Below are 225,520 nucleotides of genomic sequence, written 5' to 3'. Positions count from 1 at the left end.
CCTCGTTCTTCGAGCCCATGATGACCGCCACGCGCTGGTGCAGCGCATCGGGCTGGATCTCCATGATGCGCTGCAGGCCGTTGGTGGAGGCGCCGCCGGCCTGTTCGACGAGGAAACTCATCGGATTGGCCTCGTACATCAGGCGCAGCTTGCCGGCCTTGCCGGGCTCGCGCTTGTCCCACGGGTACATGAAGATGCCACCGCGCGTCAGGATGCGGTGCACGTCTGCCACCATGGAGGCAATCCAGCGCATGTTGAAGTCCTTGCCGCGCGGACCTTCGCTGCCGGCCAGGCATTCGTCGATGTAGCGCTTCACCGGCGGCGCCCAATGGCGCATGTTCGACATATTGATGGCGAACTCCTTGGTGTCTTCTGGAATGCGGATGTTGGATGCGGTCTGGACGAAGCTGCCGGCTTCACGATCCAGCGTGAAGACCTGCACGCCGTTGCCCACGGTGAGCACCAGCGTGGTTTGCGGGCCGTACACCGCGTAACCGGCGGCGACCTGCTTGGTGCCGGGCTGCAGGAAATCCTTTTCCGTGACGGTCTGGCCGGGCTGCGGCATGTGCAACACCGAGAAGATGGTGCCGATGGAAACGTTAACGTCGATGTTGGACGAGCCGTCCAGCGGATCGAACATCAGCAGGTATTCGCCCTTGGGGTAGCGATTGGGCGTCTCGTAGAAGGAATCCATTTCCTCGGAGGCCATGGCGGCGAGGTGGCCGCCCCATTCGTTGGCTTCGAGCAGCACTTCGTTGGCGATGACGTCCAGCTTCTGCTGCATTTCGCCTTGTACGTTGCCGGTGCCGGCCGAGCCCAGGATGCCTGCGAGGGCGCCCTTGTTGACGTTGTTGGAAATGGCCTTGCAGGCGCGTGCCACGACTTCGATCAGCAGCCGCAGTTCTGCCGGGATGGTGTTGTGTTCGCGCTGCTCCTCGACCAGATAGCGGGTCAGGCTGACTTTCTTCATGGGGTTCTCCTAGATGCCGCGATTTTACCTTGCCCAGCGGCCGGCGGGCGAATTCCCGACCCGTCTGGCGAGCAGGTGGACCCGGAATAAACGGAGGCCCGCCTCGCGCGCCAGGGCCATATGCGGCACCTGACCGCCTGAGCCCTCCACGAAGCCAGCGCTACCCATCGGAGCGGGGCGTGCCGGGTCAGATTGCCCGCGTGCGCCATGTTGGCTGATTCGTTTATCATCGCGGCATGCATTGCAGCGGGCGCTGTCAATGCCTTACTTCTGCGGACATCTCCCATGCGCGCGCAAGACGTCTTCGAAATGCTGATCCTGGCAGCGTTGTGGGGCGCTTCGTTCCTGTTCATGCGGATTGCCGTACCCGCGTTGGGGCCGGTGCCGCTGATCGCGCTGCGCGTGAGCATTGCCGCGCTCTTCCTGCTACCGATCCTGGCCATGCGTGGCGGGTGGCAGACCATGCGGCCGCACTGGAAGCCGCTGCTGGTGGTCGGTCTGCTGAATTCCGCCCTGCCGTTTTGCCTGTTTGCATATGCACAGCTGACACTGGCTGCCGGATTCACCTCGGTGCTGAATGCATCGACGCCGATCTTCGCCGCGCTGGTGGCATTCGTCTGGCTGGGCGACCGGCTGACCATGCTGCGCGTCGTGGGCCTGTGTATCGGCGTCTGTGGGGTTGCGCTGCTGGTCAGCGGCACGCACGGTTTGTCGTGGTCGCAGAGCGGCGGCGCGGTGCTGGCGGCGCTCGGGGCCTCGGCGTCCTATGGCGTGGCGGGGGCCGTCACCAAGAAATACCTGACCGCCGTGCCGGCGCTGACCGTGGCGACCGGCAGCATGGTTGGCGCCACGGCGCTGCTGGCGTTGCCCGCCTTCTGGCTGTGGCCCGCGCAGATGCCATCGCTCCAGGTCTGGACGAGCGTCGTGCTGCTGGCAGTCGGCTCCACGGGGGTGGCGTATATCCTGTTCTTCCGGCTGGTGTCACGCCAGGGGCCGACGAAGGCCATGTCGGTGACCTTCCTGATCCCGCTGTTTGGTGTCCTGTGGGGTGCGCTGTTCCTCGGCGAGGCGTTGACGCTCAATATGGTGCTGAGCGGTGCGGTGATCCTGCTGGGCACGGCACTGGGCACCGGCTTCCTGAAATTCGGTCGCAAGGCCGGGGCGGGCGCTGCCTAGCAGCCCCCGTGGCAGGTTGCGGCGATTCTCAGCCTGCCTGACCCAGCGATTTCGAGATGATCTCGCGCACATCGCGCGACAGCGTGCTGCTGGCTGCCACCTGTTGCAGGGCCGCGTGCATGCGGTCGCGCAAGGGAATGGTGAAGCGGGTCCAGCGGTCCAGCGCACGCGCCAGCCGCGCGGCAACCTGCGGATTGATCGCATCGAGCGCCAGCACCTGGTTTTTCCAGAACGTATAGCCCGAGCCGTCGGCCGCATGGAACTGCGCCGGATTGGCCGTGCAGAAACCAAAGATCAGCGAGCGCGCGCGATTGGGGTTGCGCAGGGTGAAGGCATGATGCTGCATCAGCGACTGCACCGTGTCGATGACACGCTGGCCGTGGCGTCCCGGCTGCATGGCCTGCATGGCGAACCACTTGTCGATGACCAGCGCTTCGTCGGAGAAGCGCATGTAGAAATCCGCCAGCGCTTCGCCGCGGGCCGGCGAGTCGCTGTTGAGCAGCGCCGTGAGAGCAGCTGAGCGGTCCGTCATATTGTCGGCCTCGGCGTATTGGCGCTCGGCAAGTGCGAGCGCTTTCGCATCGCCGGTTTCGATCAGGTAGCCGAGCGCCAGATTCTTCAGCGCGCGCCGGCCGGCCGAGGCGGCGTCCGGTGAATAGGGACCGGTGGCACGGTGGCGCGTGTAAATGTCGGTGAGTTCCGACTGCAGCGCCGACGCAATGCCTTGGCGCAAGGCTTGGCGCGCAGCATGGACGGCAGCCGGGTCGGCGATGCCCATGCGCTCGCCCAGGTAGGTCTCGGCTGGCAGGATCCAGATCTGTTCGCGGAAGGCCGGGTCGAGCGTTTCATCCGTCAGCACGGAGCCCAGTGCCTTGACAAGCTTGGCGTCGGCGACCAGCGGGCGGCCGGCCTGTGCATCGGCGACCAATGCCAGCAGCGTCCGCGTGGCCAGCCGCTGACCGGCTTCCCAGCGATTGAACGGATCGCTGTCATGGGCGAGCAGGAAAGCCAGTTCCTCGTCGGTGTAGTGAATATCCAGCGCCACCGGCGCCGAGAAGTTGCGCAGCAGCGACGGTACCGGTGGCACATCCACGTTGATGAAACGGTACGTCTGCGTGCGCTCTGTCAGGTCAAGCACGCGCGTGGTGCCCTGGGGCGCGGCCTCTCCGTCCAGCTGCAGCGGCAGGTCGCGGCCATCGGGGCCGACGAGCCCCAGTGCCACAGGGATATGGAACGGCTGCTTGTCGAGCGCTTCATTGCTGATTTCGATGCCGACCTTGGGGCAATGCTGGGTGAGCGTCAGCGTAAAAGACTTGTCGGCTGGATTGTAACGGGTCAGCGCGCTGACTTCAGGCGTGCCGGCCTGGCTATACCAGCGGCCGAACTGTGTGAGATCGCGGCCATTGGCATCCGCCATCGCCTGGCGGAAATCGTCGCAGGTCACGGCCTGGCCGTCGTGGCGCTTGAAGTAGAGGTCCATGCCCTTGCGGAAGCCGTCGCGGCCCAGCAGCGTCTGGTACATGCGTACGACTTCGGCGCCTTTTTCGTATACCGTGACGGTGTAGAAATTGTTGATCTCCTGATAGCTGTCGGGACGCACCGGGTGGGCCATCGGGCCCGCATCCTCGGGAAACTGCACCTGGCGCAGCAGGCGCACGTCCTCGATGCGCTTGACCGCACGGCCGGATGCCGTGCCCATCATGTCGGCCGAGAATTCCTGGTCGCGGAACACAGTCAGGCCTTCCTTGAGGCTCAGCTGGAACCAGTCGCGGCAGGTTACGCGGTTGCCGGTCCAGTTGTGGAAGTATTCATGGCCGACGACCGATTCGATGTTGGCAAAATCCGTGTCGGTGGCGGTTTCGCTGTTGGCCAGTACATACTTGGTGTTGAAGATGTTGAGGCCCTTGTTCTCCATCGCACCCATGTTGAAATCGCTGACGGCGACGATCATGAAGCGTTCGAGGTCGAGCTCCAGGCCGAAGCGCGCTTCGTCCCAGCGGATCGATGCGATCAGCGAATCCATGGCGTGACGGGTCTTGTCGAGATCGGCGGGCTCCACCCACACCTGCAGCAGCTTGCTCGCACCCGAGCCAGTGGTGATCGTCTCCTCGATGCACGACAGGCGGCCGGCCACCAGGGCGAACAGGTACGAAGGCTTCTTGAACGGGTCATCCCATACGGCTTCATGGCGGCCGTCGGGGAGGTCGGCCTTGCTGATCAGGTTGCCGTTGGCGAGCAGCACCGGGCATTGTGCCTTGTCCGCGCGCAGGGTGACCGTATAGGTGGTCATCACGTCCGGGCGGTCGAGGAAGTAGGTGATCTTGCGGAAGCCTTCCGCTTCGCACTGCGTGAAGAAATTGCCGCCCGACACATACAGCCCCATCAGCGAGGTGTTCGCGGACGGGCGATTCGCCGAGGTGATGCTCAGCGTGAAGCGTGCGGGCACTTCATGCAGCGTCAGCGTATCTTCGTCGATGCTGTAGTGACCTGCGGGCTCGTCATTGATGGTGACGGCCAACAGTTCCTGCTCCTCCCCATGCAGGATGAGGGGCGTGTCCTTGACCAGGCGCTTCACCTCGATGCGGCTGGTGACGACGGTCCGCTCGGCATCGAGCTCCACGAGCAGGTCGACGTGGCCGAAGGCGAAGGCGGGCGGCGTATAGTCCTGGCGATAGACGGTGACGGAAGTGTCTTCGGTGCGCAGCATGAGGTGATCCTGTCTGTTGAAGGTTTCATTGTAGCCAAGCTACGCTCGCCATTCAGCAGCCTCTGCCAGCATCGGGAATTTTCGGAAAATTGGCTACTCTTAGAAACAACAACTTGCAATTCTGCAGGTCAATCGGCATCAAGCATCGGCGTCGTTCATCCGGTGCCATCGACCCGGAGGTCGTTTTTATGAATCGCATGTCCATGCGCGGTATTTCCCTTACGGCCGGCCGGCGCTGGTGGGTCGGCTGCCTGCTGTTCGCGGCTGCCTTGCTCGGCGGCTGCGCTAGCACCGTGACCAGTGAAGTGACGGCCTTCCGTCAAGCCGACTGGACCAACGATGCGCCGCGAACCTATGCATTTGAAACCGCAGCCGCGCAGGCTGGCGATCTGGAGCGCCGCACCTACCAGGACTGGATCGCGCGCGCATTGCAGACCCATGGCTTCACGCCGGCCCCTCGACCGCAGGCGCGCTATGTGGTGGGATTCGATTTCGACGCCACGCCGCGCACGGTGCATGTCCGCGAGACGGTTTATCCGGATCCGTACTTTCCGGGGCCGTTCTATCGCCCGTGGCCCGGCTACTGGGGGCCCTACGGTCCGTGGGGATGGCCTGGCTACTGGCCACCGTACATGGTGGAGCGCGATATCCAGCTAACGCAGTTTGCCTTGCGGGTGTCGCTGACGGAGGCGCGGGGCGGCAAGCGCGTGTACCAGGTAACGGCCTTGCATGAAGCGACGGCCGGCGTGAGCATGGCTGCGGTCATGCCGTATCTGGTCCGCAGTGCGTTCGCGGAATTCCCGGCGCGCAGTGGCCAGCCGCGTCAGGTGACGCTGGAGGTCGAGAAAAAGTAAACGATCGTTCGTTTTTTCCTGGCGCTCCAAAGCGTGCGCTAGAATAGGTACATAACTACATATTTGAGCCCGTTGCATGCATGACGGGCATTTTCTTTTTGGATGAGCAGGCATGAGCGAGCAAGGTAATCCCCAACGTCAACCCGGCACACCACCGGAAGACAAACTGCGTCTGGCGGCTCTCGAATATCACCGCAGCCCGACCCGCGGCAAGATTTCGGTCACGCCGACCAAGGCCTTGTCCAATCAGCGCGACCTGTCGCTGGCGTACTCGCCCGGCGTGGCGTATGCGTGCGAGGAGATCGCCCGTGATCCCGCGGCTGCCGTGGAATACACCTCGCGCAGCAATCTCGTCGGGGTCATCACCAACGGCACGGCCGTGCTTGGCCTGGGCGACATCGGACCGCTGGCGGGCAAGCCGGTGATGGAAGGGAAGGGATGCCTGTTCAAGAAATTCGCCGGTATCGATGTGTTCGATATCGAGTTGGCCGAGCGCGATCCCGACAAGATCATCGACATTGTCGCCGCGCTCGAGCCCACGCTGGGCGGCATCAATCTCGAAGACATCAAGGCGCCAGAGTGCTTCTACATCGAGAAGCAGTTGCGCGAGCGCATGAACATTCCGGTGTTCCATGATGACCAGCACGGTACGGCCATCATTTCCACCGCGGCACTGCTCAATGGCCTGAAGGTCGTTGGCAAGGATATCGCCAAGGTGCGGCTTGCCGTTTCGGGCGCGGGCGCGGCGGCGATCGCCTGCCTCGACACCATGGTGAGCCTGGGCGTGCGCCGCGAGAACATCTATGTGGTCGACTCGAAAGGCGTGATCTTCGTTGGCCGCGACGAGCGCATGGAAGAAAACAAGGCGCGCTACGCACAATCCACGGAGGCGCGCACCCTGGCCGACGTGGTGAAAGGTGCCGACGTGTTCCTCGGCTGTTCGACGGCCGGCGTGCTGACCGCCGAGATGGTGCAGAGCATGGCCGAGCGGCCGATCATCCTGGCGCTGGCCAACCCCGAGCCGGAAATCCGGCCGGAAGTCGCCAAGGCGGCACGCTCCGATTGCATCATCGCCACGGGCCGGTCGGACTATCCCAACCAGGTCAACAATGTGCTGTGCTTCCCCTACATCTTCCGTGGCGCGCTCGATTGCGGCGCCACCAAGATCACCGAAGCGATGAAGCTGGCATGCGTCAAGGCAATTGCCGAACTGGCCGAAGCCGAGACCAATGACGCCGTGGCTGCCGCCTATGCCGGCAAGGAACTGAAGTTCGGCCCCGACTACATTATCCCGACACCGTTCGACCAGCGCCTGATCGAGAAGATCGCGCCGGCGGTCGCCAAGGCTGCCGAGGAATCCGGCGTGGCCACGCGGCCGATCCGCGACTATGCGGCCTATCGCCAGCAACTGAGCCAGTTCGTCTATCACACCGGCCTGATCATGAAGCCGGTGTTCTCCGCCGCCAAGGCTGCACCCAAGCGCGTGGCCTACGCCGAGGGGGAGGAGGAAAGCGTACTGCGTGCGGTGCAGACGGTGGTTGACGAAGGCCTGGCGAAGCCGATCCTGATCGGTCGCCCGCATGTCATCGAGATGCGCATCCAGAAAGCCGGCTTGCGCCTGCGCGCCGGCGTCGATTTCGAACTGGTCAATCCCGAGGATGACCCGCGCTACCGCACGTATCACGAGTCTTATCAGCAATTGCGTGGCCGTGACGGCGTGACGCCGGACATGGCCAAGGCCGCGCTGCGCCGCTCGAACACGCTGATCGGCGTGATGCTGGTGCATCTCGGTGATGCCGATGCCTTGCTGTGCGGCGTGGTGGGGCAGTTCGATGCGCACCTGCAGCACGTCAAGGATGTGATCGGCCTCGCGCCCGGCGCCAATAATTTTGCCGCGATGAATGCGCTGATGCTCGAGAAGTACACGCTGTTCATCACTGACACGTTCGTCAACGAAGAGCCGAGCGCGGAAGACCTGGCCGACATTACCCGCCTGGCCGCACAGGAAGTACAGCGTTTCGGTCTTGAGCCGCATGTCGCCATGTTGTCGCACTCTACCTATGGCTCGTCGAAGTCGGCATCGGCTCGCAAGATGCGGCAGGCGCGCGATCTCGTGGTGGCGGCATGCCCGCAACTGAAGGTGGACGGCGAATTGCAGGGCGATGCCGCGCTAAGCGAGGAAGTGCGCCAACGCTACCTGCCGGCGAATGGGTTTGTCGGTAGCGCGAATCTACTCGTGATGCCGAATCTCGATGCCGCCAACATCGCCTTCAACCTGCTGAAGACGACGGGCGGGCAGGGTGTGACGGTGGGCCCGATCCTGCTTGGCGCGGCCAAGCCTGTGCACATCCTCGGACCGGCTGCGACATCGCGGCGTATCGTCAACATGACGGCGCTGGCAGTGGCGGACGCCAACGCACCGCATTGAACCCGGCCACCAGGCGGGTGGGGCCGCCAAGCAAAAAGGGCAGCCATCGGCTGCCCTTTTTGCTTGCTCCATATCCGGGAAATATCTGCTGGCGGTGCTATCGGGTGGCGCCATCCGCGCGATCAGCGGCATGGTAAAGCTGGCATGGCGCTGGCATGACAGAACACACGCGGGAGGATGTCCATTGCCTAGAACGTTGGGTCGCCCTCGTCCCCGTCGCGGCGATTCACCCACATCTTGTAGAGCCCATAGGCGATACCCGCAACTGCCCCGACTTTAGAAAGCCGCCAGGCCACGCCACGCAACGGTGTGACGCGCAGGCCGGTCGCCAGCAGCGAGATCGCCGAGCTCAGATACGGAAACTGGCGCGCCACGCCAAACAGCTTGAGCCAGTTGCGCGGTGCGACTGCGCTCGGCAGCCAGCTCAGGCTGCTGACATGGCGGATCGACTGCCGCAGGTCGCGGGCCGACTGCGCGCAGTCGTAGCGCTCCAGCGCAGCGCGGGTCGTCAGCAGTTCCTTGCGGACCGCCAGCGGCAGCCGGCCGTGCATGCGCGGCAAGCCATCAGGGCGGGGCGGTTGGGTTGGCACGAGATCTGTCATGACTTGAGCGCCTCCCGGTCCTTGTCGAGTTCGGCGAGCGTGGCTTCGAACATCGCCGGTGCATCTTGCAGCTGGCGGCGGACGCGGACCAGGCAATAGGCGGCGATGCCAAAATACAACGCTACCAGGCCGGCGAGCACCTGCCAGCGGTACGTGTCCCAGCAGAGAATGACAATGAGCGCTGTCAGGGCAATCATGCCAAGACTGAGGAACGCCAATCCCAGCAGGCCGAGAAATGCCTGCTGCATCAGGCGCGCTTTTTCCTCGGCGAGCTCGACACTGGCCAGTTCCAGCCGGGTGCGCGCCATGGCGGCGACGTTGCCCAGCAAGCTGCGCAGCGAGTCAAAAAAACGTGGAGAGGGAGTCGATTCCTGCATGGCGTCCTGATCGCAAGAACAGGCACGCCGGAAGATCTGCGAGCCTGAGGCCAGAAGGGCCCGGCCTCACCCGGGAGGCAGTTTCAAAATGATCTGGCTCCGGCTGGTCATGGTCCGGAGGAGAGGCTTGGCGTGCTGCTTGTGACCCTTTGCAGGGCGCATGGGAACGATCCGGGGTCCCATTCGATTCCCTGCCTTGCCTCCTGGCCAGAACCGCTTCGCTTCATTTTGAAACCGCCTCTGGGGCATGGCTCGAGCGGCATGTCGGGCGCGGCGTCCGCGTAGCGGTGTGTGCCGCGCCCTGGCGTGACGTGATTACTTGCGGTTCAGCAGCAGGCCCACCAGCAGGCCGACACCGGCGGCGATACCAACGGCACGCCACGGGTGGTCATGCACGTAGTCGTCGGTCGCACGGGCCGCGGCCTTGCTCTTGGTGACGACTGCATCCTGCAGATCCTGCACTTTTTCCTTGGCCTGCTTCAGCATCCCCATGCCGCGTTCGCGCAGCTCGGCCGCTTTTTCGCCGGTCGTGGAGGCGGCTTGCTTGAGCAGTTCTTCAGCATCGGACAACACGGCTTTCACATCAGACATTCGTTTCTCCTGGTGGGTATTGGTAATCGCAGGCCGGCGCACGCGCCGCACAGTTGTTAGTCTATCCTTGAAGCATATGCGGCGCCACCTTCGCGCTTTCAAGGGGCGTCTCGGCCAACCTGTGGCTGAGGCTGGATGCGGCTGCCGGCCTCAGCGCTATATGACTAATTGTCATGACAGTGTGACTTTATAGTCGTTCAGGTTGGATCGCAAACGCTCTACACTGGTTCCATCGATTTTCTGGAGAACGACATGGCATTGCGACTTGGCGACATCGCCCCCGACTTCGAGCAGGATTCCAGCGAAGGCACCATCCGTTTCCACGAATGGCTCGGCAATGGCTGGGGCGTCCTGTTCTCGCATCCGGCAGACTTCACGCCAGTGTGCACGACCGAACTGGGATTGACCGCCAAGCTCAAGTCGCAGTTCGCGGCGCGCAACGTCAAGGCCATTGCCCTGTCGGTCGATCCCGTGGATTCCCATCATGAGTGGATCAAGGACATCAACGAGACGCAGGGCACGGTGGTCAACTTCCCGATCATCGCGGATCATGACCGCAAGGTGGCGACGCTGTACGACATGGTGCACCCGAATGCCAGCGAAACGGTGACGGTGCGTTCGCTGTTCATCATCGACCCGAACAAGAAGGTGCGCCTGATCATTACCTATCCCGCCAGCACGGGGCGTAACTTCGACGAGGTGCTGCGCGTCATCGATTCGCTGCAGCTGACAGACAACTACAGCGTGGCCACGCCGGGCAACTGGAAGGATGGCGACGACGTGGTGATCGTGCCGTCGCTGAAGGATGAGGCAGTGCTCAAGGCCAAGTTTCCTAAAGGCTACAAGGCAGTGCGTCCGTATCTGCGCCTGACACCGCAGCCCAACAAGTAAGGCGATGCCCGGACGACTTCGGCCGGGCTCATGCAACGCACGCAAGGCACAAGGCCCCGCTCGAGAGCGGGGCCTTGCATTTTTGGGGTACGGGAATGGTGCGAGCCAATCAGGAGAAGGCCTGGATACCCGTCTGCGCGCGGCCGAGGATCAGCGCGTGTACATCATGCGTGCCTTCGTAGGTATTGACCACCTCGAGGTTCACCATATGGCGGATGACGCCGTACTCATCCGAGATGCCGTTGCCGCCGAGCATGTCGCGCGCGAGGCGGGCGATGTCGAGCGCCTTGCCACAGGAATTGCGCTTCATGATCGAGGTGATCTCGACGGCTGCGGTGCCTTCGTCCTTCATCCGCCCAAGGCGCAGGCAGCCTTGCAGGCCCAGCGTGATTTCGGTCTGCATGTCGGCCAGTTTCTTCTGGACCAGCTGGTTGGCGGCCAGCGGTCGACCGAACTGCTTGCGGTCGAGCACGTACTGGCGGGCCGTGTGCCAGCACGCCTCGGCCGCACCGAGCGCGCCCCAGGCAATGCCGTAGCGTGCCGAGTTCAGGCAGGTGAAGGGACCTTTCAGGCCACGTACGCCGGGCATCAGGTTTTCTTCCGGCACGAACACCTGGTCGAGCACGATCTCGCCGGTGACCGAGGTGCGCAGGCCGACCTTGCCGTGGATGGCCGGGGCCGAGAGACCTTTCCAGCCTTTTTCGAGAATGAAGCCCCGGATCGCGTCGGTGCCATCGTCGTCCATCAGCTTGGCCCACACGACAAACACGTCGGCAATCGGCGAGTTGGTGATCCACATCTTGGCGCCGCTCAGCGAGAAGCCGCCTTGTACCCGCTTGGCGCGCGTGACCATCGAGCCGGGATCCGAGCCATGATCGGGTTCGGTCAGCCCGAAGCAACCGATCCATTCGCCGCTGGCCAGCTTGGGCAGGTATTTCTGCTTTTGTGCTTCGCTACCGAAAGCATGAATCGGCACCATCACCAGCGACGACTGGACGCTCATCATGGAGCGGTAACCCGAATCGATCCGCTCGACTTCGCGGGCAATCAGCCCATAGCTGACGTAATTGAGCTCCGGACCGCCATACTGTGACGGGATGGTCGGGCCGAGCAGGCCGAGTTCACCCATTTCCCGGAAAATCGCTACATCTGTCCGCTCATGCCGGAATGATTCGAGGACACGGGGTGCCAGCTTGTCCTGGCAATAGGCGGCAGCGGCATCGCGCACCATGCGTTCGTCTTCGGTCAGTTGCTGGTCGAGCAGCAAGGGGTCAGACCAATGGAATGTTGCGGATGCTGCCATGCGTCTCTCCTTTGTACAGCGGTCTCGGGTGAATGGAAAACAGTTGCTATGGGTAATAAAGTTCCGTATTGCGGAACAATGTTTCGTTGGTGTAGTATATCGGAAATATTCCTATCACGGTGAAACTGGCGCATGTCTACACACGATTCCGCTACGGGGCGGATGTTGCTGCTCCCCAATCCGGCCGGCATGACCGAGAACGACCCCAACTTCGTAACTGCGCTGGCGCGGGGTCTTGCCTTGCTGCGCTGTTATCAGCCGGGCGATACGCTGCTGGGCAATCGCGAGTTCGTGAAACGCACGGGATTGCCCAAGGCGACTGTCAACCGCTTGGCCAGCACCCTCGTGGCACTGGGCTATCTGCGCTATGACGCAGCCTTGGGTAAATATGGCCTGGATGCGGGTGTCCTGGCCCTGGGGTATGCCTATCTGGCATCGTCCGGGCTGATCGCGCTGGCGCGGCCGCACATGGTGGCGTTTGCGCAGCAGTATGGGGTGTCGATTTCACTTGGCAAGCGGGACCGGCTCGAGATGGTCTACCTCGAGTCGATCCGCAGCCATGCCGGGTCGTCGCTCGTGCTCGGCGTGGGTTCGCGCTTATCGCTGTTGTCCAGTTCGATGGGAAGGGCCTACCTGGCCGCCATGCCAGAACTGCGGCGCGAGGCATTGCTGCGCGACTATGCGCAGGCGTATCCGGAGCAGTGGGCCGCCGAGGGCGAGACGGTGCGCCGGGCTATCCAGACCGCGGTAGAGCTGGGCTATGCCGGCTCGTTCCGTGAGTGGCATCCGGCCGTGCATGCCTGTGCGGTGGCGTTTCGCGTGGCCGGTGAAGACGATCCGTATGTGATGAGCTGCAGCGCCTCGTACCAGTCGCGTAGTGAAGCCGACTTCGATGCACAACTGGCGCCAGCGCTTGGCGCCATGGTTGGGCGGCTGGGGACGCTGGCGCTGCGCTGAAGCGGCGGCCGGCATCCGGGCAGCCCAGCCCGGATGCCCGGCGGCGATCAGCGCGGGCCGATCTCGCTCTTCAGCGCTGCGAGCGTTCGTGCATAGGCCGTTTCGTCGGCAGCTTTGTCGTAGTGGTTGCCATTCGGACGGGCGAAGGCATGGTCGACGCCCGGATACGAGAAGGCCTCGGCCCTCGGCAGCGTCGCCAGCTTGGCGGCAATCTGCGCGCGAGCTTCCGGCGGGCAGTATTCGTCCTCGCCCGCCAGATGCAGCACGAGGCGTCCCTTGATGTTGTCCGCCTCGTCGAGTGCCTGCTCGATGCCCACGCCGTAGTAGCCGACCGAACAGGCCACATCGCAGCGGCATGCTGCCAGGTAGGCCATCTTGCCGCCCAGGCAGTAGCCGATCACGCCGACATTGGCGACATCATCGAGTTCGGGACGCTGGCGTAGTGCTGCCACCGTGGCGGCGATATCTTCTACACCTTTGTTCTGATCGTACTTCTGGAAAAACTCAAACGCGCGCTTCCAGCCTTCCGGCGAGTAGTCGAGCTCGACCCCGGGTTCGATGCGCCAGAACAGGTCGGGCACCAGCACCACATAACCTTCTTGCGCGTACCGGTCGGCTAGCGTGCGCATCGTGCCGTTCACGCCGAAGATCTCCTGGCACATGACGATGCCGGGACCACGTCCGCTGGCGGGCACGGCGAGATAGGCGTTGAAGCTGCCGTCCTTGGACGGAATGCGGATGGTCTGACCCATGATTGGCTCCTTGGCAGTCAAAGCGCACGCCACCGGTGGGCGTGCAGAAGATGAGAGATCAATTGCCGCCGAGCGGCTGCAACGTGCCGAACTGTCCCGCCTGGAAAACCAGCGGTGCACCGGCGGCGTCATGGATGCCGCAGCGTTCGACTTCGCCAACGAAGATGACATGGTCGCCTTCGTCATAGCGACTGCGGTTATGGCATTCGAACCAGGCGAGCGCCTCGTGCAGGACTGGCAGGCCGTGTTCGCTGATCTGGTAGTCGAGACCGGCGAAGCGGTCGCCATGCAAGGTCGAGAAGCGCTTGCACAGATCGACCTGGGCCGCGGACAGCACGTTGATCACATAGTGCGAACCGTCGCGAAACACTGGCAGGGAGTTAGCCTTGGTAGCCAGGCTCCACAACACCAGCGGTGGATCCAGCGAGACCGAGTTGAATGAGCTCGCGGTGACGCCCACGAAGGCCGGGCCGCCGGTTGCGGCAAGACCCGAATGGCCCGTGATCACAGTCACGCCGGTCGCGAACTGCGACAGTGCGCGGCGGAAGTAGGCTGAATCGAAATCGGGCGCGCTGGCGGTGCTGCGTGCTGGATTGTCCGTGGCCTGGGGGGCGGTACCTGCTTGGGGGGGAGTCGGCATCGGCAGTCGGAAAGCGTTGTGCTCGAGACGGTTGCGTACGGGGTCATTGTATCGGAGAGCGGCGGCGCCTGTCCCGTTTCCGCAGCCATCGGCGCGCGATCGGCTGGGCATCGCCGGCGCTTCGCGTTACAGTAGCGCGGTATCGATCACAGACAAGCCTGTCCAGTCCCGCGGCCCGCGGGCGAGGGCGGCACGGAGGATAATGGCATGACGAGCGACACGCACACCGCCAGGCGGCGGAGGTTCGATGCGTGATTTCGAAAACGCGACAGCCCCGTTGCTGCGCGAGATCGTCGGCCATGCACGCAGTCATGGCGACCGCATCGCCATCCGCTGTGGCCGCAACGCTCACGACTATGCCAAGCTCGCGCGTCGCTTCGAGCGCGTGACGGCACATCTGTCGGGCACGCATGGCGTGCAGCCGGGACAGCATGTCGCGACGCTGGCGGCCAACGACGACCTGCAACTGGTGATCCTGCTGGCATGCCTACGGCTGGGTGCGGTGTGGGCGCCGCTCGACCCCTCGGCCACGCCCGAAGCATTGCAGCATTGGCTGCAGCAGGCCGATGCCAGCCTGATCGTCGCGGATGAGGCCAATCTTCCGGTTGCACAAGCGCTGGCGACTCAGCGTGCCGACATACGATGCGTGGTCCTCGATCGCCTGATCGACCATCCGGCGCCTTACGGCCTGCATTACCCGGATGTCGAGAGCGAGGTGCCAGCCCTCATGCTGTTTGACGCCGAGGCTGCCGGAAAAGCGACGCGATACCGTCAGAACAGGTTGCTGGTGGAGGACATCGATATCGCGCCGGAGGACAATGTCTTGGTCGCATTGCCACTGGCCCGTTTTGCCAGCCTCTTGCTCGAGGCTGTCCCGGCGCTGGCACGGGGCGCCACCGTGACATTGCTGCCGGGATTCACGCCGGCCGCATGGCTGGAAGCCCTGGCAAATACGCGTCCTACCGTGGCGGCGGTTACGGTAGACATGATGGAGACCCTGCGGGGCGCACCCGGTTGGCAGGACGCCGATTTTTCGTCGTTGCGCCGGCTGACTATCGTGGATGGTCCGCCACAGCTTGCACTGGCCACGGCTCTCGTAGATCGCGGCGTGCCGCTGCAGATGCGGGCGTGCCCGCAGGCATGACATTCGGAGAATGGAATGGAACATGAAATTGCCACATTGGGTGGAGGCTGCTTCTGGTGCCTCGAAGCGGTCTACCAGGAAGTCAGCGGCGTGCTTGCGGTCGAATCTGGGTACACGGGCGGTCACGTTGACCATCCGACCTACCGCCAGGTCTGCGAGGGTGACACCGGCCATGTCGAGGTGGTGCGCGTGACTTTCGATCCGGCAGTGATCTCGTATCACGACATCCTCGGCATTTTTTTCGCCATCCACGATCCGACCACGGTGGACCGCCAGGGTAACGACACGGGGCCGCAATACCGTTCCGCAATCTTTGTACATTCACCGGCCCAGCGCGCTACGGCGGAAGCCATGATCGACAGCCTGACGCGCGAGCGCGTCTTTGACCTGCCGATCGTCACGACCATCGAGGCGGAGCAGCCGTACTGGCGCGCCGAGGCAGCGCACCAGAACTACTATCGTACGCATCCGTACCAGGGCTACTGCGCGATGGTGATCGCGCCCAAGCTGGCGAAATTCCGCCAGCTGTTCACGCGCCACGGACGCTCCTGAAACAACTCAGGGCGTGTCGTAGATATAGCGCCGCGACCACGGCAGCGTCGTTGCGGAGCGCCCCGCCTTGCGGCAGATCACCTGGTAGATCGCCACGTCGTCGACTTCGAAGGCATGTGCGCACCCCATCAGGTAGACGCGCCAGATGCGGTAGCGTTTCTCGCCGACCATGGCGCGGATCGTCTCGCTTTGGGCTTCAAAATTCGCTGACCATATGCCAAGCGTATGCGCATAGTGGCGGCGCAGGTTCTCCACGTCGAACGCCTCCAGGCCGCCTTCCTGCATGGTGCTGAGGACCAGTGAAACGTGCGGCAGCTCGCCGTGCGGAAATACATATTTGTCGATGAAGTCACCGCCGCCCAGCGCAGTTTCGCCGCTGTTCACATCGGTCGAGGTGATGCCATGGTTCATGGCCACGCCATCATCGGTCAGCAACTCGCGGATCTTGGCGAAGTATGCCGGCAGGTTCTTGCGGCCCACGTGTTCACACATGCCGACGCTGGTGATGCGGTCGAACGTGCCGGATACATCGCGATAGTCCTGCAGGCGGATCTCGATGCGATCCTGCAGACCGGCGGCGCGCACCCGCTCGGTGGCCAGGTCGAACTGGTTCTGCGACAGCGTGATGCCGACGCAGCGCGCGCCGAAGCGTTCGGCCGCACGCAGTACCAGCGCACCCCAACCGCAGCCGATATCGAGCAGGCGCTCCCCGGGCTGAACCTGGATTTTCGTCAGGATATGGTCGATCTTGCGGATCTGCGCAGTGGCGAGATCCTCGTTGCCGTGCTCGAAATAGGCGCACGAGTACACCATGTTTGGGTCGAGCCACAGCTTGTAGAAGTCGTTCGAGACGTCATAGTGGTAGTGGATCGCTTCCTTGTCGTCTTCCTTGGAATGCGAGAAGTGGCGGGCGATACGGCCGAAGCGGCTGTCGCCCCCCAGGGCCGTATCGGCCAGACGGTAGCCCACGGAGATGATGTCCTGGAGCTTGCCGTCGAAGTCGATCTTTTCCTGCACGTAGGCCTCGCCGAGGTTGGCGAGGCTCGGCGTCAGCAGCAGCGGGAGGGCGCTGGCTTCACGTACGGTCAGGGTGATGGCGGGCCGATCGAACTCGCCGAGGGCGTACTGGTGGCCGTTCCACAGCTTGACGGTCACCGGCAGATTGGCTTTCTGGCGGATGGCATCTACCCAGCTGGCCAGCTTGCGGTCTATCGCTTCTTTGAAAAACATGCACTGTTCTCCTTCGGCTCAAATGGCTGCGGCATGGACACACCGCTGTGCCAGACACATCAACCCGGAAGCGCGAGGCTCCCGTACCTTATCTGTCGATAATGTGATTCAAGCTCAGAGGCGCCAGCGAAATGGTCCTGCTGCGACGAAGCGATGCGGGCGATACGGGATCGCCGGCCCACGTTCGAGCGCAGAAACGTTGCGCTTCATATCGATAGCGTCTCTCGTGCATCCGCCCGCTGTTTCTCCTCACCGTGGGCGGTGCAAGGCGACTCAGGGCGATAACCGGGCGATACGCCACCCCCCATCGGCTTGTCGGTAGAACACGATACGGTCATGCAACCGTGACGGTCGGCCTTGCCAGAATTCGATCGACTGCGGGACCAGCCGATACCCGCCCCAGTGCGGCGGCCGTGGTGGCTGCTCTCCGTATTGCGCGGCAAAGCGCGCCTCGCTCGCCTCGAGCGTTGCCCGGTCGGGCACTTCCTTGCTCTGCTCCGAGGCCCACGCACCGAGCCGTGACTCGAGGGGCCGCGACTGGAAATAGGCATCGCTCTCTGCGGCGTCGATCTTCTCCACCGTACCTTCGATGCGGACCTGGCGCTCCAGCGCGACCCAATGGAACAGCAGGGCAGCGCGCGGATTGGCTGCGAGGGCTCGACCCTTGTCGCTGAGATAGTTGGTGAAGAAGGTAAAGCCGCGCGCATCGACTTGCTTGAGCAGCACGATGCGCGCCGCGGGCTGGCCGTCCGTCCGGACCGTGGCCAGCGTCATCGCGTTGGGCTCCGGTACTTCCGCCGCCAGGGCCTCGTCGAACCAGGTACGGAATTGCTCGACCGGGTCGCGTGCGACTTCGGTCTCGGAAAGTGCGCCACGTGCGTAGCGGGTGCGGAGGTCAGCCAGTGTCGTCATTGCGTGCATTCAGGGTAGAACAGACCAAGTATAACCATGGACGGCGTTATCCGTTATAGATCGGTGGCAGCGGGTCGCGCTTTTGCTCCTGGCGCGGTGGCGTGGCCGGCGGCGCAGCGGGGCGGCGTTCGCCAGCAGGCGCGCTGGGCGTGGCCTTGTCCGGCGGCTGGACCGGCCTGGGATTGGTGCGCGGGGCGCTGCTAGCCTGGCGCAGCAGTTCGGCGCAATGGGTGTCGTCTGGCGTCGACAGGTCGGTGAGCGGGATCAGCGCAGCCGCGATGGGCGCAGTGAGTCCCAGCGCCAGCGCGCCGCCGGCGCGCAGCGCAAGCACGGCCTTGTCGACACTGACATCGGGTTTCTTGAGGGTGCCGGTGACATATAGCGGGGCGCGCAGCGAGAATAGCCGCAAGCCCTTGGCTTCGGGCCGGACAGTCATGCCGAGCCGCTCATCCTTCAGGTCGACGCCGCCGGTGATGTAGATCGTAGCGTCCTCGGTATCCACCACAAAGGTCCGGGCCCGGGCCAGCCCGTCATTAATCGCGAAATCGCTGACACCGCAATTCAGCGTAACCTGCCGGTCGCCGAACAGTTGCGTGAGTACCACGCTGCCAACATTGAGACCCATGGCTTCCAGGATGAACTTGCTGACGGTGCCCTCGCGTACCAGCAGCTTGGCTTCGCCATTGGCCGTGCCCAACAGCGCCGAGATGGAGTTGCCCTGGGCCGTCATGCGGGCTGCGCCGTTCAGTTCACCAACACTGGCACGCATGGCCTCGATGGTTGGGAACAGTTGCTTGAGCTTGAGGTGGCGTGCGCGCAGGTCAATATTGCCCTGCAGCGGAGTCGTTTTGCCGTTGAGCCGGATGGTCGAGACGAGATCGCCGCCGGCCACGCCGAAGTTCAGCGGATCGAGCGTCAGGACGCTGTCCTCGAGCTTGAGGTGGGCAGTGAGGTCAGTGATCGGCAAGGCCTCGTCGCGCACGATGCGTCTGCCGGTCACCTTTACGTCCGCATCCATTTCGCCCCAGCGGTCAGTCTTGAAGCGCGCCACCGGCAGGACCCGGTCGATCGGCTGGCGTTCGGCCGCGCCGCGGCGCTTCTTGCTCTGGGCCGAGTCCGCGCCAATAAGTGGAGCGAGGTCGGCAAAGACCAGCTGGTTGGACAATACGGTGCCCTCGATCTTCGGGCGCGGTTGCTGGGCGCGATAGGTTAGCGTGCCCTGAATGTCGCTTTTACCCATGCGTCCGGTAAATTTTTCATAGCGCCACACCGGCTGTTCTCCGACGCCCTGGCCGATCAATCGGCCACGGGTTTCGAACGGTGCCGTTTCGGGCAGCACCACACCCGTTAGGTCATACAGGTGCGCCATGCTGTCGCCGGCGAGCCGCAACCGCAGATCCAGCGCAGCGAGATGGGCTGGGTCGGTCAACGTCCCTTCGAGCGCGATGCGCGTGCGTCCCAGCCGCACATCGGCCTGGAGCGGGTAGGGCGTGTCGGCATCCTGCAGGCGCAACACGCCGCCAGCCTTGCCGGCCCCCTGCACGCGCGCGTCGCGGTAGGTCCCCTTGACGGTCCACTGGATACCGTAGGGGGAGGCGTCGGCCTGTCGTGCCGGCTCTTCCTTTGCGTTCGCTGCAGATGCTACCTCGGTGGGTAATGCGGCAGAGGCAGGCTGTTCCGTCGGCTTGCCGGCCAGATCGAGCGGCGCACCGATGGTATCGACCTCGGCCAGCAACTCGATCTGTTTGATGGCATCGGACAGGCCGATGCGGCCATTCTTGAAGACGATCTGCTGCAGCTCCAGCTCCCATTGCAGCGCGGTCTTGTCCTTGTTGCGCGGGAAAGTCCAGTTGTTTTCGCCGTCCTTGCGGCGGACCAGCGCGATCGACGGCGTGTCGAGGCTGATGGTCGGAATCACGATGCGGTGCGTCAGCAAAGGCAACGCCTGCAGGACGAAGCTGACCTCGTTGGCCGTAGCGAAATTGGTATCGCGCGCCCATTCAGGGTTGCCGACGACCACATCGCGCGCCGCCAGCCGCGGCCATGGCACCCAGCGGCGCCAGCCTGTCTCGCCTTCGGGGCGATCCCATTTCACCGTCAGGTCGCCATTGATGACGAAGGGACGGGCGATGGCCTCGGACACGCGCTCGTTGAGCCATGGTCGTGCCCGGTTCCAGTCGAAAGTCACGATAAAGAACAGGAGTGCGCTGATCAGGACGAGCGGCGTCAGCGTAATCCAGGCGATCCATCTACTGCGTCTGCGCATGGCGACGGGCTCCATAAAAGCAGGTGGTGTGAACGATCATCGACTCGCACCTATTGTATAGTTTGACCCGCGCACGGACGGACAAAGCGTGCGGCTGGAAGAGAAGTGCGCGGGTTCCGGCCGAAGGATGACATTTTGAGTGCAAGTATCTTGCCCGGTGCGGCGCATGATGAACACGACGCCGAACATGCCCGCCGATTTGGCGGGGTCGGGCGCCTGTATGGCGAAGCTGCCCTGGAACGCTTCATGAGCGCGCACGTATGTGTCGTGGGTATCGGCGGGGTGGGTTCGTGGGCAGTCGAGGCGTTGGCTCGCAATGCCATCGGCACGCTTACCCTGATCGACCTCGACCATGTCGCCCCCAGCAACACCAACCGCCAGATCCACGCGCTCGGCGATGCCTACGGCAAGGCCAAGGTCGACGCCATGGCGGAACGCATCCAGGCCATCAATCCACGTTGTACGGTACGCGCCGTCGACGACTTCATCACGGTCGACAATGTGCCGGAGATGATGGCGCCGGGTTATGACTATGTCATCGATGCCATCGACGCGGTCCGTCCCAAGACCGCGCTGATCGCCTGGTGTCGCGCCCATGGCGTGCCGCTCATCACGTGCGGCAGCGCAGGCGGGCAGTTCGATCCGACGCGCATCGTGGTCAGCGACCTGAGCCGTACTGAACAGGATCCGATGCTGGCCAAGGTGCGCCGCAATCTTCGCAACGACCATGCGTTTCCTCGCCAGCGCCGGCACAAGTTCGGCGTGCTGGCTGTATCCTCCACCGAACCGCTGCATTATCCAGAGCCTGCGGCCTGCGATATCGATGGGTCGCCCGCAGCGGCTCCGCAAGGATTGGCGTGCGCGGGATTCGGTTCGTCGATCTGTGTCACTGCAACCTTCGGTATGACGGCCGCCGCGGAGGTACTGAAGGCGCTGGCCGGCATGGCTACGCAGCCCGAGTCCGAGATACTCGCTGTTCCGGATATCAACGCGGCGGCCGGTCGGGACTGATTTTCGGGTTTAGGTGCCGTTACGCCCCGCGCTGGCGGCACGTGCGCCGTAGCATGGTCATCCAAGCAAGCGGTCGAGCAGCGCCAACCGTTCGTCCTCCGTGGGCGACGTATTGTCGAACATGATCAGTTCGGGGTAGTCGGCCGCCTCTGGCATGAAGCGCCGCTGGCGGTAATCTTCCCAGTGAGCCAGCTTGTAGGCGTCGTTGGGATTGCCGCGCTGTTCGATACGCGTCCGCGCGATGTCTTCCGGCAGATGCACCCAGACGATATGCAGGTCGATGGTATCGTCGATGCCGAGCCATTGCCGGTCGCTTAGCCGGTGATCGCGGATCTCGCGCGAGAGCGGTCCGATGACGATGACGTTGATGCCCAGCGCGAGATTCTCGCGGGCGGTATCGAGCAGCCCCTGATACTCCGGGTCGCGCAGGTGTTGCAGGTAGGTGGGGCTGTCGCGGTCATTGGGGTCGCCGGTCAGGGCGCCCATGACCGCGGCACTGTACCGACCGTACAAGGTGTCCTTGTCGAGCAGGCAGAACGATTCTCCGGTGCGTCCAATCAGCGGGCCGATCAGGTGCTTGGCGATGGTGGTCTTGCCGGTGCCGGCGTGGCCGCAAAAAAAAATGAGGCGGGGCATTGCGCAGAGTTCTCCGGATCGGATTGGGACAGGCGTAAGCATACGCGAACGCATTTTCCATGCCCAATCCGGAGGGCCGTGCGGAGGTTATCGTCCGGCACGGCGCCGGGTCGTCGGACGACGCACCCAACAATCATGCATCACGCACGTCATGTGCGTATATTGACTGGCCGATGACGAGACCGGGATCAGCGGATGATCAGCACGGGGATCTTGGTGCCGGACAGCAGCTTGGTGGCCACGGAGCCCAGCAGCACGCCTGCGGTTGCGCTGCGGCCATGGGAGCCCATGACGATCATGTCCGCGCCGATCTCTGTGGCGGTCTTGATAAGCGTCGGAGCGACGTCGCCCACCAGTTGCTTGCGGGTATAGGGAACGCCCGCCGCATCCAGCGCCTGCGTCACGTCGCGCAGCGCGATGTCGCCTTGTTCCTTGTACCAGTCGTCGACAACTTCGCGCGATACGTGGCGGGTGACGTTCGGCGGCAGAACGGCCGGCTCGACGTGGATCACCGTCAGTTCCGGCGTGTCCTTGAACATGCTGGTTTGCTGGATCAGGTACTTGGCAGCCTGCATGCTGCAGGGCGAGCCGTCGGCGGCGAACAGGATTTTCATGGTGTGTCCCTCTTTGAACGGATGACGCGGATAGGATCCGGCATGATCGACCGGCAGATTTCACTGACAGTATATGAGGGTTACGCTGTGCTGCGCAGGCAACTTTGCATCGGTTTGCGCTGGATCAATTCGCGGTCCGCGCTAGCTTGCTCAGGCCGCGCCGGCGAATTCCGCCTGGTACCGGGGATCGCGTTCGAACGGTTCCCACAGGCGGGCAAGGTAGGGGTCGTCGATACCGTGCTGCCGCAGGCCCAGCAGCGTGCGATACAGGTATTCGTAGGCCGGTCCGTAGGCGCCGCTAGCATTGCGCAGGCGGTCGACGATCACGGTGTCCGGCAGGCGTCCTGCATAGCCCTCGTGCGTGCGGTTCATGATGAAAGTGAGCGCGGAAAAGCGCTGGCCTTCCGATTGCACCGGCGCCCAGCGCGGCAGGTAGGCGCCCGTCAGCATCTCGCGCCGCCACAGTACGCGGAACTCTTCGGCCAGATCCTCGCGGGCAATGCGGAACGCGATGCCGCGACAGCAGCCGCCACGATCCAGGCCGAGCACCAGTCCCGGATTTTCGTACGTGCCGCGATTCACCCGCGAGTATAGGTAGAAGCCGCGATGAAAGCCGTAGATGACCGCAGGACGCCGCTCCGCGTAGCGGATCATGGGGTTCCAGATGAGTGAGCCATAGCCGAACAGCCAGGCATCGCCATCGGGCGCGTCCGCCAGCGTGGCAGCCAGCGAAGCCTCGAACGCTTCTTCGGTCAGCAGTACCGCGCCGCCCGGTGTTCCCGCCAGGGCGGCACGAACCCGGTCGTTCTCCAGATCGTCACGCGTGATTCCCATAGGCCAAGCATAAGCCAAAAAAAACCGGCCATGGGCCGGGGCGGCGCTGCGCGTGATCATCGATACCGCGAGCGTGGCGCTTTTGCGACGGCACAGGCCGTCGCATGGGCGAGCACGCTCAGGCCGACAGCAGCTCGACTTCGAACAGCAGGGTCGCGTTGGGCGGAATGACGCCGCCTGCACCGCGTGCACCATAGCCGAGATCGGCCGGAATCACCAGACGGCGCACGCCGCCGACTTTCATGCCCTGCACGCCTTCGTCCCAGCCGCGGATCACATGGCCAGCGCCGAGCGGGAAGCGGAACGGATCCCGGCGGTCCTTACTCGAATCGAATTTCTGGCCGGCCTGGCCGTTCTCGTACAGCCACCCGGTGTAGTGCACCGTCACTTGCGTACCGGCGCGCGCTTCAGCGCCGTTGCCGGTTTCAACGTCTTCGTATTGCAGTCCGGAGGGGGTGGTAATCATCGAATGCTCCTGTCGGTGGGGCGCGTCCGAGGGGACGCGGTCAAAAAGAATCGATCAATTAAGAATCGGCTTAATTCTGGCATGCGTTATGGTCGCACACTCTGACGCTCGGCCGGCTTGAGCGGCTGCAGGACGATGGCGACGCGCCGGGTATCGTCTCCGATCCAGATTTCGCCGTCCTGGATCGTCACTTGCAGGCGCATGCTGCGCTGGGCCAGTGCCGCGAGTGCCGTACTGCTGGCGGCGTCGACCGCCACCACCTCGAGATGGCGATGGCGCTCCACCTTGTTGGCTACGCCGGACCACCACACCTGCGTGGCATGGCCGTCGTATGGAAAGATCGCGACTCTGCCAGCGCGGTTACAGGCCTTGCGGATGCGGGTTTCATCGGGTTGGCCGACCTCGATCCACAGCTGGATGGCATCGGTCAGATCCTTCTCCCACAGGTCAGGTTCGTCGGTATCGCTCAGCCCTTTGCCGAAGCCCAGGGATTCGCTGGCATGTAGAGCAAAGGCGAGCAGGCGGATCATCATCCGCTCGTCCGTTTCCGACGGGTGGCGGGCAATCGTGAGCGCGTGGGTTTGATAGTAGCCGCGGTCGATATCGGCAATTTGCAGTTCGGCTTTGTAGACGGTGGATTTGAGCGCCATGGGGCAGGTTCGGTGACAGGGAAATGTGCGGCTGAACTGTACACCATGTCGGAGCCCCGTGCGGCCATAGCCTGATGAGGGGGCTCAGGTCTTGAAGACCGGAATCAGGAAAATGCCGATGATGCAGAGATAGCTGATCGACCAGACGATCGAGCGCAGCGTGGCGCGGTCGTAGAGATAGCACAGCATGTAGACGACGCGTGCGCCGATGAACAGCAGGGCGAAGCTGTCGAGCAGCCCCTGCGGCGCTTGCAGATGGCTGGCGATGATGACGGCGGCGGCAAAGAACGGGAAGGCTTCGAAATGGTTACGATGGGCGTAATCAGCGCGGCGGCGCAGGCCCTGCAGTTGTTCCATCCAGGCGCGCGGCTCATTGTTGTCATAGTCGCGGACACCCCACTTGGCAATGGCGACGGTCACGACCGGCATCAAGCCGGCGACCAGGACGCACCAGAATGCAATGCTCATGCTGTGGCTCCGGAGAAATATGGCGCCAGCGGATGGTTTGATCAGGCAGGATCGCTGGCGCGGATTACGATGTCCCCCACGGTGACCACCTGGCCGCCGCGGATCTTCGCTGTCTTGCGGGCTTCAGGCTGGCCGTCCACCGTGACGGCCCCGCTGGCCACGATCTGCTTGCCGGCCCCGCCGCTGTCGCATACGCCTGCGACCTTGAGCAATTGATTCAGTTCAATGAAGGGCGCTTGCAGAGGGACATCGATGGTGGGCATAGGAGAAGGGCAGGCCGAAAGAGACGGAACAGGGCGACAGCATACCGCATCGCGATGCCGCGACGGCGTCAGCGGGGCAGGAAAATACGCGTTTCCAGCAGGCCGAATTGCCCGAGCATGGCGATGGCCTTGCGGGCCGCGGCGTTGCCCGGCATTTGCTGGGCGACCTGCATGATGGTCTGGGCGGACGGGTGCGGCATTGGCAGCAGGGGCAGGAGTTCGCGTCGCGTCAGGCCAAGCAGGGACCAGAATTCACCGAGCGCCGGCACGGCCGGCGCATGGCCTAGTGCGACGATCTCGTCAAGTAGCCCGGGCAGGTCGTTGCGGCCGAGAATGTCCTGCAGGACGCGTTTGTCGCTTGCATGGGCGCGTAGCAGCAGCGCGTATTCCCGCAGCGTTGCCCAGTGGCTGGCACGGATCATCTGCGTCAGGGCATGGCTGCCATCGGGAGCCTGCGCGGCCAGCAGGTCGGTACGGCTTTCCGGGTCCAGGCGGGAAATGCTCGCCTGCAGGTCCGGCTGTGTGCGACAGGCGCGGATGACTTCGGTGTGGCCGCCGCTCAGCAGATGAAACAGCATGGTGCTGTTCAGGCCTGTGGACGGGGCGGATCCGGCCGGTTGCCGGCAGGCGGCAATCAGGTGTTCGACCGAATGAATGTAAGCTTCCTGCAACATATCACCTCTCGCAAAGCATCGCCCCGACCTGCCTGGAAACACTGCCACGCAAACCGCCCGACGCGCCTGTGTGGGACGGCCGGGGAGGGGGGAGCCCGCCCTTGGTGCGGACGAGCGTTGATATTGGATCACACCACAGTGTAGACCCTGAGACGCAGAAATACAGGAAAAAAGTGCTGGTTTTTTAGCAAACCGATCCGCAGGCACGGTCCAACAGGACGCGCGCCTGCGGGCCGCGATCACTTGCCCCAGCTGTCCTTGAGGCCGACGATACGGTTAAAAACCGGCGGTTTGCCCGGTTGGGTATCGACCCGGTCAGCCACGAAATAGCCGTGGCGCTCGAACTGGAAGCGGTCTTCCGGTCTGGCCGTGGCAAGGCCAGGCTCGAGATAGGCCGTGAGCGTCCGCTTGGAGTCCGGGTTCAGTGCCTGGAGAAAATCCCGGCCGCCGGCGTCTGGGTGGGGTTCCTTGAACAGCCGGTCGTACAGGCGCACTTCGGCGGCGCACGCATGTGCGGCGCTGACCCAGTGGATATTGCCCTTCACCTTCACGCTGTCGGCCCCCGGCGTGCCGCTCTTGGTCTCCGGCAGGTAGGTGGCGTGCACGGCGATGATATTGCCATCCGCATCCTTGTCGCAACCGGTGCATTCGATGACATAGCCGTAGCGCAGCCGCACCTTGTTGCCCGGGAACAGGCGGAAGTAACCCTTGGGCGGCTCCTCCTGGAAGTCCTCGCGTTCGATCCACAGTTCGCGCGACAGCGGAAACTCGCGCTTGCCGAGTTCCGGCTTCTTGGGGTGGACCGGTGCGGTGCAGGTCTCGCTTTGGCCTTCCGGGTAGTTGTCGATGATCAGCTTGAGCGGATCGAGCACGGCCACGGCGCGTGGCGCGCGGGCATCGAGATCGTCGCGCACGGCGCCTTCGAGCACGCTCATGTCGATCCAGCTGTCGGCCTTGGAGACGCCGATGCGTTCACAGAACAGCTGGATGCTTTCTGGCGTGTAGCCGCGGCGGCGGATACCGACCAGTGTCGGCATGCGTGGGTCATCCCAGCCGTCCACGCGCTTTTCATTCACCAGCTGCAGCAGCTTGCGCTTGCTGGTGATGGCGTAGGTCAGGTTGAGCCGCGCGAATTCATACTGATGCGGCAGCGGATCGGCAAATACCCCGGCATCGCGCAGGGCGTGCAGCACCCAGTCGTAGAGCGGCCGGTTGTTCTCGAACTCCAGCGTGCACAGCGAATGCGTGATCGATTCCAGCGCATCGGACACGCAATGCGTGAAGTCGTACATCGGGTAGATGCACCACGCGTCGCCGGTGCGGTGATGATGCGCATGGCGGATGCGGTACAGGATCGGGTCGCGCATCACGATATTGGGCGCGGCCATGTCGATCTTGGCGCGGAGCACGTGTGCGCCATCCGGGTATTTGCCCGCGCGCATGTCACGGAACAGCTGCAGGTTCTCCTCGACGCTGCGCCCGCGCCAGGGCGAGGGCGTGCCGGGTTCCGAGAAATTGCCGCGCGTGGCGGCGATGGTTTCGGCATCCTGGCTGTCGACATAGGCCTTCCCGGCCTGGATCAGCAGTTCGGCAAACTGGTAGAGCTGCTCAAAATAGTCGCTGGCGTAGTGCAGATGTGCCGTGCCGCCCTGTTCCCACGAAAAGCCGAGCCAGCGCACCGAGTCGATGATGGTATCGACATATTCGGTGTCTTCCTTGACCGGGTTCGTATCGTCAAAGCGCAGATGGCAGCGGCCGCCGAAATCGCGTGCCAGGCCAAAGTTCAGGCAGATGCTCTTGGCGTGACCAATGTGCAGGTAGCCGTTCGGCTCCGGCGGGAAACGGGTAATGACGGTCGGCAGCGGCTGGCCGGCGGCATCCTTGCGGTGCGCATGCTTGCCGCTGGCAAGGTCGTGTTCGATCAAGGCCCGGACGAAATTGGAAGCGGGCGGCGTGGCGTTGTCGTGTTGGCTCATATCAGATGGTGTGCGTCGATCTTGCGATTCTACCGCGCCGGCGCGGAATCCACGCGGATTGGATGCCCCGGGTGGCTTTTCGGGGCAAGGCAGATGCCATGGCGAGGGTACAAATGAAAATCGGGCACCCGAGGGTGCCCGATCAGGGATGCCGCCAGGGGCGACAGTCTTACTCTTCCTGGAAGGCTTCTTCGCGCTTCTTCTTGATCGACGGCAGGGCCACGATGGCGACCAGCACGGCGGCGGCGATCAGCAGGCTCAGCGACAGCGGACGTGTCACGAACACCGAGAACTCGCCGCGCGACAGCAGCAGGGCGCGCCGGAAGTTTTCTTCCATCATCGGTCCGAGCACGAAGCCGAGCAGCAGCGGGGCCGGTTCCATGCGCAGCTTGATGAAGATGTAGCCGAGCACGCCGAAGGCCGCGGTCTGGAACACGTCGAAGGTCGTATTCTGCACCGAGTACACACCGATACAGCAGAACACCAGGATCGCCGGGTACAGGAAGCGGTACGGCACGGTCAGCAGCTTCACCCAGATACCGATCATCGGCAGGTTCAGGATGATCAGGATCAGGTTACCGATCCACATCGAGGCGATCAGGCCCCAGAACAGCGACGGGTTGCTGGTCATCACCTGCGGACCCGGCTGGATGTTGTGGATGGTCATGGCACCGACCATCAGCGCCATCACGGCGTTCGGCGGAATACCGAGCGTCAGCAGCGGGATGAACGAGGTCTGGGCGGCCGAGTTGTTGGCCGATTCCGGACCGGCCACGCCTTCGATGGCACCCTTGCCGAATTCTTCCGGATGACGCGACGACTTCTTCTCCAGCGTATAGGCCGCAAACGAAGCCAGCGCCGCGCCGCCGCCAGGCAGGATGCCGAGTGCCGAACCCAGTGCCGTACCACGCAGGATGGCAGGGATCATGCGCTTGAAGTCTTCCTTGGTCGGATACAGCGAAGTGATCGCGTTGAGGAAGGTTTCGCGCTTTTCCTTTTGTTCGAGGTTGGCGATGATTTCAGCGAAGCCGAACACACCCATGGCCATCGACACGAAGTTCAGGCCGTCGGTCAGTTCCGGCACGTCGAACGAGAAGCGCGCCGCGCCCGAGTTGACGTCGGTACCCACGAGACCCAGCAGCAGGCCGAGCACGATCATGCCGATTGCCTTGACCAGCGAACCGGAGGCCAGCACCACGGCGCCGATCAGGCCGACGACCATCAGCGAGAAGTACTCGGCGGGGCCGAACTTGAAGGCCACTTCCGCCAGCGGGGCAGCAAAGGCGGCCAGGATCAGCGTGGCCACGCAGCCGGCGAAGAACGAACCGATACCGGCGGTGGCCAGCGCCACGCCAGCGCGGCCGCGCTTGGCCATCTGGTAGCCGTCCAGTGTGGTCACCACGGAAGATGACTCACCGGGCAGGTTCACCAGAATAGCCGTGGTGGAGCCGCCGTACTGCGCACCGTAGTAGATACCGGCCAGCATGATCAGTGCAGCCACCGGTGGCAGGGCATAGGTGGCCGGCAGCAGCATGGCGATCGTGGCGAGCGGGCCCAGGCCCGGCAGCACGCCGATCAGCGTTCCGAGGATACAGCCCAGAAAGGCGTAGGCCAGGTTCTGGAAAGTCAGCGCCGTGGAAAACCCAAGCGCGAGATTGTCAAATAGTTCCATCGTTCTCTCAGTGGGTTAACCAATCAAGGTGCAATGAATGCCGGCCAGATCGGGAATTGGAGATTCAGGCCGTAGACAAAGGCGCCCATGGCGAAGGCGATCAGGAAGATGATGTTCAGGATCGTGCCTTTCCAGCCGAATTCGTGGCTGGCCATGCTCGATACGAGAATCAGTACCACCAGCGACAGCACGAGGCCGAGCGGGCGCAGGAGCAGGCCAAAGAGCACGACCGCACCCAGGATCCACAGCAGGGTCTTGATGTCCCAGCGATCGAGTTTGTCGACCTCACCCTTGGAACTCAGGGACTGGATCGTGACGATCAGGCCGAGAATGGCCAGCACGATGCCGAGCCAGAACGGAAAGTATCCCGGTCCCATCTTGGCTGCCGTGCCCATCGAGTACGTTCGGGCAACCAGGGCGAAGCCAAGGCCCACGGCCAGATAGAACAGGCCGGAGAAAAAGTCCTTTTGGCTGCGTATCTGCAACATTGTTCTCCTCAAAATAGAGTTGGGGCAGCAAGGTTCGATGCACGAATCCAGAGGCACCTTCCTTGGTTAGCGTGCACGTTAAGGAGATCAGCTTTCAACGACCTTTCATTTGCTTACAATTTGGAAAGAAATTGGCAAGATTCAGGGTTATTCCCTAGAGCGGGCGTGAGGCAAGGAAGAGCGCTTGGCGCAGAAGCGCGCAAAGGATCATGCTGTCCACGCAGCCGCGGCAGCGGTGGGTGCCAGTAGCCATGGGGCCACGGTCTCCGGCCGGATGTGGGCTTATGCAAGGATGTGCCGTGAGCGGATGCGCGAGGCGGGGTGAGGCGGGCGGCGGAGGGGGAGCGGCAGCCTCGATGCTTACGAAACGGAGAGACTCGGGGAAATGTTCAGCCCATCCCGATGCCGCGCGCCATGAGTGCGGCGCAGAGCGGCAAAAAGATCAGCAGGTGGGCTTCCAGCATGACCCAGCGGCGCGTCTTCGCCAGTTCGGCGGGCAGTGGCACGAAATCCGGCAGCCGGCGGGCCTGCTTCTTCCAGCGGAAGAACGTCAGCGTCGGCTTGATCGAGAGCAGGGCAATCAGGACAAACAGTCCGATCTTGGCGTGGAACCAGGGATTGGTCATGTAGAACGCCAGCCCCTTGGGGCTCATGAGCAAGCGGCCGACGCCGGTGCCCAGCGTCAGGATGGCCATCAGGAAATAGACGGCGTCGTAGCGCATGAGCCGTGCGAGGATCGATGGCGTCATGCCGGGGCGCAGTACCACTGCTTCGGCGGTCAGGGCTCCCACCAGACCGAAGATCGACAGGTAGTGCAAGAAGGCGAGCAATGCGTCGGGCAGCATGAGGACTCCTGCAAGGTAGATCAGTGCGCCAGGCCGAGGGGCGGCCAGCGGAGCGCGTGGCCCCGGTGGGCGTGGTCAGGGGCGTTTCGGGGTTGCTGCATGGCTATATCTTTCCCGCCGCGCGCAGGGCGGCGATACGTCCGTCGTCGTAGCCGAGGACCTCACGCAGTACGCTTTCCGTATGCTCGCCGAGCAGAGGCGGGTGGCGCATGGCCTGTGCAGGCGTGCCGCTCATGCGGACAGGGCTGCCCACGAGCTTGACCAGTTCGGCGGTCGGGTGCGGCAGGTCGACGCGCAGGCCGCGGGCGACGACCTGGGGATCCTCGAACACTTCGTCGAGCGTATTGATCGGCCCGCAGGGAACGCCTGCGCGTTCGAGCGTGGCGATCCAGTCACTCTTGCTGCGCTTTTCAATCAACGCGGCGATCTGCGGGACCAGCATGTCGCGGTGGCGTACGCGTTCCGGATTGGTGGCAAAGCGGGGGTCGTCGGCCAGCTCGGGCGCACCGGCAGCTTGCGCGAACTTGCGGAACTGACCGTCGTTGCCCACGGCCAGGATGATCCAGCTATCCGCAGTGCGAAATGCCTGGTACGGCACGATGTTCGGATGGGCGTTGCCCCAGCGGCCCGGCGCCTGGCCACTGGCGAGGTAATTGGTGTTCATGTTCGCGAGCATGGCGACCTGCACGTCGAGCAGCGCCATGTCGATGTACTGCCCTTCGCCCGTCCGGTCGCGGTGCGCGAGCGCGGCCAGCACCCCGATGGTTGCGTACATGCCGGTCATTAGGTCGGAAATGGCAATGCCGGCTTTCTGCGGGCCGCCGCCGGGCAGCGCGTCGCGTTCGCCGGTAATGCTCATGAAGCCGCCCATGCCCTGGATGATGAAGTCATAGCCGGCCCGTGCCGCATAGGGGCCCGTCTGGCCAAAACCGGTAATCGAGCAATAGATCAGGTCGGGTTTGATGGCACGCAGGCTGTCGTAGTCGAGCCCATATTTCTTCAGCTGGCCGACCTTGTAGTTCTCCAGCACGACGTCGCTGTGCGCCACGAGGTCGCGGATCACGGCCTGGCCCTCGGGGCTGGCAATGTCTATGGTCACGGAACGCTTGTTGCGGTTGGCCGCCAGGTAATAGGCGGCCTCGGCGGTGTCGTTGCCTTCCGGGTCCCGGAGGTAGGGCGGCCCCCAGGTGCGGGTATCGTCGCCAGCGCCCGGCCGCTCGATCTTGATGACGTCGGCCCCGAAATCCGCCAGGTTCTGGGCACACCATGGGCCAGCCAGAATGCGGGTAAGGTCGAGCACGCGGATATGGCTCAGCGCTCCCATGCGGTCTCCTGTCGAAAGTTGGCACGGCGTGCCTGGGCGTGTCCCACGTGCCGGCATGCCTGAATCGCCCACTTTAACATTCCGGACCGGCGGGGGCCCGGGGCGGTTCGCTTGGCTTTATAATGAAGGGTTCGCAATATCCCCAAACATTCCGCCTGCCGGCGCGCCGGCCGCCACCCAATATGAAAGTCTCCGACATCCGCAGCAAGTTCCTGTCCTTTTTCGAATCGAAAGGTCACACCATCGTGCGCTCGTCCAGCCTCGTGCCGGGCAACGATCCCACGCTGCTGTTCACCAACTCCGGCATGGTGCAGTTCAAGGATGTTTTTCTGGGTACGGAGCAGCGGCCCTACACACGTGCGACTTCGGCGCAGCGCTCGGTGCGTGCCGGCGGCAAGCACAACGACCTGGAAAACGTCGGCTACACGGCGCGGCATCACACCTTCTTCGAGATGCTCGGCAACTTCTCGTTCGGTGACTATTTCAAGCGCGATGCGATCAAGTTTGCCTGGGAACTGCTGACCACCGTCTACCAGCTGCCGGCCGAAAAGCTGTGGGTCACGGTCTATGCCGAAGACGACGAAGCCCATGACATCTGGGCCAAGGAAGTCGGCGTGCCGGTGGAACGCATCATTCGCATTGGCGATAACAAGGGTGCGCGCTACGCTTCCGACAACTTCTGGCAGATGGCCGATACCGGTCCGTGCGGCCCGTGCTCGGAAATCTTCTACGATCACGGTCCGGACGTGTGGGGTGGGCCTCCGGGAAGCCCCGAGGAAGACGGCGACCGCTATATCGAGATCTGGAATCTCGTGTTCATGCAGTTCAACCGCGACGAGCAGGGCACGCTCACGCCGCTGCCCAAGCCTTGCGTGGATACCGGCATGGGCCTGGAGCGCATCGCGGCCGTGTTGCAGCATGTGCACAGTAACTACGAGATCGACCTGTTCCAGGCACTGATCCATGCAGCGGGCCGCGAGACGGCCACGGCGGATCTCGCCAATAATTCGCTCAAGGTCATTGCCGACCATATTCGCGCCTGCTCGTTCCTGGTGGTCGATGGCGTGATTCCCGGTAACGAAGGCCGTGGCTACGTGCTGCGCCGCATCGTGCGCCGCGCGATCCGCCATGGCTACAAGCTCGGCGTGCGCAAGCCGTTCTTCCACAAGCTCGTGGCCGAGCTGGTGGCGCAGATGGGCGACGCCTACCCCGAACTACGCGAGGCCCAGCAGCGCGTCACCGACGTGCTGCGTGCCGAGGAAGAGCGCTTCTTCGAAACCATCGAGCACGGTATGTCAATTCTCGACGCCGCCGTGGCCGACCTGAAGCAGAAGGGCGGCAAGGTGCTCGATGGCGAACTGGCATTCAAGCTGCATGACACCTACGGTTTCCCCCTCGACCTGACGCAGGACGTGGCGCGCGAGAATGAACTGTCGGTGGACGATGCCGCGTTCGACACCGCCATGAATCGCCAGCGCGAACAGGCGCGTGCGGCCGGCAAGTTCAAGATGGCCGCCGGGCTGGAGTACGCTGGCGCCAAGACCACGTTCCACGGCTACGACACGCTCGATCTCGAGGTGGCCAAGGTGACCGGCCTGTATGTCGACGGCCTCGCTGTCGACACGATGCAGCCGGGGCAGCAGGGCGTAGTGGTGCTCGACCATACGCCGTTCTATGCCGAATCCGGCGGCCAGGCGGGTGACCGGGGTGTATTGACCGCCGGCACCACCGCCTTCACCGTCAGCGACACCACCAAGATCCAGCCCGATGTGTTTGGTCATCATGGCGCACTGGCTGGCGGCACGCTCAAGGTCGGCGACAGCGTGCTGGCGCGCGTCGACGCCCTGAACCGGGCCCGCACCGTGCGCAACCACTCCGCTACGCACCTGATGCACAAGGCGCTGCGCGAAGTGCTGGGCGGCCATGTCCAGCAGAAAGGTTCGCTCGTCGATGCCGACAAGACGCGCTTCGACTTCTCCCACAACGCACCGATGACCGAAGACGAAATCCGCCGCGTGGAAGCCATCGTCAACGCTGAAATTCTCCGTAACGAAGCCACCAGCGCCGAGATCATGCCGTTCGACGATGCCGTGAAGAGCGGTGCCATGGCCCTGTTCGGCGAAAAGTATGCCGATACCGTGCGCGTGCTCGGCATTGGCTCATCGCGCGAGTTGTGCGGCGGTACGCACGTTACCCGCACGGGTGATATCGGCCTGTTCAAGATCGTCATGGAAGGCGGCGTCGCCGCCGGTATCCGCCGCGTCGAGGCGATCACGGGCGACAACGCCCTGGCCTATCTGCAATCGCTCGACACGCGCCTGCAGGAAGCTGCGGCCGCGCTGCGCGCCCAGCCGTCCGAGCTGACGCAGCGCATCCATCAGGTGCAGGACCACGTGCGTGCGCTCGAGAAGGAACTCGAACGCCTCAAGTCCCGCATGGCCGCTTCGCAGGGCGATGAGCTCGCGCAGCAGGCTGTCGATGTGGCTGGCATCAAGGTGCTGGCCGCCCAGCTCGATGGCGCGGATACCAAGACCCTGCGCGAAACCATGGATAAGCTCAAGGACAAGCTGGCCACGGCCGCTATCGTTCTGGGTGCCGTGCAGGATGGCAAGGTCAGCCTGATCGCCGGCGTGACCGCCGATGCCACATCGCGCCTGAAGGCAGGCGAACTGGTCAACTTCGTGGCGCAGCAGGTCGGCGGCAAGGGCGGCGGGCGTCCGGACATGGCGCAGGCGGGCGGCACCGATGCGGCCGCACTGCCGGCAGCCCTGGCGGGTGTCGCCAAATGGGTGGGCGGCAAACTGGCCTGATTTTCATATTGCGTTGGCGGGCCCCATGCCTGGGGCCGACAGCATCTGCGGGACGCATGACGCGTCCCGTTTTTCTTTGGCACGAGATCGCAGCCATCCGGGGCGATAGCCACTGACTGGTAGCCCGCGGAGCAGGAGGGTTACCAAGGATCCCAACGCGAGAGCCTCGGCTCGAGGCGTCTGTATCGCCAGCGCCGGCCCATCCGGCCAACATTGCCACTGCCTTTGAACGTGGCACGTCGTGTGTGCTCAGCCGTTCACGGCGTGGCAGGTGTCGCATCCCTGCTTGGCGGCGCACAGGCCGCGGCGCCGGCCATCTCGTCCGGTCCCGCACCAGCTACGTCGGCCGTGGCCTCTATCCGATAACCTTGCGCGTACAGCGTGCGCAGTATCACACCCGTTTCGGGCGACAGATAAAGCTTCTTGCGCAGTTTATAGATGTACTGCTCCAGCGAGCGTTCGGCCACTTCACGCGTGCTGGACCATACGATCCGGGACAGCTGTTCCCGCGAAAAGTTAACGCCCGGATTGGCCAGCAGCACTGCCGCCAGCTGGTATTCGCGAGCCGTCAGCGCGATCACTTCGTCATCCAGCAGCACCCGACAGTTGCGCCGGTCCAGTGCATAACGGCCGATGCAGACCATGCCGGCCTGGGTTGGGTAAGGTGATTGATGTAGTACCCGCCCGGCGCGAACCGACAGTTCGTCGAGATTCACCGGGCCGGTGACGATGTCGGCCGCATCGGAATCGAGGGCGGCCTGCATGGCGTAGGTGCTCGAGAACGTTCCCACCACCAGTAATGGCACCTTGCAGCCATGGGATGCCCGCCATTGGCAGAGCATGCTATGCCGGTTGTACTGCAACGCCGCATCCACGATCACCATCGAAAACGATTTGCTGCGCAATGCACGAATCAGCGGCATGTCATCGCCATATGCTTCCGTCGAATATTGAAGCGTTAATCCGACCTGATTAACAGAGCGTATCAGGTCGAGGTTTTTTGAAAGAATGGCAACCTGCATTTATGATTATTCTTTGATGGGTAATGCTGATGTAGTAACGCTCCAATAATATTGGTTCCTGTTACTGGATGAACAAATTGAAAAATTTATTTAAATTTACCCGCGATGAGCGATGTCGCCGTGGCGGCGATGGTGGGGGGAGGTTGAGGAGTATGAGTCGCCGTCGCAATTGTAGGGGAATTGTTCCGATAGGAACTAGAAATAATGTCAAATCAATGATTTGAGATTCTTTACTAAGTAGAGAGGTTTATTAAGATTTCCGCGTTGCATTGCTGGAGATAATAGTCTCACCTTCTTCCGTCCGGTTTTTAGATAATCCGAAAAGGAATGCCGGCTGCTTAATCAGGCTGTGGAAGAAAGTGTTGGTTCCCTAATTGTTCTCCGGAGAATGACTATGCAACGCAATCCACTGCCCACGCGCTGCACCAAGGTCACGATCGACATGTCCGAATACCCCGCGCCTCTGGGGTACGGCACGAATCGTACCTGCGCGGCACTCGCGTCCTCGCCCCGTTCCGGGGAAATACATCCACCACACACCGCCACAGCCTTTTCGACGGCCAGCTGAGGCATGTCCTCACGCCGGCGCGTCCACGGCTGTGCGCAGCACGGCTCGCGTCCGTCTCCGGCCCGGCTTCGGTTCATCGGTTCTGACAGATCCGCTTTAAACGTTTTTCCGTCAAGGAATGATCATGCAAAAGAATGTTTCTCCCCGTACGCAGCGCACCGCGCTGTCCAAACAGATCGCCGGCCTGTTCATCGGCGTCGGCACGCTCTCACTGGCGCCGAGCGCGTTTGCGCAGCTTGATCCGTGCGTCGTCCTGGATGCGCAGGGCGGCTATGCGGTTGCACCATACTGCGGTACCGCTCCGACCGATACGCGTGGCTCGATTGTTGCCGGCAATGGCGCCAGCGTCCTCACACCGGAAAGCATCGCGATCGGTGACCATGCCCGGACGCGTTTCATCGCCTCCACGCCGAACTCTGGCCGTGGGCAGACGGCGGTTGGTGCCGGTGCGGTGACATCAGGCTACCTCTCCTCAGCATTTGGCTACCAGGCTGGCGGCAATGGTGCTTCACTCACGTTCGCGGACTATGCGACCATGATCGGCGCCTTCACCAATAGCTACGCGGATGGCGGAACAGCAGTCGGCGATCACGCTGGTGTTTCGCTGAGCGCTGTGAATGGCGTTGCCTTGGGACGCTATGCCTACGCGCGGCAGGAGGGTTCTGTTGCACTTGGTGCAGAGTCGTTCGCGACCCGCGGTACCATCACCAATGTGGTCGACCCGCTGACTGGTGTGGCTGTCAGCACCACGCGTGGCGCGGTGTCCGTCGGCAATGACGGTACGATCTCGGGAAATTTCTCGTCGCCTGTCACCTTCACACGCCAGATCACCAATGTGGAAAACGGCACAGCAGACACGGATGCCGTGAACGTCCGCCAGGTCAAGGCCATCCGCGACCAGCTGCAAAATCAGATCGGCAACTTCGTAGCCTATGACGATGCCAGCAAGACCTCGGTCACGCTCGGTGGCGTCGGTGCGGCAGCACCGGTAGCACTCACCAACGTCAAGGCTGGCGTCAATCCAACCGACGCGGTCAACTTCGGTCAGCTCACGGCGACCAACAACCAGGTCACGCTGAACACGACCAACATCGCCAACAACACGACGAACATCAACACGCTGTTTGCCGACGCGCTGCTGCTCGATCCGACCAAGTCGTTCTACGACGCAGGCCGCACCGGCAAGAACCTGACGATCCAGAACCTGGCGCCGGGCGTGAACGGTACCGATGCCGTCAACGTCAACCAGCTCAAGGCCGTCGAAGCCAAGATCGGCTCGGGCACCACGCTCGACGCTGTGTTGTACGACGACGCCAGCCATGGCACGGTGACGCTCGTGGGTGCCGGTGGCAGCAAGACCACGCCGGTCAAGGTGACCAATGTGGCCGCCGGTTCACTGACCACCGATGCGGTCAACTTCGGCCAGTTGAAGGCGACCAACGACCAGGTCGCGCAGAACACGACCAACATCGCCAACAACACCACCAACATCGCGAACAATACGACGAACATCAACAAGAACACGACGGACATCAATACCTTGTTCGCCGATGCGTTGTTGCTTGATCCGACCAAATCGTTCTACGACTCGAAGAGCCTGAAGATCAAGAACGTCGCGGACGGCGATGTTTCCGCCACCAGCAAGGACGCCGTCAACGGCAGCCAGCTGAAAGCCCTGCAGGACCAGATCACGGCAGGCGTGACCGGCAACTTCGTGGCCTATGATGACGCGGGCAGGACCTCGGTCACCCTGGGCGGTGCCGGCGCGGCAGCCCCTGTGGCGCTGACCAACGTGAAGGCGGGCGTCAACACCACCGACGCGGTCAATTTCGGCCAGCTGAAGGCGACCAACGACCAGGTCGCGCAGAACACGACCAACATCGCCAACAACACGACGAACATCAACACGCTGTTCGCCGACGCGCTGCTGCTCGATCCGACCAGGTCGTTCTACGATTCGAAGAGCCTGAAGATCAAGAACGTGGCCGATGGCGACATCACCGCGACCAGCAAGGATGCTGTCAACGGCAGCCAGCTGAAGGCGCTGGATGACAAGATCACGGCCGTGTCGGGTGGTAATTTCGTGAGCTATGACGATGCCGGCAAGACCGCGGTCACGCTGGGTGGCGTGGGTGCGGCGAGCACCGTGCGCCTGGGCAATGTCAAGGAAGCCATCCTCTCGGCGACCAGCAAGGATGCGGTCAACGGCAGCCAGCTGTACGCGACCAACACCCAGGTCACGAAAAACACGACCGATATCACGACGCTGTTCAACACCACGCTGCAGCTGAATACCGCCGGCGGCTACTACGATGCCGGCAACCGCATCATCCGCAACGTGCTGACACCGGTGCAGGGTTCGGATGCCGTCAACAAGGATTACGTCGACAATAAGATCAGCAGCGTCAACGCGAGCCTGGACAATGTCGTGAAATACGACAACGCCAGCAAGGACACGGTGACGCTGGGCGGTGCCAACGGTACGAAGGTCACCAACGTGGCCGACGGCAACATCGCCGCGGGCAGCAAGGATGCCATCAACGGCGGCCAGCTCAAGGCCTACGGCGACACCATCCTGAACTCGTCGAAGAGCTACACCGACAACAAGTTCAACCAGATCAGCCAGGGCACTACCGGCCTGTTCCAGGTGAACGTCGGTACCGTGGTCAACCCGGATACCTCGGGCAGCAACTCGGTTGCAGGCGGTTCGGGTGCGGTGTCGTCCGGCGCCAACTCGGTGGCTATTGGCAACAATGCCGTGGCATCCGGCCAGAACAGCACGGCGCTTGGTACTGGTGCCAAGAGCTCGGGCAACAACTCGGTCGCCCTGGGCAATGGCAGCGATGACGGCGGCCGCGCGAACGTCGTGGCAGTTGGCAATCGCGTTATCTCCAACATGGCCGATGGCGTGCAGAACTCTGACGGCGCCACGGTCGGCCAGTTGCGTGCAGCCACGGCAGAAGCCAACAACTACACCGACCAGCGCGTGAATGCCCTGCACGGCGACATCGACAAGCTCGAGCGTCGTTCCAATGCCGGTATTGCCTCGGCCATCGCCCTGCAGGCGCCGGCTAACTATGCACCGGGCGCCACCACGCTGCGCGTCGGCACAGGCTACTACGGCAAGCAGGTCGCGCTCGGCGTGAGCTTCCGCAGCACGGCTGAAAACGGCCGCTGGAGCATCACCGGCGGCGTGTCCGGCGGTCGCCATGGCGGTGTCGCGGCGGGTGCCGGCGTGGAGTGGGTGATCAAGTAAGCCAGGCCTGGCGAGGCTGGCGGCCTAGAAGGGTCGGTCGGCCTCGCCACCACACGCATCTTCCAGGACCCTGACTTTCCGAGATCCCGACTCGTCCAAGATCCCTTTTTCAAGGAATGAACATGAATCGCAAATCATCGCTGGCAGCCTGCCTGCTGTCGCTCACCATGCTGTTCCAGGCTGCCGCCTCGGCTGCCGCACCGTCCGAGGAGCAGTTTCCCGATCCGGCCTCGTCCTATCGCACTGAAGGCCTGTTTCCGAATGTCGCCAATCTGCGCAACATGAGCAATGGCCTGACCAAGCCGCAGGTGCTCGACCTGCTGGGTGCGCCGCATTTCAGCGAAGGCCTGTTCGGCGTGCGCGAGTGGAACTACATTTTCAACCTGCGCGACGCCGATGGTTCGGTCACGCAGTGCCAGTACAAGGTGCTGTATGACGATCAGGCCAAGGTGCGCCGCACGCTGTGGAACAAGCCGCAATGCGCCGACCTGATCAAGGAGCGCCAGCCGCAGCCGGTCGCGGCGCAGCCCGTGCCCGAGCCGGTCAAGCTCCAGGCCGTCAACGTGTCTGACCAGTTCACGTTCGAATTCGGCCAGGCAGATGTCGCCAGCCTGAATGATGACGGTCAGGCTCGTCTCGCGCGGCTGGCGCGTGACCTGCGCGACCTGGCTCAGCTCGATCGTGTCCAGATTGTGGGATTTGCTGACCGGATTGGTAACGCCTCGGCCAATCAAGCACTGTCGCAAAGCCGTGCCGATACCGTCCGTGATTTTCTCGTCGCCAACGGCGTACCGGCAGCCCGCATCCGTGCGGAAGGCCACGGCGTGAAGACCAGGGCGCAGTGTCCGGGTCCCAAATCCCAGGCAGTCATTCGCTGCCTGAAGGGTGACCGGCAAGTCTCCGTCGAGGCAGTCGGCGCCCGTTAAACCTTGACTGCTCCGGGGGAAATGCATGGCCGGCTGTCGGTGCCCGCCGACAGCCGCTACAATGGGACGCGCGAAGGCCGCGCCTCGGCCTGTTTCTCCCTGGAGTTCCCATGCCTGTGATTCGTGTCGAAATGCTTGCCGGTCGGACGAACGAGCAGAAGCGTACGTTTGCCCGTGAAGTGACGAAGCTCGCTTGCGAGACATTCAACTGCAAGCCTGACACGCTGCACGTCGTGTTCAGCGAAATCCCGCGCAACAGCTGGGCAACGGCAGGGACGCTGCAGTCGGACAAGTCATGAGGTAGATATGCAGCACTTCGCGTCCGACAACTATGCCGGCTTCTGTCCCGAGTCGCTGACCTATTTCCTGCAGGCCAATGGCAGCGGCCATGAGCCGGCCTATGGCGACGATTCGTGGACGCAGCGCGTATGTGACCGGCTGCGTGCGTTGTTCGAAACGGACTGCGAAGTGTTTTTCGTCTTCAATGGCACGGCCGCCAATTCGCTGGCGCTCGCGGCACTGTGCCAGTCCTACCACTCGGTCATCTGCCATACGCTCGCGCATATCGAAACCGACGAATGCGGCGGGCCCGAATTCTTCTCCAATGGTTCCAAGTTGCTGGTGGCCGATGGTCCGCACGGCAAACTGACGCCTGAGGCGGTCGAGGCGCTGGTGACGCGCCGTGCCGATATTCATTATCCGAAGCCCAAAGTGGTGTCGCTGACCCAGGCCACCGAAGTCGGTACGGTCTACAGCATCGAGGAAATCCAGGCCATCACCACCGTGGCGCGCCAGCATGGCCTGCGCGTCCATATGGATGGCGCGCGCTTTGCCAATGCCGTGGCCGCGCTCGATGTGCATCCTGCCGATGTGACCTGGCGCGCCGGCGTCGATGTGCTGTGTTTCGGCGGGACCAAAAATGGCTTGCCGGTCGGCGAGGCCGTGGTGTTCTTCGACCGCGCTCTGGCCGAAGACTTCGCTTACCGCGTGAAGCAGGCCGGCCAGCTGGCGTCCAAGATGCGTTTCATCTCCGCCCCTTGGCTGGGTTTGCTCGAGCACGACGTGTGGCTGCGCAATGCTCGGCACGCGAACGCCATGGCAACCTTGCTGGCGGAGCGTATTGCGGGCGTGCCGGGCGTCCGCCTAATGTTCCCCGTGCAGGCGAACGCCGTGTTTGCGGAATTGCCGCTGCCGGCCATCGATGCGTTACGGGCGAGGGGCTGGAAGTTCTACACCTTTATTGGCGCAGGCGGTTGCCGTTTCATGTGCGCCTGGGATACGTCGGAGGAAACGGTCGAGGCGCTGGCGCGCGATATCCGCGAGTGCTGTGCGTCGGCGGCGCATTCCTGATTCCCATGCGATCCGATCCGAGCCCTGCCGCTTCCGCCGCCTCGCCGTGGCTGATCGGCGCCACCGCCTTGCTGGCCCTGGCCGTTGCCATGGGCATCGGTCGCTTTGCGTTCACGCCGCTGCTGCCGATGATGCTGCACGACGGCGTGATCACGCTCTCTGAGGGCGGCTGGCTGGCGACCGCCAACTACTTTGGCTATTTTGCCGGCGCAGCGTCCAGCATGCTGATCCGCGTGCGGCCGGGCCGCATGGTGCGTTTCGGTCTCGTGGCCACAGTGCTGCTGACGCTCGGCATGGGGGTCGTGCACACGCCGCTTGCCTGGGCCGTGCTGCGCGGGCTGGCAGGCGTGGCCAGCGCCTGGGTGCTGGTGTTCGCCTCCGGCTGGTGCCTGATGCGCCTGTCCGAACTGGGCCGCCCCGAGCTCGCGGCCATCATGTTCTGCGGGCCAGGCGCGGGTATCGTGCTGACCGGCCTGGCGGCGAGCGTCATGGTGCAGGCGGGATGGCAGGCTGCATCGGGCTGGCTGTGCTTTGCGGCGATCGCGCTGCTGATCGTGGCGCTCATCTGGCCGCAGTTCCGCTCCTCGCGTGCGCCTGCAACGGCGACGGGCAGCGGTGCGGGCGTCCTGTCTGCACGGGCCTGGTTGCTGGCGTGGGTGTATGGCCTGGCGGGATTCGGCTACATCATCACAGCTACCTTCTTGCCGGTGATTGCGCGCCATGCCTTGCCGGGATCACCGTGGCCGGACCTGTTCTGGCCGATGTTCGGCGCCGGCATCGTTTGCGGTGCGGCACTGGCGACCCGTATTCCGACGCGGCATGATCCGGTCGTGATGCTGGCAATAGCGTATGTCCTGCAAGCCGTGGCGATCCTCGCGGCCATCGTGTCGCCAAGCGTGCCCGGTTTTGCCTTCAGCAGCCTGCTGCTTGGCATGCCGTTCACCGTCATCACGCTGTTTGCCATGCGTGAGGCCCATACGCTCGCGGGACCGGGCGCACCGCGCCTGATGGGCTTGATGACGGCGACCTATGGCCTTGGGCAGATCGTCGGTCCGCCGCTGGCCACCGAACTGGTTGGCCGGACAGGTTCGTTTACGCCCTCGTTGCTGGTTGCCACAGCAGCGTTGCTGGCTGGAGCAGCGCTGTTCATGCGCATGCGCCGGCGTGACTGAATCCACTCTTGTCTCGGGTGTGGTCGATGTCACGATATGGACATCCTGCCATGCGTCGGCGGCGATTCCGCTACAATATCGGGCTACAGCCCGCGCCCAGCGGGGAGTGATTCAGGAACATTCATGGAATTTCAGAAAGAAGTCGATGCGCGCGGACTGAACTGCCCGCTGCCGATCCTGCGGACCAAGAAGGCGCTGGCAGACATGGCCAGTGGAGAAGTGCTCAAGGTCATGGCGACCGATCCGGGCTCCAGCCGCGATTTCCAGGCCTTTGCCAAGCAGACTGGCAACGAGCTGCTCGAACACCAGGAGGTCGACAAGGTGTTCGTGTTCTACATGCGCCGCCGCTAAGGCGCGTCGCATCAGGGCATCTTGCGCGGTTTCCAGCGGCGGGTCATCAGGATTTGCTGCTGGAGCGTGTGAGGCACGTCAATGTGTCTCACACGGTCTGCGCCGGTATCGAACCGGATTGCCGTCGTACCTGATGTATTCCGTCAGCCGCGATTGGCGAGATACACGGCAAAGTCATCGCGCACTTCCGCGTGCTTGAGCGCAAACTCCACGGTCGCCTTCAGATACCCCAGCTTGCTGCCGCAGTCGTAGCGCGTGCCCTTGTAGCGGTACGCCAGCACCTGTTCCTGTCCCAGCAGCGACTGGATGGCGTCGGTGAGCTGGAACTCGCCGCCCGCGCCCGGTTTGAGGTTGCGGATATGGTCGAAGATGCGCGGCGTCAGGATGTAGCGTCCGACTACGCCGAGGTTGGATGGGGCTTCTTCCGGCGCGGGTTTTTCGACAATGCCCGAGAGCTTCACCACGCCTTCTTCCCACTCGCGCCCGTCGACCACGCCGTATGAACGGCTCTGTTCGCGCGCGATTTCCTCGACGCCGAGGATCGAGCAGTTGAAGTGGCCGTACATGTCCACCATTTGTTTCATCACCGGCGGTTCGCCATCGAGCAGGTCATCGGCGAGGATCACGGCAAACGGTTCGTCGCCGATCAGCTTCTCGGCACACAGCACGGCATGCCCGAGACCCAGCGCTTCCGGCTGGCGCACGTAGAAACAGCTGACATGCGCCGGTTTGATCGAGCGCACCACGTCGAGCAGCGCCTGCTTGTTCTTGGCTTCCAGTTCCGCTTCGAGTTCATACGCCTTGTCGAAGTGATCCTCGATGGCGCGCTTGTTGCGCCCCGTCACGAACACCATTTCGGTGATGCCGGCGGCAATGGCTTCTTCCACCGCATACTGGATCAGCGGTTTGTCCACGACCGGCAGCATTTCCTTCGGGCTGGCCTTGGTGACCGGCAGGAAGCGCGTCCCCAGCCCGGCGACCGGGAACACGGCTTTGGTGACGCGGTTCTGTATTGACATCTGTTTAAGGCTCCTTGCGCGTGATCAGGCGGGCAGGCGGGCCAGCTGGCCATCGAGCTTGGCCAGGGTGGCTTCGAAGTCGGCGAGTCGCTGGCGCTCCTGCGCCACCACGGCTTCCGGCGCACGCGCGGTAAAACTCTCGTTGCCGAGCTTGGCGGTGCACTTGGCGATCTCGCCGCGCAGACGTTCGGTTTCCTTGCCGAGACGGGCGCGTTCGGCGGCCACATCGATCTCGATCTTCAGCATCAGCTGCGTGTCGCCGACGATGGCGACCGGCGCACCGGCACTCTCGGCCTGCAACGCTGCCGCATCGTCGAACACCTTGACTTCCGACAGCTTGGCCAGCGCCTGCAGATACGGCGAGGCGGCCTGCAGGAAGGCGCTGTCGCCCTGCACATACAGCGGTACGCGCTGCGCTGGCGAAATGTTCATCTCGCCGCGCAGGTTGCGGCAGGCGTCGACGAGTCCCTTGAGTTGCGCGACCCATTGCTCGGACGCGAGATCAATCTTCGATGGCTGCGAGACCGGGTAGGCCTGCAGTGCCAGTGTCTCGCTGCCGTCACCGCGCGCGCGGCCGGCAAGCGGCGCCACTTTCTGCCAGAGGGCTTCGGTGATGAACGGGATGATCGGGTGTGCGAGACGCAGCACGGTTTCCAGCACGCGCAGCAGGGTACGCCGCGTGGCGCGCTGCTGGGCTTCGGTGCCGGTCTGGATCTGCACTTTGGCGAGTTCCAGGTACCAGTCGCAGTACTCGTCCCAGACGAATTTGTAGAGCGCGCTGGCGATATTGTCGAAGCGGAAATCGGCAAAACCCTTCTCGACGTCGGCTTCCACGCGCTGCAAGAGTGAGACGATCCAGCGGTCGGCCTGCGAGAAGTGCAGGTAGCCTTCCGGGCCGCAATCGTGGTTGCATTCCCCAAGGCCGCAGTCCTTGCCTTCGGTATTCATCAGCACGAAGCGTGTGGCGTTCCACAGCTTGTTGCAGAAGTTGCGGTAGCCTTCGCAGCGCGCCAGGTCAAAGTTGATGTTGCGGCCCAGCGTGGCCATCGAGGCAAAGGTAAAGCGCAGCGCGTCGGTACCGCACGGGGCGATGCCGTCCGGGAATTCCTTGCGGGTCTTCTTGGCGATGCTCTCCGCCTGCTTGGGATTCATCAGGCCAGAAGTACGCTTGGTGACCAGTGATTCGAGGTCGATACCGTCCACCAGGTCAATCGGATCGAGCGTGTTACCTTTCGACTTGCTCATCTTCTGGCCTTCACCGTCGCGCACCAGGCCGTGCACGTACACGGTGTGGAATGGTACCTGGCCGGTAAAGTGGCAGGTCATCATCACCATGCGCGCCACCCAGAAGAAGATGATGTCGAAGCCGGTGACCAGCACCGACGACGGCAGGAAGTGCTTCAGTTCCGGTGTCTGCTGCGGCCAGCCGAGCGAGGAGAAGGGCACCAGCGCGGAGCTGAACCACGTGTCGAGCACGTCGTCGTCGCGCTTGAGCGCGCCGGTGTAGCCGGCGGCCTGCGCCTTGGCCTGTGCCTCGGCTTCTGTGCGGGCGACGAAGATCTCGCCATTGTCGCCATACCATGCGGGAATCTGGTGGCCCCACCACAGCTGGCGCGAGATGCACCAGTCCTGGATATTCTCGAGCCACTGGTAGTACGTGGTGGTCCAGTTTTCCGGCACCATGCGGATATCACCGCTGCGCACGGCGTCGAGCGCCGCTTCGGCGATCGACTTGCCGGGGCGGTAGGCATTCTCCGCGGCGGGCTTGCTCATCGCCACGAACCACTGGTCGGTCAGCATTGGTTCGATCACCACGCCTGTGCGGTCGCCGCGCGGCACCATCAGCTTGTGCGGTTTGACCTCGGCCAGCAGGCCCTGGGCATCGAGATCGGCGACGATCTGCTTGCGCGCCGCAAAGCGGTCCATGCCCTGGTAGGCGGCCGGCGCATCGGCGCTGATCTTGGCGTCGAGCGTCAGGATGCTGATCTGCGGCAGGCCGTGGCGTTGGCCAACGGCATAGTCGTTGAAGTCATGGGCAGGCGTGACCTTGACCACGCCGGTACCGAATTCGCGGTCCACGTACTCATCGGCGATCACGGGGATGGTGCGGCCGCACAGCGGCAGCGTGACCTGTTTGCCGATCAGGTGGGCATAGCGTTCATCCTCCGGATGCACCATCACGGCCACGTCGCCGAGCATGGTCTCCGGGCGGGTGGTGGCCACGGTCAGGTGCGTCAGGCCCTTGGCGGCATCGGTTTCCACGAGCGGGTAGCGGATGTGCCAGAGGCTGCCATCCTCTTCCTCGCTGACGACTTCTAGGTCGGACACGGCGGTGCCGAGCACCGGGTCCCAGTTCACCAGGCGCTTGCCACGATAGATCAGGCCTTGCTCGAACAGGCGCACGAACACTTCGACCACCGACGACGACATGCGTTCGTCCATGGTGAAGTACTCGCGCGACCAGTCAATGGACGCGCCAAGGCGGCGAATCTGGCCGGTAATGGTGGAGCCGGACTGTTCCTTCCACTCCCACACTTTCTCGACGAATTTCTCGCGGCCCAGATCGTGGCGCGATACCTTCTGCGCATCGAGCTGGCGCTCCACGACGATCTGGGTGGCGATGCCCGCATGGTCGGTACCCGGCAGCCACAGCGTGTTTGCGCCCATCATGCGTGCATGGCGCGTCAGGCCGTCCATGATGGTCTGGTTGAAGGCGTGTCCCATATGCAGCGTGCCGGTGACGTTCGGCGGCGGCAGCTGGATGGAGAAATCGGGCTTGCCGTCGTCGAGTGTGGGCGTGGCGATGCCGCGTTTTTCCCATTCCGGGCCCCAATGGGCCTCGATATTGGCGGGTTCAAAGCTTTTGGCGAGGGACTGGTCTTCTGTGGTCATGCTGCGCAAGGGAGGAGATTCGGCTGAATCGTTGATTATAGGGGATTGCCATGACGCGCACGCGTTTGCGGCCGTTTTGTACCTGTTCATCGCCGCGTGACGCCGGATTCATTCCATTTGATGCACAGCTATGGCGCTTGCAGTGCGCCGGCCAAGGCTCGTGGATCGTCGTGGACGCATGCTGTGAGGGTGGCTGCATGGTCCGTGATGGGACGGCAGTCATCGCCAGCTCGGTATAATCCGATCATTCACTGGACACCTCTGCGCATGACCGATCTGCTTGCCAATCTGAATCCCGAACAACTTGCTGCCGTGACCCTGCCGGCCGAACCGGCGCTGATCCTGGCAGGCGCGGGCAGTGGCAAGACGCGGGTGCTCACGACCCGTATCGCATGGCTGATCCAGACCGGGCAGGTCTCGCCCGCCGGCCTGCTGGCCGTGACCTTTACCAACAAGGCTGCCAAGGAAATGCTGGCGCGGTTGACGGCGATGCTGCCGATCAATACGCGCGGCATGTGGGTCGGCACTTTCCACGGCCTGTGCAACCGCATGCTGCGCGCGCACTTCCGCGATGCGGGACTGCCACAGGGCTTTCAGATCCTCGATACGCAGGACCAGCAATCGGCTATCAAGCGCCTGCTCAAGTCGCTGAACGTGGACGACGAGAAGTATCCGCCGCGCACCGTGCAGAACTTTATCAACAGCGCCAAGGAGCAGGGCCTGCGGCCGGATAAGGTGGAGGCGCACGATCCGTTCAATCGCCGTCTGGTCGAACTGTATGTTGCCTACGACGCACAGTGCCAGCGCGAAGGCGTGGTCGATTTCGCCGAACTGCTGCTGCGCTGCTATGAATTGCTGACGTTCAATGCAGCGATCCGCGATCACTATCAGCGGCGCTTCAGCCACATCCTGGTCGATGAGTTCCAGGACACCAACGTGCTGCAGTATGCCTGGCTCAAGCTGCTTGCCGGTCACGGCCACAACGCCGCCGGACCGCAGCCCAATGCCGTGTTCGCCGTGGGCGACGACGACCAGAGCATCTATGCCTTCCGCGGCGCCAACGTGGGCAATATGACGGACTTCGAACGCGAGTTCCAGGTCCGGCACATGATCAAGCTCGAGCAAAACTACCGCTCGCACGGCAATATCCTCGACACCGCCAATCACCTGATTTCCCATAACGCCCGCCGCCTCGGCAAGGATCTGCGGACCGACGCCGGCCACGGCGAACCGGTGCGCGTGTACCAGGCGGGTACCGACGCGCTGGAAGCGGGCTGGATGGTGGAGGAGATCAAGGATCTCATCGCCGGCGGCATGCTGCGTTCCGAGATCGCCTTGCTCTACCGCAGCAATGCGCAGTCCCGCATCATCGAGCATGCGCTGTTCTCGTCGGGCATCCCGTACCGGGTGTATGGCGGGTTGCGCTTTTTCGAGCGGGCGGAGGTCAAGCACGCGCTGGCGTACCTGCAATTGCTGGAGAATCCGGAGAACGACTCCGCCTTCGGACGTGTCGTGAACTTCCCTGCGCGCGGCATCGGTGCACGCTCGATCGAGCAATTGCAGGACGCGGCACGCATGGCCAACTGCCCGCTGTTCCGTGCCGTGGCCTACGTGCCCGGCAAGGCTGGCACCAGCCTCGGCAATTTCGCGCGCCTGATTGAACAGATGCGGGCCGATACGCGTAACATGACCTTGCCGGAAACCGTCGAGCATGTGATCCACGCAAGCGGCCTGATCGCGCACTACCAGTCCGAGAAAGAAGGGCAGGATCGCATCGAAAACCTGCAGGAGCTCGTGACCGCCGCGCAGGCTTTCGTCGGCGAGGAGGGGTATCGCCTCGATGCGCCGGCCTTTGCCTTGCCGCTGCGCGATGGCGATGCCACGCCGGCGCTGCCGGCCGATGACGAGGCAGTGATCGTCGACGATGCCATCACCGCCGAGATGACCCCGATCGTCGCCTTTCTGACGCATGCCTCGCTGGAGTCCGGCGATAACCAGGCGCAGGTTGGCCAGGACGCGGTGCAGATGATGACCGTGCATGCCGCCAAGGGCCTGGAATTCAATGTGGTCTTCATTACCGGCCTGGAAGAAGGGCTGTTTCCGCACGAGAACAGCATGCTCGATCCGGGCGGGCTGGAGGAAGAGCGGCGGCTGATGTATGTGGCCATCACGCGGGCACGCCAGCGGCTGTATATGTCGTTCGCGCAGAGCCGCATGCTGCATGGGCAGACGCGCTACCACATCCGCTCGCGCTTCTTCGATGAGTTGCCGGAGCACACGCTCAAATGGCTGACGCCGCAGCAGCAGAGCTATGCGCAGCAGCGTATCGGCACTGGCGGCAGTAGCTCAGGCGGTTGGGGGCGCGACTGGTTCAAGCGTCCGGACGAAATGGGGTACACGGGCACTAAGCCGACTGGCGGCATGGATACCGGCAATGGCTATGCTGATGCCAAGCGCAGCGAAAAGACCGGGTTCCGCGTGGGGCAGTCGGTGTTCCACAACAAGTTCGGCGAAGGCAAGATCGTCGCGCTCGAGGGTGAGGGAGCGGATGCGCGCGCCCAGATCAAGTTCAAGCGGCACGATACCAAATGGCTGGCGCTTGGCATTGCGAAGCTTGATCCGATCGATTGAGCGCACGGCCACGGAAAGCAAAAAGCCCCGCACAGGCGGGGCTTTTTCATGGCGGATTGACGTATCGCTGCTGCAGCGGTTGCCGCGCCAGGGGATCAGCCGATCCGCATCTCGCGCCGGTACCACTCATGGAAGTGCTGCATGCCGTCTTCCATGGGCGACTGATACGGACCGACCTCGTTGACACCCCGTGCCATGAGAATGGCACGGCCGGCATCCATGCGTTCGGCGATCTCGTCGTCTTCAATGCAGGTTTCCATGTAGGCGGCGCGTTCTGCCTCGACGAATTCGCGTTCGAAGAGCACGGCTTCCTCGGGGTAGTAGAACTCCACGACGTTACGCGTCTTGCGCGGGCCCAGCGGGTGCAGCGTCGACACCACCAGCACGTTCGGGTACCACTCGACCATGATGTTGGGGAAGTAGGTCAGCCAGATCGCACCTTGCTTGGGCAACTCGCCGCGGTTGAAGTGCATGATCGCGTCGTGCCACTTTTTGTACGCCGGCGTGCCGGGGCGGCGCAGACCGGCGTTCAGGCCGACGGTCTGCACGCTGTACCAGTCGCCGAACTCCCAGACCAGGTCGTCACACGTCACGAAGTTGCCAAGGCCCGGATGGAACGGCTCGACGTGGTAGTCCTCCAGGTAGACCTCGATGAAGGTCTTCCAGTTGTAGTTGCAGTCATGGACCTCGACATGGTCGAGCATGTAGCCGCTGAAATCGAGATCCTTGGCGACGCCCAGGCGGGCCAGGTCGGCGCGCACGTCGCGCTTGCCGTCGAACAGCAGGCCATTCCAGTTCTGCAATGGCGAGCGGCCCAGATTCAGGCACGGCTGTTCGCTGAAATGCGGTGCGCCGAGCAGTTCGCCCTTCAGGTCGTAGGTCCAGCGGTGCAGCGGGCATACGATGTTCGTGGCGTTGCCCCTGCCATTCAGCATGACAGCCTGGCGATGGCGGCAGACATTCGACAACAGTTCTATGTCGTCACCGTTGCGAACGAGGATGCGGCCTTCGTTCTCGGCCGGCAGCGCATGGTAATCGCCGGATTCCGGCACCATCAGCGCGTGGCCGACGTAACCGGGTCCCGGTTTGAACAGCAGGTCCAGCTCTTGTTGATGCAGTGCCTCGTCAAAGTATGCGGTGACGGGCAACTGGGTTTCGGATGGCACCAGTTTCAGCGCGGTGCTGAGATTGGACATTATCCCCACTCCCAAATAAGGTGAAAGCAGTGAACAACCCAACCATCGAAAAATCGATATGGGACAAACAGCCCTGATTTGACGCCGAAACGCTGCGTCGGTTCACGGCAAAAGGGAAATTGTACCCCAGGCAAGCCCGGCTGTGCCCGTCTGCAAGGGCTTTTGCGTGCATTTTTGCGCGCGTTGGCAGGCGGTTCGCCGGGCAATTGCCGTAGAATACGAGATTCCCGCCGGATGGACCGCTGCGGGACAGATTACATCCAGGACCTTGTTGGGCATGCCGAAAGCCAAAACCCTCCCGGACACGCTCCCGGAAGCCGTTGCCGCACCAGCTTCGTACGAGGCTGCCATGGCGGAACTCGATACCCTGGTGGCATCGATGGAGAGCGGTGAGTTGCCGCTGGAAGCCTCGCTCGCCGCCTACCGGCGCGGTGCCGAGCTGGTGAAGTACTGCCAGCAGGTGCTGGAACGCGTGGAGCAGCAGGTGCGCGTGCTCGAGGGCGAGTCGCTGAAGCCGTTGACTGCGGCAGAGGATGATGTGGCATGAGCGGCTTCGACGCCTGGGTCAACGCCATCGCCGCCCGTACTGAAACCGCTCTCGACCATTACCTGCCGCCAGCGGATACCGTGCCGGCGCGCCTGCACGAGGCCATGCGCTATGCGGCGCTGGGCGGCGGCAAGCGTGTGCGGCCGCTGCTGGTGCATGCGGCCGGGGCCGTGTCCGGCGCGACGCCGGCGGCACTCGATGCCGCTGCAGCCGCGGTCGAAATGATCCACGCCTATTCGCTGGTGCACGACGATATGCCGTGCATGGATGACGACGATTTGCGCCGAGGTCGTCCCACGGTGCACAAGGCCTACGACGAAGCCACCGCGCTGCTGGTGGGCGACGCGCTGCAGACGCAGGCGTTCGAAGCGCTGGCCGGTGGCGATGGCGGCGCGGACCTGGCAGCCGGTGTGCGGCTGGCGCTGGTCGTCGAACTGGCACAGGCCTCGGGTTCGCTCGGCATGGCGGGCGGACAGGCCATCGATCTCGAAAGCGTGGGCATGGCGCTGTCGCGCGAGGCGCTCGAAACCATGCACCGCAAGAAGACCGGTGCGCTGCTGCGCGCCAGCGTGCGGATGGGGGGATTGTGCGGCAACCTCTCGGGCGACGCACGCGGTCTGCTGGACCGCTATGCGCAGGCAATGGGCCTGGCCTTCCAGGTGGTCGACGATATTCTGGACGTGACGGCCGATACCGCCACGTTGGGCAAGACGGCGGGCAAGGATGCCGCGCACGACAAACCCACCTACGTTTCGCTGCTCGGGCTCGATGAGGCCCGCGCGCTGGCTGGCCGTCTGCGCGACGAGGCGCATGCCGCGCTCGATGCCCTGGCAGGCAGCGGTGACGGCGGGCTGCGGCTGCGCCAGCTGGCCGACCTGATCGTTCTGCGAACCCACTGATACCGGGCCCGGCCGGGCACCATGACGATGACGTACGAGCTTCTGAATACCATTGATTCCCCATCCGACCTGCGCAAGCTGGACCGTCGGCAACTGCCGGCGCTGGCCGATCAGCTGCGGCAGTTCGTGCTGGAATCGGTCTCGCAGACTGGGGGACACTTGTCTTCCAACCTGGGTACGGTCGAACTGACCATTGCCCTGCACTACGTGTTCAACACGCCTGAAGACCGCGTCGTATGGGATGTCGGCCACCAGAGCTATCCGCACAAGATCCTGACGGGCCGGCGCGAACGGATGCATACGCTGCGCCAGCTCGATGGCATCTCCGGTTTTCCCCGCCGCAGCGAAAGCGAGTACGACACCTTCGGTACGGCGCATTCGTCTACCTCGATTTCTGCGGCACTCGGCATGGCGCTGGGCGCCAAGACCAAGGGCGAGGACCGTGTGGCCATTGCCGTGATCGGTGATGGGGCGATGACGGCCGGCATGGCCTTCGAGGCGATGAACAACGCTGGTGTGTATCGCGACGTGCCGCTGCTGGTCATCCTCAACGACAACGATATGTCGATCTCGCCGCCTGTCGGCGCGCTCAACCGCTATCTGGCGCGCCTGATGAGCGGGCGTTTCTACGCCGCGACCAAGAAGGGCATCGAGAAAGTCCTGTCGGTGGCGCCGCCGGTACTCGAGTTCGCCAAGCGCTTCGAAGAGCACGCCAAGGGCATGCTGGTGCCGGCGACGATGTTCGAGGAATTCGGTTTCAACTATATCGGTCCCATCGACGGGCACGATCTCGAATCACTGGTGCCGACCCTGCAGAATATCCGCGAACTGGCCCATGCCGGACGCGGTCCGCAGTTCCTGCACGTGGTGACGCGCAAGGGCCAAGGCTACAAGCTGGCGGAAGCGGATCCGGTGCTGTACCACGGACCCGGCAAGTTCGATCCGGCGGAAGGCATCCGCCCTGCCGCCAAGCCGAGCCGTCCTGCCTACACCAAGGTGTTCGGCGACTGGCTGTGCGACATGGCTGCCGCTGATGCGCGCCTTGTTGGCATCACGCCGGCGATGCGTGAAGGCTCGGGCATGGTGGAGTTCGAGCGCCGCTTCCCGGACCGCTACTATGACGTCGGCATCGCCGAGCAGCATGCCGTCACGTTTGCCGGCGGGCTGGCGTGCGAAGGCATGAAGCCTGTGGTGGCGATCTACTCGACCTTCCTGCAGCGGGCCTACGACCAGCTGATTCATGATGTCGCGCTGCAGAACCTGCCGGTGCTGTTCGCGCTCGACCGCGCGGGACTGGTTGGCGCGGACGGTGCGACACACGCCGGCGCATACGACATTGCCTACCTGCGTTGCATCCCCAACATGCTGATCATGACGCCGGCGGACGAGAACGAATGCCGTCAGATGCTCACTACGGGTTTTCATCACGATGGCCCGGCCTCCGTGCGCTACCCGCGTGGCGCAGGACCCGGCGTGGCCGTCGATGCGGTATTGAGCGCGCTGCCCGTCGGCAAGGGTGAAGTGCGCCGTACCGGCCATGCACCGGCCGGACAGCGTACCGCGATCCTGGCGTTCGGTTCGATGCTGCATCCCGCGCTCGCAGCCGGTGAGGCACTCGATGCGACGGTGGTCAACATGCGCTTCGTCAAGCCGCTCGATGTGGAGCTGCTGCGCACGCTCGCTGCAGACCACGACCGGTTCGTGACAGTGGAAGAGGGCTGCGTGATGGGTGGCGCGGGTTCCGCCTGCCTGGAAGCGCTGGCCGCGATGGATATCGCGTTGCCCGTGCTGCAGCTGGGCCTGCCCGACCGTTTTGTCGATCATGGCGATCCGGCATTGCTGCTGGCCCAGTGCGGCCTTGATGCCAAGGGTATCGAGGCCTCCATCCGGAAGGCCTGGCCCACACTGGTCGCAGCGTCAGGCGTGGCGCCCAGCAGCCGGAGCGCGTGAGCGCCCAGGTCGATAGTTTAAATCTATCGACCGTACGTAATGCATGGGTTTAGCCCCATAGCGGGCATCCTGCGGGTTTTTCCCTTACACTGTGCCGTAGTCATCTGTCGCAGTCGCAAAAGGGAAGACTTGTGGGCAATCCATGAGAATCCGTTTTGCGGTTTCAGACTCGTTGCGAGGCCCGGCATTCTGCGAGCGGGCCACGACCGTAGAGGAAACCAGGTCTCATGAACGATATCAATCCCGCTTTTGTGATGCCGGATGTCCAGTCCACACCGGATACCCGCCAGATTCCCATCCAGCGCGTCGGCGTGCGCGGCGTACGCTACCCGTTTTCACTTGAAACCCCGCAGGGCGTGCAGGCCACGGTCGGCACGTTCAATCTGGATGTGCATCTGCCGGCCGACCAGAAGGGCACGCACATGTCGCGTTTTGTCGCCCTGCTGGAAAACCAGAAGGGTCCGCTGAGCCTGGTCGGCTTCAACGGCCTGGTCGAGGACATGCTGCAGCGGCTCGAGGCCGAGGCTGGCCGTATCGAGGTGACATTCCCATATTTCATCAACAAGACTGCGCCGGTGTCCGGCGTGCAGTCGCTGCTCGACTATGAAGTGACGCTGATCGGCGAGATCCGTGACGGCAAGTCGACGCTGTCAATGAAGGCACTGGTGCCGGTGACGAGCCTGTGCCCGTGTTCCAAGCAGATCTCACAGTATGGCGCGCACAACCAGCGCTCGCATATCACCATGCATGTCGAACTGGTGGCCGACCTGCCGGTCGAGGAACTGGTGCGCATGGCCGAGGAAGAGGCCTCGTGCGAACTGTGGGGCCTGCTCAAGCGTCCGGATGAGAAGTTCGTGACCGAGCGCGCCTACGAGAATCCCAAGTTCGTGGAAGATCTGGTGCGTGATATCGCCATGCGCCTGAATCGCGACGACCGCATCGTGGCCTATGTGCTGGAAGCGGAAAATTTCGAGTCGATCCACAACCACAGCGCCTATGCCGTAATCGAGCGCGACAAGCGCAAGGCTTGATCGGTTCGCTCCGTTCGATGTTTCCCCGACATTCCCGCTACGGCGGGAATGTTGCTTTGGGGCGTTGGTTTTTCTCTCCGGCGCGAGGGGTCGCGCTATCAACCTGCTACCGGTGCCGGGATACGGATATCCTCCAGATCCCAGCGCGGCGTGATGCCGAAACCGTAGCCATCCTGAACCTGCTCCGGATCGGCCTGCAGGCGCATGGCGCCGGCAAAGGCGATCATCGCACCGTTGTCGGTACAGAATGCCAGTTCCGGGTAGTACACCTTCAGCCCGCGCCGCTGCGCGTCATGGTTGAGGCGCGCGCGCAGCTGGGCATTCGCGCCCACGCCGCCGGCGACCACCAGCCGTTTCAGGCGCGTCTGCTTCAGGGCCGCCAGCGCCTTGCCGGCCAGCACGTCCACTGCCGCATCGACAAACGCGCGCGCCAGGTTGGCGCGGTCCTGCTCGCACACATTGCCGAGCTTGCGCACCTGGGTCAGCACCGCCGTCTTGAGTCCCGCAAAGGAGAAATCCAGATTGCCCGAATGCAGCATCGGGCGCGGCAATTCGTAGGCGCCCTCGATCCCGAATTCAGCCAGCCGCGAGACCGCCGGGCCACCCGGGTAGTCGAGGCCGAGCAGTTTGGCGGTCTTGTCGAAGGCCTCGCCGGCCGCATCGTCGAGCGTTTCGCCTAGCAGCGTGTACTGGCCGACGCCGTCGACGCGCATCAGCTGCGTGTGGCCGCCCGATACCAGCAGCGCCACGAACGGGAACGCCGGCGGATCGGAGGCCAGCAACGGTGACAGCAGATGGCCTTCCAGATGATGCACGCCGATCATCGGCACCCGCAGGGCGTAGCCCAGGGCGTTGGCGAACGATGCCCCGACCAGCAACGCGCCGGCCAGGCCGGGGCCGCGCGTATAGGCGATCGCATCGATGTCAGCACGGGTGCGTCCGGCGCGCTGCAGGACCTCGTTCAGTAGTGGCACCACGCGACGGATATGGTCGCGCGAGGCCAGTTCCGGCACGACGCCGCCGTAGGCCCGGTGCATGGCGATCTGCGAGTGCAGGGCATGTGCCAGCAGGCCGTCGGTCGTGTCATACAGGGCCAGGCCGGTTTCATCGCAGGAAGATTCGACACCGAGAACGAGCATGGGAACAGCGCAGGAATGACAAGGATGCGCGCAGCGTAGCACAAGCCGGCCATGCCGGTGCGGGCGGCTCCGTTACAATGCGCGTCATTCTGTTTCTGGATGGTGAATCGAATGTCCCGCTACGATCTGGCCGTGATTGGCGCAGGCGCTGCCGGCATGATGTGCGCGGGGGTGGCCGGGCAGCTGGGCAGCCGCGTGCTGCTGCTGGACCACGCGACCCGGCTGGGCGAAAAGATCCGCATCTCGGGCGGCGGGCGCTGCAACTTCACTAACCTGCATGCCTCGCCGGCCAATTTTTTGTCGCAGAATCCCCATTTCTGCCGCTCCGCGCTTGCACGCTATACGCCGCAGGACTTTCTTGACCTGTTGCGCAAGCATGACATCGCCTGGCACGAGAAGCACAAGGGCCAACTGTTCTGCAACGATAGCGCCGAGGACATCATCGCCATGCTGCGCGCCGAATGCGCCGCCGGCGACGTGGCGCTGCGCAGCGGCTGCACGATCCAGGCGGTGCGCCGGGCGGGCGATGACTTCGAGATCGACACCACCCAGGGCGTGTTTCGCAGCCGGCAACTGGTGGTGGCCACCGGCGGGTTGTCCATCCCCAAGATCGGTGCGACGGACTTCGGCTACCGGCTGGCGCGCCAGTTCGGACTGCACATCATCGAAACCCGGCCGGCGCTGGTTCCGCTAACGTTTCCGGCCGAGGCTTGGGCGCCGTTTGCGCAATTGTCCGGCATCGCCCTCGATTGCCAGCTGAGTACCGGCGCAGGCAAGGGCAAAGGCAGTTTCCGCGAAGACCTGCTGCTGACCCATCGCGGCCTGTCCGGGCCGGCCATCCTGCAGATTTCCAGCTACTGGCAGCCGGGCACCGCCATTGCGGTCGACCTGTTGCCCGACGACGATGCCGCGGAGTGGCTCCTGGACGAAAAACAGGCCTCGCGCCGCCACCTCAACAACGTGCTGGCGCAGCGCCTGCCTGCCCGGCTGGCCGATGCCTGGTGCGCCATGGAAGGGGTGTCCCCCACGGCGCCACTTGGCGAACTGCCGGACAAGGCCCTGCGACGCCTTGGCGAACGGCTGAACCGCTGGGAACTCCGGCCGTCCGGCTCGGAGGGCTACCGCAAGGCCGAGGTCACACTGGGCGGCGTCGATACCCGCGCCCTGTCATCTGCGACGATGATGGCGGAGTCGGTGCCTGGCCTCTATATGATCGGCGAAGTCGTCGATGTCACCGGCTGGCTTGGCGGATACAACTTTCAATGGGCGTGGGCATCGGCAGTCGCGGCAGCGCGCGCGGCAGCCGCGTACTAGCCGGGTGGGTTGGGGGCGCTGTACTGGCACGCGAGCCGCTTGATCGCGGCCGCACATGAGGAGCTGACTTACCAGGGAAGCTGGCGCTGATTCAGAGATGGGCTGCGCTGGGTGTACGGGTTGAACGTGATCGGCATGAAGGGAGCGGGTGCCAGGCTGAGAGGCGCGCCATGAAAGTTGCGCTCCGGTGTGAGGGCTTGGTGATCACCGTACTTGCCTTTCTTGTCCGCGCGCAAGTCGTCCCGGCTGATGCAGGCGCTTGGCGTCTGGGTGCCGAGGATCGGCTCATGCATCGTGCGGTCGCGCGACGGCGACGACTTGCGTTTGCTCCCTGCGGATTGCGAAACACCGGATGATGCTGGATCTGGGGCATTGACGTGAAGGCTGGGGTGGGCTGAATTGTTAACGGAGAACATGTTGGCGTCGCTCAGTAAATAAAACTTAAATCTGAAATTAGAAAAATTTACATCGTTATCCTATAAAGATTGCTCTTGCGACACTATTAAAGAACTGTAAATTCGCGCCCGTTCCCCACCGCGGGCATCGTGCCCCGAGCGACTCCCCCGGGAGTCCACCGACTGATGTCACTGTGCGCTGGTTGGCGCCCACCCACATGACTATGCCGCCATGAGCCACTAAAATTGCCAGAGGGCTGGCAATTTTTCCAAAAAGCTGCTACAGTCGCAGTCTTTGCAAACCCTGCACAAGAGTTACGGGCACATGACCACTATTCGCTTGAAAGAAAACGAGCCGTTTGAAGTTGCGATGCGTCGCTTTAAGCGCACCATCGAAAAGAATGGCCTGCTCACGGAACTGCGCGCACGCGAGTTCTATGAGAAGCCGACGGCCGAGCGCAAGCGTAAGAAAGCAGCTGCCGTGAAGCGCCACTACAAGCGCATCCGCAGCCAGATGCTGCCGAAGAAACTGTACTGATTACAGTCGGCATCGCAAGAACCCGCTCAGCGTTTCGCTTGAGCGGGTTTTCGTCGTTCATGAATCGAATTTATGGCGGGTGTGTGGGCACTGTCCCATTGCCGCCTCAGGAGTGTTCCATGTCCCTCAAAGACAAAATCACCGAAGACATGAAGACCGCCATGCGCGCCCGCGAAGCCGGCCGCCTTGGCACCATCCGCCTGTTGCTGGCTGCCATCAAGCAGCGCGAGGTGGATGAGCGGATCACCCTGGACGATGCCGCCGTGCTGGCCGTCATTGACAAGCTGGTGAAGCAGCGCAAGGATTCCATCACCCAGTTCCAGCAGGCCGGGCGCGATGATCTCGTGGCGCAGGAGCAGGCTGAGCTCGTCGTGCTGCAGGATTACATGCCGGCCCAGCTGAGCGCCGACGAAACTCTGTCCGAGGTCCGCAAGGCGGTTGCCGAGACCGGCGCTGCCGGCCCGCAGGACATGGGCAAGGTCATGGGCGTGCTCAAGCCGCGCTTGGCTGGCCGCGCCGACATGACGGCTGTGTCGGCCCAGGTCAAGTCGGTGCTTGCCGGCCAGTAAGGCTGGCGGTAGCCTCCTATGGAAAGTGGCTGCGCGGCCACGGCTTTTATATTGCACGTTGCGCGCCTGTTCCGGCCATTGTTTTTTTGCGCGGCGGCTGCGTACGCCGCACGCGTGTTCAGGCATTCGGCGCGCCGTTGCTTCACGCCTCTGCATCCGCTTGTTATAGTGTCAGCGTGGTCCGCTCTGGCGGACCATGGCTTTCCAGCGGAGCGCTGCTCTGGCACCCGCCGTTCTCAGGACCCTCATCCGCGTGATTCCACAAGCTTTTATTCAGGATCTGCTGGCTCGCGTCGACATCGTCGATGTCGTCGGGCGCTACGTGCAGCTGAAGAAGGGCGGAGCGAATTTCATGGGGCTGTGTCCGTTCCATAACGAGAAATCCCCGTCGTTCACTGTTTCCCCGACCAAGCAGTTCTATCACTGCTTTGGCTGTGGGGCGCACGGCTCGGCCATCGGCTTCCTGATGGAGCATTCGGGCGCGTCGTATGTGGAAGCGATCCGTGATCTCGCGCAGTCCGTCGGGCTCGTGGTGCCGGAGGAGCGCGATCACCTGCCGGCCGGCCAGCGCGCCGCGCAGCAGGCGCGCACACTGGCGCTGAGCGAGGCGATGACGCGCGCGAGCGAATTCTACAAACGCGCCTTGCGGGGCGCGCAACCGGCCATCCAGTACCTGAAGCGGCGTGGCCTCACCGGCGAGGTGGCTGCACGTTTTGCACTCGGCTATGCGCCGGACGACTGGCAATCGCTCGAGTCAGTATTTGGCAGCTACCGGGACGATGCCGTGGCCGGTCCGTTGATCGAAGGCGGTCTTGTCATCGAAAGCGAAAAGACCGATACCGATGGTCGCCATCGGCGTTATGACCGCTTCCGCGACCGCATCATGTTCCCCATCCGCAATACCAAAGGTCAGGTCATTGGCTTTGGCGGACGCGTACTTGATGGCGGGGAGCCCAAGTACCTGAATTCGCCCGAGACGCCGCTGTTCAGCAAGGGTAACGAACTCTATGGCCTGTTCGAGGCCCGCCATGCCATCCGCGAAACCGGCTATGTGCTGGTGGTGGAAGGCTATATGGATGTCGTCGCGCTTGCCCAACTGGGGTTTGCCAACGCCGTGGCGACGCTTGGCACCGCGTGTACCCCGATGCATGTACAGAAGCTGTTGCGCCAGGCCGATACCGTGATCTTTTCCTTCGATGGCGACAGCGCCGGGCGGCGTGCTGCACGGCGCGCGCTCGAGGCTGCCTTGCCCCACGTGGCCGACAACAAATCCATCCAGTTCCTGTTCCTGCCATCGGAGCATGATCCTGACAGCTTCGTCCGCGAACAGGGCCAGGAAGCCTTCGCCAGCGAAATCCGCAATGCCATGCCGCTGTCGCGTTTTCTGCTGCAGTCCGTCAGCGACGGTCAGGATCTGCGCCAGCCGGAAGGGCGGGCACGCACGCAATACGAGGCCAAGCCGCTCCTGCAGGCCATGCCGGCGAGCGGCCTGCGCCTGCAGATCGTGCGCGGCCTGGCGGAACTGACCGACACCACGCCGGCGGATATCGAAGCGCTGTGCGGCTTGAAGAGCGATCCGGCCCAGGCTGGCCGGATGACCCGTCCCCGCCCGCGCACCAACCGGCAGGCGCCGACGGCATTGGAGCAACGCGTACTCCAGTTGCTGATGCGCTATCCGCATTTCGTGCAGCACGTCGATGAGGCCACCCGCAACGGCTTGTGCGATGACGGGCAGCCGCAAAGCGAGGTGCTCGCGCACCTGCTTGGCGAGTGTGCCGTCATGGGCGAGAACGTGAATTTCGCGGGATTTTCCGAAGCCCTGGCGCAATCGCCCTATGCCGAGACCTATGCCGCAGTGCGTACCGCTGCGCTCGCGGACGATATCGAAGAGGCGCCTGCCCTCGCGGAATTCCAGGGCGCGCTCGCCAAGTTGCTGGCGGAGCCGCTCAAGCGCGAGCTGGCCGTCCTGCAGCAGCAGATCGAATCCGGGACGGCTGACGATGCCGCCCGGGAGCGCCTGCGGTGGCTGATTGGCGAGATCACGCGGCGCCGCCAGATGGCGTAAGGCGCCGGGAGGTGCCGTCATGCCGGTTGGTCCTGGCGGTGTTTCGGACTGAGGCAGGAGCCAAAGGCGATCCGGGCATCCATCCGGCGCAGGGATCTCCGGAATGTTTGGCGATGCAGAGTGCACTTTTGATTCGACAAACTGGAAGTGATGTTCTATACATTCAGAGACCAGCCGCGTGCTTGAGATCGTCATGAACCAAAGGCGTGGCTTCCCGTGGCAGTCCTTCTGCGGCGCTGGCCGGACGGTAGAAAGCCACGTTCGGCATCATTTTGTAACGGCTCTAAGCCTTGATTTCACAGGTAAAAACCTCAATTGACTCATAAGCGAGGGTGCCGGCGTGCTACAATAGCCGGTTCCGATTGCGAAATCTTTTTCCCCTTTTGGTAAAAGTGAGCGTTCCCATGGCTAAGACGAAGGCGTCCGCGACCCGAACTGCAACTCCGGTGGCAAGTCGGGGCGCAGCGAAGGCAGCATCTGCAGTCACGAAAGGTAAGGCATCCGCGACACGGACAGCCAAGCCTGTGGCGGGCGCGAGCAGGGGAACGCAAGCCGCAGGGAAAACCGTCGCAAAGAAAACCACGGACCGCGCCACCGACCGCGCAGCCACCCGTACTACGCCAAAAAGCACCCCAAGCGCCGAAATGGTTGCCAAGGTCGCTGCCAAGGTAGCCAAGGCTCCTGCAGCGACCCGGACCACGGCCTCGCGCGCCGCGTCTGCGGCCAGTGCTCCTGCACGCGGTAGTGTGGCCAAGAGCAGTCAGACGCGTACCGCCAGCGTGGCATCAGTAAAAGGTAAGCAAAACATCGTGTCGAAACAGAAAGATACCGAAGTCGAGAAGAAAACCGTGTCCGCTGCTGCACGCCCGGCCAAACCGGCAGTCGCGGCAGTCCCGGCGGCGGAGCCGAAGAAGCGCGGTCGCAAGCCCAAGGCTGCTGCGCAGGCCGACGATAGCGTGGCCGATCTCGGCGAAGAGTTTTTCGAGGAAGACATTCCCGCCGATGTGCCTGCCGCCAAGTCCGACAAGCAGCGCGCCAAGGACCGCAAGGCCAAGGAAAAGGCCCTGCTCAAGGAGTTCGCCTCGACCCAGCCAGGTACCGAGGAAGAACTGGAGCTGCGCCGCCAGAAACTCAAGGCTGTCATCAAGCTCGGCAAGTCGCGCGGCTACCTGACCTACGCCGAAATCAACGACCATCTGCCTGACGACATGGTCGAGGCGGATGCGCTCGACACGCTCGTTGCCACGCTGAACGACATCGGCATCGCCGTCTACGAACAGGCGCCGGATGCCGAGACGCTGCTGCTCAACGACAACGCACCCAACGTCACCACCGAGGAAGAAGCCGAGGAAGAAGCCGAGGCTGCGCTCTCCACCGTGGACTCCGAGTTCGGCCGCACGACCGACCCGGTACGCATGTACATGCGTGAAATGGGCACGGTCGAACTGCTGACGCGTGAAGGCGAAATCGAGATCGCCAAGCGGATCGAAGCCGGCCTGAAAGACATGGTCATGGCCATCTCCGCCTGCCCGGTCACCATCGCCGAAATCCTCGCCATTGCCGATCGCGTTGCCAATGACGAGATCAAGATCGACGAATTCGTGGATGGCCTGATCGACCCGAACGCCGAAGAGGCCGGCGACATCGACTTCTCCGGCGCCGCCACCGCTGCCGCCGATGACGAAGAGCAGGATGAGGACAGCGACGAGGAAAGCGACGAAGACGAGAGCGATGAAGCCGCAGCGGCGGGCGCCTCGGCTCGTCAGCTCGAGGAGCTGAAGCAGGCCTCGCTCGAGAAATTCCGCATCATCGCCGACCAGTTCGACAAGATGCGCCGCGCCTTCGAGAAGGAAGGTTACAAGTCCAAGCCGTACGTCAAGGCACAGGAAGCCATCCAGGCCGAACTGATGACCGTGCGCTTCACTGCACGCAATGTCGAACGCCTGTGCGACACGCTGCGGGGCCAGGTGGACGAAGTGCGCAAGCTCGAACGCGCTATCCTGAACATCGTCGTGGACAAGTGCGGCTTCCCGCGCAGCGATTTCGTTGCCCGTTTCCCCGGCAACGAAACCAATCTGGACTGGATCCAGACACTCGTTGCCGACAACAAGCCGTACAGCGAGATCATCGAGCGCAACGTGCCCGCGGTGCAGGAACTGCAGCAGAAGCTGATCGATCTGCAGGCGCGCGTCGTGCTGCCGCTGCCCGAACTCAAGCAGGTCAACCGCAAGATGTCGGAAGGCGAGAAGCGGGCGCGTGAAGCCAAGCGCGAGATGACCGAGGCCAACCTGCGTCTCGTGATCTCCATCGCCAAGAAGTACACCAACCGTGGGCTGCAGTTCCTCGACCTGATCCAGGAAGGCAACATCGGCCTCATGAAGGCGGTGGACAAGTTCGAATATCGCCGTGGCTACAAATTCTCGACCTATGCCACGTGGTGGATCCGTCAGGCCATCACGCGCTCGATCGCCGATCAGGCCCGCACCATCCGCATTCCGGTGCACATGATCGAAACGATCAACAAGATGAACCGCATCTCGCGCCAGATCCTGCAGGAAACCGGTAACGAACCGGATCCGGCAACGCTGGCCGAGAAGATGGAAATGCCCGAGGACAAGATCCGCAAGATCATGAAGATCGCCAAGGAGCCGATCTCCATGGAAACGCCGATCGGTGACGACGACGATTCCCATCTGGGCGACTTCATCGAAGACACCAACACGCTGGCGCCGGCCGAAGCTGCGCTGCGTGACTCGATGCGCCACGTCATGAAGGACGTACTCGACTCGCTCACGCCGCGCGAAGCCAAGGTACTGCGCATGCGCTTCGGTATCGAGATGAGCACCGACCACACGCTCGAAGAAGTCGGCAAGCAGTTCGACGTCACACGCGAACGCATTCGCCAGATCGAAGCCAAGGCCCTGCGCAAGCTGCGCCACCCGAGCCGGTCCGACAAGCTCAAGAGCTTCCTCGAAGAGAACTGATCCGCCAGCAGTGATGTGCGGAGCCACCGCCGGGCTTGCCCGGCGGTCTGCCGTTCAGGGCCTCTAGCTCATGCCTGGTTAGAGCAGCGGACTCATAATCCGTTGGTGCCGTGTTCGACTCACGGGAGGCCCACCAGCAGTATCGAAGGGTGACAGGATTTTTCCTGTCACCCTTTTTGTTTTGGATCGATCGCTGGTGCATTCCCACGAACGCCGATAGGCAAGATCGTAACTTTGAGCCGTTGGGAACGCTTGACTCCTTGGTTGTGGATGTCGCGATTTCTCAGGATCACGAACATCTCTTCTCTTCATGATTGCCATGTCCCGATTCACGCGCGCATGAACACATACCACGCCCGCATATGAATCCCGCTCATGGGGCGTCGACACCGATTTCACTTTATTCCCTTCACGCACAAACCTATATTGGCCATGTCCCGGGTCCTGACGTGCTTGCGGAGGCGATCTTCATGGGCAACATGACCTGACATCAAGGAAGGGATATGAGTGAACCAATCTCGGGGAGCACTTCGCCCACTGTGTGGTGCCGATGCTCGCCGCCGCGTCAGCGATGTCACGGCAGCCTGCTGGCGCATGAACACGTGACCATGCGTCAAAAGTAATCCGCTTTCCTGCGGGCGCCGCAGACAGCGCGAGCAACTGCGGCAGCGCCCTGCATAAGAACCTGCGCGTCATGATACCGGCGCATATATGGCTCGGTGCCTGCACGCCAACCGCAGGGCGGCTTTCTGTTGGCAGTGTGGCAGTCAGATGCCGCAGTACGGGCAACATGCATCCATCTGTTAAACCGTCATACCCAATCGGCGAGACAGCCGAGGGAACCTCTAGGAGACACAGTCCATGATCAAGAATCGCCGTCAATTCCTGCAAGGGGCAAGCGCCATCGGTGCGTCGCTTGCATTTCCCGTGCTGGCCAATGAAGCGTATCCCAATCGCCCGATCCGTATCATCTCGCCGTATCAGTCGGGCGGCATCGTCGATATCCTGTCGCGCATCGTCGGCGAAAAATTCTTCCAGTCGATGGGACAGCCGGTGGTCGTGGAGGCCAAGCCCGGCGCAGGCGGAAACATCGGCACGGCGTACGTGGCGCGCAGCTCGCGCGGCGATCCCTATACCCTGTTGATGGCTGCGAGCGGACCGCTGGCACCGAATGTCACGCTCTACAAGAATCTTGGCTACGATCCGCTAAAGGACCTCGTCCCCATTTCGCTGGTCGCCGCGACACCACTGGTGCTGTGCGTCAACGCGTCGAGCAAGGTCAAGAATTTCTCCGAGTTCGCCAGCCTCCTGAAGGCGCAAGGCGAAAAGATCAACTTCTCGAGTGTCGGGGCGGGTACGCCGCAGCATCTGGGGGTCGAGCTGATGCAGCAGCTGGGTGTGAAGAGCATGCACATCCCGTACAAGGGTGCATCGCTGGCGGTCACGGCCTTGTTGGCCAACGAGGTTGACTATTCCATCGACCACCTCGTGCTGGTGCTGCCGCATATCAAGGCCGGCAAGCTGCGCCCACTGGCGGTGACTTCGCCAAAGCGCACGCCGGAGCTGCCCGATGTGCCGACCATGCAGGAAGCCGGCCTGAGTGGCTATGAAGTGCGCGGATGGTATGGTTTGATGGCGCCGGCGGGCGTGCCGGACACCGTGGTGCGCAAGCTGAATGCCGAGACGGTCAAGGCCCTGCGCCATCCGGAGGTCGTGTCAAAGCTTGCCAGCCTGGGCTCTGAGAGTGTCGCGGGATCGTCCGAGGAGTTCCGTACCCTGATCGCGAGCGAGATCACCAAATGGCGTGATGTCATCACCAAACGTGGCATCACCGTTTCCTGAGGAGTCATTCGTGCCGTTCATTGAATCCGATGGCGCGCGGGTCTTCTGACGGACCGATGGTCGTCGGGATGCGCCCGCGCTAATCCTTGCCAATTCCCTCGGCAGCGATACCTCGTTGTGGGATGGCCTCATGCCGGCGCTGTTGCGCCACTACCGCGTGCTGCGGCTCGATCTACCCGGCCATGGCGCTTCCAGCCTGATTGGCGGCAGAACCACGTGGACGGTGCCGCAACTGGCGAATCAGGTCCTGCTGGCGGCGGATGCAGCGGGCATCGACCAGTTCTCGTTCGTCGGCGTGTCGGTCGGCGGCATGATCGGCCTCTGGCTGGCGGCCAACACCGTTCGCGTCCGGCGCCTGGTGGTGTCGAATACCAGTGCCAGCGTCGATGCCGGCGTCTGGAGCGCGCGCATCCAGACGGCCCGGGAGCAGGGCTTGCAGGCGCTGGTCGACGGCACGATGCAACGCTGGTTCAATGCCGGTTACCTGGCCACCGATCCTGTCGATGTGGCGACGATCCGCGAGCATTTCCTGCAGGTCGAGCTGGGCGGCTACATCGGCTGCAGCGAGGCGATCCGCGATGTCGACCTGCATGCCTGCCTGGCGCACATCAGCGCACCGACCCTGGTGATTGCCGGCATCGACGATGCGGCCATGCCACCCCGGCTCGGGCGTGCGATTGCCGATGCGGTGCCAGGTGCGCAGTACGTCGAGCTGGCTACGGCGCATATTCCGCATATCGCGGAACCGTTGCCGTTTCTGGAAACCATCCTGCATCATCTCGCACCGGGAGGATCGGCATGACGGCACAGGAGAGCGAGGGCAGGCTGCTGCAGTTTGTCCAGCACATGCATGCGATCGTTGATGAGCCCAACCTGCCGGAGCATGAGATCCTGCGGCGCACAGGCCGGCATCTGCACCAGCTGGTAGCACACGACGACTGGCTGCCGGAAGCGTTCGCGCAGCCTCATCCGGAGTTCTATCGCCAATACCTGCTCTATGGCGACCCGCTCGACCGTTTCTCGGTCGTGAGTTTTGTCTGGGGCCCGGGCCAGCGCACGCCGGTCCACAACCACACGGTGTGGGGCGCCATCGGCATGCTGCGAGGTGCGGAATGGGGACAGGCGTATGTCGCGCGCGATGGCATGTCGACCGCGCCAGCCGGCCCACCCGAGCGCCTCGAGCCTGGCATGGTGGCCTTCGTCTCACCCGGCATCGGCGATGTGCATCAGGTATGGAATGCATATGATGATCGCGTGTCGATCAGCATCCATGTCTATGGCGGCAATATCGGGCGCATCGAACGCCAGGTATTCGCGGCCGGTGAGCCGACCGTCAAGGCGTTTGTCTCGGGATACTCCGGGGACATCACGCCCAACCTGTGGGCCCGTGCGCCACAATAGATTCGCCAGTGCTCTCGCTGGAATCAACCTGCGGTGGCGTTGCTACCGCTGGCTGGCCGCTTCCTGGACGCAGCGAATCAGCCAGAGAAGCGCCGGGTCTGCCGCGTAGCGGACATGCCATGCAATGTACATGGAAACTGGCTGCGTTTTGAATGGCAGCTCGTGCACGCTCAGGTCGAACGAGCGCGCGAAGCTGTGGCGCATCTGGTCGGGTACCGTGCAGAGATAACCGGTCTCGGCAGCGGTGGCAAGCATGGCGTAGAAGGTCTGCACCGACGCGCCGATGCGGCGCTGTACACCGATTTCCGAGAGTGCCGCGTCAATGCGGTTGGAGCGCGCATTCTGCCTGTGCAGCACGACGTGCGGCCGCTCCAGATACAGGTCCAGCGGCATTTCCTCGGTCGCTGGCGCTTCCGCCTTGCGGATCATCGTGACAAAACCGAAATCAGTCAGGTGCTCGCACCGGATGCCGGGCGTATGAAACGGCTGGCGCGTGATCGCCAGATCCAGTTCACCTGATTCCAGCAACGCTTCCGTCGAGTCCAGGTCCGGCATCGCCAGGCTGCGGATGACCACGCCCGGCGCCTGCGCGCAAGCCAATCCCAATACCTTGGACACCAGCCAGCTTTCTACATGATCGTTGGAGCCGAGCCGCAATTCCATTTCCGCAGTTTCCGGCTCGAACGTCGAACGGACCCGCAATGCATTGGTGATCTGCAGCAGTGCCGCCTGCACCGGCCCGATGATCTCGGCCGCGCGCGGCGTCGGCACCAGGCCGTCGCGGCCAGGAACAAACAGCGGATCGCCCACGCGCAGGCGCAGGCGTTTCAAGGCATGGCTGACTGCCGACTGCGTGAGCGAGAGCCGTTCTGCTGCGCGGCTCACGCTCCTGGCTTCCCATACGACGACAAACACCGAGAGCAGGTTCAGGTCAAGCGATTGGATGTTGAAACGGCTCATGGCGACAGTGTGATCGATGGCGGAAAAAAGATGAAAGGCAATACCAGAGTATCGCGGCAGGACATCGTGCGCGGTGCTGGCGTGTTCCTCAGGTTTTCAATTCTATGCGCAGTTGCCCCATGCCTGCTCTCGGGCTTTCTACCAGTCACGTTGCGCATCGCCATCAATATGTCTGTGCCTGAGCCTGCATTCGGCCAGCAGCGATGGCGTGCGGACAAGCACGGGGGACGCATCGCGCTTTCCGGTCGTGCGGCGAGCGTCACGCAACAAGGGCCCAAGAGGAACCAGCTGGAGAACCGCGCTGTGCCTTGCGTATGAATCGGGCTCATAGGGCGATGACGCCGATTTCACTTTATTTGGGACAAGGTTCAAACCTATATTGCCCCTGTCGCCGATCGCAATGCTGCACACGCAGCGTGCGATGGCAGCGGACAGAAACATCAAGGAGCCGATATGGATACCACGTTCGACAGCAAGCAGTTTCGCGGTGCGCTCAGTGCCTTTGCGACCGGCATCACCGTGGTCACCTCGCGCTCGGCGGATGGCAAGGATTTCGGCCTGACTGCCACCAGCTTCAACTCGGTGTCGCTCGATCCGCCCATGGTGCTGTGGAGCCTCGATTGCAAGTCGTCCAATGCCGCGGCGTTCGAACAGGTGGATGCCTTCGCCGTGCATATCCTGGCCGCTGGCCAGGAGCATATCTGCAAGCAGTTCTCCACGCGCGGCATCGACCGCTTCGCGGGACTCGACCTGACGCGCGGCCATGGCGACGTGCCCGTGATCCAAGGTTGCACGGCGGTGTTCGAGTGCCGCATCGCGCATCGCTACCAAGGCGGGGACCACGTCATCATGGTTGGTGAGGTGCTCTCGTTCTCCACGGCGCCGAGCGATCCGCTGGTGTTCTACCGAGGCAAGATCTCGGGGCCATTCTGCACCGCTGAGCCGGAGCCGGAGTTACTCCGCGCCTGAGGTCATGCATGCATTCCGGTACGCCATCCGGCGCGCCACCACCAACAGATCCCATGCAGTCACGTACTGGAGCGTCATGAGCCTTCCGGCCAGGCCGCGCCGAACGATCGTCACTCCATCATGAAAGGAAGCACCGTGGAACAAAAACAAGCCGCACAAGAAAAGAAACTGTCGATGGGCTGGTTCATCCCGACACATGGCGACAGGTCATCGTTTGCCGCCGATGCCGAGGTCAAGTTCTCGCTCGATCATTTCGAAAAGGTAGCCAAGGCAGCCGAGGATGCCGGTTTCGAATACGCGCTCGTGCCGACCACCAAGGACTGCTGGGATGCGTGGATCATTGCCACGTATCTCGCCGCCCGCACCGAGAAACTGAAGATGCTGGTTGCGCTCAAGCCGGGCTTTGTGCAGCCGGTGGCGCTGGCCAAGATGGTGGCGACGTTCGACCAGATCGCCGGTGGCGGCCGCTGCCTTATCAACCTGATCGCCGGCCAGAGCGCCGCCGATGCCAAGGCGGAAGGCCAGCCCGAATCGAAGGAGACGCGCTATGAACAGCTGGCCGAAGAGGTCGAACTGCTCAAGCGGCTGACGACCGAGGAGAGCGTCAAGTTCGACGGCAAGTTCCATCATCTCGATCACCCGAAGGTGGTACCCAACCGTACCGGTTGCCCGCCTTTCTACCTCGGCGGCGGTTCGGAATTCGCCGCCGAGATTTCCGCCAAGCATTCGTCGACTCACCTGTTCTGGGGCGACTACCCGGAACGCATCGCCACCCAAATCAAGGAAATGCGCGAGCGCGCCTCGCGGTACGGCCGCGAGAACGAACTGCAGTTCGCGATGCGCCTGCAGATCATCTGCCGGGAGACCGAGGCCGAGGCGTGGGACCACGCGCACCAGCTGGTCGCCAATGCACACGGGCGCAAGGAGTACATGGACGGCAACCGCACTGGCTTTGATTCGGCGGCCAATAACCGCCAGCGGGAACTGGCATCCGTGAAGGATCACATGCTGACGCCGCACCTCTGGTCAGGCATCTCGGACGTACGCACGGGCTCAGGCGTCGCCGTGGTGGGCAATCCCGATCAGGTCGCAGGGCAGTTGCGGGAGTTCATCGATGCCGGCTGCTCGGGCTTCTGCCTGTCCGGCTTCCCGCATGACCAGGAGGCCGAGATCTTTGGCCGCCATGTCATGCCGTTGCTGATGAAGCGCTGATCTTTTCATCATTGTTCGTATCAGGATGTGTTGACGTGACGACTCTCGAACTTGCCCCGTTTCCTTTCGATACCTTGTCCTTCGAACGTCGGCCGGCCAGCCGCCGTGTCGAGCCGGCTGTGCGATTGCCCGGTCTGGACGCGGGGCGGCCACAGCGTCCGTCCACATCCGGGCTGATGCCGCCAGCACTGGCACGCTCGGGTACCGGCACTCCGCCGCACGAGGGTGCGCGTGCTACGTTGGAAAGGACTCCGGTCGGCGCCAGCCTTAGCGGCCCGACCGAGATCATCGCCGCGCTGCAGCGTGGCGAGGCGGTGATCCTCGTGGATGACGAGGATCGCGAGAATGAGGGCGACCTGGTCGTCGCGGCGGACTGTGTGTCGGCGGCCCACATCAACTTCATGGCCCGCCATGGACGCGGACTGATCTGCCTGACGCTCACGGAGCAGCGCTGCGATGAACTTGAGCTTCCGCTGGCCGAGCAGCGCAACACCGGCGGACGCAGCACCAACTTCACGGCTTCCATCGATGCCGTGCATGGCACCACCACCGGCATTTCCGCTGCCGACCGTGCCATCACCATCCGCGCCGCCATCGATCCCGCAACGCGCCCGCAGGACCTGATGCAGCCAGGCCATGTCTTTCCCCTCATGGCGCGACCCGGTGGCGTGCTCGAGCGCCCCGGGCACACGGAGGCGGGATGCGACTATGCGGCATTAGCGGGCTTGCGCCCGGCTGCCGTGATCTGCGAAATCATGAGGGACGATGGCGAGATGGCCCGGCTGCCGGATCTGCTCGTGTTTGCGCAGGTGCACGGGCTGAAGATTGGCACGATTGCCGATCTGGTGGCGTTCCGGCGTAAGCTGCTGCTGGCGCAACCCATCCATGGACGAGCGGTAGTATTTTTTGGCTAAAGCGCTACGGTTGTGCCCCATAATCTGTGCGACGATACTGCCAGCGCGTGCGAGCCCGCTGGTAGATCGTTGACGGATTTGCGAACGCCGTGGGACATCAAACTTTAGCCACTATGAATGAAGCACTTATCCTGGTCCTGAATTGCGGGTCGTCGAGCATCAAGTTCGCAATCTTCGATGCCGCGCCCGAGCCGCTGGGCAAGCGGCCCTGGTGGCAAGGCAAAGTGCAAGGGATCGGCAGTGCGGCCGCGGAGATCATGGAGACTGGCGTGGCGCCTTGCCCGGTGGCGCTCGGCAGTGACCAGCCATACCGCAGCGCTCTTGCCGTGATCCGCGCGCGCATCCGGGAAAGGCTCGCCGGTCGCCAGCTCAGCGCCGTCGTCCACCGGGTCGTGCATGGCGGCAGCAAGTACTTCCAGCCAGTGTTGGTGGATGCCGCCGTACTGGCGGATCTCAAGAAATACATTCCGCTTGCCCCGCTGCACCAGCCCTTTGCACTCGACGCGATCGAAAGCCTGCTTGAGGAGCATCCGGAACTGCCGCAGGTCGCCTGCTTCGATACCGCGTTTCATCACACCATCCCGAAGGCCGAACAACTTTTGCCGCTGCCCTATGAGGCCTGGCAGCATGGCTTGCGGCGCTATGGCTTTCACGGGCTATCTTACGAATACATGACAACGGCCCTGGCCGAACGCCATGGCGATGCCGCCCGCGGCTGTACCATTGTGGCGCACCTGGGCAGTGGCGCGAGTCTTTGCGCCATGCGCGGACTGCAAAGCGTGGCGACGACAATGGGATTTTCCTCGCTGGACGGCTTGATGATGGGCACCCGCACCGGCGCGCTGGATCCCGGCGTGGTACTGCACCTGATGGAAGTCGAGAAGCTGTCGTTGCAGCAGGTTGGCGATCTTCTTTATCATCGCAGCGGGCTGCTGGGCCTCTCTGGCATATCGTCGGAGCCGCGTGTCATCGTGCAACACGAGAGCGATGCCGGTGAAGTCGGCGAGCGCGCCCGTTTTGCGCTGGATCTCTATGTCCGGCGTATCGTACGGGAGATCGGCGCCCTCATCACGGCCCTTGGCGGATTCGATATGCTGGTGTTTACCGCCGGCGTGGGCGAGCACAATGCATTCGTCCGCGAGCGGATATGCCGGGCGCTTGGCTTTCTCGGTGTACGTCTGGATGATGCCGCGAATGCAGCCAATGCGGCCGTGGTGTCCGCTACGCGCAGCGCGGTGCTGGTCTGCGTCGAACCGACCAATGAAGAATGGGTGGCGGCCGGGCATGCCCGCGCCTTGCTGCAGCCTGCCCGCACGTCCTGACCTTGGAGAAATGCCGTGTATTCCCGACTTCTGGTCCCGATTGATGGAAGCCCGACGGCGCATCTCGCGCTGGAGCATGCCTCGACGCTGGCGCGCCTGAGCGGAGCGACGGTGGTGTTGCTGCATGTCATCGAGGCAACCGAGTACAGCCATGGCTTTGAGTCCGCCACGGTCTACTTCAATGAGGTCCGTCCCGGCTTTCTGGCAATGGGGCAGGCGCTGCTGGACAAGGCCGCCAGCCAGCTGCAACAGGACGGCGTCGCGGTGGAAACCGTGCTGGTCGAGAGCAAGGGCAGCCGTGTGTCGGAGCTGGTCGCCGCGCAGGTCGAGACGTCACGCTGCGATCTGGTCATTCTTGGCACGCATGGCCGCCGAGGCGTGAATCGTTTCCTGTTGGGTAGCGATGCCGAGCAAGTCGCGCGGATTGCCTCGGTGCCTGTCATGCTCGTCCGGGCGCCGGTCGGCACGCATCCGTCCAGCACCGCATGAGCAGAGGAAAATGAAAACCCCGGACCCGCTCTCGTGAGTGGGTCCGGGGCAAGGGCTGCAATAGGGCCGCAATTTTAATCGAACATATCCGGCTGGGTCTTCACCAGCTGATCCCAGATCGGCTGGAAGTGCAGCCAGCCGATGTACTCGCTGCCCACATGCTCGCGGCTGTAGCGCGAACGCTCCGGCGATACGAACACCGGCTTGCTGCCGGTGGCTTCCACCATCAGCTGCTGCTGGCAGCAACGCTCCAGCGCGATAAACCAGAACGCCGCCGATTCGATGCTGTGGCGGCTTGCCGTCAGCAGGCCGTGGTTCTGGTGGATCGCCGCCTTCACGCCCTTGAACCAGTCGGCCACCTTCGGGCCAGCCTTCTTCTCCACCGCCACCTGGCCGGCTTCGCTCTTGATCACCACGTGGTCTTCGTAGAACGCCGCCGCGTCCTGCGAGATCGGGTCGAGCGGCTTGCCCAGCGCGGCAAAGGCCGTGCCGTAGGTGGTGTGGGCGTGGCACATGGCGACGATGTCCGGGTGCGCTTCATGCACCGCGGCGTGCAGCACGAAACCGGCGCGGTTGATGGCGTACTGGCCTTCGACGACCTTGCCTTCGTGATCCGCGAGGATCAGGTTGGAGACCTTGACCTGCGAGAAGTGCACGCACATCGGGTTGGTCCAGTACAGATCCGGGAATTCCGGGTCGCGCACCGTCAGGTGGCCGGCAAAGCCATAATCGAAGCCTTGCAGGGCAAAGGCGCGGCAGGCGGCGACCAGGCGTTCCTTGAGGTGCTGGCGGTGTTCAGCGTGGGTTGCGAAGGTGGGCAGTTCAGGGTAGATCAGGCCAGCCTGCTCGGGCTGGTAAATGGAAATGCGGTCGCCAGTCGTCAGTTTTTCCAGCGGTTGGTCGAGTACTGCTGCCATGACAGCTCCTTGGGGAAATAAGGGTGGGAGACCCTTGCATGGTCGCCGTCCCGCACCGGATTGACAAACGATGACTGTTCATGAAAACATGAATGAGATTCATGAATTTCGAGATCATGCGGCGCATTCCCAATTTCGTCTTGCTGCGCGCGTTCGAAGCCGCCGCTCGCCATGAAAGTTTCACGCTCGCGGCCAACGAGCTGCATCTGACCCAGTCCGCGATCAGCCACCAGATCCGCGAGCTGGAGGAGTATTTCGGCCGCAAGCTGTTCATCCGGCGCAATCGCCGCGTCGAACCGACAGCAGAAGGACGGCGGCTGCGCGATCACCTGTCGCGTGCCTTCGACCGCATCGAGGCGGCCTGCAACGAGGTTGCGGAGGCCCCGGCTGCGCAGGTGCTCACGGTGTTCAGCTCGCACAGCTTCGCGGTGAAATGGCTGAGTCCGCGTCTGCCGGAGTTCATGCAGGCCTATCCCGACATCACCATCCGCGTGCGCTCCGGCTCTGCGCTCATCGACCTGACGCAGATGGAAGACATCGATATCGCCATCACGTATGGCGCGGCAGCGGAGCGTCCCGGCCTGGTGGTGCGGTCCTTGGGGGCGGAGCAGATCGTGCCGCTGGTCTCGCCGCGCCTGCTGGATGCAGCAAGCAGTCTTCCCGAGCAGATGCAGCGCCTGCCGCTCATCGACTCGCAGCTCAGTCCCGTGACGTGGCAGGACTGGTTTGCCGCCAATGGCATGGTGTGCCCCGCGCGGCCGCGCACGTCGTTCGACCGGGGCGCGCTGGCGATTTCGGCTGCGGTCGATGGCGTGGGCGTGGTGCTGGAAAGCGTGCGGCTCGCCGAGCGCGAGATGGCCCGCGGCGAGCTGGTGCCGGTGGGCGCGTCCGTGTTCCAGACGCTCGCGCGCGAGACGCATTTCCTCTCCTACCGCAAGAATCAGCAGCATCTGGCCAAGGTTCGGCTATTCATCGAGTGGCTGATCCGGCAGCTTGGGGCCGCTTGAGCGGATTGCTTGGTTCCCGACAGCCCGCCCCTGCCGCGTTGTGACAGCGGAGCAGGGCGGCGTGTACGGCATGCCGGGCGGACAGCCGGATGGTGGCCGTTCCAGCCGTAGGCTCCCCACGTCTTGTCGCAGGGGTGTTGTTTTGACGGCAATAAATGCCCCGGTCGCGCGCCTTCTCGCGGCCCGGATTCGTTCTTGCGAGTCAAACGTAATATAATCAACGTTTTAGTGGCGCATCTGGCGCCCGATTTTTGCGGAACGCGAGCGATCCCGCAGGGCACATATCATGCCCGGCACGGTCGGCCGAGGCGCCGATTCACGGTTCTCCTGCCTGCTCCCAACTCCCGCCCGCCGCCCGCACGCATTACCCATCCATGACAGACACAGCTCAAGCAGACACCACGTTCGACTCCTTCGGCCTGCACGCCGATATTCTTCGCGCCATCACCGAGCAGGGCTACCGCGTGGCCACGCCGATCCAGGCGCAGGCCATTCCGGTGGTGATGCAGGGCCGCGATGTCATGGGCGCCGCCCAGACCGGCACCGGCAAGACGGCGGGATTCTCGCTGCCGATCATCCAGCGCCTGCTGCCGTTCGCCAGCACCAGCACCTCGCCGGCGCGCCACCCAGTGCGCGCCCTGATGCTGACGCCGACGCGCGAACTGGCTGACCAGGTCTACGACAACGTGGCAAAGTACGCCAAGCACACCGCGCTGCGCAGCACCGTCGTGTTCGGCGGTGTCGACATGAATCCGCAGACCGCCGAACTGCGGCGCGGCGTGGAAATCCTGGTGGCTACGCCGGGCCGCCTGCTCGACCATGTGCAGCAGAAGACGGTGAACCTGTCGCAGGTACAGATGCTGGTGCTCGACGAGGCCGATCGCATGCTCGACATGGGCTTCCTGCCGGATCTGCAGCGCATCCTCAACCTGCTGCCGGCCCAGCGCCAGACACTGCTGTTTTCGGCGACCTTCTCGGGCGACATCAAGAAGCTGGCCGCGAGCTACCTGCGCGATCCCGTTACCATCGAAGTGGCGCGCAGCAACTCCGCGTCGTCCAATGTGACGCAGCAGGTCTTCATGGTGCCCGAGGCACGCAAGCAGGCAGCAGTCGTCCACCTGCTGAAGCAGCGCGCCGAGCAGGGCCTCCCCAAGCAGTGCATCGTCTTTACCAACAGCAAGCTGGGTTGTTCGCGCCTGGCGCGCCAGCTTGAGCGCGAAGGCATCAATGCCTCGGCCATTCACGGCGACAAGACACAAAGCGAGCGCATGCAGACGCTCGAGGGATTCAAGCAGGGCACCATCGATGCACTGGTGGCTACCGATGTAGCGGCGCGCGGCCTCGATATTGCCGACATGCCGTGCGTGATCAATTTCGATCTGCCGTACAACGCGGAAGACTATGTCCACCGTATCGGCCGGACCGGACGTGCCGGCGCGACCGGCGATGCCATGTCGCTGTGCGCGCCCGGTGACGAGCGCCTGCTGGCCGATATCGAGAAGCTGTTGAAGCGTGCGGTGCCCCGTGCCGAACTGCAGGGCTTCGCGATGGAAGAAGACCGCCGTGGCGAGCGTAGTGAGCGTGGCGATCATTACCAGCGCGCCGACCGTGGCGAGCGCAGCGAACGCTATGGGCGTGATCGTGGCGGACGCGGCGAGCGTAGCGAGCGCCGTGGCGATGGCCGTGCCGACGGGCACGGATACGAGCCGCGCCGCCTGCCGAGTGCACCGCGCGTGCCGGACGATCCCATCTTCTCCAGACCCTACGAGGAAGTGGCGCGTCCGACCGCCACGAAGGCCATGCCTGAAGCCCCGGCTGCCGAGCGCAGCCGTGCGCCGGTCAAGCCTGGCAAGCGTCCCGTGGCAGCCTTGCTCGGTGGCCTCGCTCGCAAGGCCTGATCGACATCCTGATCGTCCTGCCGGTCTTCGATACCCGATATCAGGCCGCCAAGGCATGGCGGGCGCGCCACGCGCGCACAGCCTGTTCCAGAAACGCCGCGCGGTCCTGCGCGGCGATCTCCAGACCCAGATGACGCGCTGCCTTTTGCAGTGCTACCAGCGGCTCGCGATGATCGATGGCGGTGGCGCCCGTCTGCTTGCTCAGCTTGTCGCCGTGTGCGTCGAGAATCAGCGGCACGTGCAGGTAACGCGGCTGCGGCAGGCCCAGCAGATGCTGTAGATGGATCTGCCGTGGCGTTGAATCGAGCAGGTCCATGCCACGCACGATGTCGGTGATGCCCTGCTCGCCGTCATCCACCACCACAGCCAGCTGATACGCCCACAAGCCGTCGGCCCGCTTCAGCACGAAATCACCCACATCGTCAGCCAGCGGCTGGCAGAAGCGGCCCTGCCAGCGATCGTCGAAGCAGACCGTGTCCTGTCCCGCCTCCGGCACGCGTACGCGCCAGGCGCGCACCGGTTTGCCGTGCAGCCCGTCGCGGCAGGTGCCGGGATAGCCGAGCGTCTGGTGGCGCTGGCGCACACGGGTCAGCGCTTCGGTGATGTCCTTGCGGCTACAGCCGCAGGGATACAGCATGCCGCGGTCGCGCAGCCGGTCGAGGGCCGCGCTGTATTGCGCCGAGCGCGTGCTTTGCCACAGCGGTGGTGCATCGGGCAGCAGCCCAAAGCCAGCGAGTGTGGCGAGGATGTCCTCTGCGGCGCCCGGGATGCAGCGCGGGTGGTCGATGTCCTCGATGCGGACCAGCCAGGCGCCGTCGTGGGCGCGCGCATCCAGCCAGCTGGCGAGGGCCGCCACCAGTGAGCCGAGATGCAGCGGGCCGGTGGGCGAGGGAGCAAAGCGGCCCCGGTAGCGAACGCCTGTCATGTCACACCGGCGGCTGGACGAGCAGGGCCTCCGCGAGGCGCGTGTCCTCGAGTTTTTTTACCCACCATTGCAATGCCTTGCCACGGTTGGCCGTCCGCCATGCCACCTGGAAGGTTCCGGGTGCACGAACTTCCAGCGTTTCCTTGGGCACCAGCGCGCCGGACTCGATGTACGGTTGCGCCAGCGGCGCCGGCAGCCAGCCGCAGCCAAGTCCGCGTACCTGTGCATCCACCTTGTCGCGCATCGTCGGCACCACCAGCACATCCTGCCCGGCCATGATGCCGTGCGTGCGCGCCGGCAGGTTGCGCGACGTGTCGCCGACGGCCACGCTGCGATGCTGGGCGATGGTCGGGCCGGAAAGCGGGCCGGGCACGGTAGCCAGCGGATGCTGCGCAGCCACCACGAATACGAACGGCAATTGGCCCAGCGGGCGCGTCTGGTAGCCCTGGCTGCTGGGGACGTCGTAGGCGCCGCCGATCAGCAGGTCGGCGCGGTTGGCGACCAGCGCATCCCAGGTGCCGCCGAGTACTTCCTTGGCAAAGCGCAGCCGCGTCGCCTGGTTGTCCGCATAGAAATCCTGGATCACCGGCAGCAGCGCGCGGAAGTGGATGAGGTCGTCGACCACGATGGTCAGCGTCGATTCCCAGCCGGTCGCCAGCCGTTTTACACGCCGTTCCAGTTCGTCGGCCGCGTGCAGCAGGTGGCGACCCTCGTCGAGCAGGGCACGGCCTGCCGGCGTCAGTTCAGCGCGGTGGCGGCGGCGGTCGAACAGCAGCACGTCGAGATCTTCTTCGAGCTTGCGGACCACGTAGGTGAGGGCGGACGGCACCTTGCCCATTTCATGGGCCGCAGCGGCAAAACTGCCCTTGCGTTCGATGGCGTCCAGCACTTCCAGGGATTCGAGGGAGAGCGGCATATTCAGATTTACTGAAGAATTGCATCAAATGGCATGCGCTTCACTATAGCGCACACCACCTATCATGCAAAGCATGCGATGCCGGAAGCCGTTCCATCGTCCGATCACGTGGAGCCTGGCCCGCCGGACAGCCATTCAGGAGGATCATCAAAATGATTGAAATCAGAAAGAGCGCGGAACGCGGATATGCCGACCATGGCTGGCTGCAGTCGTATCACAGCTTTTCCTTCGCCGACTACTACGATCCGGCCCACATGCACTTCGGCCCGCTGCGCGTCATCAATGACGACCGCATCGCCGCGCACCAGGGCTTCGGCACCCACGGCCACCGCGATATGGAGATCATTACCTACGTGCTCGACGGTGAACTCGCGCACAAGGACAGCATGGGCAACGGCAGCGTGATCCGTCCTGGCGACGTGCAGCGCATGAGCGCGGGCACGGGTGTGCAGCACTCGGAATTCAACCATGCCGGCGGTAGCACCCACCTGCTGCAGATCTGGATCGTGCCGGATCGCCAGGGCGTGACCCCGGGCTACGAGGAAGCACACTTCGATGATGCCGACAAGCGCGGCCGCCTGCGTCTGGTGGCCAGCCCGGACGGCGCGGAAGGCTCGGTGCGCATGCATCAGGATGCGCGCCTGTATGTCGGCCTGTTCGATGGCGCCGAGCAGGCCTCGCTGCCCATCGCTGCAGGCCGGCGCGCCTATGTGCACCTCGCGCGCGGCGCGCTCACGGTCAACGGACAGGCGCTGCAGGCCGGCGATGCCGCCAAGCTGACGGATGTCGCGCAGGTGGAGGTGTCGGGTGGCAAGGGCGCCGAGGTGCTAGTGTTCGACCTGCCCTGATCCCGGGTGGGCGCTGACGGCGACAGCCCGCCGTCGCGCGGGACCGGTGCTGTGTCGGCCGGTCTGTCAGGCAGCGCGCGTGTCGCCGTGCTTGCCTTGGCGCCCCGCGCAATGCGGGCATTTCACGCCGGGCTGGTAGTCCGGCGATTTCTGTTCCAGCGGCGTGACTACCGCGCGGCAGGCAAAGCACTGCTTGGGTCCTGCCGGCAGCAGTTGTGGATTGAGGGCGGTGCGGTAGTCGAAGACGAAGCAGTCGCCCTTGTAGTGTTCGCCGCCCACTTCCTCGAAGTATTTCAGAATGCCGCCCTCGAGCTGGTACACATGCTCGATGCCGGCCTCCTGCATGTGGATTGCTGCCTTCTCGCAGCGGATCCCGCCCGTGCAGAACGACACCACGGTCTTGCCTGCGAATTCGTCGCGGTGCGTCGCCACTTGTTCCGGAAACTCCGTGAACTTGGTAATGCGGTAATCGCGCGCCTGTTCGAACGTCCCCACATCCACCTCGAAGGCATTGCGCGTGTCCAGCAAGACCACCTCGCGGCCGGCGTCGTCGTGGCCCTGGTCGAGCCAGCGCTTGAGCGTCGCCGGCGCCACGGACGGCGCGCGGCCTTCCTCCGGGCGGATCAGCGGCATGCGCATGGTGATGATCTCCTTCTTCAGCCGCACCAGCATGCGCTTGAACGGCTGCGAATCGGAGGGACTCTCCTTCGGCTCGATATCTGCAAAGCGCGCATCTTGCCTCAGCCATGCCATGAAACCGTCGATTGCCTCGCGCGGTCCTGCCAGGAACATGTTGATGCCCTCGGGCGCGAGCAGGATGGTGCCCTTGAGCGCATGCAGTTCGCACTGCGCAAGCATGCGTGGGCGTAGCTCGGCAGTGTCGTCGAGCGTGATGAATTTGTAGGCGGAAATGTTGATGATCTGCATGGCGATCTGCAAGAACGGGCGGCCGTGCGCGGTGTGCGCGCCAGCGCGGATGAGCGATTGAGGCCGATAAAGGCAAGCCCGGATTATACCGGCTCGGCACGCCTTCAGCCCTGCCCGGCGATGGAGGCGGGTGTCAGGCTGGTGGCGGCGTGGCGGTACGTGCCTGCGGCGGCGCGTGGTGCCGCATCAAGCCCAGATAGCGCTCCTGCAGGTAAGGGGCGGCATGCTCGAGCACGAAGCTGCGGCACACCTCGCTGGCCGGCGACAGCCGCTTGCTGCGCATGTGCACGATATGCCAGACGCGGTCGATGGGCGTGCCCGCCACATCGAGGATGGCGATCTCCCGGGTGCGCAACTCGAGTGACAGAGTGTGCAGTGACAACAGGCTGATGCCCATGCCCGCCATGACAGCCTGCTTGATGGTTTCGTTACTGCCCAGGGTGACCGCTTTGGCCGGCGTAAACAGGTGATTGCGGAACATCTGCTCGGCCACCGTGCGCGTGCCGGAACCTGGCTCGCGCAGCAGGAAAGTCTCGTGGCGCAGTTCTTGCAGATCGAAGCGTTCGGCAGCCTGCAGCGGGTGCGAGATGGCCGCGACCAGCACATGCGGATGGGTCGCGATCGGCTCGGAAATGGCATCGAGTTCCACCGGCGGGCGGCCCATCACCGCGAGATCGATGACGTTGTCCTGCAGCATGCGCAGCAGTTTCTCGCGGTTGCCCTCGGCGATATGCACGTCCACGCCGGGATAGCGCTTGGTGTATTCCGCCAGCAGGCGCGGGACGAAGTACTTGGCCGTGCTGATCATGCCGATGGTGATCGAACCGCGGTCGATGCCTTTCAAGCCCTGCAGGCCGTCTTCCGCATCCTTCACCTCGCCGAGGATGCGCGAGGCGTGGTGCAGCAGGCGGTCGCCGGTTTCGGTCAGGGCGAGCGTGCGGCCCACGCGCTCGAACAGCGGTAGCCCGACCACGCCCTCGAGCTGCTTGATCTGCATCGATACCGCGGGCTGGGTCAGGTGCAGCTCCTCCGCCGTGCGAACAAAGCTGGCGTGGCGCGCGGCGGTGACGAAGATCTGCAGCTGGCGCAGGGTCAGGGAACGGAGCAGCGACATGATAGTTAAGTCATAGCTTATATAGAGGCAAAGAATATCTGAATTTACCTGATACATCTATTTCATTATCGTTTCCTCACTGACACAAATTCTCGACACCACTTTTTGACTCCACTCCCGTCGCCAATGAGGACCCGAAAATGAACGCACCTGACAAAGCCGTGACTGCACAGCCCCGCAAGCGCTACGACGCGGGCGTCATGAAGTATCGTGAGATGGGCTACTGGGAACCCGACTACCAGCCCAAGGCCACCGATGTCATCGCGCTGTTCCGCATTACGCCGCAGGAAGGTGTCGATCCGGTCGAAGCGGCCGCGGCCGTGGCAGGCGAATCGTCCACCGCGACTTGGACCGTGGTGTGGACCGACCGCCTGACCGCCTGCGATATGTACCGCGCCAAGGCCTACCGCGTCGAGCCGGTGCCCAACAATCCCGAGCAGCATTTCTGCTGGGTGGCATACGATCTGTCGCTGTTCGAGGAAGGCTCGATCACCAACCTCACCGCCTCGATCATCGGCAACGTCTTCAGCTTCAAGCCGATCAAGGCCGCGCGCCTCGAAGACATGCAGTTCCCCGTGTCCTACGTGAAGACGTTTGCCGGCCCGCCGACGGGCATCATCGTCGAGCGCGAGCGCCTCGACAAGTTCGGCCGGCCGCTGCTCGGCGCCACCACCAAGCCCAAGCTTGGCCTGTCGGGCCGCAACTATGGGCGCGTGGTGTACGAGGGCCTGAAGGGCGGTCTCGATTTCATGAAGGATGACGAGAACATTAACTCGCAACCGTTCATGCACTGGCGCGACCGTTTCCTGTTCGTGATGGATGCCGTCAACAAGGCCTCCGCCGCCACCGGCGAGGTCAAGGGCAGCTATCTGAACGTCACCGCCGGGACGATGGAAGAGATGTACCGCCGCGCCGAATTCGCCAAGGACCTCGGCTCGGTCATCGTCATGATCGACCTGGTGGTCGGCTGGACCGCCATCCAGTCGATGGCGAACTGGTGCCGCCAGAACGACATGATCCTCCACCTGCACCGCGCCGGTCATGGCACCTACACGCGGCAGAAGAACCACGGCGTGTCGTTCCGGGTGATCGCCAAATGGCTGCGCCTGGCCGGGGTCGACCACATGCACACCGGCACCGCGGTCGGCAAGCTGGAAGGCGATCCGCTGACCGTGCAGGGCTACTACAACGTGTGCCGCGATGCCATCACCCGGCAGGACCTGCCGCGTGGCCTGTTCTTCGACCAGGACTGGGCCTCGCTGCGCAAGGTCATGCCGGTCGCCTCGGGCGGCATTCACGCCGGCCAGATGCACCAGCTTCTAGATCTGTTCGGCGATGACGTGGTGCTGCAGTTCGGCGGCGGCACCATCGGCCATCCGCAAGGTATCCAGGCCGGTGCCACGGCCAACCGCGTGGCGCTGGAGGCGATGGTGCTGGCACGCAACGAAGGCCGCGACATTCTCAACGAGGGTCCGGAGATCCTCCGCGACGCCGCGCGCTGGTGCACGCCGCTCAAGGCTGCGCTCGATACCTGGGGCGACATCACCTTCAACTACACGCCGACGGATACGTCCGACTTCGTGCCGACCGCTTCCGTTGCCTGACCGGCCGACTGAACCGTCGCCTGAATCGACTACCCGCAACCTACCGAACGCGAGGACACCATGCGCATCACACAAGGCACTTTTTCTTTCCTGCCCGAGCTGACCGACGAGCAGATCACCAAGCAGCTGAACTACTGCCTCGACAAGGGCTGGGCCGTCGGCATCGAATACACCGACGATCCGCACCCGCGCAATACCTACTGGGAGATGTTCGGCCTGCCGATGTTCGACCTGCGCGATGCCGCCGGCATCCTGCAGGAGATCAACAACTGCCGAAAGACGTTTCCCAACCACTACATCCGCGTGACGGCGTTCGACAACACCCATACCGTCGAGTCGGTGGTGACGTCCTTCATCGTCAACCGGCCGGCCGATGAACCGGGCTTCCGCCTGGTCCGCCAGGAAGAGCCGGGGCGCACCATCCGCTACTCGATCGAAAGCTACGCCACGCAGGCGAAGCCGGAGGGCAGCCGCTACTGAGCGCCGCGCCTGTCCCGCGCGCGGCCCGGGCAGCAGTTGCCGGGGCCGCGCCCATGCCTTGAACCTTGGAGAACGTCATGTCCGCTCCTGAGACCCCTGAGCAGCTGCAACCGCCCGCCACGCTGGGCGAAGCGCTGGCGGCGTCCGGCATCCAGGAACTGCTGGCCCAGCTCGACCGCGAACTGATCGGCCTCGCGCCCGTGAAATCGCGCATCCGCGACATTGCTGCGTTACTGCTCGTGGACCGCCTGCGCAGCGCGCGCGGCCTGAGTGCCGGCGCCCCGAGCCTGCACATGTGCTTCACCGGCAATCCCGGCACCGGCAAGACCACGGTCGCCATGCGCATGGCCGAGATCCTGCACCGCCTGGGCTATGTGCGGCGCGGGCATCTGGTCGCCGTGACGCGTGACGACCTGGTTGGCCAGTACATCGGCCACACCGCGCCCAAGACCAAGGAGATTCTGAAGAAGGCCATGGGCGGCGTGCTGTTCATCGACGAGGCTTACTACCTGTATCGCCCCGAGAACGAGCGCGACTACGGGCAGGAAGCCATCGAGATCCTGCTGCAGGTGATGGAAAACAACCGCGAGGATCTGGTCGTGATTCTGGCCGGCTACAAGGACCGCATGGATCGCTTCTTCGAATCGAATCCAGGCATGTCGTCGCGCATTGCGCACCACATCGACTTCCCCGACTACCAGCTCGACGAACTGCGGCAGATTGGGGACCTCATGCTCAACGACATGCAGTACTGCTTCGATGCCGAGAGCCGCGAAGTGTTTGCCGACTATCTCGGCCATCGCATGGCGCAGCCACATTTCGCCAACGCGCGCAGCGTGCGCAATGCGCTCGACCGCGCACGCCTGCGCCACGCGTCGCGCCTGCTCAACGATCCGCAAGCCGTGGCCGACGACGCCGCACTGACCACCATCACCGCCCCCGATCTGCTCGCGAGCCGCGTGTTCGCGCAGGCGGGCGCCAAGGAGTGAGCATGCAAGCCCTGATCTTCGATGTCGATGGCACCCTGGCCGATACCGAATCCGCCCACCTGGATGCCTTCAATGCCGCTTTTGCCGAAGTCGGTCTCGACTGGCACTGGGATCCGGCCCTGTATACCAAGCTGCTGCGTGTGGCTGGCGGCAAGGAGCGGCTAATGCATTACTGGCATATGGTCGATCCGGAAGAAGCGCGCGGCAGCAGCGTGCCGGCGACCATCGACGCCGTGCATGCCATCAAGACCCGTCACTATGCGGAACGGGTACGCGGCGGTGGGCTGCCGCTGCGGCCCGGCATCCGCCGGCTCATCGACGAAGCCAATGCCGCCGGCGTGCCCATCGCCATTGCGACGACCACCACGCCGGCCAACCTCGATGCACTGCTCGAAGCGCCGCTCGGCAGCGACTGGCGCAAGCGCTTCGCCGCCATCTGCGACGCCGGCACCACGCCGGTGAAGAAACCGGCGCCCGATGTCTATCTCGCCGCCATCGCGCAACTCGGCGTGGAGGCAGAGTCGTGCCTGGCCATCGAGGATTCCGACAACGGCCTGCAGGCCGCGACGGCCGCCGGCGTGCCGGCCGTCATCACGCCGACCGCCTTCACCTCGCATCAGCATTTCGAGGAGGCGCTCGTGGTGCTGCCGAGCCTCGGCGATCCCGACGAACCCATCCAGCTGCTGCCGGGTGCGCAGCATCCGTGGGTCGATCTGGAGGCGCTACGGCGTTGGCACCACGGCACACTGTTCGAGGCCGCATGAGATGAATCGGCACGTCTGGAATCCACCTGCCGCGCCGGAGGGCGCACATGGAGCGACGCCGGGGTCGGGCGTCGATGTCCGCATTGCGCCTTCCATCCTGTCCGCCGACTTCGCGCGGCTCGGCGAAGAGGTGCGCGCCATCGAGGCGGCCGGCGCGGCGCTCGTGCACTTCGATGTCATGGACAACCATTACGTGCCCAACCTCACCATCGGCCCGCTGGTGTGCGAGGCCATCCGGCCGCATGTCTCGATTCCCATCGACGTGCACCTGATGGTCGAGCCGGTGGACGCACTGATTCCCATGTTCGCCAAGGCCGGCGCCGACATCATCACCTTCCATCCGGAAGCCAGCCGTCATGTCGACCGCACGCTGGCGCTGATCCGCGAGCATGGCTGCAAGGCAGGCCTGGTGCTCAATCCCGCCACGCCGACCCACTGGCTCGACCACACGCTCGACAAGCTCGACATGGTGTTGCTGATGAGCGTGAACCCGGGTTTCGGGGGCCAGCGATTCATTCCAGGCACGCTTGCCAAGCTGCGCGACGTGCGCGAGCGCATCGACGTGCACCGCGCCACTGGCGGCCAGCCGGTCTGGCTCGAAGTGGATGGCGGCGTCAAGACCGACAACATCGCCGCCATCGCGCGCGCGGGGGCCGACACCTTCGTGGCCGGCAGCGCCGTGTTCGGCGCGCCCGATGCGCCCGAGGCCGGCGGCGGCTACCACGGTGTCATGCAGCGCCTGCGCGATCAGGCCGCGGCAGGCATGCGGCACGACAGGCCACAGATACCGGAAGACGATTTCAAGCCTATATACGATAAGACCACGGGAGACGCATCATGCCATTCCACCAGCGCAAGACCCTGACGCAGTTCCTCATCGAGGAGCGCCGCCGCTTTCCCGACGCCCGCGGCGATTTCAATGCGCTCATCCTCGACGTGGCGACAGCCTGCAAGCAGATTGCGCGCGGCGTCGCCTTCGGTGCGTTGGGCGGCATGCACGGCAGCGCCGACGGCGCCATCAACGTGCAGGGCGAAACGCAGCAGAAGCTGGACGTGCTCAGCAACCAGGCCTTCATCCGCGTAAGCGAATGGGGCGGCAGCCTGGCCGGCATGGCGTCAGAGGAAATGGAACAGCCGTACCAGATCCCCGCGCCATATCCGCGCGGCAAGTACCTGCTGGTGTTCGATCCGCTGGATGGCTCGTCGAATATCGACGTCAATGTGTCGGTCGGTAGCATCTTTTCTATCCTGCGTGCACCCGAGGGTACAGGCGAGGGCGGGCGCGACGTCACTGACACCGATTTCCTGCAGGCCGGACGCGAGCAGGTCGCCGCCGGTTATGCACTCTATGGGCCGACCACCATGCTGGTACTGACGGTCGGCAATGGCGTGCATGGCTTTACGCTCGATCCCAACCTGTACGACTTCATGCTCACGCATCCGGACATGCGCGTGCCGGAGGAAACGCAGGAATTCGCCATCAACGCCTCCAACAGCCGCTTCTGGGAACCGCCGATCCGCCAGTACGTGTCGGAATGCCTGGCGGGCAAGTCGGGCTCACGGGGCAAGGATTTCAATATGCGCTGGATCGCCTCGATGGTGGCCGAGGCACACCGCATCCTGATGCGTGGCGGGGTCTTCATGTATCCGCGTGACACCAAGGACCTCACCAAGCCAGGGCGCCTGCGTCTGCTGTACGAGGCCAATCCGATCGGCTTCATCATGGAGCAGGCCGGCGGCCGCGCCAGTACGGGGCGCGAGCCGATCCTCGATGTGCAGCCGACGTCTTTGCACCAGCGCATCGGCGTGGTATTCGGTTCGCGCAGCGAGGTCGAACGCATCGAGCGCTATCACCACGAGCTGCCGGGCGCGGAGTTGCCCAACCCGCTGTTCAACGAGCGCAGCCTGTTCCGCCTGTCCGCCTGAGGTCACCATCATGTCCGAGCGTTATCCCATCATTGCCATTACCGGTTCGTCCGGCGCCGGCACTTCGTCCGTGACCCGGACGTTCCAGAACATCTTCCGCCGCGAAGGCGTGAAGGCTGCCCTCATCGAAGGCGACAGCTTCCACAAGTACGACCGCGCCGAGATGAAGCAGCGCATGCAGGATGCCGAGCAGCAGGGCAACAAGAACTTCAGCCACTTCGGGCCGGATACCAATCTGTTCGGCGAGCTGGAGAATCTGTTTCGCACCTACTCGGAGAGCGGCACCGGCCAGTTCCGGCACTACCTGCACAGCCCCGAGGAAGCGGCACCGTTCGGCCAGCCGCCCGGCACCTTCACGCCGTGGGAATCGATTCCCGATGACACCGATCTGCTGTTCTACGAAGGACTGCACGGCGGCGTGGTGACCGACAAGGTGAACATCGCGCGCTATCCCAACCTGCTGATCGGCGTGGTGCCCGTGATCAATCTCGAATGGATCCAGAAGCTGTGGCGCGACAAGTCGCAGCGCGGCTATTCCACTGAGGCTGTCACCGACACCATCCTGCGGCGCATGCCGGATTACGTGAACTACATCTGTCCGCAGTTTACGCACACGCATGTCAACTTCCAGCGCGTGCCGTGCGTGGATACCTCCAATCCATTCATCGCCCGCGAGATTCCCGCGCCGGACGAGAGCATGGTGGTGATCCGCTTTGCCAATCCCAAGGGCATCGACTTCCAGTACCTGCTGAGCATGATCCACGATTCCTTCATGTCGCGCGCGAACACCATCGTTGTGCCGGGCGGCAAGATGGAACTGGCCATGCAGCTGATTTTCACGCCATTCGTGCTGCGCATGATGGAACAGCGCAAGCGCGCCGGCCTGTAGTGTGGTCTGCGGTGTGGCCCTGGTGTGGCCAGTAATACGGCCCGTCGTACCCGAGTTGCCTTGAGGATTTGAGATGAATGCACCCGATCGCATGAAGCAGGACGTGCGCTGCGCCAACGCCCTGCGTTTCCTGGCTGCCGATGCCGTGGAGAAGGCCAAGTCCGGCCATCCCGGCGCGCCCATGGGCATGGCCGAGATGGCCGAGGTCCTGTGGCGTCGCCACCTGCGCCACAACCCCGCCAATCCGGGCTGGGTCGACCGTGACCGTTTCGTGCTGTCGAATGGCCATGGCTCGATGTTGCTATATGCGCTGCTGCACCTCACCGGCTATGCGCTGCCGATGGCGCAGCTGCAGCAGTTCCGCCAGCTGCACGCGCTTACGCCCGGGCATCCGGAAGTCGATGTCACGCCCGGCGTCGAGACCACCACCGGGCCGCTCGGGCAGGGGCTGGCCAATGCCGTCGGCATGGCGCTGGCCGAGCAGCTGCTGGCCGCGACCTACAACCGCGATGGCCACGCCGTGGTCGATCACTACACCTATGTGTTCCTCGGCGATGGCTGCCTGATGGAAGGCATCAGCCACGAGGTGTGCTCACTTGCCGGCACGTTAGGGTTGGGCAAGCTGATCTGCCTGTACGACGACAACGGCATCTCCATCGACGGCGATGTCGCTGGCTGGTTCGCCGACGATACGCCGGCACGCTTCCGCGCTTACGGCTGGCAGGTGATCGACAATATCGACGGCCACGATGCCACTGCCATCGATCAGGCCATCGCAGATGCCAAGGCCGACACCGCGCGGCCCACGCTGATCTGCTGCAAGACTGTCATCGGCAAGGGCGCGCCCACCAAGGCTGGCGGGCATGACGTGCATGGCGCGCCGCTGGGTGCCGATGAGATCGCCGCCATGCGCGACACGCTCGGCTGGACCGCCGCACCGTTCGAGGTGCCGCCCGATGTCGCGGGCGCCTGGGATGCGCGCACGCGCGGCCGGCAACTGGAAACCGAGTGGAACACGCGTTTCGCCCACTACCGCGCAACCTATCCCGACCTCGCGGCAGACCTGATGCGCCGCATGCAAGGCGAACTGCCCGAGTCGCTGGAAAGCGATGTCATGGCGCTGCTCGCCGATAACAGTCCACTGCGGCAGAAGATCGCCACGCGCAAGGCCTCGCAGCTGACGCTGGAGACGTTGGTCGGCGAACTGCCCGAACTGCTCGGTGGCTCGGCCGACCTGTCGGGCTCCAATCTCACTAACGTCAAGGCCTCCGTGTGGGTCAACCATGCTGGACAAGACAGGAAAGCCGGCAACTATGTCAGCTATGGCGTACGTGAGTTCGGCATGGCGGCGATCATGAACGGTGTGGCGCTGCATGGCGGGTTCATTCCCTACGGCGGCACCTTCATGACGTTTTCCGATTACTCGCGCAATGCCATCCGCATGGCCGCGCTGATGCGCAAGCGCGTCATCCATGTGCTGACGCACGATTCCATCGGCCTCGGCGAGGATGGTCCCACGCACCAGCCGGTCGAACATGCTGCGACGTTGCGGCTGATTCCGAACAACCGCGTATGGCGCCCTTGCGATGGTGTCGAGACGGCGGTGGCCTGGCTGGCCGCGCTGCGGCGCGACAGCGGGCCGTCCTGCCTGCTGCTGTCGCGCCAGGGGCTCACGCCGTTCGCGCGCAGCGCCCAGCAGATCGTCGCGATCCGCCGGGGTGGCTACGTGCTGGCCGATACCCCCGCGATCCCCGAGGTCGTGCTGATCGCCACCGGTTCGGAAGTCGAGATCGCCGCTGCGGCCGCACGCGCCCTGGGTGAGGGCGGCGTCGCCGCCCGGGTGGTGTCGATGCCGTGCGTGGAAGTGTTCTACGAACAGGATGCCGCCTACCGCGACAGCGTGCTGCCGCCCGGCGTGCCGCGACTCAGCATCGAAGCCGGTGTTACCTGGTTCTGGCGGCCCGTGGTGGGCGAATCCGGCGTGGCGCTTGGTCTTGACCGCTTCGGCGAGTCCGCGCCGGCCGATGCGCTGTACCGCCACTTCGGCCTGACGGCCGAGCATGTCGCGGCCGCTGCGCTGGGACTCGCGAGGGTACAGTCATGAGTCGTACACCGAACGCCTCGCCGGGCGCCATGTCGGACGGATTGCCGCGCGCCGTCTTGGTTGATCTCGACGGCACGCTCGTCGATACCGCCGAGGACATTGTGGTAGCGGCGAATCGCATGCTCGACGAACTGGGTGCGTTTCCGCTGCCGTTCGCGATGGTCAAGGGCTTCATCGGCAAAGGTGTGCCCAACCTGGTCCGGCGTACGCTGGAAACCGCACAGCTTGCGGTCGATCCGGTGGAGGCGCAGGCGGTCTTCGAACGTCACTACCTGGCCGTAAACGGCCGCATGGGGCAGGTGTTCGCTGGTGTCGAGGCCGGGCTCGATGCGCTGGTCCGGCTCGGTTATCGCATCGCCTGCGTGACCAACAAGCCGGAAGCACTGGCCACACCGCTATTGGCGCTGACCGGACTCGATACGTGGTGCGAGGTGCTGATCGGCGGCGACACGCTGGTCCACATGAAACCGCATCCCGAGCCGCTGCTGCATGCCTGCCGCCTGCTGGGCGTGTCACCCGCGCATGCGTTGCTGATTGGCGATTCGGCGGTGGATGTCGCCGCCGCGCGCGCCGCCGGGGTGCCGGTCGCCATCGTCCGCTACGGCTATGCCGGCCCGGACGGGCCCGACGCCCTGGGCGGCGACTGGCTGATCGATTCGTTCGAGGCCTTGCCAGCGCTGCTGGCGGAGCACCGCTTGCAACCGGCCGCCTGACCACCACGGCGGAGCGCCATTCCGCCTACCCGGATTCCCCAGATTTCCTGCATCCACACTTTCCCGGAGACACCAGATGACCATCAAGGTAGCCATCAACGGCTATGGCCGTATCGGCCGGAACATTCTGCGCGCGCACTATGAAGGCGGCAAGAAACACGATATCGAGATCGTTGCGATCAACGACCTGGGTGATGTCAAGGCCAACGCCCACCTGACGCAGTACGACACCGCCCACGGCAAGTTCCCGGGCACGGTCGCGGTCGAGGGTGATTTCATGGTGGTGAATGGCGACAAGATCCGCGTGCTGGCCAACCGCAACCCGGCCGAACTGCCGTGGGGCGAGCTGGGCGTCGACGTCGTGCTCGAGTGCACCGGCTTCTTTACCAGCAAGGAAAAGGCCTCGGCCCACCTCAAGGGCGGCGCCAAGAAAGTCATCATCTCCGCCCCGGGCGGCAAGGATGTCGACGCCACCATCGTGTACGGCGTCAACCATGACGTCCTCAAGGCCAGCGACACCGTCATCTCCAACGCCTCGTGCACCACCAACTGCCTGGCCCCGCTGGTCAAGCCGCTGCATGACAAGCTTGGCGTCGTAAGCGGCCTGATGACCACCATCCACGCCTACACCAACGACCAGGTGCTGACCGACGTCATGCACGAAGACCTGCGCCGCGCGCGCTCGGCCACGCAGTCGATGATCCCGACCAAGACCGGTGCGGCCGCCGCGGTTGGCCTGGTGCTGCCGGAACTGAACGGCAAGCTGGATGGTTTTGCGATCCGCGTGCCGACGATCAACGTGTCGATCGTCGACCTGACGTTCGTGGCCAAGCGCGACACCACGGTGGATGAAGTCAACGGCATCCTGAAGGACGCGTCGGAAGGTTCGCTCAAGGGCATCCTGGGTTACAACACGGCGCCGCTGGTGTCGGTGGACTTCAACCACAATCCGGCCTCGTCGACGTTCGATGCGACGCTGACGAAGGTGCAGGGCAACCTGGTGAAGGTCTCGAGCTGGTACGACAACGAGTGGGGTTTCTCCAACCGCATGCTCGATACCACCGTGGCCCTGATGTTGCCGCAAGCAGCCACAGCGCGTTGAGGAGGCAGCCATGGAGACCATCGTCACGCTTGGCGAACTGCTCGCGCAGGGCGCCATCGCCGGCAAGCGGGTGCTGATCCGCGCCGACCTGAATGTGCCGCTCGACGCGCAGGGCGAGATCACCGACGACACGCGCATCCGTGCCTCCGCGCCGGCCATTCGCCAGTGCCTCGACGCCGGCGCCTCGGTCATGGTGACCTCGCACCTGGGCCGCCCGGTGGAAGGCGAGCGCGCCCTGCGCGACAGTCTGGCACCCGTGTGCCGGCGCTTGTCGGAATTGCTGGGGCAGGATGTGCGCCTGCTCGCCCACTGGACCAGCGGACAGTTCGCCGTTGCGCCGGGGCAGGTGGTGATGCTTGAGAACTGCCGCCTGAACGTCGGCGAGAGCAAGAACAGCGATACGCTGGCGCGCGCCATTGCGGCGCTGTGCGATGTCTATGTCAATGATGCCTTCGGCACCGCGCACCGCAAGGAAGCCACCACCTACGGCGTGGCGCAGTATGCCCCGCTGGTCTGTGCCGGCCCGCTCATGGCTGCCGAGATCGAAGCGCTGCACCGCGCCCTTGATGCGCCGCGCCGGCCACTGCTGGCCATCGTCGCGGGCTCCAAGGTCTCCACCAAGCTCACCATCCTGCAGTCGCTGGCCAGCAAGGTCGATCAACTGATCGTCGGCGGCGGCATCGCCAATACCTTCATGCTCGCCGCCGGCCTGCCCATCGGCAAGTCGCTGGCGGAGCCGGGGCTGGTGGAGGAGGCGCGCCGCATCATCGACACCATGCGCGCCCGTGGTGCGGCTGTGCCGATTCCCGAGGACGTGGTGGTCGCCAAGACGCTGTCGGCGGATGCCGAGGCGCGTGTCGTAGATGCCGCGGAGGTCGCAGAGGATGACCTGATTCTCGATATCGGCCCGCGGACTGCGGAAAAACTGGCCGCGCAGATCGCGCAGGCCGGCACGATCGTCTGGAACGGCCCGGTCGGGGTGTTCGAGATCGAGCAGTTCGGGCAGGGCACGCGTGCGCTCGCCGAGGCCATTGCCGCGTCGCGCGCCTTTTCGGTGGCAGGCGGCGGCGACACACTGGCGGCGATTGCCAGGTACGGCATTGCTGACCGCATCGACTACATCTCGACGGGTGGCGGCGCCTTTCTCGAACTGCTGGAGGGCAAGACCCTGCCGGCGCTGGCCATCCTCGCGCACCGCACGGCGCAGTCGATGCTCGCGCCGGAGTCCGAGGCGTTCTAGCCCGGCCGGCACCCCCATTTCAATTACATGACCCAACGGAGACGACCATGGCACTGATTTCCCTGCGACAACTGCTCGATCATGCCGGCGAACACGGTTACGGCGTGCCGGCCTTCAACGTCAACAACCTGGAACAGATCCACGCCATCATGGAAGCGGCCGAGGACACCGACAGCCCGGTGATCCTGCAGGCGTCCGCCGGCGCACGCAAGTACGCGGGTGAGGCCTACCTGCGCCACATGGTGCTGGCGGCGGTGGAAACGCACCCTGACATTCCCGTGGTGCTGCACCAGGACCATGGCGCGAGCCCGGCCGTGTGCCAGGCGTCGATCCGCTCGGGCTTCACGAGCGTGATGATGGACGGATCGCTGCGCGAGGATGCCAAGACGCCGTCGGACTACGACTACAACATCGAAGTCACGCGGCGCGTGTGCGACATGGCGCATGCCGTGGGCGTGTCGGTGGAAGGGGAACTCGGCTGCCTCGGCTCGCTGGAAACCGGCCAGGCCGGCGAAGAGGATGGCGTGGGCGCGGAAGGCACGCTGTCGCTCGACATGCTGCTGACCGATCCCCAGCAGGCCAAGGATTTTGTCGCCCGTACCGGCGTGGACGCACTGGCCATTGCCATCGGCACCAGCCACGGCGCCTACAAGTTCTCGCGCAAGCCGACGGGCGACATTCTCGCCATGGATCGTATCCGCGAGATCCACGAGCAGATCCCCAACACGCACCTGGTGATGCATGGCTCCAGCTCGGTACCGCAGGAGTGGCTGGAGATCATTCGCGAGTATGGCGGCGACATCAAGGAAACCTATGGCGTGCCGGTCGAGGAGATTCAACGTGGCATCCGCTCGGGCGTGCGCAAGATCAATATCGATACCGATATCCGGCTCGCCATGACTGGCGCGATCCGCCGTTCGCTCAGTGACGACCGCAGCGAGTTTGATCCGCGCAAGGCGTTGCTGGCAGCGAAGAAAGGCGCCAAGGATGTGGTGCGCCAGCGCTTCGAGGCATTCGGTACGGCCGGACAGGCATCCAAGATCCGTCCTGTGCCGCTCGAACGGTTGAGCCGCCTGTACCAGTAAGCATGCGTCCGGGAGCTGGGCTGCCGCTGCGCGGCAACCCGTGCTGGTGGTGTGGCCGTGTGCTCAGGCCAGGGCGTGTTCGCACACGGCTTCGAGCGTGTCGAACACCGGCCAGCCGCGCTCGGTTGCCACGGCACGCAGTCGCGTGTCGGGCGAGACGACCACCGGGTCGCTCACATGGCTGAGCAGTGGCAGGTCGTTGGCGGAATCGGAGTAGAAGACTGAACGTTCGAAGCTGTGCCAGTCGTGCCCCAGCGCGGCCAGCCAGTCCGCCACGCGCGGCACCTTGCCCGCGCCGAAGCTGGCGATGCCATCCATTTCGCCGGTAAAGCGGCCACGCGGATCGTCTTGTTCCGTGCGGGCCTGCGAGGCCACGAGATGCGGCACGCCAAAGATCTCCGCAAACGCACCGGCCACATAGTGATTGGTGGCGGTGACGATGCAGCACAGATCGCCGGTATCGAGGTGATGGCGCACCAGCGCGCGGCCGGCCTCCGGTACCTGCGCACCGATCTCGGCGATGAAGTCCGCGCGCCAGCTATCCAGATCAGTCCGCGCATAGCGCGCCAGCACCGACATGCAGAAGCGCTGGAAGGCGGCGATATCGAGCTTGCCGGCGAGGTAGTCTTCCGCGAACTGGCGGTTCTGTGCCTCGAAATCGCCGGCATTGAGCACGCCGCGCCGCATCAGGTAGCGGAACCAGGTGGAACCGCTGTCAAAGGGAATCAGGGTGTGATCGAGATCGAATAGAACGAGTTGCATGCAGCCAGGAAGAAAAAAGTCGCGGAAACCAACGCGAGAACAATGCGGGAAAAAACGCGGTAACCACCGAACGCCACAACAGACGCAGAGGCAGGCAGGGCGCCCGATCCGGAGACACCGGGGCAGGGCGCATCCGTGCCGCTGGCATCAATGCGTATCAGTACGATACCGCATCATACCGCGCCGCCATGTCATAACCGTCGATATCCTCACGGGAACTCGGCTCGGCTACCAGGCCGGAGGCCAGCATGTCCGCCCAGGATGGGACGATGCCAGGTACAGGGGGCGCCTGCGTCACGACCGCATGTGGCACCGGTGTTTCCAGTGCCGTCAGGAAACGCGCCTTGAGCGCACATTCCTCGTATTCGTCAGCGGCCACGCTGTCGAGCACAATGCCCGCGCCCACGCCCATGCGGCCGGGCCGTAGCCCGTGCGTGCTATGGCCGGCGTGTCCCAGCGTGACGGTGCGGATCGCCACGGACAGGCAGAAATCGCCGCAGGCCTGCGCGCCGCCGGGAGAAGGGGTGTCGATCCAGCCGATCATGCCGGTGTACAGGCCGCGCGGCGTCGTTTCGAGATCGGCGATCAGCTCCATGGTGTGATGCTTGGGTGCGCCCGTGATCGAGCCGCACGGGAACAGCGCGTGCAGCAGTTCGGGCAGCGTCGTGCGTGCGGGCAGTTCCGCTTCCACGGTGGAGGTCATCTGGAACACACCGGCATACGGTTCGACCGAGAACAGCGCCGGCACCTTGACCGAGCCTGTGGTGGCGATGCGCCCCAAGTCGTTGCGCAGCAGGTCGACGATCATCAGGTTTTCCGCGCGGTTCTTCGGGTCGCTGGCCAGCGCGCGTGCCGTGCGGGCATCCTCGTCCGGCTGGCCGGTACGGCGCGCCGTGCCTTTCATCGGGCGTGCGGTCAGCCGGCCTTGGCTATGGCGCAGGAACAGTTCGGGCGACAGCGAGAGGATGTACGGCGTGTCGGAATCGTGCGGCAGCGCGATCAGCGCGCCGTACGGTACTGGCTGGCGCGTGCGCAGCCGGCGGTAGAGTGCCAGCGGCGTGCCGCTGGCCTCGAAGTCAAGGCGATAGGTGTAGTTGATCTGGTAGGTGTCGCCGGCCCGCAAGGCAGACTGGATGCGTGCAATGGCGTGATCGAACTGCGCGGGGGTGACGCTACGACGCACGTCGTGGATGCCACTCGCCGACCCGGCCGGCAAACCGGCCACCGCAGCGGCTGGGGCCAGCGCATCCATCATCGCCAGCCAGGCATCGACCTCGCTGCGCGACAGGCGCGCGCAGGCGCTGAACAGCACGATGCGCAGCGCCTGCGGTGCCTCCGCCGGCACCGGCAGGCCCTGCAGGCGCACACCCCATTCGTAGTCCGCCAGCAGCACGGCATGCGCGCCGTCGCGCATGGCCGCCTCCGCCTGTGCCCAGGTGGCGGCGAGCTGCGCCGGATCCTCGCAGCGCAGCTCCTGCAAGAAGCCTGTGTACAGGCGGCTGCGGCTGCCATCCCCGTCACTGGCATCGTCGAGCAGGGCGTAGCAGTCGCTGCGGACGGGCAGGGGCGTCATGCGTTTCTCCGGTCAGGCATGGCCAAGGGCGGACGGCATGCTCAGCTCCAGTCGTCCATGTCGTGCTTGATGCTGTGCCGGTTGGCGATCAGTTCCTCGATCGACGGCTCGTTGCGCAGCGCACGCTGGATGGCGAGCTTGGTGGCCTCGTAGTTGGTGCGGTACATGTCCTTCTTGTCGAGGTTCGGATCCTTGGCGCAGCGCGGATCGATCCACACCAGGCTGATGATGCACAGGTCGTTCGCCTGGTCCTTGGGGATGATGCCTTCGATCAGGCAATCGACCACCGCATCGGCCGTGGCTGATTGCACCACGCCGCCGAACAGGTCGATATTGGCGCTGTCCTTTAGCGTGACCTTCGGCACAAGCATGGTCGCCGGGCGCACCATCTGGTTGCAGGCGCGGATCGCGAACATGGCCGTATGCCCCTTGCTCTGCGCCATCATGCTGGCGAATGCCTGGCCCACGGGGCCGTCGGTACGGCCGATCAGGATTTCCGGCATGGCGTCGGTGAACTGGCCTTCCGCGGCGAGGACGGTGGCTTCGCCAGCACAGAATGTCAGGTTGCTGCTCATGGAATACATCTCCAGTGGTGTAAAAAACAGATATCAGGCGGGGCATGCAGCGAGGGCATTGCCCCGGTCGCTAGGCTGCGCAGCGCAGAATTTCGCCCTTGCCATCCACCGCCAGGTCGCCCGCATGGCGTTGCGGCAGCCGGTGCGCAAGGCCGGCAAAGGCACTGTCTGCACGCTCCAGGCTACGCGCCAGCAGGGCCCAGGCGACTGCGATGTTGTGTTCCGTTTCGACAAAGGTCGGCGCGAGCGGCCCGCTGGCGTGGACCAGCACGACCGTGCCGCGCCGCATGCCAAAGGCCAGATGCGCACCGACGTCACCGGCGATGCCGAGCGTGCCGGCTACCATGCGCGAAGCAGCGAACGCCCCGGCGTTGCCGGCCACGAGTACGGTGCCGCGCCGCATGCGGTCGGCGAGCCGGTCGCCGGCATGGCCCGCGATGATGAGCTGTCCGCCGCGCATGCCTTCCATATCGCCGGGCAGTGCGGCGGCGGCGAAGTCGCCGGTATTGCCACGGAGCGCGAGGTGGCCGCCGCTCATTGCTGCCGCAGTGAAGTCGCCCGCATTCCCGTTGATTTCCAGCGTGCCGCCGGCCATGCCGCAGCCGGTGTAATCGCCCGCATGGCCCTCGACGCGCAGCGTGCCGCGGGTCATCTGCCAGCCCAGGCGGTCACAGCGGCCCAGGTCGCCTTCGAAGACAAGTTCGGGGGTGTCGCCATGGGCGGATCCATTTGCATCGGCGCGCACCTCGAACAGGTCGCCGACGCACAGGCGCTCCTTGCCTTGCCACAGCGGCAGCTTCGCCACATCGCTGGCGGAACGTTCCGCCAGCGCGTCGGGTGTCAGCCCGGAAACATCGAGACGCAACGCTGGAGCGTGCCGGAGACGCAGGATCAGTCTGCTCATGCCGCGCCTCCCACATTGCTCCCTGTGCCAGTTTGCCCCGCGAGGCGGTGCAGATGGAAGTGGAAGGGGCCAAGCTTGCCGCCGTAGTTGCCGGCCGAGACGCGCAGCAAGCCCGATTGCGGGCCGCGCGCGGCGAGCGTGGCGATGCCGGTGGACATGGCCTGTGCCACGTCGGCCTCGGTCAGGCCGTCAATGACGATTTCCATCACGCAGCGCACGTCAGGTGTCAGTTCGGTTTTTTTCGCCATGCGGATCAGGCTCGGGCAGAACGCATCGTTGGTCGAGGCGCTCAAGGCCGCATAGCGCGAGCCGACCTTGGAGCCGGACCGCACCACGCCGCCCGGAAAGGGCAGGATCACATTCGGCACGCGGCGCATGGCCTCGACTGCCGCTTCGGCGGCGGCCAGCGCGGCATCGGTGTCGCGCGCCAGCATCAGCAGGTTGCCGCCGCCCACGGCCTTGATCACGGGCGTGGTTTCCTCGCACACGAACTCGCCATCCATCACTGGCACGCGCCAGTAGCGGCGGCCATCGATCATCTTCGAGATCTGCCAGCCATCGCCGAAGAAGCGCAGGTTCTTGCCGAGCGCGATCGGCTCGCCGTCCGGCAGGCCGGCGTAAATGGCCGTGGTGGGGCAGGTCAGTACGCACTGGCCGACGCGGCGCTCGACCTGCTTGGCGAGTTCCTTGCCGGACATGGCGAACAGCAGCACCGCGATGCCGGGCCGTCCGTCTGGTGTTTCGCTGCCATCCAGTTCGCGCTCGATGCCGGCTTCGCAGCCGCAGGCGATCACTGAGGTGGCGAAGCCGGTCAGCGAGACGGCGGCGTTGCGCGCCCAGGTCAGCGTGTGCGCCGTGATGACGAGGCGCGTGGCCTTCATCGGAAACGCTTCCGCGAAGGTGTCGTCGATGGTGATTCCGTTGATCTGCATGGTTTCCATGGAGCGCGGCCTCACGTCGCCGGTTGAGCCGGCAGGCCCAGCAGCGGATCGCATGCCGCCGGCAGCAGGCGGCCGCCGTTGCAGCAGGCGCACAGCTCGTCGTGCGAGATGACGGCATGGTCGAAGTGGACCGACAGATGATGGTCGCTGTACTTACGCAGGGTCTTCTCGATGCCTGGATCGAATTCCGGTTCGACGAAGTGCGTACCGCCAACCGGCGCGGCTTCGATGCGGCCGCCGCGCGCCACCAGCACGCCATCCTTGAAGACGTACTCGGGCGTGGTGAACATCGCTTCCTGGTCGTCCTGCACGCGGTACACGGCAATATCGGCCGCTGCGCCCGCGCCGAGGTGGCCACGATCGCGCAGGCCCAGCAGCCGCGCCGGACCGGCGCGCGTGAGGATGGCGATTTCGTACAGCGTCAGTTCGCGCTGGATGTCGGCGAGCGTGCAATTGGCGGCGACTTCCGGATGCAGCTTCGCCATCTGCTCGTCGCGGAACGACTTGTCCATCAGCAGGCGGATCAGGTGCGGGTAGCTGGTGAACGGTCCGCCGTTCGGGTGATCGGTGGTGAGCGTCACCTGCCACGGATTGCGCACCGTCAGGAAAATCTCCAGGCCGATGGCCCACTGCAAGGCGTTCACATAACTCTGCTCGCGGTAGCGGAACGGCACCACGCCGCAGCCGGCATCGCACTCGATATCCGCACCGATCCACTTGCGCGGGTTGGCGTGGTCGGCATTGAGCACCTGCATCATGGTGTCGCCGGAGGCGGTCACTGTCTGCCCGAACATGATCTGGCCGACGTCGATGGAGACGTTGGCATGCGCGTTTACCGCGTCGGTGATCTGCCGCGCGGCGGACGAGAACTTGCGCGGGCCGTCGGTGCTGTAGCTGTGGAACTGGATGTGCGTGAGGTGGCCCGGCAGGCCTTCGAGCGCATCGATGGTGGCGAGCGTCGAGGCCACGTTGCCGGGCACGCCGAGATTGCTGGCGTGGATGTGCAGCGGATGCGGCACGCGCAGCTCGGTCAGCGCGCGGCTCAGCGTGCGCAGCACATCGCGCGGCGTGATGCGGTAATGCACGTGCTCGTCGTCCACGTCGAGCTTGCGCTGGTTGAACTTGAATGCCGAGATCCCGCCGGGATTCACCACCTTCACACCCAGCGCCTTGGCGGCGTGGATGGTCCAGCCGACGTAGTCGCGGATACGTTCGAACTCGGTGCCGTCGGCCAGCATGCGCAGGAACAGCTCATCGTTGCCGAGCATCACGTAGGCGCCGTGGTCGAGGATCGGCGTGTCGCCCATCTCCAGGTGCGTATGGCGCGCATTGGAGGCCATCATCGCCGGCTCGAAGGCTGCGGTGTAGCCCATCTCCGCGTAGCGGTAGCCGGTGGCCAGCGTACCCGGCGTGCAAGTGCCGCACGAGGCCAGCTCGAGAGGGTTGTCGCTACGTGCGTTGATACGGTGATCCTCGGGCAGCAGCATGCGTGCGAGGTTGACCTTGCCGCCGCCGATATGCGTGTGCATGTCGATGCCGCCGGCCATCACCACCATGCCGCTGACGTCGATCTCCCGGTCGATCTGCAGGTCGGGCGTGTGCGCCACGATGCGGCCGTCGCGCACGGCGATATCCATCACCTTGCCGTCGATGCCGTTGGCGGGGTCGTACACGCGCCCGCCGCGCAAGCGGAAAGTTGTCGTCATGCCACGCCCTCCTGGCGTGCTGCAGGGGCTTGCATGTGCTGCAACAGCTGGCCGGCGAGTGCCGCGACGGTCGGCAGGCCGTCCTCGCGCACCGGCACGAGCGGCAACACCACGCCGCCGTCGGTGCGGAACATATGGCCGGCCGAGCCGATGCCCGGCGTCGATACCGGCAGGAACACGCCGCACCGCTCGCGCATCTGGCTGGCGAGGGCCGGGTGGCCGAACACCACGAGCGGCAGATCGGTCTGCGGCGGCGGCAGGTCTGGCGTCAGGCTGGCGACCCACAGCATGGCGTCTACCGCGCGGTCTGCCAGCAGCCGCGCCGTGTCGTAGCGATGCGGATCGTGGTCGAGGCCGGTGGCTCGTACCGCCGTACGCAGCGGCAGGCCGGAGAGCCAGGTCATGGTGTAGTTGACGGTATTGCCGCCGTCATCGCCACCCAGCGACAGCACGCCGGCGCGCGTGGTGCGGTTGAGCGCCTTGGTCAGGTGGCCGATGCTTTCGAGTAGCAGGGCGGCATGCGCACCATACTGCTCGGCCAGCGTTGAGGGCGTGACCACCAGGGCGACGTAGTGCGCGGCCCGCAGTCGTTCGCCGAGTGCACGCAGTTCGGGCGTGGCGAAGGACGTATTAGCGGACGTATCGGCGGACGTATTGGCGACCGTACTGGCGGGCGGTTTCTGGCGGCACAGGGTATTCAGGATGGCCAGCGACTGGAGCAGGTCGCCCTGCATGGGGACTTCGCTGACCGTGGCGCCCTCGTGGCCCCGGGCCGCCGGATCGGCGGGCGTGCCGAGAAAGACGATCTCGCGCGCGGCCGGTCCGACGGCATCCTCGCCGCGGTCGGCGAGACCGCAGCGCCGGAAGAACTCGGGATGCTTGCGCGCCGGCTGCGTGCCGATGCACAGGATCAGGTCGGCGCGATTGCGCACCTCCGCCAGCGAGGTGGTGAACGCGCCGCGATCCTGCAGGCTGCGCAGGCTCGGCAGCATGGCCGCGCCCTGGGCATGGTCGAGGATTGCGCCGCAGTGGTTGGCGAGAGTGTACAGGGCCCGCGCGCCCGCGACATCGGTGGCGAGCCCGCCGAACAGCGGCAGGCGCGCCTGTGCGAGACGGCTGGCGGCAGCGGCCAGCGCGTCGCCGGTCGTGGCCGGCTGGCCATCGATCAGCGCCGTGCTTTCCGTCGGCTGGCCCGGAAAACTTGCCAGCGCTGCGCGGGCACGCGGGCATTCCGAGCCGGTCAGGGACAACTGTTCACCCGTGGTCACGCCGACACCATCGCAGAGCAGGGTGCAGAAAGGGCAGGTCCACGGCTGGCGCACCGCATGGTCGGCGGTCGCGAGGGAGGGGGTCGTTGGAACGCTCATGCCCCTGCTGAGCAAAGCCTGTGCCAGCTGTGCGCCGGGCACCACGATGCATTGGGTCCGCCGGGGAGGCAGTCCGTGCACCGTCTCCCGCCGGGCAGGGCATGCCGCGCCTGCGCTCTGGTGCGCTGCAACGAGACAGTCTGTGCAGCCAGGTTGAGGCAACCTGTCACCCCGGTGACAAGCCCCCCAGCCGTACGATCGGAGGGGGCGGGCGTGCCGGCGGAGGGCACAAACAGGCATTGTGCGATCCCGGAACGCCCTGGGTCGGGGGCGGCGGGTTCCGTTCCTCCTTCCTGGCCTTGAGGGTACAGGGCAGCCGACGTGCGACGCAAATCCTCGTGCAGGCCTGGCAGCGCGCTATTTTCGCTGTGCTGCAGCAGGGCTGGCATGGAACGTGTTACACATGGCGGGATAGGAAACGCGGGCCGGAAGCAAGGGGTCGGCCAGGGACAGGCAAGCGACAGGATGGCCCGTCAGGCCGGCGCGTGCGGTGGGAGGTGCGGCTGGGTACGTGGCGGAATGCGCAGTTCATGCAGCGCCGAGGCCACCAGCCAGGCGTGCGCACCGGCCGCGGCTGCGGCCTGGAGGTCGCTGGCGTCGCGGATGCCGCCCGCACCGATGATGCGGCGGTCCGCTCCAGCGTGGGTGCGCAGGCGCGCGATCATGCCGAGGTCGGGTCCGTTGAAGGCGCCGACCTGGTCGAGTGTCATGGCGATGATGTCGCGCGGCCAGCCGCTGGCCTGTTGCCACCAGTAGGCGTCGCCGAGCGGTACGCCGCCGCGCTGGTCGAGCGACAGCGCGGCATGCGGATACCGTGCGAACGGCGAGGCATGGCCCAGCGACTCGCTGCCGAATACCGGCACCACGCGCGGCGCGTGTGCGCCGAGCGCGGCCAGCGTGGCCAGCGTGGCCTCGGCGGCAGCGGCGCTGGCAAAGCCGGCGTCGAGCCAGCACGTGATGCCGGGCAGGGTACCGAGCAGCGTGCGCAGTACGGCGGCCTGTACCGGACCGCCGCCGATGGCGTCGAGGTCGGCGACATACAGCGTGTCGGCGGCGCAGTACGCTAGCATGGCGCTGGCGACATCGGCCGGCGCGCTGCCGTCGCACAGGCGCGAGGCCACCGGCTGGTAGTGCGCGCGTTGCCCGCGCCGGGCGTGGACGGCGCAGCCGCCGAGCAGGTCGATGACAGGAATGATGTGCATGGAAGAAACAGTATGACCCGGGTGTTCGTCTACGAATATATCAGCGGCAGCGCGGCCGAGGCTACGCCCGACCTGCTGGCGCAGGGGCGCGCCATGCGCGACGCTATGGTGACGGACCTCGCGGCGATGGCGGATGTGCGCATCAGCTGCGCCGCGCCGACACGCGAATTGCCGGGGCTTGCCGCCTCGGGCCTGACGCTGTGCGCACCCGCACCCGGTGAAAGCCCGTATGCCTTCGTGCAGCGCGAGGCCTTGCGCCATGACGCGGTATGGGTGGTCGCGCCGGAATTCGACGGCATCCTGCTGGGGCTGTGCGACAGTGTCGAGCCGGCACGCTGGCTTGGCTGCAGCGGCGCTGCGATCTCGCTGGCGGCAAGCAAGCAGGCCACCGCCGAACATCTGGCCGCCAGCGGTATCGCCGCCACCCAGCCGTGGCGCGACGGCGATCCGCCGGGGCCGCGCAACCAGCGCTGGGTCGTCAAGCCGGAACACGGCGCGGGCGCGGAAGAGACGTACTGCTATCGCTCGTTCGAGGCGGCGCATGCGGCCCGCGCGGCGCGCATGGCTGCGGGCGAGGCCGTGGTGATGGAACGCTGGGTCGACGGCGAGGCGCTCAGCGTCTCGCTGCTATGCGGTGCGGGCGGTGCAGGCGAGGTGGAGATCCTCAGCATCAACCGCCAGCAGATCCGGGTGGACGAGAACGGCAAGGTGCATTACGACGGCGTCACGCTCGATGCCATCGCCCTGCTGAGCATTCCCGGCGAGTGGATCGTCAAGATGGCGCAGCGCGTGGTCAGCGCCATGCCGGGCCTGGCGGGATTCGTCGGTATCGACATGGTCTGGCATCCGCGTCGCGGGCCGGTGGTCATCGAAGTCAATCCGCGCGTGACCAGCGCCTACGTCGGCATGTCGGCGCTGCTACAGCGCAATCTGGCGCGCGAGATGCTGGCAGCCCACCAGGTCGCCACTGAGATGCTGGTGGATGGAGCGTCGCATGATCAGTGACACGCCGCCGCGTATCGTCATCGGCTGGGATCTCGGCGGGGCCAATGTCAAGGCCACGCGCTTGTGCGACGGCGAGGTCAGCGATATTGCGCAATGGCCCTGTCCGCTCTGGCAAGGGATGGATTTCCTGCAGGACGTGCTGGCGCGTGCGCGCCTGCGCTGGCCCGATTGTGCAACGGCCGAGCATGCCGTGACCATGACCGGGGAAATGGCTGATCTGTTTCCGCATCGCCAGGCCGGTGTCGTTGCCCTCGCAGCGGCAATGGCCGAGGTATTCGGGCCCCGCGTGCGCTTCTATGCGGGTGCCGCCGGCTGGGTGCCGCACGATGCGGTCGAGGCCGCGTGGCTGCAGGTGGCCTCGGCCAACTGGAGCGCCACGGCCCAGCTCGTGGCCAGCCGCGTGCCCGATGCCGTGCTGGTCGATATCGGTACCACCACCAGCGACATCATTCCCATCCGCGCCGGCACGGTGGCGGCGCACGGTCAGGACGACGCTGGCCGGCTCGCCTCCGGTGAACTGGTCTACAGCGGCGTGGCGCGCACGCCGCTGTGCGCGCTGGCCCGGCGCATCGCTTTCAATGGCGTGGCATACAACGTGATGAACGAGCTGTTCGCCACCACGGCCGACGTGTATCGCCTCACCGGCGAACTGCCAGCCGAGCACGATCCGCATCCGCCCGCGGATGGCGGGGCCAAGACGCTCGCCGCGACGCGCCAGCGCCTGGCGCGCATGATTGGCATGGATGCACGCGAAGCGGGCAACACCGCATGGCGTACTTTTGCCGATGCCTGGCGCGAGGCCCAGCTGGCGGAGTTGGAGGACAATCTGCGCCGCGTGCTGGAGGCGCATGCCGCGCGCGGCGGCATCGCGGGCGCGCCGCTGGTGGCGGCAGGCTGCGGCCATTTCCTGGCACGCGAACTGGCGCAGCGGGTGGGCGTGCCGTGCCTGACGTTTGAAAAGGTCCTGCGCCTGCATTCCGCGCATGCGCTGTGGGCACGCGTGTGTGCGCCGAGCGCCGCGGTGGCGCTGCTGTACGACGCACAGCGCGACATGCGGGAGTGCGGCAAGCCGGCGAGCCAGCCGGCAGCAACGGGCACCAGGGAAGGAACAGGAGAGGAGGCGGTATGTGGGTCGTGAAGATCGGCGGTAGCCTGGGGCGCGATCCGCTGCTGCGCGAATGGCTGAAACTGCTGAGCGAGCAGGGGGGCGGCCGCGTGGTCGTGGTGCCGGGCGGCGGCGGATTCGCGGACCAGGTGCGCGACTACCAGACCCAATGGCGCTTCAATGATCTGGTGGCCCACAATATGGCGGTGCTGGCCATGGTGCAGTACGCCATGATGATGCAGGGCCTGTGTCCGGATGAATGCCCCGGGCTGTCGCTGGCGGTCGATGACGAGAGCGTGCGCAAGGTCCTGCGCAATGCCGGGGTGGCGCTGTGGGCGCCGTTTCCGCTGCTGCGCGAGGCAGCAGACGAGATGACCAACTGGGATGTCACCTCCGACAGCATTGCCGCATGGCTGTCCAACCGCCTCAACGCCGAACGGCTGATCCTCGTCAAATCGTCTCCGCTGGTGTCATCGATGCGGCTCGGTACGCCGATCGAAGCGTATGCCGACAGGGAGATCGTCGATCCCAGCTTTATGCGTTTCACCGCGGACGTGCCGTATCCGGTCGACGTGCTGCACAAGGGCGATCTGGCGACCATGCGCGAACTGCTGGCGCCGACTGCCGCCGGGTGCCTCCATGCGTGCAGCATGGCTGGCGATACCACGGCGCAACGCTAGGGCGTCAGCCTGCCAGTATGACTAGAGCGCGGCCTCCATGCCGGACTGGGCGTGCGGGGGCAACCCGTGCGACGGCGCCCCCTGCAGGCCCTGCCTGACCTGCAGCACGCGCGCCGGATCGAGCCGGCTGTCGCGGCCCGCCACGCACAGCGCGCTGCGGAAGCCGGCAAAGTCTGGCGCCAGTCCCCGCAGTCGAGGCAGGTCATCGAGTTGCAGCGCGCCCGCCAGTCCGACTTGCAGGCCGCTGCCGCGCACCTGTTCCACCAGCGCCCGCAGATCGCCTTCCGGCACGCAATCGAACAGGCTGCCCGCCTGCTTGCGCGCGGTGTCGGCCATGACGGCGGGAAAGGCCTGCGTGCACGCGTGTTCGACCAAGGCCATGTCCAGCCCGTCGTCGCACAGCAGCACCGGGACGATGCGCCACGGCAGCGTCGCCAGATGGTCGAGCGCGGCATGGCCATGCATGCCCGGCGCGATGCCGACCTTCACGTAGTCCACGCCGCAGGCGCCGATGGCCTCGACCATGGCTTCCATCTCCGCCAGCGCCGCGGCCTCCAGGTCGCCGACCGTGGCGCTCAGCAGCAGCGCGGGGTGCTCGGTGCGGATGAGGTCTACCACCTCGCGCACGATGTTCGTCGGCAACGCGCCGAGCGCACCGGCGCGCGGCTCCTTGAGGTCGATCATGTCGGCGCCCGCACGCGCGGCGTCGCGGGCTTCCTCGATATTGCGGACACTGGTGAGCACGGCGGTCATGATTTCTGTTCCGGTGTCTGCTTCTGCGCTTGCTTCTGGATCGCCGTGGCATCGCGCACCACGGCCATGGCCGCCTGATGGCTGGCGATGGCGCTGCGCAGCCAGCGCCACGCTTCATGTTCATCGGGACCGGCAGTCTTGTCGATGGCGATCTGCAGGTAGGCGATCTCTTCGCGCACCTTCTCTGCTGGCAGCATATGCAGGCGGCTGACCAGCACCGCGCCTTCGATGACCGCCGCCTGGGCGCGGTTGAAGCCGGCGAAATCGCCGTGCCGCGCAGCATGCACGCGCGCCATGCGCAGCACCGGGCGCTGCTCGTCCGCACGCTCTTCCACCAGGCGCAGTTCGACATGGTTGAGCGCGGCCTGCAGACGCATGCCGGGAACGCGTTCGGCCGGCACCAGCGGCCAGTCGCGGCGGCCCGTGACGCAGCCGGCGAACACGCGCACGTCGGTGGTGAGATTGAGCACCGCGTGGCCGGTGCCGACGATGTTGTCGTAGGTAGCCGAAGGCTTGAACGGCATCAGGATGACGTCGTCGCCCTGGTAGCGCACGCCCATCGGCGCGAGGTGCGGCTTGCCGTCCGTGCTGACCGTGGAGACCACGGTTTCGAAGATCATGTCGTTCTGCATTTCATTCACGCTGCTGCGTTCATCATGATTCCTGCGTTTTCATGGTGGTGCCGGGCGCGCACCATTCCTGGAGATTTTCCGCATCGCGCTCCACGGCGCAACCCCAGGCGAGCGACTGGTCTTGCGCATAGCGCTTGCCGAGCTGCCAGGCGATTTCCGCGCGTGCCAGTTCCACACCCATGTAGAAGGCATGGTTGCCGTCGTGCTCCAGCTTGAGTTGCGGCCACAGCGTGAACGGGTCGGCCGCCACGTGATGGCCGTCGCGGTTGTAGACGTGGATGCCGTCGGGTGCGATCTGCACGCGGAAGTTGGGGTCGCGGATGGCTGCGGCCGTTTCGGCGATGTCGGCCGGCGTGTCGGGAAACGGATCTTTCTCGTGCAAGGCCATCAGGTCATCGCTGATGCCCTTGGGCAGCATGCGGTGCTCGCGCGCAGCGAACATCATGCGGCGCGCCACGTCGGCCTCGCGGATGGCGCGCCGCGCGTGCGGGCTGACCTGCGTGGTCAGCACCGCGCCGGCGCGCATCTCGACGGCGATGCCAAACAGCACGGCGTTGATGCCGGCGGTGTCCGCTTCGGTGAGTTCGGTGACGTTGCCGACGCCCAGGAGGATCGGGGCATCTGGATAACGTGCGCGCAAGCGCTCGTAGCGGCCCAGTGAGGACAACAGGCCGAACGGAATCGGATCGAGGATGGAGTCGGCAAAATACGGTCGGTCGCGCTGTTCCATGGCATCGACGGCGGCATATAGCGAGGCCTCGTCGGCAGGCTCGCGTGGCACGAGGATGGGGATCGAATCGACCTCATCGGCGATCCACAGCGTATCGACGGAAAGGCTGAGCAGGTAGTCCGCGCCGGCCTTGCCGCCACGCACCAGCTCGTCGGTATTCATCGAATCGACGCTGACAGTGAAGCCTTCCGCCTTGAGCGCACGCACCGTGTCCTCGAGATGCGGAAACGGCGTGGCAGGCAGGCAGCCGATGTCGATCACGTCCGCACCGTCGGCGACATGCTGGCGCGCCCGCGCGCAGATGGCCGGAATGTCGAGCTGTGGCGCATCGACGATCTCGGCGAAGATCAGGATGTCCTGTTGCGACAGGTCCATCGGCTTGGCCTTCTGGTTAAAGAAGCGCGGCAGGTCTTTCAGCTCGTCCGGCCCGCGTTCCACCGGCAGGCCGTAGTGCGCGCTGAGCATGTCGAGGTCGCCGCGGCAGCGGCCCGGCACGATGATGCGGTCGGCCTGCACGGGTGCGGCCACGCGGCGGCGCACGAGTTCCGCGGTCATCAGCGCGGCCACCTGCACGCCAATCTCGCGCACCTCCCAGGTGAAGGGTGCCGGCGCCATGCTTTCGAGCACGCGGTGCAGGCCCTTTTCCGCCAGCCGGCCGGTCAGGAAGACGATGTGTTCCATGCCAGCGAAAGCTCCTGCAGACGGAGATCGAGCGCGGCGCGCAGCGCCTCGACCGAACATGCCACGCGGCAGTGGTCCAGGGCGCGCAGGCGCTCGACATTTTCCAGTTCGATATTGCGCGGATGCAGCTTGACCCAGCCGTGCGGGCTGCGTGTCACCACCACCGGTTCGGTGTCGCAGGCGAACACGATGCCGGGAATGCCCAGTTTGCCGGCTTGCGCAAAGATATTGGTCGGCAGCGTGTCGGACAGGCCGAAGGCACACTTGGCGACGGTGTTGCTGGTGGCCGGTGCGATCACCGCGGTGTGGTAGTGGTGCGAATACAGCATGCCGACCGGCACCGCGCTGGCGGTCTTGTCGCGGAACACACGGAAGTGCTGGCGCAACGTCTCGAGGCGGATGTCATAGAGCGCCAGCACCTCCTCGCCGGCGCGCGACAGGAAGAGGTCGACATTGGGCAGGGCACGCGCCAGTTCCAGCGATTCCTCGAGGAAATGGCCGGAACCGGTGATCGACCAGGCAAAGCGCGGCCCGCCATCCACAGGTGGATTGAGCGCTTCGTCGCTGTCGGGCAGGATGCCGGTCCGTGCGGAGTCGGCGAGAGGGTGAAGCGGAGACGTCAAAATGGATCCGGTCGGCAGGTGTGTCAGGTGTATCGGCAGGTACGGCAAATCAACGGTGGACGTGCATTGGCGATGCGTCGGGCCAGGTTCCGGGCCGGTGTTGGGGCCAGCGGTGGCCGTCAGCAGCCTGATGCACGGTTCATGCCCACGCCATTACGCCATCACGGCATGGTGGCAGCGAGCCAGGGTCTCCCGCCGGAAGCGATGGCCGGGCACGTCCTGTGTCGTCACTGCAACACTGTGTGCCACGCCGGTACGCATCCGGTCTTCTCGGTATGGCCGTCGCGGCGCGCCCTGCGCGCGGAAGACGGCGGTTTTGAACCCATTGTAGCGCAAGGGTCGGGCGCGATCGCATGAAGCCGAGCACGGAGTACGGCATGGAGCAGGGACGGCGCATGGCGGTGGCCTGTTTTTTGCGTCGCCTCCCGCCATGTGCGGTCGATGGGACCGCCGGGGCCATGGGCCAGAGACCAGGAGCAGGCAATGAGACGAGACGACTTCACGGTACCCGCGGGGGCGGCAGGGGCATTCCCGGGCCACGCCAGCGGCACGCAGGCCGGCCTCGCGCTCGGCGCGATTCCGGCCGATGCTGCCCAGATGGACCTCATCTTCGTGCAGGGCTTCGAAGGCCAAACCATCATCGGCATCGACCCGTGCGAACTCGACCAGCCACAGCCGCTGCGCATCGACGTGACGGCCGGCCTCCCGCGTAGCGTGGCCTGCAGCACGGACCAGATCGGCGACACAATCCACTACGGGCAGATTCGCGAGGGATTGCGCGAGTTGATGCAGACGCATCGCCTGCAATTGCTGGAAGCCTTTGCCGAACGGATTGCGAGCATGGTGCTGGACGATTTTGGCGCGCACTGGGTGCGGGTCGTGGTGGTCAAGCCGAAGAAATTCGAGGATGTGGATGCCGTGGGCGTCGCCATCGAGCGCCGCCGGTCCGTGGCGCGGCAGGGTGGATCGCTGCTGGATTGGATGGGACACGGCATGGTGCCATCCTGAGCTGCCTGATGAGGCATGCATGAGGCATGCTTCAGTGCGGCACGCGGCACGGTTCTCCACGCCGCATGCCGATCCATTGAACGCCACCGGCGTCCAATGAACCAGTCGGCCCGGAATGGCGGCCGACTTCGCTGCTTCCGTCTTAGGCGTGAGCCTGGAACGGATGGTCGGCCGAACCCTTCTTGCCAACCACTTCCTTGGCCGTCGGCGAACCGGACACGGCGCGCTGGATAGCTTCGCGGGTGGCCTTGTAGTTGTAGTCCTGGATCTTGGCGTCGTCTTCGGCGAGCCAGTGGATGAACACGCCGACGCAGATGAACAGGTCGTCGGCTTCGTCGGCCGGGATGGTGCCGTCCTCGACGCTGTCAGCCACTGCCATGGCGACGGCGCGCTGGGCCGGGCCGAACATCTGCACGGCTTGCTTGGCGCCCTTGATGGTCACCTTGTTGAACATGACGGTGTTCGGCTTGGCGAGCAGGTTGGGGGCGACCACAGCCAGCAGCGAAGTGAAACCGTCCTTGTTGTTCACCAGGGCATTACAAAAGGCGGTTTCAACTGCCGAACCACGAGGTCCGATCAGCAGGTCGATGTGCGCGACTTCGTTGCCGTCTCCGACCAGCGACTCGCCGACCATTACTCGATTGATCTTTGCCATGTGTACGTCTCCCGAAAATGTTGGATGCAAAATGGGACGCGATGCGTCACATCTTCACTAACACTTTCCATGCCAGACCCCGCTGCCGGACCGGTTTTGCCCTCAGGGAACCGGCTGGATCGCGCATAGTGCCGGGCTCACGAGGGCCGCAATCATCGCTGTAGCCACGGTCAGGTCTGCGCTGGTACCGGGATTGATGCCGCGCGCCTTGAGCGAACGGTCCCATTCCGCCAGCAGGTGGAGATCGGGGCCATTCCCATCGTTGCAACGCTTTTTGAGGTCGCGTGCCTGTTCCGTGACACTTTGTGCGACATCGAGGCCGTGCTTGCGGACGATATGCGAGTCGGGAAAACGCCCCAGCCAGGCAAGATACGTTTCCAGCACCGCCGTGTGCAGGCTGCGCGCCGGACTGGCATGGCGCTGCATGGCCGCATGAAAGGCCGGCAGGCCCAGGTCGAACAGGTCGGCGAAGCCGTGGGCGTACTGCCGGGCGATGGTATCGCGCATGGCTGCCATGCGCATGGCAGTGCGCAGGTCGACGGTCGGTACTGCGGCGACGTCCTGTTCCGGCGCATCGCCAAGGCCACCCGGGCTGGCATGGGCGATGGCCCGGTAGGCAGCCTCGGCATCCGCCACAGTGAGGTCTGCGAGCACCTGTTCCACCGCTTGCCGCAACGCGCCGATGCCGGGCAGGCCCGCCGTCGCCAGCGCCGGCCGTTCCAGTGCCGCGGCCAGCGGTGCGCAAAGCAGCAGGATGCCAAGATTGGTGTTGCAGTGCGCCACGGCCCGCGTCAGGCGGACCGCACGTTCGATGCGGCTGCCCACCGTTTCGCCAGGTGCGGCGATGGCGGGGCCCGACGCCTTGGCGCTGGCGATAAACAATGCGGCCGTCATACCGTGGCCGGCGCTCTGCAGGCTGACATTGCCGGGCTTGCTGACCATCACGTCGAGCATGCAGGCCCACAGGAAGGCCTGCTGGGCCGTGCTGCCCAGGTCGTCGGGAGAGGGCGCCTGCATCATGCGGCGCTTCCCTGGGCTGCGTCGGCGATAAGGGGCATGCCGAGCCGGCGTTGCAGCAGGTCGTCCACCAGCAAGCCGGCGATATCGACGTCGGTGGTCGATTGCAGGCCGCGCCAGGCCGCCACGCCGTTGACTTCAATCACCACCGCGCCAGCGCCATCAGCACGGTCTTCTCCGGCCGGCATCAGGTCGATGCCGGCATAGTCGAGGCCCAGTGCGGCCGTCGCGCGGATTGCCAGATCGGCCAGCGCGGGCGGAATGTCGGCCGCTTCGCAGCGCGCGCCTTGCGCCACATTGTGGATCCAGCCGGCACTGACGCGCCGCATCGCGGCTACCGCGCGGCCGCCGACAACGAGGATGCGCCAGTCGAAGCCGGGCGCCGTGCGGGCCGCCTGGAAGCGCTGCAGATAAGCCACGTGGCCGTACGGTGCGAGTCGGGGCAGGGCGGCTGGCGCGCCGTTCACATGGCCGGCACGCGTCAGCCCCTTGCCCTGTGAACCGAACAGCGGCTTGAGCACCAGCGCGCGGCCCGCCGCGCCCTCGCGCATGACGATGCGCTGCGCGTGCGGGGCCGATTCCGTGACCCACGCGGCGGGCGTAGCGACGCCGGCGCGGTGCAGCAGGAAACTGGTCATGCCCTTGTCGACACTGCGTTCGATGGCGCGTGCATCGTTATAGACGGGCACGCCGAGTTCGCGCAGCGCGTGCAGGATGCCCAGGCGCAGCGTGACCTGCTCGAAGCTGCCGCCAGCGATGCCGCGCACGATTACCGCATCGGGCAGCTCGCGGCCGTAGCCGGGGATTGAGAGGCCGTGCCAGTGCCGCGTCAGGTCAAAGCCGCAATCGGCGAGGTCCACGCAGCGTCCTTCGCAGCCGCGCGCGCGCAGGGCGCGCTTGAGCCGTGTGGTGTGCCAGCCGGTTTCATCGGTCATGATGGCGACGCGCAAGGGGCGGCCTGGGGACCGGGTCGGCTGGGCTGGCGGGATGTCGGCCGGGATGTGCGCGTGCACGGTCATGTCATGCTTCCTGCAGCCACTGTCCCCGCAGCAGCGGCATATTGAGCGCGCCGGCATGCCATGTGCGGCCGGTGGCGAGATTACTGACCCACACCTCGGCGGGGGCAAAGAGGTTGGGATCGATCTTGTAGAAATCGTACTCGACTTCCTTGAAGATGTCGGCAAACGGCCGGCCATAGTCGGGCGAGCGCATCGACGGCAGATCGTTGGCCAGCGCACGCGCCTTGTCGTCGTCGGTATTCACCGTGAGCTGCACGCGGCCGCCGTAGAGGATGGCATCGTTGGTGCGACCCATGGCTTCGCCGCCATCCGCGCCGGGCGGCGGGAGCGGAGCCGAGGCGCTGCCGCCGACGATGTCGTGCAGCGCAAAGCCGAGGACATGCGCCTTGTGCAGGGCGACTTCGAGCACGCGGCCGACCACCTGCGTGGTGCCGGCGAGGCTGGTGGTGGGCGTCAGGATGACCGTGAGCTGATGCGGCTCCAGCCCGCAATCGCGCAGCACCTTGCGGATCACCACTTCAGGCGGCGGGCGGTCGACTTCGAGCACGAGGCAGGCGGCGCCGGGCTGGTCGCGGTAGCCGAGTTCCTCGAACAGCGGCTCGCGTCCGGCGAGCGCGCGTGCCGGGCCCGAGCCGAGTGCAAAGAATTTCTTGCCGCCAGTCTCTTCCTTGCTGGCCGACAGGCTCCAGCCGGCGTACTGGCTCGCCAGGCAGGCGAGCACCGGCTGCGCGCTGTGCACGTCGATCCAGGTGGGCCATTGTTCGCTGTCACCGCCATGCCGCAAGCGTACTTCGCCGAGTCCGCCCATGCAGATGCCGGTGATGGCGACGCCGGCAGCCACACTGCCTGGCGCGTCGATGCCGGCGTCGATCACGCGCACGCCGAGCGGCCCCTCGCTGCAGGCAAGGTTCCATTCGGCGCTGCGCTCCAGCAGGTGGGCGACACTCGGGGCGCTAAGGGCGTTGACGCTGGGCCGGGAGAGGTTGGTCGGGACGGCGGCTTGGGACATGGTTGTCGACATGCAGGGCCTTCAGGTAATCAAGGGTTTGCGTGCAGCGGTCATGCAGCAAGGCATCGACCGCGGCGAGGGAAGTGGCGCAGGCAGAAACGGTGCAGAGCGGTTCGCCCGCACCGATGCGGATGCCCGGCACCGGAATGTCATGGCACCATCCGGCGCGCATGAGCGTACCGGAGAGCGAGGCATTGATGTGCTGCTCATGCTCCGCGAATACGGTACGGCAGCCGCGCACGGCAGGTGTCTCGATGCGCTGCGGCATGGGCGTGACGCCCTGGCACGCCTGGACATGTGCATGCATCAGGCCGTGCGCATAACTGTCTTCATACAGCGCCATCGCGGCGGTGGGCCGCGGATTGACTTCCAGCACATGGAAATCGGGCGCGTCGAACAGGAAATCGAGGCTGTTCAGGCCGACCAGCCCGCAGGTGCGTGCGATGCCCTGCACGGCATCCGCGAGGTGCTGCATGATCTGCGGCGGCAAAGTCACCGGGCCGCTGACGCCTTCGAACACATAGGGCATATCGCTGCGCTGGCCGATCCACTGGCGGTTGATGCCGAGGATCCGCACGCTGCCGCGCGCCCCGCCCTGGTGGGCGAGGAAGATCACCGACATGGGAATGCCGGGCATCTGCCGCTGGAAATACGCGTGCATGCCGGGCCGCGCTTCTTCCGCCGGACGGATATGCCACGCGCCCGCGCCGCCAATGGCCTTGCACAGCCAGCCGCGCGGATCGTCAGGTGGTGTCAGGCGCGTTTCCGGGTGGGGAATGCCAAGTTCCTGCAGCATGCCGAAGAAGCGTTCCGGATCCTTGAGCAGGCGCACCGTGTCGGGCGGATTGCCCAGCAGCGGCACGATCCGGGCGCCGGCCTCCAGCAGGTCGGGCTGATCCTCGAAGCCGGTACCGGCGACCCAGCCGACCAGCGGCGGCCGTAGGCGCAGGCGCTGCAGCGCTGCCAGCGTCGCCTCGGCGGAAATGGTCAGGGTGGCAGGATTGCCGATGGGCTCCCAGGCGTGCGCGGCATGACGTGTATCCGCATCGCCGAACAGGTCGAGCGCCGTCACCTCGAAGCCGGCGGCGTGCGCCGATTCGGTCATCATGCGGGCAGACAGCCCGGCGACGATGAGCTCCGGCGCACCCATGGCCGTCAGTCCAGCTCCGCCGCGACGTCGCGGGCCATTGCCATGGCTTCCTCGAAGCCGAGGTAGACCGGTTTGGCGGATTCGCGCATCTGCACGAACAGGCGGTGCTGCACCTGGTACTTGACGTTGCCGATCGCCAGCGCGCCGATGCCGACGGCATTGCTGTCGCCGATACGCTTGCCGTCATCCATCACGCCCACGCCGGCAATGCCGGCCGGCGGCACGGCGTTGACGTCGGCAGCGACCAGCAGCTTGCGGGCGGCGGCGCGCTCGCTCTCGCTGATCACCTGTACGCCGGCGCTGGCGGTGGCGAACACCACGTCGGTATCCGACAGCACCGACTGCAGCATGTCGCTCGTGCGGATCACCACGCCCTCGGTATGGGCATTGAAGCGCTTGTTGGTTTCCTCGGCGACGCGCGCGGCCTCCTCGGTGGTCTTGCGGCTCGACAGCCAGACCTGGGCGCCGAGTTGCGAGGCCAGTGCGCCGGCAATGCGGCCCACCGCGCCGCTGCCGCCGAGCACCAGCACGCGGCGTCCGGCGAAATCGGTGTTGTGCGCCTTGCGCAGCTGCCGTTCCACCGACGCCACCAGCGCCGCCGCCGTGGTGTACGAGCCGCTGGGATCGGCAAACACCGGTACTTCGAACGGCGGGACCATGGCGCCACGCGCCAGGGCCAGCATGTCGGCGGCCATCACCACGTCGCGCCCGCCGATGAAGATGCCGGTGCTGGCGACGCCCTTGGGGCCGCGTGAAAAGATCGCGTCCTGGGTCATGGCGACGATATTGTCCATGCCGACTTCGCAGTACGGCACGGCAACCTCGTAGCCGGCGTCAACACCCATGTTGACGTCGAAAGGGCTCATCTGTTTGCCCGGAGTGAACATGTGCAGGATGGTACGGCGTGCCATGGTGTGGAATCCCTCGATCCGTCAGAAAAAATGGAGGAGCGCGCGGTCAGTCCGCGCGTGCAGTGCTGAATGTCGTGTGGTCCATCATGCGTGCCATCAGGCCGTGCGTGCCGCGGCCGGACGCGAGATCTGCGCGCCGCGGTTGCGGCCGCGCACGATCTGCACGCGCAGGGCGGGGTCGACCAGTCCGGCATGGCGCGCTGCCTGGAGCAAGCGCTCGGCTTCGCTCTGCGACGGCAGGATGGCGAACCCGGTCGGGCCCCACGAGCTCTGGCCTGTGGCGGCAAGCGCGTGCTGGCCGGCCCAGTGCAACAAGCGGCCCACGGCCGGGCTGGCGTACATGTCGCCGCCCTGGGCCGAGGCGAAGTAATCGCCGATGGTCGTCTGCAACAGGTTGACGCCCTCGGCGAACGGAGCAAAATCGGCCTCCGCCGTGGCGGGCAGGATCTGCATCAGGATGCGGTGACACATCTGCGCCGCCAGTTCCTGCGGAAAGGGCGGCAGGGCGCGGATAGCGGTCTTTTCCGCGTCGCCGTGCAGGCCGGTGCGCGTCACGTCCTGGACCAGCACGATGCGCCAGGCTTCCGGAAAATCGAAGCGCGCCAGTAGTGGCGGGACATGTCCCGGGCTCTGCGGGCCGCCGTCGACCAGCAGGCCGCCCTGGTCGAAGGCGGCGATGCCGACGCCCGAACGGCCGCCCCGACCGAGGATGCGCGCGATGTCCGCAGTGGTCCACGGTAACTGGTACTGGTTGGCAAAGGCGCGCCCGACCGCGAGCGCGAGCTGCGTGCCGGAGCCGAAGCCGGCATGGGCCGGCAGCGTGGTGTGCAGGCGGATCTCGCTGGCCTGGCGCAGGTTGGCGGCGCGCTTCAGGTCGGCCAGCAGGCGGCTGACGCGTGCGCATTCCGGATGTGCCGCATCGTTGCTGGCCACCACGCGGTCCTCGCTGGCCGGCAGCAGTTCCACAGTGGTCGACAAGCCATCGATCGACAGGCCGAGACTGCCGAAGCGCCGGCCAAGCGATGCGCCGGGGTCGAGAAAGCCGAGGTGCAGGCGGGCGGTGGCCGATACGACGGTGGAGCCCGGGGCCGCTGTCGATGGCGGGAGCGATTGCGGGGAAGCCGACTGCGCGCCGGATTGCGGGCGGGCCACAGGGCTGGCCGCGCCGGTCTGGCCGGGTGGCTGGGCTGTGGTCGGTTCTGCAATCAGTGGCATGGCGGTCTCCTCATGGCTTTGGGGAGCACTTGAAGCAAAGGCCATACCAAGCGGGCGGAAAGATGGGCCGAACGGTGTGTCAGCCGGGGTGGGGACATCCTGTGCAAGCTGGCGCGGCGCGGCTGTCACGGCAAGGTGTTCCGCTTTCCGCACAGGCTGTCACGCTGTACGGACCGCATGGCGGGCGGAGGCAGCAGGGCCAGCAGCGGCACCGTTACCGTCGCGCGGCGCAGGAGGGCCGTCCTGGCGAGGTCCGGTCCCCGGCTTACTTGTCGTACTTGATATAACGGAAGCGCTGGTCGTCGTTGGGCGTGCCTTCGAGCGCGCCGCCGGCCAGCCCCGGCTGCCATTGCACGACTTCCTCGATCTTCTGCGCCAGCGCGAAATCGCGCTCGGTGATGCCCTTGGAGCTGTGCGTGGTCAGCTTGACGATCACGAAGGCGTACGACACCGTGAGGTCCGGGTGATGCCACGCCGCCTCGGCCAGGTGGCCGATGGTGTTGACCACCATGAGCGTGCCTTTCCAGCCCTCGGTGCGGTACTTGCGGCGCAGCCAGCCGTCTTCCAGATACCAGTGCGGCAGTTCGGCGGCCAGGCGGCGCTGGATCTCGTCGTCGGCAAGGACGGGCGGGGAGACAGTCATTCAACCCTCCGCGCCATCGTCCGCCTGCTCGGCCTGGGCCAGGCGGATATGCAAGCGGTGCATTTTGCGGTACAGCGTGTTGCGGCTTACACCGAGCGCGCGCGACACAGTGCTGACGTTCCAGCGGTGCTTGTCGAGCAGGCCCAGAATCGTGGCGCGCTCGTTCATCTGGATGGCATTGAATGGCGGCAGCTCTTCTTCCGCCACGGCTGCGGGCGGATGGTCCACAGGGACGCGCAGGCCGTCGTCAGCCAGTTGCTGCGGCGCGCTGGCAGGGCGGTTGAGAATTTCCGCGGGCAAGTGGCGACAGGTGATGACGCCGCCGTCGCACAGGGCGATGGCGGTCCGCAGCACGTGCCGCAACTGGCGGATATTGCCGGGCCAGTGATAGCGCAGCAGCGCCTGTTCGGCATCCGGCGCAAAGGTCGGCGCAAGCTGGTCGCGCGCTTCCTCGCGCACGATATGTTCCATCAGCGCCAGGCGGTCGGTACGCTGGCGCAGCGGCGGCAGGCGCAGTTCGATGCCGCTCAGGCGGTAGTAGAGATCTTCACGGAACTGGCCGCTCTGCACCAGTTCGGCCAGATTACGGTGGCTGGCGCTGATCAGCTGGAAATCGACGTCGATCACTGTTTCCGAGCCGAGCGGCGTCACCTGCCGCTCTTCCAGCACGCGCAGCAGGCGCGCCTGCAGCATCATCGGCATGTCGCCGATCTCGTCGAGGAACAGCGTACCGCCGTTGGCCTGGATGATCTTGCCGCGCCGGCCCTCGCGCTGTGCACCGGTAAAGGCACCGGCGCGGTAGCCGAACAGTTCGCTCTCGATCAAGGTTTCCGGCAGCGATGCGCAATTGACGGCCACGAAGGCACCGCTGCTGCGCTGGCTCATGCGGTGGATGGCGTTGGCGAAGACTTCCTTGCCGGTGCCGGTCTCGCCGTGCAGCATGATCGGAATCTGCTTGTCGATGATCTTGCGCGCCAGTTGTACCTGCTGTTCCATGTGCGCGTCGCCGAAAGCCAGGCGCGTGCCGGCATCGGCTTTGGGGGCACTCGTCAGCGGTGCGCCGCCCACTGTGCGCAGGCGGCCCTGGTGGCTGGCGCTCAGGTCGATGGTGGTGTCCGGCGTGCCGGCGGCATGCGGATGCTGTGCCACCATGAAGAAACGGTTCGAGGCGCTGACGCGGTACACCGGCACCGGGCGGAAGGAGTTACGTGCACTGCGCGCGAGGATTTCGTCGAGCGACGTCTTGAACAGGTCGTCCACGCGCTTGCCCAGCAGGTCCTGCGGGGCGCGGAAGCCGAGCTGGAACAGGGCGCTACGGTTCGCGGCGAGCACATTGCCATGCTGGTCCACGGCGAGCTTGCCCTCATGCAGGGTATAGACCAGTTCCGGCCGCGTGTGGAAGTGGATCGGATGCGCATCCTTGAAGCGCTCGTCGAGCAGGCGGTTCTCGATCATCTGCCGCGACATGCCGACCAGCACCAGCGAGTGCTGCTGCAGCAGGCGCGAGCGGCTGGTGACATCGAGCACACCGGTGATGTCGCCGCGATGGTCAAAGATCGGTGCGGCGGAGCAGGTCAGCGAGGTGTACTGCGCAAAATAGTGTTCGTTCTGGCGCACCGCGACCGGTTCGCCTTCGGCCAGGCAGGTACCCATGCCGTTGGTGCCGGCCTCGCGTTCGCTCCATACTGCGCCCACGCGAAAGCCGATCGATTCGACGTCCTGGGCAAAGCCGGACGAGGACACCATGTGCATGATCACGCCGTCGGCGTCGGTGAGCACCACGGCCAGTTCGGGATCGGCCAGCTGCTGGTACAGCGTGGTCATCTCCAGCTTGGCGCAGGCGATCAGCTCGCCCATGCGGTCGCGCCGCACATTCAGTTCGCTCTGTGTCAGGACCGGCGGAATGCGGGCTTGCGCCGGGTCGAGTTTGAAATCCTGCAGGCAGCGCGTCCACGAGCGGGCCACGACCGGGCTGGTCTCCTGACTGCACAGCTGGTGGTTCACCACGTTCATGATTTCCGCGACGTGGCCGCTCACGGGCTGGATGAGTGTCAACGCTGTCTCCTCTCGCCAACTGGGGGGCGCGTATCCGCGGGCGCAATCGCTGGGCGACGCCGGTGCCAACGGATCCGGATCGGTGTCCGTCCGCCGGATGATTCCGTGCGGAAGTCTGACTATAACCGGTCAGGAGGATGCGTTCAAATGCGTAACAATCCCGATGTCGTTTCGATATTGCGCGGATATTGCCATGTGATCATCGCTATATCGCCGCATATCGCGCCATGCGCGAACTTGTCGTGATGCCTGCGCCACATGCGGCGACGCCTGGATGGCAAGGCCGCTCAGCGGGGTGCGATCGACAGTAGATGCATGCGCCGGTACAAGGTATTGCGGCTTACGCCGAGGACGCGGGCCACCGTGCTGACGTTCCAGCGGTGGGTTTTGAGCAGGTCCAGGATGGTATGCCGGTCGTGGATCTGGGCGGCGGTCAGTCCTGCCTGGGTCATGGCCGCGCCGCTCAGCGCCGGCCCCATGCGCGGCACGGGCGCGGTGGCCTGCCGCACGATCTCGAGCGGCAGATGGTGGGCGGTCAGGCGCGGTCCGTCGCACAGGGCGAGGGCGGTGCGCAGCACATGGCGCATCTGGCGCAGGTTGCCGGGCCAGGGGTACTGCATCAGCGCCTGCTCGGCATCGGCCGCCAGCTCGGGCCGCTGCCATTTGCCTTCCTCGGCCAGGATGCGGTCGATCAGGGCACGCCGGTCGCTGCGCTCACGCAGGGCCGGCAGGTGGAGGGCGATACCGCCAAGCCGATAGTAGAGATCCTCGCGGAATTCCCCGCAGCGCACCAGTTCGCCCAGATCGCGATGGCTCGCGCTGATCAGCTGGAACTCCACGCTGCTGCTGGTATCCGCGCCAAGCGGCGCGACCCGCTTCTCCTCCAGCACGCGCAGCAGGCGCGCCTGCAGCGTGAGCGGCATGTCGCCGATCTCGTCGAGGAACAGCGTACCGCCATCGGCCTGCATGATCTTGCCGCGCCGGCCTTCGCGCTGTGCGCCGGTAAAGGCGCCGGCCCGATAGCCGAACAATTCGCTCTCGATCAGGGTTTCGGGCAGCGATGCGCAATTGACCGCGACAAAGTTGCCGTCGCGCGCCGGGCTGATGGCGTGCAGGGCATTCGCGAAGACATCCTTGCCGGAACCGGTTTCCCCTTGCAGCAGGATCGGGATCTGCCGCGTGATGACACGCCGCGCGAGGTGGATCTGCGCGTCCATCTGCGCATCGCCAAGGCTCAGTCGGGCCAGCGGGTCGCGCGCTGCCTGAGGCGGCTTGCGCCTGTCCTGCGGCGTGTCTTGCGGCGTTGTTCGGCCGGCGTGCGAGACATGGGCTGCATGCGCCGCCGGTTCGGAATGGATGAGAGTCTCCACGGTGTGCTCCTTCTTGCCTGCGCCGCCGGGCGGCACGGATCTGCAGTGTGCGGGCAGTGTGCAAAAGCGTGCGTGGTGTGCGCAATACCCAGGAGGAGGCGGACACCCGGAGTACTCCCGCTACCTCCACGGAGGTAGTGCCAACGAGAAATTGTTTCGCCCTGAACCGCTGACCATACTTCGCTGCACAACCATGACAAGCGGAGACATGCAATGAAACGGCAATCGGTTCTCAACGATCGACATCGTGCACTGGGCTCGAAGCTCGACAGCGAAATCTGGAACATGCCCATTCCCCAGAGCTATAGCACCGACCCGTACGCGGAAGCGCTGGCTGTGCGTTCGGCCGCCGGCCTGTTCGACATCAGCGCCCTGAACATCGTCAACGTATCCGGCCCCGATGCCGCCGACGTGCTCGACAAGCTGGCCCCCATCGACGTGAAGGCCATGCGTCACGGCACTGCGCGCCTGGCCGCGCTGGTCAACGACAAGGGCCAGCTGAGCGACGACCTGATGATCATCCGCGATGGCGAAAACGAGTTCCGCCTGTCGCATGGCGGTGGCAATACGCAGGAGCAGCTGGCGCGCGTGGCCGAAGGCCGCAACGTCAAATGGGAACAGAACTTCGACGTGCACATGATGTCGCTGCAGGGCCCGCGCGCCGCAGCCATCCTGAAGGGCCACATCGATACCGACGTTGCCACGCTTCCGTACTTCGAACACCGCGCCACCAAGCTGTTCGGTCGCAATGTGATCCTCTCGCGCGGCGGCTATTCCGGCGAGGAAGGTTTCGAGATTTCCTGCGCCTCGGGCGATGCCGTGGCCATCTGGGATGCCCTGCTGGATACCGGCAAGCCGCACGGCCTGATGGCCGCCTCGTGGGATTCGCTGGAAATCGTCCGGGTCGAAGCCGCGCTACTGTTCTACCCGTTCGATATGCCCGAAGGCGACACCACGCCGTGGGAAGTCAACCTCGGCTGGGCGGTCGATGCCGACAAGCAGGGCGACTACATCGGCAAGCAGGCATTGCTTGCCGCGCGTGGCAAGGAACGCTTCTTCCAGGCCGGCGTGTCTGTCAAGGCCGACCGCGCCATGGAAGCCGGCGCGCAAATCACGGTCGATGGCAAGGACGCCGGCGTCGTCACCAGCACCATGTTCAGCCAGCACCTCATGCAGTCCCTGGCGCTGGTTCATCTCAAGCCCGAGTATCGCGCCCTCGGCACGCGCGTCGAGATCGCCGACAGCAAGGGCACCTGCACGGGCTACGTCACGCGCACGCCGTTCTACGACCCCCAGCGCATCCGCACGCGCGTCCAGGGCGTCTGATCGTTCCTGTCATCCGCAAGGAGACTGCCATGCTGGTTACGGGAATCAAGAGCATGCCGCAATACCAGCCCCTGCAACTCGATGCCGGCGGCACACACCATCTGGTCGTGTGCCAGGGCACCGGCGCGGGGGCCGGGCGACAATTGGTCGCTGCCGTGACGCGGGCCGGGTGCGGCGATGCCTGCCAGGTGCTGTACGTACCGGCCGGTAGTGATAACCAGTTCGCGCTATTGGCCGAGGCCTGTCGCGCGACACAATGCTGCGCCGACCGTGCGCATCTGCTGAGCGTTCTGGAAACGGCGCTGGCCGGGCTGCCGATGGGCCTGCGCCTGTATGCCGCCGGTAGCGAGGAATTCCTTGCCAGTGTGGTACGGGCAGCGGAAGGCTATGGCCTCGATCCCGCCGAGATCCAGTGCGAGCGCGCGGGTCCCACGCTGCGCCGCGTCTACTGTATCCATTGCCGCACATTCAGCGAGGGCGTCCACACGCCGCAGGTCACCTGCTGCGGCTGCGGGCGCGACTTGCTGGTACGCGACCACTATTCGCGCCGCCATGCCGCCTTCATGGGTGTGATGGCCGATGCCGAAACGCAGGTGGCAGCATGAAGGCGGGCCAGGGGATTCCTGTCCGCGTCGCGGAGATCGAGACAGTCACGCCGCTGATCCGCCGCTTCACTTTCGAACATGCCGATGGCTGCGCCTTGCCGTGCTTCTCCGGCGGCAGCCATATCGTGGTCGAGATGCAGGGCGCGGGCCGCGTGCACCGTAATCCGTACTCGCTGATGAGCGCGCCGGACGAGACGCGCTACTACCAGATCGGTGTGCGGCGTGTCGATGAAGGCCGTGGCGGTTCGCGCTTCATGCACGAGCAGGTGCGCAAGGGCACGGTGCTGCGCATCTCCGCACCAGTCAATCTGTTTCCACTGGTGCGTACGCGCCGCAAGCACATCCTGCTGGCGGGCGGGATCGGCATCACGCCGTTCTTCGCCCACATCGTTGAGCTGCGTCGCCTGGCGGTGGACTTCGAACTTCACTACGCCGTCCGCGATGCCTCACATGCCGGACTCGCTAACGATCTTCGTGATCTGGCAGGCGAGCGCTTGCACCTCTACCTCGAGGATCGTGGCCAGACCATCGACATGAGCACAGTCCTGCGCGGTCAGCCGCTCGGCACGGACGTGTATGTCTGCGGGCCGGCCGGCATGATCGAGGCGACCCGCGCGGCTGCCCGTGCGGCCGGCTGGGCGGACAGCCATGTGCACTGGGAACAGTTCAGCGCGCCGCCCCCTGGCGAACCATTTGATGTCGAGCTCGCGCATAGCGGCATCCGGGTGCACGTCGGCGCGGATATCAGCCTGCTCGAAGCCATCGAAGCCGCGGGTGTCGACGCGCCTTCGCTGTGCCGCGGCGGCGTATGCGGCCAATGCGAACTCGGCGTGCTCGACCTCGATGGCGAGCTGCAGCACAACGACCACTATCTTTCACCCGAGGTGCGTGCCAGCGGCAGCAGGATCATGCCATGCGTGTCGCGCGCCCGTTGCCGGCGGCTGGTGCTGGCGCTGTAAGGAGCCGATGCGATGCAGATCGAATACAAGCACGACGAGGTTTTTCGCGACGGCTTCCATTACGCCAACAGTCCGGCGGCCATTCGCCGCTTTCCGTTTCCGTTCCATGAAGACCAGTACATGTACTCGGTGAACATCGAGCCGCATGTGGCCGGTCCGGTTGGATCTGTGCTCGAGCATCCATTCGATATCGATGAACACTACATCGGCGAATGCCGCGAGCGCGCCCTGGTGCTGGAGGCGGATCCGGGACGCTGCCAGGCCTTGCCGCACATGATGGCCGCGCAGTGGGATTCGCTCGAACTGATGATGACGTCGCTCGCGGCCAGTTATCCCGCGCAATTCGGCCTGCGTCGCGACGGCGCGCGCTGGCACTGGCACAACCGCCTGCTGGGGATCGAGCAATCCTTCGTGTTCGGCGATGTGCAGACGCTGCCGTATGCGCCCATGGAATACATCATGCGCCAGGTGCAGGGCGACTGGGTGCTGATGGACCACCGTCACGACAACCTCTACATGGATGCTGGCGTGGTCACCACGCAAGCCGACTGGTCGCTTGATTTCGATCTCGGCATGACCTTCTCCGAGTGGCATGGCCCGGTGCCAATGGTGCACGAGATGGGCATCATCGACCGCGCACTCAAGTTCCTGCTCAACCTGCAGGCCGGTGCGCCGGTACGGCGCCTGAACTGGACCATGACCGTCAATCCGCGTCTTGATACTTCGCCCGAACAGTATCCGCACTGGGGCGCTGACCGCAGCAAGGTTACCGCAGACAACGCCGGCGAGCTTGCCCATCTGCGCGTCGAGCTGCAGACGCTGTTCCGCCTGCCGCGCAGTCATGCCATCGGCTTTGGGGTGCGCTGCTACCTGATCAGCATGAATGAACTCGCCACCGTGCCGAAGTGGGCTGCGCGCATGCATCGTGTCTTGCGCAGCCTGCCGGACGAACTGGCGGACTACAAGGGCCTGACCCGCTATCGCGGTGCGGTCATCGACTGGCTCAGCCGCTTCGATGATGGCCGCCCGTTGAGCAACGGCACCGCCCCGGAATGATTCCCACTGGCGCGGAGCAGGCCAGTTCCGCGCTGACATGACGCATCGAGCGTCCCCATAAATCGGCTGGAGACAAAACCATGGCCCGCGACCCACGCTACGACATTCTGTTTGAACCGATCCAGATCGGTCCGAAAACACTGCGCAACCGTTTCTATCAGGTCCCGCACTGTATCGGCGCCGGTTCCAACCTGCCAGGCTTCCAGGCGGCGCACCGCTCGATGAAGGCGGAAGGCGGCTGGGCGGCGATGAATACCGAGTACTGCTCGATCCACCCCGAGTCGGATGACACCATGCGCGTCTCGGCGCGCATCTGGGACGAAGGTGACGTGCGCAACCTGCGCGCCATGACCGATGAGGTGCATCGCCACGGCGCGCTGGCCGGCATCGAGATGTGGTACGGCGGCGCGCACGCGCCTTGCCTGGAGAGCCGCGCCACGCCACGCGGCCCGAGCCAGTACGCCTCGGAATTCGAAACGCTGTCGTACTGCAAGGAAATGGACCTGCGCGACATCCAGCAGGTACAGCAGTACTACGTCGATGCGGCCTATCGTGCGCGCGACGCCGGTTTTGACATCGTCTATGTGTATGGCGCGCACTCCTACCTGCCGCTGCAGTTCCTCTCACCGTACTACAACAAGCGTACCGACAAGTACGGCGGCTCGCTGGAGAACCGCGCCCGCTTCTGGCTGGAGACGCTGGAAAAGGTGCGCCGCGCCGTCGGTGACGACTGCGCCATCGCCACGCGCTATGCGCTCGATTCGCTGTACGGCGTGGCTGGCATCGAAGTCGAGAACGAAGGCATGAAGTTCGTCGAAATGGCGGATAGCCTGGTCGACCTGTGGGACGTGGACGTCGGCGATATCGCCGAGTGGGGCGAGGATGCCGGCCCGTCGCGTTTCTACCAGCAAGGTCACCAGATCCCCTGGACGCGCTTCATGAAGGAAGTGTCGAAGAAGCCGGTGCTGGGCGTGGGCCGCTTCACCGATCCGGAAAAGATGACCGAGATCGTCACCAAGGGTATCGCCGATATCATCGGCGCCGCGCGTCCGTCGATTGCCGACCCGTTCCTGCCGAAAAAGATCGAGGAAGGCCGCATCGATGACATCCGCGTCTGCATCGGTTGCAACGTCTGCATCTCGCGCTGGGAGATCGGCGGTCCTCCGATGATCTGTACGCAGAACGCCACGGCTGGCGAAGAATACCGCCGCGGCTGGCACCCGGAGAAATTCGCCAAGGCCAAGTCGGATGACTCCGTGCTGATCGTCGGTGCTGGCCCGTCCGGGTCGGAGTGCGCGCGCGTGCTGATGGAGCGCGGCCATGCCGTGCACCTGGTGGACACAGCCGAGAAGATCGGCGGCCACTTGAACCAGGTCATCACGCTGCCGGGCCTGGGCGAATGGGGCTACCACCGCGACTACCGCGAAACGCAGATCAACAAGCTGCTCAAGAAGAATAAGCACAGCCAGCTCGCGCTTGGCCAGAAGCCGATGACGGTGAAGGACGTCCTCGAGTATGGCGCCGACAAGGTGGTGATCGCCACGGGTTCGCACTGGGTCACGGATGGCACGAACTGCCTGTCGCATGCTCCGATCCCGGGCGCGGATGCCTCGCGCGACGACCAGCTCACACCGGAACAGGTGATCGCCGGCAACAAGAAGATCGGCAAGCGCGTGGTGATCCTCAATGCGGACACCTACTTCATGGCGCCGAGCCTGGCCGAGAAGCTGGCTGTCGCCGGCCACGAGGTGACTATCGTCAGCGGCGTGCATCTGGCCAATTACATGCACTTCACGCTTGAGTATCCGAACATGATGCGCCGCCTGCACGAGCTGGGCGTCCACGAGATGGGCGACCACTTTGCCAGCCGTATCGAACCGGGCCGCATCGAGGTCTACAACATCTGGGGCGACGGTTCGAAGCGTACCTATCGCGGCCCCGGCAAGCTCCCGCGCGACGAGAACAAGTCGCACCGTTGGCTGGAATTCGATTCGCTGGTGCTGGTCACGGGCCGCAAGTCGAACGATGCGCTGTACCGCGGTCTGAAGGAAGTGGAAAGCCAGTGGGCCGAGAACGGCATCAAGGACGTGTACCTGATCGGCGATGCGGAAGCGCCGCGTCTGATCGCGGATGCGACGTTCACTGGCCAGCGTCTGGCGCGCGAGATCGAGGAGGCCGAGGCACAGTTCCCGCTGCCGTACCGCCGTGAAGTCTCGGTGTGGGGCGTGCCGTACCTCAAGGACGGCCAGTACGAAATCATGTACAAGGTCTGACCTTCCTGGTTCGCCCCTGTAGTACTGCATGGGCGGCTCTGCGGGGCCGCCCGTGCCTCACCGCACGAGACGGAAGCTGCCACATGTTTTCTGCAGACACATTCGACCCGGTCCAGGTCACACGTATCCTGTTCGAGGGTTTTTCCTCACACGCCATCGTACTGTTCTACCTGCTGGGGTTCGGTGCGATTGGCGTGTTCTTTTACGGCGTATTCGTGCAGGTGCGCAAGTACCGGCGCGGCCAGCCCATCGGCGTGCCGCTGGCGCTCGGCGAGCGCTTCCTGCAGATGTGCCGCACGGTGGCGAGCCACCGCACTATCATGCGCCGCGACCCCGCTGCCGGCCGTGCGCACCGCATGATCTTCTATGGCTTTGCGCTGCTGTTTATCGGTACTGCAACCATTACCGTCGATTACGACATCACGTCCAAGCTGTTCGGCCTGTCGTTCTGGCATGGCGATTTCTACTTGTGGTTTTCGCTGGTGCTCGATTTTGCCGGCGTGGCGATGATCGCGGGCCTGCTGTACATGATGGTCCGCCGTGGCTGGATCAAGCCGCCCAAGCTCGACTACAAGCGCCCGGACCGCAAGCCCGGCGATCCCGATTACGACCGCAGCGGCTATCGCCGCGAGGACTGGGCGTTTCTCTGGACCCTGATCATCATCGGCATCACCGGCTACCTGCTGGAGGCCGCACGCCTGGTGTGGCTGCAGGAGCGGCCCGAAGTGTGGGACCTGCGCTGGTGGTCGCCGTTCGGCGCGGCCCTGGCTGAGGTCCTGCGCGCCGGCGGCCTGAGCGCCGAGGGCGCAGGCATGCTGCGCAGCGGCCTGTGGTGGTTCCACGGCATCATCGCGCTGACATTGATCGCGCTGATTCCTTTTACCAAGGTCAAGCACATCTTCACCTCCTCGGGTTCGCTGATGTTCCGCGACCCGCTGGCCGCGCAACGCCTGCCGCGCCAGCCGGCGGACAGCGAAAAGGTGGGCTACACCGCCATCACCGATTTCACCTGGAAGCACCTGCTGAACCTGGATGCCTGCACCAAGTGCGGCCGCTGCCACGAGGCCTGCCCGGCCAATGCCTCGGGCGCACCGCTGTCGCCGCGCGACGTGATCCTGTCGCTGCGCGAGTTTGCCAATGAAGCCTTGCAGAAGAACGCGCTGCCGGATGAGGTCAAGCTGAGCGTGCACGGCAAGGACGGCGGCCAGGTGTTCATGGAAACGCTGTGGTCGTGCCGCACCTGCATGGCCTGCGTGGAAATCTGCCCGGTGGCCGTCGAACATGTGCCGATCATCGTGCAGATGCGCCGCAAGCTGGTCGAGGATGGCGACATGGAACCGCAACTGCAGAAGACGCTGCAGACGATCCACAAGACCGGCAACTCCTTCGGCGAGTCGAAGCGCAAACGCGCCGCATGGACCAAGGCGCTGCCGTTCCCGGTCAAGGATGCGCGCAAGGAGCCGGTGGACGTGCTGTGGTTCGTCGGCGACTACGCGTCGTTCGATCCGCGCAACCAGAAGGTGAGCCAGGCATTTGCCACGCTGCTGCATGACGCAGGCGTCGACTTCGGCCTGCTGTACGAGGGCGAATCGAATGCTGGCAATGACGTGCGGCGGGTTGGCGAGGAAGGGCTGTACGAGCTGCTGGCGGAAACCAATATCGCCACGCTCGGCACGGCCAGCTTCAAGACCATCGTCACCACCGATCCGCACTCGTACAACACCATTCGCAACGAGTATCCGGAGTTCGGCGGGCAATACGAGATCGAGCACTACACCAGCTACGTGCTGCGCATGCTGCGCGAAGGCAAGCTGACCATCCGCAAGCCGCTCGGCTCCCGCGTCACGCTGCACGATCCGTGTCACCTGGGCCGCTTCAACAAGGGTTACGACGCGCCGCGCGACATCCTCAAGGCCATTGGCTGCGATCTGGTCGAGATGCCGCGCCACGGTGACAACTCGTTCTGTTGCGGCGCCGGCGGCGGGCGTATCTGGATGCCCGATCCGGTTGGTGTGGAGAAGCCCTCGCAGATGCGTATCAAGGAGGCTGCGGGGATCGACGGGCTGGAGGTCTTCGTCGTCTGTTGCCCGAAGGACCTGACGATGTTCGAGGATGCCCTCAAGACGGCCGGCTACGAAGGCAAGTTCGTGGTGCGCGAACTGATCGAAATGATCAGCGAGGCGCTCGACGAACAGATGGTGGACGGCGATGCCGACGATAGCGGTACGCCTGCCGCCGAGGATGCCGGCGCGCCGCTGGTGGTGGCCTGAGCGCACACGTCCATGGCGATCTCGCACCGGCACTGGCTCGAGCTGCTGCGGCGTGCGCGGAGCTGCAGCGATCCCTTTGCGGCGGCGGCCCTGTACCCGCATGCCGCAGGAGGGCACCGCGAAGCCTTGGCGCAGCGCCTGTTCCAGGCCCGTGCCGATTGCCTGCAACTGGCCGCTGCGCCGTTCCTGCCAGCCAGTGTACTGAGCGCGCTGGCACAGCGCTGCGCACACGACGAGATGGTGCTGGTACGGCTGGCACGCAACCCCGCCACGCCCGCGCATGCGCTGGCACATGTCTGGGATGCGGCGCGCAGTGCGCGCACCTGCGAGCTGCTGGCGCGGCATCCCAATACGCCGCGCATGGTGCTGGCGGCGCTGGCGGGCTGCAATCCCACGCCGCCTGTGCTGCGCGCGCTGTGCGAGAACACCGGGGTTGCCCCGGAACTGCTGGCCGATCTGGAGCGGCGCCATCCCGCAGGGCTCGAGCGCCTGCTGGCCGTCAACCTCGCCACGGACGCCCGCACGCTCGACACACTCTGGCAGTCCACCGTGGAGCCGGCCGTGCGCGCCCAGATCCTCCTGCATCCGGCATGCCCGGCGCGCTTGCTGACGCGGTTGCCCGATGGGGTGCTTGAGCGCCGATCCCTGGCACGTCAGGTGCGCACATCGGCCGATCTGCTGGCCCGCCTAGCGGCCGATGGCGATGCCGCCGTGCGGCGCGCGGCGGCGGCGCAGGCTGCATTGCCCATGGCCGCCTTGCTCACATTGTGTTTTGACCGCGATGCCGGCGTGCGCCGGACCATCGCTGGCCGCGCCGATCTGCCGCCACGGCTGGTGGACTGGCTGCTGGAGGATGCCGATGTCTGGGTACGGCGTACCGTGGCGCGCAATGCTGCATGCCCTGTCGACCGGCTCACCCGGCTGGCAGGCGATGCCGAGGCCGATGTCCGGCGGGGCGTGGCGCGGCATCCTGCCTGCCCGCCGGAGTTGCTTGAACGTCTCAGCCTCGATCCGGTGCCATGGGTCCAGGCCGGCGTGGCGTATCGCCACGATATTTCGGTACAGCTGGTGCGGCGCCTGGCGCGCAGCACCGATATCGATGTGCTGGCAGGCGTTGCGCAGCAGCGCGAGGTCTCGCCGACACGCCTGGCCGCCCTGGCCAGGCACGACAGCCCGGACGTGCGCCGGGCCGTCATTCTCAACCGCCATGCCAGCCGCAGCGTTCTGCTGATGCTGCGCAAGGATGGTTATGCGCTGCACCGCGCGTTGCTGGTGGACCATCCGCATCTCACCGATGCGGACCGCTGGCGCATGCGCAACGACCCGGACTCGCAGGTGCGTTTCCGTGTTTTCGCGCATTTCGCCCGACAGGCCGGGGAGGCGTTTTGCCTGCCTCGGCAGGAACGGGCGGCACCACTCAGGACGATGGAGACAATATGAAGATACTGGTGACGATCAAGCAGGTGGCTGCGCTGGATGAGGACTTCGAGATGCGCGGCGATGGCCGCGATGTCGATCCCGATTTCCTGCTGCACGACCTCAACGAATGGGACAACTACACGCTCGAGGAAGCCATGCGCCTGAAGGAAGGGCCAGGTGGCGAAGGCATCGAAGTGGTGGTCGTGACGGTCGGCCCGGACAGTGCCGATGAAGAGTTGCGCAAGTGCCTGGCCAAGGGCGCGGATCGCGCCATCCGCATCTGGAGCGATGCGCTCGAGGAAGCGGATCCGATTGCCGTGGCACGGGTTCTGGCAGCGCTGGCACGCCGCGAGAACGCCGCGCTGGTGTTTGCTGGCGTGCAGGGTTCCGACCATGCCTACGGCGCCACCGGTATGGCATTGGCGGCGTTGCTGGATGCGCCGCATGCCGCCGTGGTTGCGGCGCTGGAGTACCAGCCAGGCGCCAACACCGCCACCGTGCGCCGCGAACTGGAAGGGGGGCTGTACGCGCAGGTACGCGTCGAGTGCCCGGCCGTGCTGACGCTGCAGCTCGGTATCAACACGCCGCGCTACGCCTCGCTGCGCGGCATCAAGCAGGCGGCATCCCGCGAGATCGAAGTGTTGGAACCCGCTGCGCTCGGCGTAGCTCCGGGCGATCTTGGCGTTGCTGGCTCGTTGTCGCGCGTGCGCCGCATGTACGTGCCTGAGCGTGGCCGTGCCCAGATGATCGAAGGCACGCCGGCCGAACAGGCAGCGAAGCTCGCGCAACTGATCAAGGAATTTCGAGGAGAAGCATAAATGAGCGGCATTCTGGTAGTGACTGAATATCGCAAGGGTGAACTGCGCCCCGTCAGCCGCGAGCTGGTGGCCGCGGCCACGGCGCTCAAGGCTGCCACGGGCGAGCCAGTCTGGGTGGCGGTCATCGGCGCGGATACCGCGGCGTATGTCGAGCAGCTGAAGCTCGAGGGCGTTGACGAGATCATCGCCATGGCGGCGGCCGGCAACGATTTCGATCCGGATGTGTACGAAGCTTCGGTGCGCGCGCTGATCGAGGCGCGCACTCCGTCGCTGGTGCTGGTGCCGCACAGCGTGGATACGCTCGGCTACGCCGCACCGCTGGCAGTGCGGGGCGGCTACGGCTTTACCACCGACGTGTTCAAGATCGAGAAGGACGGCGGCTGGGTAGCCACACGTTCCGGCTACGGGCAGAAGGTGAACGTGGAAGTGGAGTTCCCGGAGCGCGCGGTGGTGCTGCTGACGGTGCGGCCTGGCTCCTACAAGCCGGTGGAAACGGCCGGCGCACCCACGGTCTCGTCACAGGCCGCGGCGGCCGTCACGGCACGTAGCCAGCACCTCGGCTTCGAGGAGCCGGCGGCGGCGGATGACGTGGATATTCCGGGTGCCGATTTCATTATGTCGATCGGGCGCGGCGTGGGCGAGGAAGACAACGTCGAGCAGTTCATGGAGCTGGCCGACAGCCTTCAGGCCACGCTCGGCTGCTCGCGCCCCATCGCCGATGCCGGCTGGCTGCCCAAGTCGCGCCAGGTCGGACAGTCCGGCAAGACGGCGGCGAACTGCAAGCTGTACATCGCCATGGGTATCTCCGGTTCGGTGCAGCACATGGCCGGCATGAAGCACGTGGACACCATCGTCGCCGTGAATACCGATCCCGAGGCCTCCATCTTCACGATTGCCAAGTACGGCATCGTCGGCGACATCTTCGAGGTCGGGCAAGAGTTGCGCAGTCACTTCTGATTCTCACATTCCCACATGCGGGCGGTCTGGCCGCCCGCCTTACGTTGAGAGGTTCCCCATGCACGCACAGCACGTCCGCCGTACCCGGCAGTCCCTGTTTCATGTCCTGGCCGCCAGCGCAGCACTCTCCGTATCGACCGCCGGGCTGGCGCAGGAGCCAGCTACCGCAGCCAGCCCCCATACCTTCACTGCCAATGTCGGACTGATCAGCAACTATGTCTTCCGTGGCATGACTTATACGCAGAACCGCCCGGCGATCCAGGGCGGTTTCGATTATGCGCACGCCAGCGGCCTGTATCTCGGTGTGTGGGGAACCAATGTCAGTTCCAAGGCCATCAACGATGCGAGCCTGGAGACGGATTTCTATGGTGGCTATGCGTGGTCCACCGGCGACTGGCGCTTTGATGCCGGTCTGCTGCAGTTCTACTATCCGGGCAATCCCCGCCTGCCTGGCACACGCGAAAAGTACAACACGCTCGAAGCCTATGGCTCGGTGGGCTGGAAGATCCTGACACTGAAGTACTCGCATACGCTGACCGACTTCTTCGGCTACAACAGCGCATCGATGGGCACCAACCAGGGCAGCTCGCGCGGCTCGGGCTATATCGAGCTGAATGCGGACGTGCCGCTGCCGTACGAGGTCACGCTCGGCCTGCATATCGGCCGCCAGTTCGTGCGCCACTACAGCGCCTACAACTACACTGACTGGCGCGTGGGCGTCACCAAGGCCTTCGGTGAAGGATGGTCGGCGTCGTTTGCCTATACCGGCACCAATGCCGACCGCGACCTATGGGTGGCGGACGGCAAGCGGTTGGGCAAGGCGCACTGGATCATCGGGCTGAAGCGGACATTCTGACGCGATGGCGCGAGGCTCATGCGCTTGCCTGGTGCAGGTGGTCCGGTACCGTCCAGTGGGTGCAGGCGAGGGCGGCCGGATGCGTTGTCGCGCCTGCCGCCACCACGGGAATACCGCGTGCGGCGGCGGTCTCGATCATGCGCGCAAGTCGCGCTGGCAGCGGCTGCGCTGCATCGAACCGGATGCGCCAGTAGTCGGCGCGGCCCAGCCAGTCCGGCGCAGGAATCTCGTTCGCATGGCCGAGTATCGTGATGTCGATGCCGATTCGTACCCCGGCCTCGCGCAGCGTGGTGAAGGCCGTATCGAGGTTTGCTGTGAGGGGTTCCGCGGGGGTTGCCGCGCCTGGGGCTACACCTGCAGCCGGCAGGGCCGGCACGCCAAGCAGGATGTCGCACGTGGCGCTCGTTCCCGCGTCAGTGGCCTGCAGGCCGTGCTGCACGCCCAGCAGCAAGGCGTGGTCGGGCAGGGCGTCTTCGAAGCACAGGCACAGGCGCTCGCCAGCTTGCAGTTGCGGCAGCGCGTGCATACACAGGAGGCGCGTGGCGGCTTCGGCGAGCACGCCGAGTGTGCCGTTGGCGGCGGCATGGGCAAACAGGTGAGCCGTTGGCACGATGCCGATGCGTGGGCTGTGCCATTGCAGCCGGGCTTCACGCCAGTCCGGCAGCGTAGCTGGCGCGTCTTGTGCCCCTCGCGGTGCGGCGATGACGCGCGCCAGCGTCACCGACAGGCCGGACAGATCCGTCATATTGAATTCGCGCGCGAACTCGGCGGCGGAGTGGCGCCATGCCAGCGCTGCCTGACGTACGTCATCCCCCGCAAAAGCGTAGCGCACGGCGCTGCCAGTGTCGCTCCACTGCGCGGAATAGGCAGCATGCAGCGCACTTTGCAGCACGGCACCGGCGTCGGCGTGCTTGTCCGTGCTCAGGGCGATGCCGATACGGGCCGTGAGCGAGAGCGTGCGGTCGGCGATCACGAATGGCCGTTCGAGGAGACGCGCGATGCGGTCCGCCAGCGCGAGGCCGTGCAGTACGCCGGCCGTATGGGGATCGTGCAGCGTCGCGGCTGCCTGATGCGTCAATTGCGGCAGCCCCGGAGCCCCCGGCAGCGGGTGATCCAGGGGCGCGAGGATGGCGAACTCGTCGCCGCCGTGCCGGGCTGCGGCGAGGCCGCTGGCACACAGCGTGGCAAGACGCTCGCCGACGCCGCGCAGCAGCGCATCGCCGGTGGCACGGCCATGCCGTTCGTTGATGCGCTTGAGATTGTCGATGTCGATGCACAGCACCAGGAATGGCCGCTGCTGTTCCATGGCCGACGTGATGCGGTCGGTCAGCAGGGCGCGGCTCTTGAGACCTGTGAGTGTGTCGCGCAGCGGCTCGCGCTCGACGCGCTCTTCCTCGCGCTTCTGGCTGCTGATGTCGGACACGAAGCCTTCGATCGCCAGCAGTGCGCCGTCTCCGGCGAACACGCCACGGCCGCGTTCGTCGACCCATTTCTCCTGACCTTCGCGCGTGCGCAGGCGGTACCGGAGGTGGTACGCCTTGCCCTGTGCCAGCTGATTCTGCACATAGTCCCACACGTAGCGGCGGTCTTCGGCATGGATCAATTTTTCGTAAGACGGCTGGTTGAGCAGGTCCACGGCTTCGTAGCCGGTGAGGTCGAAGCAGCCGTCGCTCACGAATTCCATGGTCCAGCTGCGGTCGTTGCGGCAGCGGAATGCCATGCCGGGCAGGTGATCGAGCAGGGTCGAGAGGCCGCGGTCGCGGGCGCGCAGGATATCTTCGGCGCGTTTGCGCGACTGGATGTCCGACATGACGCCGGTGATGCCGGTCACAGTGCCGCGCCGGTCGGTCAACGGACGGATGCGCAACTCGACCCAGCACTGTTGGCCATCGCGGTTGATCAGGCGCGTTTCGTAGCGGCCTGGGCCACCGCGATTCGACAGGAGTGTGAGAAACTGCTCGCGGTTAAGGGCATGATCGTCCGGATGGAGATAGCGGAACAACGGGGTATGCAGGCAGGCTTGCACATCGAGCAGCGTGACGTTCTTCCATGCGTCGCTGAGAAACGTCAGCGTGGCATCCGTGTCGGTCTCGAAAATGACATCGTCGACGCGGTTGACCAGTGCGCGGTAATCGTGTTCGCGCGGCAGCGCGCGGCCGCCCAGGACGCGCAGGCCGGCAAACGCGTTGCGATGGGCGCGGCGGTTGGCGAATTCGGCGGTCAGGACGAAAGCCAGCGCCACGCCGAGGCACAAGGCGGCAAGCGGTGTCGTCGAGGGGATCCAACCCATGGCTGCGCCGATCGCGTACCCGCAGGCAGCAAGCGCGCCGGTCAGGTACAGCCAGACTGTCAGCATTGCGTCTCCTATCCGTCCGATCTTTCGTCAGACTCGATACCAGGCTGAAATGCGCGAATCATCAGGATCGGCAGCAGAACCTACAGCAGGATATTCCGGCATGGCTACCCAACGCGCCCCGCTATCATACTTGCTTTTGCTGGCCCGGCAACGCGTGCGGGTGCGCCATTGGGCCATCGTCGTGGGCGTCGCCCTCTTTGCCGCGCTCGCCCTGCTCGCACAGCCGGTGCTGACTGCGGCGTGGACGCATGACGCAGTCAGATTCATTGCCGATGCGACTGCACTGCAACAGCGCGCAGCATTGCTTGCCGCCATGTCTTCAGCGCCTTCCACAATACCTTCTGCGTCATTATCTGCCTCACCCTCTTCAGCCTCCCCTGCTGACCAGGCCGGCGGTGATGCTGCACGCCTCCAGTGGCTCGCGGATGCACGCACGCTGCTCGCCGACGTGCCATTCCGCGAGGCGATGCCCGCGACAGTGCGCGAGGACATGCTGGGCGCACAGCAACAGGTAGCTGCGGCGGCACTGGCAACCGCTGAAGAACTCGATCGCCATCTGCGCATCGACATCATGGTGCGGATCGCATTGTTCGTGGTTGCCGCCGGCGGCCTGTTGATCGGCTTGCGCTTGCGCCGTGCCCTCACAGGCAGCGCGCCCGAGGGTGGCGAGGAGGGGCCAGTCCATGCTGGCGGAGATGCCGCGCTGCAGTTGGTGGAGCGCATGCTCGCTGCGCTCTCCGGACCCATGCCAGGCCAGAAGGCGCTGGAGGAAGTGGCACAGGCGCTGGTCGACACAGTGCCCGTGCGCGCCTGTGGCATCTGTTTGAGTGACGAAGCCAGCGAGTTCCTGCAGGTACCGGCGCTGTTCCATGCCGGCACGCTCGGCTGGGCGCAACTGGAGCATGCGCGCGGCGTAGTGGTCAGCGGTCCGTATGAAGCGTTCGAACTGCCGCCTGTCGGAGTGCTTGCGGACGACGCGTCTGCCGGTTACGGCGTGGCCGTGGCCATCGTGGAGGGGCGTGAGGTCTTTGGCCATCTGTTTCTGGTCTGCGATCTGCTGCCCGAACACCCGGAACACCACGCACGCCTGGCAGGGCTGGCGGCGCGCCATCTGGCCGTCGCCATCGGGCATGCCCAGCGTACGCGCGAAGGGCGGCGCGTGGCGTTGATCGAAGAGCGCACGGCCATGGCGCGGGAGTTGCACGATTCGCTGGCGCAATCGCTGTCGTTCAGCAAGATCCAGGTCAGCCGCCTACAGGCTATGCTGGAACGCGGCAGCGAGCGCGAGGCGGTAGCCGGCGCGGCTGAGGAGTTGCGCGACGGCCTGAACGGCGCGTATCGCAAGCTGCGCGAACTGATTACCACGTTCCGCGCGCAGATCAATGTCGGTGGGCTCACTGTGGCGCTGGATGAGGCGCTGGAGGAATATGGCGCGCGCAGCAGCGTGGTAATGCTGCTGGACAACCGCCTAAAGGGTTGCCAGTTGAGTGCCAATGAAGAATTTCATATCGTCCAGATTGTGCGTGAAGCGCTGTCGAATATCGTGCGCCATGCCCGTGCCACGCAGGCGACCGTGAAGCTGGCGCCGGATACGGGCGGCGAGATCGTCATTTCCGTGGAGGACGACGGCCTTGGCATCGACCCGGCAGCAGACGCGCATAACCGCCATGGCACCAGCATCATGCGCGAGCGGGCGCTGAGCCTTGGCGGTGCGCTGTCGATCATGAACCGGCCCGAGGGCGGATGCCGGGTGCTGGTGCGCTTCCGGCCCGGCACGCCGGTGGCTTGAAGAAGCGAGGCGTCACAACCGGGCACTGGCGAGTGACAGATGGGCCGCATGGCGATGCAGGCTCATGGTTTTTGCCCACAGCCAAAGGCGCGTGCCGGGTGTAGGATGTGGAGCGAAAGAGCAGTTGTTTGGAAATTCCTGCAAAGGCGTTGCCGCTACCGCTGCTGGTCGCGGCAACGGCAGAACCGCCGGCCCGCCATGATGGCCGGCGTTCGACGATAACGAGATGGAGACAGACAGCAATGGCGACGTGCAATACCGTGCTGCTCATCGATGACCACGCACTGTTCCGCAAGGGACTGGCGCAGCTGATCGCGATGGACGACAGTTTTCGTGTGGTGGGTGAGGCGGCTTCCGGCCAGGAGGGTGTGGAGCTGGCCGAGGAACTGCATCCGGACGTGATCCTGGTCGATCTCAACATGCCGGGCATGAGCGGGATCGAGACGCTCGGCCTGCTGCGCGAACGCCAGGTCGATGCCCGCTACATCATGCTGACCGTCTCCGACAACGAGCGCGACGTGATGATGGCGCTGCGCGCCGGGGCGCATGGCTACCTGCTGAAGGACATGGAGCCCGAAGATCTCTGCGAGCACCTGAAGAAGGCTGCCAATGGCGCCTCGGTGCTGAGCGAGTCGGTGACCGGCAGCCTCATCAATGCGCTTGCCACCAACCAGCGCATGCCCGCCGCGCAGGCCGACCTGACGGCGCGCGAGGCCGAGGTGCTCGACTTCCTGGGCGAAGGCATGTGCAACAAGACCATTGCGCGGCAGCTCGGCATCAGCGTCGGTACGGTCAAGGTGCATGTGAAGCATGTGCTGCACAAGCTGAACCTGCATTCCCGGCTGGAAGCGGTCGTCTGGCGTCATGAGCGAGACAAGTCCCGCCACTGACCAGTCTTGCCGGCAAGCCTGCCGCCCGTAACGTCTCGCGTGGAATGTTGGCCACCCCGTCTGCAACGTGCAGGCGCGGTGGCTTTTTCATTGGTGGCAGCCTACCGCTTTTGCCGGTAAAACATGCAACCGACTACCACTTTGTAGGTATGTCCATTCTGGATTATTGTCCGGCCTCCGAAGTCCTCCAATAATCGTCTCCACTTGTCCGCACACCTCCGTGCACGGACAGGACAACGACAGGAGACAGGCGGCACACCGCCGCCGACCACAGGAGGATTCATGACGAACAATCAGCAAGGGAAGGCGATGTTCCGGGCCCGCAGTATCCGCTGGGGCTTTATCTGGGCGCTCTGGTGCGCCGTGTTGTGGGGCGCGTGGTATGTGCCGGGTGCAGCGGTGTGGAAAGAGGCGCCGTTCGCGACGATGGACATGGCCAATCCGCGCCAGTTCCTGACCGCGGCGGCCGTGATCACCACGTTCAACGCAATGGCGGTGCTGTTCTTCCTCTTTGTCTGGCTGCTGGTGCTGGGCAAGCTGGCGGACTTCGGGCGGACCTTCTCGCGGGTGCGCCGCATTTCCAAATGGTACTTCGCTGCGGCCATCTTTGGCGGCCCGATGGCGATCTTCGGCTCGTTCCTGGCCATGGGCTACGTCGGCGCGGTGTTTGCCGCGATTGCCGGGTTGTTGTACCCGATCGTCGGCGCGTCCATTGCCCGCGTCTGGTACAACGAAAAAATCACCATGCGCGCCGCGCTTGGCATCCTGGTGATCGTCAGCGGCGGCATTGCCATCTACGCACCAGGCATTCTCGGCGAGCTGTCGGCCGCCTCGGGCGCCAAGAGTGCCTGGCTCGGCTATCTGGGTGGCGCCATGGCGGCGCTGGGTTGGGGCGTGGAGGGCGCGCTCGCCGGCCGTGCGCTGGATGTGACCGATCCCGATTGCGGCATCACCGTGCGTTTCACCGCCGAGACCATCTACTGGACCTGCCTCGTAGTACCGGCGCTGGCGCTCTTCGGCGACATCGACGTGGTGCACATGGTGCTCGACACCTTCAACCTGAAGGCGCTGACGTGGCTCACGCTGGCCGGTATCAGCTTCGGTTTCTGCTATGTGTCCTGGTACAAGTCGTTCCCGCTGATCGGCGTGGGCCGCGGCCAGGCCATCGCGGCGCTGTATGGTGCGTTCGCCGTGGTGTTCCTGTCGGCCTTTACGCTGCAGTTCCCAGCCTGGAATTTCGTGGTGGGCCTGGCGCTGGTGGTATCCGGCGCTTTTCTCATGTACACCGAGCGCAGCGATGTGCTGGAAGTGGTACGTGCCCTCTGAACCCGACGAACAAGGAGACAACCATGGCCAAGATGCATATCAAGGGGTTCATCCTGCAGCAGATCGCCCGGACCGATGGCATGTGGGACAGCGAAATCGCCGAGGCGGTGTGCCGTGCGTATGACAAGGTCGGCCCGTACTGGGTCGGCACGGTGCGCGTGACGCTCACCGACTTGTACTCGGGCGGCTTGCTCACCAGCATCGAGGAGAAATTCGATGCCGCGGACGACAAGATGCACTTCCGCTTCCGGGTCAGCGATTTCGGCCGCCGCCGCATGGCCGATACTGGCCTGCTCTGACCTTCATTTGTTCTTCTACGGGAGACTGCCATGTCCGATTTCTGGGGTTACCCTGGCGCCGATGTCATCGCCATCGTTGTCATCACCGCATTGAGCCTGTGCGCGCTGTATCACGCGCGCTCGTTCGTGACCAAGATCTGACGCACCGGGCCGCGCCGGGCGTGATGCCTGGCCGGCTTTTCTCCGGCTGCGCGGCCGGGATCCGCCGGGATGCGTTCCGGGGGAGAATCCGGGTACGCTACCCGGTACAATAGCGGCATGACCCAGCCGCGCTTCGTACACCTCCGCCTGCACTCCGAATATTCCATCGTCGACGGCATCGTCCGCCTCGATGATGCCATTGCCGCAGCCGCGGCCGATGGCATGGGAGCGCTGGCCTTGACCGACCTTGCCAATGCCTTCGGCCTTGTGCGTTTCTACAAGGAAGCGCGCGGCAAAGGTGTCAAACCGCTCGTCGGTGCGGAAGTCTGGCTGACCAATTCTGAAGATCGCGACAAGACTGGCCGGATGCTGCTGCTGGTGCAGGGCAAGCAGGGTTACCTGAACCTGTGCGACCTGCTGGCGCGCGCCTGGCTGAACAACCAGTATCGCGGCCGCGCCGAAGTGATGCCACAGTGGTTCGAGGAACCGGGCAGCGACGGCAATCCGCTGTCGCATGAACTGATCGCCCTGTCGGGCGCGCTGCTCGGCGATGTCGGCATGGCGCTCGCCAATGGCAACCCGGCCGGCGCCGAGCGGCTGGCGCGCCACTGGGCGCGCGTGTTCCCCGATCGCTACTACATTGAATTGCAGCGTGCCGGGCACGCCGGGACCGAGGCCTACATTCAGCAGGCCGTGCAGCTGGCGGCCTCGCTGCGATTGCCGGTAGTCGCCACGCATCCGATCCAGTTCATGACGCCGGATGACTACACAGCGCACGAGGCGCGCGTGTGCATCTCCGAAGGCGAGTTGCTGGCCAATCCGCGCCGCGTGCGGCGCTTCACCACGGACCAGTACTTCAAGACACAGGATGAGATGGTGGCGCTGTTCGCCGATCTGCCCTCGGCGCTGGAAAACGCCGTGGAGATCGCGCGCCGCTGCAATCTCACGCTGGAACTGGGCAAGCCCAAGCTGCCGCTGTTCCCGACGCCCGATGGCCTGTCGCTCGACGACTACCTGGTGCTGATGGCCAAGGAAGGCCTGGAAAAGCGTATGGCGGTGCTATTCCCGGACGAGGCGGTGCGCGAGCAGAAGCGGCCCGAATACTATGCACGGCTGGAATTCGAGACCGGGACCATCATCAAGATGGGTTTTCCTGGCTACTTCCTGATCGTGGCGGACTTTATCAACTGGGCCAAGAACAACGGCGTGCCGGTGGGGCCGGGCCGGGGCTCGGGCGCTGGGTCGCTGGTGGCCTATGCGCTCGGCATCACGGACCTCGATCCGCTCAAGTACAACCTGCTGTTCGAGCGCTTCCTGAATCCGGACCGCGTTTCGATGCCCGACTTCGACATCGACTTTTGCCAGGCCGGGCGCGATCGCGTGATCCAGTATGTGAAGGAAAAGTACGGCACCGATGCCGTCTCGCAGATTGCCACCTTCGGCACCATGGCCGCCAAGGCCGCGGTGCGCGACGTGGGACGCGTGCTCGATCTTGGGTATGGCTTTGTCGACGGTGTGGCCAAGCTCATTCCGTTCAAACCAGGCAAGCTGGTGACGCTGGAAGAGGCCAAGAAGGAAGAGCCGCTACTGGCCGAGCGCGAAAAGAATGAAGACGAGGTGCGCCAGCTGCTCGAACTGGCACAGCGCGTGGAGGGCATGACCCGCAACGTGGGCATGCATGCGGGCGGCGTGCTGATCGCCCCCGGCAAGCTCACCGACTTCTGCCCGCTTTACACGCAGGGCGGGCAGAACGATGGCTCCAGCGGCGTGGTGAGCCAGTACGACAAGGATGACGTGGAGGCCGTCGGCCTGGTGAAGTTCGACTTCTTGGGCCTGACCACGCTGACCATCCTCGACTGGGCCGAGCGCTACATCCGGCAGCTTGATCCATCGAAGGAAGGCTGGAATTGCAGCCAGATCCCGCTAGACGATCCCGCAGCCTTCTCGATCCTCAAGAGCGCCAATACAGTGGCCGTGTTCCAGCTGGAAAGCCGCGGCATGCAGGGCATGCTGAAAGACGCGTTGCCCGACCGCTTCGAGGACATCATCGCGCTGGTGGCGCTGTACCGTCCCGGCCCGATGGACCTGATCCCGAGTTTCTGCGCGCGCAAGCATGGCCGCGAACAAGTGGAATACCCCGATCCGCGCGTCGAGCCGATCCTGAAAGAGACCTACGGCATCATGGTCTACCAGGAGCAGGTGATGCAGATGGCGCAGATCATCGGCGGCTACTCGCTGGGCGGCGCCGACCTGCTGCGCCGCGCCATGGGCAAAAAGAAGCCGGAAGAGATGGCGCAGCATCGCGAACTGTTCCGCGCCGGTGCGGCCAAGAATGGCCTGAGCGCGGAGAAGGCCGATGAGATCTTCGACCTGATGGAGAAGTTCGCCGGTTACGGCTTCAACAAGTCGCACGCGGCTGCCTATGCGCTGCTGGCGTACTACACGGCGTACCTCAAGGCGCACCATCCTGCCGCATTCATGGCGGCCAACTTGTCGCTCGCCATGGACGATACCGACAAGGTCAAGATCCTCTACGAGGACAGCGTGTCGGCCGAGAACAAGCTGGCGATGCTGCCGCCCGACATCAACCAGAGCGACTACCGCTTTGCCCCGGCCGACGAGCGGACCATCCGCTACGGCCTGGGCGCGGTCAAGGGCTCGGGCCAGGGCGCCATCGAGGAAATCCTGCGCGCGCGCGCCGAGCGGCCGTTCACCGACCTGTTCGATTTCTGCGAGCGCATCGACCGGCGCGTGGTCAATCGACGCACGGTGGAGGCCCTGATCCGTGCTGGCGCGTTCGATACGTTGCATCCCAACCGTGCGCAGCTGCTGGCCTCGGTGCCGCGTGCCATGGAAGCTGCCGACCAGAAGGCGGAATCGGCCAACCAGGTTTCGCTATTCGACCTGATGGGCGATGCCGAGGCTTCCGGCCATCGGCCGGAACTGGTTGACGAGCCGGCGTGGTCGCCCAAGCGCATGCTGCAGGAAGAAAAGCAGGCGCTCGGCTTCTATTTCTCCGGTCACCTGTTCGACGCCTACAGCAGCGAAGTGCGCCGCTTTGTCCGCACCACGCTGGCCGCGCTCACCAAGGAAGTGACCAGCCAGGGTGGGGGAGGCGGGGGCTACGGCAGCCGCGATGTGCGCAACAAGCTCGTGGCCGGCGTGATCACCGGGGTGCGTACGCAGATGACGCAACGCGGCAAGATGCTGATCGTGCTGCTCGATGACGGCACGGCGCAGATCGAGATGACGGTCTTCAATGAACTGTATGAAGCGCACCGCGCCATGCTGCGCGAAGATGAACTGCTGATTGCCCAGGGCAATGCACGCTTCGACAGCTTTACCGGTGGCGTGCGTTTCACGGTGGAGTCGATCATGGACCTGACGCTGGCTCGCAGCCGTTTCGCACGCGGGGTGGCGTTACGCATGAACGGCAACTCCGACCCCAAGGCCTTGCGCGAACTGCTGAAGCCGCATGTCGCGCCGCGCAGCGATGATGGACCCACCGGCCTGCCAATCCATATCGAATACAGCAACGGCCAGGCGCGCTGTGAAACCGTGCTGGGCGACGCGTGGCGCATCCTGCCAAGCGACGATGCCTTGCTGGCGCTACGTTCGGCGCTGTCGGGCGATGCGGTGGAGACGCTGTACGGTTGATGCCGGCTGAGATTGGTGGAGCGCCGCCTAGCGGCGTACCACAGTGTCGGGATCGCTCCGGCATGCCTCGATGCCGGCGTCCGCACGGATCTGCCCGGATGCCAGCCGTGCCACCACGCGCGCGTGATTGATACTTTCGCGCCCGCGCGGGTTTTCGCGGTGCCACAGGTGAAACACCTCGGTGGCGAAGAAGCCGCGCACGCGCGCCACGCCGGCGTTGTGCAGGCGCGCCACCAGATCGGCATCCTCATGACCCCAGCCAGTGAAGGTATTGTCGAAGCCGTCCACGCGTTCCAGATCGCTTTTCCACACCGCGAGGTTGCATGACTTGATGCTCTTCCAGGTGAAGCGCGTCATGTACCGTCCGGGCAGGCCGGCCGGCAGGCCGAGCAGCGGCAGGCATTTGTTGACATGCCCGCCAAGCTGCTGGCGCAGCCAGAAACCGAACGGCTCGCGGTGAATGTCGCGGCGTTCGGCTTCGACCTGCCGGGTGAGCGATTCATCGAGCAGGATGCGGCTGCCGGTGACGATGCAGCCAGGCCGGGCGAGGGCACGGTGACGGGCCACGAAATTGCGCTGCGGGACGCAGTCGCCATCGAGAAAGACCACGTAGTCGCCGCTTGCCTCCGCCGTTGCCTTGTTGCGCGCCTGCGCGGCGCGAAAGCCGTCGTCAGGTTGCCAGATGTGCGCGAGCGGTACCGGGCAGCGGCTACGCCAGTCATCGATCAATGCGCTGGTCTCGGCGGTCGAGCCGTCGTCGGCGATCACGATCTCGAAGCGGCGGTCGGTCTGTTCCGCACAGGCCGCCAGGACGCGATCCAGCGCCACCGGGCGGTTGTAGGTCGGAATGACGATGGAGATCAGCGAAGGCGTGGCGGCGGTCACAGGGTTTGGAGGCTCGAAGGCTCGGCAATGCGGGTTGGAAAATCGGCTTGGCGTTCGCGTTGTGGCCGGGTGCGGCAGTAGCGGGTCACGGCCGGCAGGACGCCGGCGTATTGCGCGGACCTTCGCCGGAATGCAGCTAAAATGCCGACTGCGGCGCACAGCCTGTGCGCATCGTCTTCCAAGGACGTCAGTGAGTATACAAGCAAATTCTTCCCCGGACGCCACGGCGCGTCCCGCAGCGAAGCCCGAGCCGGAACAGAAACTCGGCAAGCGTCTGGGCACCTACCTGTGGCCGCAGCGCGGCATCTTCATCGGGGCGATCCTGGCGATGGCCGTGGTGGCGCTCAGCGAGGCCGCGATTCCGAAGATCGTGACCGACCTGCTCGACAAGGGGTTTGGCGGCCAGTACGTGGGGCGTCTGTGGCATGTGCCGGCGCTGCTGATCGGCATCGCCGTGATCCGCGGCGTGGCGCAGTTCAGCTCCAACTACCTGCTCAACTTGCTGTCGAACCGCGTGCTGCTGCGCCTGCGGCTGGAAATGTTCGAGCGCATGCTGCACGCCCCGGCCGCGTTCTATCATCGCAACAACGCTGCCACGCTGATCAATGCGGTGATCTTCGAGGTCAACCAGGTGCTGCAGATCCTCACCAGCGTGTTCATTACCTTGGTGCGCGATTCGCTCACGGTGCTGGCGCTGCTGGCGTTCCTGTTCTGGACCAACTGGCAACTGACGCTGATCGTGGCCGTGGTGCTGCCGGTGATCGGCTTTCTCGTATCGCGTATCAACCGCCGCCTGCGCAGCCTGAACCGCGACCACCAGAAGCTGACCAACGAAGCGGCCTATGTGGTGGAAGAGGCTGCCGGCGGCTTCAAGGTGGTCAAGCTGCATGGTGGCGAAGCCTACGAGATGCAGCGTTTCCGCCGCATGGCCGAGCGCCTGCGCGGCTATTCGATGCGCATGGCGGTTGCCGCCGGGCTTAATCAGCCGATCACGCAAATCCTGGCGGCGATTGCGCTGTCGGTGATCCTGACCATCGCCGTGATCCAGTCGCAGACCAGCGGCACCACCATCGGCAGCTTCACCGGCTTTGTCATGGCCATGTTGCTGCTGGTCTCGCCGCTCAAGCACCTGACCGACATCAACCAGCCGCTGCAGCGGGGCCTCACCGCCGCGGAAATGATCTTCCGCCTGATCGACGAACCGATCGAGGCACAGACCGGCGGCAAGCCGCTGGACCGCGCGACCGGCGTGATCGAGTTCGAGAAAGTCGGCTTCGGCTATGCGGCAGAAGGCAAGGTCACCGAAAGCAAGGCCGCGCTGCAGAACATCAACCTGCATGTCGGCGCGGGCGAGGTGATTGCGCTGGTCGGCCCGTCGGGCAGTGGCAAGACCACGCTGGTGAATCTGCTGCCGCGCTTCTTCGACCCTACGCAGGGCCGTATCCTGCTCGATGGCGTGCCGCTGGACGAATTGTCGCTGGCCGACCTGCGCCGCCAGATCGCTTTTGTCAGCCAGGACGTGGTGCTGTTCAACGATACGGTCGCCGCCAACGTTGCCTATGGTGCGTCGTCGGAAGACGACATCGACATGGCACGGGTCGAGCGGGCGCTCGCCGCCGCGAACCTCAGCGACACGGTCGCCGGCCTGCCCGAAGGTGCCCTGACCAACATCGGCGACAACGGCATGCGCCTCTCGGGTGGCCAGCGCCAGCGTCTGGCGATTGCACGTGCCATCTACAAGGACGCACCGATCCTGATCCTCGACGAAGCGACCTCGGCCCTCGACTCCGAATCGGAACGCCAGGTGCAGGCCGCGCTCGAACGGCTCATGCAGAACCGCACCACGCTCGTCATCGCCCACCGCCTGTCGACCATCGAAAACGCCACGCGCATCGTCGTGCTCGAACAGGGTCGCATCGTCGAGCAGGGCACGCATGCCGCGCTGCTGGCACAGGGCGGGCTGTATGCGGGCTTGCATCGGATTCAGTTTGCGACAGCGCAGTAAGCTGCTGCCGCATACCTCAAGCCGCCTTTGAGGGCACGCCGTTGATGCAGGGGTGGGTTGTTCCCGGCGCAGTGGTGGCGGTTCGTATCGAGCGGATCCCGAGTGACGCCGGGTTGCCGCGTGCAGCGTAGCCCGACGCGGATACGGCTCAGCGCGCAGGCGCTTGCGCGACCCCAACCCACCGCCACGACCATAGCCCGGTCCGGCGCAGCCGCATCACGAACGGCTCGCCATTCGCCCGCATGGTGCTCGCATCCACGCTATCCCAGCTCCGGTACGCCACCTTGTAGTCCGGGCGGGATGCCTTGCCGGCAGCCGGCGCCGAGGCTGCGGCATCCGGTGGCGTTTCCACCACCATCGCCATTGCACCAGCCGGTGTAACCGAGGCCTCGATCATCGGATCAGCGACCGCGCGGCCGATCATCTTGCCGATCGCCGCGAACGGGTTGTCGCCGCCCCCCATCTGCTGGTCCATCGACATCGCGAACTGCGCCTTCAGGCTTTCCCGCAACGCGGGGTAGTCGACGTATTGCGAGAATTTCTCGGTGTCGCGCCCCTCGGCGGCGGCGACCATTTGGCGGACGGTCCAGTGTGGGGCGGCGTAGATGGAAATGGCGAACAGTCCGGCAAGCACGGCAGCAGCGATAGTGGATTTGCGGATCATGGCGATATGTCGGGTGAGGTGGAAAAGGGCCTGGCGCGATGAGGCATGCCGCAACCCGGTGCGGGAATAGTACAACTTGAGTACCAGTTGCAGGCAATACGTTGCATGTTTCCATTTGTGACAGCGTTTTGCTGCACAGGCATGCCGAAGGAGTCCGATTCCGCTTCATGCCAGGGGGCAATGGCCGGTGCGTTTTGCACTGACGCAAAAAAAACCGCGCCTTCTTGCGAAGGCGCGGCGTTGGGGCCATTGCCTGCATGCCCCGCGGTATCGGGCGTAGGGTCAACCTGACTCAAGTCGTCCGGATCAAATGATCGAACGCGCTCAGGGCGGCCGTCGACCCCTGGCCCATGGCGATGACGATCTGCTTGTACGGCACGGTCGTCACGTCGCCGGCGGCGAATACGCCTGGAATACTGGTCTGGCCGCGTGCGTCGACGATGATCTCGCCAAAGCGCGTCAGTTCGATCGTGCCCTTGAGCCATTCGCTGTTGGGCAGCAGGCCGATCTGCACGAAGATGCCTTCCAGTTCGACGAGATGTTCTTCGCCGCTGTTGCGGTCTTTGTAGACCAGGCCGGTCACTTTCTGGCCATCGCCCTTGACTTCGGTGGTCTGGGCCATGACGTGGGTAGTGACGTTCGGCAGGCTCGCCAGCTTGCGTTGCAGCACGGCGTCGGCACGCAGCTCACCGGCGAACTCGAGCAGCGTCACGTGCGAGACGATGCCGGCGAGGTCGATGGCGGCTTCCACGCCGGAGTTGCCGCCGCCGATCACGGCGACGCGCTTGCCCTTGAACAGGGGGCCGTCACAGTGCGGGCAATAGGCCACGCCGCGTCCACGGTATTCCTGCTCGCCCGGTACGTTCATTTCGCGCCAGCGCGCGCCGGTGGAGAGGATCACGGTCTTGGCCTTGAGCGAGGCGCCGTTCTCGAACTTCACTTCATGCAGCTCCCCTTCCTTGGCGGCCGGCACCAGGGCGCTGGCGCGCTGCAGGTTCATGATGTCCACGTCGTAGGCGCGCACGTGTTCTTCCAGCGCACGGGCCAGCTTCGGTCCTTCGGTTTCCTTCACCGAAATGAAGTTTTCGATGGCCATGGTGTCGAGCACCTGGCCGCCGAAGCGCTCGGCTGCCACGCCCGTGCGGATGCCCTTGCGCGCCGCGTAGATCGCGGCTGCCGCGCCGGCCGGGCCGCCGCCGACGACGAGGACGTCGTACGGGGCCTTGGCGTTCATTTTTTCAGCATCACGCGTGGCGGCGCCAGTGTCGAGCTTGGCGAGGATTTCTTCCACGCCCATGCGGCCCTGGCCGAACGGCTCGCCATTCAGGTAGATGCTCGGCACCGACATGACCTGGCGCTGCTCGACCTCAGTCTGGAACAGCGCACCGTCGATGGCGACGTGCTTGATACGCGGATTCAGCACGGCCATGAGGTTGAGCGCCTGGACTACGTCCGGGCAGTTCTGGCACGAGAGCGAGAAATAGGTTTCGAAGCTGTAGTCGCCGTCGAGCGCACGGATGCGTTCGATGACATCGGCTTCGAGTTTCGACGGATGGCCGCCGACCTGCAGCAGCGCCAGCACCAGCGAGGTGAACTCGTGGCCCATGGGGATACCGGCAAAGCGCAGGTGGATGTCGCCGCCGATGCGGTTGAGGGCAAACGAGGGGCGGCGTGCATCCGCGCCGTCGGTGCGCAAGGTAATCTTGTCGCTCAGGCTGACGATGTCATTGAGCAGGCCGAGCAGCTCCTGCGATTTGGCGCTGTCGTCGAGGGACGCGGTGATCTCGAACGGTTGGGTGACCTTTTCGAGGTAGGCCTTCAACTGGGTTTTAAGATTGGCATCCAACATGGCAACTTGATCCTTGTTCAAAAATCAGAGACGCGATCAAAATGGTCCTGGCGGTGTGGCTGGCCAGAACGACTTCACAGCACTTTGATAGCGTCTCGTGGAAACAAAAACGCCCGGACGGTTCGCGCCCGGGCGATCGTCCAACGGAAGCCGGATAGGCTTCCGCTGAGAGACTGCTAACGATCCAGCGCGGCCGCTTAGATCTTGCCGACCAGGTCGAGCGACGGAGCCAGCGTGGCTTCGCCTTCTTGCCACTTGGCCGGGCACACTTCGCCCGGGTGGGCGGCGACGTACTGGGCAGCCTTGACCTTGCGCAGCAGTTCGGAAGCATCACGGCCCACGCCACCGGCGTTGACTTCGATGATCTGGATCTTGCCTTGCGGGTCGATCACGAAGGTGCCGCGATCAGCCAGGCCGGCTTCTTCGATCATCACGTCGAAGTTGCGCGAGATCACGCCGGTCGGGTCGCCAATCATCGGGTACTGGATCTTCTTGATGGTTTCCGAGCTGTCGTGCCAGGCCTTGTGGGTGAAGTGCGTGTCGGTCGACACGGCGTAAATTTCCACGCCCAGCTTCTTGAATGCGTCGTAGTTGTCGGCCAGATCGCCCAGTTCGGTCGGGCACACGAACGTGAAGTCGGCCGGGTAGAAGAACACCACAGACCACTTGCCCTTCAGGTCGGCTTCGCTCACGTCAACGAACTTGCCATTGTGGAACGCGGTGGCCTTGAACGGCTTGACTTCGGTATTGATCATCGACATCGGTGGACTCCTTAATGGGTTGGTTGCGACTACGGAATGAATTTTACCGGCCTGGGTAAGGTAGGTAAAATTGATTGTTAAAATCGTGTCAATTGGTTTTGGCTATGAGTGTGCGGGGGAGCACAGCCGAACAAACCGGCAGGCCTCGTGTTGGGGTAGCAGGCACGGGCATCTGCGCAAATCAGTATTCTCGTTCAGATTGGGGCGGAAGCAAGTATTTCAAGGCAATGTGCGGGGCTTTCCACTCTTTCACGCGATTGTCACACCGCGGTCATCGAAACCGCCAACAATGCAGGCTCCGTTTGCCTGCGCCTGCTCCGTGACCTCGTTCTCTGCCCGCGCTGTTCCCTTGCCTTCCCGTCCGGGAGGTTACTGGCGCATGCTGCAGGCGACGAGCATTGGCGTTGGTGTAGTTGCGTTGGCGCTGAGCTGGGTTGCCGCCTTGCACCTGATGGGGTCGGAGGCCCGGCTGCTCGAAGCGCTCATGACGGCGACAACTGTCGATCGCCACGATCTTGCGCTTGCGCAGTCCCGCAACAATCTCCGGATCTGGGGTGCGCTGGCCGCGCTCAACCTGATGTTCATAGCCGCAACCTGGAGTGTGGTGCGTAGCATCCGGCGCCAGAAGCTGCTGTTCGATGCGCTGAGCCATGCCGACCGCGACAAGCATGCGCTCATCATGCAACTGGAGGCCGAGAAGGCGCGCGCCCTGGCACTGGCATCCGACGATCACCTGACCGGGCTGCACAATCGCCGCATGTTCAATGAGCTGGCGGCCAGCCACCTCGAAGTCGCACGCCGCAGCCGCAAGCACTATGCGCTGATGTATCTCGATCTGGACCGTTTCAAGCAGATCAACGATACGCTCGGCCACCATGTGGGCGACCTGCTGCTGCATGCCGTAGGGCAGCGTTTGCGGGCCAGCCTGCGCAAGGCCGATATCGTCGGCCGCATGGGTGGTGATGAATTCGCTGTACTGGTCACCGAACTGGATGCGCCGGCGGACATGGAGCGGATCGCTGCCAAGCTGGTCACGCATCTCAGCCAGCCCTACGCGGATCTGGATGGACATGAGGTTGCGGTGACGCCGAGTGTGGGTATCGCCTTTTTTCCCGGAGATGGTCATGACGTGACGCGGCTGTGCCGGCATGCCGACGCGGCCATGTATGCCTCGAAGCGGCGGGGACGTGGCCGCTTTACCTACTATGATGCCGAGCTCAACGCCAGCGATGACCGCCGCTATGTTCTGGAGCGCCAGCTGCCGCGCGCCATTGCGGAAAACGAGCTGGTGCTGCATTTCCAGCCCAAGGTGCGGCTGTCCGACTATCGTATCGTCGGCCTGGAGGCGCTGGTACGCTGGGCGCATCCGGACTATGGGCTGGTCTATCCCAACGACTTCATTCCGCTGGCCGAACAGTCCGAGCTGATCGTGGAGCTGGGTAACTGGGTCATGCAGGCCTGTTGCGCACAGCAGGCCATGTGGAAAGCCCAGGGTTTGCCGCTCGTCCCGGTCGCCTTCAATGTTTCACCGCGCCAACTCGGCGACGAGCACCTGCCGGCGCGCGTGTCGGCGCAACTGCAGGCCCATGGCATCACACCGGCGGAGATCGAGGTGGAGGTGACGGAGAGTTGCCTGGTCGAACCATTCGGGACGCCGGCAAATGTACTGCGCCAGCTCGAGGGACTCGGGATACGCATTGGCCTCGACGATTTCGGCAGCGGGTTCTCCAGCCTGAGCCAGATTCGTCACTTCCCGATTGGTACGATCAAGATCGACCGGTCGTTCATCAACGATATCCGCAATAGCAAGGATGTCGGCGTGATCGTGACATCCATCATCACGCTTGCACATAACCTGAACATGCGCGTGGTGGCCGAAGGGGTGGAGCTGCGCGACCAGCTGGTTGATCTCAAGATGGCTGGTTGCGACGAAGTGCAGGGGTATTACATGAGCCGGCCGGTCGATGTGTGCGAGACCGCCCGGCTCCTGGTGCAGAAAACCATCATTCCCGCATGATGCGATTTCTCAGTTGGGCTTGATTGCGACCTTGAGCACGCCGTCACGCTGGTTGGCGAAAAGATCATAGGCGTCCACGATGTTGTCGAGCGCGTAATGATGCGTGACCAGCAGCCCCAAGTCGATCCGGCCTGATTCCACCACGTTCATCAGCCGGCGCATCCGTTCCTTGCCGCCCGGACACAAGGCGGTATTGATCTTGTGATCGCCCAGGCCGGCCCCGAAGGCATCCAGGGGAATGGTTAGATCGCTGGAATACACGCCCAGGCTGGACAACGTGCCGCCGGGCTTCAGCACGCGCAGCGCCGATTCGAACGTCGACTGCAGACCGAGCGCCTCGATGGAGGCATCCACGCCGCGGCCGCCGGTCAGCTTCATCACTTCGTCCACGACGTCGCATGTCTTGAAGTTGAGGGTGACATCCGCTCCCAGTTTTCGGGCGATCTCAAGACGATGATCGTTGCCGTCCACTGCAATGACCGTGGTCGCGCCCATCAGGCGCGCCCCGGCGGTGGCGCACAGGCCGATCGGTCCCTGCGCGAATACGACGACCGTGTCGCCGATCCGGATGTTGGCGTTCTCCGCCCCTTTGAAGCCCGTGGACATGATGTCCGGGCACATCAGGACCTGTTCATCCGTCAGGCCATCCGGAATCGGGGCGAGATTGGCCTGGGCATCGGGGACCAGGACATACTCCGCCTGCGTACCATCGATCATGTTGCCGAAGCGCCAGCCGGCGGTGGCCTTGTAACCGTGGCAGCCGCAGCGGCCGCTGGGAATCAGGTAGCTGCCATCTTGCGAAGGCACGCCATCCTGGCTGGGATACGAGGTGAATGTCGGACAGATGGCGCCGGCGATGACGCGTTGACCCTCCGCGTACCCCTGCACGGCGCTGCCCAGTTTTTCAATCACGCCGACCGGTTCGTGCCCGACTGTCAGGCCTTTCGCGACGGGATATTCGCCTTTCAGGATATGGACATCCGTCCCGCAGATGGTCGTGGTCGTGATGCGGACCAGCGCATCGTTGGGGCCGACCTCTGGAATGCGCTTGTCAGTAAGCTCGATACGGCCGGGCTCGACAAATACCGCTGCTTTCATCATGGCGGACATGAATCCCTCCTGTGAATGTCATCAATGAAGACTGCACAGGAAAGCTTAGTCACGCTGCGTGGCAGGTGATACCGATCAGATCAAACAAACACCGAATAATCGCAAGGCGCACAGGGAACGTACCGGGCTCTGCCAGGCCATCTCCTCGACATCGAGCCGCCTGGGGCGGGCCGACCTGGCCCGGAAAGCGCGACGCCCGGCGTGGTAGGGGGATGCAGCAGGTGATGCAAATGCCACGTCACATCAGGATGATGTCGTACTGTTCCTGATAGAACGTCGATTCGACCTGCAGCGAGATCGGCTTGCCGATGAAATCGCCGAGCATGGCGAGGTGCTGGCTCTCTTCTTCGAGCAGCACGTCGATGACGCTCTGCGAGGCGAGGATGCGGAACTCGCGCGGATTGAACTGGCGCGACTCGCGCATGATCTCGCGCAGGATCTCGTAGCTGACGGTGCGCGGGGTCTTGACCTGGCCCTTGCCGTGGCATACCGGGCACTGTTCGCACAGCACGTGGGCCAGCGATTCGCGCGTGCGCTTGCGCGTCATTTCCACCAGGCCGAGTTGCGAGAAGGTGTTGACGGTGATGCGCGTGCGGTCGCGCTGCAGGGCGCGCTTGAGTTCGTTGAGCACCGCTTCGCGGTGATCGGCATTCTCCATGTCGATGAAATCGATGATGATGATGCCGCCGAGATTGCGCAGGCGCAGCTGCCGGGCGATGGAGTGCGCGGCTTCGAGATTGGTCTTGAAGATGGTGTCGTCAAAATTGCGGGCGCCGACGTAGCCACCGGTATTGACGTCGATGGTGGTCATCGCCTCGGTCTGGTCGATCATCAGGTAACCGCCGGACTTGAGGTCCACGCGCCGCGACAGCGCGCGTTCGATTTCGGTGTCGATGTTGTACAGGTCGAAGATGGGGCGTTCGCCGGTGTAGTGCATCAGCCGCGGCAGCACGGCCGGGGTGTACTCGACGGCGAATTCGACCAGCATCTGGAAGTTTTCGCGCGAGTCGATCTGGATGGACGAGGTGCTGTCGTTGACGAAGTCGCGCAGCACGCGCTGGGCGAGGTTCAGGTCCTGGAACAGCAGGCTCGGTGCCGGCAGCGTGGTGGCGTTGTGGCGGATGGTGCCCCAGATCTTGCGCAGGTAGGCCACGTCGTTGGCCAGCTCCTCGTCGCTGGCTTCCTCGGCGATGGTACGCACGATAAAGCCACCACGCTCGTCGGTAGGAATCAGGTTCTGCAGGCGCTGGCGCAGATGTTCGCGGCCGGCTTCGCTCTCGATCTTCTGCGAAATGCCGATATGCGGATCCTGCGGCAGGTAGACCAGCGTGCGTCCGGCAATGCTGACCTGCGTGGACAGGCGGGCACCCTTGGTGCCGATGGGATCCTTGATGACCTGCACGGTCAGCGCCTGTCCTTCGAACAGGATTTTCTCGATGGGGACCTGCGGCGCCTGGGTGCCTTGCGCGCTATCGCGCGGCTGCCAGATGTCGGCGACATGGAGAAATGCCGCGCGTTCCAGGCCAATGTCGATGAAGGCGGACTGCATGCCGGGCAGGACACGCACGACCTTGCCGAGATACAGGTTACCCACCAGTCCGCGCGTCAGCGTGCGTTCGACATGGAGCTCCTGCACGGCCGCCTGCTGGACGATGGCGACACGGGTTTCCTGCGGCGTGATATTGACGAGGATATCTTCGGACATGAGGACGGATGATGTACGGACGGCGATCGGGGTCCGGAAAACCTGCTGCATGTGCGCGAGGCGTGTTGCCCTGCATTGCAGGCCGGAACGGTCACTTTATGCGGATCGCCTCTCCTATTGGCAATGGACGCCCGAAAGCCCGAGCAGACGCGTAGTTTCGAACAATGGCAAGCCCATGATACCTGAATAGCTGCCGGCGATCCGTTCGGTAAATCCCGCAGCACGGCCCTGGATGCCATAGGCGCCGGCCTTGCCGAAAGGCTCGCCGGAAGCGACGTAGCGCGCGATGGCAGCGTCGTCGAGCGGGGCGAAGGTCACGTCCGAGATGGAGAGCGCGGCGTGCATGTGCCCTGCGGTATCGACCACGGCGACGGCGGTCAGGACTTGGTGTGTGCGTCCGGCGAGCTGCCGCAGGATACGCATGGCGTCAGCCGCGTCGGCGGGTTTGCCGAGGATGTGATGGTCGAGCGCGACCGTCGTGTCGGAGGTGAGCAGCGGGGCGGGCGGCAGGGCGCGGCGTTGCAGGCGCATGCATGCCGCTTCGGCCTTGAGTCGGCAGACACGCTGCACATACTGCTCGGCGGACTCGCCGGGTAGCACGGCCTCCAGCGCTTCCGCATCCTCGTCGGCATCGGGCAGCAGCAGTTCGAAACGGACGCCGATCTGGCGCAGCAGTTCCTGGCGGCGCGGACTTTGCGAGGCGAGGTAGATCATGTCGCTCATGGCCGGGCGGGGCGCGTGATTACACGCGGTGATAGGGGTGGTTGCGCGTGATGGACCATGCGCGGTAGAGCTGTTCGGCCAGCAGCACGCGCACCATGCCGTGGGGCAGCGTCAGGCTGGATACGCGCAGCAGCATGTCGGCACGTTGTTTCAGCGCGGGGTCGAGTCCGTCCGCGCCGCCGATCAGCAGCGCGACATCGCCGCCTTCCCGTTGCCAGCCGGTCAATGCGTCGGCCAGCTGTACAGTTGACCAGTCCTTGCCGCGCTCGTCGAGTGCGATGATGCGGCACTGTTTCGGCAGGGCGGCTTCGATGCGCGCCGCTTCCAGCTGCATCACCGTGGCGGCGGTGCGGCTGGAGGAGCGCTGCTCGGGACGGATTTCCTTGAGCACGATGCGCAGTTCCGGCGGCATGCGCTTGGCATACTCGTCGAAACCCTGTTCGATCCACGTCGGCATCTTGTGGCCGACGGCGACGATCAGCAACTGCATCGTGCGGGTCAGGCGCGATCAGGCGCTGCGGGTGGTCCGCTTGCGGGCTGCCGGGGCGGCGGACGTGACGCGCACGGTCGTCTTGCGGGCCGGCGACTTGCTGGCAGCGGTCTTGCCAGCCACGGTCTTGCGTGCGGTCGTCTTGCGTGCCGGGGTGTTGCCTGCGGCGCCAGTGCGCGGCGCGGTCTTGCGGGCCGGCTTGGCGGGCGCATCGCTTTCGCGGCCCATCGGCTCGGAAAACTCGGCCATGCCTTCCGGCAGCCGGGCCATTGCCGGGCGAGCGGTCGTGCGGCGCGTGGTCAGCGGCTTGCGGGCATTGTCTTCCTCGCTGCCGTCGTCGTCGGCTTCGCTGGCCTTCGGCAGACCCTTGGCCGTGCCGCCGAGCTTGATGCGCACCGGCTTGTCACCCCAGATTTCCTCGAGGTTGTAGTACAGGCGCAGCTGCGGCTGCAGGATGTGCACCACGGCGTCGCCACAGTCCACCAACACCCATTCGCCGGTTTCTGTGCCTTCCACGGCGATGATGTCGCCGCCCGCGTTCTTCACGGCATCGCGCACGGAACTGGCGAGTGCCTTGGTCTGGCGGTTCGACGTGCCGCTGGCGATGATGACGCGATCGAACAGTTCGGTCAGGTGCGTGGTGTTGTACACCTTGATGTCCTGTCCCTTGACGTCTTCAAGAGCGTCGACGATCAGGCGTTGCAGTTTGCGGATGTCCATGGGCGGATTCAGTCGGTTGGGTGCTGCACCGGGCGGTACAGGCGATGTTGTTGAATATAGCCTGCGACGCCGGCAGGGAGCAAATCGTCGGCGCTTTCGCCATAGGCCCCACCATGCGCCAGGCGCCGGCGCAGTTCGGTGGAAGACAGGTCGACGGCCAGTGTCTGGTCGAGCCACATATGGCCGGAGGGGGTGGATTGTATCAAGGCTGTCGGGGCGATGCGCCGGTCGAGCTCTTGCTGGACCTCCGGACGTAGCGCATGCAGGTCGAAACCCGGCCGGGTCGCCACGCACAGATGGACTGCGCTGAACAGTTCCTGCCAGCCATGCCAACTGTGCAGGCCGAGCAGCTGGTCGGCGCCCATCAGCCAGGCAATGGAGGTTTCGGGGCCGACCTGCCGGCGCAGTTCGCGCACGGTGTCGATGGTATAGCTGGGACCGTCGCGGTCGACTTCCATGCGGCTGACCCGCACGCGCGCGGATACGTCCTGCATGGTCGCGGCCGCGAGTTCGGTCATGGCCAGACGATGCCGGGCAGGCGTGATGTCGGCGGCTTTCTGCCACGACATGCCGGTGGGAATCCACAGCAGTTCGTCGAGCCCCAGATGCGCGACGCACAGCCGGGCAAGCGCGACGTGGCCCTGGTGCGGCGGGTCGAAGGTGCCGCCCAGGATGCCGAGGCGGAGCGGCCGGGGCGCAGCGGGCGCTGTCATACCCAGTCGCGCGCCGGGAGAAAAGCGGTGGTCAACGCAGCTTCCGGCGAGCCGGGCTCGGGATGCCAGTCATAGCGCCATTTCACGATCGGCGGCATTGACATGAGGATCGATTCCGTCCGTCCGCCGGATTGCAGGCCGAACAGCGTGCCACGGTCGAACACCAGGTTGAATTCGACATAGCGGCCGCGGCGGTAGGCCTGGAAGTCGCGTTCGCGTTCGCCGTAGGGCGTGTCGCGCCGCGCCTGCAGGATCGGCAGGTAGGCATCGAGGAAGGCATCGCCGACCGAACGCATCATGGCAAAACTGCCATCGAAACCGAGGGCATGGAAGTCATCGAAGAAGATGCCGCCGATGCCGCGCGCTTCGTTGCGGTGCTTGAGGAAGAAGTACTCGTCGCACCACGTCTTGAAGCGCGGATACAGGTCGGCGCCATGCGGGGCGAGGGCGTCCTTGCAGGTCTGGTGGAAATGCCGGCAGTCGTCGGCATTGCCGTAGTACGGCGTCAGGTCCATGCCGCCGCCGAACCACCATACCGGTTCCGCACCGGACTTGACGGCGATGAAGCAGCGCACGTTCATGTGCACGGTCGGCACGTAGGGGTTGCGCGGATGAAAGACGAGCGAGACGCCCATGGCCTCGAAGCTGCGGCCGGCGAGTTCCGGGCGGGCGGCCGTGGCCGAGGGCGGCAGGGTGTTGCCGGTGACATGCGAGAAGCCGACGCCGCCGCGTTCGAGTACGTTGCCGTCCTCGAGGATGCGGCTGCGGCCGTTGCCCTGCAGGCGCTCGTGGGCCGGTTTTTCCCACGCATCGGTGAGAAAAGGCTTGCCGTCGGCGGCTTCGAGAGCCGCGACGATGCGGTCCTGCAGACCCATCAGGTACTGGCGGACAGCTGCGGTGTCGACGCTGGCGGGGTTCTCTGGCACGGTGTTATCCACGGTGATCTGCGCGTTCGGCCGAAGGTCAGTGCCGCACGGCGCGATAGCCGATATCGCTGCGGTACTGCATGCCGTCGAAATGGATGTGCTGCACGGCGGTGTAGGCCGCGCGCTGTGCCGCCTTGACCGTGTCGGCCAGGCCGACCACGCATAGCACTCGGCCGCCGTTCGCACTCAGCACGCCGTCCTGCAGCGTCGTGCCTGCGTGGAAGGTCACGCTGTCATCCGTCTCGGCAGGAATGCCGGTAATGACATCGCCCTTGCGCGGCGCATCGGGATAGCCGTGCGCGGCCATGACCACGCCGAGCGCCGTGCGGCGGTCCCAGTCGAGTTCGACCTGGTCGAGCCTGCCGTTGACCGCGTGTTCCATCACGTCGAACAGGTCGGTCTTGAGGCGCGCCATGATCGGCTGCGTTTCCGGATCGCCCATGCGGCAGTTGAATTCGAGGGTCTTGGGATTGCCGTCGGCGTCGATCATCAGGCCGGCGTACAGGAAGCCGGTATAGACGATGCCGTCCTTTTCCATGCCGCGCACGGTCGGCAGGATGATCTCGCGCAGCACGCGCGCATGCAGCGCGGGCGTGACCACGGGGGCGGGCGAGTAGGCACCCATGCCGCCGGTATTGGGGCCGGCATCGCCGTCGAGCAGGCGCTTGTGGTCCTGGCTGGTCGCCAGGGCGAGTACGTTCTTGCCATCGCACATGACGATGAAGCTGGCTTCCTCGCCCTGCAGGAATTCCTCGATGACCACGCGTGCGCCGGCGCTGCCGAACTGGTTGTCGGCCAGCATCATGTCGACGGCGCGGTGCGCTTCGTCGAGCGTCATGGCAACGACCACGCCCTTGCCGGCGGCCAGGCCGTCGGCCTTGATGACGATCGGTGCGCCCTGCGCATCGATGTAGGCATGGGCCTCGGGCGCGGAGGTGAAGGTCTGGTAAGCCGCGGTCGGAATGCCGTGGCGGTGCATGAAGGCCTTGGCGAAATCCTTGGAGCTTTCGAGCTGCGCGGCAGCCTGCGTGGGGCCAAAAATCTTCAGGCCTTCGGCGCGGAAGCGGTCGACGATGCCTGCGGCCAGCGGGGCCTCCGGGCCGACCACGGTGAAGTGCACATTCTCCCGCTTGGCGAAGGCGACGAGCACATCGAGGTCAGTAATCGGCACGTTCTGCAGCCGCTTGTCGAGGGCCGTGCCGCCGTTGCCGGGGGCCACGTACACCATCTGGATACGGGGAGACTGCGCCAGCTTCCATGCCAGGGCATGTTCACGTCCGCCAGAACCAACTACCAATACTTTCATCATGTGCGCCAGAAAGAGAAACTTTGGAGAACGGCCGGACCGTTCCTTTCGCTAATACCGATCATCTGCGATCGCCGGGGGGCCAGGTAACCGTAATGCCCAGCCTTACTCGTCGATCAGGGCATTGGTGAAGACATCCTGCACGTCGTCGAGGTTTTCGAGCGCGTCGAGCAGTTTCTGCATCTTGACCGCATCGTCACCGGTCAGGGCGACTTCGTTTTGCGGCTTCATGGTGACTTCAGCCATTTCCGCCTTGAAACCGGCGGCTTCGAGCGCAGTCTTCACGGCGGAGAAATCATGCGGGCCGCAAGTGACTTCGATCGAACCGTCTTCGCTGGTGGTCACGTCTTCCGCGCCGGCCTCGAGCGCGGCTTCCATCAGCGCATCCTCGGACGTACCGGGGGCGAAGATGAACTGGCCGCAATGCGTGAACATGAAGGCCACGGAGCCTTCCGTGCCCATGTTGCCGCCGTTCTTGGAGAAGGCATGGCGCACTTCCGCCACGGTGCGGGTACGGTTGTCGGTCATGCAGTCGACGATCACCGCCGCGCCGCCCAGGCCGTAGCCTTCATAGCGGATTTCTTCGTAGTTGGCACCTTCGAGGCCGCCGACGCCGCGCTGGATGGCCCGCTGGATGTTGTCCTTGGGCATGTTGGCGTCAGTCGCCTTGTCCATGGCCAGGCGCAGGCGCGGGTTGGAGTCGGCATCGGCGCCGCCGAGGCGTGCGGCGACCGTGATTTCCTTGATCAGGCGGGTCCAGATCTTGCCGCGCTTGGCGTCAGCTGCAGCTTTCTTGTGCTTGATATTGGCCCATTTGGAATGACCGGCCATAGTTTCTCCGATGCGCGCGTGTTGGTCGTGTTCGTTGGCGTCCCCGGATCGGGGCGTTTGTTGTACTGGCAGCGCGCTTTGGCGAACGCATTGACGAAACATCGGACGTCAGGCGCGCGAGCTATAATCAGCCGGGCATTTTATCATGCGGGCCGCACCTGTCCGCAGCTGTGATGCGTCTGACCGCAGCGCTGATTCTGGCGCTGATGTCGGCGCTGATGTCGGCGCTGACACTGGCCCTTTTCTACCTGACGAGGAACCCATGACCGATCCCCTGCTGATTGCCAAGAATGCAGAACACGAACTGTTCCTGCTGCCACAGATGGGTAACCGCCATGGGTTGATCACCGGCGCCACCGGTACCGGCAAGACGGTGACGCTTCAGGCGCTCGCCCAGGCCTTCTCGCGCATCGGCGTGCCGGTATTTGTGTCGGACGTGAAGGGCGACCTGTCGGGCATCGCCGAAGCCGGGCAGTTGAGCGACAAGCTGAAGGGCCGTTTGGAGCAGCTAGGGCTGCCCGAGCCGGTGTGGGGTGCGTGCCCGGTCACATTCTGGGACGTGTTTGGCAAGAAGGGGCATCCGGTGCGGGCCACGGTCTCCGACATGGGGCCGCTGATGCTGTCGCGCATGCTGGAACTGAACGATACGCAGACCGGCGTGCTGAACCTGGTATTCAAGATCGCTGACGACCGGGGCCTGCTGCTGCTCGATGCCAAGGACCTGCGCGCCATGCTGCAGTACGTTGGCGAGAACGCCAGTCAGTTCACCACCGAATACGGCAATATCTCATCCGCCAGCATCGGCGCGATCCAGCGGGGCTTGCTGGCACTGGAGTCGCAGGGCGGCGACCAGTTCTTCGGTGAGCCGATGCTCAATATCCAGGACTTCATGCAGCAGGTCGGCGGGCAGGGTGTCGTCAACATCCTCGCCGCCGATCAACTGATGAATGCGCCACGCCTGTACGCCACCTTTTTGCTCTGGATGCTGGCCGAGTTGTTCGAGTCGCTGCCGGAAGTGGGCGATGCTGACAAGCCCAAGCTGGTGTTCTTCTTCGATGAGGCACACCTGCTGTTCAACGATGCGCCCAAGGCCCTGCTGGAGAAAATCGAGCAGGTGGTCCGGCTGGTGCGCTCCAAGGGTGTCGGCGTGTATTTCGTCACGCAGAACCCGATCGATATTCCCGATACGGTGCTGGGCCAGCTCGGCAACCGCGTGCAGCATGCCCTGCGCGCCTTCACGCCGCGCGACCAGAAGGCCGTGAAAGTGGCCGCCACGACCATGCGCGCCAATCCCAAGCTCGATATCGAAACCGCCATCGGCGAACTCGGTGTGGGCGAGGCCTTGGTGTCGATGCTCGATGAAAAAGGCCGGCCGCAGATTACCGAGCGCGCCTATATCGTGGCGCCGGGTAGCCGCATCGGTCCGATTACCGACGCGGAACGTGCAACGCTGCAGCAAGGCTCGCTCGTGGCTGGCGTTTACGAAAAAGTGCTGGACCGCGAGTCCGCCTATGAAAAATTGCGCGGTGCCCAGGCGGGTGCTGGCAGTGCGGGTGGGAACACTGCCGACGCACCCGCCGGAGAAGCCGAAGGCGGCAGCTGGATGGGCGATCTTGCCGGGACGGTGTTTGGCAATGGTGGCAACGGCAGCAAAGGGGGCACGGCCAAGCGCGGCGGCGCCCGCGGCGACTCGGTAGTCGAAGCGCTGGCCAAGTCGGCGGCGCGCACCATCGGCTCGACCGTCGGCCGTGAGATCGTGCGCGGCATTCTCGGCAGCATTCTCGGTTCACGCCGCAAGTAAGGCGGCCTGCGGGCCAGGCCAGCCTGCGAATGACGCCCGCGTGACCCGGTCACGCGGGCGTTTTTTTATGCGCCGACGCCGAGCAGCGCGAGTACGCCCAGTACCAGGAAAACCACTGCTGCGATGCGGTGTACGAGCCGTACCGGCAGGCGTCCGGCAAAGCGTCCGCCGAGCAGCACCGCTGGCACATTGGCGATCATCATGCCGAGCGTGGTGCCGAGCACCACGGGCACCATGGCATCGAAGCGGGCAGCCAGCGCCACGGTGGCGATCTGCGTCTTGTCGCCCATTTCCGCCAGAAAGAACACCAGCAACGTGGTGCCGAATACACCGAGCAGGCGGCTGGCATCCTTGGGCTGATCTTCGGCGTCGAGTTTGTCCGGAATCAGCATCCAGCCAGCCATGAGAATGAAGCCGATGCCGAGGATCCAGCGCAATACATCGGGGCCGAGCAGGTGTGTGAGCCAGCTGCCGACCGCCCCGGCCAGCGCATGGTTGGCGAGCGTAGCGACGAGAATACCGAGAATGATGGGAACCGGCTTGCGAAAGCGCGCAGCGAGCAGGAGCGAGAGGAGCTGGGTCTTGTCGCCGATTTCTGCCAGGGCGACGATGCCGGTCGAAACGAGGAAGGCTTCCATGGGGATTGTCATTATTCCGGGCCGAATGCATCGTGACGATGCCAATGACATGCACCTTCCCCGGCCCGAACCGGAAAGGCGATGCCATTGGTCTCGCCAGGCCCCGGATGATCCGGGCTGCAAGCGCCATGATCGGCGCGGTTCATGGTTGACATGCTCCGCGCGTCTTCAAGTCTGTTGACGCATGCCCCGCTCAGTGTGTCGGCGGGCGGCTACTCCCCAATTGCTGGGGGCGATTATACCGGCTTCTCCAGCTGCTGGCGAGCGACCAGCGTCAGAAAACGTCCGGGTTGGGCGTCTGGGTATCGTCGCTGTTGCTTTCGGCGGCCGGCTTGACGTTGAAGCAGCCGCGGTATGTGGCATAGAACGAGCAGTACAGGATCGTCAGCATGGCCAGCGAATAAGGCGTGACGATGAATGACATGAATTCGCCTGCCCCGATCGAGCGAAAAAACGCTTCCAGGATGAATGGAATCGCCACCATCAGGATGCCGAAGATAATGCCGTAGGTGACAAAGGCACCCCGGTTGCGCCAGCACGCGATCCAGCTGAAGAAAATGGCCTTGATCGGCGTCACGCCATGCCACGCTACCAGCAGCGGCGCGAACCAGAACGACATGGCAACGGGAATGTAAAGCAGCGCCCCGACCAGCAGGGCGCGGTACAGGATGCCTGCGGTTTCCGCGCTGGGTTCGGCTTCGCGCATCAGCACCGGCATGAGTTCGCGCAGGTCGACGAGGCTGCCGACGATCAGACTGAGGGCGAAGACGGCGACCGCATACAGCCCGCCCAGCTTCAGTAGGCCGCTGATGGCCGGCTTGTTGCTGGTGCGGAAGGCCGATACCAGGATGGCGGGCGAGACGCGGCGATTCTGGATCACGTCGCGGCAGGCCGTCATGATGCCGACGAATAGCCCGGGGTTGAGGACCAGCGCCGCAATGATGCCGATGAGTGGAATGAAGATGGCGAGCTGCAGCGCCATCAAGTAGATGAACAGCAGCATCAGGAAGGTCAGCGGGTTCTTGCGGAACAACCAGAGGCCTTGCCGGAACCAGACATAGCCGTCGCGCGGCGTGACTTCGATCAGTTGCATGGCGACTCAGACATGGAGGACGGAAGGAATATTGATCCGCGCGCGCAGGATGCGTTCGAAATGCGCCGGGTCATGCGGTTGCAGCATGTGCGCATCGCGCGGCAGATAAAAGTCCCACAGGCGCGAGATCCAGAAACGCAGCGCTGCGGCGCGCAGCATGTCGGCCCAGTGCCGGCGTTCGGCATCGCCGAGCGGCCGTACGGCGGCGTAGGCCTGCAGCATGGCATCCATGCGCACATCATCCAGTCTGCCAGTAGGCAGGTCGATGCACCAGTCGTTGACGCACACGGCCAGGTCGAACAGCCATTTGTCGATGCCGGCAAAGTAGAAATCGAAGAAGCCGCCCAGGCGGCTGCCGCCGTCGGCCGTCGCCTGGAACAGCACGTTGTCGCGGAACAGGTCGCAATGGCAGGGGCCGGCGGGTAGGGCAGCGTAGTCTGCGCTGCCGAAGAAGCGCTGCTGATGCGCCAACTCGGCTTGCAGCAGGGCCTGCTTTTCCGCATCGATGAACGGCAGGACCTGCGGAACGGTCTCTTCCCACCAGGGCAGGCTGCGCAGATTGGGCTGGTGGCGGTCATAGTCGACGCCGGCGAGGTGCATGCGCGCCAGCATCTCGCCCACCTGGGCGCAATGCAGCGGGCCGGGCGTCAGGTCGGAGGCGCCCGGCAGGCGCGTGACGATCGTGGCTGGCTTGCCTTTCAACTGGCGCAGGATGGCGCCATCGCGTGCCTGCATGGGCGCCGGCACGGCAATGCCGGCGGCGTGCAGGTGCTGCATGAAATACAGGTAGAACGGCAGTTGCTCGAACGTCAGGCGCTCGAAGATGGTCAGCACATACTGATGCGTGACGCCGTCGCGTTCGGTGGTCAGGAAGAAGTTGCTGTTTTCGATGCCGGAGGCGATCCCGCGAAAGTCGGTGATGCTGCCAAGGTCGTAGTCCTGAAGCCAAAGTTCGATCTCGGCTTGCGAGACCGCGGTAAAGACGGCCATGCTGTATCTGCTTTTATCTGCTTGTTGGTGACGGGATGCCCTGGCTGGCACAAGGCGGGCCGCCCCCCCTCCCAATATATGGGGCAGGGCGTGCCGGCGCCTGTCTGGCCGGGGTTCAGAACTTGAGAATCGGCACTGACGGCACGCGGTTCACGGTGCGGTCACGCTGCTGCGGCACGCCTTCTTCCGGTTTGCTCATCTGGTACGACGTGCCCATGCCCGAGTGTACTTCGATATCGGTGGCGCGTCCCTTGTTGCGGTATTCGCGCACTTGCGTGCCGTCGGTATCGTTGAGCACGAAGCTGGGTTCGCGCGGGCGGTTCAGTTCGGTGGTGGCGCGCGGCGCGAGCGGCTGCTTGTTGATGCGCTCCAGCTCCTGGGCCGACAGCGGCGAGGGATTGGAGTCGGCCTGCGCAGCGGCCAGCCCTGGCAGGACCAGCAGCAGGCCCACGGTCAGGCAGCGCCACTGGCTGGATGAGCGGAAAAACGACAGGGAGAAGGGCAGCGCGTTCATGGCGAGGCTCCGTGCAGCATAGCTGCAAAGTCGATGGATCCTTCTATTCTAGCAACTGCCGGACTCCACGGGTGGCGAAAGCTGCGCCTGATCCCTGCCGCTCCCCATGCCGCGGCCACCCGGTTACAGGTAGAACATCTCTTCCTTCGACGGGATGACGGCATCCGTCTCGCGGGTCTCGTAGAAGGCATAGACCGCCTCCAGTGCATCGTGCGGATCGTCTACCACCTTCATGATGTCGAGGTCGCCTGGCGAGATTACCCCCATCGGAAGGAGGGTGTGACGGAACCACTCCAGCAAGCCGTGCCAGAAGGTGGTGCCAACCATCACGATCGGCACGTGCCGCGACTTGCCGGTCTGGACGAGCGTCAGCACCTCGGCCAGTTCGTCGAGCGTGCCGAAGCCGCCCGGCATGACGATGAAGGCATCCGAATTCTTCACGAAGCTGACCTTGCGCGTAAAGAAGTGGCGGAAGCGCATGGAGATATCCTGGTACGGATTGCCGCGTTGCTCGTGCGGCAGTTCGATGTTCAGGCCCACGCTGGCTGACTTGCCGGCATGCGCGCCCTTATTGGCGGCTTCCATGATGCCCGGCCCGCCGCCGGAGATGACGGCAAAGCCGGCATCCGAGAACAAGCGGGCGATATCGACGGTTTTCGCGTAGTAAGGGGACTCTTCGTTGAGTCGTGCACTCCCATAGATAGATACCGCTGGGCGTACCTCCGAGAGGTACTCGGTTGCCTCGATGAACTCTGCCATAATCGTGAACATCTGCCAGGAGGCGCGTGCCTTCTTGGCCGTGGCACGATCCTCGTCCGCGAGTGCGCGCAGGCTCGGAATCATCTTGCGCGGATGCATGCGCAGCGGCGCTGCGGGATCTTCTCCGCGGCGCGGGCCGGGCGCGGTATCGCCAGGGTAGTCGTGCGCCGCTTCCGGCATGGTGGTGGCGGCGGCAATGTCAGCGACTTTATCGGCCACCTTGCCAGGGGCTGCCGGGGAACTTTGCGGTGTGTCTTGCTGCGGTGCCTGCGGTGCACCGGCCGTGGTGTCTTTATTCGTCTTAGCGTTCATATTTATTCATGTCAGATAGTCCAAACATGCTCTTGCTGGTCGATGGCTCAAGCTATCTCTATCGTGCCTACCATGCATTGCCAGACCTGCGGAATCCGGAAGGATTTCCCACCGGAGCGATCTACGGCATGATCAACATGCTGCGAAAACTGCGGAATGACTATCCGGCACAGTATAGCGCCTGCGTATTTGATGCAAAGGGCAAGACCTTCCGCGACGACCTGTATCCCGAATACAAGGAACACCGCGCGCCGATGCCTGAGGACCTGGCGCGCCAGATCGAGCCGATTCATGAGGCCGTGCGCGCACTCGGCTGGCCCATCCTGATGGTAGAGGGCGTGGAGGCCGACGATGTCATCGGGACGCTCACGCACCGCGCGACGACGCAGGGCATCCGCAGTGTGGTGTCGACGGGAGACAAGGACCTCGCGCAACTGGTCAATGCCGATGTCACGCTCGTCAACACCATGAGCGGCGAGGTGCTCGACCCGGCGGGTGTGCAGGCCAAGTTCGGCGTGCCGCCGGAACGCATCATCGACTATCTTGCGCTGATTGGCGATACCGTCGACAACATTCCTGGCGTGCCCAAGGTTGGCCCAAAGACCGCGCTGAAATGGCTCACAGAATACGGCACGCTCGACAACATCATCGCCAATGCCGGCGCCATCAAGGGTGTGGTAGGCGAAAATCTGCGTAACACGCTGGACTGGCTGCCGAAAGGTCGCGAGCTGATCACGGTGAAGCTCGACTGCGACCTGAGTGCCGAAGTGCCCGATTTTACGGCACTGCACGATCATCCTGAAAATGCCCAGGCGCTGATCGAATTCTTTACGCGCTATGGCTTTCGTACCTGGCTGCGCGAACTGACTGGCGAGAGTCTGCCTGATGTCCGTAGCGCCAAGACTGCCGCCGTGCGCCAGGGTACCGCCGCGCCGGCCGCGCAAGGCGGCCTGTTCGATGATGCCGCGCCGGTTGCCATGCCGATGCCGGCCGCGCCGCCGGCCGCCGTCGATTACGAAACCGTCCGCACCGAGGCGCAGCTGGAAAGCTGGATGCAGCGGCTGGCCGAGGCGGAGCTGGTGAGCATCGACACGGAAACCACCTCGCTCGATCCAATGCAGGCGCAGCTTGTGGGCCTGTCGCTGGCCGTGTCGCCCGGCGTGGCCTGCTATATCCCGGTGGCGCACCGCGGGCCCGATGTGGCGGCCGGTGCAACCCAGCTCACGCAGGACGTGGTGCTCGCGCGCATGAAGGCGTGGCTCGAGGACGAAAGCGCGCTCAAGGTCGGACAGCACCTGAAGTACGACGCGCATATCTTCGCCAATTGCGGCGTGGCGTTGCGCGGCATTGCGCATGACACCATGCTGCAGTCGTACGTACTCGAGTCGCACCGCAACCACGGCATGGATGCCCTGGCCGAGCGCGAACTCGGCGTCAAGACCATCACCTATGAAGAGGTCTGCGGCAAGGGTGTGAACCAGCTGTGCTTCGACCAGATCGACATCGCCCGGGCGACCGAATACGCGGCGGAGGATGCCGATATCACGCTGCGCCTGCATCACGCGCTCTATCCGCGCGTGGCGGCTGTGCCAGGTTTGAAGTATGTGTATGAGTCCATCGAAATGCCGACATCGATCGTGTTGCAGCAGATCGAGCGCAATGGTGTGCTGATCGACAGCGCGCGCCTGGCTGCGCAAAGTCATACGCTGGGCGAGCGCATCCTGCAGCTCGAGCAGGAAGCCCATGTGCTGGCAGGCCAGCCATTCAACCTCAGCTCGCCGAAGCAGATCGGCGAGATCCTCTTCACCCGCATGGAGCTGCCGGTCGTGAAGAAGACAGCAAGCGGTGCGCCATCGACAGACGAGGAGGTGCTGCAGAAGCTGGCGGAGGACTATCCGCTACCCAAGTTGCTGCTGGAGTACCGCGGCATGGCGAAGCTCAAGGCGACCTATACCGACAAGCTGCCGAAGATGGTCAATCCGCGTACCGGCCGGGTACATACGACGTATGGTCAGGCAACGGCAGTGACCGGGCGGCTGGCGTCCACCGACCCGAACCTGCAGAACATTCCGGTGCGTACCGAGGAAGGCCGCCGTATCCGCGAGGCTTTCATCGCCGGACCCGGCAACGTCATTGTCTCGGCCGACTACTCGCAGATCGAGCTACGCATCATGGCGCATATTTCTGGCGACGAAAATCTGCTGCGGGCCTTCGCCGAGGGCAAGGACATCCACCGTGCCACCGCGGCCGAGATCTTCAGCGTCGGCGTCGACGAGGTCACGGCCGACCAGCGGCGTGTCGCCAAGACCATCAACTTTGGTCTGATCTACGGCATGAGCGCCTTCGGGCTCGCCGCCAACCTGGGCATCACGCGCGATGCGGCCAAGATGTATATCGACCGCTATTTCACACGCTATCCCGGTGTGGCTACCTATATGGAAGAGACCCGCAGCGCGGCGCGCGAGCGCGGTTACGTGGAAACCGTGTTCGGCCGCCGCCTGTGGCTGCCCGATATCCGTGGCGGCAATGGCCCGCGCCGGCAGGCCGCCGAGCGCGCGGCCATCAATGCGCCGATGCAGGGGACCGCTGCCGACCTGATCAAGCTATCGATGATCGCCGTACAGCGTTGGCTGGAGGATGAGCGCCTGGGCTCGCGCCTGATTATGCAGGTGCACGACGAACTGGTGCTGGAAACGCCTGAAGCCGAGCTGCCGCTGGTGCGCACGCGCCTGCCGGAACTGATGTGCGGCGTCGCCACGCTGTCCGTGCCGCTCGTGGCCGAAGTGGGGGCGGGCGCCAACTGGGAAGTGGCGCACTGAGCCGGCTGCCGATTCGCCACACTGGGCGAAGATCGACACGTTCCAACCGTCGTGCGACCCCCATGCCCGGCATGCGCCGGACGGGTCGGTGACTCACAGGAGAGGGCATGCAAGTCGGAGTACAGGCAGGTGCGCAGACAGAGGCGCAGACAGGACACCGTATCGTCGTTGTCGGCGGTGGCGCGGGTGGGCTGGAACTGGCTACGCGGCTCGGGGACAGCCTCGGCAAGCGCGGCGCGGCCAAGGTCGTGCTGATCGACCGCGCGCCGACGCATATCTGGAAGCCGCTGCTGCATGAGGTTGCGGCTGGCAGCATGGACCCGAACACGCACCAGCTCGAGTATGCCGCACAGGCGCGCTGGCATCATTTCGAATTCCAGCAGGGCGAACTGCTCGGCCTCGACCGTGTGGCTCGTACTGTCTCGGTGGCCGCTTGCCATGACGAGGACGGCATCGAGGTCCTGCCGGCCCGGGCGATTGCCTACGATACGCTCGTGCTGGCCATCGGCAGCGTGACGCACGACTTCGGCGTGCCGGGTGCGGCGGAGCATGCGATCAAGCTTGATACGGCTGCGCAGGCCGAGCGTTTCCGCCGTCGCCTCATCGCCGCCTGCATGCGGGCAGAGAACCGCATTGGGCAGCAGGATGTCGTGCGTCCGACCGTCGACGTTGCCATCATCGGCGCGGGAGCAACCGGCGTCGAGCTGTCGGCAGAGTTGCGCAATACCGCGTATGTGCTGGGCGCATACGGCCTGCATCATCTCGACCCCAAGCAGGATGTGCGTATCCATATTGTCGAGGCCGGGCCGCGTATCCTGCCGGCCCTGTCCGAGCGCGTGTCGGGCGAGACGACCAAGCTGCTGCGCCGCCTCAATATCGAAGTACTGACCGGCGAGCGCGTCACCGAAGTGCGCGAGGATGCGGTGCTGACAGCGTCCGGCAAGACCGTCCCTGCTGACCTGACTGTCTGGGCGGCTGGCATCACGGCGCCCAAGGTGCTGGGTACGCTGGGCCTGCCGGTCAACCGCATGGGCCAGATCGAAGTCGAGCAGACGCTGCTGGTGCGCGGTGAAGATAGCATCTATGCGTTCGGCGATTGCGCCAGTTGCGCCTGGCCGGAGATGAACACCACCGTGCCACCGCGTGCCCAGGCGGCGCACCAGCAGGCGTCGTTCCTCGTCAAGGCGATCCGCACGCGCTTGCAGGGTGGCGAGGCACCGGAGTTCCGCTTCCGCGATTTCGGCTCGCTGGTATCGCTCGGGCGCTTCAGTGCGGTCGGCAATCTGATGGGCGGGCTGATTGGCGGATCGATGCTGATCGAGGGCCTGCTGGCGCGGCTCATGTATGCCAGCCTCTACCGTATGCACGTCATGGCGCTGCACGGCCCGCTGCGTATGGCGCTCGATACGGTGATCCACTGGCTGCGCAACAAGACCCGGCCGCGTGTGAAGTTGCATTGATCCTGCGGCGGCACGTGCGCGCGGCGCAGAAGTTACATAGAATCGCGAATGTTACGGGGCGCAATGGCGTCCCGTCGTTTTCAAGGAGACCCGCTGATGTTCAAGCCCGAGATTGAGAGCCTGGTTCCCGCACAATCCTTCGATCGCCGCGATTTCGTCCGTACTGCGCTGGGCAGTGCCTTCGCTGCGGCCGTCATGCCGGTGGCCGCGAGCACCATCAAGACCGATTTCGAGGGCCTGACGGCGGGTGAGGTGATGATTCCATCCGGCGACCTGTCGATGCCGGCCTATCGCGCTCAGCCGACCGGCAAGACCAACCTGCCGGTAGTGCTGGTGATCAGCGAGATCTTCGGCGTGCATGAGCATATCGCCGACGTCTGCCGGCGCTTTGCCAAGCTCGGCTATCTCGCGATTGCTCCCGAACTGTTCGTGCGCCAGGGTGATCCGACCTCGTTCGGCACGCTGCAGGAACTGATGACCAACATCATCAGCAAGGTACCCGATGCACAAGTCATGGGCGATCTCGATGCCGCGGTCAAATGGGCCGGTGCCAACAACGGCAATGCCGCCAAGGTCGGCATCACCGGCTTCTGCTGGGGTGGGCGGATCACGTGGTTGTACTGTGCGCACAGCCCCACGGTGAAAGCCGGCGTGGCGTGGTATGGCCGTCTGGTGGGCGACAAGACGCCGACCAGTCCTGCACATCCGCTCGATCTGGCGGGGCAGTTGAAGGCCCCGGTGCTCGGCCTGTACGGCGGCCAGGACACGGGTATTCCGCTCGATACCGTGGAGAAGATGAAGGCGGCGCTCAAGCAGTCGTCCGCGCCGGCGGCCAAGGCTTCGTCGTTCGTCATCTATCCCGATGCCCCGCACGCCTTCCACGCCGATTACCGGCCTAGCTACCGGGCTACCGAGGCGCGTGATGGCTGGGAAAAATGCCTGGCGTGGTTCCGCAAGCAGGGCGTGGCCTGAACGCAGTCCGCAGTCATCCATCTGAAGCACCTGATTGAAGCGCCTGGCCCGGTGCTTCAGGTCTGAAGTAATCGCTCTGACATTGTCGGGTCACGGCGTAGTCCTGGGAATCTCTGAGATGTTCCCCCAAGGCTACGTTCCCCTGTTCTCCGGAAAAGCGATACAGCAGTTGCCAACTACGGACGGGTTTGCGTACAATCTCGTCTTTGTTGCAACTGTGTTGCAATAGTGCGCGACCACGCATGCTGCTCGCCAGCATGCCGCGCCTCCGGAGAGCATCATCGATACCACCCTGTTATCCATTCTCGCCGCGACCGCCCTGGCGGGCATCGGGAGCATTTTGGCCGCGGCCCTGCTGTCGCTGACGGTCATGAGCCGCATCGTCAAGCCCATGGTCAGCTTTTCGGTGGGGGTGCTGCTGGCGACGGCGCTCCTGCACTCGCTGCCTGAAGCCTTTGAATCCGGCGCGGATTCCCATGCCCTGTTTGCCACGCTGCTGGCTGGCCTGCTCGGTTTTTTCCTGCTCGAAAAGCTGGCGCTGCTGCGGCACTCGCATCATCACGAAGGTGATGGCCACGGCCACCATCACGGGCATGACCGGGAGGAAGCAGGCAAGAGCGGCATGCTGATCCTGGTGGGCGACTCACTGCACAACTTTGCCGACGGTATTCTCATTGCCGCAGCGTTCGTGGCCGATCCGCATATCGGCGTGGTCACGGCGCTGGCCATCGCCGCGCACGAGATTCCGCAGGAAGTCGGCGACTTCATCGTGTTGCTCAACGCCGGCTTCAGCCGGGCACGTGCCTTTGCCTACAACCTCTTGTCGAGCCTGTCGGCGGTGGTTGGCGGGCTCATTGGCTATTTGCTGTTCGACCGCATGGCGACCTGGGTGCCGTTCGTGTTGGTACTGGCGTCGAGCAGCTTCGTCTATATCGCGGTCAGCGACCTCATGCCGCAGATGCAACGTCGTCCGAAGTGGCGCGAGTCCGCGGTGCAGGTCGCGCTGATCGTCCTCGGTGTGGTCCTGGTGTATGTGCTGACGCGTCATGCCCATGGGCATGGTCATCTGCACTGAGCGCTGACTTTAGCGCTCTGTACTAAGCCCCGCACTGAACACGTTCAGTCGCCCGTCGCCATGGGGCGTGACGCATCTGCACACCACTCGCTCCACGAACCGGGATAAAGAGCTGCGCCCGTGAGGCCTGCGACCTCGAGCGCCAGCAGGTTGTGGCAGGCGGTGACGCCCGAGCCGCACTGCATGATGCTGTACTCGGGTGCAGTCTGGCCGAGCGTGGTCTGCCATTCGGCGCGCAACTGTTCCGCTGGTTTGAAACGCATGTTGCGATCGAGATTGCGCTTGAAGCAGTGGTTGCGCGCGCCGGGAATATGCCCGCCCACTGGATCGAGCGTTTCATTCTCGCCGCGAAAGCGGTCCTCGGTGCGGGCATCGACGACCAGGCGCGCCTGGGTCGCCAGGTTCTCCATGATGTCCTGCGCGTCTACCACAGGGACCAGTGCAGCGCGCAGTTCCAGGTTGCCGCGATCTTCAGGCAGGGCAGGTTCATCGGGAACACCCGGTTCGAGCACATAGCCCGCGGCTTCCCACGCCTGCCGGCCACCGTCGAGCACGGCAGCGCCGGCATGACCGATCCAGCGCAGCATCCACCACAGCCGTGCGGCGAACACGCCGCCATTGCCGTCATAGGCGACGACCTGGGTGTCATTATTGACGCCCAGCATGCGCAGGCGGGCAATGAAATCGTCCGGTGCGGGCAGTGGGTGCCGCCCGTTGGTGCCCGTCTTGGCGCCTGATAGTTCGTTGTCGAGATGCAGGTAATAGGCGCCGGGAATGTGGCCGGCATGATGAGCCTGGCGGCCGGCAGCCGGATCGGCGAGATCGAAGGTGCAATCGATTACCACCGTGTGGGCGGTGGGGTCGGCGAGCAGGGTATGCAGCGCCTCGGGGGATATCAGTGTGGTGGTCATGGCATTCCGCTAGCGATGAACAAGGATTTGCAGCATCATCATCGCATGCCTTCACGATGCGCCTCACACTTCGGGATGCACCTCGGCTTCCGGGGGCGTGGCGGCTGCCGCCTGCGCGGCGCGCGCATCCTCGCGCGCGCGGATCAGCGTGGTTGCGATGCCGCTGATGATGATCATGGCCATCCCCGACCAACTGAGCCAGTCGAGACGGTCGTTCCATATCAGTATGCCTAAGCCGACGCCAAACACAATCCCCGCATACTGGAGATTGGCTGTCAGTAGCGTGTTGCCGCGCTTGTAAGCGCGCGTCATGGTGGTCTGGCCGATCGTGGCCGTCACGCCAGTCGCCAGCAGTAGTGCGACGCCGCTCCAGGTATGCGTGGATACGCCGGTAAAGTACATCCAGACGATACCGAGCACCAGGCCAAGCGCCGAGAAATAGAAGACGATGCGGTTCTCGGATTCGCCCAGCTTGCCGAGCGCGCGCACCTCCACATAAGCCAGCGCGGTGAAGAAGCCGGAGATCAGGCCGATCAACCCGGCAGCCAGTTGGCTTGAGTCGACCGAAGGCCGCAACAGGCAGATGACGCCGGCGAAAGATAACAGGATGGCAACGACCAGCCGGCGGTCTGTGTCCGGGCCGCGTTTGCCTGCCAGTACAGCACCTGCGCTCAGGATCAGCGCAATCCAGACTGGCGACATATAGTTCAGTGTCAGGGCGGTTGCCAGCGGTAGCTGCGACAGGCAATAGAACATCATCATCAGTGCCGTCAGGCCGAACACGCTCCGCTTGATGTGCGAGATCGCATGCGGCGTGCGCAGGGTCTCGCCGCGCCGTCGCATCAGCCACGCAATGAGAATGACGCCGATCAGGCAGCGAAAGAAAATGATTTCCCCGGTGGTATAGGTTTCGGATGCGAGCTTGACGCACACCCCCATCAGTGAAAAAAAGAAGGCGGCGACCAACATCCAGAGCGATTGCATGGGGAAGAAACGGCGGTGGTGAATCGGAGGGAGCCCAGATTGTACCAAGCCCGGCGGTTTTCAGCCGGGCTGTCCCGCCATGGTCCGGCACGCCTGCCTGCAGCGTGCCCGTGGCGGGCGCGCTCAGTGAAGGTGTGAAGAGGCAGACGATCCGGCCGGCGGCTGCGGGGCTTGTCCGTGTCCCTGCCGCCCCCGCAACTCCTGTCGCGCGTGCCGCATGACGGTGATGCCGGAGGAGAGGGCGAGGCTGGCCATGACGACCGCGACAATGATGTCCGGCCAGCCACTGCCTGTGCCAAAGACGCCGGCGGCGGCGAGCATCACGGCGAGGTTGCCAAGCGCGTCGTTACGGCTGCAGAGCCATACGGAGCGCATATTGGCGTCTCCGCTGCGATAGGTGTACAGCATCCATGCCACGCCGACATTGGCAAGCAGCGCTACGAGGCCGATCGTTCCCATGGTGAGCGGCTCCGGTGGCATGCCAATGTAGGCTGACCACAGCCCACGGCCCAACACCACCATGCCGAAAACCGCCATGGTCAGGCCTTTGAGCCACGCGGCCCGGGCGCGCCAGGCGAGGGCCATGGACAGTACAAACAATGCGATTCCGTAGTTCGCGGTATCGCCGGCGAAGTCGAGCGCATCGGCCCACAGCGCAATCGAACCGGAGCGCATGCCCGCGCCGATTTCGATGAAGAACATCAGGCCGTTGACTGCGAGCGCGATCCACAGCGCACGGCGGAAGCGATGGTCCTGGCCTTCGGCGGGCGGGGACGGCGGGGGGCAGCAATGTGCGGACATGGCGGGCTCCTGATTGGAATGATTCCATTTCACACCCTGTAGCCGCTCCAGGGTCAAGCGCGTACCATATCCATGTGTACCAACACCGGGGAATCGGCATGCGGATCGGTGAGTTGTCGCGGGCGGCGGGTGTCGACGTGGAGACCATTCGCTTCTACGAAAAAAGCGGGGTGCTGCCACGGGCCGAGCGCCAGGCGAACGGATACCGCAGCTATGGCCCTGCCCATCTCGAACGGCTTGCCTTCGTGCGTCATTGCCGGGCGCTCGATATACCGCTGGCGGACGTGCAGCGCCTGCTGGCATTCCTCGACAGGCCGGGCGAGGATTGCGGCGATATCGACCAGCTGGTGGCGACGCATCTGGTGCGTGTACGCGCTCGCCTCGCCAGCATGCTCGCACTGGAGCAACAACTGACCGCGCTGAGCCGTGCTTGTGCTACCGACAGTCATACCGTTGCGGAATGCGGCATTCTTCAGGAGCTGGTGGCCGCGGCGCACGGCGAGGCGTGTGCATGCCATGCGCTGGCAGAAGCCGTTCCTGCTGCCGCTGCCCCCGCGATGCCGCGAGCAGCGGCACCTTCCGTCTCACCACCTGCGGCACGGGCACCCGCCAGACGCCGCAAACAGCCCTGATCCCGGGACCATCATGCTTGAACTTGCGAAGTTCGCTGGCCTTTTTGCCTTGACCGCCGTCGCCGAAATCGTCGGCTGCTATTTGCCCTGGCTGGTCCTCAAGCAGGCCCGGCCACTCTGGCTGCTGGCACCTGCAGCGCTGTCGCTGGCACTGTTTGCGTGGTTGTTGACCTTGCACCCGACCGCCGCCGGGCGGACCTACGCCGCGTACGGCGGCATGTACATTGCCGTGGCGTTGCTCTGGCTCTACTGGGTCGACGGCATTCCATTGACGCGCTGGGATATCGCCGGGGCGGCGCTGGCGCTGTGCGGCATGGCTGTGATCGCCTTGCAGCCAGTCAAGGGGTGAGGTTTGCTCGAGGCGCGGTAACGGACACATGTTCATGCCGTCTTGATGTTGGTGTACTGTCCGCGCGGCAGGAAGAGTGGGTCCGCGCCTGCGCAGATTGGTGGGTGTCAGGCAGACTATCGATTTATATCGTATATTGACGATATTAAGTTCTGGAGATGCAGATATATGGTTCGTCGATCCACGAACAGCGTAGCAACGCCAGCCTCCCGGCAGGACGCGGTTGCGCTGGATATGGATGTGGTTCACAAGGCGCTCGCCAACCCGGTACGGCGCAATATTCTTGCCTGGCTGAAGACTCCCGAAGTGTGCTTCAGAGAGCAGGAACATTCGCTGGAACTGGGCGTGTGTGCAGGACAGATCGACGCGCGCGCCGGGCTGTCGCAGTCTACGGTATCGGCGCATCTGGCAATCCTGCAGCGGGCCGGGCTGGTGACTTCCCGGCGGGTTGGCCAGTGGGTGTACTTCAAACGCAATGAAGCAACGATCCAGGCGTTTCTCGACCATATGCATCAAGCGCTCTGAACAATTCGTGCCGCCGGAGATGGCTCCGTGCGGATTGGCACCCTGTGTGCTTCCCGTTTTGCTGACTGATGACCATGCCAACTTTATTTGACCCTATCCGTATCGGTGATCTCGATCTTCCCAATCGCGTCGTCATGGCGCCTCTGACCCGTGCGCGGGCGACCGGCGGCGGCCGCGTTCCCAATGAGCTGATGGCGCGCTATTACGTGCAGCGCGCCTCGGCCGGATTGATTCTCAGCGAGGCCACGGCGGTATCGCCGCAAGGCGTCGGGTATGCCGATACGCCGGGGATCTGGTCCGAGGCGCAGGTCGCCGGCTGGCAGCAGGTGACCAAGGCCGTGCACGCCGCCGGCGGCCGCATTTTTCTGCAACTGTGGCACGTGGGGCGGATCTCCGATCCAATCTTCCTCGATGGCGACCTGCCGGTTGCGCCGAGCGCGATTGCCGCAGACGGGCACGTCAGCCTGGTGCGGCCGAAGCGCGCTTATGTCACGCCGCGTGCGCTGGATCTCGAGGAGATCCCGGGCATCGTCGAGGCCTATCGTCGGGGCGCTGAAAACGCCAAGCGTGCAGGTTTCGATGGCGTGGAGGTGCATGGCGCGAACGGCTACCTGCTCGACCAGTTCCTGCAGGACAGCACCAACAAGCGGACCGATGCCTACGGCGGCTCGATCGAGAACCGCGCCCGGCTGATGCTGGAAGTGACGGATGCGTGTATCGCTGTCTGGGGTGCCGAACGGGTCGGGGTGCACCTCTCGCCGAACGGCGCTTCTCACGATATCCGTGATTCCGATCCGCTGGCGACGTTCGGCTATGTTGCCCGCGAACTTGGCAAGCGCGGAGTGGCCTTCATCTGCGTCCGTGAATCGCTGCGCGACAATCGTTTGGGCCCGGCGCTGAAGAAGGCATTCGGCGGCGTGTTCATTGCCAACGAAAACCTGACCAAGGCATCCGCCCAGCAGGTGCTGGATGCAGGTGAGGCTGACGCGGTGGCTTTCGGCAAGTTGTTCATTGCCAACCCGGACCTGCCGCGTCGCCTGCAGATCGACGCGCCGCTCAACGAGCCGCAGCCGGAGACGTTCTATCACCCGGGTGAAGCGGGTTACATCGACTATCCGGCACTGAGTTCGTGAGCGAGGCCGGGCTGCCCAGAAGGCAGTCCGGTGCACACGCTACCAAGCGAGCATGTCCGCAAGTGCGGTTCGGCACATTAAGGCGGTCCCGCGTCGCTGTGGCGGTATGGTGGCCAGGATGTTCCTGCCGCCGTGCTACTTCAGAATCTACCCCTTAGCATGCTCGCCTTTCCATCGCTTGGGCTATCACTCCATGTTTTTTCCGTGGTCTTCCGCCACAGCAGGCATAAGCTGCGCTGTGCCTCGCCGGCCTTGCCATGCCCGGGCCTTCGCAGCATGATTTTCGTTGGCCTCATCGATCGAATGACTGCGTTTGACACCGCCTTCGCGGTCGGCCAGATCTGCCAGATGACGGTAGTAGTCGCTGAGCTGTCGTAACTCATCCTCATCGAGTTCTTCGATGGAAATGAGGTGATTGCTCGCCGCCCTGTGCGACGCCAGCAGTTCGTTCAGTTTCAGGTGTACGGCCACGGAATCCTTGTTCTGGCTCTGCTGGATCAGGAAGACCATCAAGAACGTGATGATGGTCGTGCCGGTATTGATGACCAGCTGCCAGGTTTCGGAGAACTGAAACATTGGCCCGGTGATTCCCCACACGACCACGATCATGGTGGCCAGGAAAAAAGCGAGTGGCGAGCCTGCATGTCGTGTCGCGCTGTTCGCGAAATGGTCGAAAAGATGCATCAGCCGCCGGCGGCGGTCGGCAGGTGGCTGCGAGTTGCCATTCCCTGCGTGCTGTGCACCTTGCTCGGGCGTGTGATGGCGGGGCATATGCATGTCTCTCATTCCTGACTCCTGTCGGCGGCGCGGCAGCGTCTATCTTAGGATGAGTGAGAGGCGGGGAGAAGTCGGCGGCTTCCTACAGGCAGGGCTTCGCCCGGCTTGATGAGCCGTCCCGGAAGGGATATGGAGCAGGCCAAACGCTGGCGAGGCGCTGGCTCTCCAATGCGCCGTCGAGGCATAAAGCAGGGGTGAGCCGACGCCGCGGCGACCTTGGAAGCCGCAGGCGGGCTGGAATAAAGCCGACGGAAGCGCGCGGCTAACCGAACGTTGGCCGACGGCATCTCAGCCCGGAATCTCCGCCTCGACCAGCTTGGCCAGCAGGGCGAGCGATTCCTGCCAGCCGAGATAGCAGCTTTCTTCCGGGATGACATCCGGGATCCCTTCCTGAACTGCCGTGAGTTCCGTACCGCACGATACCGGCTTGAGCGTGATAGTCGTGATCATCTCGCCGGGTAGGTTGGGGTCGTCGAAGCGGTCGGTGTAGCGCAGGCGCACCTCGGGAACGAGTTCCAGGTATCCGACAAAGCGGTCAAAGTCTGCCTCAGACGGAAAACGGGTGGTGTCATCAATACTGGCATGTATGGTCTGCAAGCCTGCGGCCATATTCGACAGCGACAGGTTCTTGCTGGCTGCGATGCCCACCAAATCCGGGCTATGAGAGCCACCATCAGTTTTGATGTAACTTTCGATGAAGGTGCCAACGTTATCGCGAATGTCATAGACGATGCGATTGCGACCGGGAATCTTCTTCCACTTGTTCTCTTCCTGGAACAGCATTTCACGGCAAGCGGCTTTAAGCTTGTCATCCGTCACTCGGTCACGGATGCAGGCCAGCATCAGCATTAACGTGGTCAGACGCTGCTGGCCATCCAGTAGTTCGTACTCTTCAAAGCTCACCCCGTCGGTGGTGCGAGTTGCCTTACGCAGCACCATAGAACCCAGAAAGTAATGCCCTTCCGGGTTGTGCTCGCTGGCGTAATTCACATCATCGATCAGCTCGGAAATCTCATCTTTGCCCCAGACATAGGCTCGCTGGTAATCCGGGATGCGGAACCAGAAACGCGAGAACACCTCGCCAATGACGATCTTGGCGCTCTCGATCTGCCCCTTTTTACTTGAACTCATTTCCACTCCCTGGGATTACTTGGATGCAACAGCAAACAGATCGTCGAGCTGCGGATTACTCGTGATCAGCAACAGCTTTTTAATCGTGGCGGCCTGATTGATCTCCAGGCGCGCGAAATGCTCGCCACCAGCCGAAGACTGCTTGCGGATCAGTTGGATACGCCCGAATAACCCGCCGTGCTTTTCCGCAAACTTTGCCAGCCCGACGGCCTTCTCAAAGTTGTCGCTAAGACTCGGGTCGTGGGGCTCAAGAATGTCAATGGCGAATTCGCTGCCGACTTTGCGCACCACGACTAAATCCGGGAACATTGGTCGCACATCACCGCCCTTCTCATACGGAATCTCCAGCGACCACGGCTTGCGATCCAGATTGCGCAACCAGCCGACCACTTCAGGCTTGGCCAGTTCTTCCTTCAATACCCCGGCTTCCCAACTGCCCAGCTCGGCACGAAACTGGCCATTACCTTCCACATACAGATGGCGCTCCCAGAGGGGATCAGTCGGCAGTCGCTTGAAGTCGATGGATGCTGGCAAATGCCATGGCACTTCGTGGGGCTTGGCCGTTGCCAGCCGCAGCTTCTCGTAATTGGCGCGTTTTTGCTCCTTGAGTTTGTAGATGGCCTTCTTGTGCTGGTCGTAAAGACCATCGAAGGCTGCCTCTGCCTTTGATTCCAGCACTGCCATTTCTGCCGCGTTGCGGGCCAGGACGATGGCCTCAACCTTGACTTCCAGCGCATCACGATCCGCGTGCCAGCGGCGTCCAGTCGGTTTTATCGATGGCCGTGGCCGCGCCGCCCATCGCGGTGGTGGCTGCGATGCCCAGTTGCATCAAGGCTTCGGCACATTTTTCACCTTCGACCAGCACCACGGCATCGGCGGCAGCAATCGCAGGAAGGTTGTAGAGCGGACGCGGTTCCGGCATGCGCATGACCCGCGCCCGCACATCCCACGGGCGGTACTGCTTGCCGCTGGGTGTGTCGTGCCGATACACACAGGCCAGCAGACTGCCATCGGCCGCCAGGTAATCCCATTTGCCGGTGTGGGGGCCAAGCTCGTCATAGGCACGGCGGGTGTGCAGTACTGGCGCAGCGGCGATACGCGGCACCATCAGCCAATCGCCCGCGTCCTCCAACAGCTCGTTGAAATCGTTGGGCAAGCAATAGCCCCGTGTACTGGCCCACAGCGCCAGCACATCGCCCGATTCGCCGGTGGCGAAGTCGATCCACACGCCGCGTTTGGGGCCCTCCAGTTCAACCACCAGACTGTCGCCCGGCTCACCTTGCAGATTGCCGATGTAGAACTGGTTGCCGCGCCGTTTGCCGCGTGGCAACAGATAGAGCAGCACCGATTCCAATTGATCCAGCAATCGAGAGCGGATTTCATCCTTGTCGTGGCGCGGCAGGATGAGGTCGGCGGCATCGTTGAAATCAAAGAAGGGATGGCTGGCCACCGTGGTGGTTTGCGTTGCGGTCGCCATCATTGCGTGTGCTCCACACCCAGACGGGCCTTGAACCAGTCGCCATTGGCGCGCACGCAGTAGTAGGCGCGACCAGGGCCGGTGCTTTTGGCATCCGGCACGATCCACAGCTGTTCGCGAGCGTCGTAACGCCAACTGCCCGGGCCGAACATTTTGTCGAGCATGGCCTCGATGCCGTGCTCGGCAATGTGGGCACGCAGTTGCCGGGTAAGGTTGTCGCGCTGACGGCGTTGAGCGCGGTTCATTGCCAGATTCCTTCGCTGACAGACTGCCCTGCGGTGCAGCGGCGGGTGCGCTGCGCCTCATGTGCTGACACATCGTCCATGCGGTACAGCACCCGGCTACCCAGCTTGAGAAACGTGGGGCCATTGCCGGTCATGCGCCAGCGTTCAAGGGTTTTTTCAGAAAGGCCCCAGCGGGTCGCCAAAGTGCGCGGGGTAATCAATTCGGGCAGCGTGGTTTGCATCGGAATCTCCTGTCGTCGGTGGGGGACGCTGTCCCGCCAAGAGGGATGTGCGCCCGCGATGAGGAGATTCTTCGCCTGCTGATTTCTGAAGGCAAATGGCCAAAATTCGCTTTTGTACGAAACGGCCACCAATAGCCCCAGGCATTACTCTAAATTGCTATCCGCTTCAGGGCTTTTTTACAACAGCACCCGGGATATTGAGTGCGACCGAAGCTGAATCGTGCCCGCAAACCCTCAGCCACCCGCTGCGCCCTGATCGACCTGAACTGTCTCCACGCGGACCATTACACCTGTCTGAACCGTTCTCTATTTTCGACAGGAGCCCACCGTGAATCTGATCCGCCGCAGTAAAAAATCCATCGACGTCACCGCCGATGCCGAATCCCCATTGAACGAAATCGGTGACGTCAGCGCGGTGGCGCAATTGTTTGAGCGCCTGCGCCAACAGAACGCCCAGTACGACCAAGCCCTTGCGGCATTGATCGCGGCCAATCGCATCAGCAACGACTGGGACAAGCCCGCCGAGCCGGAGATGGCGCTGACCATCCAGCGCGAAGTGCTGCTTGCCTTGGGCGATGCAGAGGCACTGGCCAAGTTCGATCTGGAACACCAGCAGGCATTGGCACAGGAACAAGCCGCGCGTGTGAAAGCCACGCAACAGGTGATGGAAGCACCCATCCGCGTCAAGGCGCTGGAGCAGTACCTCAATGATCTGGCCGGGCAGATGGTGGCCGGCGTCGATGAATCGCTGATCGATCAGGAAATCCGCCGCATCTTCCAGCCCAGCGCGCAGCGGATGCTGGAAGCCGCCAAAACCTTCGTACAGGCCTGGCGCGAGATGCAAAGCGTGGAGGCGGTGCTGTTGCAGCGCGTGCGCCTGACCCACACCCGCGTGACAGGCGACACCTGCACTCGCTTCGACCACGAGCTGATCGGACAAACGCGTGATGGCGAGCTGCTGCCGACCTTGATCGCGGGCATCTCGTATGAAGAGCTGCGTGATCTGAACGACCAGTTCACTCGCACCGACAACGAACTGGTCGTGGCACTGGACAACGCCCTGCGCAGGGCAGGCTTCGACGGTTGGGGGCTTAAGGTCTATCACCCGAAGGCCAAAGGTGATGAGCGTCGCATCTACGCGCCCGATCCCAATCCACCGAAGAAGCATCTCGGTCATGGCACGGGCCTGTCGACCGTGGTGCGCGTGGATGTGTGAGGGCTGCCGTCATGGAAATCCAGCCATCGCGCCAGCATCTGCCTGATCGCTTCGGGCCGCTGTCGCCACGTATTGCACCCGGACCGGAAGGTCTGGAGCGCCAGCCCGCCCGACAGAAGTTATTGCCACCGGCAGCACATGCCACCATCACGTGCGATGACGGCATTGGCGTGTTGCCGTCCGTTTCGCAAGCCTCGTGGGGTGAGGCATCGATCGGCGTACCGGGCAGGCCATCGTCATCCATCGTGCACAGGCCGCGCCGCGTGCGGATCAAGCTGCCGTGGTGGTGGCGCTGGTTGTGTGCCGCCGCGCGTATTGAACGCCGCCTCTGGCATTGGTGGCAGCGCCATTTCCTGCGCCCGACGCGTCGGCATCGCCGCCGGTGAAATGGGTCCTTCCCTCACAAGAACCGATACGGGTGGCGCGAGCGCGCGCCCTCGTCAGCGACAGATTCCGAAACTGGGTTACCACCCGAGGTTACCGGTTACCACCTGATCGAAAGAGCACGGTTTGACTTGGCTTCTGCCTGCCACAGCGCGTTCATGGACCTGTCTCAACCACAGGAGAAATTTGAAATGACGGTCACCCTTAACAGCAGCATCTCGGCCCAGCTGGCCGTGCTGCCATCCCTGCCGATGGCCGAGCTCTGGGCGCTGTGGGATCTGTACTTTCCCCGGCGCCCCAGCCATCGCAATCGCCATTACGTGGAATCGCGTCTGGCCTACCGCATTCAGGAGAAAGCCTACGGCGCGCTGCCCACCAATATTCGCAAGATGCTGGTCGAGGCCGGGGCCAAGCATTCCAAGATCAAGTCGGCTGCCGGTCGCAGCGCGCAGACCCTGCTGATGCCTGGCACCACGCTGATCCGCGAATGGGATGAGCGCCAACACCGTGTAACGGTCACGCCCGATGGTCTGTACGAACTCAACGGGCAGGTGTTCAAGAGCCTGTCGGCGGCCGCACGCCACATCACCGGCACGCGCTGGAACGGGCCGAAGTTCTTTGGCCTGCGCGATCGCAAGGGGGATGGTCAATGAATGCGCCATTGCTCGTGCCACCGAAACGCTGCGCGGTGTATTGCCGCGTGTCCAGTGATGAGCGTCTGGACCAGTCCTTCAATTCCATCGACGCGCAGAAGGAAGCCGGGCACGCCTTCATCAAGAGCCAGAACCACGAGGGTTGGATTGCCGTGGCCGACGACTACGACGATGGTGGTTTCTCCGGCGGCAACATGGAGCGTCCTGCCTTGAAGCGCCTGATGGCAGACATCCAGATGGGTAAGGTCGACATCGTGGTGGTTTACAAGATCGACCGGCTGTCACGGTCGCTGGCGGATTTCGCGCGAATGGTCGATGTGTTTGACCGCCACCGGGTCTGTTTCAGCGCTGTCACGCAGCAGATCAACTCGGCCACCTCGATGGGCCGCCTGATGCTCAACGTCCTGCTGTCCTTCGCGCAGTTCGAACGGGAGGTGACCGGCGAGCGCATCCGCGACAAGATCGCCGCCAGCAAGGCCAAGGGTATGTGGATGGGCGGGCCGCTGCCGCTCGGGTACGACGTCGATAACCGACTGTTGGTGATCAACGAAGTTGAGGCCAAGCTGGTTCGCCGCATCTTTGATGACTTCGTGACCGTGCGCTCGGCCACGCTGATGGCCAAGGCCTACGGCGCGCAAGGCGTGGTCACCAAGGGCGGCAAGCCCTTCACCAAGCAGACCATCTACAAGATGCTGCACAACCGGATGTACCTGGGCGAGATCGTTCACAAGGGGCAGAGTTTCCCGGGCCAGCATCAAGCCATCATCACCCAGGCACAGTGGGATGCGGTGCACGCGTTGATCGCCACCGATGGGATCGAACGGCGGCGTGCGACGAATGACCGCCAGAGTGAGCCAGTGTTGCTGCGTGGTTTGCTGTTCACGTCCGATGGCGAACGGCTGGTGCCCAGCTACACGGTCAAGAAGGGCAAGACCTACCGCTATTACAGTCCGATCAAACACCGTCGCTTTGGCGCATGGGCCAGTCAACACGGCCCGTTGCCAGCCGTGCCGATTGAAGAGTTGGTCACGCAGCAGATCGTGGCGGCGCTGTCAGCCCCGCACATCGTGCAATCGGTGTGGGGCCGAATGCAGAACATCCGGCCAGATCTCACCGAACCGCAGGTCGTGCTGCCAATGCGTAACCTCGCCAGCTTATGGCGGGAGTTGTTTCCAGCCGAGCAGTGCCGACTGGCGCAACTGCTGATCGAGCGCGTGGTGATTGCCGACGGCGGGCTGGAAATCATCTGGCGCGATCAGGGCTGGCAGGAACTGGCCGGGGAACTGATGCCCGGCACCATCGGTGCGGAATTGCAGGAAATGGAGGAAATCGTATGAAGCCGAAAGTGCAGCCCTTGGGCGCAGCCATCGCCCGCGAACGTCAGGACGGCGGACGGGTGAAGTTGTCCACCTTCATCCCGCTGAAGATCCGCAAGCGTGGTGGCTGCAAGGTGGTGGTACGCCCGGACGGCCAGCTCGATGCGCCGGGCAAGGTGGCCACCCAGATCGACCAGCCCTTGCTGGTGGCGCTGACGCGGGCCTTCTACTGGCAGCAACTGCTCGATGATGGTGTGGTGGGCAGTGGCAGCGAGATCGCCCAGCACGAAGGCCTGCACCACTCGACGGTCAACGAACTGCTGCGTCTGACCCTGCTGGAGCCCGCCATCATCCAGACCATCCTGGCCGGGCAGCAGCCCAAGTGCATGAGCCTGCTGTGGTTCCAGCGCAATCCGCTGCCGACGGACTGGGTGGCGCAGCGGGAGGTGGTGGCGGGGTTCGACGCCTGACTGGGTTACGAGCCCTCGATCACCCGTGCCACATCACTGCGGCATTCGGCGCACGTGCCCACCAGCAGCAAGTCTCCCCCCTTGATGGTGCCGCTGAAATTGGTGATCGTGGTTTCGTGACGGCACTGGCCGCACCAGACGTTGGACAGCAGCCGCTGGCGAATGTCGGCAGGGATGGACTGCCAGCGCTGGCGGGCCGGCTTGGTAAAGGTGGGCAGTGATTCGATGGTCATGGTTCAGCGGACCCAGCGACGGGCGTCCTTCAAGAGCAGCAACAATTGCTGTTCGCGCAGCGGTGACGCGATGAACCCGAACCGGGTGTAGAACCTCGCTGCTTCTTCATCGATGGGGTGGGTCAGCATGGCACGGATGCCGGCCTGTTCGGCAATCAGCATCGTGCGGCGAATCGCGTCCTGCAGCAGGCCAAAGCCTATACCTCGCCCCTGGTCCACCACCGAGACAGCGAGCCGCGCCAGAATCACAACTGGCAATGGGTACTGCCCCATCCCCTTGCGGATGCGCTCTGGCGCTTCCAGCGTGTCGACTTGTCCCACGGTCAGGCTGAAGTAGCCCGCCACGCGGCCATCGTCCTCGGCAACGACAAAGGTCTTGGCCGAGCCGCTGCCCTGCGCCTGGCGGGCGTGGCGCAACAGCCAGTCATTCAAGGCGGGCTTGTCGCAATCAAAACCTTCCAGCCGATGCTGCGCGGCCAGCGGCTCCGGTGCGCGCAACGTCACTTCGTGTCCCAGGGCGCCTTACGGGCAAACAGGTCGCGCAAACCCTCGTTGGCCTGTTCGGGGCGATCCAGCAGATCCATCAGGGCCTGGTACTGGCTACCCGAGACCATGAACAACCGCTGATCGAGCAGGGTCTGCTCGGCGGCCAGGCACGCGCTGTCGAGGATGAAGTCGGTCAGCGATTTGTGGGCCACCTCGGCGGCACGGCGCAGCACCACCTCCTGTTCGGGGGTGGCGCGCAGCCCAAGTCGGGCAGAACGGGCGGAAGGCGACGATGCAACGGCAGTCATGGCAGCACCTCTTTTGTTAGATCAATTGCCGCAATGTTAGTACAAATGACAAACGCTGTCTAGTTGCACTGGTGACCGGTCGCCTTGGTTGACGATGAACCGCCTAGCGTAAGTTGTTGATTTTGCATGAGATAGAACTGCGCCTACCCGCAGGCCAAACGGAGAATAGAGACGGCTCTGGCCGAGAAAGTGGCCGATTTGGAGCGTTTCGGCTGATGGCCACCCGCAGCACGGATGGTCGGGACCCCGCATGGCGCGGGGATTTCAGGCAAGAAAAAGGGCCCGGAGAGTATCCGAGCCCTTCAATTTGGTGGAGCCGGCGGGAATCGAACCCGCGTCCGCAAGTCCTCTACAGAGAGTTCTACATACTTAGTTCTGTCATTTGATTTAACCGGGCCAACGCGGACGAACACGCTTTGGAACGGCGAGTCGCGATTGTTTTAGCATCTGGCGTCACGACACCCACCCGATGCGATCCGATATGAATGACCTCGTATAGTCTTGCGACCCTGGCCTATCGGCAGACCAGTACGAGGGAAGTCACCGGTGTTTAAGCGGCGAGAGCAAACGACGAATCGTTTGCAGCTTCTTGCTTGCTAAAGGTAGCAATTATTGCTTTCCCATTGATTTACGAGGTGACGGGTCCTCGGTATGCCCTCAACTGCTTCGCAACCCACGTCGAAACCAGGTCGGCCCCGAATAGGAGTGATACAGGGGTGACGATTGTACCGTGTTGGAGTCACGGATGCCAGCCAAGTTCCCTCAGGCGCTTTGGCCCAGCAGGAGTGCCGTGAGCTCGCGGGCAGACTGCACGATATGGTCGGCCTGCCACATGGCGGCCGGCAGGCCGTCGCCGCAATAACCGTAGGCTGCCGCAATGGTTGTCATGCCGGCAGCCCGGCCTGCCTGGATGTCGCGCAGGTCGTCACCGATATAGACGCAGCGCGCGGCATCCAGCCCCGCAGCGGCTGCCGCATGCAGCAATGGGGCAGGGTGAGGCTTGGCGTGCGGCGTGGTGTCGCCGCTGACGATAGCCGCCGCGTGCTGGCGCAGGCCAATCTGCGTCACCAGCGGTTCGGTGAAGCGCGAGTTCTTGTTGGTCACGATGCCCCACGGCATGCCGGCTGCCTGAAGGGCTTCCAGAACGTCGGGAATGCCGTCGAACAGGCGGGTATCGACGGCCAGCGCGCTTTCGTAATAGTCGAGAAACGTATCGCGCAGCACGGCATAGCCGTCATCCTCGGGTGTGATGCCGAAGGCCACGCCGAGCAGCCCGCGGGCGCCGGCCGACGCGACAGGCCGCAACTGGTCCAGCGGTAGCGGGAGCTGTCCATGGTCGACGCGCAAGCGGTTGGCTGCGGCCGCCAGGTCCGGCGCAGTATCAGCCAGCGTGCCGTCGAGGTCGAAAAATACGCCGTCGTAAGTATGCATGGGGAGATTCGGGTAATCAGATGCGGCGGCAGGCGACCATGTAGTTCACGTCGGTATCGCGGCTGAGTTTGTAGATCTGCGTGAGCGGATTGTAGGTCATGCCCCGGATCTCGACGATTTCGAGCCCCGCGTGGCGAATCGCATGTGCCAGCTGCGCCGGCGGGATGAATTTTTCGTAGTCATGCGTGCCGCGCGGCAACATCCTGAGGATGTACTCGGCCCCCAGGACCGCGAGCAGGTAGGCCTTGGGCGTACGGTTCAGGGTGGAGAAAAAGACATATCCACCGGGCCGTACGAGCTGGGCGCAGGCGTTTACCACGGAGGCGGGTTCCGGCACATGCTCGAGCATTTCCATGCACGTCACGACGTCGAATGCCGCCGGTTCGCGTACGGCCAGTGCCTCCACGGCGATCTCTTCGTAGTCGATGGTAATGCCGCTCTCCAGGCTGTGCAGGTCGGCAACCTGCAAGGCCTTGCGCGAGAGGTCGATGCCTTTGACGCGTGCGCCACGGCGAGCCATGCTTTCGGAGAGAATGCCGCCGCCGCAGCCAACGTCGAGGACTGTCTTGTCGCTCAGGTGGGCGATGCCATCGATCCAGCCGAAACGCAGCGGATTCAGGTCATGCAGTGGCTTGAATTCGCTGGCGGGGTCCCACCAGCGATGGGCGAGTTCGCTGAACTTGTCGATTTCTCGTGGGTCGGCGTTGGCGGTATGGGGGTGGGTCATGCGGTTCTCTGGGGCCTGCGGCGTCGGGCGTTGTGTGTCAGACGGGGTGTATCAGACGCCTACTGTATCAAATTAGTGCGGCACAAATAAAAAAGCCCAGCTTGCGCTGGGCTTTCAAACCGGAATAAATCCCGATTACTTCGCGGAGCGGGTACCAACCACTTCCACTTCCACGCGGCGGTTCGGCTGCTGGCAAGCGATCTGAGCCTTGCGATTACCCTTGCACGACTTCGGATCGACCTTCAGCTGGCGCTCGCCCTTGCCTTCGGTGTACACGCGGTTGGCTTCGACGCCCTTGCTGACCAGATAGGCCTTGACGGCTTCAGCACGACGGATCGACAGGCGATCGTTGTACTTGTCCGAACCAAACGAGTCGGTGTGGCCGACGGCGATGATCACTTCGAGGGTGATGCCTTGCAGCTTGGAGACCAGGTCGTCCAGCTTGGCGCGGCCTTCCGGCTTCAGGACAGCCTTGTCGAAGTCGAACAGGGCGTCAGCAGCAAACGTCACTTTTTCGCTGGACACGACCGGAGCAACCGGAGCGGCCGGGGTCGGCGTTGCAGCCGGAGCTGCGGCCGGAGCCAGGGCGCCGTCACATTGTGCATTGGCAGTGGCCGGAGTCCAGAAGCCATCTCGCCAGCACAGTTCGTTGGTACCGTTCTTCCAGACCCATTCGCTGGTGCCGTTACCCCAGTTGTCGTTCACTGCCTTCTTTTCGTAAGGCACCGACTGAGCGTGAGCGGACACGGCCAGCACTGCTGCCGCTGCAGTGAGTGCGAGCTTGGCAAATTTTTTCATAATTCTCCTCTCAGGATGAGATCACCGCAGAATGACTGCGAGCAAGGGACGAAAACAAGTCATACATTCTTCGGAGTATAACATTCTCGATGTGGCGGATGCTCCACTTCGAAAAATGCCTGCCTCTTCGCTGGGGAATTGTGCCACAAGGCTCGTTTCCTAAGAAGTAAATATATTCAATTCAAAGCACAGGGTGGAGCCCTGTGGTGTTGATGCAACAAAGCCCCGGCACCCTGCAAAGCGTTGTCGAGACTGGGTTTTGCATGCGATGCGTGGATCACGGAAACGCAGTTCCGAGCGGGGCTGGGCGCTGTGCTGCCTGCTGGGATGCGGGGGCCGCGCATGTTAAAATGCACTGTTGCCCGCCAGACTTGCGTCTATTCGTCGGGCCTTTCCATAGTAAGGCGCAATGGATCAATTCGCTAAAGAAACGCTTCCGGTCTCGCTGGAAGAGGAAATGCGCAAGTCCTATCTCGATTACGCAATGAGCGTGATCGTGGGGCGCGCGCTCCCCGATGTCCGCGATGGCCTGAAGCCCGTGCATCGCCGCGTACTGTTCGCGATGCACGAGTTGAACAACGATTGGAATCGCGCTTACAAGAAGTCGGCGCGTATCGTTGGTGATGTGATCGGTAAGTATCACCCGCATGGGGACTCTGCTGTATACGATACGATCGTCCGCATGGCGCAGGACTTCTCTCTGCGTTACATGCTGGTCGACGGGCAGGGAAACTTTGGCTCGGTGGACGGCGACAACGCTGCCGCGATGCGGTACACGGAAATCCGCCTGTCGAAGATCGCCCACGAGATGCTGGCGGATATCGACAAGGAAACGGTCGACTTCGGGCCCAACTACGATGGCTCGGAAACGGAGCCGCTGGTCCTGCCCACCCGAATCCCGAACCTGCTGATCAATGGTTCGTCGGGGATCGCCGTGGGGATGGCGACGAATATCCCGCCACACAACTTGTGTGAAATTGTCGATGGATGCCTGCATTTGCTGCGCAATCCGGAGGCCAGCGTCGATGAGCTGATCGAAATCATTCCGGCGCCCGACTTCCCGACCGCTGGCATTATTTATGGCGTGTCTGGCGTCCGCGATGGTTACCGTACCGGCCGTGGCCGCGTGGTCATGCGCGCCAAGACCCATTTCGAGGATATCGACCGTGGCCAGCGCCAGGCGATCATCGTCGATGAGCTGCCTTATCAGGTCAACAAGCGCACGCTGCTTGAGCGGATCGCCGAGCTGGTGACCGAGAAAAAGGTCGAAGGCATTTCCGACATCCGTGACGAGTCGGACAAGTCCGGCATGCGGGTGGTGATCGAGCTGAAGCGCGGCGAAGTGCCGGAAGTCGTGCTGAACAACCTCTACAAGCTGACGCAGTTGCAGGATACGTTCGGCATGAACATGGTGGCGCTGGTCGATGGCCAGCCGCGCCTGCTGAACCTGCGCCAGATGCTCGAGTGCTTCCTCTCGCACCGGCGCGAAGTCATCACCCGTCGTACGGTGTTCGAGCTGCGCAAGGCGCGCGAGCGGGGCCATGTGCTGGAAGGCCTGGCCGTGGCGCTGGCGAACATCGATGAATTCATCGAACTGATCAAGTCCGCGCCGACGCCGCCGATCGCGCGGCAGGCGCTGATGGAGCGCAGTTGGGATTCGAGCCTTGTGCGCGACATGTTGGCGCGTGCCGAAAGCGACACGCCGGGTGGCCGCAGCGCATATCGCCCCGATAATCTGTCCCCGCAGTTCGGTATGCAGGCCGACGGCCTGTACCGCCTGTCGGAAGTGCAGGCGCAGGAAATCCTGCAGATGCGCCTGCAGCGCCTGACCGGGCTGGAGCAGGACAAGATCGTCCAGGAGTACCGCGATGTGATGGGGCAGATTGCCGATCTGCTCGATATCCTGGCGCGTCCGGCGCGGATCACGGAAATCATCATCACCGAACTGACTGCCATCCGGCAGGAATTTGGCGATGTGCGCCGTTCGTTCATCGAGAACAATGCGACCGAGCTCGATACCGAGGATCTGATCACGCCGCAGGACATGGTGGTGACGCTGTCGCATGGCGGCTATATGAAGAGCCAGCCGATTTCCGAATACCGCGCCCAGAAGCGTGGCGGACGTGGCAAGCAGGCCACGGCCACCAAGGACGACGACTGGATCGATACGCTGTTCGTCGCCAATACGCACGATTACATCCTGTGCTTCTCGAACCGCGGGCGCCTGTACTGGCTCAAGGTGTGGGAGGTGCCGCAGGGCTCGCGCAATTCGCGTGGCCGGCCGATCGTCAACATGTTCCCGCTGAGCGATGGCGAAAAGATCAATGTCATCCTGCCAGTGAAGCAGTTCGATGAAGAGCACTTCGTCTTCATGGCGACGTCGAAGGGCACCGTCAAGAAGACCGCACTCACGGACTTCTCCAATCCGCGCAAGGCCGGCATCATCGCGGTCGATCTTGATGAGGGTGACTTCCTGATCGGGGCGGCAATCACCGCTGGCAAGCATGACGTCATGCTGTTCTCGGACGCCGGCAAGGCTGTGCGTTTCGATGAGAACGATGTTCGCCCCATGGGCCGGCAGGCGCGTGGCGTGCGTGGCATGAATCTCGAGGATGGCCAGCAGGTGATCGCCATGCTGGTGGCGCATGCGGAGTCGGAAGCAACCGCTGGCGATGCCGTGCAGCCGAGCGTGCTGACCGCCACCGAGAATGGCTACGGCAAGCGCACGCCGATTTCCGAATATACCCGTCATGGCCGCGGCACGAAGGGCATGATTGCCATCCAGACCAGCGAAAGAAACGGTAAAGTGGTGGCTGCGGCACTTGTGTCGCCGGAAGACGAGATCATGCTCATCACCACGGGCGGCGTGCTGATTCGTACGCGTGTCAGCGAGATCCGGGAAATGGGCCGGGCGACGCAGGGCGTGACGCTGATCAGCGTGGATGAGGGCAACAAGCTTTCCGGGCTGCAGCGGATCGTCGAGAGCGATGCCGAGTCCGATCTGGGTGAGGGTAGCGGAGATACGGAGGAGGGTACTGCGCCCGAGTCCGACGCCGGGAATTCGTAAGTAGATGCAAATTTGATATCGCCCCGTGGAACTGCTCTGGCACCATGGGGTACTCAACCACACGTCCTCTCCAGGAGTGAAAATGCACAAGATGTTCAAGCAGGCAATGATCGCAGCGGCCCTGGTGCCGACCTTCGCTTTTGCCCAGGCCGATGCGGAAAAGACTGCAGCCATCAAGGAGCTCCTCTCCGTGATGCAGGTCGACCAGGCCATCAAGGGTCAGAGTGAAAACTGGCAGCAGAGCGCCAAGCAGGATGCGCCGCTGGTGCTCGAGCAGGCACTGATCGAAAACAAGACGATGGACGACAAGCAGAAGCAGGCGGCCGTCGAGAAGCTCAAGAAGAATGGCGCGGTCCAGCGCGTGGTCGATCAGGCTGGCAAGCAGTTCGGCACCGACGCGTTCCGCTCGGATGCGACCAAGGCGCACTACGAAGCCTTCGGCAAGTACTACACCACGCAGGAAATCAAGGACCTGACCACGTTCCTGAAATCCCCGAGCGGTCAGAAGTTCATGACCAACCAGGGCAAGGCAACGCAGGAAATCTGGGGCTCGATGATGCAGAAGTACGGGCCGCAGGTTGGCAAGGCGATGCGTGATTCGGCCGACAAGGAAATTGCCGCTGCCAAGTAATGGGTGGTTGCAGGCGTCGGTCCGGCGCGTGAAAAACCCAGCGGGGCGGTGGCGAAACCGCCATCCTGCCCGGGTTTGAGGGATAATGGCTGCTTGGTGGCGCACCAGCAGCCATTTCTTTTTTCTCATGACATTTCAGCCAGACATGCAAATTCCCGGTCAGGCCCAGCCCGGCGCGGCAGGGCGCCTCTATAACTTCTCCGCCGGTCCGTCGGCATTGCCCGCCGAGGTGCTGCAGCAGGCCGCCGACGAAATGCTGTCGTGGCATGGGTGCGGCATGAGCGTGATGGAAATGAGTCATCGCGGCAAGGAGTTTGGCAGCATCCTGGCGCAGGCGTTTGCCGATCTGCGTGAGTTGCTGGCAGTGCCCGACAATTTTCGCATCCTGTTTATGCAGGGCGGGGCGATTGCCGAGAACGCCATTGTGCCGATGAACCTGATCGGCCGGCGCGCCGGTCTCACGCCAAAAGCCGATTACGTGGTGACCGGTACCTGGTCGATCAAGTCCCAGGAAGAAGCGCGCAAGTACGGCGAAGTCAATATCGCCGCCAGCACCGAAGCGCAGGGTTTTCTCTCGATTCCGCCAGTTGCGGAATGGCGCCTGTCCGACGAGGCGGCCTATGTCCACCTGTGCACCAACGAGACCATCGTCGGGGTGGAATATCACCAAGTGCCGATGATTGGCCAGGACTCTGGACGCGTGGTGGTGGCCGATGCGTCGAGCCACATCCTCTCGCGCCCGATCGATTTCAGCCGTGTCGGCGTTGTGTATGCCGGCGCACAGAAGAACATCGGCCCAGCCGGGCTGACGCTGGTGATCGTCCGCGACGACCTGCTGGACCATGCCTTGCCGATCACGCCCACGGCTTTCAACTGGCGCATCGTGTCGGATGCAGACTCGATGTACAACACGCCGCCCACGTATGCCATCTACATCGCCGGACTGGTATTCCAGTGGCTCAAGCGGCAGGGTGGCGTGGCTGGCATCGAACGCGCGAATATCGCCAAGGCGCAGCTTCTGTACGACTACCTCGACAGCAGCGCGTTCTATGTTAATCGCGTCGATCCGGCGTGCCGCTCGCGCATGAACGTCCCGTTCCAGCTGCGCGATGCCACCCGCAATGACGCCTTCCTCGAAGCCGCGCGCGCGCGCGGACTGGTGCAACTGAAAGGACACAAGCTGGTAGGCGGCATGCGTGCCAGCATCTATAACGCCATGCCGCTTGCTGGCGTGCAGGCGCTGATCGAATTCATGCGAGAGTTCGAGCGCACCTCCGCCTGATCACGAACACACGCGGGCCGGTGTTTTGGCGCGCGTTTCATGTATTGCCCTCTGGAATCTGCCATGACGCAACCGAAAGATTCAAGCGACCAGCAGCTGACTGATGCGCTGGCGCCGCTGCGCGCCGAGATCGATGCCCTGGATACGCAGCTGATCCACCTGCTGAATGAACGTGCGCGCTGCGCATTGCGCGTAGGGGACGTCAAGCGTAAGTTTGGGGCGGAAGTGTTCCGTCCGGAGCGCGAGCAGCAGGTTGTCCAGAAGGTGCAGGATAACAATCCGGGCCCGCTGAAAAACGAAAGCCTGGCCACCATCTGGCGTGAAGTCATGTCGGCATGCCGGGCGCTGGAAAAATCCATCGAGGCTGCTTATCTCGGGCCGGCTGGCACCTTTTCGGAACAGGCCCTGTACGCCCACTTCGGTCATGATGTGAGCGGCGTGCCCTGTACGTCGATTGACGAAGTCTTCCGCGCCGTGGAAGCCGGTACCGTGGAGTATGGCATCGTCCCCGTGGAAAATTCGACGGAAGGCGCGGTGTCGCGGACACTCGATCTTTTTCTCCAGACTTCGCTCAAGATCAGCGGCGAGGTTGCCTTGCGCGTCCACCATAACCTGATGAACCGCACCGGCAACATGGCCGACGTGAAGGTGGTACGGGCGCATCCGCAGGCGCTGGCGCAATGCCAGCACTGGCTTACCGCGAACTACCCGCATCTCGAGCGCCAGCCGGTGTCAAGCAACGCCGAGGCGGCGCGCATGGCATCGATGGATGACAGCGTCGCGGCCCTGGCGGCCGAGTCGGCGGCTAACCGCTATGGCCTGCATATCGTGCATGCACATGTCGAGGACGATCCGCACAACCGCACGCGCTTTGCCGTGATCGGCCGCTATGAAACCGAATCGAGCGGCAGCGACCAGACTTCGCTGGTGCTGTCGGTACCGAACAAGGCAGGCGCGGTGTACCAACTGCTCGCACCTCTGGCTGCCAATGGCGTGTCGATGTGCCGCTTCGAATCGCGACCGGCCCGCAGCGGGGCATGGGAGTACTACTTCTATGTCGATGTCGAGGGCCACCAGCAGGATGCCCCGGTGGCCCGGGCGCTGGAAGAGTTGCGCCGCAATGCCGCTTATTTCAAGGTGCTCGGATCCTATCCGACCAGCCGCTGAAACCGTAGAACAAAGGAAACCGCATGTCGATCCCAGCTTCCCGCCCCTCTGTCTTTGGTCCTGAATATGTCCGCGCGATTGCGCCTTATATCGCGGGCCGGCCGATTTCCGAGGTGGCACGCGAGTACGGTCTTGACGAGTCGAAGATCGTCAAGCTGGCATCGAACGAGAATCCGCTGGGCATGCCGCCGTCGGCCAGGGCCGCGATGCTCAAGGAACTGGACGATCTCGGGCGCTACCCCGATTCGAACGGTTTCGTGCTGAAGGGCGTGCTGGCACGCAAGTTCGATTTGCCCGATACGTGGTTCACGCTGGGCAACGGCAGCAACGATATTCTGGAGATCTGCGCCCACGCGCTGGTCGAGCCAGGTCAGGGCGTGGTCTACGCGCAGTACTCATTCGCCGTCTACGCGCTGGCAGCGCAGGAAGTCGGCGCGCGTGCCGTCGAGGTGCCGGCACAGGCCTATGGCCACGATCTCGATGGCATGCTGCAGGCCATCACGCCGGACACGCGGCTGGTGTTCCTGGCCAATCCGAACAATCCGACTGGTACCTTCGTGCCGGCGGCCGTGCTTGAGGCGTTCATTGCCAAGGTGCCGCCGCATGTCGTGGTCGTGCTTGACGAGGCATATAACGAGTATCTCCCGGTCGAGGACCAATACGATGCCATCGCGTGGGTGCGCAAGTATCCCAATCTGGTGGTGTCGCGCACCCTGTCCAAGGCCTATGGCCTGGCGGGGCTGCGGATTGGCTATGCCGTGGCCCAGCCGGCCATGACCGATCTGCTGAACCGCATCCGCCAGCCGTTCAACGTCAACACCATGGCGCAGGCCGCAGCCGTGGCAGCGATCGGAGATACGGACTTCCTGCAACGCAGTGCCGCACTCAATGCAGCTGGCAAGGCGCAGTTGTATGCCGGGTTCGAGCGCCTCGGGCTGGAATATGTGCCGTCCTATGGCAATTTCGTGCTGGTGCGGGTCGGCGAGGATGAAGGCGCAGGTGCACGCGTGAACGTCGCGTTGCTCAAGCAGGGTGTCATCGTGCGGCCGGTCGGCAACTACGGGTTGCCGCAATGGATTCGCGTCAGCATCGGCCTGCCGGAAGAAAATGCTGCCTGCCTGACCGCGCTGGAACAGGCGCTGACCGGGCAATCCGCCTGAGCGCCGGACGCGCTCGCAAATCTGGGGCCGCATCGGTGCGGCGCCCGCGTCGATGGACAGTGGTGTCGAAGTGAATACATTCGTGATTCCCAAACTGGTCGTGATCGGCGTCGGCCTGATCGGTGGCTCGCTGGCGCTGGCGCTCAAGCGTGCTGGCGCGGTGGGCCGCGTGATCGGTGTCGGGCGCTCGGCAACCTCGCTGGCGCGTGCGGTTGAGCTGGGCGTAATCGACGAAAGCGCACCACTCGAAGACGCGCTGCGCGATGCGTCCATCGTCGTGCTGTGTGCGCCGGTCGCGCAGACGTTCAACATCCTGCACGCCCTCGAGCCGCATCTGCAGCCGGGCACCATCGTCACGGACGCAGGCAGTACCAAGGGCGACGTGATCGTGGCAGCCAAGACCGCGCTCGGCGACAAGGTCGTGCAGTTCGTGCCGGCGCATCCGATCGCCGGCCGTGAAGTCAGCGGCGTGGATGCGGCCCTGCCGGATCTGTATGACGGCAAGCGCGTGGTGCTATGCCCGCTGCAGGAAAACCTGCCGCCGGATGTGTCCACGGTGCAGCGCATGTGGGAGGTTGCCGGCGCGGTGTGCCACGTCATGCCGGCTGTCCAGCACGATGCGATGTTCGCGGCCGTCAGCCATCTGCCGCATCTGCTGGCGTTCGCCCTGGTCGCACAGGTCGTCAACGCCGAGGACAGCGAGGCCAAGCTGGCGTTTGCCGGCAGCGGTTTCCGCGATACCACTCGGATCGCCGCATCGTCGCCGGAGATGTGGCGCGATATCTGCATCGGAAACCGTACCGCCCTGCTGCGTGAGATCACCACCTACCAGGCTGTGCTGGCACATCTGAAGACCCAGGTCGAGCAGTCCAATGGCGATGCGCTCGAGAAGTTTTTCCGCCGTGCCAGTGACGCCCGCCACGCCTGGGGCGCCCGGCAGGCCAGCGTACAATGTCCGCCTGACGCTGACGAAACCTGAAACCGCCTCATCGATATGTCTACTGCTTCCGCTGCATCCCCGGATTCCCTCCTGCTGCCCGCACTTTCCAGTGCCAAAGGTACCGTTCGCCTTCCCGGTTCGAAGAGCATTTCCAATCGCGTGCTGTTGCTGGCGGCCCTGAGCCAGGGCACGACGGTGGTGCGCGATCTGCTCGATTCGGATGATACGCGCGTGATGCTGGCTGCCTTGCGGACGCTTGGCGTGCAGTGGGAGCAACTGGCGGAGCGCGATTACCGCGTGCAGGGCGTGGCAGGGCGTTTCCCCACGCGCGACGCGGATATTTTCGTCGGTAACGCCGGCACTGCGGTGCGTCCGCTGACCGCCGCACTGGCCTTGCAGGGCGGCGACTATCGCCTGTCCGGCGTGCCGCGCATGCATGAGCGCCCGATTGGCGATCTCATCGACGGGCTGCGGCAGGTCGGCGCACAGATCGACTATCTCGGCAATCCAGGCTATCCGCCGTTGCACCTGCGCGGTGGTGAGATCGATATTGCCGAACCCATCCGCGTGCGTGGCGATGTGTCGAGCCAGTTCCTGACCGCGCTGCTGATGGCGCTGCCACTGGTGCAGACCGCTTCCGGGAAGATCGTCATCGAAGTGGTCGGCGAGCTGATCTCCAAGCCGTATATCGAAATCACACTGAACCTGCTGCGGCGCTTCGGTATCGAGGTCGAGCAGGATGGCTGGTCCCGCTTCATCTTGCCGGCCGGCCGCGTCTACACGCCACCCGCGGAAATCCATGTCGAAGGCGATGCGTCGTCGGCTTCCTACTTCCTGGCCGCCGGCGCCATCGGCGGCGGGCCTGTCCGCGTCGAAGGCGTGGGCCACGCGAGCATCCAGGGCGACATCCGCTTCATCGAAGCGCTGAACCAGATGGGCGCCAATGTCATGGCGGGCGAGAACTGGGTCGAAGTGCGCGGTGTGGAGGATCCCTCTGGTCGTCTGCGCGCCATCGATCTCGACTGCAATCATATTCCCGATGCCGCCATGACGCTTGCCGTGGCTGCCCTGTTTGCCGACGGCACCACCACGCTGCGCAATATCGCCAGCTGGCGTGTCAAGGAAACCGACCGGCTGGCGGCCATGGCCACCGAGCTCCGCAAGATCGGCGCCGGTGTCGAGGAGGGCCCCGACTACCTGCGCGTGACGCCGCCGGTGGCATGGCAGGAAGCGCAGTCCGGGATCGACACCTATGACGATCACCGCATGGCCATGTGTTTTTCGCTGGCAGCCTTCGGGCCGCTGCCCGTGCGCATCAACGAGCCGGGCTGCGTGGGCAAGACCTTTCCGGAGTATTTCGACGTGTTCCGGTCGATTGCCCGGCCGGCTGGCGCCTGACGGAGTAGCGATTACGCTGCGGCACCCTCGGCTGGCATGGCTGTGTCGGCCGGGCGCTTGCCATCCACGTAGCGGTTCCAGGACTTATCGAAGAAGTAATAGGCGATCGTGTTCGCCAACGGCTCCAGCAGGGTGATCGCCCCGCTGATGGCAAGGCTGCCCGTCAGTGCATAGCCGATGCTGAACGCGATGGTCAGGTGCATTGCGCCAAAGGAAAGGGTCTTTGCCATGATTGCCTCGTATTTACCTTGTGAGCGAAAACCGGCAGGGCCGGGAATGATGATCAGTTGAGTTAATGATAATTGTTCTCAATAAAATAAACAGTGATTTATTCCTAACACAGCAATAGACCAATGCTATGAGCAGTTTGCCCCCCGTCATCACCATCGATGGTCCCACCGCTTCCGGTAAAGGCACGGTGGCGCATCGCGTCGCCGACGCACTGGGATTCCACTATCTCGACAGTGGTGCGCTATACCGGCTGGTGGCCTTGCGCAGCCAGCGCGTGGGGATCGAGGTGGATGAGGTGAAGGATCTCGCCGACCTCGCGCATGGGCTGCACCTGCGTTTTCGCGGTGACAAGATCTGGCTCGAAGGCGAAGAGGTCAGCCAGCTGATCCGTGCCGAGGACATCGGTAACCGGGCTTCCGCCCTGGCCGTGCATCAGCAGGTCCGGGAGGCCCTGACAGCGCGCCAGCGCGCCTTCCGGACGCGCCCCGGGCTGGTCGCGGACGGCCGCGACATGGGCACCGTGATCTTCCCGGATGCCCCAGTCAAGGTGTTCCTGACCGCCAGTGTCGAGGCGCGCGCCGAGAGACGGTATAAGCAATTGATTGATAAGGGCTTTTCTGCTAATATGGAAGACCTTTTGCGTGACCTGACGGCGCGCGACGCACGGGATGCCTCCCGCGCCGTTGCGCCGTTGCGGCCTGCGCAAGATGCGCATCTGCTCGATACCTCCGACATGACGGTGGATCAGGCGGTGGCGCAAGTCCTGGCGTGGTATGGCCAGGCGGTGCCCGGGCAGGCATAATCCGGGGCTGCCGCGGCGTGCCTTTGCCGGGCAATGGCACCGGATCCGCATGCGGGTCCGGACTTGTTTATAACCTGTAACCCCGTCGCTGTTCCACGCACACACGGTGCTCCCGGAGCCGGCGGATTGTCAAACTGACTTATGACCAACCTGCAAACCAACGAATCTTTCGCCGCCCTGTTCGAGGAATCCCTGGCCCGCGCCAACATGAAGGCCGGCGAAGTGATTTCCGCTGAAGTGGTACGCATCGACCATAACTTCGTGGTCGTCAACGCTGGCCTGAAATCCGAAGCCTTCGTCCCTGTCGAGGAATTCCTCAACGACACCGGCGAGCTCGAAGTGCAGGTGGGAGATTTCGTCTCGGTCGCCATCGATGCCCTCGAAAACGGCTATGGCGATACGATCCTGTCGCGTGACAAGGCCAAGCGCCTCGCCTCGTGGCTGAACCTGGAAAAGGCCCTGGAATCCGGCGAGATCATCACCGGCGCCGTCACCGGCAAGGTGAAGGGCGGCCTGACCGTGATGGTCAACGGCATCCGCGCATTCCTCCCGGGTTCGCTCGTCGACGTGCGTCCGATCAAGGACACCACGCCGTACGAAAACAAGACCCTCGAATTCAAGGTCATCAAGCTCGACCGCAAGCGCAACAACGTTGTGCTGTCGCGCCGCGCCGTGGTCGAAGCCACGCTGGGCGAAGAGCGCCAGAAGCTGATGGAAACGCTGAAGGAAGGTGCCGTGGTCAACGGTATCGTCAAGAACATCACCGACTACGGTGCGTTCGTTGACCTCGGCGGTATCGACGGCCTGCTGCACATCACCGACCTCGCATGGCGCCGCGTGCGTCACCCGAGCGAAGTGCTCACCGTCGGCCAGGAAATCACCGCCAAGATCCTCAAGTTCGACCAGGAAAAGAACCGCGTCTCGCTGGGCGTGAAGCAGCTGGGCGAAGATCCGTGGGTCGGCATCTCGCGCCGCTACCCGCAAGGTACCCGCCTGTTCGGCAAGGTGACGAACCTGACCGACTACGGCGCATTCGTCGAGATCGAAGCCGGCATTGAAGGTCTGGTGCACGTTTCGGAAATGGATTGGACCAACAAGAACGTGGCCCCGTCCAAGGTTGTCCAGCTGGGCGACGAAGTCGAAGTCATGGTGCTCGACATCGACGAAGACAAGCGTCGTATCAGCCTCGGCATGAAGCAGTGCAAGGCCAACCCGTGGGACGATTTCGCCCGCACCCAGAAGAAGGGTGACAAGCTGACCGGCGCCATCAAGTCGATCACCGACTTCGGCGTGTTCATCGGTCTGCCTGGCGGCATCGACGGCCTGGTCCACCTGTCCGACCTGTCCTGGAACGAGTCCGGCGAAGAAGCCGTGCGCAAGTACAAGAAGGGCGACGAAGTGGAAGCCATGGTGCTCGGCATCGACGTGGAGAAGGAACGTATCTCGCTCGGCATCAAGCAGCTGTCCGGCGACCCGTTCAACAACTACGTGTCGACCAGCGACAAGGGTTCGGTCGTGACCGGTACCGTGAAGTCGGTGGATGCCAAGGGCGCCGTGATCCAGCTGGCCGATGACGTCGAAGGCTACCTGCGTGCGTCGGAAATCTCCAGCGACCGCGTGGAAGATGCCCGCAACGTGCTGAAGGAAGGCGAATCCGTGACTGCCATGATCGTGAACGTCGACCGCAAGTCGCGCAGCATCAACCTGTCGGTCAAGGCCAAGGACGCTGGCGATGCCCAGGAAGCGATGCAGAAGTTCGCTGCCGATACCAGCGCTGCCGGCACCACCAACCTCGGTGCGCTGCTCAAGGCCAAGCTCGACGGCCAGAACCAATAATCGTCGACGGACGCGAATAGACGCCAGTTGTTGGACCGTTCATGACCAAGTCCGAGCTTGTGGAAAGGCTTGCCGCGCGTTTCCCGCAGCTGTTGCTGCGGGATGCGGACATCGCGGTCAATACGATCCTGGATGCGATGTCGGAGGCCCTGGCCTCCGGCCATCGCATCGAGTTTCGTGGATTCGGGAGTTTTGGCCTGAATCGCCGTCCGCCGCGCGTGGGTCGCAACCCCAAATCCGGTGAACAGGTGCTGGTGCCCGAAAAACGGGTGCCGCACTTCAAGGCCGGCAAGGAGTTGCGCGAACGCGTGGATCGCAGCGTCGCGCCGATCCTCGTGGAAACGGATGCGGGTGCAATGGACGAGCCGGGTTCGCCCGGCGGTCGCGATGACCTGCCGCTGGCAGCCATGCGTTCCTGACGATGAATATGGTGTGCACGGCCGTCATGGCCGCGGCATATCACTGAAACGCTCCTTCGGGAGCGTTTTTTTTTGCCCTGGACCATGGTTGAAATGGCCGGGCACCGAAGGAAAAGGGGCGTGATGGCAGGCCGCCATGCCCCAGCCCATCAATTCCTCCATGCGTTCCGCGCGCCTCGGCGTGCGGTATCGAATCCGTTACAATGGCCTCCAGTTTGCACGCACGCTCATCGTGCCCTCATGCATTGCTTATCGCCTAGACTTCGCCCATGAAAATCATCTTCTGGATCATCCGCCTCGCGCTGTTCGGCCTGTTGTTTTTGCTGGCCTTGCGCAATACCGGTGAAGTCACGCTTGAACTGTTCATGGGCGCGCAATGGCACGCACCGCTGATTCTTATTTTGCTGGCTACGTTCGTTGTCGGCATGCTGGCCGGGCTGCTTGCGCTGCTGCCGCGCCTGATGCGTCTGCGCATGCAGGTCAGCCAGCTGCGCAAGGCACAGGTACCGGTCCCGGCCGCCGCCACGCCGGCGGCGTCGGCGCCGATGGTTGCCGAGCCGACTCCGCTCCATTTTCCTGGCCCTAAGGTCTGATCCATGAATTTTGAATTGTGGTGGCTGCTGGCCATCCCGTTGGTGTTCGCTTTTGGCTGGGCAGCCGCTCGTATCGATGTGCGCCAGATGCTCAGCGAGCAAGGTGCCTTGCCGCGCTCGTACTTCAAGGGCCTGAATTTCCTTCTGAATGAACAGCCCGACAAGGCCATTGACGCTTTTATCGAAGTCGCGCGGCTCGATCCGGAAACGGTCGAGTTGCACTTTGCGTTGGGCAGCCTGTTCCGGCGGCGCGGCGAAACGGAGCGCGCCATTCGCGTGCACCAGAATCTGGTGAACCGTCCGGATCTGCCCGCCAGCGAGCGTGACCATGCACTCTACGAACTGGGGCAAGATTTCCTGCGCGCCGGCATGCTGGATCGTGCCGAGGAATCGTTGAAGCTGCTGATGGCTGGCGAGTATGCGGTGCCGGCCAAACGGGTTCTGCTCGAGCTTTATCAGGTCGAGAAAGAATGGCGCAAGGCCATCGATGCGGCCCGCGAATTGCGCGAGGCGAGTCCTGACGACGGACTGACGCAGCAGATCGCGCAGTTCTGCTGCGAACTCGCGCAGGAGTGCATCGGTGCCAAGAAACCGGAGGAGGCCGTGCAATGGCTGCAGCAGGCGCTGGCGGAAAACCCGGCGAATGTGCGTGCCAATATCCTGCTCGGCGATGTGGCGGCCGGCATGGGCAAGCCCGACGAGGCGCTGCAGCGTTGGAAGAGCATCGAGCAGCAGAATGCAGCCTATCTGCCGCTGGTGGCGGAGCGCGTGATGCAGGCTTCGGTTGCCACAGGAGACGCGGAGGGGGGGCTGGGCTGGCTGCGTCGGCAGCTCGGCAGCCGGCTCGGCGGCGAACTGCTCGATGTTGCCTACAAATACGAGCGCGAACTGGCGGGTACCCCGGCAGCGCTGGATCAGATGCGCCAGCAGATGCGCCGGCAACCTTCGTTCGCTGCGCTCACGAAGGTCTACGAAGCTGAAGTGGAGCTGGCTACAGCGGCGTCCGCGACCGTTGAGTCCCAACCGGACGCGGCCGCCGTTGCCAGTGAAGATTTGGTGGTGGCGCGCGATTTGTTGAAACAAAGGACCCGTAATCTCGCTCGATATACTTGTCACGAGTGCGGTTTTCGGGCGCGGCTGTTCTACTGGCAGTGTCCGGGCTGCAACCGCTGGGAAACGTATGCACCCCGCCGCGCCGAAGTGGCGGCCTCCGGGGGCGCCAGCATGTAGCCGTGCGCGGCCAGCCGTGCCGCCGTATTGCGTGACAGTTCCAGTTGTTCAACAGGAGCGCGCGCATGAAAATCACGGTGATCGGAAGTGGCTATGTGGGGCTGGTGACGGCCGCCTGCCTGGCGGAGGTCGGCAACGATGTATTCTGTCTCGACCTCGATGCGCGCAAGGTGGCGTCGTTGCGGGAGGGGCAGGTACCGTTCCATGAGCCCGGTCTGGCGGATCTGGTGGTCCGCAATCACGGGGCCGGCCGCCTGCGTTTTTCGACCGATGTGGCTGCCAGCGTGGCGCACGGCGAAGTTCAGTTCATTGCAGTGCATACGCCACCGGACGAGGATGGTGGGGCCGATCTGCAGCATGTCCTGACCGCCGCCGAGAATATCGGGCGGCATATGGACGGCTTTCGTGTCGTCGTCAACAAGTCCACGGTCCCCGTCGGGACGGCAGGCAAGGTTCGGCAAGCCATCCGCCGCACGCTTGCTGAACGCGGCCTGGAAGATCTTGAATTTGCCGTACTCTCCAACCCCGAGTTTCTGAAGGAAGGGGCCGCTGTCGATGACTTCATGCGGCCCGACCGCATCGTCCTGGGCTGCGAAGGCGATATGCTCGGACGCCATGCCAAGTCCGTCATGCGCATGCTCTACGCGCCATTCAATCGGCATCATGAACGTACCTTCTACATGGATGTGCGCTCGGCCGAATTCACCAAGTACGCAGCCAATTCCATGCTGGCTACGCGTATCTCCTTCATGAACGAAATGGCCAATCTCGCCGACGCCGTGGGTGCGGACATCGAATCCGTGCGGCTCGGGATCGGCTCTGATCCGCGGATCGGCTACAGCTTCCTGTATGCCGGTGCAGGGTATGGCGGATCATGCTTTCCCAAGGATGTGCGCGCGCTGATCCATACCGGAGAAGAGCACGGCACGCCCATGCGGATACTGCAGAGCGTGGTTGAAGTGAACCGTACGCAACGCCGGCTGCTGGCAAAAAAAATCGTCACCAGGCTGGGCGAGGACCTCAGCGGGTGTACGATTGCCGTCTGGGGTCTGGCCTTCAAGCCGAATACCGATGACCTGCGCGAAGCGCCAAGCCGCGACTTGATCGGGGATCTGGTGCGGCGCGGCGCGGCGGTGCGCGTGCACGATCCCGTGGCGCTCGAGGTGGCGCGGCAGGTGCTGGCGCAAGATCTGGCCGATGTGCCGGATGCCATGGAGCGCGTGCACTTTTGCGATAATGCGATGCTCGCGCTGGCCGGCGCCCATGCGCTGGCCATCGTCACGGAATGGAAGGCTTTTCAGAGTCCGGATTTCGGCGAGATGAAGCGGCAGTTGCAGACGCCGCTGATCTTCGATGGCCGGAACCTGTACGAGCCGGATGCCATGCGGCATTCGGGATTTGAATATCATGCGATCGGGCGCAGCGGTACGGCCACGCGGTGCTAGCGGGTGACGCCGGTTCCCGATCGCCAGTGTCCGCGCCGATACCCGGGTGGGCAGACGATTGTCGGAGTCACATGAATACACGCGCCCTTGCACCTCAACAGACTGATCAAGCCCGCATTCTTGTCGTGGGCGATGTGATGCTCGACCGCTACTGGTTTGGCGATGTCGACCGCATCTCGCCGGAAGCCCCGGTGCCGGTGGTGCAGGTCAAGCGCAGCGAGGAACGACTCGGCGGCGCAGCCAACGTGGCGCGCAATGCCGCCGCGCTCAAGGCGCAGGCCAGCCTGCTTGGTGTGATCGGCGACGACGAACCGGGCAGCACGCTCGAAAAGCTGTTGCAGGCCGGCCATGTACGTTCGCATCTCAAGCGCGACGCGAGCGTGGCCACGATCATCAAGCTGCGCGTGCTGGCACGGCAGCAGCAGTTGCTGCGCGTCGACTTCGAGGCGCCGCCGGCCAACGAGGTGCTGGCCAGCGTGCTGGAGCGCTACCAGTCGCTGCTTGGCGACTGCAATACGGTAGTGCTTTCCGACTACGGCAAAGGCGGTCTTACGCATGTCACGCGCATGATCGAGATGGCGCGCCGCGCCAATGTGCCGGTGCTGGTCGATCCCAAGGGCGATGACTATGCGCGCTATCGCGGTGCCACCATCATCACGCCGAACCGTGCCGAGATGCGGCAGGTCGTCGGTACCTGGAAGACCGAGGCGGACCTGACGATTCGTGCGCAGAACCTGCGCCGCGACCTGCAGCTCACGGCGCTCCTGCTGACGCGCTCGGAAGAGGGTATGACGCTCTACACCGAGAGCGAGGTCCTGCACGTCTCCGCGCATGCGCGTGAAGTCTATGATGTCTCCGGTGCAGGCGATACCGTCATCGCCACGCTGGCCACCATGCTCGGCGCCGGGGTACCGCTCAAGGAAGCGGTGCAGTATGCCAATCGTGCTGGTGGCATCGTGGTCGGCAAGCTCGGCACGGCCGTCGTGACCGCCGACGAACTGTTCTCCGCCGAGGCAGCGTAAAATGCGGGATGCCCCGGAGCCCGAGGGGCGCACTACCAATTACATGCTTACATCATGACCATCATCGTTACCGGCGCTGCCGGCCTCATCGGCAGCAATCTCGTGAAGGGTCTCAACGACCGTGGCGAAACGCAGATTGTCGCCGTCGACAATCTTACCCGCGCCGACAAATTCCGGAACCTGGTGGATTGCGAAATCGCTGACTACCTCGACAAGGGCGAGTTCCTGGCGCGCTTTGCCAAGGGTGACTTCGGCCGCGTGCGCGCGGTGTTCCATGAGGGCGCCTGCTCCGATACGATGGAGACCGATGGCCGCTACATGATGGAGAACAACTACCGCTATACGCGTACGTTGATGGATGCCTGTCTCGACCAGGGCACGCAGTTTCTCTACGCCTCCTCGGCGGCGACCTATGGCGGCTCGGAAACTTTTCGCGAAGAACGCGAGTTCGAGCGGCCGCTGAATGTCTACGGCTACTCCAAGTTCCTGTTCGACCAGGTGGTGCGGCAGACCTTGCCGCACGCTCATTCGCAGATTGTCGGTTTCCGCTATTTCAACGTGTATGGCCCGCGCGAAGGCCACAAGGGGCGCATGGCCTCGGTGGCCTTCCACAATTTCAACCAATTCCGCGCCGATGGCATCGTACGGCTGTTCGGCGAATATGGTGGCTACGGACCCGGTGCTCACCTGCGTGACTTCGTGTCGGTCGAGGACGTGGTCAAGGTCAATCTTTTCTTCCTGGATCATCCCGAGAAGTCGGGTATCTTCAATCTCGGTTCCGGCCGCGCACAACCGTTCAATGACATCGCCAGCACGGTGGTCAACACGCTGCGCGAGAGCGAGGACAAGCCGCGCCTGTCGCTGCATGACATGGAGCAGGAAGGACTGCTCGAGTACATCAAGTTTCCCGATGCCCTGCGCGGCAAGTACCAGTGCTTCACGCAGGCCGACCTGGGCCGGCTGCGCGAGGCGGGGTATACGGAACGTTTCCTGACCGTCGAAGAGGGCGTCGCGCGCTACGTGCGCTGGCTGCTGGCCCAGCCGGCCTGACAGTACGACCGGCCGGGCGCTCGCCCCGCGCATGCTCGCAGCGTCGTCGCGTGTTTGCGCGCGGCCGCATCCCAGTCCGTGACCGGGTAGTTGGACCGTCGATGCAGCCCTTACGCTATCGACCTTCATTCTTCGATATTCCGTCCCCAGCTCTCAGCCCGAATTCTGCATCTCCAGTCGCAGCGATCTCGTTGCTGGCGGTACGCGCCCTTGCAATGCCTCACATCTTTCCTGTCCTGTGTGAACTTATGTTGCGACTGTGATCACCGCATTCTCGCGTGGCTATGATGAGTCCGCTGCGCCATGCACCGGTCATTGCCGACGATGCATGCTTTCCGCGCAGCGATTCCTTCTTGAGGAGAGCGTGATGCTGAAGAAAATGCTGGTGGCAGTGGCAGTCTCGTGCGCAACGCTGGCCAGCGCGTGGGCGGCGGTCGATGTCAATACCGCTGACCAGGCGGCGCTGGAAACGGTGCGCGGCGTCGGTCCGGCGCGGGCTGCGGCGATCATCGATGCCCGTACCAAGGGCGGGCCGTTCAAGGATGGCGCGGATCTCGCCGCGCGGGTTGATGGCATCGGCCCGAAATCGGTCACCAAGCTGGAGGAAGCCGGTCTGTCGTACGGCAAGGTTGCGCCCCCGGCCGCTGCAAAAAAGGGTGCCGAGAAGGGCGCGGCACAGGCAAAAGCCAAGGCCGAGCCCAAGAAGTAAGCTGTCCCGTGCGTGCGCAGCGCCTCTCCGGGCGCTGCGCATGCTCCGGGCAGGCTGAGCGGTGCCATACCTGCTCAGCCGCTCTGCATTACAATGCGATCACAGACTCTGTCGGATCGCCATGACTTACAAGACCATCGAAGACACCATCGGCAATACCCCGCTCGTTGCGCTGCAGCGCATCTCTGGGGCGCATCTGCGTGAACGCGGCAATATCATCCTCGGCAAGCTCGAGGGTAATAATCCCGCAGGATCGGTCAAGGACCGGCCGGCGCTGTCCATGATCGCGGCAGCCGAGGCGCGCGGCGATATCAAGCCCGGCGATACGCTGATCGAGGCGACGTCTGGCAACACCGGTATCGCCCTGGCCATGGTGGCCGCCATCCGCGGCTACAAGATGGTGCTCATCATGCCGGAAGATCTCAGCATCGAGCGCCAGCAGAGCATGGCGGCCTACGGTGCGCAGATCATCCTGACACCCGTCAAGGGCGGCATGGAATACGCCCGCGATCTGGCCGATACGATGCAGCGCGAAGGCAAGGGTGTCATCCTCGACCAGTTTGCTAACCCGGATAACCCGGCTGCGCACTACCACGGCACGGGTCCCGAGATCTGGCGCGAGACAGAAGGGCGGGTCACGCACTTCGTTTCCGCCATGGGTACGACTGGTACGATTACCGGCGTGTCGCGCTACCTGAAGGAGCAGAATCCCGCTGTCCAGGTGATTGGCGCGCAGCCCATGGAAGGCTCGCGTATTGCAGGCATCCGCAAATGGCCGGAAGAGTATCTGCCAAAGATCTACGACCCGAGCTCCATCGACCGTATCGAACTGGTCAGCCAGGCCGACGCCGAGCACATGGCACGCCGCCTGGCACGCGAAGAGGGGATTTTCTGCGGCATCTCGGCTGCCGGCGCCCTGTGTATCGCGCTGCAGGTCGCCGAGCAGGTGGAAAACGCCACGATCGTTTTCATTGTCTGCGATCGCGGTGACCGTTATCTGTCCACGGGCGTATTCCCGGTCTGATCTGCATAGAAGGGGCGTTTGAGGAGCTCTTCAAACGGCCGCAATGGTCTGCCGATGGGCTTAGAGGTCGCGTGCATGACTGCGCGCGTCACTCCTTGCCACGGGCCTTTGGGCCATCCCTCCGATGCACCAGCCGGCCCGCGCGGCGCCATGTACTGACGGCCTGGCCGGTCAGACCGGCGAAGTCGCCTTGACTGCCTGCCCAAGGTCGTACACCGCCTGGGCATAGAAGAAGCTGCGGTTATAGCGCGTGAGCACGTAGAAGTTGCGCAGGCCGAGTTTGTACTCCACCGGGCGGCCCGGTGAGGGCAGGTCTACCACCAGCACGCTGGTCTGGCCTTCGGCTCGCACATCTACCGGTGCGGCCAGCCGTAACCCGGCCGTCACGAACTGGTCCAGCGTGCGTTGCGGATAGGGCTCCCCATCTGCGCCGGCGGCAGCCACGCCGCGGCTGCCTTCATCCTGTGCGATATCCCACACCACCGGTCGCCCCGGTTCCCAGCCATGCATCTGGAGAAAGCGCGCCACGCTGCCGATTGCATCGGTCGGACTGTTGCGCAAGTCGATGCGACCATCGCCGTCGAAATCGGTTGCATAGGCGCGGATGCTGGTCGGCATGAATTGCGGAATGCCGATGGCGCCGGCGTAGGAGCCGAGTACCGAGAAAGGATCCATGCGGCTGTCGCGGCACCACAGCAGAAAGTCTTCCAGTTGACCCAGGAACATCTTGCTGCGCGCTTCGCGGTTCGGCGTATCCGGATAATCGAAGGCCAGCGTCGCTAGTGCATCCATGACGCGGAAGCCGCCGGTGTCGCGGCCATAGATGGTTTCGACGCCGATGATGCCGACAATGACTTCCGCCGGTACGCCATACTCGGCTTCGGCGCGCCGTAGCGTGGCCTCGTTCTGCTGCCAGAAGCGCCGGCCGGCGTTGATGCGGATCGGCTCGACGAAGCGCGAGCGGTACACCGCCCAGTTCTTGCGCGCGGGACTGGCTGCCGGCATGATCAGCCGCGCGACCGTGGCCGAATAGACGGTGCCCGCGAACAGCGTATCGAGCGCCGCGCGGTCATAGCCATGCTGGCTCGTCATGCGGGCTGTGAACGCTTCCACCTGGGGGTTGTTGCGATAACGGCCAGGAACGATTTCTTCTTCCTGCCCACGTCGCTGGGCCAGTACGGCAGGCGCCATGCCCAGCAGGGACAGGGCCGTTCCCATCAGGGCCGCGCCCAGCAGCGGCCGCCGCAGCGAGCGCGGCACGGAAGAGTGTTCGGGGTGCAGGTGATCGGTCATGATGTTCCGCAAAAGTGACGGCCCAGTATAGCGGATCGATCAGACCGCATGCAGCGGTGCGACGGCTGATGGATGACATCGTCGGCACGTGGCCGGTATATCGGGCATATCAGGCATGGCGGGTCCGCGGCCGTCGCGATATCGGGCGTTGCAGAGGCCTATTGTCACGGCAGCTGTGCTACCGTAGCGGCTGGAGACACAGCATCCGCGACGAGATGGCCACAGGCTTCTATTCCCACCCGGTATTCCTGCAGCACGAAATGGGCGAACACCATCCGGAGTGCCCGGACCGCCTGCGCGCCATCGAAGATCAGTTGATCGCCAGCCGTGTCGATGCCTTTATCGAACATCGCAGCGCACCTGGCGCGACCGATGCGCAACTGGCCCTCGTGCACACGTTCGCATTCATCGCCGACCTCGAAGCACGCAGCCCGGCACAGGGCTACGCGATGATCGACCCCGATACCATCATGAATCCGCATACCCTCGACGCTGCGCGGCATGCGGCCGGTGCGGCCATCGCGGCCACGGATGCGGTGCTGTCCGGTGAGCTGGACAACGCCTTCTGCAGCGTGCGCCCGCCGGGACATCACGCCGAGCCGGCGCGCGCGATGGGGTTCTGCTTCTACAACAACGTCGCTATTGCGGCGCGTCACGCCCTGGAGCATCACGGACTGGCGCGCGTCGCCGTGATCGATTTCGACGTGCATCACGGCAATGGCACCGAGGCGGCATTCCGTGACGATCCCCGCGTCCTGATGTGCGGGATTTTCCAGCATCCGTTCTATCCTTACAGCGGGGCCGATTGCGAGGCCCCCAACATCCTCAATACGCCCGTGCCCGCCTATACGAAGGGCGAGCAGGTTCGCGAGATCGTCGAGACTGTGTGGCTGCCGAAGCTGCGGACCTTTGCGCCGGAGATGGTGTTCATCTCCGCCGGCTTCGATGCGCATCGCGAAGACGATATGGGCCTGCTAGGCCTGGTCGAGGCGGACTACGCGTGGATCACGGCCCGGTTGCTCGAGATCGCCCGCGAATGTGCCCACGGGCGTATCGTGAGCTGTCTCGAAGGCGGCTACAACCTGAGCGCCCTGGGCCGCTCCGTCGCTGCCCATCTGAGGGTGCTCGCCGAAGGCTGAACGGCGTGCGCACCGTCGTTCCCGGTCGTGCCCATCGCGCCGATTCGAGGACTTGCTCCAGCGCCCCTCGCCGAGTCGCGTGCTAAGCTTGGACCAGCCCTCCGGTCGGAAAGGTCGGATGCATCGGGTGAGGCCGCCGGCCATCTCCTGGCCGTTCTCTCGATCGTTCATCAGGTGTAGGCTATCCGTAAATAGAACGATCGTTCGTAAAATGATGCTGCATTGCCGCAAGATGCGTATAATGGCTGCGGCATGAAGTGTGTGGCGCTTTTGCCTGGCCGTTTGTGGCGAGGCAAAGAAGGCTGAGCGCGCTTCAAAAGAGTTTCGCATTTCAAAACAGTGGAGTGAGCGCATGAAAGTACTGGTCGCAGTCAAGCGCGTCGTCGATTACAACGTCAAGGTCCGCGTGAAATCCGACGGCACTGGCGTGGATATCGCCAACGTCAAGATGAGCATGAACCCGTTTGACGAAATCGCCGTCGAAGAGGCCGTGCGCCTCAAGGAAGCTGGCGTCGTGACCGAAGTCATTGCCGTGTCCGTCGGCCCGACGCAATGCCAGGAAACGCTGCGTACCGCCATGGCCATTGGCGCGGACCGGGGCATCCTGGTGGAAACTGGCGAAGAAACGCAACCGCTGGCCGTGGCCAAGGTGCTCAAGGCCCTGGTCGACAAGGAACAGCCGCAACTGGTGATCCTTGGCAAGCAGGCCATCGACGACGACGCCAACCAGACCGGCCAGATGCTGGCCGCGCTCGCCGACCTGCCCCAGGCGACCTTCGCATCGAAAGTCGTGGTGGCCGACGGCAAGGCCAGCGTCACGCGTGAAGTGGATGGCGGTCTCGAAACCGTGTCGATCACACTGCCCGCTGTCGTGACGACCGACCTGCGCCTGAACGAGCCGCGCTACGTGACGCTGCCGAACATCATGAAGGCCAAGAAGAAGCAGCTCGATACCTTCAAGCCGGAAGACCTCGGCGTGGACGTCGCGCCGCGCCTCAAGACGCTCAAGGTTGCCGAACCGCCGAAGCGTACGGCTGGCGTGATGGTGCCGGACGTGAAGACGCTGGTGGAAAAACTGCGCAACGAAGCCAAAGTGATCTGAGCGGAGACCGAACATGACTGCACTTGTTATTGCTGAACACGACAATCAGGCCCTGAAGGCTGCAACACTGAATACTGTGACGGCTGCTGCCCAGTGCGGCGGCGAGGTACACGTACTCGTGGCCGGTTCGGGCTGCGACGCTGCCGCGCAGGCTGCTGCCCAGATCGCCGGCGTCACCAAGGTCCTTGTGGCCGATGCTCCGTATTTTGCCGATGGCCTCGCCGAGAACGTCGCCGCGCAGGTCCTGGCAGTTGCCGGTGGTTACAGCCACATCCTCGCGCCTGCCACTGCCTACGGCAAGAATATCCTGCCGCGCGTGGCCGCCAAGCTCGACGTCGCGCAGATCTCGGAGATCTCCAAGGTTGATGCGCCCGATACCTTCGAGCGCCCAATCTACGCCGGCAATGCCATTGCCACCGTGCAATCGTCGGACGCCGTCAAGGTCATCACCGTGCGCGGAACGGCCTTCGACGCGGCTGCCGCGACTGGCGGTTCGGCTGCGGTCGAGAAGATCGCAGCCGCGGCCGATGCCGGTGTCTCGCAGTTCGTTTCGCGCGAACTGACGAAGAGCGATCGTCCGGAACTCACCGCTGCCAAGGTCATCGTTTCCGGTGGCCGTGGCGTGGGTTCGGGCGAAAACTACACCAAGGTGCTGACCCCGCTGGCGGACAAGCTCAACGCTGCCATGGGCGCCTCGCGCGCGGCTGTCGATGCAGGCTTCGTGCCGAACGACTACCAGGTCGGGCAGACCGGCAAGATCGTCGCGCCACAGCTGTATATCGCCGTCGGTATCTCCGGTGCCATCCAGCACCTGGCAGGCATGAAGGATTCGAAGGTCATCGTGGCCATCAACAAAGATCCCGAAGCGCCGATCTTCAGTGTGGCCGACTACGGATTAGTAGGAGACCTCAATACCGTCGTGCCGGAACTGGTGGCAGAATTGGGCTGATCCCTACCAGCCTTGCCGCGGCAGGCTGACGGCAACCAGATAAAAGCCGCCCGGGGAGACCCGGGCGGCTTTTGACATGTTGGAGACTGACATGACGTACACCGCCCCGCTCAAGGACATGCTGTTCATCATGGACCACCTGGCTGACCTGCAGGGCCTTTCGCAGCTGCCGGGCTTCGAGGAGGCGACGCGCGATACCGCGCAGGCCGTGCTCGAGGAGGCTGCCCGCTTCAACCAGGATGTGGTGGCGCCGCTGAATGTCATCGGCGATCGCGAGCCCAGCCACTGGCACCACGGTAACGTCACTACGACGCCAGGGTTTCGGGACGCGTTCCGGCAGTTCACGGAAGGCGGCTGGCAGGGCGTGGTGCATCCACAGGCGTATGGCGGGCAAGGCCTGCCCAAGCTGATCGCCACTGCCTGCACGGAAATGCTCAACGCCGCCAGCCTGTCTTTTGCGCTGTGCCCGCTGCTCACCGACGGCGTGATCGAGGCGCTGTTGACGGCGGGCTCGGAAGCCCAGAAGCAGCGTTTCGTGCCACATCTGTTGTCTGGTGCCTGGACGGGCACCATGAATCTCACCGAGCCGCAAGCCGGTTCCGATCTCGCCCTCGTGCGCACGCGCGCCGAGCCGCAGGCCGACGGTACATACAAGCTCTTCGGTACCAAGATTTTCATCACCTACGGCGAGCACGATCTCGCCGAGAACATCGTGCATCTGGTGCTTGCCCGCACGCCGGGCGCACCGGAAGGCGTGAAGGGTATTTCGCTGTTCATCGTGCCCAAGTTCCTGGTCAACGACGATGGTTCGCTCGGCGCACGCAACGATGTCCACTGCGTATCGATCGAACACAAGCTGGGGATCAAGGCGAGTCCTACGGCGGTCTTGCAGTATGGCGACCACGGCGGTGCCATCGGCACGATGATTGGCGAGGAGGGGCGTGGCCTCGAATACATGTTCATCATGATGAACGCCGCGCGCTTTGCCGTTGGCATGCAAGGCGTTGCCGTGGCCGACCGTGCGACGCAGCATGCCCTGGCCTATGCCCGTGAACGCGTGCAGAGCCGGCCGGTGGATGGCTCGACCAAGGACTCGGTCACCATCGTGCATCATCCGGACGTCAAGCGCATGCTGCTGGCAATGCGGGCCATGACCGAAGGTGCGCGCGCGCTGGCCTATGTTGCAGCCGCTGCGCACGACCGTGCCCATGCTCACGCGGATTCGGGGGAACGTGCGCGTCAGGCGGCCTTCTATGAATTCATGGTGCCGGTCGTCAAGGGATGGAGTACCGAAATGTCGGTGGAGGTTGCCAGCCTCGGCATCCAGGTGCACGGCGGCATGGGTTTCATCGAGGAGACCGGTGCGGCCCAGTATCTACGCGATGCCCGGATACTACCGATCTACGAAGGCACGACGGCCATCCAGGCGAACGACCTGATCGGCCGCAAGACCGTACGTGATGGCGGCGCAACCGCGCATGCCATTGCCGCACAGATTGCTGTGACCGAGACTGAACTGGCACAGCTCGACACACCGGCCAGCCGTGCCATGCGGCAGCGCTTGCAGGCCGGGCGCGAAGCGTTCGAGCAGGTCGTCAACTTCGTGGTGGGTGAGATCAAGTCGCATCCAAATGCAGTGTTTGCGGGTAGCGTGCCATATCTCAAGCTGTGCGGTATCGTATTTTCCGGTTGGCAGCTCGCGCGCGCGCTATTGGCTTCTGCCGCGCTGCGCGAGACGGATCCGCATTTCCATGATGCCAAGATCATCACAGCGCATTTCTTTGCCGAGCACATTCTGACCCAAGTGCCCGCGCTGCGCGATGCCATCCTGTCGGGAGGCGAAGCAGTCGACGCCATGCGGCCAGACATGTTCTGACGACAACACACTGTGACGACGTCGGACATCAGGTCATGCGCGTGCTGCTGACAGGAGCATTGCTGCTGGTCGCCGGCGCAGTGGCATGGCTATGGCTGGCACATATGCAACGGCTGCCGGCGGCTCCGCCATCGTCCGTGCAACCTGCCGCCACCGTCGATACCGTGTCAACGCGGCTGGCGCAGGCGATTGCTCCGCTGACTCGCCAGCATCCTGGTCGATCCGGCATCTTTCCTCTGCATGACGGACTCGACGCGTTTGCCGCACGCGCGCTGCTGGCCGATGCTGCCGAACGCACGCTCGACGTGCAGTACTACATCTGGCGTAACGACCTCTCCGGCACATTGCTGGCGGAAGCGTTGCATCGCGCGGCGGAGCGGGGCGTGCATGTGCGCCTGCTGCTGGACGATAACAACACCGCGGGGCTGGATAGCGCGCTGGCGGCACTGGATGGGCATCCGAACGTCGAGGTGCGGCTGTTCAATCCGTTTGTCAATCGCCGCTGGCGCGTGCTTGGCTATCTGACAGATTTCGCGCGCCTCAATCGGCGCATGCATAACAAGTCCCTGACAGCCGACCGCCAGGCAACCATCATCGGCGGTCGCAATGTCGGCGACGAATACTTCAGTGCCAGCAAGAGCATAGGCTTCGTCGATCTGGATGTCCTGGCCGTTGGTCCGGTAGTCGGGGCCGTTGCGGACGATTTCGAGCGCTACTGGAGCAGTGCGTCATCGTATCCCGCCGATATGCTGCTGCCGGCAGCGAGCGTAGCGGATCCGGCCATCCTTGCGGCCCGCGCCGCGGTGGCGGAGCGCAATCCGGCGGCGCATGGCTATGTCGCCGCGTTATCGCATGCGCCGTTCGTGCAACGCCTGTTACGGCGCGAATTGCCATTTGAATGGGCCCGCGTGCAGATGGTCAGCGACGATCCGGCGAAAGGGCTGGGACGGGCGCCCCCGGAAGCGCATGTCGCACAGCGGCTGGCTGTGGTGCTGGGCGGTGCGTCGCATGAAGTGCAACTGGTGACGCCGTACTTCGTGCCGACTGCGGATGGCGTGGCAGCGCTGGCCGCGATGGCCGGACGTGGTGTCCAGGTGAGCGTACTGACCAATGCGCTCGAGGCGACCGATGTCGTGGCGGTCCATGCCGGTTACGCAAAGTACCGCAAGGCCCTGCTGCAGGCCGGTATCCGCCTGTTCGAGATGAAGCGTGACAGACCCACGCCCGTGCATGGCCTGAAAAGCATGACAGGTAGTTCAGCATCCAGCCTGCATGCCAAGACATTCGCAGTCGATGGCGAGCGGATATTTGTCGGCTCGTTCAACTTCGACCCGCGCTCGGCCAATCTCAATACTGAAATGGGCTTCCTGATCGACAGTCCGGCCCTGGCGCAAGGCATGCGAACGGCTTTCGATATAAGGGTGCCGGTGTTGTCGTACGAGGTGCGGCGCGATCCCGACGGCCATCTGCAATGGCTGGAGCATCGTCAGCATCTCGACGATGCCGTGCCGGTCGCTTACGGGAAGGAGCCAGGCGCCAGCTGGTGGAAGCGCGTGGCGGTGTGGGTGGTTGGCAAGCTGCCGGTAGAGTGGCTGCTGTAGCGAAGTACCGCAAAGACGTGCCCGAGAATACCGCTGCAGCGTACGGCTGCCGCAGCGGTGAGGATCCGGCCGTATGCTACCGGGGCCGGGGCGGCCTGCGCCGCTCGGGCGGAATCAGCTCGGCATCCGGCACGCCGGCATGAACCGGCTCGGCAGGCGGCACAAACGGCAAGCGGGCCCGCCCCTTGGTGGCGATCGTACCCTCGGCATCGCCGCCCGAGCGCACATAGCGCCGGTCGTCATCGGGCCGGCTCATCCACGACCAGTTGTTCTTCGAGCGTGAGGTCACCGTATAGATCAGCTTGCGTTCGCGCTGGCTGGTCAGGATCAATGTTTCCAGCGCTTGCGGATCCCAGGCTCGCGTTGCCTCCTGCGCCAGGCGCGCTTCGGTCGCGGCATGTTCGGCCCGGCCGGCGAGGTTGTGCAGTTCGTCGGGGTCGGTCGAGAGGTCGTACAACTGCGCGGCATAGCCATGCGTGTAGATGTACTTGAACGGGCCGTGCCTGACCATCCGGCAGGGCGCGCAAACACCCATGTCGCTGTACTCGGACACCACATACCGATCCCGTGCACTACCCGGATCGCTGGCGATCTGCCGCAGGCTGGTGCCGTCCACCGGCTGGCACAGTTCAGGCGGATTGCCATCGGTGGCCGCATCAAGCAGCGTCGGCACCAGGTCGAGCAGTGAGGCCAGTTCGGTGACCTCGCCGCGATGCGTCCAGCCTGCGCCGGCCACGATCAGCGGCACGCGCACCGCGCCTTCGAAGAAGCACTGCTTGAACCACATGCCACGCTCGCCCATCATCTCGCCGTGGTCGCTGGTGAACACGATCAGCGTATCGTCGGCCAGCCCGGTGCGGCGCAGGGTGTCCATCAGGCGGCCGATCTTGTCGTCCACATAGCTGATCATGCCGTAGTACGAGTGGCGGGCATTCTGCACATGCTCCGGGCGCACATCGAAACGGTCGCGGCCATGCGAGTAGTACAGCCACTCGCTATGCTTGTCGAGCTGCTCGAGCGGCAGCGGCCCGACGCGCGGCGCGTCGATATCCTCGTGGCGGTAGCGATTCCAGTATTCCTCGGGAGCGGTGTAGGGCGAATGCGGATGCGAGAACGATACCGTGAGAAAGAATGGCTTCGAGCGGTCGCCACGGGCGAGGTCGAAGAGTTTTTGCTGGGCGTGGTACTCGGTTTCGTCGTCGTAGTCGATCTGCAGGCTGCGGATGCACGGGCCGGCTTCGATCACGGCGCGCATGCTGATCCCCGTGGGGGCGTTGCGCGGCCCCTGGGTCCAGTCGGGCACCCAGGCAAAATCCGCCGGATAGATGTCGGTGACGAGGCGGTCTTCATAGCCGTGCAACTGGTCAGGACCCACGAAATGCATCTTGCCGCTCAGCGCCGTGTGGTAGCCGAGTTCGCGCAGGTAGTGGTTGATGGTCGGGATCGACGCGGGAAACTCGCTGGCGTTGTCATACGCAGCGATCGAATGCGGCATGCGGCCCGACAGCATCGAATAGCGCGACGGCGCGCAGATCGGATAGTTGCAGTAGGCGTTGCTGAATACCGTTCCCTGGTCCGCCAGGGCCTGCAGGTGCGGGGTTTGCGCGATGCGGTTGCCGTACATGGAAAGAAAGCTCGCATTGAGCTGATCCGCCATGATCAGGATGATGTTGGGACGCGACTTCATGGGTTGACCTCGTGCAGTGACTTATTCCGCTGTGATGCCGGTTTCGCGGATCAGCGTCCGGTACTGTTCAATATCTTTCTGGATGCGCTCGGAGAAGGCGCGCGGCGTCATGGCCGGCGCCAGTTCCACGCCCTGTTTCTTGGCCTGCGCCTGGAAGGCCGGATCGGCCATGGCCTTGTCGATGGCCTTGTGCAGGCGCTCGACGATCTGCGGCGGCGTATTGCGCGGCGCGACAATGCCGTACCAGCCCGTGGCGTCATAGTCCGGCAGGCCGGCTTCCGCAAAGGTCGGCAGGTTGGGCAGGGCGGGGGTGCGCTTGGTGCCGGTGATGGCGTAGGCCTTTAGCTTGCCTGACTGGATATGGCCGATGGAGGCCGGCACATTGGTAAACAGGATGTCCACATGGCCGCCCAGCAGGTCGTTCACGGCCGGTGCTGCACCCTTGTACGGTACGTGGGTGAATTTCACCTTGGCGCTTTGCTCGAAGGCCGCGGCGGCGAGATGCGAGGGGCTGCCGTTGCCGGCCGAGGCATAGACCAGCTTGCCGGGCTTCGACCTGGCCTGGTCGATGAACTCGCGCAGATTGCCGGCGCTGACGCGCGAGGGCTGCGCAAGCAGCACCATCGGCGTGTAGCCGACCAGCGTAATCGGGCTGAAATCCTTGACTGTGTCATACGACATCTTGGGGAACAGGCTCATGTTCACAGCGTTGTTGCTGCTCGCCATCAGCAGGGTATAGCCGTCGGGCTTGGCCTTGGCGACCTGGTCCGAGCCGATGTTGGTGCCGGCACCCGGCTTGTTCTCGACGATGACCTGCTGGCCGAGTTCCTGTGTCAGCGAATGGCCAACCAGGCGGCCCAGAAAATCGGCGACACCGCCCGGCGCCCAGGGAACGATAAGCTTGATGGGTTGTTGCGTGGGCCATTCGTTGGCCTGCGCGGCACTGTGCGGCAGGCAGGCAAACAAGGCCAGCAGCGCACTGCGGCGGAGCAGGGTGGTTTTCATGAGTGTGTCTCCTCTGATGGATCGGCTCAGGCAGAAGGCGTCGTCGATCGGCGGTTGTTGTCTTGAATAGCCACGCCACCGCTGCCGGGCAAGAAAAAGATGCCGCCTGGTGAGGCGGCAAAATCACCACGGTTTGATGCATGCTGGATGACACACATCAAATCATCATGGAACGATTCGTTCCATAAACAATGCTAGAAGATGGGTAAGCGGAACGCAATGGTCCGGAAACAGGGTTTTCCCTTGGTTTGTGTCGAATCTGTCGTGATATTCGAATGAGTTGAATGATTGTCTCGAATTGTGGGATATGTTGTCTCGGAGATTTGATGGAAAAGGTGGCTTGTCTTTGCTAAAAAAATGGGCCGAAAAGAAGCGGTGAATCCGACACGATGTTGACGCAGGGACGCAGGGACGCAGGGACGCAGGGACGCAGGGACGCAGGGACGCAGGGACGCAGGGACGCAGGGACGCAGGGACGCAAGGACGCAGGGACGCAAGGACGCAAAGTCCGAGGTTCGAGGTTCGAGGTTCGAGGTTCGAGGTTCGAGGTTCGGAGGGGTAGGATCAGCGCGGATGCTGGCTGGGAAAGGCAGCGGAGTGTGTGGCTAGCGTCTGGTGTGGAACGGAATGCGCCAGGCAGCGTCAGGAGAGGGGGGCGACGCTACGCAGTGGCATCACCCGTCGTCGGCAGCATGTGTGGTCCGTGCGAACGTCAGAGCAGGCTGCGCATGCTCTCGGCGGCTTGCCGCAGGGCGGGGAGCTTCGCAATTGCGCTTTCGCGGTCCATGCGGCTTGACGGCGCATGGGTTGCGAGTGCCGCGCGCACGCGGCCGTGCGTGTCGAGTACCGGGACTGCGATTGCAGTCAGACCTTGCACAAACTCTTCCTCATCGATGGAGTAGCCTGTTTGAACGATGCGTTCGCACTCCGCCCGCAAGGCCTCCGCCGTCACCCGTGTGGCATGCGTCAGGCGGGTCAGCGGCAGTTGCGCCAGCATGGCCTCGCGCTCGGCTGCCGGCATCAGGGCCAGGAATAGCTTGCCGCTGGCCGTGCAATGCAGGGGCACGTGCGTGCCGACCTCGAGGGTCAGCCGCCATGGCCACGGCGCTTCCACACGGTCCAGATAGAGGACGGAGGCACGGTCGAGCGTCGTGAAGTTGCAGGTTTCGCCGATCTGCGCGACCAGGGCCGTCAATACCTCGTGCCGCAGGCCGCGCGTGCTGTCGTGGTTCAGGGTATCGAGCGCCAGCGCGCGCAAGGCCGGGCCGACGGCGAAGCTGCGTTCGTCGAGGTCGCGCGCGAGGAATCCGGATTCCATGAGCGCCCCGCCGATGCGGTGGACAGTTGCCTTGGGCAGGTCGAGCGTGGTCGACAGCTCGGCCAGCGAGACGGCACGGCCGGCTGCCGCGACAGCACGCAGGATGCTCAGGCTACGCTCGGATGCCGTAGCCGTGGCATGCGTGCCATCCGTGCCCGGGGCGAGCAGCGGGGCCGGAATGGGCGTGATGGGCAGGGTGGCGGGCGCAGTGGCGTCGTCAGTGGATGGGCCGCCAGTCGGCGGCATGGAAAGCGCGCGGGTCGTGGTCTGTGTCATCGGCATGCCGGCCTGCTGGTGTCTGGCGAAGGCGGGCCTTCGCGTTGTCTCGGGAATATGGCATTGGATGCGGTCGAGTATAACCGGCACGCTTTCCCCGGCCTATCCGGGTGACTCAGGACGCCTAGGCGTCTGTCGGGGCGGTCAAGCCGGCGAGCAGGTCGACATAGGCCGTTTCGATCAACGCATCTTCGGCAATGCCGAGGCGGTGCATCAGTGCGTGCGCTTCCGCGATGCCGGAGGCGGTGTCCTCCTCATCGGACAGTACCACTTCCAGCTCGGCGAAATCACCAAGGTGCGCGACGCGGTCGAGATGGATGCGCGTGCGCCCGGCCAGGAACAGGATGCGCTGCTTCCTGACACGGCCCGTTACGCCATAGGCATGGGCCAGGGTTTCCCGGAGCCCATCGGGATCCGGTACGGGCGTCCGCAGGTAGAACGATGCCTTGGGCCCGGCAGTGTCGTCGCGCTGATAGAAAATCAGTTCTCCCATGCCGTTCGCGAATACCCGAAGCTTGAGCCGGCCCTGGGGGCAGGCGAAAAAGGTATCGTCCTGGTCGATGGACTCGGGCCCGCGATCGGCCACTGCGGCCGCAAGCGGACGCAGGGCCTCGACAGAAACGATGCGGGCCTTGATCTCGATATTGCGTGCCATGGTGATTCCCAGGTTCGAAAGCGCACATTCTAGCGCCAATGGAATGGCTTATTTATTCCATAAATGCATAAATGCATGAGAATTATTCGTTTGTTGTGATCAGAGGGGGCCGCTAGCATGGCTGCATCCATTTCAGGAGACAATCGTGAAACTCAAGCATGTCCTCGTTGCTACCCTTGCCGCCGTCGCGGCCCTGTCCCAGCCCGTCTTTGCACAAGCCGGCACGTATCCCGACAAGCCCGTCAAGATCATCGTGCCGTTCGGCGCAGGTAGTGCTTCCGACACCATCGCCCGTGTGCTGAGCGACGAGTTGCGCGACAAGCTGGGCGTGATCGTGGTGGACAACCGCGCTGGCGCGAACGGCATCATCGGTGTGCAGGCCGCGGCACGTTCCGCAGCCGACGGCTATACGCTGCTGCTGACCAGCAGTTCGACGCACTCGGGTATCGGCGCGCTGTTCAAGAGTCCTGGCTACGACCCGATCAAGGATTTCGTGCACGTCTCGCGTATCGTGACGATCCCGAT

203 protein-coding genes, 1 tRNA gene, 1 other RNA gene, 3 pseudogenes and 1 riboswitch (2 of these 209 running past the window's edge) are annotated in these 225,520 nt (G+C 64.0%); of the genes and pseudogenes, 108 read left to right on the top strand and 100 right to left on the bottom strand.

The genetic code is table 11. The features are described 5' to 3' along the window. Positions 1-970, bottom strand: partial view of a class 1 fructose-bisphosphatase gene (locus ACQ3C8_RS10130; protein ID WP_009523751.1) — the 5' portion only. 44 nt of this gene lie to the left of the window's left edge; only the first 970 of its 1,014 coding nucleotides appear in the window; it begins with the start codon at positions 968-970; its stop codon lies off the left edge, out of view. Positions 971-1,255: 285 nt separating this feature from the next. Between ACQ3C8_RS10130 and ACQ3C8_RS10125 the strand changes: the two genes are divergently transcribed. Beyond that, positions 1,256-2,146: a DMT family transporter gene (locus tag ACQ3C8_RS10125; RefSeq protein WP_428851485.1), complete on the top strand. Its 891-nt coding sequence runs from the start codon at positions 1,256-1,258 to the stop codon at positions 2,144-2,146. Between the two features lie 28 nt (positions 2,147-2,174). On the opposite strand, the gene pepN is transcribed toward ACQ3C8_RS10125, so the two are convergent. Next, positions 2,175-4,853, bottom strand: coding sequence for an aminopeptidase N (pepN, locus tag ACQ3C8_RS10120; RefSeq protein ID WP_428851484.1), 2,679 nt, complete (start codon positions 4,851-4,853; stop codon positions 2,175-2,177). Between the two features lie 188 nt (positions 4,854-5,041). On the opposite strand from pepN, the gene ACQ3C8_RS10115 reads away from it, so the two are divergent. Further along, positions 5,042-5,707 (top strand): DUF4136 domain-containing protein, encoded by a 666-nt coding sequence (locus ACQ3C8_RS10115; RefSeq protein WP_428851483.1) that lies wholly within the window; start codon positions 5,042-5,044, stop codon positions 5,705-5,707. A 112-nt stretch (positions 5,708-5,819) separates the two neighbouring features. Next, positions 5,820-8,135, top strand: a complete 2,316-nt coding sequence (locus tag ACQ3C8_RS10110; protein ID WP_428851482.1) for an NADP-dependent malic enzyme — start codon at positions 5,820-5,822, stop codon at positions 8,133-8,135. A gap of 188 nt (positions 8,136-8,323) precedes the next feature. Here ACQ3C8_RS10110 and ACQ3C8_RS10105 read toward each other — a convergent pair whose 3' ends face one another. The 3 genes from ACQ3C8_RS10105 to ACQ3C8_RS10095 form a co-directional block, all read right to left on the bottom strand. Further along, complete coding sequence (locus ACQ3C8_RS10105; protein WP_428851481.1) at positions 8,324-8,737, bottom strand: DUF3318 domain-containing protein; 414 nt, start codon at positions 8,735-8,737, stop codon at positions 8,324-8,326. Next, on the bottom strand, positions 8,734-9,114 hold the full coding sequence (locus ACQ3C8_RS10100; RefSeq protein ID WP_009523745.1) for a phage holin family protein: 381 nt from the start codon (positions 9,112-9,114) through the stop codon (positions 8,734-8,736). Before ACQ3C8_RS10100 ends, ACQ3C8_RS10105 begins: the two co-directional genes overlap by 4 nt. 315 nt (positions 9,115-9,429) lie before the next feature. Continuing rightward, positions 9,430-9,705: a DUF883 family protein gene (locus ACQ3C8_RS10095; RefSeq protein WP_009523744.1), complete on the bottom strand. Its 276-nt coding sequence runs from the start codon at positions 9,703-9,705 to the stop codon at positions 9,430-9,432. A 252-nt stretch (positions 9,706-9,957) separates the two neighbouring features. On the opposite strand from ACQ3C8_RS10095, the gene ACQ3C8_RS10090 reads away from it, so the two are divergent. Then, positions 9,958-10,596 (top strand): peroxiredoxin, encoded by a 639-nt coding sequence (locus ACQ3C8_RS10090; RefSeq protein ID WP_009523743.1) that lies wholly within the window; start codon positions 9,958-9,960, stop codon positions 10,594-10,596. A gap of 109 nt (positions 10,597-10,705) precedes the next feature. Here the strand turns inward: ACQ3C8_RS10090 and ACQ3C8_RS10085 are convergent, their stop codons facing one another. Further along, entirely contained in the window at positions 10,706-11,899 is a 1,194-nt protein-coding gene (locus tag ACQ3C8_RS10085; protein WP_009523742.1) for an acyl-CoA dehydrogenase, read from the bottom strand. Between the two features lie 162 nt (positions 11,900-12,061). On the opposite strand from ACQ3C8_RS10085, the gene ACQ3C8_RS10080 reads away from it, so the two are divergent. Further along, positions 12,062-12,856, top strand: coding sequence for an IclR family transcriptional regulator (locus tag ACQ3C8_RS10080; protein WP_428853061.1), 795 nt, complete (start codon positions 12,062-12,064; stop codon positions 12,854-12,856). A 47-nt stretch (positions 12,857-12,903) separates the two neighbouring features. On the opposite strand, the gene ACQ3C8_RS10075 is transcribed toward ACQ3C8_RS10080, so the two are convergent. Then, positions 12,904-13,608, bottom strand: coding sequence for a dienelactone hydrolase family protein (locus tag ACQ3C8_RS10075; RefSeq protein ID WP_428851480.1), 705 nt, complete (start codon positions 13,606-13,608; stop codon positions 12,904-12,906). A gap of 58 nt (positions 13,609-13,666) precedes the next feature. Continuing rightward, positions 13,667-14,248, bottom strand: a complete 582-nt coding sequence (locus tag ACQ3C8_RS10070; RefSeq protein WP_009523739.1) for a flavin reductase family protein — start codon at positions 14,246-14,248, stop codon at positions 13,667-13,669. 247 nt (positions 14,249-14,495) lie between these two features. Here ACQ3C8_RS10070 and ACQ3C8_RS10065 point away from each other — a divergent pair, with 247 nt between their 5' ends. Continuing rightward, the gene (locus ACQ3C8_RS10065; RefSeq protein WP_428851479.1) at positions 14,496-15,392 is read left to right on the top strand and encodes an AMP-binding protein; all 897 of its coding nucleotides are present in this window, start codon (positions 14,496-14,498) and stop codon (positions 15,390-15,392) included. Between the two features lie 15 nt (positions 15,393-15,407). Continuing rightward, positions 15,408-15,944 (top strand): peptide-methionine (S)-S-oxide reductase MsrA, encoded by a 537-nt coding sequence (msrA, locus tag ACQ3C8_RS10060; protein WP_009523737.1) that lies wholly within the window; start codon positions 15,408-15,410, stop codon positions 15,942-15,944. 6 nt (positions 15,945-15,950) lie between these two features. Here the strand turns inward: msrA and ACQ3C8_RS10055 are convergent, their stop codons facing one another. The 3 genes from ACQ3C8_RS10055 to ACQ3C8_RS10045 all read right to left on the bottom strand — a co-directional run bounded on the left by ACQ3C8_RS10055 (position 15,951) and on the right by ACQ3C8_RS10045 (position 20,352). Continuing rightward, the gene (locus ACQ3C8_RS10055) at positions 15,951-17,174 is read right to left on the bottom strand and encodes a class I SAM-dependent methyltransferase (protein ID WP_428851478.1); all 1,224 of its coding nucleotides are present in this window, start codon (positions 17,172-17,174) and stop codon (positions 15,951-15,953) included. A 273-nt stretch (positions 17,175-17,447) separates the two neighbouring features. Beyond that, positions 17,448-18,086, bottom strand: a complete 639-nt coding sequence (gene pdxH, locus ACQ3C8_RS10050; RefSeq protein ID WP_009523735.1) for a pyridoxamine 5'-phosphate oxidase — start codon at positions 18,084-18,086, stop codon at positions 17,448-17,450. Between the two features lie 46 nt (positions 18,087-18,132). After that, entirely contained in the window at positions 18,133-20,352 is a 2,220-nt protein-coding gene (locus ACQ3C8_RS10045) for an AsmA family protein (RefSeq protein WP_428851477.1), read from the bottom strand. Between the two features lie 135 nt (positions 20,353-20,487). Between ACQ3C8_RS10045 and tcdA the strand changes: the two genes are divergently transcribed. Next, positions 20,488-21,363: a tRNA cyclic N6-threonylcarbamoyladenosine(37) synthase TcdA gene (tcdA, locus tag ACQ3C8_RS10040; protein WP_428851476.1), complete on the top strand. Its 876-nt coding sequence runs from the start codon at positions 20,488-20,490 to the stop codon at positions 21,361-21,363. A gap of 57 nt (positions 21,364-21,420) precedes the next feature. Here the strand turns inward: tcdA and ACQ3C8_RS10035 are convergent, their stop codons facing one another. From ACQ3C8_RS10035 to ACQ3C8_RS09975, 13 genes are all read right to left on the bottom strand, one after another. Then, positions 21,421-21,999, bottom strand: a complete 579-nt coding sequence (locus ACQ3C8_RS10035) for an AAA family ATPase (RefSeq protein ID WP_428851475.1) — start codon at positions 21,997-21,999, stop codon at positions 21,421-21,423. Between the two features lie 188 nt (positions 22,000-22,187). After that, on the bottom strand, positions 22,188-22,613 hold the full coding sequence (locus tag ACQ3C8_RS10030) for a universal stress protein (RefSeq protein WP_428851474.1): 426 nt from the start codon (positions 22,611-22,613) through the stop codon (positions 22,188-22,190). 150 nt (positions 22,614-22,763) lie between these two features. Beyond that, positions 22,764-23,447 (bottom strand): gamma-glutamylcyclotransferase, encoded by a 684-nt coding sequence (locus ACQ3C8_RS10025; protein WP_009523730.1) that lies wholly within the window; start codon positions 23,445-23,447, stop codon positions 22,764-22,766. A gap of 118 nt (positions 23,448-23,565) precedes the next feature. Further along, entirely contained in the window at positions 23,566-23,913 is a 348-nt protein-coding gene (locus ACQ3C8_RS10020) for an FKBP-type peptidyl-prolyl cis-trans isomerase (RefSeq protein WP_009523729.1), read from the bottom strand. A gap of 86 nt (positions 23,914-23,999) precedes the next feature. Then, positions 24,000-24,563 (bottom strand): YaeQ family protein, encoded by a 564-nt coding sequence (locus tag ACQ3C8_RS10015; RefSeq protein ID WP_428851473.1) that lies wholly within the window; start codon positions 24,561-24,563, stop codon positions 24,000-24,002. 84 nt (positions 24,564-24,647) lie between these two features. Beyond that, the gene (locus ACQ3C8_RS10010) at positions 24,648-25,031 is read right to left on the bottom strand and encodes an MAPEG family protein (RefSeq protein WP_428851472.1); all 384 of its coding nucleotides are present in this window, start codon (positions 25,029-25,031) and stop codon (positions 24,648-24,650) included. Positions 25,032-25,072: 41 nt separating this feature from the next. Beyond that, the gene (locus ACQ3C8_RS10005) at positions 25,073-25,294 is read right to left on the bottom strand and encodes an RNA-binding S4 domain-containing protein (protein WP_428851471.1); all 222 of its coding nucleotides are present in this window, start codon (positions 25,292-25,294) and stop codon (positions 25,073-25,075) included. 68 nt (positions 25,295-25,362) lie between these two features. After that, positions 25,363-25,968, bottom strand: coding sequence for a hypothetical protein (locus ACQ3C8_RS10000; protein WP_009523725.1), 606 nt, complete (start codon positions 25,966-25,968; stop codon positions 25,363-25,365). Between the two features lie 239 nt (positions 25,969-26,207). Further along, positions 26,208-27,944 (bottom strand): glutamine--tRNA ligase/YqeY domain fusion protein, encoded by a 1,737-nt coding sequence (locus ACQ3C8_RS09995; RefSeq protein ID WP_428851470.1) that lies wholly within the window; start codon positions 27,942-27,944, stop codon positions 26,208-26,210. A gap of 169 nt (positions 27,945-28,113) precedes the next feature. Further along, positions 28,114-29,616, bottom strand: coding sequence for a tripartite tricarboxylate transporter permease (locus tag ACQ3C8_RS09990; RefSeq protein ID WP_009523723.1), 1,503 nt, complete (start codon positions 29,614-29,616; stop codon positions 28,114-28,116). A 23-nt stretch (positions 29,617-29,639) separates the two neighbouring features. Then, positions 29,640-30,101 (bottom strand): tripartite tricarboxylate transporter TctB family protein, encoded by a 462-nt coding sequence (locus tag ACQ3C8_RS09985; RefSeq protein ID WP_037030793.1) that lies wholly within the window; start codon positions 30,099-30,101, stop codon positions 29,640-29,642. Between the two features lie 392 nt (positions 30,102-30,493). Then, a complete protein-coding gene (locus ACQ3C8_RS09980; protein ID WP_428851469.1) occupies positions 30,494-30,949 on the bottom strand; it encodes a DUF2214 family protein in 456 nt (151 codons plus the stop codon). Positions 30,950-31,052: 103 nt separating this feature from the next. Continuing rightward, complete coding sequence (locus ACQ3C8_RS09975) at positions 31,053-32,273, bottom strand: CaiB/BaiF CoA transferase family protein (RefSeq protein ID WP_428851468.1); 1,221 nt, start codon at positions 32,271-32,273, stop codon at positions 31,053-31,055. 182 nt (positions 32,274-32,455) lie between these two features. On the opposite strand from ACQ3C8_RS09975, the gene alaS reads away from it, so the two are divergent. Next, the gene (alaS, locus tag ACQ3C8_RS09970; protein ID WP_428851467.1) at positions 32,456-35,083 is read left to right on the top strand and encodes an alanine--tRNA ligase; all 2,628 of its coding nucleotides are present in this window, start codon (positions 32,456-32,458) and stop codon (positions 35,081-35,083) included. A gap of 257 nt (positions 35,084-35,340) precedes the next feature. Here the strand turns inward: alaS and ACQ3C8_RS09965 are convergent, their stop codons facing one another. After that, positions 35,341-36,105 (bottom strand): response regulator transcription factor, encoded by a 765-nt coding sequence (locus tag ACQ3C8_RS09965; RefSeq protein ID WP_428851466.1) that lies wholly within the window; start codon positions 36,103-36,105, stop codon positions 35,341-35,343. Between the two features lie 692 nt (positions 36,106-36,797). On the opposite strand from ACQ3C8_RS09965, the gene ACQ3C8_RS09960 reads away from it, so the two are divergent. The 6 genes from ACQ3C8_RS09960 (at position 36,798) to ACQ3C8_RS09935 (ending at position 43,728) form a co-directional block, all read left to right on the top strand. Then, a complete protein-coding gene (locus ACQ3C8_RS09960; protein ID WP_428851465.1) occupies positions 36,798-39,929 on the top strand; it encodes a YadA-like family protein in 3,132 nt (1,043 codons plus the stop codon). A gap of 122 nt (positions 39,930-40,051) precedes the next feature. Then, on the top strand, positions 40,052-40,855 hold the full coding sequence (locus tag ACQ3C8_RS09955) for an OmpA family protein (protein WP_428851464.1): 804 nt from the start codon (positions 40,052-40,054) through the stop codon (positions 40,853-40,855). 110 nt (positions 40,856-40,965) lie between these two features. Next, positions 40,966-41,154: a 4-oxalocrotonate tautomerase gene (locus ACQ3C8_RS09950; protein ID WP_428851463.1), complete on the top strand. Its 189-nt coding sequence runs from the start codon at positions 40,966-40,968 to the stop codon at positions 41,152-41,154. A gap of 7 nt (positions 41,155-41,161) precedes the next feature. After that, positions 41,162-42,205, top strand: a complete 1,044-nt coding sequence (locus ACQ3C8_RS09945) for a threonine aldolase family protein (protein WP_428851462.1) — start codon at positions 41,162-41,164, stop codon at positions 42,203-42,205. 5 nt (positions 42,206-42,210) lie between these two features. Continuing rightward, positions 42,211-43,377 carry a YbfB/YjiJ family MFS transporter gene (locus tag ACQ3C8_RS09940; RefSeq protein ID WP_009523712.1) on the top strand — a complete coding sequence of 389 codons (1,167 nt, stop codon included), beginning with the start codon at positions 42,211-42,213 and terminating at the stop codon, positions 43,375-43,377. A gap of 123 nt (positions 43,378-43,500) precedes the next feature. Further along, positions 43,501-43,728, top strand: a complete 228-nt coding sequence (locus tag ACQ3C8_RS09935; RefSeq protein ID WP_009523711.1) for a sulfurtransferase TusA family protein — start codon at positions 43,501-43,503, stop codon at positions 43,726-43,728. 143 nt (positions 43,729-43,871) lie between these two features. Here ACQ3C8_RS09935 and galU read toward each other — a convergent pair whose 3' ends face one another. Both galU and ACQ3C8_RS09925 read right to left on the bottom strand, forming a co-directional pair. Then, entirely contained in the window at positions 43,872-44,741 is an 870-nt protein-coding gene (gene galU, locus ACQ3C8_RS09930; RefSeq protein ID WP_428853060.1) for a UTP--glucose-1-phosphate uridylyltransferase GalU, read from the bottom strand. Between the two features lie 30 nt (positions 44,742-44,771). Continuing rightward, entirely contained in the window at positions 44,772-47,639 is a 2,868-nt protein-coding gene (locus tag ACQ3C8_RS09925; protein WP_428851461.1) for a valine--tRNA ligase, read from the bottom strand. A 267-nt stretch (positions 47,640-47,906) separates the two neighbouring features. On the opposite strand from ACQ3C8_RS09925, the gene ACQ3C8_RS09920 reads away from it, so the two are divergent. After that, positions 47,907-50,270, top strand: a complete 2,364-nt coding sequence (locus tag ACQ3C8_RS09920; RefSeq protein WP_428851460.1) for a UvrD-helicase domain-containing protein — start codon at positions 47,907-47,909, stop codon at positions 50,268-50,270. Positions 50,271-50,365: 95 nt separating this feature from the next. Here the strand turns inward: ACQ3C8_RS09920 and ACQ3C8_RS09915 are convergent, their stop codons facing one another. Beyond that, a complete protein-coding gene (locus ACQ3C8_RS09915) occupies positions 50,366-51,466 on the bottom strand; it encodes an aromatic ring-hydroxylating oxygenase subunit alpha (RefSeq protein ID WP_009523707.1) in 1,101 nt (366 codons plus the stop codon). A gap of 277 nt (positions 51,467-51,743) precedes the next feature. Here ACQ3C8_RS09915 and ACQ3C8_RS09910 point away from each other — a divergent pair, with 277 nt between their 5' ends. From ACQ3C8_RS09910 to folE2, 4 genes are all read left to right on the top strand, one after another. Further along, a complete protein-coding gene (locus ACQ3C8_RS09910; protein WP_009523706.1) occupies positions 51,744-52,013 on the top strand; it encodes an exodeoxyribonuclease VII small subunit in 270 nt (89 codons plus the stop codon). Beyond that, a complete protein-coding gene (locus tag ACQ3C8_RS09905; RefSeq protein WP_428851459.1) occupies positions 52,010-52,912 on the top strand; it encodes a polyprenyl synthetase family protein in 903 nt (300 codons plus the stop codon). The genes ACQ3C8_RS09910 and ACQ3C8_RS09905 overlap by 4 nt, the downstream gene beginning before the upstream one ends. Positions 52,913-52,939: 27 nt before the next feature. After that, positions 52,940-54,862 (top strand): 1-deoxy-D-xylulose-5-phosphate synthase, encoded by a 1,923-nt coding sequence (dxs, locus tag ACQ3C8_RS09900; RefSeq protein ID WP_428851458.1) that lies wholly within the window; start codon positions 52,940-52,942, stop codon positions 54,860-54,862. A gap of 227 nt (positions 54,863-55,089) precedes the next feature. Further along, a complete protein-coding gene (gene folE2 / locus ACQ3C8_RS09895) occupies positions 55,090-55,893 on the top strand; it encodes a GTP cyclohydrolase FolE2 (RefSeq protein ID WP_009523703.1) in 804 nt (267 codons plus the stop codon). 98 nt (positions 55,894-55,991) lie between these two features. On the opposite strand, the gene tsaD is transcribed toward folE2, so the two are convergent. Continuing rightward, positions 55,992-57,032, bottom strand: coding sequence for a tRNA (adenosine(37)-N6)-threonylcarbamoyltransferase complex transferase subunit TsaD (tsaD, locus tag ACQ3C8_RS09890; RefSeq protein WP_428851457.1), 1,041 nt, complete (start codon positions 57,030-57,032; stop codon positions 55,992-55,994). Positions 57,033-57,143: 111 nt separating this feature from the next. On the opposite strand from tsaD, the gene ACQ3C8_RS09885 reads away from it, so the two are divergent. Further along, positions 57,144-58,346: an NAD(P)/FAD-dependent oxidoreductase gene (locus tag ACQ3C8_RS09885; protein ID WP_428851456.1), complete on the top strand. Its 1,203-nt coding sequence runs from the start codon at positions 57,144-57,146 to the stop codon at positions 58,344-58,346. Between the two features lie 68 nt (positions 58,347-58,414). On the opposite strand, the gene ACQ3C8_RS09880 is transcribed toward ACQ3C8_RS09885, so the two are convergent. After that, the gene (locus ACQ3C8_RS09880) at positions 58,415-58,762 is read right to left on the bottom strand and encodes a hypothetical protein (RefSeq protein ID WP_428851455.1); all 348 of its coding nucleotides are present in this window, start codon (positions 58,760-58,762) and stop codon (positions 58,415-58,417) included. Between the two features lie 304 nt (positions 58,763-59,066). Between ACQ3C8_RS09880 and rpsU the strand changes: the two genes are divergently transcribed. The 8 genes from rpsU (at position 59,067) to ACQ3C8_RS09840 (ending at position 68,140) form a co-directional block, all read left to right on the top strand. Continuing rightward, on the top strand, positions 59,067-59,279 hold the full coding sequence (gene rpsU / locus ACQ3C8_RS09875; protein WP_009523699.1) for a 30S ribosomal protein S21: 213 nt from the start codon (positions 59,067-59,069) through the stop codon (positions 59,277-59,279). A gap of 119 nt (positions 59,280-59,398) precedes the next feature. Then, on the top strand, positions 59,399-59,848 hold the full coding sequence (locus tag ACQ3C8_RS09870) for a GatB/YqeY domain-containing protein (RefSeq protein ID WP_009523698.1): 450 nt from the start codon (positions 59,399-59,401) through the stop codon (positions 59,846-59,848). Positions 59,849-60,101: 253 nt separating this feature from the next. Continuing rightward, positions 60,102-61,913, top strand: a complete 1,812-nt coding sequence (dnaG, locus tag ACQ3C8_RS09865; protein WP_428851454.1) for a DNA primase — start codon at positions 60,102-60,104, stop codon at positions 61,911-61,913. A 404-nt stretch (positions 61,914-62,317) separates the two neighbouring features. Beyond that, complete coding sequence (rpoD, locus tag ACQ3C8_RS09860) at positions 62,318-64,897, top strand: RNA polymerase sigma factor RpoD (protein ID WP_428851453.1); 2,580 nt, start codon at positions 62,318-62,320, stop codon at positions 64,895-64,897. Positions 64,898-64,954: 57 nt separating this feature from the next. After that, positions 64,955-65,033 (top strand) — tRNA-Ile (locus tag ACQ3C8_RS09855). A 725-nt stretch (positions 65,034-65,758) separates the two neighbouring features. After that, positions 65,759-66,739 (top strand): Bug family tripartite tricarboxylate transporter substrate binding protein, encoded by a 981-nt coding sequence (locus ACQ3C8_RS09850; RefSeq protein WP_428851452.1) that lies wholly within the window; start codon positions 65,759-65,761, stop codon positions 66,737-66,739. 130 nt (positions 66,740-66,869) lie between these two features. Then, complete coding sequence (locus ACQ3C8_RS09845) at positions 66,870-67,541, top strand: alpha/beta fold hydrolase (protein WP_428851451.1); 672 nt, start codon at positions 66,870-66,872, stop codon at positions 67,539-67,541. Next, positions 67,538-68,140 (top strand): cysteine dioxygenase, encoded by a 603-nt coding sequence (locus ACQ3C8_RS09840; protein ID WP_428851450.1) that lies wholly within the window; start codon positions 67,538-67,540, stop codon positions 68,138-68,140. The genes ACQ3C8_RS09845 and ACQ3C8_RS09840 overlap by 4 nt, the downstream gene beginning before the upstream one ends. Positions 68,141-68,182: 42 nt before the next feature. Here the strand turns inward: ACQ3C8_RS09840 and ACQ3C8_RS09835 are convergent, their stop codons facing one another. Beyond that, a complete protein-coding gene (locus ACQ3C8_RS09835; protein WP_428851449.1) occupies positions 68,183-69,100 on the bottom strand; it encodes a LysR family transcriptional regulator in 918 nt (305 codons plus the stop codon). Between the two features lie 30 nt (positions 69,101-69,130). Here ACQ3C8_RS09835 and ACQ3C8_RS09830 point away from each other — a divergent pair, with 30 nt between their 5' ends. From ACQ3C8_RS09830 to ACQ3C8_RS09805, 6 genes and pseudogenes are all read left to right on the top strand, one after another. Next, positions 69,131-69,418, top strand: coding sequence for a hypothetical protein (locus tag ACQ3C8_RS09830; RefSeq protein ID WP_428851448.1), 288 nt, complete (start codon positions 69,131-69,133; stop codon positions 69,416-69,418). Between the two features lie 135 nt (positions 69,419-69,553). Then, positions 69,554-70,069, top strand: a complete 516-nt coding sequence (locus ACQ3C8_RS09825; RefSeq protein ID WP_428851447.1) for a flavin reductase family protein — start codon at positions 69,554-69,556, stop codon at positions 70,067-70,069. Positions 70,070-70,204: 135 nt separating this feature from the next. Next, positions 70,205-71,281, top strand: a complete 1,077-nt coding sequence (locus tag ACQ3C8_RS09820) for an LLM class flavin-dependent oxidoreductase (protein WP_428851446.1) — start codon at positions 70,205-70,207, stop codon at positions 71,279-71,281. A 239-nt stretch (positions 71,282-71,520) separates the two neighbouring features. Then, positions 71,521-72,144: pseudogene (gene ribB / locus ACQ3C8_RS09815) on the top strand (3,4-dihydroxy-2-butanone-4-phosphate synthase); the annotation flags it as partial. Positions 72,145-72,308: 164 nt separating this feature from the next. Next, on the top strand, positions 72,309-73,517 hold the full coding sequence (locus ACQ3C8_RS09810; RefSeq protein ID WP_428851445.1) for an acetate/propionate family kinase: 1,209 nt from the start codon (positions 72,309-72,311) through the stop codon (positions 73,515-73,517). A 15-nt stretch (positions 73,518-73,532) separates the two neighbouring features. After that, a complete protein-coding gene (locus ACQ3C8_RS09805) occupies positions 73,533-74,006 on the top strand; it encodes a universal stress protein (protein WP_428851444.1) in 474 nt (157 codons plus the stop codon). 74 nt (positions 74,007-74,080) lie between these two features. Here the strand turns inward: ACQ3C8_RS09805 and ACQ3C8_RS09800 are convergent, their stop codons facing one another. After that, a complete protein-coding gene (locus tag ACQ3C8_RS09800) occupies positions 74,081-74,923 on the bottom strand; it encodes a class II aldolase/adducin family protein (RefSeq protein ID WP_138750734.1) in 843 nt (280 codons plus the stop codon). Between the two features lie 101 nt (positions 74,924-75,024). Here ACQ3C8_RS09800 and ACQ3C8_RS09795 point away from each other — a divergent pair, with 101 nt between their 5' ends. Together ACQ3C8_RS09795 and ACQ3C8_RS09790 are read left to right on the top strand one after the other, a co-directional pair. Beyond that, entirely contained in the window at positions 75,025-75,930 is a 906-nt protein-coding gene (locus ACQ3C8_RS09795) for a LysR substrate-binding domain-containing protein (protein ID WP_428853059.1), read from the top strand. Between the two features lie 374 nt (positions 75,931-76,304). Continuing rightward, the gene (locus tag ACQ3C8_RS09790; RefSeq protein WP_009521573.1) at positions 76,305-77,828 is read left to right on the top strand and encodes a DEAD/DEAH box helicase; all 1,524 of its coding nucleotides are present in this window, start codon (positions 76,305-76,307) and stop codon (positions 77,826-77,828) included. A 40-nt stretch (positions 77,829-77,868) separates the two neighbouring features. Here ACQ3C8_RS09790 and gluQRS read toward each other — a convergent pair whose 3' ends face one another. Continuing rightward, a complete protein-coding gene (gene gluQRS / locus ACQ3C8_RS09785; protein ID WP_428851443.1) occupies positions 77,869-78,753 on the bottom strand; it encodes a tRNA glutamyl-Q(34) synthetase GluQRS in 885 nt (294 codons plus the stop codon). A gap of 1 nt (position 78,754) precedes the next feature. Further along, the gene (locus ACQ3C8_RS09780) at positions 78,755-79,669 is read right to left on the bottom strand and encodes a LysR family transcriptional regulator (RefSeq protein ID WP_428851442.1); all 915 of its coding nucleotides are present in this window, start codon (positions 79,667-79,669) and stop codon (positions 78,755-78,757) included. Between the two features lie 152 nt (positions 79,670-79,821). Between ACQ3C8_RS09780 and ACQ3C8_RS09775 the strand changes: the two genes are divergently transcribed. Beyond that, positions 79,822-80,517 carry a pirin family protein gene (locus ACQ3C8_RS09775; RefSeq protein WP_009521576.1) on the top strand — a complete coding sequence of 232 codons (696 nt, stop codon included), beginning with the start codon at positions 79,822-79,824 and terminating at the stop codon, positions 80,515-80,517. Between the two features lie 66 nt (positions 80,518-80,583). Here ACQ3C8_RS09775 and ACQ3C8_RS09770 read toward each other — a convergent pair whose 3' ends face one another. Then, entirely contained in the window at positions 80,584-81,444 is an 861-nt protein-coding gene (locus tag ACQ3C8_RS09770; RefSeq protein ID WP_428851441.1) for a sulfurtransferase, read from the bottom strand. Between the two features lie 133 nt (positions 81,445-81,577). Continuing rightward, complete coding sequence (locus tag ACQ3C8_RS09765; protein WP_009521578.1) at positions 81,578-82,558, bottom strand: LysR family transcriptional regulator; 981 nt, start codon at positions 82,556-82,558, stop codon at positions 81,578-81,580. 140 nt (positions 82,559-82,698) lie between these two features. Between ACQ3C8_RS09765 and ACQ3C8_RS09760 the strand changes: the two genes are divergently transcribed. From ACQ3C8_RS09760 to fba, 12 genes are all read left to right on the top strand, one after another. Then, positions 82,699-84,162 carry a form I ribulose bisphosphate carboxylase large subunit gene (locus tag ACQ3C8_RS09760; protein WP_009521579.1) on the top strand — a complete coding sequence of 488 codons (1,464 nt, stop codon included), beginning with the start codon at positions 82,699-82,701 and terminating at the stop codon, positions 84,160-84,162. A gap of 60 nt (positions 84,163-84,222) precedes the next feature. Continuing rightward, positions 84,223-84,642 (top strand): ribulose bisphosphate carboxylase small subunit, encoded by a 420-nt coding sequence (locus tag ACQ3C8_RS09755; RefSeq protein WP_009521580.1) that lies wholly within the window; start codon positions 84,223-84,225, stop codon positions 84,640-84,642. Positions 84,643-84,719: 77 nt separating this feature from the next. Further along, positions 84,720-85,631 (top strand): CbbX protein, encoded by a 912-nt coding sequence (gene cbbX / locus ACQ3C8_RS09750; RefSeq protein ID WP_428851440.1) that lies wholly within the window; start codon positions 84,720-84,722, stop codon positions 85,629-85,631. A 2-nt stretch (positions 85,632-85,633) separates the two neighbouring features. Continuing rightward, positions 85,634-86,395 (top strand): HAD family hydrolase, encoded by a 762-nt coding sequence (locus ACQ3C8_RS09745; RefSeq protein ID WP_428851439.1) that lies wholly within the window; start codon positions 85,634-85,636, stop codon positions 86,393-86,395. Between the two features lies 1 nt (position 86,396). After that, on the top strand, positions 86,397-87,260 hold the full coding sequence (gene rpe / locus ACQ3C8_RS09740) for a ribulose-phosphate 3-epimerase (protein WP_428851438.1): 864 nt from the start codon (positions 86,397-86,399) through the stop codon (positions 87,258-87,260). Then, positions 87,233-88,321, top strand: a complete 1,089-nt coding sequence (locus ACQ3C8_RS09735; RefSeq protein WP_009521584.1) for a class 1 fructose-bisphosphatase — start codon at positions 87,233-87,235, stop codon at positions 88,319-88,321. Before rpe ends, ACQ3C8_RS09735 begins: the two co-directional genes overlap by 28 nt. A gap of 10 nt (positions 88,322-88,331) precedes the next feature. Continuing rightward, positions 88,332-89,210, top strand: coding sequence for a phosphoribulokinase (locus ACQ3C8_RS09730; protein WP_009521585.1), 879 nt, complete (start codon positions 88,332-88,334; stop codon positions 89,208-89,210). A gap of 73 nt (positions 89,211-89,283) precedes the next feature. Further along, a complete protein-coding gene (tkt, locus tag ACQ3C8_RS09725; protein WP_428851437.1) occupies positions 89,284-91,314 on the top strand; it encodes a transketolase in 2,031 nt (676 codons plus the stop codon). Continuing rightward, entirely contained in the window at positions 91,311-92,027 is a 717-nt protein-coding gene (gph, locus tag ACQ3C8_RS09720; RefSeq protein ID WP_428851436.1) for a phosphoglycolate phosphatase, read from the top strand. The genes tkt and gph (ACQ3C8_RS09720) overlap by 4 nt, the downstream gene beginning before the upstream one ends. A 76-nt stretch (positions 92,028-92,103) precedes the next feature. After that, a complete protein-coding gene (gap, locus tag ACQ3C8_RS09715; protein ID WP_428851435.1) occupies positions 92,104-93,129 on the top strand; it encodes a type I glyceraldehyde-3-phosphate dehydrogenase in 1,026 nt (341 codons plus the stop codon). Between the two features lie 10 nt (positions 93,130-93,139). Further along, complete coding sequence (locus tag ACQ3C8_RS09710) at positions 93,140-94,369, top strand: phosphoglycerate kinase (RefSeq protein ID WP_428851434.1); 1,230 nt, start codon at positions 93,140-93,142, stop codon at positions 94,367-94,369. Between the two features lie 47 nt (positions 94,370-94,416). Next, positions 94,417-95,454, top strand: coding sequence for a class II fructose-bisphosphate aldolase (gene fba / locus ACQ3C8_RS09705; RefSeq protein WP_428851433.1), 1,038 nt, complete (start codon positions 94,417-94,419; stop codon positions 95,452-95,454). A gap of 63 nt (positions 95,455-95,517) precedes the next feature. Here the strand turns inward: fba and ACQ3C8_RS09700 are convergent, their stop codons facing one another. The 8 genes and pseudogenes from ACQ3C8_RS09700 to ACQ3C8_RS09665 form a co-directional block, all read right to left on the bottom strand. Then, complete coding sequence (locus tag ACQ3C8_RS09700; RefSeq protein ID WP_428851432.1) at positions 95,518-96,216, bottom strand: HAD family hydrolase; 699 nt, start codon at positions 96,214-96,216, stop codon at positions 95,518-95,520. A gap of 268 nt (positions 96,217-96,484) precedes the next feature. Continuing rightward, positions 96,485-97,789: pseudogene (gene pabB, locus ACQ3C8_RS09695) on the bottom strand (aminodeoxychorismate synthase component I); the annotation flags it as partial. Positions 97,790-97,830: 41 nt separating this feature from the next. Beyond that, complete coding sequence (fae, locus tag ACQ3C8_RS09690; protein ID WP_428851431.1) at positions 97,831-98,364, bottom strand: formaldehyde-activating enzyme; 534 nt, start codon at positions 98,362-98,364, stop codon at positions 97,831-97,833. Positions 98,365-98,434: 70 nt separating this feature from the next. Beyond that, a complete protein-coding gene (locus ACQ3C8_RS09685) occupies positions 98,435-99,268 on the bottom strand; it encodes a formylmethanofuran dehydrogenase subunit C (RefSeq protein ID WP_428851430.1) in 834 nt (277 codons plus the stop codon). Beyond that, positions 99,265-100,209 (bottom strand): formylmethanofuran--tetrahydromethanopterin N-formyltransferase, encoded by a 945-nt coding sequence (fhcD, locus tag ACQ3C8_RS09680; RefSeq protein WP_009521602.1) that lies wholly within the window; start codon positions 100,207-100,209, stop codon positions 99,265-99,267. The genes ACQ3C8_RS09685 and fhcD overlap by 4 nt, the downstream gene beginning before the upstream one ends. A gap of 11 nt (positions 100,210-100,220) precedes the next feature. Beyond that, complete coding sequence (locus ACQ3C8_RS09675; protein ID WP_009521603.1) at positions 100,221-101,915, bottom strand: formylmethanofuran dehydrogenase subunit A; 1,695 nt, start codon at positions 101,913-101,915, stop codon at positions 100,221-100,223. After that, the gene (locus ACQ3C8_RS09670) at positions 101,912-103,282 is read right to left on the bottom strand and encodes a formylmethanofuran dehydrogenase (protein WP_428851429.1); all 1,371 of its coding nucleotides are present in this window, start codon (positions 103,280-103,282) and stop codon (positions 101,912-101,914) included. The genes ACQ3C8_RS09675 and ACQ3C8_RS09670 overlap by 4 nt, the downstream gene beginning before the upstream one ends. A gap of 473 nt (positions 103,283-103,755) precedes the next feature. Further along, positions 103,756-104,484, bottom strand: a complete 729-nt coding sequence (locus tag ACQ3C8_RS09665) for a HisA/HisF-related TIM barrel protein (RefSeq protein ID WP_428851428.1) — start codon at positions 104,482-104,484, stop codon at positions 103,756-103,758. 12 nt (positions 104,485-104,496) lie between these two features. Between ACQ3C8_RS09665 and ACQ3C8_RS09660 the strand changes: the two genes are divergently transcribed. Genes ACQ3C8_RS09660 through ACQ3C8_RS09650 form a run of 3 tightly spaced genes read left to right on the top strand, consistent with a single transcriptional unit; the run spans position 104,497 to position 107,274 of the window. Further along, positions 104,497-105,489 (top strand): ATP-grasp domain-containing protein, encoded by a 993-nt coding sequence (locus ACQ3C8_RS09660; protein ID WP_009521606.1) that lies wholly within the window; start codon positions 104,497-104,499, stop codon positions 105,487-105,489. Then, positions 105,479-106,627 (top strand): hydantoinase/oxoprolinase family protein, encoded by a 1,149-nt coding sequence (locus ACQ3C8_RS09655; RefSeq protein ID WP_428851427.1) that lies wholly within the window; start codon positions 105,479-105,481, stop codon positions 106,625-106,627. Before ACQ3C8_RS09660 ends, ACQ3C8_RS09655 begins: the two co-directional genes overlap by 11 nt. After that, positions 106,615-107,274 (top strand): aspartate/glutamate/uridylate kinase, encoded by a 660-nt coding sequence (locus ACQ3C8_RS09650; RefSeq protein ID WP_009521608.1) that lies wholly within the window; start codon positions 106,615-106,617, stop codon positions 107,272-107,274. Before ACQ3C8_RS09655 ends, ACQ3C8_RS09650 begins: the two co-directional genes overlap by 13 nt. A gap of 21 nt (positions 107,275-107,295) precedes the next feature. Here the strand turns inward: ACQ3C8_RS09650 and ACQ3C8_RS09645 are convergent, their stop codons facing one another. The 4 genes from ACQ3C8_RS09645 to ACQ3C8_RS09630 are packed head-to-tail and all read right to left on the bottom strand — an operon-like array spanning position 107,296 to position 110,645. Beyond that, complete coding sequence (locus tag ACQ3C8_RS09645) at positions 107,296-108,027, bottom strand: (5-formylfuran-3-yl)methyl phosphate synthase (protein WP_428851426.1); 732 nt, start codon at positions 108,025-108,027, stop codon at positions 107,296-107,298. Further along, the gene (locus ACQ3C8_RS09640) at positions 108,024-108,647 is read right to left on the bottom strand and encodes a DUF447 domain-containing protein (RefSeq protein WP_428851425.1); all 624 of its coding nucleotides are present in this window, start codon (positions 108,645-108,647) and stop codon (positions 108,024-108,026) included. The genes ACQ3C8_RS09645 and ACQ3C8_RS09640 overlap by 4 nt, the downstream gene beginning before the upstream one ends. Positions 108,648-108,681: 34 nt before the next feature. After that, positions 108,682-110,070 carry a DUF6513 domain-containing protein gene (locus ACQ3C8_RS09635; protein WP_428851424.1) on the bottom strand — a complete coding sequence of 463 codons (1,389 nt, stop codon included), beginning with the start codon at positions 110,068-110,070 and terminating at the stop codon, positions 108,682-108,684. Next, positions 110,049-110,645: a flavoprotein gene (locus ACQ3C8_RS09630; RefSeq protein ID WP_428849638.1), complete on the bottom strand. Its 597-nt coding sequence runs from the start codon at positions 110,643-110,645 to the stop codon at positions 110,049-110,051. The genes ACQ3C8_RS09635 and ACQ3C8_RS09630 overlap by 22 nt, the downstream gene beginning before the upstream one ends. A 531-nt stretch (positions 110,646-111,176) precedes the next feature. Between ACQ3C8_RS09630 and ACQ3C8_RS09625 the strand changes: the two genes are divergently transcribed. Then, a complete protein-coding gene (locus ACQ3C8_RS09625; protein WP_428851423.1) occupies positions 111,177-111,701 on the top strand; it encodes a dihydroneopterin aldolase in 525 nt (174 codons plus the stop codon). 142 nt (positions 111,702-111,843) lie between these two features. Here the strand turns inward: ACQ3C8_RS09625 and fae (ACQ3C8_RS09620) are convergent, their stop codons facing one another. From fae (ACQ3C8_RS09620) to ACQ3C8_RS09575, 10 genes are all read right to left on the bottom strand, one after another. Beyond that, on the bottom strand, positions 111,844-112,356 hold the full coding sequence (fae, locus tag ACQ3C8_RS09620) for a formaldehyde-activating enzyme (RefSeq protein ID WP_009521614.1): 513 nt from the start codon (positions 112,354-112,356) through the stop codon (positions 111,844-111,846). A 102-nt stretch (positions 112,357-112,458) separates the two neighbouring features. Next, positions 112,459-113,376, bottom strand: a complete 918-nt coding sequence (locus ACQ3C8_RS09615; protein WP_428851422.1) for a triphosphoribosyl-dephospho-CoA synthase — start codon at positions 113,374-113,376, stop codon at positions 112,459-112,461. Continuing rightward, positions 113,373-114,392, bottom strand: a complete 1,020-nt coding sequence (locus tag ACQ3C8_RS09610; protein ID WP_428851421.1) for an ATP-grasp domain-containing protein — start codon at positions 114,390-114,392, stop codon at positions 113,373-113,375. Before ACQ3C8_RS09610 ends, ACQ3C8_RS09615 begins: the two co-directional genes overlap by 4 nt. Before the next feature lies 1 nt (position 114,393). Further along, positions 114,394-115,401: a methenyltetrahydromethanopterin cyclohydrolase gene (gene mch / locus ACQ3C8_RS09605; protein ID WP_428851420.1), complete on the bottom strand. Its 1,008-nt coding sequence runs from the start codon at positions 115,399-115,401 to the stop codon at positions 114,394-114,396. Then, on the bottom strand, positions 115,346-116,551 hold the full coding sequence (locus ACQ3C8_RS09600; protein ID WP_428851419.1) for an ATP-grasp domain-containing protein: 1,206 nt from the start codon (positions 116,549-116,551) through the stop codon (positions 115,346-115,348). Before ACQ3C8_RS09600 ends, mch begins: the two co-directional genes overlap by 56 nt. A gap of 5 nt (positions 116,552-116,556) precedes the next feature. Continuing rightward, complete coding sequence (locus ACQ3C8_RS09595; RefSeq protein WP_009521619.1) at positions 116,557-117,462, bottom strand: NAD(P)-dependent methylenetetrahydromethanopterin dehydrogenase; 906 nt, start codon at positions 117,460-117,462, stop codon at positions 116,557-116,559. Between the two features lie 96 nt (positions 117,463-117,558). Next, positions 117,559-118,677: a beta-ribofuranosylaminobenzene 5'-phosphate synthase family protein gene (locus ACQ3C8_RS09590; RefSeq protein WP_428851418.1), complete on the bottom strand. Its 1,119-nt coding sequence runs from the start codon at positions 118,675-118,677 to the stop codon at positions 117,559-117,561. A 265-nt stretch (positions 118,678-118,942) separates the two neighbouring features. Continuing rightward, a complete protein-coding gene (locus ACQ3C8_RS09585; protein ID WP_428851417.1) occupies positions 118,943-119,320 on the bottom strand; it encodes a 4a-hydroxytetrahydrobiopterin dehydratase in 378 nt (125 codons plus the stop codon). Then, on the bottom strand, positions 119,321-121,375 hold the full coding sequence (locus ACQ3C8_RS09580; protein ID WP_428851416.1) for a sigma-54-dependent Fis family transcriptional regulator: 2,055 nt from the start codon (positions 121,373-121,375) through the stop codon (positions 119,321-119,323). A 287-nt stretch (positions 121,376-121,662) separates the two neighbouring features. Then, complete coding sequence (locus ACQ3C8_RS09575; protein WP_428851415.1) at positions 121,663-122,745, bottom strand: sigma-54-dependent Fis family transcriptional regulator; 1,083 nt, start codon at positions 122,743-122,745, stop codon at positions 121,663-121,665. A 213-nt stretch (positions 122,746-122,958) separates the two neighbouring features. Here ACQ3C8_RS09575 and ACQ3C8_RS09570 point away from each other — a divergent pair, with 213 nt between their 5' ends. The 10 genes from ACQ3C8_RS09570 (at position 122,959) to ACQ3C8_RS09525 (ending at position 135,284) form a co-directional block, all read left to right on the top strand. Further along, positions 122,959-124,071, top strand: coding sequence for an aminomethyltransferase family protein (locus ACQ3C8_RS09570; RefSeq protein ID WP_428851414.1), 1,113 nt, complete (start codon positions 122,959-122,961; stop codon positions 124,069-124,071). Positions 124,072-124,100: 29 nt separating this feature from the next. Next, on the top strand, positions 124,101-124,676 hold the full coding sequence (locus tag ACQ3C8_RS09565) for a dimethylamine monooxygenase subunit DmmA family protein (RefSeq protein ID WP_428851413.1): 576 nt from the start codon (positions 124,101-124,103) through the stop codon (positions 124,674-124,676). Continuing rightward, the gene (locus ACQ3C8_RS09560; protein WP_428851412.1) at positions 124,673-125,635 is read left to right on the top strand and encodes a PDR/VanB family oxidoreductase; all 963 of its coding nucleotides are present in this window, start codon (positions 124,673-124,675) and stop codon (positions 125,633-125,635) included. Before ACQ3C8_RS09565 ends, ACQ3C8_RS09560 begins: the two co-directional genes overlap by 4 nt. 12 nt (positions 125,636-125,647) lie before the next feature. Then, positions 125,648-126,691, top strand: coding sequence for a heme-dependent oxidative N-demethylase family protein (locus ACQ3C8_RS09555; RefSeq protein WP_428851411.1), 1,044 nt, complete (start codon positions 125,648-125,650; stop codon positions 126,689-126,691). 80 nt (positions 126,692-126,771) lie between these two features. Continuing rightward, entirely contained in the window at positions 126,772-128,964 is a 2,193-nt protein-coding gene (locus ACQ3C8_RS09550; protein WP_009521628.1) for an FAD-dependent oxidoreductase, read from the top strand. 83 nt (positions 128,965-129,047) lie between these two features. After that, positions 129,048-131,234 (top strand): heterodisulfide reductase-related iron-sulfur binding cluster, encoded by a 2,187-nt coding sequence (locus tag ACQ3C8_RS09545; protein WP_428851410.1) that lies wholly within the window; start codon positions 129,048-129,050, stop codon positions 131,232-131,234. A gap of 12 nt (positions 131,235-131,246) precedes the next feature. Continuing rightward, entirely contained in the window at positions 131,247-132,674 is a 1,428-nt protein-coding gene (locus ACQ3C8_RS09540) for a hypothetical protein (RefSeq protein ID WP_428851409.1), read from the top strand. Further along, entirely contained in the window at positions 132,671-133,471 is an 801-nt protein-coding gene (locus tag ACQ3C8_RS09535) for an electron transfer flavoprotein subunit beta/FixA family protein (protein WP_009521631.1), read from the top strand. Before ACQ3C8_RS09540 ends, ACQ3C8_RS09535 begins: the two co-directional genes overlap by 4 nt. Continuing rightward, entirely contained in the window at positions 133,472-134,428 is a 957-nt protein-coding gene (locus ACQ3C8_RS09530; RefSeq protein ID WP_428851408.1) for an electron transfer flavoprotein subunit alpha/FixB family protein, read from the top strand. A 58-nt stretch (positions 134,429-134,486) separates the two neighbouring features. Next, complete coding sequence (locus ACQ3C8_RS09525) at positions 134,487-135,284, top strand: TorF family putative porin (RefSeq protein WP_428851407.1); 798 nt, start codon at positions 134,487-134,489, stop codon at positions 135,282-135,284. A 16-nt stretch (positions 135,285-135,300) separates the two neighbouring features. Here the strand turns inward: ACQ3C8_RS09525 and ACQ3C8_RS09520 are convergent, their stop codons facing one another. Next, positions 135,301-137,640: a sensor domain-containing diguanylate cyclase gene (locus ACQ3C8_RS09520; RefSeq protein ID WP_428851406.1), complete on the bottom strand. Its 2,340-nt coding sequence runs from the start codon at positions 137,638-137,640 to the stop codon at positions 135,301-135,303. Between the two features lie 100 nt (positions 137,641-137,740). Here ACQ3C8_RS09520 and ACQ3C8_RS09515 point away from each other — a divergent pair, with 100 nt between their 5' ends. The 5 genes from ACQ3C8_RS09515 (at position 137,741) to dnaE (ending at position 145,742) form a co-directional block, all read left to right on the top strand. Next, positions 137,741-139,429, top strand: coding sequence for a histidine kinase (locus tag ACQ3C8_RS09515; RefSeq protein WP_428851405.1), 1,689 nt, complete (start codon positions 137,741-137,743; stop codon positions 139,427-139,429). A gap of 242 nt (positions 139,430-139,671) precedes the next feature. After that, complete coding sequence (narL, locus tag ACQ3C8_RS09510) at positions 139,672-140,319, top strand: two-component system response regulator NarL (RefSeq protein ID WP_009521636.1); 648 nt, start codon at positions 139,672-139,674, stop codon at positions 140,317-140,319. Between the two features lie 282 nt (positions 140,320-140,601). Then, positions 140,602-141,645 carry a DMT family transporter gene (locus ACQ3C8_RS09505; protein WP_009521637.1) on the top strand — a complete coding sequence of 348 codons (1,044 nt, stop codon included), beginning with the start codon at positions 140,602-140,604 and terminating at the stop codon, positions 141,643-141,645. Positions 141,646-141,668: 23 nt separating this feature from the next. Continuing rightward, the gene (locus ACQ3C8_RS09500) at positions 141,669-141,944 is read left to right on the top strand and encodes a hypothetical protein (protein WP_009521638.1); all 276 of its coding nucleotides are present in this window, start codon (positions 141,669-141,671) and stop codon (positions 141,942-141,944) included. A 258-nt stretch (positions 141,945-142,202) separates the two neighbouring features. Beyond that, positions 142,203-145,742 (top strand): DNA polymerase III subunit alpha, encoded by a 3,540-nt coding sequence (gene dnaE / locus ACQ3C8_RS09495; protein ID WP_428851404.1) that lies wholly within the window; start codon positions 142,203-142,205, stop codon positions 145,740-145,742. Between the two features lie 27 nt (positions 145,743-145,769). On the opposite strand, the gene ACQ3C8_RS09490 is transcribed toward dnaE, so the two are convergent. After that, positions 145,770-146,627 carry a glycosyltransferase family 2 protein gene (locus tag ACQ3C8_RS09490; protein WP_428851403.1) on the bottom strand — a complete coding sequence of 286 codons (858 nt, stop codon included), beginning with the start codon at positions 146,625-146,627 and terminating at the stop codon, positions 145,770-145,772. A 190-nt stretch (positions 146,628-146,817) separates the two neighbouring features. On the opposite strand from ACQ3C8_RS09490, the gene msbA reads away from it, so the two are divergent. Then, a complete protein-coding gene (gene msbA / locus ACQ3C8_RS09485) occupies positions 146,818-148,632 on the top strand; it encodes a lipid A export permease/ATP-binding protein MsbA (protein WP_428851402.1) in 1,815 nt (604 codons plus the stop codon). 148 nt (positions 148,633-148,780) lie between these two features. Here the strand turns inward: msbA and ACQ3C8_RS09480 are convergent, their stop codons facing one another. From ACQ3C8_RS09480 to ahpC, 3 genes are all read right to left on the bottom strand, one after another. Beyond that, on the bottom strand, positions 148,781-149,296 hold the full coding sequence (locus tag ACQ3C8_RS09480) for a DUF2939 domain-containing protein (protein WP_009521643.1): 516 nt from the start codon (positions 149,294-149,296) through the stop codon (positions 148,781-148,783). A gap of 292 nt (positions 149,297-149,588) precedes the next feature. Continuing rightward, a complete protein-coding gene (gene ahpF / locus ACQ3C8_RS09475) occupies positions 149,589-151,145 on the bottom strand; it encodes an alkyl hydroperoxide reductase subunit F (RefSeq protein ID WP_428851401.1) in 1,557 nt (518 codons plus the stop codon). 197 nt (positions 151,146-151,342) lie between these two features. Then, positions 151,343-151,906, bottom strand: coding sequence for an alkyl hydroperoxide reductase subunit C (gene ahpC / locus ACQ3C8_RS09470; RefSeq protein ID WP_009521645.1), 564 nt, complete (start codon positions 151,904-151,906; stop codon positions 151,343-151,345). Positions 151,907-152,285: 379 nt separating this feature from the next. On the opposite strand from ahpC, the gene ACQ3C8_RS09465 reads away from it, so the two are divergent. Then, positions 152,286-153,923, top strand: coding sequence for a putative bifunctional diguanylate cyclase/phosphodiesterase (locus ACQ3C8_RS09465; RefSeq protein WP_428851400.1), 1,638 nt, complete (start codon positions 152,286-152,288; stop codon positions 153,921-153,923). Positions 153,924-153,932: 9 nt separating this feature from the next. Here the strand turns inward: ACQ3C8_RS09465 and ACQ3C8_RS09460 are convergent, their stop codons facing one another. The 9 genes from ACQ3C8_RS09460 to ACQ3C8_RS09420 form a co-directional block, all read right to left on the bottom strand. After that, entirely contained in the window at positions 153,933-155,033 is a 1,101-nt protein-coding gene (locus ACQ3C8_RS09460; RefSeq protein WP_428851399.1) for an NAD(P)-dependent alcohol dehydrogenase, read from the bottom strand. A 238-nt stretch (positions 155,034-155,271) separates the two neighbouring features. Next, a complete protein-coding gene (gene rng / locus ACQ3C8_RS09455; RefSeq protein ID WP_009521648.1) occupies positions 155,272-156,738 on the bottom strand; it encodes a ribonuclease G in 1,467 nt (488 codons plus the stop codon). Between the two features lie 114 nt (positions 156,739-156,852). Further along, positions 156,853-157,461, bottom strand: a complete 609-nt coding sequence (locus ACQ3C8_RS09450) for a Maf family protein (protein WP_428851398.1) — start codon at positions 157,459-157,461, stop codon at positions 156,853-156,855. Between the two features lie 19 nt (positions 157,462-157,480). Next, positions 157,481-157,951 carry a 23S rRNA (pseudouridine(1915)-N(3))-methyltransferase RlmH gene (gene rlmH, locus ACQ3C8_RS09445; protein WP_428851397.1) on the bottom strand — a complete coding sequence of 157 codons (471 nt, stop codon included), beginning with the start codon at positions 157,949-157,951 and terminating at the stop codon, positions 157,481-157,483. An 18-nt stretch (positions 157,952-157,969) separates the two neighbouring features. Next, positions 157,970-158,671, bottom strand: coding sequence for a ribosome silencing factor (gene rsfS / locus ACQ3C8_RS09440; RefSeq protein ID WP_009521651.1), 702 nt, complete (start codon positions 158,669-158,671; stop codon positions 157,970-157,972). Between the two features lie 8 nt (positions 158,672-158,679). Beyond that, positions 158,680-159,384, bottom strand: coding sequence for a nicotinate-nucleotide adenylyltransferase (locus ACQ3C8_RS09435; RefSeq protein ID WP_428851396.1), 705 nt, complete (start codon positions 159,382-159,384; stop codon positions 158,680-158,682). Next, entirely contained in the window at positions 159,381-160,259 is an 879-nt protein-coding gene (gene hemF, locus ACQ3C8_RS09430) for an oxygen-dependent coproporphyrinogen oxidase (RefSeq protein ID WP_428853058.1), read from the bottom strand. Before hemF ends, ACQ3C8_RS09435 begins: the two co-directional genes overlap by 4 nt. 88 nt (positions 160,260-160,347) lie before the next feature. After that, positions 160,348-161,616, bottom strand: coding sequence for a phosphoribosylamine--glycine ligase (purD, locus tag ACQ3C8_RS09425; protein ID WP_428851395.1), 1,269 nt, complete (start codon positions 161,614-161,616; stop codon positions 160,348-160,350). Positions 161,617-161,721: 105 nt separating this feature from the next. Next, entirely contained in the window at positions 161,722-162,447 is a 726-nt protein-coding gene (locus ACQ3C8_RS09420) for a YebC/PmpR family DNA-binding transcriptional regulator (protein ID WP_009521655.1), read from the bottom strand. A 262-nt stretch (positions 162,448-162,709) separates the two neighbouring features. On the opposite strand from ACQ3C8_RS09420, the gene ACQ3C8_RS09415 reads away from it, so the two are divergent. Next, complete coding sequence (locus ACQ3C8_RS09415) at positions 162,710-164,248, top strand: helicase HerA-like C-terminal domain-containing protein (RefSeq protein ID WP_428851394.1); 1,539 nt, start codon at positions 162,710-162,712, stop codon at positions 164,246-164,248. Positions 164,249-164,313: 65 nt separating this feature from the next. Here the strand turns inward: ACQ3C8_RS09415 and ACQ3C8_RS09410 are convergent, their stop codons facing one another. The 5 genes from ACQ3C8_RS09410 to ACQ3C8_RS09390 form a co-directional block, all read right to left on the bottom strand. After that, a complete protein-coding gene (locus tag ACQ3C8_RS09410) occupies positions 164,314-164,886 on the bottom strand; it encodes a TMEM165/GDT1 family protein (protein WP_428851393.1) in 573 nt (190 codons plus the stop codon). A 62-nt stretch (positions 164,887-164,948) separates the two neighbouring features. Further along, a riboswitch (yybP-ykoY riboswitch) is annotated at positions 164,949-165,119 on the bottom strand. Between the two features lie 41 nt (positions 165,120-165,160). After that, positions 165,161-165,979 (bottom strand): BPSS1780 family membrane protein, encoded by an 819-nt coding sequence (locus ACQ3C8_RS09405; protein ID WP_428851392.1) that lies wholly within the window; start codon positions 165,977-165,979, stop codon positions 165,161-165,163. Between the two features lie 6 nt (positions 165,980-165,985). Next, positions 165,986-166,969, bottom strand: a complete 984-nt coding sequence (locus tag ACQ3C8_RS09400) for a homoserine kinase (protein WP_428851391.1) — start codon at positions 166,967-166,969, stop codon at positions 165,986-165,988. 115 nt (positions 166,970-167,084) lie between these two features. Continuing rightward, a complete protein-coding gene (locus tag ACQ3C8_RS09395; RefSeq protein WP_428851390.1) occupies positions 167,085-167,483 on the bottom strand; it encodes a hypothetical protein in 399 nt (132 codons plus the stop codon). A 123-nt stretch (positions 167,484-167,606) separates the two neighbouring features. Beyond that, positions 167,607-168,554 carry a TIGR00730 family Rossman fold protein gene (locus ACQ3C8_RS09390; RefSeq protein ID WP_428851389.1) on the bottom strand — a complete coding sequence of 316 codons (948 nt, stop codon included), beginning with the start codon at positions 168,552-168,554 and terminating at the stop codon, positions 167,607-167,609. Positions 168,555-168,562: 8 nt separating this feature from the next. On the opposite strand from ACQ3C8_RS09390, the gene polA reads away from it, so the two are divergent. The 4 genes from polA (at position 168,563) to ACQ3C8_RS09370 (ending at position 174,880) form a co-directional block, all read left to right on the top strand. Beyond that, a complete protein-coding gene (polA, locus tag ACQ3C8_RS09385) occupies positions 168,563-171,373 on the top strand; it encodes a DNA polymerase I (protein WP_428851388.1) in 2,811 nt (936 codons plus the stop codon). A 107-nt stretch (positions 171,374-171,480) separates the two neighbouring features. Then, positions 171,481-172,833, top strand: a complete 1,353-nt coding sequence (locus tag ACQ3C8_RS09380) for an NAD(P)/FAD-dependent oxidoreductase (RefSeq protein ID WP_428851387.1) — start codon at positions 171,481-171,483, stop codon at positions 172,831-172,833. Between the two features lie 96 nt (positions 172,834-172,929). After that, positions 172,930-173,805, top strand: a complete 876-nt coding sequence (locus tag ACQ3C8_RS09375) for a dienelactone hydrolase family protein (RefSeq protein WP_009521664.1) — start codon at positions 172,930-172,932, stop codon at positions 173,803-173,805. Positions 173,806-174,085: 280 nt separating this feature from the next. Further along, positions 174,086-174,880, top strand: a complete 795-nt coding sequence (locus tag ACQ3C8_RS09370) for a ZIP family metal transporter (RefSeq protein WP_428849637.1) — start codon at positions 174,086-174,088, stop codon at positions 174,878-174,880. Positions 174,881-174,924: 44 nt separating this feature from the next. Here the strand turns inward: ACQ3C8_RS09370 and ACQ3C8_RS09365 are convergent, their stop codons facing one another. The 3 genes from ACQ3C8_RS09365 to ACQ3C8_RS09355 all read right to left on the bottom strand — a co-directional run bounded on the left by ACQ3C8_RS09365 (position 174,925) and on the right by ACQ3C8_RS09355 (position 177,576). Then, positions 174,925-175,791 carry a sulfurtransferase gene (locus ACQ3C8_RS09365; RefSeq protein WP_428851386.1) on the bottom strand — a complete coding sequence of 289 codons (867 nt, stop codon included), beginning with the start codon at positions 175,789-175,791 and terminating at the stop codon, positions 174,925-174,927. Positions 175,792-175,854: 63 nt separating this feature from the next. Continuing rightward, the gene (locus tag ACQ3C8_RS09360; RefSeq protein ID WP_009521668.1) at positions 175,855-176,775 is read right to left on the bottom strand and encodes a DMT family transporter; all 921 of its coding nucleotides are present in this window, start codon (positions 176,773-176,775) and stop codon (positions 175,855-175,857) included. 123 nt (positions 176,776-176,898) lie between these two features. Next, the gene (locus ACQ3C8_RS09355) at positions 176,899-177,576 is read right to left on the bottom strand and encodes a cation transporter (RefSeq protein WP_428851385.1); all 678 of its coding nucleotides are present in this window, start codon (positions 177,574-177,576) and stop codon (positions 176,899-176,901) included. Between the two features lie 98 nt (positions 177,577-177,674). Between ACQ3C8_RS09355 and ACQ3C8_RS09350 the strand changes: the two genes are divergently transcribed. The 4 genes from ACQ3C8_RS09350 to ACQ3C8_RS09335 all read left to right on the top strand — a co-directional run bounded on the left by ACQ3C8_RS09350 (position 177,675) and on the right by ACQ3C8_RS09335 (position 180,215). Beyond that, positions 177,675-178,208 (top strand): Cd(II)/Pb(II)-responsive transcriptional regulator, encoded by a 534-nt coding sequence (locus tag ACQ3C8_RS09350; RefSeq protein ID WP_428851384.1) that lies wholly within the window; start codon positions 177,675-177,677, stop codon positions 178,206-178,208. 13 nt (positions 178,209-178,221) lie between these two features. Next, entirely contained in the window at positions 178,222-178,557 is a 336-nt protein-coding gene (locus ACQ3C8_RS09345; protein WP_428851383.1) for a YnfA family protein, read from the top strand. Between the two features lie 168 nt (positions 178,558-178,725). Then, on the top strand, positions 178,726-179,082 hold the full coding sequence (locus tag ACQ3C8_RS09340) for an ArsR/SmtB family transcription factor (RefSeq protein WP_009521672.1): 357 nt from the start codon (positions 178,726-178,728) through the stop codon (positions 179,080-179,082). Positions 179,083-179,156: 74 nt separating this feature from the next. Further along, on the top strand, positions 179,157-180,215 hold the full coding sequence (locus tag ACQ3C8_RS09335) for an alkene reductase (RefSeq protein WP_138750603.1): 1,059 nt from the start codon (positions 179,157-179,159) through the stop codon (positions 180,213-180,215). A 186-nt stretch (positions 180,216-180,401) separates the two neighbouring features. On the opposite strand, the gene ACQ3C8_RS09330 is transcribed toward ACQ3C8_RS09335, so the two are convergent. The 7 genes and pseudogenes from ACQ3C8_RS09330 to ACQ3C8_RS09300 all read right to left on the bottom strand — a co-directional run bounded on the left by ACQ3C8_RS09330 (position 180,402) and on the right by ACQ3C8_RS09300 (position 184,066). Then, on the bottom strand, positions 180,402-180,899 hold the full coding sequence (locus tag ACQ3C8_RS09330) for a low affinity iron permease family protein (RefSeq protein ID WP_428851382.1): 498 nt from the start codon (positions 180,897-180,899) through the stop codon (positions 180,402-180,404). Positions 180,900-181,280: 381 nt separating this feature from the next. Then, on the bottom strand, positions 181,281-181,601 hold the full coding sequence (locus ACQ3C8_RS09325) for an SRPBCC domain-containing protein (protein WP_428853057.1): 321 nt from the start codon (positions 181,599-181,601) through the stop codon (positions 181,281-181,283). Between the two features lie 75 nt (positions 181,602-181,676). Continuing rightward, positions 181,677-182,123, bottom strand: a pseudogene (locus ACQ3C8_RS09320) (DUF262 domain-containing protein); the annotation flags it as partial. A 15-nt stretch (positions 182,124-182,138) separates the two neighbouring features. After that, positions 182,139-182,807, bottom strand: a complete 669-nt coding sequence (locus tag ACQ3C8_RS09315; RefSeq protein ID WP_428851381.1) for a hypothetical protein — start codon at positions 182,805-182,807, stop codon at positions 182,139-182,141. Positions 182,808-182,859: 52 nt separating this feature from the next. Continuing rightward, positions 182,860-183,603 carry a hypothetical protein gene (locus ACQ3C8_RS09310; RefSeq protein WP_428851380.1) on the bottom strand — a complete coding sequence of 248 codons (744 nt, stop codon included), beginning with the start codon at positions 183,601-183,603 and terminating at the stop codon, positions 182,860-182,862. Further along, on the bottom strand, positions 183,600-183,845 hold the full coding sequence (locus ACQ3C8_RS09305) for a hypothetical protein (RefSeq protein ID WP_029578567.1): 246 nt from the start codon (positions 183,843-183,845) through the stop codon (positions 183,600-183,602). The genes ACQ3C8_RS09310 and ACQ3C8_RS09305 overlap by 4 nt, the downstream gene beginning before the upstream one ends. Further along, positions 183,842-184,066, bottom strand: a complete 225-nt coding sequence (locus tag ACQ3C8_RS09300) for a helix-turn-helix transcriptional regulator (RefSeq protein ID WP_048940635.1) — start codon at positions 184,064-184,066, stop codon at positions 183,842-183,844. The genes ACQ3C8_RS09305 and ACQ3C8_RS09300 overlap by 4 nt, the downstream gene beginning before the upstream one ends. Positions 184,067-184,394: 328 nt before the next feature. Here ACQ3C8_RS09300 and ACQ3C8_RS09295 point away from each other — a divergent pair, with 328 nt between their 5' ends. The 5 genes from ACQ3C8_RS09295 to ACQ3C8_RS09275 all read left to right on the top strand — a co-directional run bounded on the left by ACQ3C8_RS09295 (position 184,395) and on the right by ACQ3C8_RS09275 (position 188,105). After that, positions 184,395-185,282: a hypothetical protein gene (locus ACQ3C8_RS09295; protein WP_428851379.1), complete on the top strand. Its 888-nt coding sequence runs from the start codon at positions 184,395-184,397 to the stop codon at positions 185,280-185,282. Positions 185,283-185,293: 11 nt separating this feature from the next. Continuing rightward, entirely contained in the window at positions 185,294-185,668 is a 375-nt protein-coding gene (locus ACQ3C8_RS09290) for a hypothetical protein (protein ID WP_144417583.1), read from the top strand. 189 nt (positions 185,669-185,857) lie between these two features. Beyond that, on the top strand, positions 185,858-186,319 hold the full coding sequence (locus ACQ3C8_RS09285) for a DUF2924 domain-containing protein (protein ID WP_428851378.1): 462 nt from the start codon (positions 185,858-185,860) through the stop codon (positions 186,317-186,319). Beyond that, complete coding sequence (locus ACQ3C8_RS09280) at positions 186,316-187,656, top strand: recombinase family protein (RefSeq protein ID WP_428851377.1); 1,341 nt, start codon at positions 186,316-186,318, stop codon at positions 187,654-187,656. Before ACQ3C8_RS09285 ends, ACQ3C8_RS09280 begins: the two co-directional genes overlap by 4 nt. Continuing rightward, positions 187,653-188,105 carry a hypothetical protein gene (locus tag ACQ3C8_RS09275; RefSeq protein ID WP_029578562.1) on the top strand — a complete coding sequence of 151 codons (453 nt, stop codon included), beginning with the start codon at positions 187,653-187,655 and terminating at the stop codon, positions 188,103-188,105. Before ACQ3C8_RS09280 ends, ACQ3C8_RS09275 begins: the two co-directional genes overlap by 4 nt. 5 nt (positions 188,106-188,110) lie before the next feature. Here the strand turns inward: ACQ3C8_RS09275 and ACQ3C8_RS09270 are convergent, their stop codons facing one another. The 7 genes from ACQ3C8_RS09270 to ompA form a co-directional block, all read right to left on the bottom strand. Continuing rightward, the gene (locus tag ACQ3C8_RS09270) at positions 188,111-188,338 is read right to left on the bottom strand and encodes a hypothetical protein (protein WP_428851376.1); all 228 of its coding nucleotides are present in this window, start codon (positions 188,336-188,338) and stop codon (positions 188,111-188,113) included. 3 nt (positions 188,339-188,341) lie between these two features. After that, positions 188,342-188,842 (bottom strand): GNAT family N-acetyltransferase, encoded by a 501-nt coding sequence (locus tag ACQ3C8_RS09265; protein ID WP_428851375.1) that lies wholly within the window; start codon positions 188,840-188,842, stop codon positions 188,342-188,344. Beyond that, the gene (locus tag ACQ3C8_RS09260; protein WP_150094976.1) at positions 188,839-189,132 is read right to left on the bottom strand and encodes a DUF1778 domain-containing protein; all 294 of its coding nucleotides are present in this window, start codon (positions 189,130-189,132) and stop codon (positions 188,839-188,841) included. The genes ACQ3C8_RS09265 and ACQ3C8_RS09260 overlap by 4 nt, the downstream gene beginning before the upstream one ends. Positions 189,133-189,440: 308 nt before the next feature. Next, positions 189,441-189,829, bottom strand: a transfer-messenger RNA (tmRNA) gene (ssrA, locus tag ACQ3C8_RS09255). A 65-nt stretch (positions 189,830-189,894) separates the two neighbouring features. Next, positions 189,895-190,563, bottom strand: a complete 669-nt coding sequence (gene gph, locus ACQ3C8_RS09250) for a phosphoglycolate phosphatase (RefSeq protein WP_428851374.1) — start codon at positions 190,561-190,563, stop codon at positions 189,895-189,897. A 16-nt stretch (positions 190,564-190,579) separates the two neighbouring features. Then, a complete protein-coding gene (ubiG, locus tag ACQ3C8_RS09245; protein WP_428851373.1) occupies positions 190,580-191,290 on the bottom strand; it encodes a bifunctional 2-polyprenyl-6-hydroxyphenol methylase/3-demethylubiquinol 3-O-methyltransferase UbiG in 711 nt (236 codons plus the stop codon). A gap of 135 nt (positions 191,291-191,425) precedes the next feature. Beyond that, positions 191,426-192,088, bottom strand: a complete 663-nt coding sequence (gene ompA / locus ACQ3C8_RS09240; RefSeq protein WP_009521820.1) for an outer membrane protein OmpA — start codon at positions 192,086-192,088, stop codon at positions 191,426-191,428. 409 nt (positions 192,089-192,497) lie between these two features. Between ompA and gyrA the strand changes: the two genes are divergently transcribed. From gyrA to aroA, 7 genes are all read left to right on the top strand, one after another. Continuing rightward, positions 192,498-195,155 carry a DNA gyrase subunit A gene (gene gyrA, locus ACQ3C8_RS09235; protein ID WP_428851372.1) on the top strand — a complete coding sequence of 886 codons (2,658 nt, stop codon included), beginning with the start codon at positions 192,498-192,500 and terminating at the stop codon, positions 195,153-195,155. Positions 195,156-195,237: 82 nt separating this feature from the next. After that, on the top strand, positions 195,238-195,786 hold the full coding sequence (locus ACQ3C8_RS09230) for a DUF2059 domain-containing protein (RefSeq protein ID WP_009521822.1): 549 nt from the start codon (positions 195,238-195,240) through the stop codon (positions 195,784-195,786). A gap of 145 nt (positions 195,787-195,931) precedes the next feature. Beyond that, positions 195,932-197,068 (top strand): 3-phosphoserine/phosphohydroxythreonine transaminase, encoded by a 1,137-nt coding sequence (serC, locus tag ACQ3C8_RS09225; RefSeq protein WP_428851371.1) that lies wholly within the window; start codon positions 195,932-195,934, stop codon positions 197,066-197,068. Positions 197,069-197,131: 63 nt separating this feature from the next. Next, the gene (gene pheA, locus ACQ3C8_RS09220; RefSeq protein WP_009521824.1) at positions 197,132-198,235 is read left to right on the top strand and encodes a prephenate dehydratase; all 1,104 of its coding nucleotides are present in this window, start codon (positions 197,132-197,134) and stop codon (positions 198,233-198,235) included. A 23-nt stretch (positions 198,236-198,258) separates the two neighbouring features. After that, positions 198,259-199,395 (top strand): histidinol-phosphate transaminase, encoded by a 1,137-nt coding sequence (gene hisC, locus ACQ3C8_RS09215; protein ID WP_428851370.1) that lies wholly within the window; start codon positions 198,259-198,261, stop codon positions 199,393-199,395. A gap of 52 nt (positions 199,396-199,447) precedes the next feature. Continuing rightward, positions 199,448-200,374, top strand: coding sequence for a prephenate dehydrogenase (locus tag ACQ3C8_RS09210; RefSeq protein ID WP_428851369.1), 927 nt, complete (start codon positions 199,448-199,450; stop codon positions 200,372-200,374). Positions 200,375-200,389: 15 nt separating this feature from the next. Beyond that, complete coding sequence (aroA, locus tag ACQ3C8_RS09205) at positions 200,390-201,733, top strand: 3-phosphoshikimate 1-carboxyvinyltransferase (protein WP_428851368.1); 1,344 nt, start codon at positions 200,390-200,392, stop codon at positions 201,731-201,733. An 11-nt stretch (positions 201,734-201,744) separates the two neighbouring features. Here aroA and ACQ3C8_RS09200 read toward each other — a convergent pair whose 3' ends face one another. Next, entirely contained in the window at positions 201,745-201,963 is a 219-nt protein-coding gene (locus ACQ3C8_RS09200) for a DUF2061 domain-containing protein (protein ID WP_428851367.1), read from the bottom strand. A 128-nt stretch (positions 201,964-202,091) separates the two neighbouring features. Here ACQ3C8_RS09200 and cmk point away from each other — a divergent pair, with 128 nt between their 5' ends. The 10 genes from cmk (at position 202,092) to cysM (ending at position 212,094) form a co-directional block, all read left to right on the top strand. Beyond that, a complete protein-coding gene (cmk, locus tag ACQ3C8_RS09195) occupies positions 202,092-202,766 on the top strand; it encodes a (d)CMP kinase (protein WP_009521829.1) in 675 nt (224 codons plus the stop codon). A 141-nt stretch (positions 202,767-202,907) separates the two neighbouring features. Continuing rightward, positions 202,908-204,602 carry a 30S ribosomal protein S1 gene (gene rpsA, locus ACQ3C8_RS09190; RefSeq protein ID WP_428851366.1) on the top strand — a complete coding sequence of 565 codons (1,695 nt, stop codon included), beginning with the start codon at positions 202,908-202,910 and terminating at the stop codon, positions 204,600-204,602. A gap of 41 nt (positions 204,603-204,643) precedes the next feature. Further along, entirely contained in the window at positions 204,644-205,021 is a 378-nt protein-coding gene (locus ACQ3C8_RS09185; RefSeq protein WP_009521831.1) for an integration host factor subunit beta, read from the top strand. A 269-nt stretch (positions 205,022-205,290) separates the two neighbouring features. Further along, the gene (locus tag ACQ3C8_RS09180) at positions 205,291-205,614 is read left to right on the top strand and encodes a lipopolysaccharide assembly protein LapA domain-containing protein (protein ID WP_428851365.1); all 324 of its coding nucleotides are present in this window, start codon (positions 205,291-205,293) and stop codon (positions 205,612-205,614) included. Between the two features lie 3 nt (positions 205,615-205,617). Continuing rightward, positions 205,618-206,844 (top strand): lipopolysaccharide assembly protein LapB, encoded by a 1,227-nt coding sequence (lapB, locus tag ACQ3C8_RS09175; RefSeq protein ID WP_428851364.1) that lies wholly within the window; start codon positions 205,618-205,620, stop codon positions 206,842-206,844. 65 nt (positions 206,845-206,909) lie between these two features. Further along, the gene (locus ACQ3C8_RS09170) at positions 206,910-208,289 is read left to right on the top strand and encodes a UDP-glucose dehydrogenase family protein (protein ID WP_428851363.1); all 1,380 of its coding nucleotides are present in this window, start codon (positions 206,910-206,912) and stop codon (positions 208,287-208,289) included. A gap of 71 nt (positions 208,290-208,360) precedes the next feature. Continuing rightward, positions 208,361-209,311, top strand: coding sequence for a D-glycero-beta-D-manno-heptose-7-phosphate kinase (gene rfaE1 / locus ACQ3C8_RS09165; protein WP_009521834.1), 951 nt, complete (start codon positions 208,361-208,363; stop codon positions 209,309-209,311). Between the two features lie 54 nt (positions 209,312-209,365). Further along, a complete protein-coding gene (rfaD, locus tag ACQ3C8_RS09160; protein ID WP_009521835.1) occupies positions 209,366-210,361 on the top strand; it encodes an ADP-glyceromanno-heptose 6-epimerase in 996 nt (331 codons plus the stop codon). A 367-nt stretch (positions 210,362-210,728) separates the two neighbouring features. Continuing rightward, a complete protein-coding gene (locus ACQ3C8_RS09155) occupies positions 210,729-211,070 on the top strand; it encodes a ComEA family DNA-binding protein (RefSeq protein WP_009521836.1) in 342 nt (113 codons plus the stop codon). A gap of 121 nt (positions 211,071-211,191) precedes the next feature. Continuing rightward, positions 211,192-212,094: a cysteine synthase CysM gene (gene cysM, locus ACQ3C8_RS09150; protein ID WP_428851362.1), complete on the top strand. Its 903-nt coding sequence runs from the start codon at positions 211,192-211,194 to the stop codon at positions 212,092-212,094. 171 nt (positions 212,095-212,265) lie between these two features. Here the strand turns inward: cysM and mltB are convergent, their stop codons facing one another. Then, complete coding sequence (gene mltB / locus ACQ3C8_RS09145) at positions 212,266-213,387, bottom strand: lytic murein transglycosylase B (RefSeq protein ID WP_428851361.1); 1,122 nt, start codon at positions 213,385-213,387, stop codon at positions 212,266-212,268. A gap of 215 nt (positions 213,388-213,602) precedes the next feature. On the opposite strand from mltB, the gene ACQ3C8_RS09140 reads away from it, so the two are divergent. The 5 genes from ACQ3C8_RS09140 (at position 213,603) to ACQ3C8_RS09120 (ending at position 220,054) form a co-directional block, all read left to right on the top strand. Further along, on the top strand, positions 213,603-214,526 hold the full coding sequence (locus ACQ3C8_RS09140) for a histone deacetylase family protein (protein ID WP_428853056.1): 924 nt from the start codon (positions 213,603-213,605) through the stop codon (positions 214,524-214,526). A 352-nt stretch (positions 214,527-214,878) separates the two neighbouring features. Further along, entirely contained in the window at positions 214,879-215,628 is a 750-nt protein-coding gene (locus ACQ3C8_RS09135) for an electron transfer flavoprotein subunit beta/FixA family protein (protein WP_009521840.1), read from the top strand. Positions 215,629-215,641: 13 nt separating this feature from the next. Then, positions 215,642-216,577 carry an electron transfer flavoprotein subunit alpha/FixB family protein gene (locus ACQ3C8_RS09130; RefSeq protein WP_428851360.1) on the top strand — a complete coding sequence of 312 codons (936 nt, stop codon included), beginning with the start codon at positions 215,642-215,644 and terminating at the stop codon, positions 216,575-216,577. 91 nt (positions 216,578-216,668) lie between these two features. Continuing rightward, complete coding sequence (locus tag ACQ3C8_RS09125) at positions 216,669-218,453, top strand: acyl-CoA dehydrogenase (protein WP_428851359.1); 1,785 nt, start codon at positions 216,669-216,671, stop codon at positions 218,451-218,453. A gap of 35 nt (positions 218,454-218,488) precedes the next feature. Next, positions 218,489-220,054 carry a phospholipase D family protein gene (locus ACQ3C8_RS09120; protein WP_428851358.1) on the top strand — a complete coding sequence of 522 codons (1,566 nt, stop codon included), beginning with the start codon at positions 218,489-218,491 and terminating at the stop codon, positions 220,052-220,054. A gap of 76 nt (positions 220,055-220,130) precedes the next feature. Here the strand turns inward: ACQ3C8_RS09120 and betC are convergent, their stop codons facing one another. The 4 genes from betC to ACQ3C8_RS09100 all read right to left on the bottom strand — a co-directional run bounded on the left by betC (position 220,131) and on the right by ACQ3C8_RS09100 (position 224,995). Then, positions 220,131-221,741 (bottom strand): choline-sulfatase, encoded by a 1,611-nt coding sequence (betC, locus tag ACQ3C8_RS09115; protein ID WP_428851357.1) that lies wholly within the window; start codon positions 221,739-221,741, stop codon positions 220,131-220,133. A 21-nt stretch (positions 221,742-221,762) separates the two neighbouring features. Then, positions 221,763-222,746: a tripartite tricarboxylate transporter substrate binding protein gene (locus tag ACQ3C8_RS09110; RefSeq protein WP_428851356.1), complete on the bottom strand. Its 984-nt coding sequence runs from the start codon at positions 222,744-222,746 to the stop codon at positions 221,763-221,765. Between the two features lie 712 nt (positions 222,747-223,458). Further along, a complete protein-coding gene (locus tag ACQ3C8_RS09105) occupies positions 223,459-224,346 on the bottom strand; it encodes an IclR family transcriptional regulator (RefSeq protein ID WP_428851355.1) in 888 nt (295 codons plus the stop codon). A 118-nt stretch (positions 224,347-224,464) separates the two neighbouring features. Further along, the gene (locus tag ACQ3C8_RS09100; protein ID WP_428851354.1) at positions 224,465-224,995 is read right to left on the bottom strand and encodes a class IV adenylate cyclase; all 531 of its coding nucleotides are present in this window, start codon (positions 224,993-224,995) and stop codon (positions 224,465-224,467) included. Between the two features lie 145 nt (positions 224,996-225,140). Between ACQ3C8_RS09100 and ACQ3C8_RS09095 the strand changes: the two genes are divergently transcribed. Beyond that, positions 225,141-225,520, top strand: partial view of a Bug family tripartite tricarboxylate transporter substrate binding protein gene (locus ACQ3C8_RS09095; RefSeq protein ID WP_428851353.1) — the 5' end (the start) only. The gene runs 583 nt beyond the window's last position; 380 of the gene's 963 nt are visible here — the first part of the coding sequence; its start codon is at positions 225,141-225,143; the stop codon falls past the right edge of the window.

The sequence above is a fragment of the Imbroritus primus genome (assembly GCF_964332355.1).
GTDB classification, from domain to species: Bacteria; Pseudomonadota; Gammaproteobacteria; order Burkholderiales; family Burkholderiaceae; genus Imbroritus; species Imbroritus primus.
This window is presented reverse-complemented; position numbering and strand designations above follow the sequence as displayed.

Excerpts from the sequence above, each read along its gene's own strand:
- ACQ3C8_RS09185 (WP_009521831.1), top strand. The coding sequence starts at position 204,644 with ATGACCAAGTCCGAGCTTGTGGAAAGGCTTGCCGCGCGTTTCCCGCAG.
- ahpC (WP_009521645.1), bottom strand. The coding sequence starts at position 151,906 with ATGTCGATGATCAATACCGAAGTCAAGCCGTTCAAGGCCACCGCGTTC.
- ACQ3C8_RS09480 (WP_009521643.1), bottom strand. The coding sequence starts at position 149,296 with ATGATCCGCAAATCCACTATCGCTGCTGCCGTGCTTGCCGGACTGTTC.
- ACQ3C8_RS09170 (WP_428851363.1), top strand. The coding sequence starts at position 206,910 with ATGAAAATCACGGTGATCGGAAGTGGCTATGTGGGGCTGGTGACGGCC.
- ACQ3C8_RS09360 (WP_009521668.1), bottom strand. The coding sequence starts at position 176,775 with ATGCAATCGCTCTGGATGTTGGTCGCCGCCTTCTTTTTTTCACTGATG.
- ACQ3C8_RS09885 (WP_428851456.1), top strand. The coding sequence starts at position 57,144 with ATGTCCCGCTACGATCTGGCCGTGATTGGCGCAGGCGCTGCCGGCATG.
- tsaD (WP_428851457.1), bottom strand. The coding sequence starts at position 57,032 with ATGCTCGTTCTCGGTGTCGAATCTTCCTGCGATGAAACCGGCCTGGCC.
- ACQ3C8_RS09325 (WP_428853057.1), bottom strand. The coding sequence starts at position 181,601 with ATGGCCGCAGGCTTGCAGACCATACATGCCAGTATTGATGACACCACC.
- ACQ3C8_RS09595 (WP_009521619.1), bottom strand. The coding sequence starts at position 117,462 with ATGGCACGCCGTACCATCCTGCACATGTTCACTCCGGGCAAACAGATG.
- ACQ3C8_RS09935 (WP_009523711.1), top strand. The coding sequence starts at position 43,501 with ATGGAATTTCAGAAAGAAGTCGATGCGCGCGGACTGAACTGCCCGCTG.
- ACQ3C8_RS09685 (WP_428851430.1), bottom strand. The coding sequence starts at position 99,268 with ATGAGCAGACTGATCCTGCGTCTCCGGCACGCTCCAGCGTTGCGTCTC.
- ACQ3C8_RS09700 (WP_428851432.1), bottom strand. The coding sequence starts at position 96,216 with ATGCAACTCGTTCTATTCGATCTCGATCACACCCTGATTCCCTTTGAC.
- ACQ3C8_RS09435 (WP_428851396.1), bottom strand. The coding sequence starts at position 159,384 with ATGACAGCGCCCGCTGCGCCCCGGCCGCTCCGCCTCGGCATCCTGGGC.
- rpsU (WP_009523699.1), top strand. The coding sequence starts at position 59,067 with ATGACCACTATTCGCTTGAAAGAAAACGAGCCGTTTGAAGTTGCGATG.
- ompA (WP_009521820.1), bottom strand. The coding sequence starts at position 192,088 with ATGAAAAAATTTGCCAAGCTCGCACTCACTGCAGCGGCAGCAGTGCTG.
- ACQ3C8_RS09380 (WP_428851387.1), top strand. The coding sequence starts at position 171,481 with ATGCAAGTCGGAGTACAGGCAGGTGCGCAGACAGAGGCGCAGACAGGA.
- ACQ3C8_RS09590 (WP_428851418.1), bottom strand. The coding sequence starts at position 118,677 with ATGCCACTGATTGCAGAACCGACCACAGCCCAGCCACCCGGCCAGACC.
- ACQ3C8_RS09565 (WP_428851413.1), top strand. The coding sequence starts at position 124,101 with ATGCTGGTTACGGGAATCAAGAGCATGCCGCAATACCAGCCCCTGCAA.
- ACQ3C8_RS09635 (WP_428851424.1), bottom strand. The coding sequence starts at position 110,070 with ATGGAACACATCGTCTTCCTGACCGGCCGGCTGGCGGAAAAGGGCCTG.
- ACQ3C8_RS09130 (WP_428851360.1), top strand. The coding sequence starts at position 215,642 with ATGACTGCACTTGTTATTGCTGAACACGACAATCAGGCCCTGAAGGCT.
- ACQ3C8_RS09305 (WP_029578567.1), bottom strand. The coding sequence starts at position 183,845 with ATGAACCGCGCTCAACGCCGTCAGCGCGACAACCTTACCCGGCAACTG.
- ACQ3C8_RS09960 (WP_428851465.1), top strand. The coding sequence starts at position 36,798 with ATGCAAAAGAATGTTTCTCCCCGTACGCAGCGCACCGCGCTGTCCAAA.
- gyrA (WP_428851372.1), top strand. The coding sequence starts at position 192,498 with ATGGATCAATTCGCTAAAGAAACGCTTCCGGTCTCGCTGGAAGAGGAA.
- ACQ3C8_RS09980 (WP_428851469.1), bottom strand. The coding sequence starts at position 30,949 with ATGCTGCCCGACGCATTGCTCGCCTTCTTGCACTACCTGTCGATCTTC.
- ACQ3C8_RS09280 (WP_428851377.1), top strand. The coding sequence starts at position 186,316 with ATGAATGCGCCATTGCTCGTGCCACCGAAACGCTGCGCGGTGTATTGC.
- ACQ3C8_RS09730 (WP_009521585.1), top strand. The coding sequence starts at position 88,332 with ATGTCCGAGCGTTATCCCATCATTGCCATTACCGGTTCGTCCGGCGCC.
- ACQ3C8_RS09830 (WP_428851448.1), top strand. The coding sequence starts at position 69,131 with ATGAAAGGCAATACCAGAGTATCGCGGCAGGACATCGTGCGCGGTGCT.
- pdxH (WP_009523735.1), bottom strand. The coding sequence starts at position 18,086 with ATGACGACACTGGCTGACCTCCGCACCCGCTACGCACGTGGCGCACTT.
- ACQ3C8_RS10085 (WP_009523742.1), bottom strand. The coding sequence starts at position 11,899 with ATGGCAGCATCCGCAACATTCCATTGGTCTGACCCCTTGCTGCTCGAC.
- serC (WP_428851371.1), top strand. The coding sequence starts at position 195,932 with ATGCAAATTCCCGGTCAGGCCCAGCCCGGCGCGGCAGGGCGCCTCTAT.
- ACQ3C8_RS10125 (WP_428851485.1), top strand. The coding sequence starts at position 1,256 with ATGCGCGCGCAAGACGTCTTCGAAATGCTGATCCTGGCAGCGTTGTGG.
- ACQ3C8_RS09675 (WP_009521603.1), bottom strand. The coding sequence starts at position 101,915 with ATGACGACAACTTTCCGCTTGCGCGGCGGGCGCGTGTACGACCCCGCC.
- ACQ3C8_RS10100 (WP_009523745.1), bottom strand. The coding sequence starts at position 9,114 with ATGCAGGAATCGACTCCCTCTCCACGTTTTTTTGACTCGCTGCGCAGC.
- purD (WP_428851395.1), bottom strand. The coding sequence starts at position 161,616 with ATGAAAGTATTGGTAGTTGGTTCTGGCGGACGTGAACATGCCCTGGCA.
- rpoD (WP_428851453.1), top strand. The coding sequence starts at position 62,318 with ATGGCTAAGACGAAGGCGTCCGCGACCCGAACTGCAACTCCGGTGGCA.
- ACQ3C8_RS09125 (WP_428851359.1), top strand. The coding sequence starts at position 216,669 with ATGACGTACACCGCCCCGCTCAAGGACATGCTGTTCATCATGGACCAC.
- fae (WP_428851431.1), bottom strand. The coding sequence starts at position 98,364 with ATGAGCAGCAACCTGACATTCTGTGCTGGCGAAGCCACCGTCCTCGCC.
- tkt (WP_428851437.1), top strand. The coding sequence starts at position 89,284 with ATGAATGCACCCGATCGCATGAAGCAGGACGTGCGCTGCGCCAACGCC.
- rfaE1 (WP_009521834.1), top strand. The coding sequence starts at position 208,361 with ATGAATACACGCGCCCTTGCACCTCAACAGACTGATCAAGCCCGCATT.
- ACQ3C8_RS09600 (WP_428851419.1), bottom strand. The coding sequence starts at position 116,551 with ATGGGTGCGCCGGAGCTCATCGTCGCCGGGCTGTCTGCCCGCATGATG.
- ACQ3C8_RS09110 (WP_428851356.1), bottom strand. The coding sequence starts at position 222,746 with ATGAAAACCACCCTGCTCCGCCGCAGTGCGCTGCTGGCCTTGTTTGCC.
- ACQ3C8_RS09415 (WP_428851394.1), top strand. The coding sequence starts at position 162,710 with ATGACCGATCCCCTGCTGATTGCCAAGAATGCAGAACACGAACTGTTC.
- ACQ3C8_RS09640 (WP_428851425.1), bottom strand. The coding sequence starts at position 108,647 with ATGATCTTCGAAACCGTGGTCTCCACGGTCAGCACGGACGGCAAGCCG.
- rfaD (WP_009521835.1), top strand. The coding sequence starts at position 209,366 with ATGACCATCATCGTTACCGGCGCTGCCGGCCTCATCGGCAGCAATCTC.
- ACQ3C8_RS09710 (WP_428851434.1), top strand. The coding sequence starts at position 93,140 with ATGGAGACCATCGTCACGCTTGGCGAACTGCTCGCGCAGGGCGCCATC.
- ACQ3C8_RS10045 (WP_428851477.1), bottom strand. The coding sequence starts at position 20,352 with ATGCGCAGACGCAGTAGATGGATCGCCTGGATTACGCTGACGCCGCTC.
- dnaE (WP_428851404.1), top strand. The coding sequence starts at position 142,203 with ATGACCCAGCCGCGCTTCGTACACCTCCGCCTGCACTCCGAATATTCC.
- ACQ3C8_RS09905 (WP_428851459.1), top strand. The coding sequence starts at position 52,010 with ATGAGCGGCTTCGACGCCTGGGTCAACGCCATCGCCGCCCGTACTGAA.
- betC (WP_428851357.1), bottom strand. The coding sequence starts at position 221,741 with ATGAAGTCGCGTCCCAACATCATCCTGATCATGGCGGATCAGCTCAAT.
- ACQ3C8_RS09525 (WP_428851407.1), top strand. The coding sequence starts at position 134,487 with ATGCACGCACAGCACGTCCGCCGTACCCGGCAGTCCCTGTTTCATGTC.
- pepN (WP_428851484.1), bottom strand. The coding sequence starts at position 4,853 with ATGCTGCGCACCGAAGACACTTCCGTCACCGTCTATCGCCAGGACTAT.
- ACQ3C8_RS09520 (WP_428851406.1), bottom strand. The coding sequence starts at position 137,640 with ATGCTGACAGTCTGGCTGTACCTGACCGGCGCGCTTGCTGCCTGCGGG.
- fhcD (WP_009521602.1), bottom strand. The coding sequence starts at position 100,209 with ATGGAAACCATGCAGATCAACGGAATCACCATCGACGACACCTTCGCG.
- ACQ3C8_RS09550 (WP_009521628.1), top strand. The coding sequence starts at position 126,772 with ATGGCCCGCGACCCACGCTACGACATTCTGTTTGAACCGATCCAGATC.
- ACQ3C8_RS09765 (WP_009521578.1), bottom strand. The coding sequence starts at position 82,558 with ATGTCGCTGCTCCGTTCCCTGACCCTGCGCCAGCTGCAGATCTTCGTC.
- ACQ3C8_RS10015 (WP_428851473.1), bottom strand. The coding sequence starts at position 24,563 with ATGGCGCTCAAATCCACCGTCTACAAAGCCGAACTGCAAATTGCCGAT.
- ACQ3C8_RS09780 (WP_428851442.1), bottom strand. The coding sequence starts at position 79,669 with ATGCCGCTCTCCCTCGAATCCCTGGAAGTGCTGGACGCCATCGAACGC.
- ACQ3C8_RS10020 (WP_009523729.1), bottom strand. The coding sequence starts at position 23,913 with ATGATTACCACCCCCTCCGGACTGCAATACGAAGACGTTGAAACCGGC.
- ACQ3C8_RS09405 (WP_428851392.1), bottom strand. The coding sequence starts at position 165,979 with ATGCAACTGATCGAAGTCACGCCGCGCGACGGCTATGTCTGGTTCCGG.
- ubiG (WP_428851373.1), bottom strand. The coding sequence starts at position 191,290 with ATGACCCACCCCCATACCGCCAACGCCGACCCACGAGAAATCGACAAG.
- ACQ3C8_RS09500 (WP_009521638.1), top strand. The coding sequence starts at position 141,669 with ATGGCCAAGATGCATATCAAGGGGTTCATCCTGCAGCAGATCGCCCGG.
- cysM (WP_428851362.1), top strand. The coding sequence starts at position 211,192 with ATGACTTACAAGACCATCGAAGACACCATCGGCAATACCCCGCTCGTT.
- ACQ3C8_RS09105 (WP_428851355.1), bottom strand. The coding sequence starts at position 224,346 with ATGCCGATGACACAGACCACGACCCGCGCGCTTTCCATGCCGCCGACT.
- ACQ3C8_RS09915 (WP_009523707.1), bottom strand. The coding sequence starts at position 51,466 with ATGTCCAATCTCAGCACCGCGCTGAAACTGGTGCCATCCGAAACCCAG.
- alaS (WP_428851467.1), top strand. The coding sequence starts at position 32,456 with ATGAAAGTCTCCGACATCCGCAGCAAGTTCCTGTCCTTTTTCGAATCG.
- lapB (WP_428851364.1), top strand. The coding sequence starts at position 205,618 with ATGAATTTTGAATTGTGGTGGCTGCTGGCCATCCCGTTGGTGTTCGCT.
- ACQ3C8_RS10065 (WP_428851479.1), top strand. The coding sequence starts at position 14,496 with ATGCGTGATTTCGAAAACGCGACAGCCCCGTTGCTGCGCGAGATCGTC.
- ACQ3C8_RS10080 (WP_428853061.1), top strand. The coding sequence starts at position 12,062 with ATGTTGCTGCTCCCCAATCCGGCCGGCATGACCGAGAACGACCCCAAC.
- ACQ3C8_RS09840 (WP_428851450.1), top strand. The coding sequence starts at position 67,538 with ATGACGGCACAGGAGAGCGAGGGCAGGCTGCTGCAGTTTGTCCAGCAC.
- ACQ3C8_RS09760 (WP_009521579.1), top strand. The coding sequence starts at position 82,699 with ATGAACGCACCTGACAAAGCCGTGACTGCACAGCCCCGCAAGCGCTAC.
- polA (WP_428851388.1), top strand. The coding sequence starts at position 168,563 with ATGTCAGATAGTCCAAACATGCTCTTGCTGGTCGATGGCTCAAGCTAT.
- hemF (WP_428853058.1), bottom strand. The coding sequence starts at position 160,259 with ATGGGTCTGCAGGACCGCATCGTCGCGGCTCTCGAAGCCGCCGACGGC.
- ACQ3C8_RS09670 (WP_428851429.1), bottom strand. The coding sequence starts at position 103,282 with ATGAGCGTTCCAACGACCCCCTCCCTCGCGACCGCCGACCATGCGGTG.
- ACQ3C8_RS09800 (WP_138750734.1), bottom strand. The coding sequence starts at position 74,923 with ATGGCAGCAGTACTCGACCAACCGCTGGAAAAACTGACGACTGGCGAC.
- ACQ3C8_RS09920 (WP_428851460.1), top strand. The coding sequence starts at position 47,907 with ATGACCGATCTGCTTGCCAATCTGAATCCCGAACAACTTGCTGCCGTG.
- ACQ3C8_RS09570 (WP_428851414.1), top strand. The coding sequence starts at position 122,959 with ATGAAACGGCAATCGGTTCTCAACGATCGACATCGTGCACTGGGCTCG.
- ACQ3C8_RS09140 (WP_428853056.1), top strand. The coding sequence starts at position 213,603 with ATGGCCACAGGCTTCTATTCCCACCCGGTATTCCTGCAGCACGAAATG.
- ACQ3C8_RS09555 (WP_428851411.1), top strand. The coding sequence starts at position 125,648 with ATGCAGATCGAATACAAGCACGACGAGGTTTTTCGCGACGGCTTCCAT.
- ACQ3C8_RS09945 (WP_428851462.1), top strand. The coding sequence starts at position 41,162 with ATGCAGCACTTCGCGTCCGACAACTATGCCGGCTTCTGTCCCGAGTCG.
- ACQ3C8_RS09845 (WP_428851451.1), top strand. The coding sequence starts at position 66,870 with ATGCCGGCGCTGTTGCGCCACTACCGCGTGCTGCGGCTCGATCTACCC.
- ACQ3C8_RS09155 (WP_009521836.1), top strand. The coding sequence starts at position 210,729 with ATGCTGAAGAAAATGCTGGTGGCAGTGGCAGTCTCGTGCGCAACGCTG.
- ACQ3C8_RS09850 (WP_428851452.1), top strand. The coding sequence starts at position 65,759 with ATGATCAAGAATCGCCGTCAATTCCTGCAAGGGGCAAGCGCCATCGGT.
- gap (WP_428851435.1), top strand. The coding sequence starts at position 92,104 with ATGACCATCAAGGTAGCCATCAACGGCTATGGCCGTATCGGCCGGAAC.
- ACQ3C8_RS09585 (WP_428851417.1), bottom strand. The coding sequence starts at position 119,320 with ATGACTGTCTCCCCGCCCGTCCTTGCCGACGACGAGATCCAGCGCCGC.
- ACQ3C8_RS09825 (WP_428851447.1), top strand. The coding sequence starts at position 69,554 with ATGGATACCACGTTCGACAGCAAGCAGTTTCGCGGTGCGCTCAGTGCC.
- ACQ3C8_RS10105 (WP_428851481.1), bottom strand. The coding sequence starts at position 8,737 with ATGACAGATCTCGTGCCAACCCAACCGCCCCGCCCTGATGGCTTGCCG.
- rlmH (WP_428851397.1), bottom strand. The coding sequence starts at position 157,951 with ATGCAGTTGCTGATCGTCGCCGTCGGCCACAAGATGCCGACGTGGATC.
- ACQ3C8_RS10010 (WP_428851472.1), bottom strand. The coding sequence starts at position 25,031 with ATGAGCATTGCATTCTGGTGCGTCCTGGTCGCCGGCTTGATGCCGGTC.
- ACQ3C8_RS09275 (WP_029578562.1), top strand. The coding sequence starts at position 187,653 with ATGAAGCCGAAAGTGCAGCCCTTGGGCGCAGCCATCGCCCGCGAACGT.
- ACQ3C8_RS09345 (WP_428851383.1), top strand. The coding sequence starts at position 178,222 with ATGCTTGAACTTGCGAAGTTCGCTGGCCTTTTTGCCTTGACCGCCGTC.
- ACQ3C8_RS09335 (WP_138750603.1), top strand. The coding sequence starts at position 179,157 with ATGCCAACTTTATTTGACCCTATCCGTATCGGTGATCTCGATCTTCCC.
- ACQ3C8_RS09395 (WP_428851390.1), bottom strand. The coding sequence starts at position 167,483 with ATGAACGCGCTGCCCTTCTCCCTGTCGTTTTTCCGCTCATCCAGCCAG.
- ACQ3C8_RS09315 (WP_428851381.1), bottom strand. The coding sequence starts at position 182,807 with ATGGCAGTGCTGGAATCAAAGGCAGAGGCAGCCTTCGATGGTCTTTAC.
- pheA (WP_009521824.1), top strand. The coding sequence starts at position 197,132 with ATGACGCAACCGAAAGATTCAAGCGACCAGCAGCTGACTGATGCGCTG.
- ACQ3C8_RS09210 (WP_428851369.1), top strand. The coding sequence starts at position 199,448 with ATGGACAGTGGTGTCGAAGTGAATACATTCGTGATTCCCAAACTGGTC.
- rng (WP_009521648.1), bottom strand. The coding sequence starts at position 156,738 with ATGTCCGAAGATATCCTCGTCAATATCACGCCGCAGGAAACCCGTGTC.
- narL (WP_009521636.1), top strand. The coding sequence starts at position 139,672 with ATGGCGACGTGCAATACCGTGCTGCTCATCGATGACCACGCACTGTTC.
- ACQ3C8_RS10035 (WP_428851475.1), bottom strand. The coding sequence starts at position 21,999 with ATGCCCCGCCTCATTTTTTTTTGCGGCCACGCCGGCACCGGCAAGACC.
- ACQ3C8_RS09365 (WP_428851386.1), bottom strand. The coding sequence starts at position 175,791 with ATGACCACCACACTGATATCCCCCGAGGCGCTGCATACCCTGCTCGCC.
- ACQ3C8_RS09515 (WP_428851405.1), top strand. The coding sequence starts at position 137,741 with ATGGCTACCCAACGCGCCCCGCTATCATACTTGCTTTTGCTGGCCCGG.
- cbbX (WP_428851440.1), top strand. The coding sequence starts at position 84,720 with ATGTCCGCTCCTGAGACCCCTGAGCAGCTGCAACCGCCCGCCACGCTG.
- ACQ3C8_RS09330 (WP_428851382.1), bottom strand. The coding sequence starts at position 180,899 with ATGCATCTTTTCGACCATTTCGCGAACAGCGCGACACGACATGCAGGC.
- gph (WP_428851436.1), top strand. The coding sequence starts at position 91,311 with ATGAGTCGTACACCGAACGCCTCGCCGGGCGCCATGTCGGACGGATTG.
- ACQ3C8_RS09310 (WP_428851380.1), bottom strand. The coding sequence starts at position 183,603 with ATGATGGCGACCGCAACGCAAACCACCACGGTGGCCAGCCATCCCTTC.
- mltB (WP_428851361.1), bottom strand. The coding sequence starts at position 213,387 with ATGACCGATCACCTGCACCCCGAACACTCTTCCGTGCCGCGCTCGCTG.
- rpsA (WP_428851366.1), top strand. The coding sequence starts at position 202,908 with ATGACCAACCTGCAAACCAACGAATCTTTCGCCGCCCTGTTCGAGGAA.
- ACQ3C8_RS09615 (WP_428851422.1), bottom strand. The coding sequence starts at position 113,376 with ATGATGCAGGCGCCCTCTCCCGACGACCTGGGCAGCACGGCCCAGCAG.
- ACQ3C8_RS09100 (WP_428851354.1), bottom strand. The coding sequence starts at position 224,995 with ATGGCACGCAATATCGAGATCAAGGCCCGCATCGTTTCTGTCGAGGCC.
- ACQ3C8_RS09965 (WP_428851466.1), bottom strand. The coding sequence starts at position 36,105 with ATGCAGGTTGCCATTCTTTCAAAAAACCTCGACCTGATACGCTCTGTT.
- ACQ3C8_RS10110 (WP_428851482.1), top strand. The coding sequence starts at position 5,820 with ATGAGCGAGCAAGGTAATCCCCAACGTCAACCCGGCACACCACCGGAA.
- ACQ3C8_RS09790 (WP_009521573.1), top strand. The coding sequence starts at position 76,305 with ATGACAGACACAGCTCAAGCAGACACCACGTTCGACTCCTTCGGCCTG.
- ACQ3C8_RS09795 (WP_428853059.1), top strand. The coding sequence starts at position 75,025 with ATGAATTTCGAGATCATGCGGCGCATTCCCAATTTCGTCTTGCTGCGC.
- rsfS (WP_009521651.1), bottom strand. The coding sequence starts at position 158,671 with ATGGACATCCGCAAACTGCAACGCCTGATCGTCGACGCTCTTGAAGAC.
- ACQ3C8_RS09135 (WP_009521840.1), top strand. The coding sequence starts at position 214,879 with ATGAAAGTACTGGTCGCAGTCAAGCGCGTCGTCGATTACAACGTCAAG.
- ACQ3C8_RS09400 (WP_428851391.1), bottom strand. The coding sequence starts at position 166,969 with ATGGCCGTCTTTACCGCGGTCTCGCAAGCCGAGATCGAACTTTGGCTT.
- gluQRS (WP_428851443.1), bottom strand. The coding sequence starts at position 78,753 with ATGACAGGCGTTCGCTACCGGGGCCGCTTTGCTCCCTCGCCCACCGGC.
- ACQ3C8_RS09260 (WP_150094976.1), bottom strand. The coding sequence starts at position 189,132 with ATGACTGCCGTTGCATCGTCGCCTTCCGCCCGTTCTGCCCGACTTGGG.
- ACQ3C8_RS09665 (WP_428851428.1), bottom strand. The coding sequence starts at position 104,484 with ATGCACATCATTCCTGTCATCGACCTGCTCGGCGGCTGCGCCGTCCAC.
- cmk (WP_009521829.1), top strand. The coding sequence starts at position 202,092 with ATGAGCAGTTTGCCCCCCGTCATCACCATCGATGGTCCCACCGCTTCC.
- ACQ3C8_RS09745 (WP_428851439.1), top strand. The coding sequence starts at position 85,634 with ATGCAAGCCCTGATCTTCGATGTCGATGGCACCCTGGCCGATACCGAA.
- hisC (WP_428851370.1), top strand. The coding sequence starts at position 198,259 with ATGTCGATCCCAGCTTCCCGCCCCTCTGTCTTTGGTCCTGAATATGTC.
- ACQ3C8_RS10030 (WP_428851474.1), bottom strand. The coding sequence starts at position 22,613 with ATGAAAATCCTGTTCGCCGCCGACGGCTCGCCCTGCAGCATGCAGGCT.
- aroA (WP_428851368.1), top strand. The coding sequence starts at position 200,390 with ATGTCTACTGCTTCCGCTGCATCCCCGGATTCCCTCCTGCTGCCCGCA.
- ACQ3C8_RS10095 (WP_009523744.1), bottom strand. The coding sequence starts at position 9,705 with ATGTCTGATGTGAAAGCCGTGTTGTCCGATGCTGAAGAACTGCTCAAG.
- ACQ3C8_RS10055 (WP_428851478.1), bottom strand. The coding sequence starts at position 17,174 with ATGTTTTTCAAAGAAGCGATAGACCGCAAGCTGGCCAGCTGGGTAGAT.
- ACQ3C8_RS09375 (WP_009521664.1), top strand. The coding sequence starts at position 172,930 with ATGTTCAAGCCCGAGATTGAGAGCCTGGTTCCCGCACAATCCTTCGAT.
- ACQ3C8_RS09355 (WP_428851385.1), bottom strand. The coding sequence starts at position 177,576 with ATGTCCGCACATTGCTGCCCCCCGCCGTCCCCGCCCGCCGAAGGCCAG.
- ACQ3C8_RS09560 (WP_428851412.1), top strand. The coding sequence starts at position 124,673 with ATGAAGGCGGGCCAGGGGATTCCTGTCCGCGTCGCGGAGATCGAGACA.
- ACQ3C8_RS09505 (WP_009521637.1), top strand. The coding sequence starts at position 140,602 with ATGACGAACAATCAGCAAGGGAAGGCGATGTTCCGGGCCCGCAGTATC.
- ACQ3C8_RS09420 (WP_009521655.1), bottom strand. The coding sequence starts at position 162,447 with ATGGCCGGTCATTCCAAATGGGCCAATATCAAGCACAAGAAAGCTGCA.
- ACQ3C8_RS09535 (WP_009521631.1), top strand. The coding sequence starts at position 132,671 with ATGAAGATACTGGTGACGATCAAGCAGGTGGCTGCGCTGGATGAGGAC.
- ACQ3C8_RS09460 (WP_428851399.1), bottom strand. The coding sequence starts at position 155,033 with ATGTCCGCCATGATGAAAGCAGCGGTATTTGTCGAGCCCGGCCGTATC.
- ACQ3C8_RS09450 (WP_428851398.1), bottom strand. The coding sequence starts at position 157,461 with ATGAGCGACATGATCTACCTCGCCTCGCAAAGTCCGCGCCGCCAGGAA.
- ACQ3C8_RS09540 (WP_428851409.1), top strand. The coding sequence starts at position 131,247 with ATGGCGATCTCGCACCGGCACTGGCTCGAGCTGCTGCGGCGTGCGCGG.
- ACQ3C8_RS09270 (WP_428851376.1), bottom strand. The coding sequence starts at position 188,338 with ATGACCATCGAATCACTGCCCACCTTTACCAAGCCGGCCCGCCAGCGC.
- ahpF (WP_428851401.1), bottom strand. The coding sequence starts at position 151,145 with ATGTTGGATGCCAATCTTAAAACCCAGTTGAAGGCCTACCTCGAAAAG.
- ACQ3C8_RS09650 (WP_009521608.1), top strand. The coding sequence starts at position 106,615 with ATGTGGGTCGTGAAGATCGGCGGTAGCCTGGGGCGCGATCCGCTGCTG.
- ACQ3C8_RS09655 (WP_428851427.1), top strand. The coding sequence starts at position 105,479 with ATGATCAGTGACACGCCGCCGCGTATCGTCATCGGCTGGGATCTCGGC.
- ACQ3C8_RS09390 (WP_428851389.1), bottom strand. The coding sequence starts at position 168,554 with ATGAACGCTAAGACGAATAAAGACACCACGGCCGGTGCACCGCAGGCA.
- gph (WP_428851374.1), bottom strand. The coding sequence starts at position 190,563 with ATGCATACTTACGACGGCGTATTTTTCGACCTCGACGGCACGCTGGCT.
- ACQ3C8_RS09120 (WP_428851358.1), top strand. The coding sequence starts at position 218,489 with ATGCGCGTGCTGCTGACAGGAGCATTGCTGCTGGTCGCCGGCGCAGTG.
- ACQ3C8_RS09910 (WP_009523706.1), top strand. The coding sequence starts at position 51,744 with ATGCCGAAAGCCAAAACCCTCCCGGACACGCTCCCGGAAGCCGTTGCC.
- ACQ3C8_RS10115 (WP_428851483.1), top strand. The coding sequence starts at position 5,042 with ATGAATCGCATGTCCATGCGCGGTATTTCCCTTACGGCCGGCCGGCGC.
- ACQ3C8_RS09625 (WP_428851423.1), top strand. The coding sequence starts at position 111,177 with ATGAGACGAGACGACTTCACGGTACCCGCGGGGGCGGCAGGGGCATTC.
- ACQ3C8_RS09200 (WP_428851367.1), bottom strand. The coding sequence starts at position 201,963 with ATGGCAAAGACCCTTTCCTTTGGCGCAATGCACCTGACCATCGCGTTC.
- ACQ3C8_RS09350 (WP_428851384.1), top strand. The coding sequence starts at position 177,675 with ATGCGGATCGGTGAGTTGTCGCGGGCGGCGGGTGTCGACGTGGAGACC.
- ACQ3C8_RS09950 (WP_428851463.1), top strand. The coding sequence starts at position 40,966 with ATGCCTGTGATTCGTGTCGAAATGCTTGCCGGTCGGACGAACGAGCAG.
- ACQ3C8_RS09755 (WP_009521580.1), top strand. The coding sequence starts at position 84,223 with ATGCGCATCACACAAGGCACTTTTTCTTTCCTGCCCGAGCTGACCGAC.
- fba (WP_428851433.1), top strand. The coding sequence starts at position 94,417 with ATGGCACTGATTTCCCTGCGACAACTGCTCGATCATGCCGGCGAACAC.
- ACQ3C8_RS10070 (WP_009523739.1), bottom strand. The coding sequence starts at position 14,248 with ATGCCGACTCCCCCCCAAGCAGGTACCGCCCCCCAGGCCACGGACAAT.
- ACQ3C8_RS09340 (WP_009521672.1), top strand. The coding sequence starts at position 178,726 with ATGGTTCGTCGATCCACGAACAGCGTAGCAACGCCAGCCTCCCGGCAG.
- ACQ3C8_RS09230 (WP_009521822.1), top strand. The coding sequence starts at position 195,238 with ATGCACAAGATGTTCAAGCAGGCAATGATCGCAGCGGCCCTGGTGCCG.
- ACQ3C8_RS09180 (WP_428851365.1), top strand. The coding sequence starts at position 205,291 with ATGAAAATCATCTTCTGGATCATCCGCCTCGCGCTGTTCGGCCTGTTG.
- fae (WP_009521614.1), bottom strand. The coding sequence starts at position 112,356 with ATGGCAAAGATCAATCGAGTAATGGTCGGCGAGTCGCTGGTCGGAGAC.
- mch (WP_428851420.1), bottom strand. The coding sequence starts at position 115,401 with ATGTCCCAAGCCGCCGTCCCGACCAACCTCTCCCGGCCCAGCGTCAAC.
- ACQ3C8_RS09975 (WP_428851468.1), bottom strand. The coding sequence starts at position 32,273 with ATGGGAGCGCTGAGCCATATCCGCGTGCTCGACCTTACCCGCATTCTG.
- msrA (WP_009523737.1), top strand. The coding sequence starts at position 15,408 with ATGGAACATGAAATTGCCACATTGGGTGGAGGCTGCTTCTGGTGCCTC.
- ACQ3C8_RS10025 (WP_009523730.1), bottom strand. The coding sequence starts at position 23,447 with ATGGGAATCACGCGTGACGATCTGGAGAACGACCGGGTTCGTGCCGCC.
- ACQ3C8_RS09645 (WP_428851426.1), bottom strand. The coding sequence starts at position 108,027 with ATGACCGCCGTGCTCACCAGTGTCCGCAATATCGAGGAAGCCCGCGAC.
- ACQ3C8_RS09835 (WP_428851449.1), bottom strand. The coding sequence starts at position 69,100 with ATGAGCCGTTTCAACATCCAATCGCTTGACCTGAACCTGCTCTCGGTG.
- ACQ3C8_RS09810 (WP_428851445.1), top strand. The coding sequence starts at position 72,309 with ATGAATGAAGCACTTATCCTGGTCCTGAATTGCGGGTCGTCGAGCATC.
- ACQ3C8_RS09465 (WP_428851400.1), top strand. The coding sequence starts at position 152,286 with ATGCTGCAGGCGACGAGCATTGGCGTTGGTGTAGTTGCGTTGGCGCTG.
- ACQ3C8_RS10090 (WP_009523743.1), top strand. The coding sequence starts at position 9,958 with ATGGCATTGCGACTTGGCGACATCGCCCCCGACTTCGAGCAGGATTCC.
- ACQ3C8_RS09995 (WP_428851470.1), bottom strand. The coding sequence starts at position 27,944 with ATGAGCCAACACGACAACGCCACGCCGCCCGCTTCCAATTTCGTCCGG.
- ACQ3C8_RS09775 (WP_009521576.1), top strand. The coding sequence starts at position 79,822 with ATGATTGAAATCAGAAAGAGCGCGGAACGCGGATATGCCGACCATGGC.
- ACQ3C8_RS09660 (WP_009521606.1), top strand. The coding sequence starts at position 104,497 with ATGACCCGGGTGTTCGTCTACGAATATATCAGCGGCAGCGCGGCCGAG.
- ACQ3C8_RS09285 (WP_428851378.1), top strand. The coding sequence starts at position 185,858 with ATGACGGTCACCCTTAACAGCAGCATCTCGGCCCAGCTGGCCGTGCTG.
- ACQ3C8_RS10075 (WP_428851480.1), bottom strand. The coding sequence starts at position 13,608 with ATGGGTCAGACCATCCGCATTCCGTCCAAGGACGGCAGCTTCAACGCC.
- ACQ3C8_RS09955 (WP_428851464.1), top strand. The coding sequence starts at position 40,052 with ATGAATCGCAAATCATCGCTGGCAGCCTGCCTGCTGTCGCTCACCATG.
- ACQ3C8_RS10000 (WP_009523725.1), bottom strand. The coding sequence starts at position 25,968 with ATGTTGCAGGAAGCTTACATTCATTCGGTCGAACACCTGATTGCCGCC.
- ACQ3C8_RS09870 (WP_009523698.1), top strand. The coding sequence starts at position 59,399 with ATGTCCCTCAAAGACAAAATCACCGAAGACATGAAGACCGCCATGCGC.
- ACQ3C8_RS09735 (WP_009521584.1), top strand. The coding sequence starts at position 87,233 with ATGCCATTCCACCAGCGCAAGACCCTGACGCAGTTCCTCATCGAGGAG.
- dxs (WP_428851458.1), top strand. The coding sequence starts at position 52,940 with ATGACGTACGAGCTTCTGAATACCATTGATTCCCCATCCGACCTGCGC.
- ACQ3C8_RS09940 (WP_009523712.1), top strand. The coding sequence starts at position 42,211 with ATGCGATCCGATCCGAGCCCTGCCGCTTCCGCCGCCTCGCCGTGGCTG.
- ACQ3C8_RS09545 (WP_428851410.1), top strand. The coding sequence starts at position 129,048 with ATGTTTTCTGCAGACACATTCGACCCGGTCCAGGTCACACGTATCCTG.
- folE2 (WP_009523703.1), top strand. The coding sequence starts at position 55,090 with ATGAACGATATCAATCCCGCTTTTGTGATGCCGGATGTCCAGTCCACA.
- rpe (WP_428851438.1), top strand. The coding sequence starts at position 86,397 with ATGAATCGGCACGTCTGGAATCCACCTGCCGCGCCGGAGGGCGCACAT.
- ACQ3C8_RS09770 (WP_428851441.1), bottom strand. The coding sequence starts at position 81,444 with ATGCAGATCATCAACATTTCCGCCTACAAATTCATCACGCTCGACGAC.
- ACQ3C8_RS09990 (WP_009523723.1), bottom strand. The coding sequence starts at position 29,616 with ATGGAACTATTTGACAATCTCGCGCTTGGGTTTTCCACGGCGCTGACT.
- ACQ3C8_RS09300 (WP_048940635.1), bottom strand. The coding sequence starts at position 184,066 with ATGCAAACCACGCTGCCCGAATTGATTACCCCGCGCACTTTGGCGACC.
- ACQ3C8_RS09410 (WP_428851393.1), bottom strand. The coding sequence starts at position 164,886 with ATGGAAGCCTTCCTCGTTTCGACCGGCATCGTCGCCCTGGCAGAAATC.
- ACQ3C8_RS09530 (WP_428851408.1), top strand. The coding sequence starts at position 133,472 with ATGAGCGGCATTCTGGTAGTGACTGAATATCGCAAGGGTGAACTGCGC.
- ACQ3C8_RS10005 (WP_428851471.1), bottom strand. The coding sequence starts at position 25,294 with ATGCCCACCATCGATGTCCCTCTGCAAGCGCCCTTCATTGAACTGAAT.
- ACQ3C8_RS09610 (WP_428851421.1), bottom strand. The coding sequence starts at position 114,392 with ATGACCGTGCACGCGCACATCCCGGCCGACATCCCGCCAGCCCAGCCG.
- ACQ3C8_RS09290 (WP_144417583.1), top strand. The coding sequence starts at position 185,294 with ATGGAAATCCAGCCATCGCGCCAGCATCTGCCTGATCGCTTCGGGCCG.
- ACQ3C8_RS09925 (WP_428851461.1), bottom strand. The coding sequence starts at position 47,639 with ATGACCACAGAAGACCAGTCCCTCGCCAAAAGCTTTGAACCCGCCAAT.
- ACQ3C8_RS09880 (WP_428851455.1), bottom strand. The coding sequence starts at position 58,762 with ATGTTCTCCGTTAACAATTCAGCCCACCCCAGCCTTCACGTCAATGCC.